Source organism: Clostridium chrysemydis, assembly GCF_015234215.1.
GTDB lineage: Bacteria > Bacillota > Clostridia > Clostridiales > Clostridiaceae > Clostridium > Clostridium chrysemydis.
This window is the reverse complement of the sequence record NZ_JADEKP010000001.1, coordinates 1,268,774-1,499,459: the sequence shown is the minus strand read 5'-3', so window position 1 is coordinate 1,499,459 and position 230,686 is coordinate 1,268,774. Positions and strand designations below refer to the sequence as shown.

General features: G+C 29.3%; 257 protein-coding genes, 2 tRNA genes, 1 other RNA gene, 1 pseudogene, 4 riboswitches and 1 other annotated feature (2 of these 266 cut by a window edge). Of the genes and pseudogenes, 212 read left to right on the top strand and 49 right to left on the bottom strand.

Going from position 1 to position 230,686, the window contains the following annotated elements; genetic code table 11:
* A protein-coding gene (locus tag INR60_RS07640) for a ComEC/Rec2 family competence protein (RefSeq protein WP_194190875.1) crosses the window boundary here: on the top strand, positions 1 to 396 show its final stretch. The gene continues 1,290 nt to the left of window position 1, outside the view; 396 of the gene's 1,686 nt are visible here — the last part of the coding sequence; the start codon falls outside the window, past its left edge; it ends in the stop codon at positions 394 to 396.
* A gap of 13 nt (positions 397 to 409) precedes the next feature.
* Positions 410 to 1,444 (top strand): DNA polymerase III subunit delta, encoded by a 1,035-nt coding sequence (gene holA, locus INR60_RS07635; RefSeq protein WP_194190986.1) that lies wholly within the window; start codon positions 410 to 412, stop codon positions 1,442 to 1,444.
* Between the two features lie 95 nt (positions 1,445 to 1,539).
* Here holA and rpsT read toward each other — a convergent pair whose 3' ends face one another.
* Entirely contained in the window at positions 1,540 to 1,803 is a 264-nt protein-coding gene (rpsT, locus tag INR60_RS07630) for a 30S ribosomal protein S20 (protein ID WP_194190874.1), read from the bottom strand.
* A 174-nt stretch (positions 1,804 to 1,977) separates the two neighbouring features.
* On the opposite strand from rpsT, the gene gpr reads away from it, so the two are divergent.
* From gpr to ppdK, 27 genes are all read left to right on the top strand, one after another.
* Positions 1,978 to 2,952, top strand: a complete 975-nt coding sequence (gene gpr / locus INR60_RS07625; protein ID WP_194190873.1) for a GPR endopeptidase — start codon at positions 1,978 to 1,980, stop codon at positions 2,950 to 2,952.
* A gap of 60 nt (positions 2,953 to 3,012) precedes the next feature.
* The gene (locus tag INR60_RS07620; RefSeq protein ID WP_194190872.1) at positions 3,013 to 4,056 is read left to right on the top strand and encodes a stage II sporulation protein P; all 1,044 of its coding nucleotides are present in this window, start codon (positions 3,013 to 3,015) and stop codon (positions 4,054 to 4,056) included.
* Between the two features lie 64 nt (positions 4,057 to 4,120).
* A complete protein-coding gene (locus INR60_RS07615; protein WP_238480401.1) occupies positions 4,121 to 4,489 on the top strand; it encodes a sporulation-related protein NgaS in 369 nt (122 codons plus the stop codon).
* A 109-nt stretch (positions 4,490 to 4,598) separates the two neighbouring features.
* Entirely contained in the window at positions 4,599 to 6,407 is a 1,809-nt protein-coding gene (gene lepA / locus INR60_RS07610; protein ID WP_194190871.1) for a translation elongation factor 4, read from the top strand.
* Between the two features lie 320 nt (positions 6,408 to 6,727).
* Positions 6,728 to 7,168 (top strand): tellurite resistance TerB family protein, encoded by a 441-nt coding sequence (locus INR60_RS07605; RefSeq protein ID WP_194190870.1) that lies wholly within the window; start codon positions 6,728 to 6,730, stop codon positions 7,166 to 7,168.
* Between the two features lie 474 nt (positions 7,169 to 7,642).
* On the top strand, positions 7,643 to 8,767 hold the full coding sequence (gene hemW / locus INR60_RS07600; RefSeq protein WP_194190869.1) for a radical SAM family heme chaperone HemW: 1,125 nt from the start codon (positions 7,643 to 7,645) through the stop codon (positions 8,765 to 8,767).
* 203 nt (positions 8,768 to 8,970) lie between these two features.
* Positions 8,971 to 10,002 carry a heat-inducible transcriptional repressor HrcA gene (gene hrcA, locus INR60_RS07595; protein WP_194190868.1) on the top strand — a complete coding sequence of 344 codons (1,032 nt, stop codon included), beginning with the start codon at positions 8,971 to 8,973 and terminating at the stop codon, positions 10,000 to 10,002.
* A gap of 19 nt (positions 10,003 to 10,021) precedes the next feature.
* Positions 10,022 to 10,639 carry a nucleotide exchange factor GrpE gene (gene grpE, locus INR60_RS07590; protein WP_194190867.1) on the top strand — a complete coding sequence of 206 codons (618 nt, stop codon included), beginning with the start codon at positions 10,022 to 10,024 and terminating at the stop codon, positions 10,637 to 10,639.
* Between the two features lie 86 nt (positions 10,640 to 10,725).
* Positions 10,726 to 12,576, top strand: a complete 1,851-nt coding sequence (dnaK, locus tag INR60_RS07585) for a molecular chaperone DnaK (protein WP_194190866.1) — start codon at positions 10,726 to 10,728, stop codon at positions 12,574 to 12,576.
* A 101-nt stretch (positions 12,577 to 12,677) separates the two neighbouring features.
* Positions 12,678 to 13,817, top strand: coding sequence for a molecular chaperone DnaJ (dnaJ, locus tag INR60_RS07580; protein WP_194190865.1), 1,140 nt, complete (start codon positions 12,678 to 12,680; stop codon positions 13,815 to 13,817).
* A gap of 115 nt (positions 13,818 to 13,932) precedes the next feature.
* Positions 13,933 to 14,874 (top strand): 50S ribosomal protein L11 methyltransferase, encoded by a 942-nt coding sequence (prmA, locus tag INR60_RS07575; protein ID WP_194190864.1) that lies wholly within the window; start codon positions 13,933 to 13,935, stop codon positions 14,872 to 14,874.
* A gap of 15 nt (positions 14,875 to 14,889) precedes the next feature.
* Positions 14,890 to 15,639: a 16S rRNA (uracil(1498)-N(3))-methyltransferase gene (locus INR60_RS07570; RefSeq protein WP_194190863.1), complete on the top strand. Its 750-nt coding sequence runs from the start codon at positions 14,890 to 14,892 to the stop codon at positions 15,637 to 15,639.
* Positions 15,639 to 16,946: a tRNA (N(6)-L-threonylcarbamoyladenosine(37)-C(2))-methylthiotransferase MtaB gene (mtaB, locus tag INR60_RS07565; RefSeq protein WP_194190862.1), complete on the top strand. Its 1,308-nt coding sequence runs from the start codon at positions 15,639 to 15,641 to the stop codon at positions 16,944 to 16,946. Before INR60_RS07570 ends, mtaB begins: the two co-directional genes overlap by 1 nt.
* Before the next feature lie 34 nt (positions 16,947 to 16,980).
* Positions 16,981 to 17,325 carry a histidine triad nucleotide-binding protein gene (locus INR60_RS07560; RefSeq protein ID WP_194190861.1) on the top strand — a complete coding sequence of 115 codons (345 nt, stop codon included), beginning with the start codon at positions 16,981 to 16,983 and terminating at the stop codon, positions 17,323 to 17,325.
* Positions 17,326 to 17,445: 120 nt separating this feature from the next.
* Positions 17,446 to 17,622, top strand: coding sequence for a 30S ribosomal protein S21 (gene rpsU / locus INR60_RS07555; RefSeq protein ID WP_008429643.1), 177 nt, complete (start codon positions 17,446 to 17,448; stop codon positions 17,620 to 17,622).
* 23 nt (positions 17,623 to 17,645) lie between these two features.
* Positions 17,646 to 18,098, top strand: a complete 453-nt coding sequence (locus tag INR60_RS07550; protein ID WP_194190860.1) for a GatB/YqeY domain-containing protein — start codon at positions 17,646 to 17,648, stop codon at positions 18,096 to 18,098.
* Positions 18,099 to 18,240: 142 nt separating this feature from the next.
* Positions 18,241 to 18,540 carry a sporulation protein YqfC gene (gene yqfC / locus INR60_RS07545; protein ID WP_194190859.1) on the top strand — a complete coding sequence of 100 codons (300 nt, stop codon included), beginning with the start codon at positions 18,241 to 18,243 and terminating at the stop codon, positions 18,538 to 18,540.
* Positions 18,527 to 19,645, top strand: a complete 1,119-nt coding sequence (gene yqfD, locus INR60_RS07540) for a sporulation protein YqfD (RefSeq protein ID WP_194190858.1) — start codon at positions 18,527 to 18,529, stop codon at positions 19,643 to 19,645. Before yqfC ends, yqfD begins: the two co-directional genes overlap by 14 nt.
* Positions 19,646 to 19,686: 41 nt before the next feature.
* Entirely contained in the window at positions 19,687 to 21,756 is a 2,070-nt protein-coding gene (locus tag INR60_RS07535) for an HD family phosphohydrolase (RefSeq protein ID WP_420797478.1), read from the top strand.
* Positions 21,757 to 21,833: 77 nt separating this feature from the next.
* Positions 21,834 to 22,334: an rRNA maturation RNase YbeY gene (ybeY, locus tag INR60_RS07530; RefSeq protein WP_194190857.1), complete on the top strand. Its 501-nt coding sequence runs from the start codon at positions 21,834 to 21,836 to the stop codon at positions 22,332 to 22,334.
* A 27-nt stretch (positions 22,335 to 22,361) separates the two neighbouring features.
* A complete protein-coding gene (locus INR60_RS07525) occupies positions 22,362 to 23,063 on the top strand; it encodes a diacylglycerol kinase (protein ID WP_194190856.1) in 702 nt (233 codons plus the stop codon).
* A 99-nt stretch (positions 23,064 to 23,162) separates the two neighbouring features.
* The gene (locus INR60_RS07520) at positions 23,163 to 23,561 is read left to right on the top strand and encodes a cytidine deaminase (RefSeq protein WP_194190855.1); all 399 of its coding nucleotides are present in this window, start codon (positions 23,163 to 23,165) and stop codon (positions 23,559 to 23,561) included.
* A gap of 13 nt (positions 23,562 to 23,574) precedes the next feature.
* Positions 23,575 to 24,465: a GTPase Era gene (gene era / locus INR60_RS07515; protein WP_194190854.1), complete on the top strand. Its 891-nt coding sequence runs from the start codon at positions 23,575 to 23,577 to the stop codon at positions 24,463 to 24,465.
* A 21-nt stretch (positions 24,466 to 24,486) separates the two neighbouring features.
* Positions 24,487 to 25,227: a DNA repair protein RecO gene (recO, locus tag INR60_RS07510; RefSeq protein WP_194190853.1), complete on the top strand. Its 741-nt coding sequence runs from the start codon at positions 24,487 to 24,489 to the stop codon at positions 25,225 to 25,227.
* Between the two features lie 5 nt (positions 25,228 to 25,232).
* A complete protein-coding gene (locus INR60_RS07505) occupies positions 25,233 to 25,838 on the top strand; it encodes a DUF4342 domain-containing protein (RefSeq protein ID WP_194190852.1) in 606 nt (201 codons plus the stop codon).
* Positions 25,839 to 26,039: 201 nt separating this feature from the next.
* A complete protein-coding gene (gene ccpN, locus INR60_RS07500) occupies positions 26,040 to 26,672 on the top strand; it encodes a transcriptional regulator CcpN (RefSeq protein WP_194190851.1) in 633 nt (210 codons plus the stop codon).
* Between the two features lie 80 nt (positions 26,673 to 26,752).
* Positions 26,753 to 29,380, top strand: coding sequence for a pyruvate, phosphate dikinase (gene ppdK, locus INR60_RS07495; protein WP_194190850.1), 2,628 nt, complete (start codon positions 26,753 to 26,755; stop codon positions 29,378 to 29,380).
* A gap of 38 nt (positions 29,381 to 29,418) precedes the next feature.
* Here ppdK and INR60_RS07490 read toward each other — a convergent pair whose 3' ends face one another.
* Positions 29,419 to 30,480 carry a CotS family spore coat protein gene (locus INR60_RS07490; protein WP_194190849.1) on the bottom strand — a complete coding sequence of 354 codons (1,062 nt, stop codon included), beginning with the start codon at positions 30,478 to 30,480 and terminating at the stop codon, positions 29,419 to 29,421.
* A gap of 171 nt (positions 30,481 to 30,651) precedes the next feature.
* On the opposite strand from INR60_RS07490, the gene INR60_RS07485 reads away from it, so the two are divergent.
* The 7 genes from INR60_RS07485 (at position 30,652) to rnpB (ending at position 37,122) form a co-directional block, all read left to right on the top strand.
* Positions 30,652 to 31,662, top strand: coding sequence for a deoxyguanosinetriphosphate triphosphohydrolase (locus INR60_RS07485; RefSeq protein WP_194190848.1), 1,011 nt, complete (start codon positions 30,652 to 30,654; stop codon positions 31,660 to 31,662).
* Positions 31,663 to 31,861: 199 nt separating this feature from the next.
* Positions 31,862 to 33,631 (top strand): DNA primase, encoded by a 1,770-nt coding sequence (gene dnaG, locus INR60_RS07480; RefSeq protein ID WP_194190847.1) that lies wholly within the window; start codon positions 31,862 to 31,864, stop codon positions 33,629 to 33,631.
* 26 nt (positions 33,632 to 33,657) lie between these two features.
* On the top strand, positions 33,658 to 34,767 hold the full coding sequence (gene rpoD, locus INR60_RS07475) for an RNA polymerase sigma factor RpoD (protein WP_194190846.1): 1,110 nt from the start codon (positions 33,658 to 33,660) through the stop codon (positions 34,765 to 34,767).
* Positions 34,768 to 34,868: 101 nt separating this feature from the next.
* Positions 34,869 to 35,564 carry a tRNA (adenine(22)-N(1))-methyltransferase gene (locus INR60_RS07470; protein ID WP_194190845.1) on the top strand — a complete coding sequence of 232 codons (696 nt, stop codon included), beginning with the start codon at positions 34,869 to 34,871 and terminating at the stop codon, positions 35,562 to 35,564.
* Positions 35,565 to 35,584: 20 nt separating this feature from the next.
* Positions 35,585 to 36,373 carry a Nif3-like dinuclear metal center hexameric protein gene (locus tag INR60_RS07465; protein WP_194190844.1) on the top strand — a complete coding sequence of 263 codons (789 nt, stop codon included), beginning with the start codon at positions 35,585 to 35,587 and terminating at the stop codon, positions 36,371 to 36,373.
* 62 nt (positions 36,374 to 36,435) lie between these two features.
* The gene (locus INR60_RS07460; protein ID WP_194190843.1) at positions 36,436 to 36,696 is read left to right on the top strand and encodes a hypothetical protein; all 261 of its coding nucleotides are present in this window, start codon (positions 36,436 to 36,438) and stop codon (positions 36,694 to 36,696) included.
* Positions 36,697 to 36,749: 53 nt separating this feature from the next.
* Positions 36,750 to 37,122: RNase P RNA component class A (gene rnpB, locus INR60_RS07455), an RNA gene on the top strand.
* Positions 37,123 to 37,227: 105 nt separating this feature from the next.
* On the opposite strand, the gene INR60_RS07450 is transcribed toward rnpB, so the two are convergent.
* From INR60_RS07450 to relB (INR60_RS07440), 3 genes are read right to left on the bottom strand one after another with little or no spacing between them, the layout of a single operon-like run.
* Entirely contained in the window at positions 37,228 to 38,325 is a 1,098-nt protein-coding gene (locus INR60_RS07450) for a tyrosine-type recombinase/integrase (protein WP_194190842.1), read from the bottom strand.
* A gap of 60 nt (positions 38,326 to 38,385) precedes the next feature.
* Entirely contained in the window at positions 38,386 to 38,856 is a 471-nt protein-coding gene (locus tag INR60_RS07445) for a hypothetical protein (protein WP_194190841.1), read from the bottom strand.
* A gap of 33 nt (positions 38,857 to 38,889) precedes the next feature.
* Positions 38,890 to 39,249, bottom strand: coding sequence for a type II toxin-antitoxin system RelB family anti-toxin (gene relB / locus INR60_RS07440; RefSeq protein ID WP_194190840.1), 360 nt, complete (start codon positions 39,247 to 39,249; stop codon positions 38,890 to 38,892).
* Between the two features lie 225 nt (positions 39,250 to 39,474).
* Here relB (INR60_RS07440) and INR60_RS07435 point away from each other — a divergent pair, with 225 nt between their 5' ends.
* From INR60_RS07435 to INR60_RS07265, 37 genes are all read left to right on the top strand, one after another.
* Positions 39,475 to 39,699, top strand: a complete 225-nt coding sequence (locus INR60_RS07435; RefSeq protein ID WP_194190839.1) for a helix-turn-helix domain-containing protein — start codon at positions 39,475 to 39,477, stop codon at positions 39,697 to 39,699.
* Positions 39,700 to 39,711: 12 nt separating this feature from the next.
* Positions 39,712 to 39,918, top strand: a complete 207-nt coding sequence (locus INR60_RS07430; RefSeq protein WP_194190838.1) for a helix-turn-helix domain-containing protein — start codon at positions 39,712 to 39,714, stop codon at positions 39,916 to 39,918.
* A gap of 2 nt (positions 39,919 to 39,920) precedes the next feature.
* The gene (locus tag INR60_RS07425) at positions 39,921 to 40,694 is read left to right on the top strand and encodes a phage antirepressor KilAC domain-containing protein (protein ID WP_194190837.1); all 774 of its coding nucleotides are present in this window, start codon (positions 39,921 to 39,923) and stop codon (positions 40,692 to 40,694) included.
* Between the two features lie 14 nt (positions 40,695 to 40,708).
* Positions 40,709 to 40,978 carry a ubiquitin gene (locus INR60_RS07420; RefSeq protein WP_194190836.1) on the top strand — a complete coding sequence of 90 codons (270 nt, stop codon included), beginning with the start codon at positions 40,709 to 40,711 and terminating at the stop codon, positions 40,976 to 40,978.
* Between the two features lie 29 nt (positions 40,979 to 41,007).
* Positions 41,008 to 41,187, top strand: a complete 180-nt coding sequence (locus INR60_RS07415) for a hypothetical protein (protein WP_194190835.1) — start codon at positions 41,008 to 41,010, stop codon at positions 41,185 to 41,187.
* A gap of 21 nt (positions 41,188 to 41,208) precedes the next feature.
* A complete protein-coding gene (locus INR60_RS07410; protein WP_194190834.1) occupies positions 41,209 to 41,394 on the top strand; it encodes a hypothetical protein in 186 nt (61 codons plus the stop codon).
* A gap of 13 nt (positions 41,395 to 41,407) precedes the next feature.
* Positions 41,408 to 41,575: a hypothetical protein gene (locus tag INR60_RS07405; RefSeq protein WP_194190833.1), complete on the top strand. Its 168-nt coding sequence runs from the start codon at positions 41,408 to 41,410 to the stop codon at positions 41,573 to 41,575.
* Positions 41,550 to 41,702 (top strand): DUF6906 family protein, encoded by a 153-nt coding sequence (locus tag INR60_RS17695; protein ID WP_420797477.1) that lies wholly within the window; start codon positions 41,550 to 41,552, stop codon positions 41,700 to 41,702. The genes INR60_RS07405 and INR60_RS17695 overlap by 26 nt, the downstream gene beginning before the upstream one ends.
* Before the next feature lie 13 nt (positions 41,703 to 41,715).
* Complete coding sequence (locus INR60_RS07400) at positions 41,716 to 41,967, top strand: hypothetical protein (RefSeq protein ID WP_194190832.1); 252 nt, start codon at positions 41,716 to 41,718, stop codon at positions 41,965 to 41,967.
* The gene (locus INR60_RS07395; protein WP_194190831.1) at positions 41,964 to 42,200 is read left to right on the top strand and encodes a hypothetical protein; all 237 of its coding nucleotides are present in this window, start codon (positions 41,964 to 41,966) and stop codon (positions 42,198 to 42,200) included. The genes INR60_RS07400 and INR60_RS07395 overlap by 4 nt, the downstream gene beginning before the upstream one ends.
* Before the next feature lie 2 nt (positions 42,201 to 42,202).
* Positions 42,203 to 42,382 (top strand): hypothetical protein, encoded by a 180-nt coding sequence (locus INR60_RS07390; RefSeq protein WP_194190830.1) that lies wholly within the window; start codon positions 42,203 to 42,205, stop codon positions 42,380 to 42,382.
* Positions 42,382 to 43,080 (top strand): ERF family protein, encoded by a 699-nt coding sequence (locus INR60_RS07385; protein WP_194190829.1) that lies wholly within the window; start codon positions 42,382 to 42,384, stop codon positions 43,078 to 43,080. Before INR60_RS07390 ends, INR60_RS07385 begins: the two co-directional genes overlap by 1 nt.
* 11 nt (positions 43,081 to 43,091) lie before the next feature.
* Positions 43,092 to 43,991, top strand: coding sequence for a DUF1351 domain-containing protein (locus tag INR60_RS07380; RefSeq protein ID WP_194190828.1), 900 nt, complete (start codon positions 43,092 to 43,094; stop codon positions 43,989 to 43,991).
* A gap of 15 nt (positions 43,992 to 44,006) precedes the next feature.
* Positions 44,007 to 44,741 (top strand): hypothetical protein, encoded by a 735-nt coding sequence (locus tag INR60_RS17310; protein ID WP_238480400.1) that lies wholly within the window; start codon positions 44,007 to 44,009, stop codon positions 44,739 to 44,741.
* Positions 44,741 to 44,923 (top strand): hypothetical protein, encoded by a 183-nt coding sequence (locus INR60_RS07370; RefSeq protein WP_194190827.1) that lies wholly within the window; start codon positions 44,741 to 44,743, stop codon positions 44,921 to 44,923. Before INR60_RS17310 ends, INR60_RS07370 begins: the two co-directional genes overlap by 1 nt.
* Positions 44,924 to 45,268: a carbonic anhydrase gene (locus tag INR60_RS07365; protein ID WP_194190826.1), complete on the top strand. Its 345-nt coding sequence runs from the start codon at positions 44,924 to 44,926 to the stop codon at positions 45,266 to 45,268.
* Positions 45,269 to 45,293: 25 nt separating this feature from the next.
* The gene (locus INR60_RS07360) at positions 45,294 to 45,665 is read left to right on the top strand and encodes a hypothetical protein (protein WP_194190825.1); all 372 of its coding nucleotides are present in this window, start codon (positions 45,294 to 45,296) and stop codon (positions 45,663 to 45,665) included.
* A 17-nt stretch (positions 45,666 to 45,682) separates the two neighbouring features.
* Positions 45,683 to 45,949: a hypothetical protein gene (locus tag INR60_RS07355; protein WP_194190824.1), complete on the top strand. Its 267-nt coding sequence runs from the start codon at positions 45,683 to 45,685 to the stop codon at positions 45,947 to 45,949.
* A gap of 84 nt (positions 45,950 to 46,033) precedes the next feature.
* On the top strand, positions 46,034 to 46,207 hold the full coding sequence (locus INR60_RS07350; protein ID WP_194190823.1) for a hypothetical protein: 174 nt from the start codon (positions 46,034 to 46,036) through the stop codon (positions 46,205 to 46,207).
* Positions 46,201 to 46,596 (top strand): RusA family crossover junction endodeoxyribonuclease, encoded by a 396-nt coding sequence (locus INR60_RS07345; RefSeq protein ID WP_194190822.1) that lies wholly within the window; start codon positions 46,201 to 46,203, stop codon positions 46,594 to 46,596. Before INR60_RS07350 ends, INR60_RS07345 begins: the two co-directional genes overlap by 7 nt.
* A 252-nt stretch (positions 46,597 to 46,848) precedes the next feature.
* Positions 46,849 to 47,604, top strand: coding sequence for a DUF2971 domain-containing protein (locus tag INR60_RS07340; protein WP_194190821.1), 756 nt, complete (start codon positions 46,849 to 46,851; stop codon positions 47,602 to 47,604).
* 320 nt (positions 47,605 to 47,924) lie between these two features.
* A complete protein-coding gene (locus tag INR60_RS17525; RefSeq protein ID WP_274380433.1) occupies positions 47,925 to 48,056 on the top strand; it encodes a hypothetical protein in 132 nt (43 codons plus the stop codon).
* A 31-nt stretch (positions 48,057 to 48,087) separates the two neighbouring features.
* Positions 48,088 to 48,276, top strand: coding sequence for a hypothetical protein (locus tag INR60_RS07335; protein WP_194190820.1), 189 nt, complete (start codon positions 48,088 to 48,090; stop codon positions 48,274 to 48,276).
* Positions 48,277 to 48,278: 2 nt separating this feature from the next.
* Positions 48,279 to 48,716, top strand: a complete 438-nt coding sequence (locus INR60_RS07330; RefSeq protein WP_194190819.1) for a hypothetical protein — start codon at positions 48,279 to 48,281, stop codon at positions 48,714 to 48,716.
* Between the two features lie 9 nt (positions 48,717 to 48,725).
* Positions 48,726 to 49,193: a DUF722 domain-containing protein gene (locus tag INR60_RS07325; protein WP_194190818.1), complete on the top strand. Its 468-nt coding sequence runs from the start codon at positions 48,726 to 48,728 to the stop codon at positions 49,191 to 49,193.
* 77 nt (positions 49,194 to 49,270) lie between these two features.
* Positions 49,271 to 49,933, top strand: a complete 663-nt coding sequence (locus INR60_RS07320) for a hypothetical protein (RefSeq protein ID WP_194190817.1) — start codon at positions 49,271 to 49,273, stop codon at positions 49,931 to 49,933.
* Positions 49,934 to 50,083: 150 nt separating this feature from the next.
* A tRNA-Ser gene (locus INR60_RS07315) sits at positions 50,084 to 50,178 on the top strand.
* A gap of 118 nt (positions 50,179 to 50,296) precedes the next feature.
* Positions 50,297 to 51,130, top strand: a complete 834-nt coding sequence (locus tag INR60_RS07310) for a hypothetical protein (RefSeq protein ID WP_194190816.1) — start codon at positions 50,297 to 50,299, stop codon at positions 51,128 to 51,130.
* A 15-nt stretch (positions 51,131 to 51,145) separates the two neighbouring features.
* Positions 51,146 to 52,003, top strand: coding sequence for a terminase small subunit (locus tag INR60_RS07305; RefSeq protein WP_194190815.1), 858 nt, complete (start codon positions 51,146 to 51,148; stop codon positions 52,001 to 52,003).
* The gene (locus INR60_RS07300) at positions 51,990 to 53,276 is read left to right on the top strand and encodes a PBSX family phage terminase large subunit (protein WP_194190814.1); all 1,287 of its coding nucleotides are present in this window, start codon (positions 51,990 to 51,992) and stop codon (positions 53,274 to 53,276) included. The genes INR60_RS07305 and INR60_RS07300 overlap by 14 nt, the downstream gene beginning before the upstream one ends.
* Before the next feature lie 15 nt (positions 53,277 to 53,291).
* Positions 53,292 to 54,737 (top strand): phage portal protein, encoded by a 1,446-nt coding sequence (locus tag INR60_RS07295; protein WP_194190813.1) that lies wholly within the window; start codon positions 53,292 to 53,294, stop codon positions 54,735 to 54,737.
* Entirely contained in the window at positions 54,727 to 55,896 is a 1,170-nt protein-coding gene (locus INR60_RS07290; protein WP_194190812.1) for a minor capsid protein, read from the top strand. Before INR60_RS07295 ends, INR60_RS07290 begins: the two co-directional genes overlap by 11 nt.
* Before the next feature lie 21 nt (positions 55,897 to 55,917).
* Entirely contained in the window at positions 55,918 to 56,142 is a 225-nt protein-coding gene (locus INR60_RS07285) for a hypothetical protein (protein WP_194190811.1), read from the top strand.
* A gap of 84 nt (positions 56,143 to 56,226) precedes the next feature.
* Entirely contained in the window at positions 56,227 to 56,475 is a 249-nt protein-coding gene (locus INR60_RS07280) for a hypothetical protein (RefSeq protein ID WP_194190988.1), read from the top strand.
* Positions 56,476 to 56,564: 89 nt separating this feature from the next.
* Complete coding sequence (locus INR60_RS07275) at positions 56,565 to 56,897, top strand: hypothetical protein (protein ID WP_194190810.1); 333 nt, start codon at positions 56,565 to 56,567, stop codon at positions 56,895 to 56,897.
* 211 nt (positions 56,898 to 57,108) lie between these two features.
* Positions 57,109 to 57,261: a hypothetical protein gene (locus INR60_RS07270; RefSeq protein ID WP_194190809.1), complete on the top strand. Its 153-nt coding sequence runs from the start codon at positions 57,109 to 57,111 to the stop codon at positions 57,259 to 57,261.
* A gap of 3 nt (positions 57,262 to 57,264) precedes the next feature.
* Positions 57,265 to 57,438, top strand: coding sequence for a hypothetical protein (locus INR60_RS07265; protein ID WP_194190808.1), 174 nt, complete (start codon positions 57,265 to 57,267; stop codon positions 57,436 to 57,438).
* Between the two features lie 14 nt (positions 57,439 to 57,452).
* Here INR60_RS07265 and INR60_RS07260 read toward each other — a convergent pair whose 3' ends face one another.
* A complete protein-coding gene (locus INR60_RS07260; protein WP_194190807.1) occupies positions 57,453 to 57,692 on the bottom strand; it encodes a DUF1883 domain-containing protein in 240 nt (79 codons plus the stop codon).
* 315 nt (positions 57,693 to 58,007) lie between these two features.
* Here INR60_RS07260 and INR60_RS07255 point away from each other — a divergent pair, with 315 nt between their 5' ends.
* From INR60_RS07255 to INR60_RS07120, 29 genes are all read left to right on the top strand, one after another.
* On the top strand, positions 58,008 to 58,628 hold the full coding sequence (locus tag INR60_RS07255; RefSeq protein WP_194190806.1) for a phage scaffolding protein: 621 nt from the start codon (positions 58,008 to 58,010) through the stop codon (positions 58,626 to 58,628).
* Positions 58,629 to 58,644: 16 nt separating this feature from the next.
* The gene (locus INR60_RS07250) at positions 58,645 to 59,487 is read left to right on the top strand and encodes a N4-gp56 family major capsid protein (RefSeq protein ID WP_194190805.1); all 843 of its coding nucleotides are present in this window, start codon (positions 58,645 to 58,647) and stop codon (positions 59,485 to 59,487) included.
* Between the two features lie 37 nt (positions 59,488 to 59,524).
* Entirely contained in the window at positions 59,525 to 59,836 is a 312-nt protein-coding gene (locus INR60_RS07245) for a phage head-tail connector protein (protein ID WP_338015003.1), read from the top strand.
* Between the two features lie 11 nt (positions 59,837 to 59,847).
* Positions 59,848 to 60,159, top strand: coding sequence for a hypothetical protein (locus INR60_RS07240; protein WP_194190804.1), 312 nt, complete (start codon positions 59,848 to 59,850; stop codon positions 60,157 to 60,159).
* The gene (locus INR60_RS07235; RefSeq protein WP_194190803.1) at positions 60,152 to 60,571 is read left to right on the top strand and encodes an HK97 gp10 family phage protein; all 420 of its coding nucleotides are present in this window, start codon (positions 60,152 to 60,154) and stop codon (positions 60,569 to 60,571) included. Before INR60_RS07240 ends, INR60_RS07235 begins: the two co-directional genes overlap by 8 nt.
* Positions 60,572 to 60,738: 167 nt before the next feature.
* Positions 60,739 to 60,954: a hypothetical protein gene (locus INR60_RS07230; RefSeq protein ID WP_194190802.1), complete on the top strand. Its 216-nt coding sequence runs from the start codon at positions 60,739 to 60,741 to the stop codon at positions 60,952 to 60,954.
* A complete protein-coding gene (locus tag INR60_RS07225) occupies positions 60,947 to 61,516 on the top strand; it encodes a hypothetical protein (RefSeq protein WP_194190801.1) in 570 nt (189 codons plus the stop codon). The genes INR60_RS07230 and INR60_RS07225 overlap by 8 nt, the downstream gene beginning before the upstream one ends.
* Before the next feature lie 11 nt (positions 61,517 to 61,527).
* On the top strand, positions 61,528 to 61,830 hold the full coding sequence (locus INR60_RS07220) for a hypothetical protein (RefSeq protein WP_194190800.1): 303 nt from the start codon (positions 61,528 to 61,530) through the stop codon (positions 61,828 to 61,830).
* Positions 61,831 to 62,006: 176 nt separating this feature from the next.
* Positions 62,007 to 62,150, top strand: a complete 144-nt coding sequence (locus tag INR60_RS17305) for a hypothetical protein (RefSeq protein WP_238480399.1) — start codon at positions 62,007 to 62,009, stop codon at positions 62,148 to 62,150.
* A 3-nt stretch (positions 62,151 to 62,153) separates the two neighbouring features.
* A complete protein-coding gene (locus INR60_RS07210) occupies positions 62,154 to 65,177 on the top strand; it encodes a phage tail tape measure protein (RefSeq protein WP_194190799.1) in 3,024 nt (1,007 codons plus the stop codon).
* The gene (locus INR60_RS07205) at positions 65,177 to 65,872 is read left to right on the top strand and encodes a phage distal tail protein (protein WP_194190798.1); all 696 of its coding nucleotides are present in this window, start codon (positions 65,177 to 65,179) and stop codon (positions 65,870 to 65,872) included. Before INR60_RS07210 ends, INR60_RS07205 begins: the two co-directional genes overlap by 1 nt.
* Positions 65,873 to 65,887: 15 nt before the next feature.
* The gene (locus INR60_RS07200; RefSeq protein ID WP_194190797.1) at positions 65,888 to 66,157 is read left to right on the top strand and encodes a hypothetical protein; all 270 of its coding nucleotides are present in this window, start codon (positions 65,888 to 65,890) and stop codon (positions 66,155 to 66,157) included.
* Positions 66,158 to 66,179: 22 nt separating this feature from the next.
* On the top strand, positions 66,180 to 66,401 hold the full coding sequence (locus tag INR60_RS07195; protein ID WP_194190796.1) for a hypothetical protein: 222 nt from the start codon (positions 66,180 to 66,182) through the stop codon (positions 66,399 to 66,401).
* A gap of 15 nt (positions 66,402 to 66,416) precedes the next feature.
* A complete protein-coding gene (locus tag INR60_RS07190; RefSeq protein ID WP_194190795.1) occupies positions 66,417 to 71,114 on the top strand; it encodes a phage tail spike protein in 4,698 nt (1,565 codons plus the stop codon).
* 15 nt (positions 71,115 to 71,129) lie between these two features.
* Positions 71,130 to 71,360 (top strand): hypothetical protein, encoded by a 231-nt coding sequence (locus tag INR60_RS07185; protein WP_194190794.1) that lies wholly within the window; start codon positions 71,130 to 71,132, stop codon positions 71,358 to 71,360.
* A 49-nt stretch (positions 71,361 to 71,409) separates the two neighbouring features.
* A complete protein-coding gene (locus tag INR60_RS07180; RefSeq protein WP_194190793.1) occupies positions 71,410 to 71,712 on the top strand; it encodes a hypothetical protein in 303 nt (100 codons plus the stop codon).
* Between the two features lies 1 nt (position 71,713).
* Entirely contained in the window at positions 71,714 to 72,004 is a 291-nt protein-coding gene (locus INR60_RS07175; protein ID WP_194190792.1) for a phage holin family protein, read from the top strand.
* A gap of 87 nt (positions 72,005 to 72,091) precedes the next feature.
* Positions 72,092 to 73,057 carry an N-acetylmuramoyl-L-alanine amidase gene (locus INR60_RS07170; protein WP_194190791.1) on the top strand — a complete coding sequence of 322 codons (966 nt, stop codon included), beginning with the start codon at positions 72,092 to 72,094 and terminating at the stop codon, positions 73,055 to 73,057.
* An 812-nt stretch (positions 73,058 to 73,869) separates the two neighbouring features.
* Positions 73,870 to 74,517, top strand: coding sequence for a DUF4352 domain-containing protein (locus INR60_RS07165; RefSeq protein ID WP_194190790.1), 648 nt, complete (start codon positions 73,870 to 73,872; stop codon positions 74,515 to 74,517).
* A 21-nt stretch (positions 74,518 to 74,538) separates the two neighbouring features.
* Positions 74,539 to 74,670, top strand: a complete 132-nt coding sequence (locus INR60_RS17520) for a hypothetical protein (protein WP_274380432.1) — start codon at positions 74,539 to 74,541, stop codon at positions 74,668 to 74,670.
* Positions 74,671 to 75,039: 369 nt separating this feature from the next.
* Positions 75,040 to 75,237, top strand: coding sequence for a hypothetical protein (locus INR60_RS07160; RefSeq protein WP_194190789.1), 198 nt, complete (start codon positions 75,040 to 75,042; stop codon positions 75,235 to 75,237).
* A 47-nt stretch (positions 75,238 to 75,284) separates the two neighbouring features.
* Positions 75,285 to 75,731, top strand: a complete 447-nt coding sequence (locus INR60_RS07155) for a hypothetical protein (RefSeq protein WP_194190788.1) — start codon at positions 75,285 to 75,287, stop codon at positions 75,729 to 75,731.
* 281 nt (positions 75,732 to 76,012) lie between these two features.
* Positions 76,013 to 76,831 carry a hypothetical protein gene (locus INR60_RS07150; RefSeq protein ID WP_194190787.1) on the top strand — a complete coding sequence of 273 codons (819 nt, stop codon included), beginning with the start codon at positions 76,013 to 76,015 and terminating at the stop codon, positions 76,829 to 76,831.
* Entirely contained in the window at positions 76,828 to 77,910 is a 1,083-nt protein-coding gene (locus tag INR60_RS07145) for an ABC transporter permease (protein WP_194190786.1), read from the top strand. The genes INR60_RS07150 and INR60_RS07145 overlap by 4 nt, the downstream gene beginning before the upstream one ends.
* Before the next feature lie 3 nt (positions 77,911 to 77,913).
* Positions 77,914 to 79,071, top strand: a complete 1,158-nt coding sequence (locus INR60_RS07140) for an FtsX-like permease family protein (RefSeq protein ID WP_194190785.1) — start codon at positions 77,914 to 77,916, stop codon at positions 79,069 to 79,071.
* 1 nt (position 79,072) lies between these two features.
* Positions 79,073 to 79,633, top strand: coding sequence for an ATP-binding cassette domain-containing protein (locus INR60_RS07135; RefSeq protein ID WP_194190784.1), 561 nt, complete (start codon positions 79,073 to 79,075; stop codon positions 79,631 to 79,633).
* A 161-nt stretch (positions 79,634 to 79,794) separates the two neighbouring features.
* The gene (locus tag INR60_RS07130) at positions 79,795 to 80,091 is read left to right on the top strand and encodes a hypothetical protein (RefSeq protein WP_194190783.1); all 297 of its coding nucleotides are present in this window, start codon (positions 79,795 to 79,797) and stop codon (positions 80,089 to 80,091) included.
* A gap of 511 nt (positions 80,092 to 80,602) precedes the next feature.
* A complete protein-coding gene (locus tag INR60_RS07125; RefSeq protein WP_194190782.1) occupies positions 80,603 to 81,367 on the top strand; it encodes a formate/nitrite transporter family protein in 765 nt (254 codons plus the stop codon).
* Positions 81,368 to 81,602: 235 nt separating this feature from the next.
* A complete protein-coding gene (locus INR60_RS07120; protein WP_194190781.1) occupies positions 81,603 to 83,489 on the top strand; it encodes an FUSC family protein in 1,887 nt (628 codons plus the stop codon).
* A 30-nt stretch (positions 83,490 to 83,519) separates the two neighbouring features.
* Here INR60_RS07120 and INR60_RS07115 read toward each other — a convergent pair whose 3' ends face one another.
* Positions 83,520 to 84,674, bottom strand: a complete 1,155-nt coding sequence (locus INR60_RS07115; RefSeq protein ID WP_238480398.1) for a 3D domain-containing protein — start codon at positions 84,672 to 84,674, stop codon at positions 83,520 to 83,522.
* A gap of 196 nt (positions 84,675 to 84,870) precedes the next feature.
* Here INR60_RS07115 and INR60_RS07110 point away from each other — a divergent pair, with 196 nt between their 5' ends.
* Complete coding sequence (locus INR60_RS07110; protein WP_194190780.1) at positions 84,871 to 85,203, top strand: hypothetical protein; 333 nt, start codon at positions 84,871 to 84,873, stop codon at positions 85,201 to 85,203.
* 42 nt (positions 85,204 to 85,245) lie between these two features.
* Here INR60_RS07110 and INR60_RS07105 read toward each other — a convergent pair whose 3' ends face one another.
* On the bottom strand, positions 85,246 to 86,103 hold the full coding sequence (locus tag INR60_RS07105) for a 50S ribosomal protein L11 methyltransferase (RefSeq protein ID WP_194190779.1): 858 nt from the start codon (positions 86,101 to 86,103) through the stop codon (positions 85,246 to 85,248).
* Between the two features lie 110 nt (positions 86,104 to 86,213).
* On the opposite strand from INR60_RS07105, the gene INR60_RS07100 reads away from it, so the two are divergent.
* Both INR60_RS07100 and INR60_RS07095 read left to right on the top strand, forming a co-directional pair.
* Positions 86,214 to 87,074, top strand: a complete 861-nt coding sequence (locus INR60_RS07100) for a TraX family protein (protein ID WP_194190778.1) — start codon at positions 86,214 to 86,216, stop codon at positions 87,072 to 87,074.
* Between the two features lie 165 nt (positions 87,075 to 87,239).
* Positions 87,240 to 88,196 (top strand): D-2-hydroxyacid dehydrogenase, encoded by a 957-nt coding sequence (locus INR60_RS07095; protein WP_194190777.1) that lies wholly within the window; start codon positions 87,240 to 87,242, stop codon positions 88,194 to 88,196.
* 24 nt (positions 88,197 to 88,220) lie between these two features.
* Here INR60_RS07095 and INR60_RS07090 read toward each other — a convergent pair whose 3' ends face one another.
* The 3 genes from INR60_RS07090 to INR60_RS07080 are packed head-to-tail and all read right to left on the bottom strand — an operon-like array spanning position 88,221 to position 91,876.
* Positions 88,221 to 89,348: a Ger(x)C family spore germination C-terminal domain-containing protein gene (locus INR60_RS07090; RefSeq protein ID WP_194190776.1), complete on the bottom strand. Its 1,128-nt coding sequence runs from the start codon at positions 89,346 to 89,348 to the stop codon at positions 88,221 to 88,223.
* Entirely contained in the window at positions 89,341 to 90,426 is a 1,086-nt protein-coding gene (locus INR60_RS07085; protein WP_194190775.1) for a GerAB/ArcD/ProY family transporter, read from the bottom strand. Before INR60_RS07085 ends, INR60_RS07090 begins: the two co-directional genes overlap by 8 nt.
* A complete protein-coding gene (locus INR60_RS07080) occupies positions 90,419 to 91,876 on the bottom strand; it encodes a spore germination protein (RefSeq protein WP_194190774.1) in 1,458 nt (485 codons plus the stop codon). Before INR60_RS07080 ends, INR60_RS07085 begins: the two co-directional genes overlap by 8 nt.
* 108 nt (positions 91,877 to 91,984) lie before the next feature.
* On the opposite strand from INR60_RS07080, the gene INR60_RS07075 reads away from it, so the two are divergent.
* Entirely contained in the window at positions 91,985 to 92,569 is a 585-nt protein-coding gene (locus tag INR60_RS07075; protein ID WP_194190773.1) for a GNAT family N-acetyltransferase, read from the top strand.
* A gap of 46 nt (positions 92,570 to 92,615) precedes the next feature.
* On the opposite strand, the gene INR60_RS07070 is transcribed toward INR60_RS07075, so the two are convergent.
* On the bottom strand, positions 92,616 to 93,413 hold the full coding sequence (locus INR60_RS07070; protein WP_194190772.1) for an HAD family hydrolase: 798 nt from the start codon (positions 93,411 to 93,413) through the stop codon (positions 92,616 to 92,618).
* 127 nt (positions 93,414 to 93,540) lie between these two features.
* Positions 93,541 to 93,727: a binding site (T-box leader), on the top strand.
* Between the two features lie 55 nt (positions 93,728 to 93,782).
* Between INR60_RS07070 and INR60_RS07065 the strand changes: the two genes are divergently transcribed.
* Positions 93,783 to 95,273, top strand: coding sequence for a 2-isopropylmalate synthase (locus tag INR60_RS07065; protein WP_194190771.1), 1,491 nt, complete (start codon positions 93,783 to 93,785; stop codon positions 95,271 to 95,273).
* A gap of 37 nt (positions 95,274 to 95,310) precedes the next feature.
* Here the strand turns inward: INR60_RS07065 and INR60_RS07060 are convergent, their stop codons facing one another.
* Positions 95,311 to 95,517: a hypothetical protein gene (locus tag INR60_RS07060; protein WP_194190770.1), complete on the bottom strand. Its 207-nt coding sequence runs from the start codon at positions 95,515 to 95,517 to the stop codon at positions 95,311 to 95,313.
* A 120-nt stretch (positions 95,518 to 95,637) separates the two neighbouring features.
* Positions 95,638 to 95,716: riboswitch (glycine riboswitch) on the top strand.
* A gap of 2 nt (positions 95,717 to 95,718) precedes the next feature.
* A riboswitch (glycine riboswitch) is annotated at positions 95,719 to 95,801 on the top strand.
* A gap of 71 nt (positions 95,802 to 95,872) precedes the next feature.
* On the opposite strand from INR60_RS07060, the gene INR60_RS07055 reads away from it, so the two are divergent.
* Positions 95,873 to 97,252, top strand: coding sequence for an alanine/glycine:cation symporter family protein (locus tag INR60_RS07055; RefSeq protein WP_194190769.1), 1,380 nt, complete (start codon positions 95,873 to 95,875; stop codon positions 97,250 to 97,252).
* Between the two features lie 50 nt (positions 97,253 to 97,302).
* On the opposite strand, the gene INR60_RS07050 is transcribed toward INR60_RS07055, so the two are convergent.
* Both INR60_RS07050 and INR60_RS07045 read right to left on the bottom strand, forming a co-directional pair.
* The gene (locus INR60_RS07050; RefSeq protein ID WP_194190768.1) at positions 97,303 to 97,917 is read right to left on the bottom strand and encodes a hypothetical protein; all 615 of its coding nucleotides are present in this window, start codon (positions 97,915 to 97,917) and stop codon (positions 97,303 to 97,305) included.
* A gap of 64 nt (positions 97,918 to 97,981) precedes the next feature.
* A complete protein-coding gene (locus tag INR60_RS07045) occupies positions 97,982 to 98,257 on the bottom strand; it encodes an acylphosphatase (RefSeq protein WP_420797485.1) in 276 nt (91 codons plus the stop codon).
* Positions 98,258 to 98,364: 107 nt separating this feature from the next.
* Between INR60_RS07045 and ndk the strand changes: the two genes are divergently transcribed.
* Positions 98,365 to 98,763: a nucleoside-diphosphate kinase gene (ndk, locus tag INR60_RS07040; RefSeq protein ID WP_194190766.1), complete on the top strand. Its 399-nt coding sequence runs from the start codon at positions 98,365 to 98,367 to the stop codon at positions 98,761 to 98,763.
* A gap of 25 nt (positions 98,764 to 98,788) precedes the next feature.
* On the opposite strand, the gene INR60_RS07035 is transcribed toward ndk, so the two are convergent.
* From INR60_RS07035 to relB (INR60_RS06990), 10 genes are all read right to left on the bottom strand, one after another.
* A complete protein-coding gene (locus tag INR60_RS07035) occupies positions 98,789 to 100,081 on the bottom strand; it encodes a HAMP domain-containing sensor histidine kinase (RefSeq protein ID WP_194190765.1) in 1,293 nt (430 codons plus the stop codon).
* Positions 100,082 to 100,142: 61 nt separating this feature from the next.
* Positions 100,143 to 100,811 carry a response regulator transcription factor gene (locus INR60_RS07030; RefSeq protein ID WP_194190764.1) on the bottom strand — a complete coding sequence of 223 codons (669 nt, stop codon included), beginning with the start codon at positions 100,809 to 100,811 and terminating at the stop codon, positions 100,143 to 100,145.
* A gap of 64 nt (positions 100,812 to 100,875) precedes the next feature.
* Positions 100,876 to 102,042, bottom strand: a complete 1,167-nt coding sequence (locus INR60_RS07025; protein WP_194190763.1) for an ABC transporter permease — start codon at positions 102,040 to 102,042, stop codon at positions 100,876 to 100,878.
* 2 nt (positions 102,043 to 102,044) lie between these two features.
* Positions 102,045 to 102,731: an ABC transporter ATP-binding protein gene (locus tag INR60_RS07020; RefSeq protein ID WP_194190762.1), complete on the bottom strand. Its 687-nt coding sequence runs from the start codon at positions 102,729 to 102,731 to the stop codon at positions 102,045 to 102,047.
* A gap of 11 nt (positions 102,732 to 102,742) precedes the next feature.
* Positions 102,743 to 103,426: an efflux RND transporter periplasmic adaptor subunit gene (locus tag INR60_RS07015; RefSeq protein WP_194190761.1), complete on the bottom strand. Its 684-nt coding sequence runs from the start codon at positions 103,424 to 103,426 to the stop codon at positions 102,743 to 102,745.
* Between the two features lie 210 nt (positions 103,427 to 103,636).
* Positions 103,637 to 104,686 carry an ABC transporter substrate-binding protein gene (locus INR60_RS07010; protein WP_194190760.1) on the bottom strand — a complete coding sequence of 350 codons (1,050 nt, stop codon included), beginning with the start codon at positions 104,684 to 104,686 and terminating at the stop codon, positions 103,637 to 103,639.
* Positions 104,673 to 105,470 (bottom strand): ABC transporter permease, encoded by a 798-nt coding sequence (locus INR60_RS07005; RefSeq protein WP_194190759.1) that lies wholly within the window; start codon positions 105,468 to 105,470, stop codon positions 104,673 to 104,675. The genes INR60_RS07010 and INR60_RS07005 overlap by 14 nt, the downstream gene beginning before the upstream one ends.
* Positions 105,464 to 106,303: an ABC transporter permease gene (locus INR60_RS07000; RefSeq protein ID WP_194190758.1), complete on the bottom strand. Its 840-nt coding sequence runs from the start codon at positions 106,301 to 106,303 to the stop codon at positions 105,464 to 105,466. The genes INR60_RS07005 and INR60_RS07000 overlap by 7 nt, the downstream gene beginning before the upstream one ends.
* Positions 106,296 to 107,351 carry a spermidine/putrescine ABC transporter ATP-binding protein gene (potA, locus tag INR60_RS06995; protein ID WP_194190757.1) on the bottom strand — a complete coding sequence of 352 codons (1,056 nt, stop codon included), beginning with the start codon at positions 107,349 to 107,351 and terminating at the stop codon, positions 106,296 to 106,298. The genes INR60_RS07000 and potA overlap by 8 nt, the downstream gene beginning before the upstream one ends.
* 27 nt (positions 107,352 to 107,378) lie before the next feature.
* A complete protein-coding gene (gene relB / locus INR60_RS06990) occupies positions 107,379 to 107,918 on the bottom strand; it encodes a type II toxin-antitoxin system RelB family anti-toxin (RefSeq protein ID WP_194190981.1) in 540 nt (179 codons plus the stop codon).
* 420 nt (positions 107,919 to 108,338) lie between these two features.
* On the opposite strand from relB (INR60_RS06990), the gene INR60_RS06985 reads away from it, so the two are divergent.
* Positions 108,339 to 109,436 (top strand): GNAT family N-acetyltransferase, encoded by a 1,098-nt coding sequence (locus INR60_RS06985; RefSeq protein ID WP_194190756.1) that lies wholly within the window; start codon positions 108,339 to 108,341, stop codon positions 109,434 to 109,436.
* A gap of 16 nt (positions 109,437 to 109,452) precedes the next feature.
* Here the strand turns inward: INR60_RS06985 and INR60_RS06980 are convergent, their stop codons facing one another.
* Complete coding sequence (locus INR60_RS06980) at positions 109,453 to 109,770, bottom strand: hypothetical protein (protein ID WP_194190755.1); 318 nt, start codon at positions 109,768 to 109,770, stop codon at positions 109,453 to 109,455.
* Positions 109,771 to 109,774: 4 nt separating this feature from the next.
* On the bottom strand, positions 109,775 to 110,122 hold the full coding sequence (locus tag INR60_RS06975) for a YtxH domain-containing protein (protein WP_194190754.1): 348 nt from the start codon (positions 110,120 to 110,122) through the stop codon (positions 109,775 to 109,777).
* A gap of 172 nt (positions 110,123 to 110,294) precedes the next feature.
* Between INR60_RS06975 and INR60_RS06970 the strand changes: the two genes are divergently transcribed.
* A complete protein-coding gene (locus INR60_RS06970) occupies positions 110,295 to 111,137 on the top strand; it encodes a PepSY domain-containing protein (RefSeq protein ID WP_194190753.1) in 843 nt (280 codons plus the stop codon).
* A gap of 25 nt (positions 111,138 to 111,162) precedes the next feature.
* Here INR60_RS06970 and INR60_RS06965 read toward each other — a convergent pair whose 3' ends face one another.
* A complete protein-coding gene (locus INR60_RS06965) occupies positions 111,163 to 112,566 on the bottom strand; it encodes an alanine/glycine:cation symporter family protein (RefSeq protein WP_194190752.1) in 1,404 nt (467 codons plus the stop codon).
* A 254-nt stretch (positions 112,567 to 112,820) separates the two neighbouring features.
* Positions 112,821 to 115,712, bottom strand: coding sequence for a transglycosylase domain-containing protein (locus INR60_RS06960; protein ID WP_194190751.1), 2,892 nt, complete (start codon positions 115,710 to 115,712; stop codon positions 112,821 to 112,823).
* A 98-nt stretch (positions 115,713 to 115,810) separates the two neighbouring features.
* Here INR60_RS06960 and yunB point away from each other — a divergent pair, with 98 nt between their 5' ends.
* Positions 115,811 to 116,479, top strand: a complete 669-nt coding sequence (yunB, locus tag INR60_RS06955) for a sporulation protein YunB (protein ID WP_194190750.1) — start codon at positions 115,811 to 115,813, stop codon at positions 116,477 to 116,479.
* Between the two features lie 37 nt (positions 116,480 to 116,516).
* On the opposite strand, the gene hpt is transcribed toward yunB, so the two are convergent.
* On the bottom strand, positions 116,517 to 117,044 hold the full coding sequence (hpt, locus tag INR60_RS06950; protein WP_194190749.1) for a hypoxanthine phosphoribosyltransferase: 528 nt from the start codon (positions 117,042 to 117,044) through the stop codon (positions 116,517 to 116,519).
* A gap of 191 nt (positions 117,045 to 117,235) precedes the next feature.
* Here hpt and hflX point away from each other — a divergent pair, with 191 nt between their 5' ends.
* The 12 genes from hflX (at position 117,236) to INR60_RS06890 (ending at position 127,728) form a co-directional block, all read left to right on the top strand.
* On the top strand, positions 117,236 to 119,035 hold the full coding sequence (hflX, locus tag INR60_RS06945) for a GTPase HflX (protein WP_194190748.1): 1,800 nt from the start codon (positions 117,236 to 117,238) through the stop codon (positions 119,033 to 119,035).
* Positions 119,036 to 119,075: 40 nt separating this feature from the next.
* Positions 119,076 to 119,627: a hypothetical protein gene (locus INR60_RS06940; protein ID WP_194190747.1), complete on the top strand. Its 552-nt coding sequence runs from the start codon at positions 119,076 to 119,078 to the stop codon at positions 119,625 to 119,627.
* Positions 119,628 to 119,699: 72 nt separating this feature from the next.
* Positions 119,700 to 120,596 carry a nucleotidyltransferase domain-containing protein gene (locus tag INR60_RS06935; protein WP_194190746.1) on the top strand — a complete coding sequence of 299 codons (897 nt, stop codon included), beginning with the start codon at positions 119,700 to 119,702 and terminating at the stop codon, positions 120,594 to 120,596.
* A gap of 7 nt (positions 120,597 to 120,603) precedes the next feature.
* Entirely contained in the window at positions 120,604 to 122,010 is a 1,407-nt protein-coding gene (locus INR60_RS06930; RefSeq protein WP_194190745.1) for an aminotransferase-like domain-containing protein, read from the top strand.
* A complete protein-coding gene (locus INR60_RS06925; RefSeq protein WP_194190744.1) occupies positions 121,998 to 122,645 on the top strand; it encodes a YigZ family protein in 648 nt (215 codons plus the stop codon). Before INR60_RS06930 ends, INR60_RS06925 begins: the two co-directional genes overlap by 13 nt.
* 125 nt (positions 122,646 to 122,770) lie before the next feature.
* Positions 122,771 to 123,508 carry a YebC/PmpR family DNA-binding transcriptional regulator gene (locus tag INR60_RS06920; protein ID WP_194190743.1) on the top strand — a complete coding sequence of 246 codons (738 nt, stop codon included), beginning with the start codon at positions 122,771 to 122,773 and terminating at the stop codon, positions 123,506 to 123,508.
* Positions 123,509 to 123,844: 336 nt separating this feature from the next.
* Entirely contained in the window at positions 123,845 to 124,348 is a 504-nt protein-coding gene (locus INR60_RS06915) for a hypothetical protein (RefSeq protein WP_194190742.1), read from the top strand.
* Between the two features lie 230 nt (positions 124,349 to 124,578).
* Positions 124,579 to 125,175 carry a hypothetical protein gene (locus INR60_RS06910; protein WP_194190741.1) on the top strand — a complete coding sequence of 199 codons (597 nt, stop codon included), beginning with the start codon at positions 124,579 to 124,581 and terminating at the stop codon, positions 125,173 to 125,175.
* A 41-nt stretch (positions 125,176 to 125,216) separates the two neighbouring features.
* Positions 125,217 to 125,714 carry a GNAT family N-acetyltransferase gene (locus INR60_RS06905; protein WP_194190740.1) on the top strand — a complete coding sequence of 166 codons (498 nt, stop codon included), beginning with the start codon at positions 125,217 to 125,219 and terminating at the stop codon, positions 125,712 to 125,714.
* 92 nt (positions 125,715 to 125,806) lie between these two features.
* Positions 125,807 to 126,094 carry a hypothetical protein gene (locus INR60_RS06900; protein ID WP_194190739.1) on the top strand — a complete coding sequence of 96 codons (288 nt, stop codon included), beginning with the start codon at positions 125,807 to 125,809 and terminating at the stop codon, positions 126,092 to 126,094.
* Positions 126,095 to 126,433: 339 nt separating this feature from the next.
* Positions 126,434 to 127,186: a class I SAM-dependent methyltransferase gene (locus tag INR60_RS06895; protein ID WP_194190738.1), complete on the top strand. Its 753-nt coding sequence runs from the start codon at positions 126,434 to 126,436 to the stop codon at positions 127,184 to 127,186.
* A gap of 17 nt (positions 127,187 to 127,203) precedes the next feature.
* Complete coding sequence (locus tag INR60_RS06890) at positions 127,204 to 127,728, top strand: DUF4825 domain-containing protein (RefSeq protein WP_194190737.1); 525 nt, start codon at positions 127,204 to 127,206, stop codon at positions 127,726 to 127,728.
* A gap of 31 nt (positions 127,729 to 127,759) precedes the next feature.
* On the opposite strand, the gene INR60_RS06885 is transcribed toward INR60_RS06890, so the two are convergent.
* Positions 127,760 to 128,182 (bottom strand): GNAT family N-acetyltransferase, encoded by a 423-nt coding sequence (locus INR60_RS06885; RefSeq protein WP_194190736.1) that lies wholly within the window; start codon positions 128,180 to 128,182, stop codon positions 127,760 to 127,762.
* 97 nt (positions 128,183 to 128,279) lie between these two features.
* On the opposite strand from INR60_RS06885, the gene INR60_RS06880 reads away from it, so the two are divergent.
* The 3 genes from INR60_RS06880 (at position 128,280) to INR60_RS06870 (ending at position 128,993) form a co-directional block, all read left to right on the top strand.
* A complete protein-coding gene (locus INR60_RS06880) occupies positions 128,280 to 128,510 on the top strand; it encodes a DUF1659 domain-containing protein (protein ID WP_194190735.1) in 231 nt (76 codons plus the stop codon).
* A gap of 34 nt (positions 128,511 to 128,544) precedes the next feature.
* Positions 128,545 to 128,766 (top strand): DUF2922 domain-containing protein, encoded by a 222-nt coding sequence (locus INR60_RS06875; protein WP_194190734.1) that lies wholly within the window; start codon positions 128,545 to 128,547, stop codon positions 128,764 to 128,766.
* A gap of 65 nt (positions 128,767 to 128,831) precedes the next feature.
* A complete protein-coding gene (locus INR60_RS06870; RefSeq protein ID WP_194190733.1) occupies positions 128,832 to 128,993 on the top strand; it encodes a hypothetical protein in 162 nt (53 codons plus the stop codon).
* A 41-nt stretch (positions 128,994 to 129,034) separates the two neighbouring features.
* Here INR60_RS06870 and INR60_RS06865 read toward each other — a convergent pair whose 3' ends face one another.
* On the bottom strand, positions 129,035 to 129,394 hold the full coding sequence (locus INR60_RS06865) for an SAM-dependent methyltransferase (protein ID WP_194190732.1): 360 nt from the start codon (positions 129,392 to 129,394) through the stop codon (positions 129,035 to 129,037).
* 200 nt (positions 129,395 to 129,594) lie between these two features.
* Here INR60_RS06865 and INR60_RS06860 point away from each other — a divergent pair, with 200 nt between their 5' ends.
* The gene (locus INR60_RS06860; RefSeq protein ID WP_194190731.1) at positions 129,595 to 129,756 is read left to right on the top strand and encodes a DUF6019 family protein; all 162 of its coding nucleotides are present in this window, start codon (positions 129,595 to 129,597) and stop codon (positions 129,754 to 129,756) included.
* Between the two features lie 74 nt (positions 129,757 to 129,830).
* Here INR60_RS06860 and INR60_RS06855 read toward each other — a convergent pair whose 3' ends face one another.
* Positions 129,831 to 130,355 (bottom strand): ECF transporter S component, encoded by a 525-nt coding sequence (locus tag INR60_RS06855; RefSeq protein ID WP_194190730.1) that lies wholly within the window; start codon positions 130,353 to 130,355, stop codon positions 129,831 to 129,833.
* Positions 130,356 to 130,515: 160 nt separating this feature from the next.
* Positions 130,516 to 130,622, top strand: a riboswitch (SAM riboswitch).
* 83 nt (positions 130,623 to 130,705) lie between these two features.
* Between INR60_RS06855 and INR60_RS06850 the strand changes: the two genes are divergently transcribed.
* The 10 genes from INR60_RS06850 to INR60_RS06805 all read left to right on the top strand — a co-directional run bounded on the left by INR60_RS06850 (position 130,706) and on the right by INR60_RS06805 (position 138,954).
* Entirely contained in the window at positions 130,706 to 131,854 is a 1,149-nt protein-coding gene (locus INR60_RS06850) for a trans-sulfuration enzyme family protein (RefSeq protein ID WP_194190729.1), read from the top strand.
* Positions 131,855 to 131,857: 3 nt separating this feature from the next.
* On the top strand, positions 131,858 to 132,994 hold the full coding sequence (locus INR60_RS06845; protein ID WP_194190728.1) for a trans-sulfuration enzyme family protein: 1,137 nt from the start codon (positions 131,858 to 131,860) through the stop codon (positions 132,992 to 132,994).
* Positions 132,995 to 133,006: 12 nt separating this feature from the next.
* Positions 133,007 to 133,627: a GyrI-like domain-containing protein gene (locus INR60_RS06840; RefSeq protein WP_194190727.1), complete on the top strand. Its 621-nt coding sequence runs from the start codon at positions 133,007 to 133,009 to the stop codon at positions 133,625 to 133,627.
* Positions 133,628 to 133,728: 101 nt separating this feature from the next.
* Positions 133,729 to 133,893: a small, acid-soluble spore protein, alpha/beta type gene (locus INR60_RS06835; protein WP_194190726.1), complete on the top strand. Its 165-nt coding sequence runs from the start codon at positions 133,729 to 133,731 to the stop codon at positions 133,891 to 133,893.
* Positions 133,894 to 133,948: 55 nt separating this feature from the next.
* A riboswitch (purine riboswitch) is annotated at positions 133,949 to 134,048 on the top strand.
* Between the two features lie 72 nt (positions 134,049 to 134,120).
* A complete protein-coding gene (gene add / locus INR60_RS06830; protein ID WP_194190725.1) occupies positions 134,121 to 135,119 on the top strand; it encodes an adenosine deaminase in 999 nt (332 codons plus the stop codon).
* Between the two features lie 86 nt (positions 135,120 to 135,205).
* Positions 135,206 to 135,709: a cobalamin adenosyltransferase family protein gene (locus INR60_RS06825; RefSeq protein ID WP_194190724.1), complete on the top strand. Its 504-nt coding sequence runs from the start codon at positions 135,206 to 135,208 to the stop codon at positions 135,707 to 135,709.
* 16 nt (positions 135,710 to 135,725) lie between these two features.
* Positions 135,726 to 136,172: a DUF4430 domain-containing protein gene (locus INR60_RS06820; protein ID WP_194190723.1), complete on the top strand. Its 447-nt coding sequence runs from the start codon at positions 135,726 to 135,728 to the stop codon at positions 136,170 to 136,172.
* Positions 136,172 to 136,666, top strand: coding sequence for a hypothetical protein (locus INR60_RS06815; RefSeq protein WP_194190722.1), 495 nt, complete (start codon positions 136,172 to 136,174; stop codon positions 136,664 to 136,666). Before INR60_RS06820 ends, INR60_RS06815 begins: the two co-directional genes overlap by 1 nt.
* 123 nt (positions 136,667 to 136,789) lie before the next feature.
* The gene (locus tag INR60_RS06810; RefSeq protein ID WP_194190721.1) at positions 136,790 to 137,140 is read left to right on the top strand and encodes a hypothetical protein; all 351 of its coding nucleotides are present in this window, start codon (positions 136,790 to 136,792) and stop codon (positions 137,138 to 137,140) included.
* A gap of 473 nt (positions 137,141 to 137,613) precedes the next feature.
* Complete coding sequence (locus INR60_RS06805) at positions 137,614 to 138,954, top strand: MFS transporter (RefSeq protein ID WP_194190720.1); 1,341 nt, start codon at positions 137,614 to 137,616, stop codon at positions 138,952 to 138,954.
* Between the two features lie 49 nt (positions 138,955 to 139,003).
* Here INR60_RS06805 and INR60_RS06800 read toward each other — a convergent pair whose 3' ends face one another.
* Both INR60_RS06800 and INR60_RS06795 read right to left on the bottom strand, forming a co-directional pair.
* Positions 139,004 to 139,741, bottom strand: coding sequence for an amino acid ABC transporter ATP-binding protein (locus INR60_RS06800; RefSeq protein WP_194190719.1), 738 nt, complete (start codon positions 139,739 to 139,741; stop codon positions 139,004 to 139,006).
* 13 nt (positions 139,742 to 139,754) lie between these two features.
* Entirely contained in the window at positions 139,755 to 141,257 is a 1,503-nt protein-coding gene (locus INR60_RS06795) for an ABC transporter permease subunit (protein ID WP_194190718.1), read from the bottom strand.
* 207 nt (positions 141,258 to 141,464) lie between these two features.
* On the opposite strand from INR60_RS06795, the gene nhaC reads away from it, so the two are divergent.
* From nhaC to INR60_RS06705, 18 genes are all read left to right on the top strand, one after another.
* A complete protein-coding gene (nhaC, locus tag INR60_RS06790; RefSeq protein ID WP_194190717.1) occupies positions 141,465 to 142,871 on the top strand; it encodes a Na+/H+ antiporter NhaC in 1,407 nt (468 codons plus the stop codon).
* 50 nt (positions 142,872 to 142,921) lie between these two features.
* The gene (locus INR60_RS06785) at positions 142,922 to 143,482 is read left to right on the top strand and encodes a hypothetical protein (RefSeq protein ID WP_194190716.1); all 561 of its coding nucleotides are present in this window, start codon (positions 142,922 to 142,924) and stop codon (positions 143,480 to 143,482) included.
* A 175-nt stretch (positions 143,483 to 143,657) separates the two neighbouring features.
* A complete protein-coding gene (ruvA, locus tag INR60_RS06780) occupies positions 143,658 to 144,269 on the top strand; it encodes a Holliday junction branch migration protein RuvA (RefSeq protein ID WP_194190715.1) in 612 nt (203 codons plus the stop codon).
* A gap of 9 nt (positions 144,270 to 144,278) precedes the next feature.
* Positions 144,279 to 145,313 (top strand): Holliday junction branch migration DNA helicase RuvB, encoded by a 1,035-nt coding sequence (ruvB, locus tag INR60_RS06775; RefSeq protein WP_374707680.1) that lies wholly within the window; start codon positions 144,279 to 144,281, stop codon positions 145,311 to 145,313.
* An 18-nt stretch (positions 145,314 to 145,331) separates the two neighbouring features.
* On the top strand, positions 145,332 to 146,357 hold the full coding sequence (gene queA / locus INR60_RS06770; RefSeq protein ID WP_194190713.1) for a tRNA preQ1(34) S-adenosylmethionine ribosyltransferase-isomerase QueA: 1,026 nt from the start codon (positions 145,332 to 145,334) through the stop codon (positions 146,355 to 146,357).
* A 27-nt stretch (positions 146,358 to 146,384) separates the two neighbouring features.
* The gene (gene tgt, locus INR60_RS06765) at positions 146,385 to 147,524 is read left to right on the top strand and encodes a tRNA guanosine(34) transglycosylase Tgt (protein ID WP_194190712.1); all 1,140 of its coding nucleotides are present in this window, start codon (positions 146,385 to 146,387) and stop codon (positions 147,522 to 147,524) included.
* Positions 147,525 to 147,622: 98 nt separating this feature from the next.
* Positions 147,623 to 147,898, top strand: coding sequence for a preprotein translocase subunit YajC (gene yajC, locus INR60_RS06760; protein WP_194190711.1), 276 nt, complete (start codon positions 147,623 to 147,625; stop codon positions 147,896 to 147,898).
* Positions 147,899 to 148,242: 344 nt separating this feature from the next.
* Positions 148,243 to 149,487 (top strand): protein translocase subunit SecD, encoded by a 1,245-nt coding sequence (secD, locus tag INR60_RS06755; RefSeq protein ID WP_194190710.1) that lies wholly within the window; start codon positions 148,243 to 148,245, stop codon positions 149,485 to 149,487.
* Between the two features lie 4 nt (positions 149,488 to 149,491).
* A complete protein-coding gene (secF, locus tag INR60_RS06750; protein WP_194190709.1) occupies positions 149,492 to 150,385 on the top strand; it encodes a protein translocase subunit SecF in 894 nt (297 codons plus the stop codon).
* Positions 150,386 to 150,519: 134 nt separating this feature from the next.
* Complete coding sequence (locus tag INR60_RS06745) at positions 150,520 to 151,374, top strand: DHH family phosphoesterase (RefSeq protein ID WP_194190708.1); 855 nt, start codon at positions 150,520 to 150,522, stop codon at positions 151,372 to 151,374.
* A gap of 34 nt (positions 151,375 to 151,408) precedes the next feature.
* Positions 151,409 to 151,927, top strand: coding sequence for an adenine phosphoribosyltransferase (locus INR60_RS06740; RefSeq protein ID WP_194190707.1), 519 nt, complete (start codon positions 151,409 to 151,411; stop codon positions 151,925 to 151,927).
* 119 nt (positions 151,928 to 152,046) lie between these two features.
* Positions 152,047 to 154,254, top strand: coding sequence for a RelA/SpoT family protein (locus INR60_RS06735; protein ID WP_194190706.1), 2,208 nt, complete (start codon positions 152,047 to 152,049; stop codon positions 154,252 to 154,254).
* A 9-nt stretch (positions 154,255 to 154,263) separates the two neighbouring features.
* Positions 154,264 to 154,713 carry a D-aminoacyl-tRNA deacylase gene (dtd, locus tag INR60_RS06730; RefSeq protein WP_194190705.1) on the top strand — a complete coding sequence of 150 codons (450 nt, stop codon included), beginning with the start codon at positions 154,264 to 154,266 and terminating at the stop codon, positions 154,711 to 154,713.
* A 19-nt stretch (positions 154,714 to 154,732) separates the two neighbouring features.
* Positions 154,733 to 155,332 (top strand): MBL fold metallo-hydrolase, encoded by a 600-nt coding sequence (locus INR60_RS06725; RefSeq protein WP_194190704.1) that lies wholly within the window; start codon positions 154,733 to 154,735, stop codon positions 155,330 to 155,332.
* An 8-nt stretch (positions 155,333 to 155,340) separates the two neighbouring features.
* The gene (locus INR60_RS06720) at positions 155,341 to 156,768 is read left to right on the top strand and encodes a coproporphyrinogen III oxidase (protein ID WP_194190703.1); all 1,428 of its coding nucleotides are present in this window, start codon (positions 155,341 to 155,343) and stop codon (positions 156,766 to 156,768) included.
* A gap of 12 nt (positions 156,769 to 156,780) precedes the next feature.
* On the top strand, positions 156,781 to 158,031 hold the full coding sequence (gene hisS / locus INR60_RS06715; RefSeq protein WP_194190702.1) for a histidine--tRNA ligase: 1,251 nt from the start codon (positions 156,781 to 156,783) through the stop codon (positions 158,029 to 158,031).
* Between the two features lie 227 nt (positions 158,032 to 158,258).
* Entirely contained in the window at positions 158,259 to 160,058 is a 1,800-nt protein-coding gene (aspS, locus tag INR60_RS06710) for an aspartate--tRNA ligase (RefSeq protein WP_194190980.1), read from the top strand.
* Positions 160,059 to 160,235: 177 nt separating this feature from the next.
* Entirely contained in the window at positions 160,236 to 160,679 is a 444-nt protein-coding gene (locus tag INR60_RS06705) for a hypothetical protein (RefSeq protein WP_194190701.1), read from the top strand.
* Positions 160,680 to 160,710: 31 nt separating this feature from the next.
* Here the strand turns inward: INR60_RS06705 and INR60_RS06700 are convergent, their stop codons facing one another.
* Positions 160,711 to 161,028 (bottom strand): hypothetical protein, encoded by a 318-nt coding sequence (locus INR60_RS06700; protein ID WP_194190700.1) that lies wholly within the window; start codon positions 161,026 to 161,028, stop codon positions 160,711 to 160,713.
* Positions 161,029 to 161,170: 142 nt separating this feature from the next.
* Between INR60_RS06700 and INR60_RS06695 the strand changes: the two genes are divergently transcribed.
* The 8 genes from INR60_RS06695 (at position 161,171) to ulaA (ending at position 170,793) form a co-directional block, all read left to right on the top strand.
* A complete protein-coding gene (locus INR60_RS06695) occupies positions 161,171 to 161,683 on the top strand; it encodes a hypothetical protein (protein WP_194190699.1) in 513 nt (170 codons plus the stop codon).
* Positions 161,684 to 161,790: 107 nt separating this feature from the next.
* Positions 161,791 to 162,462 carry a PHP domain-containing protein gene (locus INR60_RS06690; RefSeq protein ID WP_194190698.1) on the top strand — a complete coding sequence of 224 codons (672 nt, stop codon included), beginning with the start codon at positions 161,791 to 161,793 and terminating at the stop codon, positions 162,460 to 162,462.
* 467 nt (positions 162,463 to 162,929) lie between these two features.
* On the top strand, positions 162,930 to 165,005 hold the full coding sequence (locus INR60_RS06685) for a C40 family peptidase (RefSeq protein ID WP_194190697.1): 2,076 nt from the start codon (positions 162,930 to 162,932) through the stop codon (positions 165,003 to 165,005).
* 84 nt (positions 165,006 to 165,089) lie between these two features.
* Positions 165,090 to 165,572, top strand: a complete 483-nt coding sequence (locus INR60_RS06680; RefSeq protein WP_194190696.1) for a GNAT family N-acetyltransferase — start codon at positions 165,090 to 165,092, stop codon at positions 165,570 to 165,572.
* 138 nt (positions 165,573 to 165,710) lie between these two features.
* Positions 165,711 to 168,215, top strand: a complete 2,505-nt coding sequence (locus tag INR60_RS06675; RefSeq protein ID WP_194190695.1) for a hypothetical protein — start codon at positions 165,711 to 165,713, stop codon at positions 168,213 to 168,215.
* Between the two features lie 104 nt (positions 168,216 to 168,319).
* Positions 168,320 to 169,117, top strand: a complete 798-nt coding sequence (locus INR60_RS06670) for a hypothetical protein (RefSeq protein WP_194190694.1) — start codon at positions 168,320 to 168,322, stop codon at positions 169,115 to 169,117.
* 94 nt (positions 169,118 to 169,211) lie between these two features.
* Positions 169,212 to 169,499 carry a PTS sugar transporter subunit IIB gene (locus tag INR60_RS06665; RefSeq protein ID WP_207729531.1) on the top strand — a complete coding sequence of 96 codons (288 nt, stop codon included), beginning with the start codon at positions 169,212 to 169,214 and terminating at the stop codon, positions 169,497 to 169,499.
* Between the two features lie 31 nt (positions 169,500 to 169,530).
* Entirely contained in the window at positions 169,531 to 170,793 is a 1,263-nt protein-coding gene (ulaA, locus tag INR60_RS06660) for a PTS ascorbate transporter subunit IIC (protein WP_238480397.1), read from the top strand.
* Between the two features lie 39 nt (positions 170,794 to 170,832).
* Here ulaA and INR60_RS06655 read toward each other — a convergent pair whose 3' ends face one another.
* On the bottom strand, positions 170,833 to 171,738 hold the full coding sequence (locus INR60_RS06655) for a hypothetical protein (protein WP_194190692.1): 906 nt from the start codon (positions 171,736 to 171,738) through the stop codon (positions 170,833 to 170,835).
* A gap of 205 nt (positions 171,739 to 171,943) precedes the next feature.
* On the opposite strand from INR60_RS06655, the gene INR60_RS06650 reads away from it, so the two are divergent.
* Together INR60_RS06650 and INR60_RS06645 are read left to right on the top strand one after the other, a co-directional pair.
* Positions 171,944 to 173,248 (top strand): homoserine dehydrogenase, encoded by a 1,305-nt coding sequence (locus INR60_RS06650; protein WP_194190691.1) that lies wholly within the window; start codon positions 171,944 to 171,946, stop codon positions 173,246 to 173,248.
* 157 nt (positions 173,249 to 173,405) lie between these two features.
* Positions 173,406 to 175,121, top strand: a complete 1,716-nt coding sequence (locus INR60_RS06645) for a glycoside hydrolase family 25 domain-containing protein (protein ID WP_238480396.1) — start codon at positions 173,406 to 173,408, stop codon at positions 175,119 to 175,121.
* A 242-nt stretch (positions 175,122 to 175,363) separates the two neighbouring features.
* Here INR60_RS06645 and INR60_RS06640 read toward each other — a convergent pair whose 3' ends face one another.
* Positions 175,364 to 176,179: an IS1/IS1595 family N-terminal zinc-binding domain-containing protein gene (locus INR60_RS06640; RefSeq protein ID WP_194190690.1), complete on the bottom strand. Its 816-nt coding sequence runs from the start codon at positions 176,177 to 176,179 to the stop codon at positions 175,364 to 175,366.
* Positions 176,180 to 176,438: 259 nt separating this feature from the next.
* Here INR60_RS06640 and INR60_RS06635 point away from each other — a divergent pair, with 259 nt between their 5' ends.
* Both INR60_RS06635 and INR60_RS06630 read left to right on the top strand, forming a co-directional pair.
* Entirely contained in the window at positions 176,439 to 176,963 is a 525-nt protein-coding gene (locus INR60_RS06635; protein WP_194190689.1) for a DUF5662 family protein, read from the top strand.
* 96 nt (positions 176,964 to 177,059) lie between these two features.
* Entirely contained in the window at positions 177,060 to 177,431 is a 372-nt protein-coding gene (locus INR60_RS06630) for a hypothetical protein (RefSeq protein WP_194190688.1), read from the top strand.
* A gap of 53 nt (positions 177,432 to 177,484) precedes the next feature.
* Here the strand turns inward: INR60_RS06630 and INR60_RS06625 are convergent, their stop codons facing one another.
* Entirely contained in the window at positions 177,485 to 177,823 is a 339-nt protein-coding gene (locus INR60_RS06625; protein WP_194190687.1) for an SdpI family protein, read from the bottom strand.
* Between the two features lie 150 nt (positions 177,824 to 177,973).
* On the opposite strand from INR60_RS06625, the gene INR60_RS06620 reads away from it, so the two are divergent.
* From INR60_RS06620 to INR60_RS17515, 4 genes are all read left to right on the top strand, one after another.
* A complete protein-coding gene (locus tag INR60_RS06620) occupies positions 177,974 to 178,768 on the top strand; it encodes a ribose-phosphate diphosphokinase (RefSeq protein WP_194190686.1) in 795 nt (264 codons plus the stop codon).
* 19 nt (positions 178,769 to 178,787) lie between these two features.
* A complete protein-coding gene (locus tag INR60_RS06615; protein ID WP_194190685.1) occupies positions 178,788 to 179,324 on the top strand; it encodes a cysteine hydrolase family protein in 537 nt (178 codons plus the stop codon).
* Positions 179,325 to 179,442: 118 nt separating this feature from the next.
* The gene (nadE, locus tag INR60_RS06610; RefSeq protein ID WP_194190684.1) at positions 179,443 to 180,183 is read left to right on the top strand and encodes an NAD(+) synthase; all 741 of its coding nucleotides are present in this window, start codon (positions 179,443 to 179,445) and stop codon (positions 180,181 to 180,183) included.
* 1 nt (position 180,184) lies between these two features.
* Entirely contained in the window at positions 180,185 to 180,316 is a 132-nt protein-coding gene (locus INR60_RS17515; RefSeq protein ID WP_274380431.1) for a hypothetical protein, read from the top strand.
* Between the two features lie 52 nt (positions 180,317 to 180,368).
* Here the strand turns inward: INR60_RS17515 and INR60_RS06605 are convergent, their stop codons facing one another.
* The 5 genes from INR60_RS06605 to INR60_RS06585 all read right to left on the bottom strand — a co-directional run bounded on the left by INR60_RS06605 (position 180,369) and on the right by INR60_RS06585 (position 189,644).
* Positions 180,369 to 182,774 (bottom strand): glycosyl hydrolase family 18 protein, encoded by a 2,406-nt coding sequence (locus INR60_RS06605; protein WP_238480415.1) that lies wholly within the window; start codon positions 182,772 to 182,774, stop codon positions 180,369 to 180,371.
* A gap of 96 nt (positions 182,775 to 182,870) precedes the next feature.
* On the bottom strand, positions 182,871 to 185,516 hold the full coding sequence (locus INR60_RS06600) for a glycosyl hydrolase family 18 protein (RefSeq protein ID WP_194190682.1): 2,646 nt from the start codon (positions 185,514 to 185,516) through the stop codon (positions 182,871 to 182,873).
* Positions 185,517 to 185,878: 362 nt separating this feature from the next.
* Positions 185,879 to 188,032 carry a glycosyl hydrolase family 18 protein gene (locus tag INR60_RS06595; protein WP_194190681.1) on the bottom strand — a complete coding sequence of 718 codons (2,154 nt, stop codon included), beginning with the start codon at positions 188,030 to 188,032 and terminating at the stop codon, positions 185,879 to 185,881.
* A 307-nt stretch (positions 188,033 to 188,339) separates the two neighbouring features.
* Positions 188,340 to 189,317, bottom strand: a complete 978-nt coding sequence (locus tag INR60_RS06590; RefSeq protein ID WP_194190977.1) for a calcium/sodium antiporter — start codon at positions 189,315 to 189,317, stop codon at positions 188,340 to 188,342.
* A gap of 30 nt (positions 189,318 to 189,347) precedes the next feature.
* Positions 189,348 to 189,644 carry a metal-sensitive transcriptional regulator gene (locus INR60_RS06585; RefSeq protein ID WP_194190680.1) on the bottom strand — a complete coding sequence of 99 codons (297 nt, stop codon included), beginning with the start codon at positions 189,642 to 189,644 and terminating at the stop codon, positions 189,348 to 189,350.
* A 158-nt stretch (positions 189,645 to 189,802) separates the two neighbouring features.
* Here INR60_RS06585 and INR60_RS06580 point away from each other — a divergent pair, with 158 nt between their 5' ends.
* The 13 genes and pseudogenes from INR60_RS06580 (at position 189,803) to INR60_RS06530 (ending at position 201,879) form a co-directional block, all read left to right on the top strand.
* Complete coding sequence (locus INR60_RS06580) at positions 189,803 to 191,359, top strand: ABC-F family ATP-binding cassette domain-containing protein (RefSeq protein WP_194190679.1); 1,557 nt, start codon at positions 189,803 to 189,805, stop codon at positions 191,357 to 191,359.
* Between the two features lie 349 nt (positions 191,360 to 191,708).
* Positions 191,709 to 192,920 (top strand): phospholipase D-like domain-containing protein, encoded by a 1,212-nt coding sequence (locus INR60_RS06575; protein ID WP_194190678.1) that lies wholly within the window; start codon positions 191,709 to 191,711, stop codon positions 192,918 to 192,920.
* A gap of 14 nt (positions 192,921 to 192,934) precedes the next feature.
* Positions 192,935 to 194,395 (top strand): DNA adenine methylase, encoded by a 1,461-nt coding sequence (locus INR60_RS06570; protein ID WP_194190677.1) that lies wholly within the window; start codon positions 192,935 to 192,937, stop codon positions 194,393 to 194,395.
* Positions 194,370 to 195,530, top strand: a complete 1,161-nt coding sequence (locus INR60_RS06565; protein WP_194190676.1) for a site-specific DNA-methyltransferase — start codon at positions 194,370 to 194,372, stop codon at positions 195,528 to 195,530. Before INR60_RS06570 ends, INR60_RS06565 begins: the two co-directional genes overlap by 26 nt.
* Before the next feature lie 162 nt (positions 195,531 to 195,692).
* Positions 195,693 to 196,893 (top strand): IS3 family transposase gene (locus INR60_RS06560; RefSeq protein ID WP_194190675.1). Its coding sequence is split into 2 segments (ribosomal slippage): positions 195,693 to 196,069 and positions 196,068 to 196,893, totalling 1,203 coding nucleotides; the frame shifts between segments, so codons are not numbered across the junction.
* 240 nt (positions 196,894 to 197,133) lie between these two features.
* A pseudogene (gene tnpA, locus INR60_RS06555) lies at positions 197,134 to 197,540 on the top strand (IS200/IS605 family transposase).
* Between the two features lie 427 nt (positions 197,541 to 197,967).
* Positions 197,968 to 198,084, top strand: a complete 117-nt coding sequence (locus tag INR60_RS17690; RefSeq protein WP_420797484.1) for a restriction endonuclease — start codon at positions 197,968 to 197,970, stop codon at positions 198,082 to 198,084.
* A complete protein-coding gene (locus INR60_RS17685; RefSeq protein ID WP_420797483.1) occupies positions 198,077 to 198,172 on the top strand; it encodes a restriction endonuclease in 96 nt (31 codons plus the stop codon). Before INR60_RS17690 ends, INR60_RS17685 begins: the two co-directional genes overlap by 8 nt.
* 94 nt (positions 198,173 to 198,266) lie before the next feature.
* Positions 198,267 to 198,398: a hypothetical protein gene (locus INR60_RS17510; RefSeq protein WP_274380430.1), complete on the top strand. Its 132-nt coding sequence runs from the start codon at positions 198,267 to 198,269 to the stop codon at positions 198,396 to 198,398.
* Between the two features lie 561 nt (positions 198,399 to 198,959).
* The gene (locus INR60_RS06545; protein WP_194190674.1) at positions 198,960 to 199,142 is read left to right on the top strand and encodes a hypothetical protein; all 183 of its coding nucleotides are present in this window, start codon (positions 198,960 to 198,962) and stop codon (positions 199,140 to 199,142) included.
* Positions 199,143 to 199,253: 111 nt separating this feature from the next.
* Positions 199,254 to 199,661, top strand: a complete 408-nt coding sequence (locus INR60_RS06540; protein WP_194190673.1) for a hypothetical protein — start codon at positions 199,254 to 199,256, stop codon at positions 199,659 to 199,661.
* 247 nt (positions 199,662 to 199,908) lie between these two features.
* The gene (locus INR60_RS06535; RefSeq protein ID WP_194190672.1) at positions 199,909 to 200,709 is read left to right on the top strand and encodes a hypothetical protein; all 801 of its coding nucleotides are present in this window, start codon (positions 199,909 to 199,911) and stop codon (positions 200,707 to 200,709) included.
* A gap of 408 nt (positions 200,710 to 201,117) precedes the next feature.
* The gene (locus tag INR60_RS06530; protein ID WP_194190671.1) at positions 201,118 to 201,879 is read left to right on the top strand and encodes a hypothetical protein; all 762 of its coding nucleotides are present in this window, start codon (positions 201,118 to 201,120) and stop codon (positions 201,877 to 201,879) included.
* A 111-nt stretch (positions 201,880 to 201,990) separates the two neighbouring features.
* Here the strand turns inward: INR60_RS06530 and INR60_RS06525 are convergent, their stop codons facing one another.
* On the bottom strand, positions 201,991 to 202,626 hold the full coding sequence (locus INR60_RS06525) for a hypothetical protein (RefSeq protein WP_194190670.1): 636 nt from the start codon (positions 202,624 to 202,626) through the stop codon (positions 201,991 to 201,993).
* A 176-nt stretch (positions 202,627 to 202,802) separates the two neighbouring features.
* A tRNA-Met gene (locus tag INR60_RS06520) sits at positions 202,803 to 202,878 on the bottom strand.
* Between the two features lie 513 nt (positions 202,879 to 203,391).
* On the opposite strand from INR60_RS06520, the gene INR60_RS06515 reads away from it, so the two are divergent.
* The 7 genes from INR60_RS06515 (at position 203,392) to INR60_RS06485 (ending at position 209,187) form a co-directional block, all read left to right on the top strand.
* Complete coding sequence (locus tag INR60_RS06515; RefSeq protein WP_194190669.1) at positions 203,392 to 203,934, top strand: GNAT family N-acetyltransferase; 543 nt, start codon at positions 203,392 to 203,394, stop codon at positions 203,932 to 203,934.
* 142 nt (positions 203,935 to 204,076) lie between these two features.
* On the top strand, positions 204,077 to 204,391 hold the full coding sequence (locus INR60_RS06510; protein ID WP_194190668.1) for a hypothetical protein: 315 nt from the start codon (positions 204,077 to 204,079) through the stop codon (positions 204,389 to 204,391).
* A 299-nt stretch (positions 204,392 to 204,690) separates the two neighbouring features.
* Complete coding sequence (locus INR60_RS06505; RefSeq protein ID WP_194190667.1) at positions 204,691 to 205,206, top strand: flavodoxin family protein; 516 nt, start codon at positions 204,691 to 204,693, stop codon at positions 205,204 to 205,206.
* Entirely contained in the window at positions 205,187 to 205,840 is a 654-nt protein-coding gene (locus INR60_RS06500) for an NADPH-dependent FMN reductase (protein ID WP_194190666.1), read from the top strand. The genes INR60_RS06505 and INR60_RS06500 overlap by 20 nt, the downstream gene beginning before the upstream one ends.
* Positions 205,841 to 205,926: 86 nt before the next feature.
* Complete coding sequence (locus INR60_RS06495) at positions 205,927 to 206,085, top strand: hypothetical protein (protein WP_194190665.1); 159 nt, start codon at positions 205,927 to 205,929, stop codon at positions 206,083 to 206,085.
* 170 nt (positions 206,086 to 206,255) lie between these two features.
* The gene (locus tag INR60_RS06490; RefSeq protein ID WP_194190664.1) at positions 206,256 to 208,952 is read left to right on the top strand and encodes an AAA domain-containing protein; all 2,697 of its coding nucleotides are present in this window, start codon (positions 206,256 to 206,258) and stop codon (positions 208,950 to 208,952) included.
* Between the two features lie 19 nt (positions 208,953 to 208,971).
* On the top strand, positions 208,972 to 209,187 hold the full coding sequence (locus tag INR60_RS06485; protein WP_194190663.1) for a hypothetical protein: 216 nt from the start codon (positions 208,972 to 208,974) through the stop codon (positions 209,185 to 209,187).
* A gap of 29 nt (positions 209,188 to 209,216) precedes the next feature.
* Here INR60_RS06485 and INR60_RS06480 read toward each other — a convergent pair whose 3' ends face one another.
* Complete coding sequence (locus INR60_RS06480) at positions 209,217 to 209,708, bottom strand: GNAT family N-acetyltransferase (RefSeq protein WP_194190662.1); 492 nt, start codon at positions 209,706 to 209,708, stop codon at positions 209,217 to 209,219.
* A 158-nt stretch (positions 209,709 to 209,866) separates the two neighbouring features.
* Here INR60_RS06480 and INR60_RS06475 point away from each other — a divergent pair, with 158 nt between their 5' ends.
* The 4 genes from INR60_RS06475 to INR60_RS06460 all read left to right on the top strand — a co-directional run bounded on the left by INR60_RS06475 (position 209,867) and on the right by INR60_RS06460 (position 213,908).
* Positions 209,867 to 210,223: a hypothetical protein gene (locus INR60_RS06475; RefSeq protein WP_194190661.1), complete on the top strand. Its 357-nt coding sequence runs from the start codon at positions 209,867 to 209,869 to the stop codon at positions 210,221 to 210,223.
* A gap of 435 nt (positions 210,224 to 210,658) precedes the next feature.
* Positions 210,659 to 211,912: a cytosine permease gene (gene codB, locus INR60_RS06470; protein ID WP_194190660.1), complete on the top strand. Its 1,254-nt coding sequence runs from the start codon at positions 210,659 to 210,661 to the stop codon at positions 211,910 to 211,912.
* 10 nt (positions 211,913 to 211,922) lie between these two features.
* A complete protein-coding gene (gene codA / locus INR60_RS06465; protein WP_194190659.1) occupies positions 211,923 to 213,188 on the top strand; it encodes a cytosine deaminase in 1,266 nt (421 codons plus the stop codon).
* A 123-nt stretch (positions 213,189 to 213,311) separates the two neighbouring features.
* Positions 213,312 to 213,908: a GNAT family N-acetyltransferase gene (locus INR60_RS06460; protein ID WP_194190658.1), complete on the top strand. Its 597-nt coding sequence runs from the start codon at positions 213,312 to 213,314 to the stop codon at positions 213,906 to 213,908.
* A 38-nt stretch (positions 213,909 to 213,946) separates the two neighbouring features.
* On the opposite strand, the gene INR60_RS06455 is transcribed toward INR60_RS06460, so the two are convergent.
* Positions 213,947 to 214,276 carry a hypothetical protein gene (locus INR60_RS06455; protein WP_194190657.1) on the bottom strand — a complete coding sequence of 110 codons (330 nt, stop codon included), beginning with the start codon at positions 214,274 to 214,276 and terminating at the stop codon, positions 213,947 to 213,949.
* Positions 214,277 to 214,510: 234 nt separating this feature from the next.
* On the opposite strand from INR60_RS06455, the gene INR60_RS06450 reads away from it, so the two are divergent.
* Positions 214,511 to 214,903 (top strand): glycine zipper domain-containing protein, encoded by a 393-nt coding sequence (locus INR60_RS06450; protein WP_194190656.1) that lies wholly within the window; start codon positions 214,511 to 214,513, stop codon positions 214,901 to 214,903.
* Between the two features lie 100 nt (positions 214,904 to 215,003).
* On the opposite strand, the gene INR60_RS06445 is transcribed toward INR60_RS06450, so the two are convergent.
* Positions 215,004 to 215,333 carry a bacteriocin immunity family protein gene (locus INR60_RS06445; RefSeq protein ID WP_194190655.1) on the bottom strand — a complete coding sequence of 110 codons (330 nt, stop codon included), beginning with the start codon at positions 215,331 to 215,333 and terminating at the stop codon, positions 215,004 to 215,006.
* Between the two features lie 334 nt (positions 215,334 to 215,667).
* Here INR60_RS06445 and INR60_RS06440 point away from each other — a divergent pair, with 334 nt between their 5' ends.
* The 15 genes from INR60_RS06440 to INR60_RS06370 form a co-directional block, all read left to right on the top strand.
* Positions 215,668 to 216,240, top strand: coding sequence for an undecaprenyl-diphosphatase (locus INR60_RS06440; RefSeq protein ID WP_194190654.1), 573 nt, complete (start codon positions 215,668 to 215,670; stop codon positions 216,238 to 216,240).
* A gap of 4 nt (positions 216,241 to 216,244) precedes the next feature.
* Positions 216,245 to 216,886 carry a DedA family protein gene (locus INR60_RS06435; protein WP_194190653.1) on the top strand — a complete coding sequence of 214 codons (642 nt, stop codon included), beginning with the start codon at positions 216,245 to 216,247 and terminating at the stop codon, positions 216,884 to 216,886.
* A 103-nt stretch (positions 216,887 to 216,989) separates the two neighbouring features.
* A complete protein-coding gene (locus INR60_RS06430) occupies positions 216,990 to 217,910 on the top strand; it encodes an aldo/keto reductase (protein WP_194190652.1) in 921 nt (306 codons plus the stop codon).
* 34 nt (positions 217,911 to 217,944) lie between these two features.
* Entirely contained in the window at positions 217,945 to 218,502 is a 558-nt protein-coding gene (locus INR60_RS06425; RefSeq protein ID WP_194190651.1) for a GNAT family N-acetyltransferase, read from the top strand.
* Positions 218,503 to 218,760: 258 nt separating this feature from the next.
* Positions 218,761 to 219,936, top strand: a complete 1,176-nt coding sequence (locus INR60_RS06420) for an MFS transporter (protein ID WP_194190650.1) — start codon at positions 218,761 to 218,763, stop codon at positions 219,934 to 219,936.
* A gap of 517 nt (positions 219,937 to 220,453) precedes the next feature.
* The gene (locus tag INR60_RS06415; RefSeq protein WP_194190649.1) at positions 220,454 to 221,842 is read left to right on the top strand and encodes an anthranilate synthase component I family protein; all 1,389 of its coding nucleotides are present in this window, start codon (positions 220,454 to 220,456) and stop codon (positions 221,840 to 221,842) included.
* Complete coding sequence (locus INR60_RS06410; protein ID WP_194190648.1) at positions 221,839 to 222,414, top strand: anthranilate synthase component II; 576 nt, start codon at positions 221,839 to 221,841, stop codon at positions 222,412 to 222,414. Before INR60_RS06415 ends, INR60_RS06410 begins: the two co-directional genes overlap by 4 nt.
* A 14-nt stretch (positions 222,415 to 222,428) precedes the next feature.
* On the top strand, positions 222,429 to 223,445 hold the full coding sequence (trpD, locus tag INR60_RS06405) for an anthranilate phosphoribosyltransferase (RefSeq protein ID WP_194190647.1): 1,017 nt from the start codon (positions 222,429 to 222,431) through the stop codon (positions 223,443 to 223,445).
* 36 nt (positions 223,446 to 223,481) lie between these two features.
* Positions 223,482 to 224,189, top strand: a complete 708-nt coding sequence (gene trpC, locus INR60_RS06400; RefSeq protein ID WP_194190646.1) for an indole-3-glycerol phosphate synthase TrpC — start codon at positions 223,482 to 223,484, stop codon at positions 224,187 to 224,189.
* On the top strand, positions 224,186 to 224,803 hold the full coding sequence (locus INR60_RS06395) for a phosphoribosylanthranilate isomerase (RefSeq protein WP_194190645.1): 618 nt from the start codon (positions 224,186 to 224,188) through the stop codon (positions 224,801 to 224,803). Before trpC ends, INR60_RS06395 begins: the two co-directional genes overlap by 4 nt.
* Positions 224,796 to 225,989 (top strand): tryptophan synthase subunit beta, encoded by a 1,194-nt coding sequence (trpB, locus tag INR60_RS06390; protein ID WP_194190644.1) that lies wholly within the window; start codon positions 224,796 to 224,798, stop codon positions 225,987 to 225,989. The genes INR60_RS06395 and trpB overlap by 8 nt, the downstream gene beginning before the upstream one ends.
* Complete coding sequence (trpA, locus tag INR60_RS06385; protein WP_194190643.1) at positions 225,982 to 226,737, top strand: tryptophan synthase subunit alpha; 756 nt, start codon at positions 225,982 to 225,984, stop codon at positions 226,735 to 226,737. The genes trpB and trpA overlap by 8 nt, the downstream gene beginning before the upstream one ends.
* Before the next feature lie 170 nt (positions 226,738 to 226,907).
* Entirely contained in the window at positions 226,908 to 227,441 is a 534-nt protein-coding gene (locus INR60_RS06380; protein WP_194190642.1) for a hypothetical protein, read from the top strand.
* Between the two features lie 291 nt (positions 227,442 to 227,732).
* Positions 227,733 to 230,306: a putative bifunctional diguanylate cyclase/phosphodiesterase gene (locus tag INR60_RS06375; protein WP_194190641.1), complete on the top strand. Its 2,574-nt coding sequence runs from the start codon at positions 227,733 to 227,735 to the stop codon at positions 230,304 to 230,306.
* A protein-coding gene (locus INR60_RS06370) for an ABC transporter substrate-binding protein (RefSeq protein WP_194190640.1) crosses the window boundary here: on the top strand, positions 230,299 to 230,686 show its start. 914 nt of this gene lie beyond the right edge of the window; only the first 388 of its 1,302 coding nucleotides appear in the window; it begins with the start codon at positions 230,299 to 230,301; its stop codon lies beyond the right edge, outside the window. Before INR60_RS06375 ends, INR60_RS06370 begins: the two co-directional genes overlap by 8 nt.

The following is a 230,686-nucleotide window of genomic DNA, read 5'->3' as shown; positions in this document are numbered from 1 at the left end:
ATAAAAAAGATTATAGTACTGCCTTTAGCAACTATAGTATTTATAGGGATAACTCTTTATAGTTTTTATCCAAGGATTATAAATTTACAAGAAGGCTTAGTTTTAAGATATAAAGGAGATAGCGTAATTTTACTTAAAGATAAAGAAAATTACAAAAAGGCAGTTTCTGTTTTTAAACCTAGAGAGATATATAAAGAATTTGAAAAAACCTACATTAAAGAAGATTGCACTATAGTTAGAAATGGAGAAAATTTTATTTTGGATTTAGGAAACAAGGAGTATACACTTTTATTAAAGGATTTAAAAAGGGAAAGTTCTTATGATATAATTAATTTTGAAAAAGAAAAGATAAGAGAGATTATGATATTTAAGGATTATATAATAGAATTAAGATAAATAGGTGATTAATTTGATAAATTACGAAGTATTAGAAAAAGATTTAAAAAGTAAAAAGTTTAGCAATTCTTACATTTTATGTGGAGTAGACGAAGAATTATTAAAAGAAGGGGTTAAAAAGATAATTAAGCCATTTATAGACAAAGATACAATGGATTTTAACTTTGTTAAATTTGATGGTATGAAATGCACTGTGGATGAAATAATAAACGCATCAGAAACCTTACCTTTTATGGGAGAAAAAAAGGTTGTTGTTGTCTATAGAGCTGCATTTTTAAGTGATAAATTAGATAGTGCAAACAAAAAGGCTTATAACGAAATGAAAGAATATTTAAAAGATGTTCCAAGTAGCACGGTTTTAGTTATGTATTATTTATTTAATGATAAAAGAGATACAGCTAAAAAGAATAAAAATATTATGGCTTTAGATAAAATAACTACAGTTGTATCTATAGATAAGCTTAGAAGAGATGGGTTTAGTAAAAGAATAGAAGAGTATTTTAAGAAAAACTCTGGAAATATAAATAAAATAAACTTAAAATATTTATGCGAAAAACTTCCTATGAATTTAGATATTTCTAAAAATGAAGTTAAAAAGCTAACAGATTATGCAAAGGGAAGGGAAGTAACTAAAAAAGACATAGATCTACTTATACCAAACAAAAGTGAAGACGACGTTTTTGATTTAGTAGAATTTATTTCAAATAAGAAAACTGAAAAAGCTATTGATGTTTTAGATGAACTTTTATTTAAAGCAGATCAACATATGCTAATAATTACCTCTATAGAAAATCAATTTAAAAGACTTTATGATATAAAACTTGGGATGGAAAGTGGAAAAAGACTTAAAGATTTTATAGGAGAACTTAGGCTTCCTCAGTTTGTTATAGAGAAATTAATAGCACAGAGCAATAGATTTTCTGTTAAAGGGTTAAATGAAATCTTAAAGTTATGTCTAGAAACAGAGGGAAGGCTTAAAACTTCTTCAGTGGATAAAAAAACAGAATTAGAATTACTTTTGTTAAATATAGCGATGGTAAAAAGATAACAAAAAAAACATCTAAAGGGTTGTCCTTTAGATGTTTTTTGTTTAACATAGGTCATAAAAAGTAAATAACCGACCGTTAAGGTCGGTGTATATTACTATGCCATAGCTTTAACTTTAGCAGCTAATCTTGATTTCTTTCTAGCTACCATGTTCTTGTGAAGAACTCCTTTAGAAGCAGCCATATCTAGTGACTTGTTAGCTTTAACTAATAAAGCGTTTGCTTCTTCAGCATTGTTAACATTAACAGCTTCTTCAAACTTCTTTATAGCAGTTTTAACAGCTGATTTAACCATTCTATTTCTTAAAGTTTTAGTTTCTGTAACTTTAATTCTTTTCTTTGCTGATTTTATGTTTGCCATTCGGTTTCACCCCCTTGAAATTTTATAGGGCCTCTCGCAGTTTTTTGGGGAATCTGCGCACGAGTTTAATTCAACAAACCATATTATAGCATTGAAACCTAATAGATTCAAGTATTAAATTCAAACAAAGAGGAAAAATAAATGAGAATAGAATAAATGATGAGAGGTGAAAGTATGATAAACGTACGAACTGACTTAGCTGTAGAGGCTAACGAGGACTATAAAAAAGTTCATAAAAGAGAGATAGATGGTGTAATTATAAACGAAGAAGAAGGAGAAAGTGCGAAAATTACAGAGGTAAAAATTACAAATAAGGAAGGTTCTGTAAAACTAGGGAAACCTATAGGAAATTATATAACAATAGATATGCCAGAACTTACTATGTATGATGGCGAAATAATGGATGATGTTTCAGAAATTGTAGGAAAATATATAAGAAAACTTGTAAACATGGATTCAGAAAAAACAGGGTTAGTTGTAGGTCTTGGAAATAGGCAAGTAACTCCAGATGCTTTAGGTCCTAAAGTTACAGACAGCATAATGGTAACTAGGCACTTAAAAGAAGTTATGCCAGAAGCAATTGATGATGATGTAAGACCTGTTTGTACTATAGCACCGGGAGTTCTTGGAATAACAGGGATAGAAACAGTTGAAATCATTAAGGCACTAGTTGAAAAGATCCACCCAGACTTTGTTATATGTATAGATGCCTTAGCTTCAAGAAAGATACAAAGGGTAAATAGAAGCATTCAAATAAGTGATACTGGAATATCACCAGGGGCTGGAGTTGGTAATCATAGACTTGAAATAAACGAAAACAGTTTAGGAGTTAAAGTTATAGCAATTGGAGTTCCAACTGTAGTTCATGCTGCAACTATTGCAAACGACAGCATAGATTTAGTTATAGATAATTTAGCTTCTTATGCAAATAAAGATTCGGAGTTTTATAAACTTTTAACTAAAATAGATAAAGAAGAAAAAAGTATTCTTATTAAAGAAATATTAAATCCTTTTATAGGTGATTTAATTGTTACTCCTAAAGAAGTTGATTATGTAATAGATTCTTTAGCTAAAATAATTGCAGTAGGAATTAATATTGCAATTCAACCTAATTTGGATTTAGAGGAGATAAATAAATTTACAAATTAAATAATAATTATGTCAATCCTCTCATATACATAAAATGTAGCGGTGAGGAGGAGAGGATTTGTGGTAGTTCAAAGAGTAAATAGTGGTAATCAAAAGAGCGGTTTGGATTTTGGAATAGTAGTCATATTAATATTTTTAATTATATTTTTAAGTAGATGTATATCTATAGTTTCAAAAAACACAGAAAGAGGGGGATTAGCATACGTTCAAATGCTAAATTTCTCACTTCCAGTTATAGAAACCCAAGTTTACAACGAGGGTGCATACTTAGAAAATGATTATTCAATTAAAAATATAGCTTTAGAAGCACTAGGCTTAGAAGATATAACAACTGAAAGGATTTTAAAAAGTGAGATGCCGATGCTTTCAGATTCATTAATGTCTTTAGACGGTAAATTAGTAGAATACTCTGAGTATAAACTAGGTGAAGGAAGTATTTCAAAATATGATAAGACAGAAGTTCCAAAGGGAATTCATGATGACTCTTTAAAAAAGGAATTAAACAAAAGTAAGCCAGAAGTTTTAATTTATCATACTCATTCAGCTGAAAACTATGCAGAATCTAAAGGACCGACAGATAATAAAGACCAAAACGTAGTTGGGGTTGGTGAAGTTATTGAAAAGGAACTTGAAGAAAGATATGGAATATCTGTTATTCACGACAAAACTAAACATGACGTTTCATATAATGATTCTTATGACAGGTCTCGTGAAACTGCAAAGAAATATTCAGATAAATATGGAAATTCATTTAAACTTGTAGTAGACCTTCATAGAGATGGAGGTAAAAACAAAAATGCATTTACTCAAAATATAAAAGGAAAAGATGCAGCTAAAATTATGTTTGTAACAACTAGAAATAGTAAAAAATTTGAAAAGAATAATAAAGTTGCAAACGATCTTCAAAAGCTTACGGAAAGTACTTTCCCAGGGTTAACAAGAGACAGGATGATATATAATAATGGTATCAATGCATTTAACCAAGATATATTTGATAATAGTGTTATTTTCGAAATAGGTGCAAATATTAATACTTCTTCTGAAACTCAATACACAGGAGAGCTTATGGCTAGAGTTATAGCTGAGTATATAAATGGAAAATAATGAATAAAAAATTTTAAGAGGGTTACCATTAATAATACAGATTATTATTAAGAGGTGACCCTTTATGAAAATTAAAAAAGGATATGTATATATTTTTATTCTATTTATGTTTATAATATCTATTATAGGAATAATACAAATTAATATTATAAATACAAAAGCGCTTTCCCCTATAGGAAACACTAAAGATAACTATGAGATGATAACTTTAGAATTCGGAGAAGATTTTGATAAATTCATTCAAGACAATGCATCACTTAAGATTTATGAAGGTGATGATGGAGTTTTAGTAAATTTAGATGATTTATCTTTTAAAATAAAAGAAGAATCTCCTATAGTTAATAGAGTTAAAGATATAACTATGCTTATAACAGAAAAAGCATATAAAGTTTTTGATGGTATAACTGATTGGATAGCTAGTTTGATAAGCTAGTAGTTTAATTGTTGACAGTTATATGTTAGTGTATGTTATAATTTAGCTTGACTTTGAAATTATGGGGGTGAAATAACTGCTTTTGTAAAGAAGAAAGGCAGTTTTGCATATGAAAAATGATAGACAAAAGTATATTAGAAACTTTTCTATAGTAGCACATATAGACCACGGTAAATCAACCCTTGCGGATAGATTATTAGAAAAGACAGGAACTCTTACTCAAAGAGAGATGGATAACCAAGTTTTAGATAACATGGAACTTGAAAGAGAAAGAGGAATTACAATAAAATCACAAGCAGCTAGACTTATATATAAGAGAGAAGAAGACGGAAAAGAATATATTTTAAATCTTATAGATACTCCGGGGCACGTAGACTTCACTTACGAAGTATCAAGAAGCCTTGCAGCCTGCGAGGGTGCTGTACTTGTAGTAGATGCAACTCAAGGGATACAAGCTCAAACTTTAGCTAACTGCTACTTAGCATTAGATAATGATTTAGAGATAACTCCAGTTATAAATAAAATTGACTTACCATCAGCTAGACCTGATGAGGTTAAAACTGAAATTGAAGATGTTATAGGTATTCCAGCAGATGAAGCACCTATGATATCAGCAAAAACAGGATTAAATATCGGAGATGTGTTAGAGGCTGTAGTTCGTGATATTCCAGCACCTACAGGAGATGATGAAGCTCCGCTTAAAGCTTTAGTATTTGATTCATATTATGATACTTATAAAGGTGTTGTTTGTTACGTTAGAGTTATGGACGGAGTAGTTAAGCCTGGAACTAAGATTAAGTTTATGGCAACTGATAAAACATACGATGTAACAGAAGTTGGAGTATTTACTCCAGGAATGATGCCTATTAAAGAGTTAAGAGCTGGAGATGTTGGATACGTAACAGGCTCAATTAAAAACGTTAAAGATGCTAGAGTTGGTGATACTATTACTGAAAAGAATAGAGAAACTAACGAGGCACTTCCAGGATACAAACCTGCAATTCCTATGGTTTATTCAGGTATCTATCCAGTAGATGGAGCTAAGTATGAAGAACTTAAAGAAGCACTTGAAAAGCTTCAAATAAATGATGCTGCATTAAACTTTGAACCTGAAACTTCTATAGCTTTAGGATTTGGATTTAGATGTGGGTTCTTAGGATTATTACATATGGAAATAATTCAAGAAAGAATAGAGAGAGAATTTAATTTAGATATTATAACAACTGCACCATCAGTTATTTATAAAGTTAAAAAGACTAATGGAGAAGCTTTTGATATAACAAACCCAAGTAATCTTCCAGAACCAAGTGAAATTGATTATATGGAAGAACCGATTGTTAAAGCGTCTATAATAACTCCAACAGAATATGTTGGTGCTATAATGGAGCTTTGTCAAGAGAGAAGAGGGACTTATCTAGATATGCAATATCTTGAAGAGACTCGTGCTGTAATAAATTATGATATTCCTTTAAATGAAATAGTTTATGATTTCTTCGATACTTTAAAATCAAAAACTAGAGGGTACGCATCATTTGATTACGAATTTAAAGGATACGAAAGATCTAAATTAGTTAAGCTTGATTTATTATTAAATGGAGATGTAGTAGATGCTTTATCTATGATAGTTCCAGAAGAGAGAGCTTACAAAAGAGGTAGAGGAATAGCTGAAAAGCTTAAAGAAATAATTCCAAGACAAATGTTTGAAGTTCCAATTCAAGCTGCAGTAGGTTCAAAAGTAATAGCAAGAGAAACTGTAAAAGCTATGAGAAAAGACGTACTTGCAAAATGTTATGGTGGAGATATTTCAAGAAAAAGAAAACTTTTAGAAAAGCAAAAAGAAGGAAAGAAGAGAATGAGACAAGTGGGTTCTGTAGAAGTTCCACAAGAAGCATTCATGTCTATCCTAAAAGTGGATTAGATTTTAGCAGAGGATTTATATTCTCTGCTTTTTTTAATGTATGGGAAAGTATAAAATTCATAGTTAGAATAATCTTGGATTTAAGTATTGAAATAAGGGGTTTGAAATTAAAAAAGATGCTACTAGATAGCGAGGAGAAAGACACTTTTTTAACATAAATAAAAATAACAATATAGAAAATTTATATTTTCGAATATATATGTATTCTTAGGAAAATATGGATAAAATCTTAATAATAAATAAAGAGTTATTAAGAATTGTAAAATGAGTTATTTTATATGGTATAATAGCGTCATTAGATATATTTTGGGAGGGATTATATGTTTTTAAAAGAATTTAATAAGGGCGAGGCTATTGCATTTATGAACTTAGTAAAACTTTTCTCAGAGGTTGATAAAGATGTAGCTAGAGAAGAAAAAAGATTAATAAAGGATTATTTGAAAGAATTAGATTTAAAAGAAAATGAAATTACTGATTTAAGCTATGATGAGCTTATGAAAATACTAAAAGTTATGACAGAGAGACAAAGAAAAATAGTTTACTTTGAACTTGTAGGTTTAGCTTTAGTTGACGGCAAATATGGTGATGATGAAGTTGACTTTTTAGATAAAGTTGCTATTGATTTAGATATAAATAGATCGAAAAAGATTGCCTTTGCAAATTATTTCTATAACTTTAAAGAAATTCATGATTTCTCAGTTTTAGAAACTGAAAATTTAGAATTAGAATCATTAAAAAGAGAAGCTGAAACTTTATTATAATAAAGTTTTATATATAGTTAAAAGAGGCTAAAGTTTTTTAGCTTCTTTTTTAATGTATATAAACTATAAAATTTATAGTTACAACAGGCTTGAGTTTGAGAATTTAAATAAGGATTTTCAAATTAAAAAAGAAAGGTTATTAGATGGCGTGGCAAGAGCCACTTTCTTTAATGTATATAAACTATAAAATTTATAGTTACAACAGGCTTGAGTTTGAGAATTTAAATAAGGATTTTCAAATTAAAAAAGAGAGGTTATTAGATAGCGTGGCAAGAGCCACTTTCTTTAATGTATATAAACTATAAAATTTATAGTTACAACAGGCTTGAGTTTGAGAATTTAAATAAGGATTTTCAAATTAAAAAAGAGAGGTTATTAGATAGCGAGGCGAAAGCCACTTTTTTATAGGTTTGCTATCTACTAATATATAGATATATAATTTTAATTAAGAAAATAAAAATTAGGAGTGTATTTATGAAAGAACTATCATTATATGTTCATATACCTTTTTGTAAATCTAAATGTTTATATTGTGATTTTCCATCTTATGGTGGAAAGGATCATTTAAAAAAAGATTATGTATTAGCTTTATGTAAAGAAATAGAGGAAAAGTCAAAAGATAAGATTATAAATACTTTATTTATAGGAGGAGGAACACCTTCTTATTTAGATGAAGAGGATTTAGAAATTCTTTTAAAAACTTTAAATAAATTAACATATAAAAAGGATGCAGAAAAAACAATAGAATGTAATCCAGGTACATTAAATAAAAAGAAGATAGAAATAATAAAAAATAATGGGATAAATAGAGTAAGTTTAGGGCTTCAAACTACAAATGATAATCTCTTAAAAGAAATAGGAAGGATTCACACCTTTAAAGTATTTAAAGAAAATTATAAAGAATTAATAGAGTGCAAAATTACAAATATCAACATTGATTTGATGTTTGGTCTTCCAAATCAAACGCAAGATGAATTTTTAAATACTTTAAATGATGTTTTAAAATTAAATCCAAACCATATTTCAGTTTATAGTTTGATTATTGAAGAAGGAACTCCTTTTTATAATTTATACGAGAAAGATATGCTAAATTTACCTAGTGAAGAAGAAGAAAGAGAAATGTATAATAAGGCTAAAAATCTTTTAGAAGAAAAAGGCTATAATCAATACGAGATATCAAACTACTCTAAAAAAGATAGAGAGTGTAAACATAATTTAGTTTATTGGAAACTAGAAGATTATTTAGGAGTAGGTGTATCATCTAGTTCTTATGTAGATGGTGAGAGGTTTAAAAATATTGATGATATAGAAAAGTATATAAAAAATATAAATGGAGGGCATACTGTAATAGAAACGAAATCTAAGAACTCAGAAAAGGAAGATATTGAAGAATTTATTTTTCTAGGTTTAAGGTTAATAGAAGGAATAAACCTTAAAGAGTTTGAAAAAAGATTTAAAGTTAGCATTTTTTCTATATATGAAGAAGTTATAGAAAAGTATATTAAAACTAACGCTTTAACTATAGAAGGAGGTAAGTTGAAATTTACTCCTAAGGGTATAGAAATTTCAAATTACATATTATCAGACTTTATTAAATAAAAGTCAAAAAAGGTGAAAAATAATTTAAAATAATTAGTAATAAAGAGTATTTTTAAGAAAATTAAAGAAAAATAAAAATAAAGGCGGTTAGACTTTAAAATTTAAGAATTTATATTATTGACAAAAAAGTTTAATCGTCATATATTTGTATTGTAGTCATTAGCACTCGTAAAGAGTGAGTGCTAACAAATAGAGGTGATGGTATGATTATTGATGACAGAAAGATAAAAATACTTGAAGCTATTATAAATGATTACATTAGAACAGGTGAACCTGTAGGTTCAAGAACAATAGCTAAAAACCATGACCTAGGAGTAGGGCCTGCTACTATAAGGAATGAGATGTCTGATTTAGAGGATTTAGGTTTCCTAGAACAACCTCACACGTCAGCAGGTAGAATTCCTTCAAGTAAGGGATATAGACTCTATGTAGATTCAATAATGGATCAACAGATGTTAAGCAAAGATGAAGAGCTTAGAATAAAGCAATACCTCATCGACTCAGCTATGCTTGAAGTTAATAAGATTGTGAAAAGTGCAAGCGAACTCCTTTCGGAGTTAACAAACTTAACTTGCATTGTAAGTACTCCATCTATGAAAATGAGTAGAGTTAAATCTATTCAGATAGTTAAAGTAGATGATAGAAGTTTACTTGCAGTTATAGTTACTGATAGCGGTCTTGTAAAAAATAATCTTATTAAAGTAAATTATGCGCCAGAAACCGGTTCTATAGAAGAGATTAATTACTTATTAAATAAGAACTTAGTTAATCTAACTATAGATCAAATAAATCTTGAAGTTATTAATAACTTAAAAGAAGATTTAGGAGGCCATGATGAACTTTTCAATGCTATACTACCAGCACTTTACAATTGCTTAAAGGAAGATGATACTTCTAGAGTATTTATGGAAGGTACAACAAATATATTCAATTATCCTGAATATAACGATATCGATAAAGCAAAAAGAATTCTTTCGCTTTTACACGATAAAGAATGTGTACTTGAATTATTAGAACCTAATAAAGATATAACTATAAAAATAGGTGAAGAAAATTATTTACCTGAAGCTAGTGAATGCTCTGTTATATCTTGTGAATACTCGTTAGGCAATAATGCTAAAGGGACTATTGGACTTATTGGACCAAGAAGGATTAATTATTCTAAAGTAATAGCGATAATGGCACAGGTCATGAACGAATTGAATAAAACCTTACGAGGTAAATCAGATAAATAAGAAAATGGGGTGTGAGCGCATGGAAGATAACAAAGAAAAGTTAGAAAACGAAGAAACGTTAGAAAACTCAGAAGAAAATGCAGAAAACATTGAAACGAATGAATTAGAAAACGAATCAAATGAAGATTTAAAAGATTCTAAAGAAGAGGTTTCAGAAAATAAAGAAGAAGAGGATGAGGTTCAAATGTTTAAAAAGAGCAAAGAGGAAATAAAAAAATTAAACAGTGAACTAGAAACTCTTAAAGACAGATTACTTAGAGTAACAGCTGAGTATGATAACTTTAGAAAAAGAACTGCAAAAGAAAAAGAAGGAATTTACACAGATGCATGTGTAGATGTACTTAAAGAAATCGTACCAAATCTTGATAATTTAGAAAGAGCAGTAGAAGCTGAGGGTTCTGTTGATGACATGAAAAAAGGTGTTGAAATGACACTAAAAGGCTTCCAAAACTCATTAGATAGACTTGGTGTAGAACTTATAAGTACAGAAGAAGGATTTGATCCTAATATGCATCAAGCTGTAGCACACGTTCAAGATGAAAACTTTAAAGAAAACTCAGTAGCTGAAGTATTCCAAAAAGGATATAAAAGAGGCGACAAAGTAATAAGACATACAATGGTAAAGGTTGCTAACTAGTTTAGAAACTTTACATTATATAAAATAAAAAAATAAAGAATTTTTAATGGCAAGGCATAAGAACTTGTTTTAAGGAGGAATAGATTATGGGAAAAATTATAGGAATTGACTTAGGAACAACTAACTCATGTGTAGCAGTTATGGAAGGTGGAGAACCAGTAGTTATAACTAACGCTGAAGGTTCAAGAACTACTCCATCAGTAGTATCTTTCCAAGCAAATGGAGAAAGATTAGTAGGACAGGTAGCTAAAAGACAAGCAATAACAAACCCAGATAAAACAATAATGTCAATAAAAAGACATATGGGGACTGATTTTAAAGTAAAAATTGATGATAAAGATTATTCACCACAAGAAATATCAGCAATGATACTTCAAAAATTAAAAGCAGATGCTGAAAGTTACTTAGGAGAAACTGTAAATCAAGCAGTTATCACAGTTCCAGCATACTTTAATGATGCTGAAAGACAAGCAACTAAAGACGCAGGTAGAATTGCTGGACTTGAAGTTTTAAGAATAATAAACGAACCAACAGCAGCAGCTCTTGCTTACGGATTAGATAAAGTAGACCACGAAGAAAAAGTATTAGTTTATGACTTAGGTGGTGGTACATTCGACGTATCTATATTAGAACTTGGAGACGGTGTATTTGAAGTTTTATCAACTAACGGAGATACAAAACTTGGTGGAGATGACTTCGATAACGCAATCATAAACCACATTGCAGAAACTTTCAAAGCTGAAAATGGAATAGATTTAAGAAATGATAAAATGGCACTTCAAAGATTAAAAGAAGCTGCTGAAAAAGCTAAAATTGAGTTATCATCATCAACTCAAACAAACATCAACTTACCATTTATTACAGCTGATGCAACAGGTCCAAAACATATAGATATGAACTTAACTAGAGCTAAATTCAACGAATTAACTCACGACTTAGTTCAAAGAACTATAGAACCAATCAAAAAATCATTACAAGATGCAAATCTTTCAATTAACGACATAGATAAAGTATTATTAGTTGGTGGTTCAACAAGAATTCCAGCTGTTCAAGATGCAGTTAAAGAATTTATCGGAAAAGATCCTTCAAAAGGAGTTAACCCAGATGAGTGCGTAGCTATAGGTGCTGCTATCCAAGCTGGTGTATTAACAGGAGAAGTTAAAGACGTATTATTATTAGATGTTACTCCATTAACTTTAGGAATCGAAACTTTAGGAGGAGTTGCTACTCCATTAATCGAAAGAAACACAACTATCCCAGCTAAGAAGAGTCAAACATTCTCAACTGCTGCAGATGGTCAAACTTCAGTTGAAATTCACATAGTTCAAGGTGAAAGACAAATGGCAGCTGATAACAAAACTTTAGGAAGATTCACTTTATCTGGAATAGCTCCAGCACCTAGAGGAATCCCTCAAATCGAAGTTACTTTCGATATAGATGCTAATGGTATAGTTAATGTATCAGCAGTAGATAAAGGGACAGGAAAAGAAGCTAACGTAACAATCACAGCTTCAACAAACCTTTCAGATTCAGAAGTAGAAGCAGCTGTTAAAGAAGCAGAAAAATTTGCTGAAGAAGATAAGAAAAGAAAAGAATCAATAGAAGTTAAAAATAATGCAGAGCAAGCTGTTTACCAAACAGAAAAAACTTTAACTGATTTAGGAGATAAAGTTTCTGCAGAAGATAAAGCAAAAGTAGAAGAAAAATTAAATGCAGTTAAAGCTGTTAAAGATGGTGAAGATTTAGAAGCTATCAAAAAATCAGTTGAAGAATTAACTCAAGAATTCTACGCTATATCATCAAAAATATACCAAGAAGCTGGAGCTCAACCAGGAGCAGAAGGATTTGACCCAAGTAACATGGGAGCAAATGCTGGATCAGCACCACACGACGACAATGTTGTTGATGCAGACTTCAAAGTAGAAGATGATAAATAATTATTGTAAACAATAGTTAATTTAAACTATAATGAATAAGGGAAGACAAAAGTCGTCTTCCCTTTTTAAAGGTTAAGAATAAATTAGGTGGTGACAAATAAATGGCAGGAAAAGATTATTATGAAGTTCTTGGCGTTGAGAAGGGTGCAACAGATGCTGAAATAAAAAAGGCGTTTAGAAAATTAGCTGTTAAGTACCATCCAGATAAGAATAAAGATAATCCAGAAGCTGAACAAAAGTTCAAAGAAATTAATGAAGCTTACCAAGTTTTATCAGATGCTGATAAGAGAGCAAAATATGACCAATTCGGTACTGCAGATTTTGATGGTGCAGGATTTGGTGGAGGCGGAGCTGGATTTGGCGGCTTTGACTTTGGAGATATGGGTGGCTTTGGTGATATATTTGATACGTTCTTTGGAGGCGGTGGTTCTTCAGGTGCTAGAAGAAATGGACCTAAAAGAGGCGCTGATTTAGAATATACTTTAAGATTAACATTTGAAGAAGCTATAAATGGTGCAGAAAAAGAAATATCTGTAACTAGAAATGAAAAATGCGCAAGTTGCAACGGAAGTGGTGCAAAAGCAGGTACTTCTCCAAAAACTTGTCCGTCATGTAACGGTACAGGACAAATAAGAGTTCAAAGACAAACTCCTCTTGGAAGCTTTGTAAGTACTTCAACTTGTGATGAGTGTGGTGGTACTGGTAAAATAATTGAAACTCCTTGTCCAGATTGTAAAGGAAAAGGTTCAGTTAGAAAAACTAGAAAGATCAAAATTAATGTTCCAGCAGGTGTTGATACTGGAAATGTTATGCCTTTAAGAGGACAAGGTGAAGATGGAAGTAATGGAGGACCAGCAGGTGATTTATACATTAAATTTATAGTTACTCCATCAAATAGTTTTGTAAGAAAAGGTGTAGATATACACACAGAAACTCACATTTCAATAGCTAAAGCAGCTCTTGGTACTGAGATAACAGTTGAAACTGTAGACGGAAATGTTAAATACACTGTTCCAGCAGGTACTCAATCAGGCGCACTTTTCAGATTAAAAGGAAAAGGTGTTAAAAAGCTAAATGGAAGTGGAAGAGGAGATCAATACGTTAAAGTTATAGTTGATATTCCTAAAAAATTAAATCAAAAACAAAAAGAAGCTTTAGAAATGTTTATGGAAGCATCAGGTGAAAAACCAGAAGGCGAACATAAAGAACATAAAAAAGGATTCAAAGATTTGTTTAAATAAGAAGTCTGTTTTTCAGACTTCTTATTTTATTTATTTAGGAAATTTATCCGCCCTAGACAGTTAGGGAAGTAAAGTGTAAAATAAAGTGAAACTTAAGTAAGAGAGGATGAAAGTAATGGAAGGAACATGGATATCAATTAGTATTAAAACAACTAGTGAAGCTATAGAGCCTGTTTCAGGTATTTTTTATGGAATAGATTGTAACAACGTATCAGTAGAGGACCCTAACGACCTTTTTAAAACTGAAAAAGGACCACTAACTTGGGACTTTGCAGATAAAGATGTTTTAGAACATAAGGGTGAGTACGCTGTAGTTAAAGGGTACTTCTCAGAAGAAGATAATATAGATAGTGTTGTAGACCTTATAAAAGAAAAGCTTATAGAACTTAAAGATATGGGGATAGATATAGGGCTTGGAGAGATAGAAGTTGAAGAAACTAAAGAAGAAGACTGGGCAAATAACTGGAAGCAATACTATAAACCTTTTAGAGTTGGAGAAAGAATCGTAGTTAAACCAATCTGGGAAGATTATGATAAAAAACCTGAAGATTTAGTAGTAGAATTAGATCCAGGTATGGCATTTGGAACAGGAGATCACGAAACTACTAGTCTTTGTATGAAAGCTTTAGAAAAGTATGTTAAAAGAGATAGTATAGTTTTTGATGTAGGTTGCGGTTCTGGAATACTTGCAATTACTGCTGCAAAGCTTGGAGCTAAAAAAGCTATAGGAGTTGATTTAGACCCTGTTGCTGTAGAATCTGCAAAAGAGAATGTTTCATATAATGATATAGATAACATAGAAATTCTTTATGGTAACTTAGTTGAAGTTATAGATGGGAAAGCGGATATAGTAGTTGCAAATATCTTAGCTGAAATAGTATGTATTTTAACAGAGGATGTAAGAAGAGTATTAAAAGATGATGGATACTTTATAAGTTCTGGTATAATCCACGAAAGAGTTCCTATGGTTAAAGAGAAACTAGAAAGTGCTGGTTTTGAAATAATAGAAATAAACAAAGATGGAGAATGGAACGCAATAGTTGCAAAAGCAAAGTAGGAGAGGAGGCTATATATGCATAAATTTTTTACACCTAAAGAAAATATTATAGATAGCTTCGCCAAAATACTTGGGGATGATGTTAAACATATATATAAAGTTTTAAGACTTTCAGAAGGTGATGAAGTAGTTTTAAACGACTGTGAGGGTCTTGAGTATTTAGCTTCTATTACTGATATTAGTAAATCGGAAGTTAATTTAAAGATAATAGAAAAGCTAGATACAAATAACGAAAGTAGAGTTAACATAACACTTTTTCAAGGGATGCCAAAGGCGCAAAAGATGGATTTGATAGTTCAAAAAGGAACGGAACTTGGAATAAGTCTATTTAAACCTGTAATAACAGAAAGAGTTGATGTTAAACTTAAAGGTGATTTTAAAAAGCTAGATAGATTAAATAGAATAGCACTTGAAGCTTGTAAGCAAAGTAAAAGAAGTGTAATTCCAAAGGTGTTAGACCCTATAACTTTTGAATCTCTTTTGGAAGAGATAAAAGAATATGATTTAGTCCTAGTTCCTTATGAAAATCAAGAAGGGTATGGGATTAAAAAACTTTCAAAAGAAGTATCAAAAGGCGATATAAAAGATGTTTGTATAATAGTTGGACCAGAAGGTGGCTTTGAAGAATCAGAAATATCAAAACTAAAAAGTTCTGGTGCTAAAATTATAACTCTTGGAAAAAGAATTTTAAGAACTGAGACTGCAGGTTTCGTTGCAGCATCACTTATTCAATATGAATTTGCTGATTTAGGAGGAATAGAATAATGAAGGTAGCATTTTCTACATTAGGGTGTAGAGTTAACGTATATGAATCAGAGGCTATGATTGAAAAATTCGTAAGAGATGGTTACAGTGTAGTTGATTTTTCAGAAAAAGCAGATGTTTATGTTATAAATACTTGTTCAGTAACTAATACTGGGGATAAAAAATCAAGACAGATTATAGGAAGAGCTAGAAGACAAAATTCTAATGCAATTATTGCAGTAGTTGGATGTTATTCACAAATAGCGCCAAAGGAAGTTTCGGAAATTAAAGGTGTAGACGTAGTCCTTGGAACTAGAAACAAAGGGGATATAGTTTACTATGTAAATAAAGCTAGAGATGAAAAGAAAGTCCAAATAGAAGTTGGGGCTGTACTTAAAAATAAAAAATTCGAGAATCTTCAAATAGAAGATTATAGAGATAAAACTAGAGCTTTCTTAAAAATCCAAGATGGATGTAATAGATTTTGCGCATACTGCTTAATTCCATATACTAGAGGAGCTGTTTGTTCTAAAGATTTTGAGGTTGTTTTAAATGAAGTTAAGCAATTAGCTGATAAAGGATTTAAAGAGATAATACTATCAGGTATCCACACAGCATCTTATGGAGTTGATTTAGAGGGAAATATAAGCCTTGTAACCCTTCTTGAAGAAATAGAGAAGATAGATGGTATAGAAAGAGTTAGAATAGGTTCTATAGAGCCTTCATTCTTTACAGATGAAGTGGTAGAGAAGTGTAAAAATATGAAAAAGCTTTGCCCACAATTCCATTTATCTCTTCAAAGTGGATGTAATGATACTTTAAAGAGGATGAATAGAAGATATACAGCTGAAGAATACGAAAAAATAGTTAATGTATTAAGAGAGAACTTAGAAGACGTATCTATAACTACGGACGTTATAGTAGGATTCCCAGGGGAGACGGATGAAGAGTTTAAAGAAACTTATGAATTCTTAAAAAGAATTAAATTAACTAAAACACATATATTTAAATTTAGCCCAAGAACTGGAACTAAAGCTGCAGATATGGAAAACCAAATTGATGGAAATAAAAAAGAAGAAAGATCTAAAAAGCTTATTGAACTTAATAAATTTAATGAAAATAACTTTACAGAGTCTTTAATCGGAAGAGAATTAGGTGTTTTAATAGAGCACGAAGTTAAGGGTGAAGAAGGCGTATACGAAGGTTATACAAAGAATTACGTTAAAGTTCATGTGCATGGAATAAAACCTCAAGATATAGGAAAAATAATAAAAATAAAAATTTTAGCTTCAAAGGGTGACTATGCAGAGGGAAAAGTGGTAGAATAGTATATAGTGTTTATAATTTAAAGGGGGTGAAAAAATGACAGACTGTATTTTTTGTAAAATTATAAAGGGTGAAATACCTTCGAAAAAAATATATGAAGATGATTTAGTTTATGCATTTTATGACATAAACCCTGAAGCCCCGGTTCACTTTTTAGTAGTGCCAAAAGAACATATACAAGGTGCAAATGATATAACAGAAGAGAATTCTAAATACATTGCACACATATTCCTTGTTATAAATAAAATAGCAAGTGAACTTGGTATTAGAGAAGGTGGATACAGAATTATAAATAACTGTGGTGAAGACGGTGGGCAAACTGTTAACCATATTCACTTTCACGTTATGGGCGGCAAAAAGATGAAATGGCCACCATGCTAGAAAAATTTCTATTATATATTGACATTCTTAGAGAAAGTGATATATAATATATCGTGTGTTATTAAGCCCGTAGCTGATTTAAGTTGATTAATTTAAGCTAGCGGAGGGAGGGATAATTAAATGTCAGAAATCAAAGTTGGAGAAAACGAAACACTAGAAAGTGCGTTAAGAAGATTTAAAAGAAAATGCGCTAGAGCTGGAGTTCTTTCAGAAGTAAGAAAAAGAGAGCACTATGAAAAGCCAAGCGTTAAAAAGAAAAAGAAATCAGAAGCTGCAAGAAAGAGAAAATTTAAGTAGTTTTTTGAAAGAAGGTATGAAATATGCCAACAATTAAAGAAAGACTTCAAGAAGACTGGAAAACATCTTTAAAGGCTAAAGACAAATTCAAAACTAAAGTTTTAGGTAGCGCTAAAGCTGCTATACTTCAAGTTGAGAAGAATGAGCAAAAGCCTGCAGATGACAGTACAGTAATCGAAATTTTAGCAAAAGAAGTCAAGCAAAGAAGAGAAGCTGTGCTTGAGTTTGAAAAAGGTAATAGACAAGATTTAGTTGACGAAGCTAACGCAGAAATCGAAATCTTGCTAAATTATCTACCTCAGCAACTAAGCGAACAAGAAATATTACAAATAGTCAAAGAATCAGCACAAGACGCGGGAGCTACTAACATGAAAGACATGGGCAAGGTTATGGCATTAGTTAGGCCTAGAACTGTAGGTAAAGCAGATGGTAAACTTGTTAGTGGAATAGTTAAAGATTATTTAAGTAATATATAATAGAATATTTTATTTTATTATTACTTGTTATAGAAAAGAGCTAAATATTATATTTAGCTCTTTTTTTGTTGCGTAAAAATAGTAATTAATCTCCTTTAGATAACATAAATTATTATGATAGAAATTATAAGGAGATAGAAATATGTTTGAAGAGATTAGAGAAAAGAAAGAGAGAGTTGTAGATTCTTTAGGTTTACCTAAGGAAGTCTTATATAATGTACCTAAAATAACTGTGCTTGGGAATCAAGAGGTATTAATTGAAAACCATAAAGGTCTCTTAAAATTTACAAATGAAGAAATATTATTAAATAGCAGGCTTGGGAAAATAACTATAGAAGGCTCAAAATTAAATATTATGTATATAGGGGATGACACTATTGCAGTAAGAGGAGAATTTAATTCTATATACTATAAGGAGAAAGTTATAAATGAAAGAGAGTAGATTTGATTCTATTTTAACTATAGAAATTAATATATTAGAGCCTGAGAAAGTATTAAACATAATATCTAAAGAGGGTATATTTATTAAAAACGTAAAGAGGTTAAATATTGCACTTTTAAGTTTAGATGTATATGAAGAAGATTATAAAGAAATAAAAAAGATAGTAAAAGCAAATAGAGGAAAAATTAAAATAGTAAAAGAAAGAGGAAGAAATATTTTAATTAGAAGGTTAAAAAGGAGATCTTCTTTGTTAGTTGGGGCTGTTTTGTTTGGATTAATAATATTTGTATTGTCTACACATATATGGTCAATAGAAATAAAAACATGCGAAAATTTATCTCCATACGAAGTACGTGAGATTTTAAGTAAGCTTGGAGTTAAACAGGGGATGAAAAAGAATGCTTTAGATGTATATTCTTTAGAGAAAAAATTAGAAGATTCAAGTTCAGAAATAGTTTGGGCAAGGAGCAGAATAGAAGGTTCTACTTTGAAAATCGATATAGAAGAAAAAGTAAATCCTCCGAAATTTTTAGAAAAAGAAGTTGATAGTGTAATTGCTACTATGGACGGTGAAGTTAAAAGGATATATACAGAAAGCGGTACAGCTGTTGTAGAGCCTGGTAATATGGTAAAAAAGGGTGATGTGTTAATTGAACCTTATAACGGCTCAGAAGGTACTAAATATGAGTGTATAGCTAGTGGTAAAGTTATTGCAAATACCTTTTATGATAAGGAAGTAGATGTTAGAGTAAGCGGAAAAGAATTAAAAAGAACAGGGGAAAGTTTTAAAGAAATTTATATAACTTTGTTTGGGCGAAGAATTTATTTAAAAAAATATACAAATTCCTTTAAGGAGTATGATAAAATAGAAGATAATACTGGGTTAATTAAAGGGGTAGAATACTTTGAAAAGGAACTTAAAGAAGTTAAATTAGAAAGAGAAGAAGAAGTTTTAAAAGCTTCTAAAAAGTTAGAAAAATTATTACTTAAAGATTTAACTAACGAGGCTAAAGTCGTAGGTAAAGATATAGATGTAACAGATTTAGGTGATGGGATGATTAGAGTAAAAGTTCAATTTGTTGTAGAACAAGATATAGCTTTATAATAGTTAGAAAACTAGCTCTTTTGATAAGAAGGTGATAAACATTGAAAAAAATTAAAAGATTAAAATTGAGTCCTAAAGAAAAATATATAAGGTATGCTATGTATGGGCTTAGCTTTTTAATAACATACATTCTACTTATAACTTCAATTTCTTTTAAGCAATATGATTTAAAAGAAGGGGATATTGCAAGAACTGATATAAAAGCCCCAAGAGATACAATTAACGAAGTTGCAACTAAAGACAAAGAAGATGAAGCGGCTAAGGGTGTTGAAAAGAAATATACCTTAAACACAAGCATTGAAGAAAGTGCTAAAAGTTATATTGAAGGGTTTTTTAATAAGATAATAAATATTAAATCATCTGACAAAAATACAGAGGATAAAGTAAATGAACTTAAAAAACTTAGCGATTATAATTTAAGTGAAGACGAACTAAAAGTTTTGCTTAATCTTAGTTCAGAAGAATTAGATAGCCTTAAATACGATTTAAATGGCGTTATAATTGATGTTTATAGAAAAAACATACCAGATGACAATGAGGAGAGCTTAGCTCAAGCTAAAAATTTAGCAGAAGAAAAGATAGGATATTTAAATACTTCAAACAAAGTAAAGGATGTCTTAAAGAAAGTTATATTGCCTCAGATTAAGCCAAATTTTTATCTTGATGTTGGAGCGACAGACCAAGCTATTAAAGATGCTAAAAAGAATGTTCAAAAAGTTATTATAAAGAAAAATCAAACTATAGTAAGTGAAGGCGAACCTATTACAGGGGAACAACTTTCTGTTTTAGAGGATTTAGGTTTATTAGATAAAAGTAGTGGTAGAGAATTTTTTATAATGTATGTTGTTTTAGCTGTATTTGTTGTTTTAGTATTTGTGCTTCAAAACATATATATAGCAAAAAATCATAAAGAAACGTATAAAGATACAAAAATGATGATACTTATAAATACAGTATCTATAATATCATTTATTTTATCTAGGGTTATAGGAGCTTTATCGCCCTTTGCAATACCTTTAACTTCGGCACCTATACTTTTATCTCTTCTTATAGACTATAGGTTATCTATGGTTATATGTAGCTTAAATGTATTAGTTATTAGTGCTTTAGTTAACTTTAACCCACAAGTTATGCTTCTTGCGTTATTAAGTGCTATACTTGGTTCTACATCCCTTAAAAAGATGCAGCAAAGAAATGATATAATGCGTTTGTCTGTATCTATAACTATATTTAGCGCTATATTAACTTTTACAACAGGAGTTTTAATTTCAAATAACTTAGGTGAGGTTTTAAGTATAAGTTTAATTTCAGGAGTTGGTGTTATTTTTTCAGCAATACTAGCTATAGGATTTTTACCGTTTTTAGAATCGACTTTTGATGTAGTCACATCATTAAAGTTACTGGAACTATCAAATCCAAACAATCCGCTTCTTAAAAAATTACTTATGGAGGCGCCAGGAACGTACCACCATTCTATGCTAGTTGCAAACTTAGCTGAAATGGCAGCAGAGGAAGTGAATGCAAATCCTGTTATTGCAAGGGTTGGAGCTTACTTTCATGATATTGGAAAAACTAAAAGGCCATACTTTTTTGGAGAAAACCAAATAGGAAGAGAAAATCCTCACAATAACATAACTCCAAACTTAAGTACCCTTATAATAACTTCTCACGTAAAAGACGGAGTTGAACTTGCAAAAGAATATAATATGCCAAAAGTAATAAAAGATATAATAGAGCAGCATCACGGAACTACTTTAGTTAAATACTTTTATTACACTTTAAAAAATAATTCTGAAAATCCAGATGAAATAAAAGAAGAAGATTTTAGGTATCCAGGGCCTATTCCAAGCAGTAAAGAGGCTGGAATTATAATGATTGCAGATAGCGTTGAAGCAGCTGTAAGGTCTATTAGTGATCCAACTAAAGGGAAAATAGAAGAAATGGTAAATAATATTATTAAAGATAAACTTTATTCAGGACAGTTAGATGATTGTGATTTAACTTTAAAGGATTTAGAAAAGATAAGAAAATGTTTCTTAAAAACTTTAAATGGTATTTACCATCAGAGAGTAGAGTACCCTACGGAAAAGAAAATAAAAAGTGCAAATTAACAAAAAGGGGAGCGTAAACTCCCCTTTTTAAATGTATAATAATATCTATAAAATTATTAAAAAGGAGAGTAAAAAGAATGATATACGTAGAAAATAATCAAGATAAAATAGAAGTAAGTGAAGAATTAATAAAAAAGATAAAAGAGGTTATAAACTTTTCTTTAAAAGAGGAAGATGTAACTATTAAAACAGAAATATCTGTGCTTTTAGTAGATAATGAAGAGATAAGAGAGATAAATAGCCAAACTAGAAATATAGATAGAGCGACAGATGTATTATCTTTCCCTATGCTAGATTTTGATGATAATAAGGTATATAAAGAAGTATATAAAGATGAAAAATTTGACGATAGCTATTTTGATGGGGAAGATTTAGTTTTAGGAGATATGGTTTTATCTTTAGAAAGAGCAAAAGAGCAATCAGAAGAATTTAACCATTCCTTCGAAAGAGAAGTTTTTTATTTAATAGTTCATTCAGTACTTCACCTTTTAGGATATGACCATATGGAAGAGGATGAAAAATCTATTATGAGAAAAAGAGAAGAAGAGATACTTGGGTCTTTAGAGCTAGTAAGGTAAGTTAAATTTTAGATAGAGGGTGTTTTTATGAAATTAAAAAAGATTGTAGATAGTTTTAATCATGCAATAGATGGGGTAATTTATACAGTTAGAACTCAAAGAAATATGAAAATTCATATGATAGCTACACTTTTAATTTTAGCTTCTTGTCTTTTCTTTGATGTTTCAAAAATTGAATTTTTAATTTTAGCTGTAACTATAACTATGGTAATAGGTGCAGAAATGATAAATACAGCAATAGAAGCTGTAGTAGATATGAATACAAATTATTATCATCCCTTAGCTAAGATTGCAAAAAATGTTGCAGCTGGAGCGGTGCTTCTTACAGCTGTAAATGCTTTGGTTGTAGGGTATTTAATATTTTGGGATAAACTATCAAACCTTTCTTATGGGGTAATGCATAAGATTAAAACATCAGAGCCACATACTATTTTTATAGTATTAGTTATAGTTTGTATTGGAACAATAATAGCAAAAGCTATTTTTGGAGAAGGTACTCCTTTAAAAGGAGGAATGCCAAGCGGGCATAGTGCTTTAGCATTTTCTTTAGCCACTGCAATTTCTCTTATAACAGAAGAGCCGATTTGTGTTATGCTAAGCTTTATAATGGCTATAATCACAGCTCAAAGTAGAGTGGATTCAGAGGTTCACTCAACCTTTGAAGTTATTGTAGGGGCTATATTTGGAACCCTTTTAACAATACTAGTATTTACAATCTTTAGAATTTAAACCACATACTTTTTTAATTTTATTATTAGTGTTATAATGAAAAGACTAAATAGTATATACTATTTAATTTAGAGTGTTGAGGCTAGGAGGTTTATGAAGATGAACAGTAAAGAATTAATTAAATCAGCAATAGAAGCGAGAGAAAAGGCATACTGCCCATACTCAAACTTTAAAGTAGGAGCTGCAGTGCTATTTGAAGATGGTAAAATCTATACTGGGTGTAATATAGAAAACGCTTCATTTGGTGGAACTAACTGTGCTGAAAGGACTGCTGTTTTTAAAGCCGTATCAGAGGGTAATAGGGTTTTAAAAGAAATAGCTTTAATAGGTGATCCAAATAACTACACATATCCATGTGGTATTTGCAGACAGGTACTAACTGAGTTTGCAGAAAGTGGAGATGTAAAAGTATATATAATTAAAAATGAAAATGATTATATAGTTAAAACTATAGAAGAGTTAATGCCAGGTTCATTTACAAAAAAAGACCTTGGCTAATTTAGGAGGAAAAATGTTTAAATCAGGATTTGTATCAATAGTCGGAAGACCTAACGTAGGTAAATCAACTTTATTAAATTATATAATGGGTGAGAAACTTTCAATAGTTTCAAACAAACCACAAACAACAAGAAATAATATTCAAACAATATTAACAACAGATGATTATCAAATGATATTCGTGGATACACCAGGTATACATAAACCAAAGCACAAGCTAGGTGAGTACATGGTAAACTCAGCAAAAGAATCAACTAAAGATGTAGATTTAGTTTTATTTTTAACTAACCCAGGAGATGAAATAGGAAGAGGAGATAGATTTATCTTAGAAACTCTTAAAGGAAAAAAATGTCCTGTATTTTTAGTTTTAAATAAAATAGATGAATTTACTCAAGATGCAGTTGCAAAAACTTTAGCAGATTTTTCAAAAGAATTTGAATTTGATGAAATAGTTCCTATTTCAGCAGTTAAAGGTAAAAACGTAGATAAATTATTAGACCTTATGGTAAAAGAATTACCAGAAGGACCTAAATACTACCCAGAAGATATGATTACAGATGTTCAAGAAAGATTTGTAGTTTCTGAAATAGTTAGAGAAAAAGCTTTAAGATGCTTAAGAGATGAAGTTCCACACGGTATAGCTGTTGATGTAATTCAAATGAAGCAAAAAGAAAATGGAACTTACCACATAGAAGTAGATTTAATTTGTGAAAAAGATTCGCATAAAGGAATCATTATAGGTAAAAATGGGCAAACTTTAAAGAAAATCGGAGAAACTGCAAGATACGAACTTGAAAGATTCTTAAGGTCTAAAGTTAATATCAAAATTTGGGTAAAAGTAAGAAAAGAGTGGAGAGATAATGCACTATTACTAAAGGAACTTGGTTACAAAAAGCAAAAGTAGTAATAGGCAGGGGATGGTTTAATGTCACTATTAGAAACTGGTGGTGTTGTTATAAAAGTGCAAGACTACAAGGAAAATGACAAATTGGTATGGTTATTTACAGAAAAGTTTGGAAAAATTACTTGTATAGCAAAAGGAGCTAAAAAGAGTAAAAGTAACTTATTTTCAGTTACTCAACCTTTATGCTATGCAGAGTATATGGTCTTTAAAGGGAAGAATTTATTTAACCTTAGAGAGGGAAAGATTCAAAACTCCTTTGGAGGGCTTATGAGTAATTTAGAAAAGCTTACTTACGCTTCCTATCTTTCAGAGCTTATAGATATAGCACTTTTAGATGGGGAAAGTAACAGTATTTTATATAAAGATTTTTTAACAGCTTTATATTTATTAAATACTGATGCTATAGATTACGAATTACTTATAAGATCTTTTGAACTTAGACTTTTAAAAGCAACAGGTTATGGACTTATGCTAGATAACTGTGCTATTTGTAGAAAAAAATTAAAAACTGCAAATTACATAAGTTTATCAAACTTTGGAGGGATTTGTGAAGAATGCCCTAAAAATCATGGTTTATTTATATCTAAGGGAACTTATAATGCTTTGAGATTTTTAAGTAATATGAGGCAAGATAAAATTTATATGCTAAACTTATCAGATGATATAAAAAGAGAAATTGCAAAAGTTACAACATTTATAATATCGTCAAACTATGCAAAAAAACCTAAAAGCTTAGAAATGTTAAATTATTTGAAGGAGTGATAGTAATGAGCGAAATAACATTAGAAAAAGTAGATCAAATCAGAGAAAGAACTGGAGTTAGCTATGCTGTAGCTAAAGAAGCACTAGAACACACTTCTGGAAATGTTTTAGATGCATTAATTTACATTGAAGAAAGTGCAGTATTAGTTAATGATAACTTTAAAGCAAAAGAAGATGCAGAAGGCAAAGGAGTAAAGTCTGTTGAAGAGTTTAAAACTTTCCTTAAAGAGTTAATAGAAAAAGGTAACGTTAGTAGAATCAAGATTAAAAAAGAAGATCAAACTTTAGTAGATGTTCCAGTAAACGCTGGTATTGCTGCAACTGTTATAGCTATAGTACTTCCACCAGTTCTTGCTTTTGGAGTAATAGCAGCAGTAGCAACTAAAATAACAATAGAAATTACTAAAGCTGATGGAAGTGTAGAAGTTATAAACCAATATGTTAAAAAAGCATACGATGAAGCTAAAGGTAAAGCTTCAGAAGTTTGCGAAGCTGCAAAAGAAAAGATTTCAGAAGTAAAAGATAGAGGAATCCCAAAAGGTGAAAAAGGTAAAGTTTACACTGGTGATGAAACTGTTTATACTTATACAGTTAAGTTTGATGAAGAGTAGAATTTTAAAGCAATAGAGAGAAAAGACGTGCAATAACTAGATAAAATAAACAAAAAGGGAATAAACAGAAAATTCAAAAGAATTTAAAGGAAAATGGTTATAGTAAAATAACGGTAAAATGGTATAATTAGATTAAGCAAAATTTTCCAAAAATCTGAATTGTCTGATAATTCCCTTTTTAGATTAGAAAGAGGGATAAATTTGAAGTTGTCAGATAGACAAGAAGAAATTATAAGGTTAGTAAAAGAGGGACAGCCAATTACTAGTGAGGCAATAGCAGAAAAGCTTGGCGTAACGAGAGCAGCACTTAGGGCAGACCTTGCGATACTAACTATGATAGGAACGCTCGATGCTAGACCTAAAGTAGGTTATATATATTCTAATAAATCTAAAAATAGCTTTATAAATGAATATATAAACGAGATAAAAGTTGGTGACATTATGTCAAAACCTTCCATAGTTAGTGAATCTACTACAGTGTACGATGCAATCGTATACTTATTCTTAAATGATGTAGGTACATTATTTGTAGAAAACGAAGGATTTTTGACAGGTGCGGTTTCAAGAAAGGATTTTCTTAAAATTGCAATAGGAGGTACAGATATTCATAAAGTTCCAGTTGGAGTAATAATGACTAGAATGCCAAACATTGTATGCGGGTCTGTAGAAGATCAAGCTTATGATATAGCGAAAAAAATAATAGAACACGAAATTGACAGTATTCCAATTGTTGAAAAAGTTACTACTGAGGAAAGAGAACAATTTAAAATAGTAGGTAAGGTTTCAAAAACTAATGTTACTAAATTGTTTGTTAAATTAGGGGAAAGAGATTAACTTAATTTGCTAACTACAGGGGGGCTAAAATTCTCCTGATAGTATATATAACTTTAGTATTGAACGGAGGAGTATTGAGAATGGAGAAAAAATACGTATACCTTTTTAAAGAGGGAAATGCATCTATGAGAAATCTTATAGGAGGAAAAGGGGCAAATTTAGCAGAGATGACTAATTTAGGAATACCAGTTCCTCAAGGTTTCACTGTTACAACAGAAGCGTGTACAAAGTATTATGATGATGGAAAAGTAGTAGCATCTTCAATTATTGATGAAATAGAAAACTCTATGAAATATCTTGAAGAAATAACAGGCAAAGAGTTTGGAAGCACTACTAATCCACTACTTGTTTCAGTAAGGTCAGGAGCAAGAGTTTCAATGCCAGGTATGATGGATACAATATTAAATCTAGGATTAAATGATGAAGCGGTTGTAGCTTTAGCAGAACAAACAAACAATCCAAGATTTGCTTATGATTCATACAGAAGATTCATACAAATGTTCTCAGACGTAGTTATGGGAGTAGAAAAAAGGCTTTTTGAAGATGAAATCGACAAAGCTAAAGAAGCTAAAGGTGTAGAAGTTGACACAGATTTAACTGCTGACGACTTAAAAGAACTAGTTAAGAATTTTAAAGAAGTCTACAAAAAAGAAAAGGGTGAAGATTTCCCACAAGACCCTAAAAAGCAATTAATAGAATCTATAACTGCTGTATTTAGATCTTGGGACAACCCTAGAGCTCATGTCTATAGAAGATTAAACGATATACCATCAGAGTGGGGAACTGCTGTTAACGTTCAACAAATGGTGTTTGGTAACAAGGGGGAAACTTCAGGAACAGGAGTTGTCTTCTCAAGAAACCCAGCTAATGGTGAAAATGAAATCTACGGAGAATATTTAATGAATGCACAAGGCGAAGACGTTGTTGCAGGAATAAGAACTCCACTTCCAATCGCTCAATTAGAAGAGCAAAATCCAGTTATATATAAAGAATTTATTGATATAGTTAATACTTTAGAAAAGCATTATAGAGATATGCAAGATATGGAGATAACTATAGAAGAAGGTAAATTATACTTCCTTCAAACTAGAAATGGTAAAAGAACAGCTCAAGCTGCTTTAAAAATAGCTGTTGACTTAGTTGAAGATGGTACTTTAACTAAAGAGGAAGCTATCTTAAAGGTAGAGCCAAAGCAATTAGATACATTATTACACCCAGCTTTCTATGATGAAGATTTAAAGAGAGCTACTCCAGTAGCTAAGGGGCTTCCAGCTTCTCCAGGTGCTGCATGCGGTAAAATAGCATTTACAGCAGAAGAAGCAAAAGAGAGAGCTCAAAATGGTGAAAATGTAGTTTTAGTAAGACTTGAAACTTCACCAGAAGATATAGAAGGTATGATAGCTGCACAAGGTATCTTAACTGTAAGAGGGGGAATGACTTCTCACGCAGCAGTTGTAGCTAGAGGAATGGGAACTTGCTGTGTAGCTGGTTGTGGCGCACTAAAAGTAAATGAAGAAAAGAAAACTTTAGAAGTAAACGGTAAAGTTTATAACGCTGAAGATTACATTTCAATAGATGGTACATCAGGAAATGTATATGCAGAGAAAATCAAAACTGTAACTCCTGAAATAACAGGACATTTTAAAACATTTATGGAATGGGTAGATGAAATAAGAAAGTTAAAAGTTAGAACTAATGCTGATACTCCAAGAGATGCAAAACAAGCTGTTGAGTTTGGTGCAGAGGGAATAGGACTTTGCAGAACTGAGCATATGTTCTTTGCAGAAGATAGAATATTAGCAGTTAGAGAAATGATTTTAGCTAAAACTTTAGAAGATAGAAAAAAAGCATTAGATAAGATACTTCCAATGCAAAGAGCTGACTTTATAGCTATATACGAAGCACTTAAAGGAATGCCAGCTACTATAAGACTTTTAGACCCACCACTTCATGAATTCTTACCTCATACTTTAGAGGATATGAAAAACTTAGCAAAAGAATTAGATGTTAGTGTTGATGATATTAAGTCAGAAGTAGATAGCAAGCATGAATTTAACCCAATGATGGGACACAGGGGTTGTCGTTTAGCTGTAACTTATCCAGAGATTGCAGAGATGCAAACTAGAGCTATAATAGAAGCTGCAATTGCGGTAACTGTTGAAAGAGGATATGAAGTAGTTCCAGAGATAATGATTCCTTTAATAGGAGATGTAAAAGAATTAAAGTTTGTTAAAGATGTTGTTGTTAAAACAGCAGAAGAAGTTATGGAAGAAAAGGGAACTAAAGTTGACTACAAAGTAGGAACAATGATTGAAATCCCAAGAGCTGCACTTACAGCAGATAGTATAGCTAAAGAAGCTGAATTCTTCTCATTTGGAACAAATGATTTAACTCAAATGACATTTGGATTCTCAAGAGATGATGCAGCTAAGTTCTTAAATTCATACTATGATAGTAAAATTTATGAGCAAGATCCATTTGCAAAACTAGATCAAAATGGAGTAGGGCAGTTAGTTGAAATGGCAGCTTCTAAAGGAAGGGAAACTAGAAAAGATATTAAACTTGGAATTTGTGGAGAACATGGAGGAGATCCTTCATCAGTAGAGTTCTGTCACAATATAGGTTTAGATTATGTTTCTTGTTCTCCATTTAGAGTTCCATTAGCAAGACTTGCAGCAGCGCAGGCTCAAGTTAAAAATAAAAGATAGTAAATTTTAAGGTCTATCGGAATTATCCGATAGACCTTTTATAATGTTATATTATATTCTTTTTCAATTCTTGGAATTATTTCTTTTACAAAGTCAATTTGAAAGTTAAGCTTTTCATTACTCTTCATAAGAAGGGTAATAAAGGCGGTTTTATTACATTTTCCTATATTTTTGAAGTAATCTTTTGAAATTTTCCAAAACTTTTGTGGAAAACTTATATAAGTCACTAGATATCTAAGGTCAGATGGGGTAAGCTTAGAGTGATAGTTGTATTCTCTTAGTAGAGATAGTGCAAGTTCTAAGTTGAAACAAGTGTTGTCTCGTCTAAGGAGTCTTCTTAAAAAATAACCTAGGTCACGAATAGAATAATCGTATTTACACTTATCTAAATCTATAACCCAAATATTATTATCGTTATCAAAAAGTATATTTTTACTAACGTAGTCGCCGTGACAGATAGATTTAGAAAGTTCATCATCATCAATATGAGATGCAATCTCTAAAGATTTTTTTGCAAGAAATAAATTATCTTCAAAATTTTCTAAAAAGATATTTGAAAATTTATCTTTAGTAGATACAGCTTTATTGTATGAAGTAAGTAAATGATTAAAATGTTTTAAGATAGATATGTAGTAGCTATTTAGACCTACTCTATCTTCACTTCCTTTAATAGGGAAAAAGCTTCTTGAGCTGTTGTGAATGTGGGCAAGCTGTCTAACAGAAAGAATAATGTGGTCTAAATTATCAAAGTCACATTTATATCCGTCGACCCAAGGTGTAAGTATAAAAATCATTCCATCATGTTTTACATATTTTAAACCGTCTTTAGTGTTTAGTAGAATTGGTGTTTTTATTCCTTTTTTCCATAACCACTGAAGTGCAGAATAAACAAACAGTAAGCTATCTTCGTTAAAATATATTTTTTTTAGGCAAAAGGCAGCGCTTTTAGATGAAATTTTATAAACAGCGCGATGCTTTTGAGTGTCTTTAAATTTTATTAAACCGATAGTGGAATCTTCTAAGTCATAATGATGCAAAATATTTTTTTTAACATATTCTTCAGAAAAAATATTTTGTTTAGAAGAAGGTTTTTTGCTCATAACAGAATCCTCCTATAATTTTTGTACTTAATATTATAATATTAGTGAAAAATAAAAATTAGAATATAAATATAAAAATAATAATATTTATAAAAATGCAAATAATAACTTAGTGTAATATTTTGAGAATATAGGTGGTAAAGATAGAATAAGTAATTAGAGGTGAAAAAAATGAATGTAAGAGAGAATATTGAAAGAATTGAGAGTTTGACATTAAGAAAAGAAGGAAAGTTATCTAAAGAAACTCTTGGAAGAGAGAGTTTTGAAAAGTTAGATGATTATAAAAATGCATTCATGGTTGATAGAGATAGAATAATTAACTCTAAAGCTTTTAGAAGACTAAAAGATAAAAGTCAAGTTTACACAGTTAAAAAGGGAGCGCACTACAGAAATAGACTTACTCACACTTTAGAAGTAAGCGCTATAGCTAGAGATATAGGAGTTGGAATAGGATTAAATGAAAATTTAATAGAAGCTATAGCACTAGGTCACGACGTAGGACACTCAGCCTATGCACACGCAGGAGAAGATGTACTTAAAGAATTTTTAGGACACTTTTCTCACTCAGAGCAGAGCGTTAGAGTTTTAACTAAACTTGAAGGAAAAGGTGAAGGTTTAAATTTAACTAAAGAAGTTTTAGATGGTATTTTAAAACATAGTGGACTTGGAGGTAAAAACAGTCAAATAACTTTAGAAGGAGTAGTAGTTAGATATTCTGATAAAATAGCTTACTTGAATCATGATATAGATGATTCTATAAGAGCTGGGCTTTTAAAAGAAGAAGACCTTCCTAAAGAATGCGTAAAAGTTTTAGGTAAGACTAACGAAGAAAGAATAAATACTTTAGTTCACGACTTCATAAATAACTCGAATAAATTATTAGACGAAGGAAAATTCCAAGTTGGACTTAGTAAAGAAGTTGATGATGCTATGCTTAAACTTAGAAAATTTATGTTCCAAAATATTTATGGTGGCGATTTCTTAAAAGAAGAGAGGAAAATAGTAAAAGTTAAAATGGAAGCTATCTTAAATTACTATATGGGTAGAATAGACCTTATGCCAGAGCTTTTTAAAACTATTGCAAAAGAAGAAGGGAACCCTCGTGCTGTAGCCGATTATGTAGCGGGAATGACAGATGAATTTTGTGATAACTTATATGAACAATTATTTGGAAAAAAATAAAAAAATAGGAATAAAAAGCGGATATTATGGAAAGATAAAATTATCATAAAAAAGAGGATTTTATAATATAAAGAAGAATAGTAATAAAAGACGATAAAAATCTTATAAAAACTTTCCTAATAAAAAAAGGAAATGTAAAAATAGTGTCGAATAAAATATAAGTTGCAAAAAATATAAAGGTAAGGAGGGAGATTTCTCCTTGCGTATTCAAGAGGAAACAATTGAAAGAATAAAAGAGGAAAATGACATCGTTGATGTAATTTCAGAAACTGTTAGACTTAAAAGATCAGGAAGAAATTATATGGGACTATGTCCTTTTCACGGTGAAAAATCACCATCATTTAGTGTATCACAAGATAAACAGATATATAAGTGTTTTGGTTGTGGCGAAGCTGGTAATGTCTTAACTTTTGTAATGAAGCAAAAAAACTTAAATTTTATAGAAGCGTGTAAAGTTCTAGCTGAAAGAGCTAATATAACTCTAGACTTAGGCGATGGAGAAAGTAGTGTAGTTTCAAAGAAAAAAGAAATACTTTACAAAGCAAATGTCGAAGCGGCTAGATTTTTCTTTTCAAATCTTCAAAGGGATAGGATTTCAAAATCATATTTTATTAGAAGAGGTATAGAAGAGAGCACTATAAAAAGATTTGGTTTAGGATTTGCAAAAGATGGATGGCAAAACCTTAGAACTTACCTTAAAGGAAAAGGCTTTAATGATAATATTCTATTAGAAGCAGGGCTTGTACTTAAAAGTCAAAAAGGAACTATTTACGATAGATTTAGAAATAGAGTTATGTTTCCTGTATTTGATATTAAAGGTAAAGTTATTGGATTTGGAGGTAGAGTCTTAGATGATTCTAAACCTAAATATCTAAATTCGCCAGAAACTATGGTTTTCCACAAAGGAACTAACTTATACGGGTTAAATTTTGCAATAAAAAATCAACTTAAAGAAAGATATTTCATTATAGTTGAAGGGTATATGGACCTAATAAGTTTAAATCAACATGGAATTACAAATGTTGTGGCTTCTTTAGGAACAGCACTTACAGTAAATCAAGCAAGACTTCTTAAAAGGTATGCTGATAAAGTAATTATTTCTTATGATGCTGATGTAGCAGGTCAAACTGCAACACTTAGAGGATTAGAAATATTAAAAGATGCTGGATTTGATGTTCGGGTATTAAGTATACCAGAAGGTAAAGATCCAGATGAGTTTGTAAGAAGCAATGGGAAAGACGCATTTTTAAAGTTAGCTCATAATTCAGAAACTCTTATTGGATACAGACTTAGAAGAGCAAAAGAAGGTATTGATTTTAAAGACAATCAGGCCTTAGTTGAGTATGGTAATAGGGTTACTGAAATTCTTTTAGGATTAAATCCTGTCGAACAAAGTGTATATATTAAAAGTATTTCAGAAGATACAGGGCTTAAAGAACAAGCCTTATACGACTTGCTTTCGAGAAGTTCAAAAGGAAAAAATGAGGCTACTATGTATGAAAAGGAACAAAATGGAACAAAATTATATGTGGAGCCTAGTTATATGAAGGCTGAGAAGTCGCTTCTTAAACTAATGCTTAACGAAGATGATTTTAATACAATCATTGGACTTATAGACAGTGATGAGCTAAACTTAAAAGCTCATAGCAAAATATTTAATTTAATAAAAGAGGGTAGAGAGAAATCTATTAAGGATATTTCTTCATACGTTGAGCTTAACTGTGATGATGTTGAATCATCTAAAGAATGGGTAATAATTAAAGAGATGGAAGTTTTAAAAGCTAATGATGCTAAAAGAGTTATTTTAGATTACATAAAGCAGATCAGAAGTTTTAAACTAAAGAAAAAGACCCAAAAGTTAAAGCAAAAGCTAAAGGAATTTGAGAAAAAGGGAATGTTTGAAGAATCAATTAAGGTTGCTAAAGAACTTAGTAAAATTAATGCAGACCTTAATATGAATAAGGGGTAATGGTCATTACGGAAGGAGGTAACGATATGGCTGGAAGAACAAAGGTAAAAAAAGAAGATAATAAAGAAAAAAATAATAAAATGTCTATTGTTAAAAATTTAATTGATAAAGGTAAGAAAAATAATTCTTTAACTTATAAAGAGATAATGGATGAAATAGATAATATCGAATTAAGCCCAGAACAAATCGAGAAAATCTACGAAGTTCTAGAATCTATGGGAATTGAGGTAGTAGGTGAACCTAATAAAGGTGAAGATACTGAGGAAGAAGAAGAAGAGGAATTAGACTTAACTGTACCAGAAGGTATAGCTATAGATGATCCAGTTAGAATGTACCTTAAAGAGATAGGTAAAGTGCCACTATTATCATCAGAAGAAGAGATAGAACTTGCAGAAAAAATCGAAGAGGGAAGTCAATATGCTAAGAAAAAATTAGCAGAAGCTAACCTTAGACTTGTTGTAAGTATAGCTAAAAGATATGTAGGTCGTGGAATGTTATTCTTAGACCTTATTCAAGAAGGTAATTTAGGTCTTATTAAAGCTGTAGAAAAGTTTGATTACAGAAAAGGGTTCAAGTTCTCAACTTATGCTACATGGTGGATAAGACAGGCGATTACAAGAGCTATAGCTGACCAAGCGAGAACTATAAGAATACCAGTTCATATGGTTGAAACTATAAACAAATTAATAAGAGTTCAAAGACAATTACTTCAAGAACTAGGTAGAGATCCATTCCCTGAAGAGATTTCTAAAGTTATGGATTTACCAGTTGAAAAAGTTAGAGAGATACAAAAAATCGCTCAAGAGCCAGTTTCACTTGAAACTCCAATCGGTGAAGAGGAAGATAGTCACTTAGGAGACTTTATTCCAGATGACGACGCTCCAGCACCAGCTGAAGCTGCAGCATTTACTATGCTTAAAGAGCAATTAATTAACGTTTTAGATACTTTAACTCCTAGAGAAGAAAAAGTATTAAGACTTAGATTTGGTCTAGATGATGGAAGAGCTAGAACTCTTGAAGAAGTAGGTAAAGAGTTTAACGTTACTAGAGAGAGAATTAGACAAATTGAAGCTAAAGCTTTAAGAAAGCTAAGACACCCTTCAAGAAGTAAAAAATTAAAAGATTATTTAGATTAATATATTAAAAAAGCGCGTAATACGTGCTTTTTTAATTTGCTATAAAAGATAGTGATTTGTTATAATGGATTTCTAAAATAAAATTGACAGGAGAAATGAAAATGGAATTAAGCAGAAGATTAAGTCTAATAATTCAAAATATTGATGAATGTGATACTTTAGTGGATGTAGGGACAGACCACGGATATATACCGATAAAATGTATAAAAGATGGGTTATGTAAAAAGGCGATAGCATCAGATATAAATAAGGACCCACTTGATAAGGCAAAACTTAATTCTGTATTCGAGGGAGTAGACGAAGAGGTAGAGTTTAGATTGGGTGGTGGATTAAGCACTGTAGAGGTTTCAGAGTGTAACGGTATAGTTATAGCTGGAATGGGTGGAAATCTTATTAGAGATATACTAGAAGAAGATAAAGAGGTAGTTAAAGAAGCCGATTATTTAATTCTTTTACCAGCACAAAATCCAGAAGTTTTAAGAGAGTATTTATATACTAATAACTACGAAATAATAAAAGAAGATTTATGCTTAGATGATGGAATATACTATGAACTATTTAAAGTAAGATCAAAAGACGGAGAAACTACTGAGTTAGATTCAATCTATTACGAAGTTAGTCCAACACTTTTAAGAGAAAGACATGAACTTTTAAAAGGATTTATAGAATCAAAAATAGAAAAGTATGAAAAAATCAAAGGTTTAATAACTGATGATAGCGAAAGTGCTAAATTAAGATTAGAAGAATTAAATACTAAAATAGATGTTTTAAATAATTTATTAAACTACTGCAGTTAATAAAGAAAGGATGAGAGGTTATGAAAAAAGTTAAAGATATTATAAGTGCTATGGAAAACTTTGCACCTCCTATATTAAAAGAAGATTTTGATAATGTAGGACTTATGGTTGGAGATAAAGAGGAGAAGGTTTCTAAGGTATTACTTGCATTAGATTGTACAAACTCTGTAATTGACGAGGCTAAAGAAAATAATTGTGATATGATAATAACTCATCATCCTCTTATTTTTAAAAAGCCAAATAGAATAGTTAAAGATGATTTCCTTGGAAATAAAATAATAGAACTTATTAAAAACGATATATCACTTTATTCAAGTCACACAAACCTAGATTCAGTTAAAGGTGGAATAAATGATACTATAGTTAAGATGCTTGGTTTTGATTTTAATTCTATAATAGAAGAATCTAATAAGGGCTACGATGGAGCTGGACTTGGAAGAATAGTTAACTTAGAAGAAGAAATAGATTTAAATTCTTTAATAGAAAAAATTAAATCTAATTTAAATGTTTCTAATTTAAGAGTTGTTAAAGGAAAAGAAAGATTTAAAAAGATTGCTATAATAAACGGAAGTGGGCAAAGCTTTTTTAACGATTGTATAGCTGAAGGTGTAGACTGCATTATAACAGGGGATACTACATACCACTTTGCATCAGATTTAAGAGAACTTGGAATTACAATAATAGACCCAGGGCATTTTAAAACTGAATGGTTAGTATTTTTAAGCGTTATGGAAAATATAATAGAAAAGTTTAAGGAGATAGAATTTATAATTTCAAAAGAAAGTTCTGACCCTTATACTTTTATTTAAAGGAAAGATATCGCCTTTTAGTTCATATACTTAAATGAGTATGAATTGAAAGGTGATTTTTTATGGGAAGAAAAAGAAAAAGGAAAAATCTTTATAGAGATGGTGGGAATAATAATTTTGACATAACAGCATTTTTTAAAAACATAGAGAATTTTATAAATAATTTTAGTAGAAAGAATTATTTTAAAAGATCAGAGTATTTTACTCCTATAAAATGTGTTATTTATTTAGGTGTTTTAGCTACTTTGATGTTCTCAGGGGTAGGGGTTTTAGGGGTTATAATTGTTGGATTATTTATAGTTGCGTTAATGATTTTTGATTAAATGGAATAAAATTCATTTGCATAAGATATTTAATTATGTTATCATAGGTTTTGCGAGTAAGACGTGCAATCGCTGCTAGCCTTTGAGCTAGGAGAGGAAAGTCGGAGCTCCATAGGGCAGGGTGCTGGCTAACGGCCAGTCAAGGCGACTTGAAGGATAGTGCAACAGAGATATACCGCCAGAATCTAAACTTAGTTTAGATGAGTTCACTTTTGTGACTGGTAAGGATGGAAAGGCGTAGGTAAGAGCTCACCAGCATAGTGGAGACATTATGGCTATGTAAACCCCACCTGGAGCAAGACCGAGAAGAAACATTATGGGATAGCCCGTTCCGTTTCGTGGTGTGTCGCTTGAGCATGCTGGCAACAGTATGCCTAGATAGATGATTGCTTAATACAGAACTCCGCTTATGGCTTGTCTCGCATAAGATGAATTCAAGGGTTGAATGATGTGAAACTTTTAGTTTCCCTTATTCTTCCCTTATTTTATTTTTAACATATCATCAATTATGTTAGTAGCGTTACGATTCATTTATTCAGTAACGTGTGCATAGATATCCATAGTTGTACCAATTAAGGTATGACCTAATCTACTTTGAAGAGTTTTAAAATCAACCCCACCCTCTAATAATAAGGTTGCATTTGTATGCCTAAGATCATGCCATCTTATATTTTTTTCAATTCCACAATTTTTTAATAGTCTTTTAAATCTTTGTAGAAAAGATGAAGGTAAAATAAATTTTCCATTTTCATTAGTGAATACTAAATCATAAAATTTATTATTAAAGCAATTAATAGTATAATTAGAACCATATTTTAATTTAGTTTGTTTTTGAAGTAACTGATATCTTTTTAGTTTTTGTAATAAACTATCACTTAATGGAAGTGTTCGATATGAACCATTTGTTTTAGGAGCAGAAATAGAATAATGATTTTCTATTCTAATTAATGATTTATTAACTTTTAAAGTTTTATTAATAAAATCTATTGATTCCCAAGTTAAACCACACATTTCACCCCTTCTCAATCCAGTTTCCAAAGTTAAATCTAATGCAAGTAAGAAGACTGAGTCATTATATAGTAGTGGGTTAAGAGAATTATAAAGAAGTTTAAATTCTTGTAACGTAAGAATATTTGCTTCATATCTATCTCGTTTAGGAGTATCTACATAAATACAGGGATTCGTTTGTAATAGTTGTAACTTTACTGCTTTATTTAAAGAAGTTTTCAAAACACCAAAATACATTTGCATGGAAGTTGAAGATAAATCTTTTTGTTTTAATGATTTGAGAAACTTCTCAATATGAATAACTTTTAGTTCTTTCAATTTTAAGTTACCAATTATAGGTTTTATATATTTATTACAAACATTTTTATATTTATCATAAGTATTTTCACTTTTTTCATCTTTTATATAATCGTTTAACCACATATCTAAATAGTCAGTTAGAACTTCTTCAGAAGGTGTAGTTAGATTATTATTAATTAAATAAAGCTGTTCGTTTAATTTTTCTAGAGCTTCTTTTTTAGTTTTACCTCCTTTCTTTTCTATTTGTTTTTTCTCACCTTGTACGTAAGCGTAGTATCTGTAATACCAAGCGGAACCTTTTTTTCTGACGCTGCCTTGCATATTATCACAACCTTTCTTTCACGATAGAATGTATGTTCTTATTTGGTTTATAAATAATCACTAGAAGTCTTGAAATTTTTCAATAACCCCTAGTGGATTAAATCTTATTATATAATTATCTATTTCATACCAATTGTTATATTTAACTTCATAGTAATTCAGGCTATCCTTTAAAAACACCTCTGTTACATTAAGATAGTCAGCTAATTCATAGCGATTTCTTACACCACATTTATAGGCATCAAGTATATTTAAAATACCTATAAGTTTAGTGTAAGCCCATCTTCTGGCTATAATTTCCTTCTTTTTATTTATAATTTTTGTTTCGTCAATAATATTTCCACAAGTAGTACAATGATGACCTATTTCTTCAGCAAGAATACATTTTCTTTCAGTATCATTATTTAGTTTTTTATCAATAATAATTCTATTATTGTTATATAGTCCTTTAAGGTTATAGTCTAAAGGCTTTTCTTTTATTTTTAGACCATAATTGTTTTCAGCATCTATAAGCAAATTAGTGTATGTCATAAAATTCCCCCTAATAATATAGGTGATTAAAGATTACCAATCATCATCATCAAAAAGTGCATCAATATAAGATTTAATAAGTTCTACTTTTTTTGGTGTTAAGTCTTTATCTTCTAAATGAGCTGCTATAGTATCTATTTCTTTTTGGTTTTTAGATACTTTTTTATCTGATGATTCTGTAGTTTTAGATTCAGATGGTTGATCTAGCAAGTCAGAAATATTAATATCTAGAGCATTAGCTATAGACTTTAATGTATCTAGACTGGCGTTATATCTATCTTTTTCAATATCAGCAAGATAAGAGCGAGATATTGTAGCCTTTTTTGCTAATTCAACTTGTGTTAGTTTATTTTCTTTTCTGAACTCTTTAATTTTTTGCCCTATACTTTTCATTATTTCATCCTCCTGTCGACTATACCGACTTTACAAGTTCATTATAGTTTAAAAATGTCGGAATAGCAATACAAATAATGACGGAAATACAAGTGATAATGAGTAATGCGGAGAAATAGCTTGCTAATTTTAATGAATGCTAAAATATGCTTAGAAATACTTGGAAATTAGCTTTTACAAAATGACGGAAATACAATACAATAAACGTGTAAGGAGGACGAGCTTATGAAAGAAAAAATAGCACAGAACTTAGGTATAGCAATTAAAGAAGCTAGAAAAAAAGCAAAATTAACACAGCAAGATTTATCCGAAAAAACATCAATATCAAGAAACTATATTTCAGATATTGAATGTGGAAGATATGTACCAAGCTTTGAAAAAGTGATAGAGTTATCGAATTTTTTGGATTTGGATTTAAATTTAATAAAAAATGACGGAAATACAATATAAAAGGAGGTCAATATGGAACTATTGACAGTTAGAGATGTAGCGAAAAAGCTAAAGGTAAATCCTAATTATGTATACAAGCTTATAAATAAAGGTTATATACAATGTTTAGTTTTAGGATCTAAAAAAATAACAGATTTTGAGCTAGAGAGATTTTTAAAAGAATCACAAGGAAAAGATTATACAGATTTAGACAACGTGAAGAAAATAGAGGAAGAATAACTATGGAAGAAAAAAGATACGGAACTGATATAGTAAGAAGCCAGAAAGTAGAGAATCTTTTACCAGTTAATACTGGTGGAGATAATATTACATTAAGTGCTAGAGATTTACATGAGTTTTTAGAAGTGGGTACTAGATTTAATGATTGGTTTTTTAGGATGAAGGAGTATGGTTTTGATGAAAATATTGATTATAGAGCTATTACTCAAAAAAGAGTAACAGCTCAAGGAAACAAAACTACATTAACTGATTACGAAATTAAACTTGATATGGCAAAAGAAATAGCAATGATCCAAAGAAGTGAAAAAGGTAAACAAGCTAGAAAATATTTTTTAAGAATTGAAGAATCGTGGAATAGTCCAGAAATGATTATGAAAAGGGCTTTAGAAATAGCTAATAATCAAGTTGAAAAATTAAAAATAGAAAATACAGAACATATAAAGAAAATTGAAGAACAGAAACCTAAAGTTATATTTGCTGATGCAGTTAGTACAAGCCATACATCAATACTTGTTGGAGATTTAGCAAAACTTATGAAACAAAATGGTGTGGATATTGGTGGGAAACGATTGTTTAAATACCTTAGGGAAAATGGTTATCTTATAAAACGAAAAGGTACGGATTACAATATGCCAACTCAAAAAGCTATGGAACTTGAGTTATTTGAAGTTAAAGAAACATCAATAAATCATTCGGATGGACATATTAGCATAAGTAAAACACCAAAGGTTACAGGAAAAGGTCAGCAGTATTTTATAAATAAATTTTTAAATTAAGAAGGAGGGTTAAAATGAGTAAAAAATTCAGTACAACAAATACAAATTTAGAGGTTTCAACATCAAGACTAGATGTAGTAGAAATAGATGATATTTCTTTTGAAAAGGATGAAAGATACCCTTGGGTAGATGTATATGTAATTGGTGAAAGTTGCAAGAGATTTATTGAAAAATTTGATACAGAAGTAGATGAAGATATAGATATAGTTTCATACGAAGATTTAAAAGTCTTTGCTTTAAATTGGTTCTTTAAAAATGTTGAGGTTGTAAAAGAAATTGATTAAATAAATTAGTTTTAAGGAGGAATGTTAAAGTGAATGAGCATAAAGAAAAACTAGAAAAATACTTACATTTGCAAAAATGCCCAGAGTGTAATTGTAGCGATATAGGAATAGATAACTGGGATATGTTTAAAGGAGCAGGAGATTGGTTCTACTACTGTAAAGATTGCGATATAACATTTCAATTAGTAATAGTTAAAGAGGAAAAATAAAACAAATAAGGATGTGATTTTATGACTCCAGAAGGTAAGTTATTACTTGGAATAATAGCTTTAGTAACAACATTTGCAACATTTTTATATGAAGGAATGAAATGTGTGAATGAAAATAGCAATAAAAAAAGTTTAATATATGGAGCATTAAGTGTAGGAAACTTATTTAGTTTTATATATGTAACAAATGTATTTTATATATTTTAAGGAGGATTAAGAAATGAATAGAGAAGAAAAAATAGGACAACTAGAGGAGTTACTTTTTAATTTTGAAGAATTTGAAAGCGTAGAAACTACAGAGGATGATGTAGAAGCATTAAGGTTTGCAATACAAGAATTAACTAAAGGTATGGGTGAAAAAAATGAAGCAGTTGAAAAATCTATCTAGAAATCAAAAGAGGTTTTTAATGGACCAAGGGTTAAATCCTAATAATTATTTAATAGAGAGGTCTACGCCATATGATTACACGTTCTTTGATAAGAAAAATGGTAAATTATTTTCAATAAGGAGATAGGAGGTCAATAAAGTTGAAATTTGAACATCTTAATTATGATTATATCGGGAGGATTAGTTATACACCAGAGTATCACACAAAGAAAGGTAGCAAGTGGTTAGATGAAGATATTGAATATCTAATAAATTGGTATGACAAGGTTGGTATAGAGGAAATGACTTTTGCCTTAGAGAGACCACAAGTAACTATTATGACAAAAGTAGTTGAGTTAAGACGAAAGGGGTTAATGAAACCTACTAGAGCAGGAAGGAAGAGAGTTAGTTGAAGGATATTGCACTTGAATTAGCGATTGCAGTTGCAGAAGTATCAGAAAATAAAAATAGGTTTAGGCAGAACCTAAACCAAGCTAAAGAACTATATAAAAAGTATCTTGGCACCGACCAAAGTAACCAAGATACCAAAAACAAAGATTTTAAAGTAATTTTACCACCAGGGATAGATTTAGACAAGGGTGAAATATATGACATTGAAACTGGCGAAACAATAAAGGAGTTGTAGTTATGAGTTTACCAGATAGTTGTTATGACTACAGATACCAGAGAGAAAAACAAAGAGAAATAGATGAATGTTCTGAATGTGGTTGCAGCATTTATGAAGGAGAAGAATATTATGATATTTCAAACTTAATAATATGCTGTGACTGTATACAGAGATTTAAGAAAGAAGCAGAGGTGGAATAATGGCAGAGCAAAAAGCAAAAATGAATATATATCAAAAGATTCAAAAGGCGAGGGTAGAACTTCAAAAGAAAGATCTTAAGAAAACAGGACATAACAAACATTCAGATTATAAATATTTTGAGCTAGGAGATTTCTTACCTTATATAAATGAAATTTGTAACGACATAGGACTTTATACTGAATTTAAATACGGTAAAGATGTGTCATTCCTTTATGTAATAGATTCAGAGGATACAGAAGTTAAAAGAGAATGGTGTACACCAATAGAAGTAGCACAGTTAAGAGGGTGCAGCACTATACAAAATATTGGAGGAACTCAAAGTTATGCAAGAAGATATCTTTATATGATGGCATTTGAAATTGCAGAAGTTGATGCTATTGATAGTGGAGAGATTGATGAAGAAGCAGCATATGCAAATCAAAAGATAAGCAAGGCTCACGTATTCACAATAAATAAATTAATAGCAGAAACCAAGACTGATATTAAAAGTTTCTTAGATTGGGCTAATGTTTCAAAAGTTGAGGATATAACGAATGATATGTTCAACGAATGTATAAAAAGCTTCAACGATAAGAAAACAAAGATAGCTGAAAAGAAAAGAGAAGCAGAAGAAAAGGAAAGACTAAAGCTTGAAGAAGCTAAAAGAAAACAAGAAGCAGCAAAAAAAGAAAAACAATTAGAAGACTTTGATTTTTAGGAGGATTACAGATGAAAGAATTACAAGTAAATAAAGAGCTACCAGTTATTCAAATGAACTTTGAGGAGGTTAGACAATCGCTAGAAGAAACTATGGAAATGTATAAAAACATAGTTGTTACAGAAGAAGGTCTTAAGGATTGCAAAGCAACTCAAAAAAGATTAGCGGGGTTAAGAAATGATATTGAAGGTTACAGGAAATCAACTAAAAGAGAAATGGAAGCTCCTATAAAAGAGTTTGAAGGTAAATGCAAAGAACTTACAGGATTAATTTCAGAAGTAGAAGGTCCTATAAAAGAAGGAATTAAAGAATTTGATAATAAACGTAAGGAAGAAAAGAAGAAAAAAGCCGAAGAGATAATTAAAGCTGCTATAGTTTGTTTTCAATTAGAAGATGAATATGCAAAAAGAATAGAGCTAAAGGATAGTTATTTAAAACTTACTGGAAGTATAAAAAGCATTAAAGAAGATGTAGAAATGCAAGTTATGATGCTAAAGAAAGAACAGGAAGACAGAAAAACTAAAATCCAAATGTTAGAGGTAGCTGTAAAGAATGAAATTGAAAGAGCTAATGAAAAACTAAATACAAAGTTAGATTATTTAAAGTTTGAAAGGTACGTAGTTAATGATTATCCATTAGATAAGATTTTAAATGAAATAAATAAACAAGCAGATCTTATTTATAAAGCTGAAAATAAAGCAAGAGAAGAAATAAAAGAAGAGCCTAGAGTTGAGCTTAATCAAGAAAAGATTATTAAACCAGAAAAAAAAGAAGAACCTAAAGTAAGTGAAGATAAGTTATTTGTAGAGTTTAGAGTTGAACATAACTTTAAAATGATACAAGCCCTAAGCCAATATTTAAAGGCTAATGGATACGAATATGATGTTAAAGCTAAAGGAAAAGTTAAATAGGAAATAGGTGATTATATGGCAGAAGGTTGGATAAAGCTCTACAGAAATATACAGGAACATTGGATATGGCAAGATTCACAAAAGTTAAAATGGTGGCTAGACATCCTCCTTCTTGCTAATCATAAGGAGAATAAATTCTTATTAGGAAATGATTTAGTAAGCGTAGAAAGAGGAGAGCATCATACATCAGAACTGAAATTAGCCGCAAGATGGGGAGTTTCGAAAACAACTGTTAGAAAGTTTTTAGAGTTATTAAAATCAGAAAATATGATTGAGTTAAAAAAGTCTAAAAAGGGTACTACCTTGAAAGTATGTAATTACAACGATTATCAAGACTTTTCAGAAGGAGAAAAAACCATAAAAAAACCACGAAAAAACCATAGTGTAGACCATAAAGAAACCATAAAAGAACCATACACTATACTACAAAAGAACCATAAGGTATACACAAACAATAATGAAAAGAATGATATAAGAATGATAAAGAATGAGGAAGAACGAAAAGAAGGAGAAGAATGTAAAGAAGAAACACCACAACTTGAACCTCTTTTCTATCCTACTGAATCTTGCAAAGTAATTTATAAAGCAATAGGTGAAAGTGGTTATAGATCATTCTTTATGAATTCAGATATTGAAGAAGATAATGAAAAAATAGTTATTAAATCAAAAGATAATATCGAAAAATCAATAATGTATAGTTATATATCTAAATTTGATTGGCAGATAAATAAAAGAATTGAGGTAATTTGATGAAAGCAATAAAAGAAAGAATATTAAAAATAAAAACTAAGTTAGGAATATGCACTACAACTGGATGTTTTAGAAGAGCAGCCTATGATGTAGAAGCACCAGCATTGGGAATAAAAAGATGTATGTGTGAAAAACATTTAAATGAGTTTGAAAAGTTATTAAACGATTTGAGGAGTAATTAAATGAACCCAGAACAAATAATAGAAGATATGAAACAACAATTAGCAGCACTTACTAGAGGTAATGATATGTTAAAGACATTAAGCCTTAAGAAGAATAAAGCAGAACAAATTTATAGAATGGCTTTAGCTAGAAAAATGTTAGTTTTAAGAGCAGAAAAACATCCTGTAAGTATAGTACATGATTTAGCTAGGGGTGATGAAAAGATTGCACAACTAAGGTTAGATAGGGATGTAGCTGAGAGCAGTTACTTTACTTGTAAGAGTGAAATGGACAATCTTAGATTAAAGATAGAAGTTAACAGATCACTATTAAAGTGGAATGGAGTAGAGCTTAAAAATTTATAAAAGAAACTAAGGAGGATTATTAAATATGGGAAAATTTATAGCTGAAATGAGTTTAAATAGTGATATATGGCATGGAGATGAATTTGATACAAAAGAAAGAGCATTAAAAGAAGGCATGAAATTAGCAAAAGAGGAAGGAGTTACAAAGTTTAGAATTGGAGAAACTGAACCAGCTTTTAATTTTGGTATAGATGTTGATAGTGTAATAGAACGTATTAATGAAACTATGTATGAAGATATTGGAGAAGTTGCGGAGGATTATTTAGGTGATGTAACTGTAGAACATCTATTGGAACTAGAAGAAAAGTTAAATAAAGTATTCTTCCAGTGGCAAAAAGAACATGGATATGAACCAACTTTTTATAAAATCATAAATATAGAAGAAATAAATGTTTAGACAAGGGGGTTATCAAGGTGAAATGCAACTGTATAAAAGATTTAGAAAATAGATTATTAGAAAAAGTTAAAGGAAGCGATAAGTTTAAAAATTTAGAAGGTGTATCTATAAAATCAAAGAATATGGCTTTTATGATTAAAAAAGATGGAACAGTAACTACGGAACCATATATAGAGTTTGAAGCAAAAGCTCCATATAAGACAAAGAGCGGAAGCGAAAGAACAAAAAAGGAAGTTATAAATGTAACTTGTAATTATTGTCCATTTTGTGGTGAAAAACTTTAATTAACTAAATATGAGAGTAGATTTGAGTAGTGCTATACCTATCTATTCTCATATGATAATCAAATGATATTAGGAAGTGAGTATATGGAAGATTTACTTAAGAAGTATGGGAGTAAGGAATTAGCAAGAATAACATATAGAAAGCTCCAAGATAAGAGAAATAAAAGAAGAAGGGATATTAATAACTTTACAGCAGATAGAATGAGAGCATCTTATGTAAGGATGAATGATAGTAGAAGGAAATTAAAACAATGGTAATTATTAAAGGAAAAATAAAAGGTAAAGCAAGACCAAGGATATGCAGAGGACATGCTTTTACACCTAAAGATACAGTTTTATATGAACAGTTGGTAAGAAATTGCTATAAGGAACAGGATAATAGATTTATAGAAGGCTCTATAAGAGCGAAAATAGTAGCTTACTATAAAATACCCAAGTCGTATACAAAGAAACGTGTACAAGCAATTAGAGAAGGACTAGAACTACCGACAAAGAAACCAGATGCAGATAATATTGCAAAGATTATTTTAGATAGCCTTAATGGTGTTGCTTTTAAAGATGATGCACAAGTAATTAGTTTATCAATAGAAAAAGCTTATACAGAAGATGAAGAAAGGATTGAGTTAGAACTAGACGGAGTAATCTGATGAAACTAATTTTAGGGTGGATAGTATTTTTAGTTTTAGTAGTTGGATTAAGGTGGAGAGCTACTAAGAATAAGAAAGTAAAATAAGTTCGCAATGTAATGAAATTATTAACTGAATGTTCTTTGAAAAGTGAATAATACGGTATCTGAAGATATGCTATAATTGAATAACACTTATATGATTGGTAATTTTAACTAAAATATAAGTTGGAGGTTAAAGTTATTTTATTAGTTTATTATGGAGGTTGTATTTATGAAAAAGAGAATATACCATTACACTACTTTAGATTCATTAGAGTGCATATTGTCGAATAAAACAATTCGACTAAGTGTACTATCAGAAATGGATGATATATTAGAAGGATATAGTATGGATTTTGATGGAATATCTAAATATTATTATGTTAGTAGCTGGAGTTTTGATGGAGAAGAGAATATACCGTTGTGGTATATGTACACTAATGAGTTAAAAGGAGTACGTATAGAAGCGGATGAAGATTTTTTGAATATCAATACGGATAAAAGTGGAAAAGTTACTAATGTAACTAATGATGATACACTAGTATATCCTATTAATTCTGGGAAAAATAGTTCATTTCTAATTCCTGTTAAATATCAAAATTATATTGACCCTGCCATTACAAGTGAAAGAGGCTATATAGATATAGAGAAATTTAATGATATTGGCAGAATAAAACCTAAGGCATGGGAATTTCAAAATGAAGTGCGTTTCAGGTTATATGGAATAAATAAAAAAAATGTAGTTAAATTCGGAGATAATGATTTTGTGAAGTTTATTAATTCAATAATAAATGAAGCTATTAATGAGACAAAATATATTGATATAAAGTTTGATATAGAGAAGATTAATAATGCAAATTTTCTGCTTGGACCAGCAGCTGGAGAAGAGGATTTTGATAGGCTTAATTCTTTAATAAAAAAATATATAACTAAATTTGAAGGAGATATAGAGAAAAGTAATTTGCAAATAAGGTACAAGCAAAAATAATAAGCTGAGTATTCATGGTAATGATATCGAAGTGCAAATAATGTTTCTATATAGTATTCAGTATATTATAAGGGTTTGAACTTATCATAATGAAAATTAATAGAAATCGATAAATTCAGACTTAATTAATTATAATGTAAAAGATATAAATAGAATTGAACAATAAATATGATTTAAATACCGTATTATTCAGAGTAGAATATACGGTATTTTTTTATTTAAATCTAGTTCGTAATAGCAAAAAATTACAAAGAAAGAAAGTGAACAAAGTGAATAGGAAGATTGTAGAGTTTATTAAAGAGATACAAGGAGATTGTTTGTTGAGTAATGGAATTTGTATTGATAATAATGGCTGTAATAGGGCAGATGTTTGTATGAAGGTTTTTGGAAACAATTTTAGACCATACGAACATAGTGTTGAAGAGTTATATGAAAGAATTATTAAAGGTTAGATATTTGCAATAGGCAGAAAAGGTAAAGGATATGTTAGAAGGACAAATAAGTATTTTTGATAAACCTAAGGTTGAATTAAAAGATGATTGTAGTAAGTTACATCCTCTTTTGACTAAGGGAAGTATACACGAGCTTTATATGGAAAAAGAGAATAATTATATTATCTTTATTGATAATGTATTTTATGGACCACTAAAGAAAAGTGCAAGGAAGTGCTGAAAGTGAAATATGGACAAGTGAGTGCTTTTGATTTTGTTGAAGATGTAAAGAAGAATGAAGCACAAAAGGGTAAGTTTAAAAAGGTTAAGAAAATAATAAACACAGATTCGGATAATGAAAATCTTAATAATACTGTATTTGACTTTAATATGGTTACAGGAGAAGAAAAGCATATTAGAGTGCCATATAAACAAATGGTTGTGATTTTGGAAGCTTTAATTAACTTTAAGAAGGATATTGAAGATAACATTCCAGAGGATCAGTTAAATAAATTAAGATTTGAATATAAATTAGATGAAGTGAATTACTTAATACAAGTTATGGAAACTGGAGCAGAATATAACTTTCATAGAAAATTAGAAAAATGTAGGACTAAGAAACCTAAAAATGATGATGCAGGAATGGATGCTCTTAGTGCTGCAATAGAATTAAAACAATAGGAGGTATTTATGGATAAAGATTTATTTAAGAAAACAGAAGCTATTTTATATGACTATAATAATTTAGCTTTGAGAATAGAGCTGTTAAAAGCAGAGATTAAGGATATAGAGGAATCCTATAAAGGTTGTGGAGCTATTGGATATGAAGAAAGAACACAATCTACTAACAAATTTAGTTCTTCAGTAGAAAATGAAATATTAGAAAGAGAAAAGGAATTAAAGGTATTAAGAGATGATTTATCTAAAAAGATAACTTTAAAACGTAGAATTGATGGCGCAGTTCAAGGTTTAAATGATGAAGAAAGAAAGTTAGTTGAATTGAGATATATAAATAAAAGGTCATTAAGTTGGAATCAAATAGCATTTGTACTTAAGTATAGTCAAGAATATTGCAGAAAGGATTTAAGAAGCATATCAATTAAAAAGATTTCAGATACTGTTTTCTATAATCCATATATACAACAAACAATATTTTGAAATTTACAAATTAGAAATAAATTAAATCAAATAATTCTCGAAAATATAATGTAATAATATAGTTTAGGAGGATTAAAATGGATTATTTAGAACAACTAAAAAACTGGGCACCTATAGGTGCTATCTTTGCATTTCTATTTCTTTATTTCGATAAAGAGTATGTAGAGTATAAATCCGTTAAGAAAAAATATTTTGAGGGTGTATTAGCTTTGTATATTGAGAGATATAAGAAAAATGGAGATATTAAACCTGTAAGATTTATTAATGAACATTATACATATGAGGATTACTATATACCACCCTATGTTAGGTATTTGATTGATCATAATGATGATGTAAAACTACATAAGGTTTTAATAGAAGATTATAAATGTAACTTTCCATCTGAAAAAAATAGTGTTATGAATACAATGTTTAAACTATCTAGGTTTGCTGATATAATATATCTATTTTTATATCTATTAATTATATTTTTATGTTTAATACCGATGGTATACAGTGTAACAATTCTTATATTAAAAATTTTTGGTGCTAATGGGGGAGTTTCTATCTGGGCAATAGCAAAAGTATTTGGAGTTAGTATTATTGCATGGTTTATTTTAACAAAAACTCGATATTTTTTTAAGGACAAAATAGTAGAAGATGATGAATACTCAACAAATGAAAAGTGGATTATAAAGAACATAGATAGAAAAATAAGAAATTATGAGCATAATAAGAAAAAGGATTATTTAAAATAACTACCGCTTTTCTACCATAATACTACCAACATAGTACCGTTTATTTGTAGTATTCTATATATGAGGACAGGCTTAACATAAGTTTTCATAAATCTCAAAGTATCATACCCTTTTGTTCTATAAAAAGGTAGCATTAAGTTGCTACCATATGGAAAGTTACTCAAGTGGTTAAGAGGGCAGTTTGCTAAATTGTTAGTAGGTGTTAAAAGCATCTAGCAAGAGTTCAAATCTCTTACTTTCCACCACGTTCTCATTATTAACCTCGGTAGGGATTTTAAACATTCAGTAAAGAATCTAGTTTCGGCTAGATTCTTTTTGTATTATGTAAAACTTTACCTTATAATTAATTGTGAGGTGATTATAATGACAAATAAAAAAATAGAGCAAAATAAAGAAATAGAAAAGCAAGCTAAAGAGAAATGTTTTGTAATTATGCCTATAAGTGATAATAGTGATTATGAAACTGGACATTTTCAATTAGTATACGAAGATGTATTTAAACCTGCAATTGAAAAGGCTGGATTTGAAGCATATAGGGTTGATGAAAATAAATCAAGTAATGTAATACATTTAGAAATAATAAAGGCATTAATTGATGCACCGATGGCAATTTGTGATTTAAGTTCCAAAAATCCCAATGTTCTGTATGAACTAGGAATTAGACAAGCATTTGATAAGCCAGTAGTATTATTAGGAGATCATAATCCGGGAGAAATATTTGATGTTGGGAATATAAACACTTACAAATATGATAAAGGATTGTCGTACAGAAACGTTATTGAAGACCAAAAAAATATATCAGATAGAATTATAGAAACATATAAAAATCATAAAGAAGGTATTGATGCAAATTCACTAATAAAAATATTAAATATAAAATCAGCTGCAGATAATATGAATAATTCGGAGACATTAGATGAAAAGGGAATGTTAACTATGATGTATTCTGAATTAATATCATTAAAAGATAGTTTGAATAAACAAGAAAAAACAAAATATGAGAATGAACATGTAAAAAATAAGCTACTTAATGATTCAGAATTAAAAATAGAATTTCCTAAGAGTAGCTATGGAGCACAAGTAATTTACCCTAATGATGGATATAATGTAACGGTAGATTATGATAATAAAGAAACTGCAAAATCAGAATATATTAATTTTGCAAGTACTGGAATAAGAGATTATATAATTAAGTAAGTGAGGTGGTGATAGGTGGCAAGAGCACCAAATGAAAAAGTAAGTAAAGCTTATGAATTGTATAAGCAAGGTTATAAGTTAGTAGATATATCAAAAGAATTAAATATACCATCTAGCACAGTACGAAGATGGAAGAAAACATATAACTGGGATAGTGAACGTTCGGATAAAAATAATGAACGTTCGCTTAATCAGAATAATAAAAAAGTAAATAAGAAAGAGCCTATTGCAGAGGAAGTAAAAGAGGTATTAAAGAATACTGAACTTACGGATAAGCAAAGGCTCTTTTGCATTTATTATATAAAGAAGTTCAATGCTACTAAGGCATATCAAAAAGCTTATGGATGTAGTTATGAAACTGCAATGGTTAATGGATATAACTTACTAAGAAACACTAAGGTAAAAGCAGAGATAAAGAAGTTAAAGCAGCATAAACTTAATCAAGCATTATTAAGTGAAGAAGATATATTTCAGAAGTATATGGATATAGCTTTTAGTGATATAGGAGATTACTTATCTTTTAAGAAGCAGCGTAAAAATAAATGGACTGTAAATAGTGATGGTGAGGATATTCCAGTTATTAATCCAGACACAGGAGAGCAAGATTACTTTGAATATAATGTAGTAGAGCTTAATGATAGTAAAGAACTAGATACAAGCATATTACAAGAAGTATCAGAGGGTAAAGATGGAGTTAAGATTAAGCTACAGGATAAGATGAAAGCTCTTCAATGGTTATCGGACCATATGAATATAGCAACAGATAAACAAAAGGCAGAACTTGAAGTATTAAAGGCTAAAGTAAATAAAAAAGATATAGAACCAATAACTATTAATTTTGTAAAGGCGAGTGAAAGAAATGGCAACAGTTGATTTTGCAGTTAATGATAGGTTTTATGATTTTATAGATGATTGGGATTCTAAGTTTTATTTCTTAGTTGGAGGATATGGAAGCTCTAAGAGTTATCACGTAGCCATAAAGCTTATTAAGAAGCTATTAGAAGAGAAAAGAAAAGCATTAGTAGTAAGAGAAGTCTTTGACACTATAAGAGATTCTTGTTTTGATTTATTAGAAGAAGTTGCTATATGTATGGGTGTACACGATAGTATGAAATTTATATCTTCACCTATGCAAGTAAAGTTTCCTAATGGGAGTAAGATAATATTTAAAGGGATGGATAAGCCAGCTAAATTAAAGTCTATTAATGGTGTATCTATAATATGGATAGAAGAATGTTCAGAAGTTAAATATGCAGGATTTAAAGAACTATTAGGAAGATTAAGACATCCATTACTAAGTAATCATATAATTTTATCTACTAACCCAGTTTCAAAGGCTAATTGGTCTTATAAACATTTCTTTCAAGATAAAAGAGAACGCTTCTTTGTATTGAATGATGAAGAGCTATATGTAAAGAAAAATATAATAATCAAAAACACTTATTATCATCACTCAACAGTTGATGATAATTTTTTTGCGCCTAAAGATTACATAGAGCAGTTAGATGAACTTAAATTACATGATGCTGACTTATGGCGTATTGCACGTAAAGGAAGGTTTGGAGTCAATGGTAAGTTAGTATTCCCACAATTTGAAGTTATGCAGCATAACAAAGTAATGGATGAAATAAAGCATATAAAGAAACCACTATTAAAGAATGGGATGGACTTTGGATTTGTTACTTCATACAATGCATTAATTAGAATGGTAGTAGACCACGATAAAAAGATACTTTATATATATTGGGAGTATTACACAAGAGATAAAACAGACCCACAAATAGCAGAAGATATTAAAGAGTTTAAAGATACTAGAGAAGTAATCAAAGCAGATTGTGCAGAACCGAAAGCTATTAAATTCTATAAGCAAGAAGGATTTAGAATGAAACCCTGTAAGAAGTTTAAAGGTTCAAGAGCTCAATACACTAAGAAGGTTAAGAGATTCCATAAGATAATATGTGCTGATACTTGTATAAACACTATTGAGGAATTACAGGACTTAACTTATAAAGAGGATAAAGATGGAGAAATCATAGAAGATGAATTTAATATAGATCCTCATACATTAAGTGCAATATGGTACGGATTAGATGATTATGAAGTATCTAACTTAAAGGGTGGAGGATTAAAAGGATTCAAGAAATAGAAAGGAGGAGTTAAGATGTTTGGATTAGGTAAGCCAGTTCCAGCAGATGGACCTATGAATACTATTCAATGGTTAGGCGAAGAGATTAATGAGTTTATAGGTTCAAATAACAGAAGCTTAATGCTAACTGGTGAAATGTACTATGAAGTAGACAATGATATATTCCAAAGGAAGATAACAAGACCTACTGAAAAAGGTGGAGAAGAAGAGTTAAAGTATAAGGCTAATAATAAACTAGCACACGCCTTTTACAAGAACCTAGTAGATGAAAAAGTAAATTATCTTTTAGGCAAAGAATATACGCTTAAGAGTGATAATGAAGAATATATAAATAAACTTGATTGGACCTTAGGAGAGGACTTCTTAGATATACTTAATGAGCTTGGATATGAAGCTTCTAACAAGGGGTTAGGATGGCTACATATATTTGTCAATGAAGAAGGTAAACTTGATTATATGGTTATTCCTAGTGAACAGGTAATACCTATATGGAAGGATAGAAGGCATAAGAGTTTAGATAGACTAATAAGACTTTATGATGTTTTGGTATATGAAGGTACTGAAAAGAAAACAGTAACTAAAATAGAGTTATGGTATCCAGATAAAGTAGATTATTATGTCAAAGATGGGGAACAGATATTACTAGATTCAGAGAAGTATTTAAATATTGAGGGCAATATAGGACACTATTTAAAAGATGGGAATTATGCTGTTTGGAATAAGATACCCTTTATACCCTTCAAAAATAATAGGATAGAAAAAGGCGATATTAAGTTTATAAAGAGCTTAGTTGATAATTATGATTTAAGCAGATCAGATGTAGCTAACTTCATTGAAGAAGTTAAGAATCTTATATTTGTACTTAAAGGCTATGGGGGAGAAGATATAGGAGAGTTTATGGACAATATGAACTACTATAGGTCAATTCTTATTGATGATGTAGAAGAAGGTGGTGTAGATGTCCTTAACCCTACTATGGATGTAGAAGCTATGAAAGTACACTTTGAACAATTAAAAAGAGATATTAATGAGTGTGGCCAAGGAGTAAATAAAGACCTTGATAAGTTTGGTAGTTCACCAAGTGGTATAGCTCTTAAATTCTTATATAGTGGAATTGATTTAAAATGTAACTCTTTAGAAGTTTTATTTAAGAAAGCTTTTAAGGAGTTATTGTATTTTATAAACATATATTTAAGTGAGAGTAGTCAGGGCTCATATAAAGATGTACCAGTAGAACTCATATTTAATAAGAATATTAAGATTAATGAAACTGAAACTATTAGTAATTGTGTTAATAGTAAAGGAGTAATTAGTAATAAAACTATAATGTCTAATCATCCTTGGGTTAAAGATCCAGTAGCAGAGCAGGAACAACTTGATAAAGAAAAAGAAGAGTTTGGAATAAACTTTGATAAGATACCATTACCTAATAAAAAAGTAGGTGAAGGTGATGAAGAATAGTGAGTACTGGGAAAAGAGAGTAGCAGAACCTACTTGGAATTTATACAATTCACTAGAAGAAAAGAACAGATCATTATTAGAAATGTATGAAGAAGCTAGTAATGATATATCAGAAGAGTTATACAAGCTTACAGAGAAGATACAATCATCTACACCTACATTAAGTGATATGCATAAGTATAATAGGCTCACAAACCTACAGAACAATATGAATTCTATTATTAAAGAGCTTGGTTCAAGTGTAGAGAACTTTGGTAAAAAGAATATGTATGAAGGTTTCAGTAAGAACTATAAGGCTACTATGGAAGCATTAGGACAAATAGATTTTTCAATGCCTAATACAAAACTTATGGAAGAAATGCTTAATATACCTTGGTTAGGTAGTAACTATTCAGAAAGACTTTGGAAGAATACTAAAGTTTTAGCTATGAATATGAATGAGATACTTACAACAGGATTGCAGCAAGGTAAGACAGTAACAGAAATGGTTATTCAACTTAACAATAGAATGAATAAAGGGTTTAATGAAACTCATAGATTAGTAAGAACAGAAACAATGCACTATCTGAACGAGAGTAGTTTTAAAGCTTATGAAGATGCAGGATGTAAGGAAGTTCAGTTATGGGCTGCATCAGATGAAAGGACTTGCCCTAGATGTGGAGTTAAGCACGGTAATATTTATAAAATGAATGATAGACCTAGTTTGCCACTTCATGCTAATTGTAGGTGTACTTACTTACCAGTAGTAGATAATGTAGATGCATTAAAAGACCATGATACAGCTAAAGAAGATATTAATAATGAGTTCAATAGAAGAAGTAATGAAGGATATAAGTTTAATGATGATGGAACTATAAAAATAACCGAGGACCATAAAGGAGAACACTTTAGTATTCCTAGACAACATAAACCATATTCAGTAATAGAAACTGATTCTATTAAAAAAGGAATTAGGCAAATAGATAGAACTTATTATAACAAAGATGGTATGATGGCAAAACAAGTTCATTCTGGACCACACGGAGCACCTAAGTTACATCCATATGGAAAGAACGGAGAACATTGCCATAAATATAGTTGGGATAAAGAAGGAAAATGTAAGAGAATTACCAAAGAATTAAGCAGTAAAGATAGAAAGTTAAATAAGGATATATTATAATAAAGGTAAGGAAGTGATTTTATGACAAGAGAAGAATTAAAAGATTTTGTTGAAATAAATGATACGTCTTTTTTCTATAATGGAAGAGAATATTATATATTCTTATTGAATGATGGATTTAATGTTGGGTGTTATGATGATGATAAATCAGAGTTATTTAAAGAATATGATGATATGCTTAAAGAATGGAAAATAGAAGGTAAATCATTAGGAACAATAGTAGATAAAATTGAATTAAATTATTAAGAGCATCTACATAATTAATAAGTGGATGTTTTTTATTTGAAAGAATAATTATATATGGTAAAATTATACTGAAGAGGTGATTTTATGAGAACAAAATTAATTGAAAAACCAAGTTCAAGAAGTCCAAAAGATATTGATATCGATAATATGTGTTCAGATGTTGAAGTGTTAGAGTATGAATGCCCTTGTGGAAAAGGAAAAATTGTAGAAGAACATGATTATACACCAGGTTTTAGAGAGCATGATGTAAATATATTATGTAATAGTTGTAGTAAAAAATACACTTTAGATTTAAAAAAAGGTGTTCGCAATTGGGAATTGATAGAGAAGTGACTATTAAATAAAAACTCCTGACTGTATAATACCAGCATATTATCCAAGTGAAAATTAGCTGAAAATAAATTAGAAAGTTGGAATATTATATGGGAAAACAAATATTTGGATTTAGTGTAGAAGATTCAGTTGGATATATAGAAGCAACTTGTATAATAGAAAGAAAACCTAATGTTTTAGATGAATTTGTAACACCATACGAAGGTTTTGAAGTATTAATTGATGTTGATGAAGAGACAGAAGAAAATATATATGCTGTTGCAGTTAATGGAGCTGATAAACTATTAAAAGTAATTGATAAAGAAGATTGCTTGCCTGATGTAGGGCTTTTGGATTATGAAAATAATGATTTAAAGTTAAATTTGAAAGATGTTACACTAAGACAATTATATAAAGAAGTTTTAATTAAAGTTTTAAGATAAAAGCACTTACTTAAATTATAGTAAGTGCTTTTATTATACCTAAATTTGAGGAGGAATAATTATGTTAGCTAAATGTGATAAATGAAATTTCGAATTTGAGCCAAATCAAAAAATAGAAAAAGTTAAGGGTGATATAAGAAGAGTTTACTTTATTTGTCCTAATTGTGGGAAGAAGTATATAGCCTATTACTTAAGTAGTAGAATTGAAAAGATGCAAGAGAGAACGACAAAGTTATTTAACAGGTGGAGAGAAACTGACGGAACTGCTTCAAAGAATAAAGAAAGATACGATAGAGCTATAAGGTCACAACAGGAAACAAAAGCAGAAATGCAAAGATTAAGAAAAAAATTTGAGGAGGAATAAAATATGAATAAAAAGAAGGTAATTGTTAAATTAGAAGAAGAGAAATTTGTTGAAGAAGTACTTAATTCTATAAAAGTAAAAGGAATGACTATAACAAATACAAAGGAAGCTATGCAAAAAGTGTATAATTTTATGGAGGATAATGCTAATTTGAAAATGGACTACCTAGAAAACTAGGTAGCTTATTTGGGCTAATAGAAACGATATTTATAGTGTCCTCCACCGACAACTATAAGATACCATCTACCTGAGCCTACAACTGAAATAGTAACAGGTGTTTTTGAATAATGTCCTCCGAAATAATCAAAGTCTTGACCAGACTGATATCTTTGAAAGTTGATTCTATCAACAAGAAATACATCAGCAGCGTAACTTAGATGGACTTCAACTGATAAACGCCCTGTACTATCACAATATGGTATTTGTGACATAATCAACACCTCCTTTCATAATGATTGTACTACAAAAATACTTATAAAATGCTAAAAATTTACAAAGAATTTATAAGTCTTAGGAAACTAAGGCTTTTTATTATGCCTTTTTTAGCTTTATTCACGGCGTTAAAGAAGAAATAAGTGACTATATTAGAGAAGCATACTCGTATAAAAGCGTAAATATAGGAGGAATGAAATATGCTAAGGAATAAGAAAAAAGAATTGATAGAGGATATTGTAACTGTAATAGTATCGGTTATTGCATCTTTAATTGTTGCACTTATATTTAATTAAGATTGGAGGGAATAAAAAATGAATTTAGAAGAATTATTAAAAGCCCAAGGTTTAACTGATGAACAAATAAAATCAGTTATGGGAGCAATGAAGAAAGAAAAGATTTATACTACTACTCTTGAAAATGCAGAGGATAGGTATAACAAATTAAAAGGTCAGAAAGAAGATTTAGACGAGCAGATTAAAACTGCTAATAACACAATCAAAGATCTAAAGAAAAATAATGCTGATAATGAGGAATTACAAAAGACTATTAAGCAGCATGAAGATACTATCAAGACTTTAAAAACTGATAGTGAAACAAAGATAAGAAATTTAACTTTAGATAGTGCTATTAGTAATGCATTAACTAAAGCTAAAGCAAAACATTCAGATTTATTATCTAGCAAGATTGATAGAGATAAGCTAGTAATAAATGAGGATGGTACAGTAACAGGATTAGATGAACAAATAAAATCTTGTAAAGAAACTTATAAAGATTTATTTGAAGTAACTCTTGGAGGGAAAACGCCACCTAATCCAGATAGTAAAGCAACTCAAACAACAGTAACAAAAGAAGAGTTTTTAAAGATGGATTTCTATGCGCAAAGTAAATTTGCAAATGACAATCCAGAACAGTATGAAGAAATAATGAAATAGAAAGTGAGGAATTTTTATGGCAAACGATTTATTAAATGTAAAGGTAATGGGGGAGGTTATTGGAGCAAGTCTCCCAGCTAAATTAAAGTTTGCTCCATTAGCTAAAGTAGATAACACTTTAACTAAAGTTGCAGGGGATACAATAGTTGTAGGAAAGTATGGATATATAGGAGAAGCTGTTAATGTTAAACCGGGAGAACAAATTCCAATTTCAGATTTAAGTATGACTAGTCAAGAAGTAACAGTATCTAAAGCTGGTAAAGGTATTAAAATGCTGGATGAAGATGTAGTTGTTAGAGGTGAAGAAGTTGTTACAGAAGGTAAGGCACAATTAGAAAAATCTATATTAGATAAAGTTGACAGTGATTGTCTAACTGCATTACAAACTACAAAAGTAAGCGTAGATAAATCAGATGCATTAATAAATTACTATTCAATAGTTGATGGCAAAGGTGCTTTCAATGATGAAGAAGAAGAATTAGCATTATTATTTATATCACCTAAACAAAAGACAACTATATTAAAAGATCCAGATTTTATTAAACCAACTGAAATGGGAGAAAAGAGAATGATAAGTGGCGTAATTGGTGAATGGGGAGGTTGCCAAGTAGCAGTATCAAAGAAGATTAAAGTTAAAAATGGTAAATATGAAAATATAATTGTTAAAACAGGCGCTCTTGGAATTAAATTAGCTAAAGTAACAAAAATAGAAGAAGATAGAATTGCAGGTAAAGCAACATCAGAATACTACGCAACAGAACATTACGTAGCATACTTAAGAGATGAATCTAAATGTGTAAAATTAATAACAGCAGAAAAAATAAAAGAGGTTGAACCACAAACACAACCACAAGCATAGAAGAGAGGGTAAAACCTCTCTATTTTAATTTAAGAAGGTGATCAATATAGATATTAAGGTTTTATTAGAAAAAATAAAAAGAAGAAGTAATTCAGCAGCTAATCAATCGGATGAATTAATCAATGATCTTATTGAAGAAACTCAAGAAGAAATAAAAGCCTATATTCATAGAGAAGACATTCCACCAAGTTTAGAGGGTTCATTAATTGAATTAGTAATTATTAAATGCAATAGGCTAGGAACAGAGGGAATAAGTTCAGAAAGCTTTAGTGGAGTTAGTACAAGTTATATTGATGGCTTTCCTAAAGATATAACAAAGAAATTAAGAAGTTGTAGAAAGCTTCCGTAGGTGGTGAGAGTATGAGTATAAATTCAGAAATGAGAAAACTTATATTACAAGAAAATAAAGAAATTATGAAACCTTCTGGAGCTAGAAAAGATAATTGGATAGATTTTAAAGAACCTATTTTAATTGCAATTTATGAGACAGATAGTAGAGTTAATACTAATAATGCTAAATGGAACGAAAGTACTCACATAGGGTTAACGTTCAATAAGAGTGTTACCTCTAAGAACAGGTTAAAGGATGGGGAAAAGATTTATACCATAACAGGAGTAAATCCACAAGGAAGATTAAATCAAGTTTTCTTGAAGGTGATAGAAAATGTCTAATAACGAAGAGTTTAAAAATAGTTGTAAAGAAGCAAAAGCTAAAATGAATATGCAACTAAGAAAAAACATCAATAAATGTTGCTTACTTATTAAAAGGGAAGCTGTTAAAAACTGTCCAGTAGATATGGGTATATTAAGAGCTAGTATATTTTTTAGAACACTTCATAATATGAGTTCAGTAAATGGTTATGTAGCAAGTAATTTAGAATATGCTCCTTATGTTCACCAAGGTACAGGTATATATGCAGTAAATGGTGATGGAAGGAAAACGCCTTGGAAGTATAAAGTAGAAGGTGGTAAATATAAAGGATGGCATGAAACAGTAGGACAAAAGCCACAACCATTCCTAGAAAATGCTAAGGTTAAGAATATAGATAAGATACAAATAATATTAGGGGAGGGATTGAGATAGAAAATACAATTATAGAGTACTTAAATACTAATAAAGAATTAATTAAATTAGTTGGGGAAAATAGATTTTTCCCATTACTAACTACAGATATTTCTAAGCCTTCTCTAGTATATAGTTATTCACAGATTACTAAAGATTATGTAAACCAAACACAATTAGAAATAAAGGTGATTTGGGATGATTATGATGAAGTGAAAGTTATAGAGAAATACTTAGAGAAGATATTTATAAATAAAGAAAGTGATGATAAGTTTAAGAAGTATAAAAATATAATATTTAAAGCCACAAGAAGTGGAGGAGGAACGTTATTCAGAGATGATCTACAGATGATTGAGAATAGCGTTATTTTTATAATTAAATGGAGGGAAGAAGTAAATGAATAAAGATGAAATAATTTTAGGTTCTGGTGAAATATTTATGCATGAATTTACAGGCGATACTATATCAGAAGATAAAGCAATAGAAACAGAAGAAAATAATGTTGGGTATTGTAATAGTGGATTTAAGATTGATTACAAACCTAAGAAATATGATGTTAAGAACCAATATGGTAGGGTGGTAAAGTCATTTATTACTGATGAACAGATAAGTGCAAAGACAGGAATAATAAGTTGGGATTTATCAAAGTTAGCTTTATTATCAACAGCAACATTTAAAGAAGATATAGAAATGAAAGTTAGAAAACTTACTTTTGGTGGCGGTGGAGCCCTAAAACCAATACTATTAAGATTTGTACATGAAAAAGATAATGGTAAGAAATTAAGATTTACTATGATAGGTCAAGGTGGTAATGGTTTTGGATTAGATTTTGCAGAGAAGGAAACTTCAATAAATGCTGAAATCCAAGGAATAGAGAAAATTAAAAACTTTCTTGCAGTATTTGAAGAAGAAATGGAAGATGCCGAGATTACACCAGCACCAAATAAAGAAACACCACAGCAATAAGGAGGACATAGATGTTAGATTTAGATTTAATAAACAATAGTACTTTAGATATAAAGATAAATGGAGAGGTGGTAGGGGTTAAAGAGCCTACCTATTCTTTAGTTATAAAAACAAAGAAGTTCTTTAACGGATTAGATAAGAGCAATGATCCTGTAAAATCACAAAATGATATTTTACTAGAATTTCTGAATAACAATGTTGATAGCAAGAAGTTTACAGAAAGAGATATTATGGCTATGTCTAGTAAGGGTGTTACTGCATTATCTAAATTACTGATAGATACAATAACAGGAGTAGAAGCAAACCCAAACTAAGAACTCCCATTCCAGAAGGGAAAATAGGAAAGCTTATAGTAGAAAAGTACTTTCCAACAGAAGAATGGGAGAATGACATAAAATATATCAATATAACTGCAAACATAAAAACAATAAGTGAGTATACAGGCTTAAATTTCAATGAAGTTTATAGCTTGTCATATTCACTTTTTTTATTGTACTCAAAAGAAGCGTGGATATATGGACTAAAACAAAGCGAAAAAGGTAGAGAGTTCTTAGAAACATTGTGGGGGCTTACTAGAACAGAAGCAGATTATACAAAAATCAGAGAATTTAAGGCAATGAAAGGAGGTAGTTAGATTATGGCTAATGGAATTGAATTAGCACCGTTATTAGTAGAAGTTAACGCTAAATTAGACCAATTCAATAGTGCTATGGATAAAGTTGAAGAGCGTGGAGAGAAAACAGCAAATAATGCTACATCAAGGCTAAATAAGATAGGTGGAGGATTAGAAAAAGTTGGCGGTAAACTAACTACTCACGTTTCATTACCACTTATGGCAGTAGGAGGAATTGCAGCTAAAACAGGTATGGATTTTGAAGCTGAAATGTCTAGAGTAAAAGCTATAAGTGGAGCTACTGGTGATGAATTTAAATTACTAGAGGACCAAGCGTTAAGTTTAGGTCAAAGTACAGCTTTTAGTGCTAGTGAATGTGCTTTAGGTATGGAAAACTTAGCAAGTGCAGGATTTAGTGTTAATGAAATTACCCAAGCTATGCCGGGACTTTTAGATTTAGCAGCATCTAGTGGAGAAGATTTAGCAACAAGTTCAGAAATAGCAGCATCAACTCTTAGAGGATTTGGATTAGAAGCAAAACAGGCAGGACACGTTGCAGATGTATTGGCAAAAAATGCAGCAGACACAAATGCAGCGGTAAAAGATACTGGTGAAGCTATGAAATATGTTGCACCTAGTGCTAGAGCAGCAGGATTAAGTTTAGAAGAAGTAACAGCGGCTATTGGATTAATGGCTAATGCAGGTATTAAAGGCAGCCAAGCTGGAACTACTTTAAGAGGAGCTTTAGCAAGATTAGCAAAGCCTAGTGATGCTATGGCAGCAGCTATGGAAAGAATAGGATTTACTGCATATGATGCTAATGGGAAAATGAAACCATTATCTACTATGATGGGTGAATTAAATGATAAGACTAAAAAGCTTACTGATGAACAAAAGCAAAATACAATAGCAACAATATTTGGTACTGAAGCATTAAGTGGGATGACAGTATTAATGCAAAACGGTAAAGAAGGTATACAGGACCTTACTAATAACCTTAAAAATTGTGATGGTGCAGCAAGTGAAATGGCAAGAACTATGCAAGATAATACTAAAGCATCTATAGAACAGGCTTTTGGTGCTTTAGAAACTGCAAGCATTAAAGCATTGCAAGTAGCAGCACCTGCTATTAAAAGTGTGGCAGAGGATATTGGAGCATTAGCAGATAAATTTAGTGAATTAAGTCCAGAAACCCAAGAAATGATTTTAAAGATGGGGTTATTTGCAGTCGCAGCAGGTCCAGTTATGTCTACAGTTGGAAAAGGTATAAGTCTATTCAGCAAATTAACTCCTTTAGTTAGCGCAGCGGGAGTTGCAACAGCAGGAGCAGGAACAGCAGCAGGAGGTGCAGCAATTGGATTTGGTGCATTAAGTACTGTGGCACTACCTTTAGTTGCGGTAGCTGGAGCAGTAGCAGGTGGAATATATTTAGTTACCAAGAATACTGAGGTAATGAACAGTAGTTGCCTTAAATCGAAAGAAGAATTAGGTTTTATGGGAAATGCAATGTTAGCATTACACGGTCAAACTGCGTTAACTGTTGAAGAAATGGACAAAATGAACATTAAACATAAGGAATGGTCAGACAAGATAAGTCCAGAAACACAAAAGGCTCTTACTGAAACATCTGAAAAGTTTGCCAATTTAAACTTTGAATTTGAACACTCTAACGGAATAGATGGAGTGATAACTAGAAAACAAATAGATTCATTAAAGAAAAGAACTGATACTCTGTTTAAAGAAACTAAAGAGAAAATTAAAAAGAGAGCTCCAGAAACTCAGAAAGCAATGGCAGAAGCATTTAAGGCTGATGATAATAAGCTAGATGAAAACGAAAAAACGCTTATGAAGTTTTTCAGTAAATCAGAAAATAAACAAATTAAAGCTATTAATGAAAAGCAGAAAAAGATTAATGCTATTTTAGAAAAGGCAGCTAAAGAAGGTAGAGATCTAAAACAAGAAGAACTAGCAGAAATACAAAAATTAACACAAGAAGCAGCTAACATAGATTTAAATAATACTGTTAAAAATAAACAAGAGCTTTTAGCTGCACAAGCTGACTTTAATGCTAGAATGAAGAATTTAGATATGAATGGCTTAAGTAAATTATTAGAAGAAAAGGCAACAGCAAGAGATAAAGAGTTAAACAGAGTTAGTGTATATTATGATAAACAGATAGAAGAACTTAAATTAAACAAAAATGAAATGAATGATATAGAAAAAAAAGCAGCAGATGAACAAATTGCAAAACTAGAGCAGCTAAAAAAAGATAGTATAGGTAAAGAAAAAGAAAAATACAAAGGCTTTATAGATACAGCATTAAAAAAATATCCAGAATTACAAGATTACATCAATACAGCTAACGGGAAGATACTTACTCAAGAAGAAAAACAAAACCAAAAACGTGTTGGAAGGCAACAAGAATACTATAGAGATTTAGAGAAAATAACAGAAACAGGATATTATCAAGTTTATGATAAAACAACTAAAGGAATGAAAAATTGTTATGTTGAAGTAGATGAAGCAACTGGAAGAATAACTGCGATGTGGGATGAAACTACAGACGAAATAATAGGAAATCCTATTAAAGCAAAAGAACAAATAAAAGAGGAACTTAAAAATGGTAAATCATTTCAACCTATAGTTACATCCTATTTTAGAAAGAAGGACGAAATTGAAAGAGCTAAAATTACGCCTAGTGTTTCAATTCCTGGAGGTTTATTTAGTGGTATAAGAACACAATATCAAGATATGCAACTTTTTATTAATAAAAATCCATTAACTGGGGTTAGTTTTAGTGGGGGTGGAGGAAAAGGGCCAAGAGGATTTGATTACAATGGGCTTGATTATGTTCCTTATGACGGTTATTTAACTCGTCTACACAAAGGTGAGAGAGTAATGACAGCTGATGAGAATACTAAATATAGTAATAGTAATAATACAACAAGTACTACTGTAAATTTCAATGGTAATTATAATTTTAGAGATAGCAGTGATATTGATTATTTTATGAATCAAGCAGCTGTTAAATTAAAGGGGGTTAGGTAATGCTCGTAAATGGTATTGATATATTAGAAAAATTTAATGCTATTATGACTGGCAGAGATATTCAAGCTTGTAACATAGTAACATATGAGGAATGGCTTGAAGATTCTTTTGATCCTCATATAAATAAACAAAAAGAAGGTTATAGTGCTATTACGGTTAAACTACTTATTGAAGGAAAGAATGAGGAAGATAATTTATTTAAAATAAGTGAAATAGTAACTTTATGCAAAAAGGGAGAATTGAAATTTAGTGATTTAGAATTTGCTTATAATATTTCTTTAGAAAAACATCAAGAAAAATTAGTAAGCAAAATACTATATGAATTAACACTAAACTTTAAATCTACTTTCAAGCTTAGTAAAGAATTAACAGTAGAAATGAATAGAGAAACATTTAAGAGCATTGATGTTAAAGGAAATGAAAAGGCACCTTGTATTATAGAGATATTACCATTATGGGATACAATAGATATTTCAATTAGTGGATTTAATGATACGTTGATTATAAAAAATCTTAAAGCTAATAAAAAAGTAATAATAGATAGTATTAAAGGAACTGTTTTAGAAGAAGGTAAAAATAAATTTGGTGATACTGACTTCTGGGAGTTTCCTTTTTTAGTTTCAGGTACTAATAACATAAGAGTTAACAAAGATACGTGCAATATAAAAATTAAGTATAAAAATAGATATATTTAGAAAGAAGGAATAAAAATGACAAATGAAACTGTAACAAAAGTATCAAGCGATATAAAAGAAACAACAAATTTAAGTGGAGTTATAAATGTTGAAGCTAATGGAATGAATCAACAGGTTATGACTATACAATGTAATTTAGGTGAAAATAGTGTAGCTAATATTCAAACCTATGTAACTAATCAAGAGTTATTTTTAGCAAATAGCCAACAAGTATCAGAAGAAGTTCAAAAGTTTAGAACTAAAGCTGTAGAAGTAGCTAAAGGTTTAAATTGTTTTGTATTTTAATTAAGGAAAGTAGGTAAAAGGAATGAGTAAAAAAAGAAACTATAATAAAAAACAAAGGGCAATAGATGTAGATTATAAAGAAGTTAATCAAGATCAGCAGGAACCAAAGCCAACATTTGAAGAAGGAAATTATATAATTCAAGTTGTATCTAAAGGAGAAATAATAAAGAAGTTAGCAGTAGCAGGTGGAGAAATATATATTCAAAAATTAGCAGATGGAGGTCTAACAGTAGACCTTAAATAGAAAGGCGGTTAGACTATGCTACAATTATTTGATAAAAACAACAGAAAAATTGCATTACTAAATAAATGCAAAAATATTTGTGTAGAAAGCGTTCTGGAGAGTGGAGATAAAACACTCTCTTTTTTATATCCAAGTGATGATATATTTAACAATGAAATTGAGGAAGAAACTTATATAAGAACTAGATATGATGAGTTTGTAGTAAAGACAAAAGCTAAAGTTAATGAAATGGATTCATATGTTTGTAAACTCAATGTTGAGAACTTAACAGGAAACTTTTTTGATAGATTTGATAGTAAAGAGCAACCTTTATTAAATGCTCTAAATCTTGCTGTAGTTGGAACAGGATGGATTATAAACATAGATAACTATACAAAGAACATAAAAAGGACCATAAGAAAAGTTGCAACTAATAGTTGGAATATACTTAAGGATGTTAAAAAAGTATATGGAGTAGATATTAGATATGATACTCTAAATAAAGTTATTTACATTTATGATATTCTTGGTAGTGATAGAGGTATCTATTTTATAGACAGTTTGAATTTAAAGGCCCTACAGGTTCAGAGTAATAGTTATGATTTTTATACAAGAATAGTTCCACAAGGTAAGAATGGTTTAACTATAGAAAGTGTAAATGGCGGGGTTGGATATTTAGAAAATAAAAAGTATTCATCTAAAACATTAACTTATTTTTGGAAGGATGAAAGATATACAAATCCACAGAGTTTAAAAGAAGATGCGCTTAGAAAATTAAATAGTATGTGTATTCCATATAAAAGCTACATAGCTCTTATATCTAATCTGGCAAAAATCAATGAAGAATATAAAGATATTCTTGATTATGGATTAGGTGATACAGTAACACTTATTTCTAGACAAAAGAATGTTAAAGAAAAACAAAGAATAGTTAAAATTAAAGAGTATCCGCAAGATCATAGCAAAGATACTGTAGAGTTAGCTAATAAATCTCTTAACTTAGATAATGAAAAATTAAAAGTAGATGAAATTGGAGAAACAATAGATAATGTTACAACAGATAACGGAACACTAAAAGGAAGTACAATAGATTCTATTTCTACTAAGCAAATAGAAGATTTTGAAGCTAATGTAATTAAGGTTACTAATTTAAAGGCGGTATATGCAGAAATAGAAACACTAAAGGTAGGAAAAGCCGATATACAAAACCTTAATGCAGTAACTGCAAGAATAGGTACACTAGAATCTACTAAAGCCAATATAACTGATTTAACATCTACAAATATTAAAGTAGCAAACTTAGAAGCTAATAAGGCAACTATCACAGATTTAAATGCAGCAAGCGGAAAAATAAGTGTTTTAGAAAGTAAAACAGCTAGCATAGATAATCTTTTAGCAGGAAATCTTACAGCAAATAATTTCAAGGCTAATTCTATAGTAGCAGGAAGTGGAATTATAGCAGATGGAGCTATAGGAGATGCACAGATTAGTTCCCTAAATGCTAATAAAATGAGAGCAGGAACATTAGATACAAGTTTAGTTACTGTATGTGGACCGCAAGGTCGCCTTAAAATATTAGGTAATAAACTACAGATTTTTGATGATGTAAATAATAAATTATTTGAAAGAATAATGTTAGGCATTAATGATAACAATAGAGCATCATTAACATTAAGAGGGTCAGATGGACAAACAGTATTATTAACTGAAGAGGGCTTAACAAAGGCTGGAATAACAGATGGATTTAACAAAGCTGATGATAATAGTTTAAATGCCAGTAAATTTGATAAAAACTCTATTGTAAGGCAAGTAAATGGAGCAACAGAATCTATTAATGGCACAAGAGTTCAAGTAGGGGATAGGAGCTTAGATGTAGAACTATCTACTCAAAAGAATACTATTACCAATAATTCTAAAGAACTATCAAGTCAGAGAGCTACGATAAAAGCTTTAGATAATGCTATTAAATTAAAAGTAGATACTCAAACTTATACTAATAGTATTAATGCAATAAACAATAATATTTCAACTACTAATAGTAATTTAAGTAAAGCTACTACGGAGTTAAATTTGCTTAAAGGTCAGATATCTTCTAAAGTATCTCAAGCTGATGTAGATAATACTGTAATTAAATATAATACTGAAAATTACGGATATGCATTTAAAAAAGATATTGTTATATATGGAGAGGATAATTTATATTATCCAGTCATAATAAAAGGTGGTAATCAAAATATAAAAAGAAATATTTGTGTAAGCAGGAGTTATAACGAACAAGCACCTTCTGAATGGAATCCTAACTTATCAACACATCACGGAGGATTATCACTACTAATAAGTGCAAACTTTGGTGGTTGGGGTGGAGCAAGTTATTCATGGAATATTTGTGATTTGGAAGAAGAATATTCAAGGATGTTCGCTGGTGCGGTTAATTGTGCTTCTAATATGGCTTTTGCTTTATTTCTCAGAGGTGGAGGAGAAAAAGGGGCAATATATCACATATATTCAGACCAGCCTCTAGATGGTGAATTACCATTAAAAGAAGGAATGCCCAAGCCTTCAATACCACAAATAGCTTATAACAAAGAAATGATTGGCTTTTATGAACCAAACTATGAGTTTTATGCTCCAGCTCCTAGAACAATTACAAAAGAAGTAGAAGAAGAAATTAAAAAAAAGAAATTTATACAGTTATCTCAATCAAATGCAATTGAAATTATTGAAACTAATGAAAAAATATCAACTGTGGAAAGTAATTTAACTCAAAAAACAAATAGCATAGAAGCAGGTGTTAAAGATTTAAATTCCAAAACACAAAGCATTACAGCAAATGTAAGCAATATAAATAGAGATTTAAATAATAAGATAAATTCTAATTTAGATATAGTTAAAAACTATACTAATGCACAGATAAGTACAGTTAACAATAAAGTGCATAATTTAGAAAGTAACTTAAGTATTTTATCAGATAGTATTAATACTAAAGTTTCTCAATCAGATATAGATAAATCTATAAATGCTATTGAAATAGGTGGAAGAAATTTATTATTAGATTCAAAACAATTTGTGAAAAATAATGACTATATGATTAAAAGATATTATCTATCAAAATTAAGTTGTTTTGTTAATGGAGAGCATTACACAATTTCTATCAAAGGGGATCTTAAGCGTAAGCAATGGGGAATTTATAATTCAGGTGGAAATGTAGTATTAGCTACTTTAAATAATAACGACAAAAATGCCAATGGAATATATACAAAAACATTTAAATGGACTAATAAAATTGGAAGTTTTACTGCAAATAATAGTAATGTATGTGTATACCAAATGTATTCAACAGACATTGGAGAATCTACTATAGAATGGATTAAAATAGAAAAAGGCATGAAGGCAACAGATTTATCACTTGCGCCAGAAGATGTTGATAAGTTAGTAGTTGATAGTGTTAAGCTTGTTGATACAAAAATAAACAATGTATCAAGTGAATTAACTCAAAAAACAAATAGTTTACAAGCAAGTATTAATAGTGTGAGTTCAAAAACTAATAGCATAGAAACAACACTCAATGGCAAAGCAACAAAGCAGGAAGTAACTAATGTAAATAATAGAGTTACAACTATTACAGCAGATCTTAGTGGAATAACAAATAGAGTTTCTAATACAGAAAGTAGGGTTAACACATTAAATGGACAAGTTCAAAATGCAGTAACTAAAAATGAATTTACAGAGTACAAACAGAATTCCAATAATTTTAAATGGAAAGTGGAAAAGGGGTATGGTGGAAATAATATTATAAAAGATTCTATGTTTAATACGGTTGGCATAGATGAAAACATATGGTATGACATAGCATATAGTTTTAACGGAAATGGAACTTCTTATACGTCTTGGGGTGATTGGTCAGAATGGATATTAACAGGGACTAATGCTTTAGTGATACGAGGTCAGAATAATACTAATGAGTATGGGGAATATGCAGTAAGACAAGATATAAAATTAAAACCTAATACTAAATATACCCTAACTGGATTAGTAGCGGCGCATAGGTCAGAAGCACATGTCCATATATATGACAAAGACTTTGGATGGATTGCACATAAAAAAATTGAAAAAGATAAGTATGGAGGAGGAAAAAGTGAGAATGCTTGGTGTAGAGTTGAATTACATTTCACTACAGGAGGTAATGTAGAAAAACTTAAAAATTCGCATATCGACTTAACGATAGGTGCTTGTAGGAAGGACGGATACTGCTTCTTCACTCAGATAATGTTATGTGAGGGTGACCTTGCGCAAGCATTTCAACCTAACAATTACGAAGTGTACGGAAGTACAATGAAACTTGATGAAAATAAGCTTATATGTAATTATTCAGACAATTCATATATCCAAATGGGTAAAGAAGGTTTCGAGTGGTGGAAAAATGGTATGAAACACCCTTATCATTGTTTAATGGCAAGAGGTAGTGTGGATAAAGTTAATAGTGGACAAACAGTTAGAATATGGCTACCAGAGGTTTTCAGAGGTAAAGAGTATGAGATAGGGTGGTGGACAGGTAACGTATTCCCTGCAAACCCTACGGATTGTTTATTTGCTGTTAATACAGAACTTACTAGACAAAACAAAAATGAAGGTTGGTTTGAAGTTAAAATGAGTGTAATGGTTAGGAATCCAAATAAAGAAAGCAATCCTCAATGGCGAGGTAAGGCGAACGTAGTTTGGATAGCTATAGCTTAGAAAGAAGGTGATTAAATGTTTATAGTATTTAGCAAACAAGATGGCTCTATAAAGAATATAGCAACAGGTGGAAATTTTAAATCGATAAAGGATTTATTTCCGCACGATCATAGAGATTATGAAATAATTTATGATTCAATAAATTTAGAAGATGATCCAACAGTAATTAATAATCCAGATATATTTAAAATAGAAAACAAAATGGTAGTTTTAAAAGATAATGAATTAAGCAAGTATAGGAGTTAAAATATTTAACTCCTATTTTTATATAAAAAATAAGGAAAGAGGTGTATTAATGAATGTAGATATAACTGTAGCTATTGGGGTTGCTGGAACATTAACAGGGATAGTATTAGGTTTTTGGAAAGCTAAGAAAGATGGAGATAGAAATATTAAAGAGGATACAGTACAAGATACTGTAGTAGCAACTAAATTAGATTATATAAGTAAAGGTGTTGATGATATTAGATTAGATATAAAAGCACAGGATAAAAGAATAAGTGAAATAGTTGAAAGATTAATAAAAGTCGAGGAAAGTAGTAAGTCGGCTCATCATAGAATAGACAATATAGAGAGTATAAAGAAAGAGGGTAAGTAAAATGGAAAATTTAATGGTTTTTGTACCAGAGCAATTAGGGATATTAGTAGCAGGACTTTATATTATAGGAGTGTTTTTAAAGAAAACTCCTAAAGTTGCAGATTGGTGTATACCTTGGGTTCTTTCTGTACTAGGTATGGTAGGTTCAATAGGAATTAATGTTATAGGACAAGGTGTAACAGCACAGTTAGTGACAACAAGTATATTACAAGGGTTATGTGCAGCAGGTGTTTCAGTTCTAGGAAATCAAATTGTCAAACAAACAACTAAAAAAATAAATAAAGAAGAATAACAATTTAATTATTAAGGCAATAAAATGAAAGTAAGAAATATATTTTATTGCCTTTTAAATCTAAACAAAAGAAAGAAGGAATTAGAAATGAGTAAAGAAATTAGAAAAATAGCAGTAAGAGGTGGACATAATTTTCAAGCTACAGGAGCTAGGGGAATTATAGACGAAACTACAGAGGATAGAAAAGTAAAGGATGCGGTAATAAAATATTTAAGGCAAGCAGGATATGAAGTATTGGATGTTACTCCAGGGAATTGTGATGTAAATACTGATTTAGCTTATGGAGTAAATAAAGCTGAAAATTGGGGAACTGATTTATTCCTAAGTATTCATTTTGATAAAGCTTATGATAAATACGAAGGCGCGTTAGGTCATGCTTGTTGGGTTTATAGAAGTGGTTCAGAATCTGCTGATATAGCACAAAATATTGTTAACAATGTATGTAATGAAATTGGATTTAAAAATAGGGGGGTTAGAGTAAACTCTAGTCTATATGAGTTAAGAAAAACTACTATGCCAGCAATAATAATTGAAACTTGTTTTTGTGAAGCTACAGAAGATGTAAGGATCTATAAAGAAAAGGGGGCAGATGCAATAGGAAAAGCAATAGCTGAAGGAGTTAGTAAAAAGCAGCTAGATTCATCGGATAAAGTTGAAGAAACTAGTCCAGTAAAACCAAGTAAACCTTCACCTGAATCAAAACCACAAGGTAAAAATATTTGGGAAGTATCAATACAAGGAGAAGAAGTTAAAAGACTGCAACACCAACTTAATGTACAAGGTTATGGAGATATTAAAGAAGACGGTTATTTTGGAGAATCGACTTTATCAGTATGTCCTACAGTTAGAGAAGGTGCAAGAGGTAATATAACAAAATGTATTCAACAAAGATTATTAAATAGAGGATATACTTCTTTAAAATCAAATGGAGGAGCGGATGGAGTATTTGGTAGAGGAACTACTATAGCAATTAAGAATCTACAAAGAAATAAGGGGTTAAATGTAGATGGTATAGTTGGGAAAAATACTTGGAAAGCATTATATAGAAAATAAACTTAAGGCAGGGGCTAGTTGCTCCTGCCTTTTATTAGTTTCAATACCAATAAAAAATTTATTTAAATAGGTATCACAAAAGAAAAATAATATTGGAAAAATATCATCATTAATAAGTTTATCCAATACTTATCAAAACATACAAAAAAGACACCTAAAAGATGCCTTTAAAAAGTGAATCGAATGTGATTAATGTTTTACCTGTGATTTAAAATCAACTAGGAAGGTACTCTAATGATAATATAATTAGCTTTAAGTGTAAACAATTGTTATGTAATAATTTGTATTAAACATCAAAAGTTTAGCTATATTTTTCTTTATATAAGTAAATTAAAAAGAGGTTTAGAATAAATCTTAATATATAAAGAAAAATGTAGAAGTATGATTTAGACACTTCTACATTTACAAAATTGAGATTGGATTTTATAATGTTTACATTTTAAATATATTAATATTTTTAGATTATATGCAAAAAGAAGCAATACACATATTGTATTACTTCTTTTTTATAACGATGTTTAAAATATAATTTATGTAATAAAATTATTATATTCTATTTGGACAAAAAAAGATATTATAAAAAGATATGTTAGAAAACACTAACAGGAATTAAAATATCTCTTTATAATATCTTAATTATAGGAGATTAGCACTCCGTAGTTTAAAATGTATATTAAATATCTAAGACAAGTACAATATAACATAATATAGTAAACATACAGTAAATAAACTATAGATAAAGTATGAGTTTACAATTTATTTATAAGTATATGGTAAAATACTCCTGACTTTACAAAAGGGAGGAATAATAAATGAAAAATAAAAAACAGATATTAATATATGTTGCAATAGCTGTAGTATCTCTATTTATCGGAGGATTAGTTTCATCAAGATACTACAGAGGAAAAATTTCAGCTATGAATGCTGGGTTTGAAAAACAACTAGAAGATATTAGGATGTCAGATGGTGGTCCTAAAGTTAGTAACAAAGAAAAGAGTGAAGAGAATACATCAGAATCATCAAGTGTAAAAACGGTGAAGATTGGAGAAGAACAAAAATATAGTGGTGCAGATTTAAAAATATTAAGTGTAAAAGAAGCTAATAGTGTTAATAACGAAGCAGGAAATGTAAAAGCTTCAGGAAAATTTATAATCATTGAATTATCATTAAAAAATACATCAAAGGATGCAATAGAAAGCAATCCACATGAGTTTAAACTAGTAGCTAATGGTGCAAAGTATTTAGTAGATGATACTGCATTTGAGGCGTTGCAAAATTTAAATTCACAGAAAGAAACATATGATGAAAATAAAAACTATGTAGGACCATATGATAAATTTAATCCAGGAATAACTAAGAAAACTTACATAGTATTTGAGGTTCCGAAAGAGGTTAATTTAAAAGATTCTAAGTTAATAGTTAGTGATAACGAAGATATTCAATTTGAACTTACTAAATAGTTAGTGGGTTGAGGTGATAGAATGATTTTTAACATAGAAATAATAAAACATAGAGGTAGAAAAATAATAGTTAGATCGTATTCCGGGAAAAAGGATAAAGTTAAAGAGGCAATTGATGTTTTAATGAAAGGCTATGAATTAAAGGATAAATAGAATACTTAAAATAGTGAAAAAGACTAGAGTTTTATTCTCTAGTCTTTTCCCTTAACTTTCCCTTGATGGATATGTTTTAACAAATTATAATAGAATATGATTTGATACAGAAGTGAGTTTAAAGCTTGATTTTTAGAGGGGTATAGGGTATAAATAGTTACAGTTTAATATGAAAAAACATAGTCTTAATAGAATACAGAACTCCGCTTATGGCTTGTCTCGTAACATGTAAAACACTAGGTAGTACCTAGTGTTTTTCTTTTTGCTCTAAATACATTTCCATTAAAATTCCTTTATAAAAATCAAAAAGATGAAAGTTATTTATATGTTAATATGGAAATATGATACAATTAAATTATTATAGAAGTTATGGAGAAACCCATTATAAAGAAAATAATACCGTTTATTGTTGGAATTGATTTAGCAGAAACTTGGAGATTCTTGTTAAAAGATGTTGGAATTAACTATTTCTTTAAATGGCTTATTGAAGTAGGGATTATTATAACGGCTGTTGTTGTAAGTAATAAAATTAAACAGAGGAAAAGTGTTTCAAAAAATGAAATTTAAAATACGGAAAATTGGAGAGTTAGAGTTATTTTAAAGGAGTTGAGATTATGGAAGTAATTTTTGTACCGCTATTTTTAGGATATTTGGGATATTTCTCTCATTTTGGATATTGCTTAATTGCAATGTGTGCACAAATCATATTTTCATTTATTATTGATAGAAAGAGCAAAGGAAAGACAGTTGCTTTAGTTTTGAGCACTCAAGGCGTTATAGTAATATTAGGAGAAGTTATTTATGCTGTAATTTATGATATTTATCATAGAACTAATTTAAGTTTGCAAAATATTTTTAATAATGTAGATTTTAAGTTTGACATTTTTCTTATTATTATATTTATTGTAATATTATTAATAGTTGGATTTTTTACTTACCGTGGTATTGAAAGAAAAATGGATTATAAAAAATGGATAGCTTTTATATTTGGATATATGATTAATTTATTAATTATGCTATTTATGATGTTTAAGTTTGGGATAATGATTAATAGTTTTTAAGATATTAGAGCTAATATAAAGAAATTTTAATTAAGGTATAATTTAACTTTAGGGCTGTGGTTTAGTTTTGAAAATAAAAAGATAATTTCTGGAAAAAAGATAATTCTTCAAATGAACTTAGTGATGAAATTCGTAGAGTAATTATTTAAGAATATACTAGAATTTATAAGATATAAGTATATTGAAGCTAAATGGAATAAATTGTATAATTAAAAAGAATAAAAAATTCATAAAAGGCTATTTGGCCTTTTTATATTTTATAAGGGAATTGAGGGGGAAAGATGAAAAAAATAATTGTGGGATTTATTTTAAGTTTTGGAGTTTTTATTTTAGTTGGGTGTAGAGATAAGGGCTCAATCCAAGCTATAAGTGCATTGGATCAAGTTTGGAATGGTGGAGTTTCCTATGGGATAGTAAAAGATAATGAAAATGGGACAGACCTATATAAATTAAAAAAGGTAGATTTTCAAAATGGATCATTAAACATTGCTATTAGATATGAAGGTGAAGATGAAAGGGACTTTACTATAACTCCGCTATTAAATAATAAAAGAGTGAAATTTGATTTTGGCGGTAAAGGTTTAACTGATCAGTACACTGTAAAAATAAAAAATGGTGATAATAAGATTAGTATAAAAACTGATGAGTTAAATGACGGGGTTGTTAGCTTTATATTTAAGTCTTCTGATATTTGTTTTGGTGTGTATGGATATAATAATCACGCTAAGATGAAAGAAATAGCGAGTGGTGTAAAATATGATGAGTTAAAGGTTTCAAAAGAAGGGGCTAATGAAGAAATAATAGGAAAGAGTTTAGAAGAAGTAAATTATTCTTTTAAAGTGGAACTTCCAAAGGAAAGATTTGAAGGGGATAACTATGGTTATAAAGTTTTCTTAGGTGATACTTTAATAAAAATAGATGGTAAAGACTCAAAGGTATTTAAAGAAAATAATGATATTTTCGAAGATGAATTTAAGTTTACTTTACCTAAAAAAGTAGGAACATATGATTTATATGTTTTTAGGGAGGCAAACCCTATAAGCGAGACACAACCTATAGGAAGTATTGTATTTAAAACAAAGGTAAATGTAGAAGAATGATAGGGTTTACTTTAGAAAAAATAAAAAAGAATTTTAGTATGTATACTGGAATAATTCTTTTGTTTATAGTAGGTACATTTAGTTTATGTTTTATCGCAGCGATACAGGAAAATAGTATTAAAATAACAGAAAGATTATCTATGGGTAATTATAAGAATCGATTAAATATTACCTTAAATAATGTAACTAACGTAAAGGAAGTTCAAAATATAATAAAAAAATTTCAAGGTAAATCTACAATTAGGATAAACGGAAGTGACTCTGTAGTTTTAGTTAGCTATAAAGATGGCCTTGACTATGATTATTTCATTACAAATGGAAGGTTTTTAAATCCTAATGAGACTAAAGAAGAGATAGTTTTAGGTTACAAAAATGCAATTGATTTGTTTGGAAGTAGTGATGTTTTAGGAAAATCAGTAGAGGTTCTTTCTAAAGAATATAGGGTTGTAGGGATTTTAGGAAATGAAATATCAAAGGAATTAGATATATACAATAATTATATATCATTAGGGTCTGTAGATGATTTTTTCGATTTTTGCTCTGATAATGGAAAGTTAAGTTTTTCATTATATGATAAAAATGAAAAGCCTATAGAAATCGCTAAGGAGTTAGAGGGAGAATTAAAAAAGGTAGATAAAAATATTTATTTTGAAATTAGTGATTGGGAGGAAAATAAATCTGAATTAACTGTAACTAAAGAACAGATTATTTTATTTAATGGAATAATCTTTATAATTATATTATTTACGTCATTTCAGATAGGAATCTTTAATTATAGATTAAAGAAAAAAGATTATAAATCACTTTTAGTAACTGGTTATAGCAAAAGTGATATTGGAATTTTAATTTCAATAGAGAATTTTATTATAGTTTTGATAGGTACAATTATAGGAATAGGATTATTTTTATTATTAGAAGAAAAACTTAGCATCATCTTAAATAAATACGAGTATTTCAATGATTTTAATTTAAATCTTAGAGGAGTAATATATTCGTTAGTTATAAACACATTAGCGTCTATAATATTATCTTGTACAATGATTCTTAAAATAAATAAAGGGCAAATAAAGGATATTTAGGTTATGGGGATAGTTTTTATAAAAAATAGATTAAAAAAGGATAAAATAATAATAATTTTCTTTACTATACTAATTATATCTGGTAGTTTTTTGATTAATTCTATTGATATATTATCTAGGTATCCAAGGTATATAAAAAGTATTTGTGATGTAAATAATACTTACACAATAAATATAAACTACTATGACAAAGAAAAAGGGATAGAAGAGAGCATTTCATCAATCGCTATGATGACAAGAGATGAAGCTAAATTAGATAAATTAATAAAGCTTAAAGAAAAAATATTTAATATAAATAATAATAAGTATAAATTTTTAGAGATGCCTATATTTGAGGAAGTACGAAAAAATGGACAAATTATAGATATAGCTTATATAACAGATAATACAAAAATTCCATATAATGATTTAAATAAAGAAGAAGAGGCTTTAATTTCTAATAATTTAAAAGAAACATACAAAGTAAATAATAGTTATAGGTTAAATCATGAAAATAGTATTAAAGTAAAAAAGGTTTTAGGTTCAGATAAGATTTTATTAAAAGATATATTTGATGAAACGAAATATACTAAAAGTTTTATAGCAATTAGAAAAGATAATTTTTCTAAAGAATTTCTAAGGAAAAATGCCTTTGATATATTAAAAGGTATTATGGTAGACGTTCAAAAAGAAGATATAGAAACCTTAAAAAAAGAAATTTTAGCTATTGATGAAAATATTTCAAGTATAAACTTAAAACCTGTAAGTGATATTATCTATGAAAATTATACAAGTAAAAATACATTTAATATGATAATTATAGCTTCTTACGGAAGTATAATAGGAGGCTTAATTATTATTTCAATGATAATAGTAAATTATATAAATATGAAGAAAAGAAAAAGGGACTTTATGACATTACGTGCTATAGGATATACTTATAAAAGCATAATTACAAATACTACTTTAGAAGAGGGGATACTAGTAAGTTTATCTTTAGTTATTTCTTTAATAGTACAAAAGGCTATATATTTAGTTACTAAAGTAGAGTGGGTAGATATAAGATTTAATGTAACTTTAGTTATAATAATTCTACTTTTAATATTTCAAATTATACTATGTATAGCTATGTATATTTGGTTTTACAGAAATAGAAAAAATATAGTGGTTAGAGGTGAATAAAGTGGAATGTATAAGATTAGAAGAAGTAACTAAAAAATATGGTAAAGATAAAAATACAGTTACAGTTTTAGATAAATTTAATTATACCTTTGAAAAAGGAAAGTTTTATATGATAAGAGGAGCTTCAGGTTCTGGAAAAACAACTATTTTAAATATAATAAATGGATTAGATGGAGAGTATACGGGGTCTTGTTATATAAATAATGCAAACATAACTAATAAAAATGAAAAAGGGAAAGCAAAGATAAGAGCTTTAGATATGGGATATATTCATCAAGAATATTTACTTTTAGAAGACTTATCAGTATTAGAAAATGTAAAGATAAGATTAAAATGTAAAAATAAATATATAAAAGAAAAAAGTACTTCTAAATATATAAACGAAAAAAGCATAAAGGTTTTAGAAAGTTTAGGGCTTAAAGATCATATAAATAAATCACCTAAAGAACTTTCAGGAGGGCAAAAACAAAGAGTAGCTATAGCAAGGTGTTTAGTTTCAGATGTTGATATTATACTTGCTGATGAGCCTACAGGAGCCTTAGATAGTAAAATAACAATCTAAATAATGGATTTATTAAAGGAATTAAATAAAGAAGGAAAGACTATAATTATGGTAACGCACGATATATCTATTTTAGATTATGCTGATGAAATAATTAATTTAATATAATTATTTACTTATTTGAAAAAAATGGTAATATTAAATAAAAAGGGGGGATTATTTTGACTATTATAATAGTGATTTTAGCTGTATTTGTACTGCCAAACTTAGTAGCTAAACTACTTTATAAAGTGGAAAAGTTAGAAAAAACTAAGGGGTATTTTATAGAAAACAAAAGTAAAATCAAAAGTATTTCAAATTTAATATCATTTTTAGTGCTTGCATTTATGCTAGTTGATGTATGTTTACTTGATACTATTTGGCTAGTTTATTTACTTCTTCCGTTTATTATTATAAGCATGACACTAGATAGATTTTTAGATTTAACGTGCAAAGAAAAAGTAAATTCTTTAGAATAAAATAAATTAAAAAAGCAATCAAATTTAATTTGATTGCTTTTAATTTTTATCCTATGTTTTTATTTTTTTAGTAAGTATGACTTTGGATTATTAAGCCTATAACAAAAATAGCTACTTAATATCATTAATGGAAACATTAATTTAAAAGCTAAGCTGTAGTCTATTATATTTAAAAAATATGATAAACAGATTATAATCCCAAATATAATTACAGTAATCCTAGTCTTTAGTAAATAATTTGATTTAAATACTTTTTTAAATAAGATATTCATATAATCACCTCTAAAAGACATTTAAATTAATTATATAATACAAAAATAAATTACACAAATTATTCAAATTAGATATTAAAAGGAAATTAATGATTTCCTTTAGTTATAAAAGTATCTAAGTTTTAGGTTATATATAAAGATTAATGATAAAAAAATAACAATATTGTGATAAAAATCACAGATTTTATATGTAACCCTTTATATAATTTATTTGATAATATGTGAGGAGTGAATTTATTATGTATGAAAATGATTTAATGGCAGTTGGTGCTGCGTCGAGAAGTAAGGTTGATTTATATGAAAAAAATAAGGTAGGATATTTAATATCTTCAATGTTTGCAGGGCTTTTTGTAGGACTTGGAATTATGCTTATATTCTCTATTGGTGGACTTTTAACTAGTGGAGGAAGTGCGGCTACTAAAGTAGTTATGGGAGCTTCTTTTGGAGTTGCACTTAGTCTTGTTATCTTTGCTGGAGCTGAGTTATTTACTGGAAATAACTTTGTAATGGCAATAGGGCTTGTAAGAGGTAATGTTAACACTTTAGGAGTTATCAAAGTTTTTGTAGCATCTTATATTGGTAATCTTTTAGGATCGGTTTTAGGGGCATTCTTATTTGTTCAAGCAGGTCTTAGTAAAGGACCTATAGGTGAATTTATAGCTAAAGGTGCTTTAGGAAAGATGACTGTATCAAGTGGAGAACTTTTTGTTCGTGGAATTTTGTGTAATATTTTAGTTTGCTTAGCTATTTGGTGTTCTTTCAAGATGAAAAATGAAGTTGGAAAATTAATAATGGTTTTTTGGTGCCTTTTTGTATTTATTACAGCAGGATTTGAACATAGTGTAGCTAACATGACACTTTTAAGTATAGGATTATTCGCTAAAAATGGATTAGCTTTAACTTTCGGCGGATTCGTACATAATTTACTTTGGGTTACTCTTGGAAATATGGTAGGTGGAATATTACTAGCATTAGGGTATGCTAAAATAGGAAATAAAAATTAATATGAAAAGATTAGCTGTGTTGCTTAATAAAAAGTGATACAGCTTTTTTTAATATAATAATATCAAAAGTACAGACTACATATTTGGATGTTTAAAAATTAACCATAAATATTACAAAAATGATAAAAATATACTAGCAATTGTTAAAAGTATATGAAAAGGAAAGTTCTAAAAGGATATAATATTTTATTTGTGCTATACTTCACCATATAAGTATTTGAAAAGAGATGACATTATGGATTCAAAAATTTTATATAAAAAATTAAAGTATGGATTACCGGCTGCGTGTTTATCCTTGATTTTATTTTTTACAAATAGGTACATGTTTGGAATAAGCAATGCAATAATTGCAACATATATGACACTATCATTTGTTAATATGAGAAAAAATTTATTTATAGAAAGTAATGGGCTTAGAAACTATCTTGTTCATTTATCTTTAGGAATTTTTGCATGCTTAGCATCTCAGAATATAGTAACTGCAATATTAATTAATTTCATAGTTACATTTATAGCATCGTATTTTTTAACTAGAGCATATGACTCATCTAGATATTTTGTATTTATGTTAGGATTTGTAATAATGCAGCTCTTACCACAAAAATTAAGTGATATAGACTTAAGAATTTTTGCAATTACTTATTCTTATATATTAATCAGGATTTTTTTAAGGGTGTTTAATAAAAATGGGTTAAGAAAAGAAATTTATAGGCTTATCAATGAAGGTTTTTCACTCTCAAGAGAAGAACTTGAGTATGCATACTTAGGAGAAAATACAAAATTCTTAGAATTAGAAGAGAAGCTTATGGAAGTTATCTCAGACTTAAATAGAATAGTATATGAAAGTTCTGAAAAAGAATACTTCCAAATAGTAATTGCTTTTGGTCAATTTAATAATTTTAATAAAAGAATATTAAAAAGGCGTGATTTGGCCAAGAAAAATGAAAAGTTAATTTTAGATTTAAAGAAACTTTTAGATAAATCTAAAGGGATAGAGTCTGGTGAGGATCTTATAGAATATTCTAATAATATAAAAGATTTTTTAGGAAAGTTTAAGGAGAAGAGTACATTTAATAATTGCTTACAGTTTACTTTTAAGTATATTATATCTGCAGCAGTTAAAGTTTCATCTTTAGAAAATCGTAAGGCTCAGAAATTTTTTAGTTTAAAAGGAAGTACCGACGGTGAGGGAGAAATTTTAGCTAGCAAGTTCTCTTTAGATGATTCAAGGGTAAGATTTGCATTAAGGCTAAGTATATTGTTAAGTATAGGATTTGGGTTAGATAAAGGAATAAATTTACCAAAAGTTTATTGGTTACCAATTAGTGTATATGTTATGGCTATGCCTTACTATGAGGATGGAAAAAAGAGAATACAAGAGAGGGTATTTGGGACCATGATTGGTGTTATAATATCATTTGTATTATTCTATTTCTTAAGAACAGAGAGCGAACATATTATGATTATAGTAATTGCAACTATTTTTATGTTCACTATTGATAATTATGTTACAAAATGTATTTATACTACCTGTTATGCTATGGCGCTAACATCTTTATCAAACGCTATTTCACCTGATACAGCTATGGCTTTGAGGTTTTTATATACCGTTTTAGGAGCAATGTTTGCTTTCTTAGGAAATAAATATATATTACCTAATAAAAATAGCTTTGAGGCTTATAAGTCTATACTTAAATATATAGAAATAGATATTGGAATAATATTAAATACTATAGACAGAGGGAAGTATGGGGATGAATTATTATTTTATTATGTAAAAGCAAATTATCTTATGAATAATAAGTTAGATAAAATAATTACTAAAAAAGATAAAAACTATAATAACATAAAAAGAATAATATTGATAAATAATGAGTGGGTAAGCAATATGTTATATTGCTACATACTTATCAAAAAGAGTGATCTAACAGAAAATGATTTAGATAAGATAAATAAATATTTAAGAGGTATGGAAAGTTTATTTAAAAGCGATATAGAACTAGAAGATATAAAAACGAATATAGAGGATATAAACTATTTTCTTAAAGATAGTTACGTAAAAGAACTTAAAGTAAAAGAGTTATTAAGATATACTTTAAACTATAAAAAAATTCCCGTATAAAATAATACGGGAGTTTTTTTATAGTTATTTTTAAGATAGAATTTTTACAGTAACTTGTCTTCTACCAAAAGCGTTACATTCAGCTTCGCTATTCATGAATAAATCTATTATGTTTCCTTTTATAACACCACCTGTGTCAGCAGCTATTGCATAGCCATAACCAGAAACATAAACCTTTGTACCTAAAGGTATTACACTTGGATCAACAGCTATAGTACTTATACCGTTTGGGTCTCTAACAGGCTTTGTACCTGTTGCAGTGATTGTGTGACCTGTATAAGCTGTAGCTTCCATAGTTAATGTTTTATGATCACCTGAAGGTGGAGTAGTATTACTATTATTAGATTCAGGTGTTACCTTTGGCTGATTAAGCTTTTCGATTTTGTCATTTCCTTTTGAAATGTATGATTTTGCTTTATCTACAACTGAGCTTGTAGTAAGTTGAGGAACTATTCCTTGAAGTGTAGAAACCGCTTCTCTTAAACTTGAAACATCAGAAGAACTATCGATTGTTTTTATAGGGCCATTTATTAAAGCTTCTTCATTAGATTTAATTTGTGCTTGTACCCCTTTTAGTTCATCGTTATATTTTGTTTTTGATTCTTCAAGTTTATCTTTACTCTCTTTAACTTTTGCTAAATTGTTTTTATTATCTTCATTAAGTTTAACAACGTCATTTTTCTTTTGATTAAGTGAATCAATATCATTTTGTAATGATTTCATACTTGATTTTAAGTCTGATAACATCTTATTATCAGCATCGACTATTTTATTTAATGCATATATTCTTCCAATCATATCACTAAAGCCATTAGCTTCAAAAACATAAGCTATGTAATCTGCGCCAGAGTATGAGCCAGATTTGTACATTGCACGAAGTCTACTAGATAAGATATCTTGACTTCCTTGTACTTCTTTTTTAGTTTGATCGATTTTTTGCTCAGTATGATTTATTTGACTTTCAAAATCTTTAACCTTTGCATTATTTTCGTCTATAGTCTTATTTAGTTTATCCATGTTTGTTTGCATCTCGTTTATTTGAGTATCTAAATTAGTAATTTTATCACTAATTTGGTTCATACGAGTTTTGTTGTCATCAAGATTCTCATTCACTGCATAAGTAGTAAGACTAATATTGAAAATTAGAGTCATTACTGTAAAAAATGCAAATAACGATTTTTTCATTGAATGACCTCCTTAAAAATTGTTTTCTCATATTATAACATAAAGATATTTAAAGAAACAATTTTGAACATATTATTTTCAAAATTAGTAAAAAAATTTAAAATTTATATAACTATAATTTATAGAAATAAAAGGATTTAAAAAATATATGTAGAATATTTATTTTATTAACTATTTATACATTAGGAGGAAAATAATGAAAATAATAACGTGGTATGTGGAAAGATGCAAAGCGGTAAAGGGGTTTAACTTAAAAGCATCTCTTGTAGTTGGAATAATTGGCGCAGTTATATTTACTTTATTAAACAAATCTATAGGATATCCTTTAAATGAAGCTGTTTTAATGGGAATTATAGTAGGGGCCTTTGTTTGTTTAATGTGGAGTTTATTTATGAGACAAACTATAAAATTTAGAGATAAAGTAAAGTTAAGAGAAGTAGAGGAAGAAGAAAAGATTAAAGAAGAAAAGCGTGAAAGAGCTAGACAAAACGCTGTTAAAAAGAATAATAAAAAGAAAAATAAAAAATAGATTTAAAAAAAATCCCAAAACTAAAATGCTTTGGGATTTTTATTATTTATAAATAGCTGTGCACCATTCATTAGTTTTATGTTTTTCTAAAAGGTTAAACCCATAGCTTGAAACAATATTTGATACTGAATCAAAGCTCCACTCAACCAAACCTGAGACTAGAAGTTTTCCATTTGGTTTTAGGTGTTCTTTTATAAATGGCATAAAGAGTTCTGTTTCTTCTCCACCTATATTTATATAAATCCAATCAAACTTTCCAGAAATTAAAACTTCGCCACTTAAAGCATCACCTACTAAAGGAGTTATAGTTTCTATATTATTTAAAGATGCATTAAGCAAAACTTCATCTTTAATATCTCTTATATCTAAAGCTAAAACTTCCTTTGCTCCTTTTATAGCAGTTGCAAGAGAAAGTATTCCAGAACCTGTTCCTATATCTAATATTCTCATATTAGTGTAGTCTTCTTTAAGTATAAGAGATAATAAATCACGAGTAGTTTCGTGTAGTCCTGTTCCAAAAGCACCTTGTGATATAAAGTTAATTTCCTTTTTATCCGGGATAGAATCATTAGGGTCTTTTAAAACCCATGTTTCATCTATAAAAATAGGGTCCATTTTAAATTCTTCATAAGTATAATCCATTTCTTCTATATCTATAGGTTCTTTAGATAAAATTCCATTAACGCACTCTTTAAAGTTTTCAAAAGGGATATCCTCGTCTGTATGAGTAACTTTTAAAATTATAGGTTCATCATCTTTTTCTAAATAACCATATCCGAATTTATCGGTAGTTATTTCTAGTGGACTTTCATAATAAACGTTAAATATATCGTTTATTTGTAAATTAGATATAGCTAAATCTAAATCTTTAAAATCTAATTTATAAGATAAAATAATCATAAATAACCTCCAGAATTTTTGTGTTCAACTGTAATATTATTATAAAAATCTTTTAAAGTAAACAAAATAAGGTTATAATTTAAATGATTACGAAGGATAAGGAGAAAGAGATGGACAGATTTAAGACTAAAATCCTATTAGCACTACTAGTTATAATTGAAAGCGTTTCAATGTATATTCCAGGTACTCCTATTTGGCTTAGATATCCTGGCAGATTAATAATCCCAATTGCGGTGTTCTTATTAGTTGAAGGATATTTAAAAACGTCTAATAGAGACGAGTATCTAAAGAGATTGATTTTTTATGCTGAAATAGTTTTTATTGGAAATACTATTTTAAAATTAGTCTTTTTAAGAGGAGTATTTAATAATATACTTCCACACGGTGACTTTGTGATGAGCACCTTTCTTATAGTTTGCGGTATAGCTTTAGGGTCAATAATTTTAACATACTTTGTATTAAACGGAAGAATAAATGATAAAAAAGGTATTGTTTTTGCAGCATATCTTTTAATTTCAAACCTTTTAATTCAATATTTATTTAACTACAAAGTATACGTTATACCAAACAATATATTTCTTATGTTAGTTACTTCATTTTTATTCTTAAATGCAATTACAGCTATGGAACAGGCTAGGAATTCTAAGAATTTTACAAAAGAATTAGTTTGTGTTTCTCTTGGAATTTTAACAGAAGGAATAATAATAGTACCTGCCCTTACTTATCTTTTTTACAAGGCAAGAAATAGCAGAAAAATGATTTATCAAGGAATTATAATATTATCAGCTTTATTTTTAGGAGGATTTAATATTCAAGCACTTCTTGCATATCCTCAGTGGATGATGGTATTTTCTATAGTTTTCATTTATTTTTATAACGGTAACGAAGGTAAAAAAGTTAAGAGATTATATTATATAGGGTATCCTATAGTTATATGGGGAACGTACGTAATAGGTAGTTTAATGCTATAATAGTTAAAAAGGTAGTACTTTAAAATTAAGTACTACCTTTTAACTTATTTCTAGAGAGGTATTGATATTTAATTATACGTTTACATAGAGAGGGTTATTCATAAAATAATAAATAAATTTTGATATGATATAATTATTATATAAATAGGTTTAGGAGGAAAAATGATGAAAAGAATAGTTATATTAGATGGTAAAACATTAGGAGACTTAGATTTTAAATTATTAGAAGAATTTGGAGAAGTTACTTATTATGATTTAACTAAACCAGATGAAGTAAGTGAAAGAATAAAAGATAGCAATATAGTTATAACAAATAAAGTAGTCTTAAATGAAGATAATATGAAAAACGCTAAAAACTTAGAAATAATAGCAGAGGCTGCAACTGGATTTAATAATATTGATATAGAATATGCAAAGTCTAAAAACATAGCAGTAGCTAATGTTGCTGGTTATTCTACTGACACTGTAGTTCAACATACTTTTGCTACAGTTTTACACCTTTATGATAAAATAGCTTATTATGATAACTACGTAAAAAGTTTAGAATATTCAAAATCGGGAGTATTTACAAGTTTGGATAGACCTTTTTATGATTTAAAAGGAAAAACTTGGGGCATAATAGGGCTTGGCGCTATAGGAAGAGGTGTTGCTAAAGTAGCAGAAGCATTTGGAGTGAATGTTATTTATTATTCAACATCAGGTAAAAACAATAACTCAGAATATAAGAGAGTGGACTTTGATGAACTCTTAAAAGAATCAGATATAATATCTATACACGCACCCTTAAACGAAAAAACAAATGGACTTATGAATTATAAGAATATGAAAAAGATGAAAGATAGTGCAATACTAGTTAATATGGGAAGAGGTCCTATAGTAGTTGAAGAGGATCTAAGAAAAGCTATAGATGAAAATTTAATAGGCGGTGCCTGTTTAGATGTATTTAGCATAGAGCCTTTAAGAGAAGACAGTGAACTTCTAAAGATAAAAAATAAAGAAAAGGTAGTATTTACCCCTCATATAGCGTGGGCAAGCATAGATGCTAGAGAGAGATTGTTTAATGGTATTTTAGATAATCTAAGAGCCTTTTATAAAGGAGAAAAGTTAAATAGGATAGTATAATAAAAGGCTGCAATTGCAGCCTTTTTAAAATGTCATATTTCCTATTCCAAACTCATCTATAGAAAACTTAAAGTGAACCTTTATAGGAGATTTAGTTACAGTTTCATCCCAATCAGCGATTAAGTTTCTTCCGTATTTTGAAGCAGCAACGAAGCCAAGGTCTAACAAGTCTACTTTGTAGTATGATTTCATGTTATCAACAAAGCTTTGAAGAGATGCTTCGTAGTGAGTTGCTATTCTTTTTTCTAAAGCGTATTTTTGTTCTAAGCTAATACTTAAGTTATTCATATAGTTGTTATTAACGATTTTTCCAGAAGCAGATATGTAAATATCAAAGTAAAATTTATTATCTTTCTTTTTGCAAACTACTTTTCTTTTAGAATCTGTAGTGAAGGTTAAAAAGTTTTTGCTATTTTCTGTATAGTTTAAAAGTCCATGTGATTTATTATTTCTAAGCAAATTAAAGTTAATCATTGAGGAAATAGGGACAGAAGCTATCATTTTTCCGTTATCAAAAACTGAAAAAGCGGTAAGATATAATTTGTTATTAATTATATCTACGTTTGGTGCTACAAATTTTTTTCCTTCTGTTTTGTTGTTTACGTAAGCATCAAATAAAGAACTATTTCCTGTATAGAATGTATGTACTTTAAGTGAATTCATAAGTCCATCTATGTAGTCAGGAGAACTTGGGTATCCTGGGATATTTAAAGCTAGGATGTCTTTTGGTGCATTTGAAGTAGTTATAAATAAAGCTCTATTTGGAACTTGAGTATTATTTAGAAGGCCATCTAAAGCTGCAGCTATTCCGTTATATGAAATCGCTTTAGAAAAGACGTAAGTTTTTTCAGTTCCAAGGCAAAAGCTCTTTCCAGAGTGAAGTTGCCTATCTATTCTAGCTTCAACAGTTGAAGAACCTCTAGCATCTAATAGAAAGCTAGAAACTGTACCATCTGATTTGTATTCATAAACGGATACGGGTACTTCATATTTATCTGTAGCTACACTCGTATCTATATCAAAACCAACTCCTGCCATAAAATTATAATTTTCTATAGGAGTGAATTGATAATCTTTAAAAGATACGACATAGATTATGCAAAAAATTGCTGTGACAACAATGTAAAAATAATATTTAAATATCTTATGCATTTGTTTTTCTCCTTTTAGATAATAAGAATAATATAAAAACATTAAAGACTACGAAAGTTGTTAAAGGAACTAAAAATCTATCAATAAAAAAAGTTATAGTAAGAATATCATTTATAATGTAGGAACCAAAGAATAATATTATGCAAATTATTATGCTTTTAATTGGATTAATCTTATCTAAATCCCTTTTTGTGTTTAAGCAGTAAGTCAAATTATAAATTGAAAATGTTGTGTTTCTAATGCAATGAAAAGCCCAACTTGAAAGAAATATGAAAACTAAATTATTTAAAAAGGGTATTTTAACGGAAGATAAAATATTAAGTAGTGGATAATAAAATACAGTTATTACATCAGGTCCTAAAAAGAATAAATTCATAAAGACTAAATAAGTAAAGAATATTATTAAAACTAAAGAAATACTTATAGAGATTTTTTTATAATCCTTAGCATTTTTTAAAAAAGGTATATAAATTAAAAATATCTCAAATCCAGAATAAGCATAACTTCCGTAATACGCGCCTTTTAAAATATATTTAGGCTCGATTTGAAAAATTGGTGTTATATTACTTAAAGAACCTCTAAAGAACCCAAACAAAATAATAAAAAATATTACAAAGACTATTGTTAGTGAAAATTGAGTGAATTTTACCATAGCTTTAAATTTAAATAAAAGGCCTAAAAAAGCTACAAATAATAGTAAAAGTAAAACTTTAGTAGAATTGTAATACCAAAACAAAGTATCAGCAAAAATCATAGAAAATCCTGCAACTTGAGTTGTGGCATAAGATAAAATATAAAGGTAGAAAATTACGTTAAAAAGAGTACCAAATGTTTTTCCTAAAACTTCTTTATTGATTTGGAAGATGTTTTTATCAGGATTTTTCTTATATACGGGGTAGTAAAAGAAAAATAATGATATAGGGTAGATTCCTGCAATAAGCATACTAATCCAAGCATCTTGTAGGGCAAAAGAAGCCATTATTACAGGGAGTTTAAGTATGTTTACAATTATTGAGTAGCCAAGGACTAAAAAGATGAATTGGCTATTTGTAAACTTAAAATTTGAAGAATCAGTCATTTTTAGTACCTCTTTCTCTGTATTTATCCTTTAATTTAAGAATTTTAGGTCTTCTTTTTAGACTTGGGATTTTATTTCTAATGAAGGTATCTTTCATATCGGGTTTAAAAAATTCTAAATAATCTATTCCGTAAGAATCTAAATTAAATAACATAAATATCATAAGATACATTCCAAAGAAAAAACCAAATGCTCCAAAAAGGTTAGACAAAATAAGTAGGGGGAATTTAATAAGCCTTATTGATAAAGCCATTTGGTAGTTTGGAATCAAAAAAGTACAAACTACGCTTATTCCAATAACAAAAAGTGCTGGTGGTGAAATTATGTTAGATTGAATAGCAGCATCTCCTATTATAATACCACTTACTATACTTAGAGTTTGCCCGACTTTACTTGGAAGCCTTATACCACCTTCTCTTAAAAGCTCTACTATAAATTCCATAACAAACATCTCTAAAAAAGGAGTTAAGGGAATTCCAGACCTTGCTGAAACTATGGCACGAATATATTTGTCTAATAGAAATTCAGGATTAAATTTAGTTAGTATGATATAAAGTGAAGGAAGCGTTAAAACTACAATCAAAGCGAAGAATCTTAAAAGCCTAGCAAAGGAAGCTACTAATGTTCTTTGGTTATAATCGTCTAGGTTTTGAAAAAATTCCACGAAAATAGCTGGGGCTGAAAGAGCATAAGGGCTACCTTCCATAAATAAAACTACCTTTCCTTCGTAGATTTTACAGACTATAGACTCAAAAGAATCAGTAATAAAACTTTGAGGAAAAAAAGAAGCAGAGTAGTTTTCTATAAGTTGTTGAACCCCGCCTAAAGATTGAACGTTATCTATATCAACGCTATGCAATTTTTCTGTTATTGTAGAAACTACAGTTTCGTTTGCGATATCTTTAAGGTAGCAAATATTAAGCTTAGTTTTTGATCGTCTACCTATAGTTAAAGAGTCAATAACAAGGCTAGGGTCTTTTATGTGCCTTTTAAGCATAGACATACTTTGTTCTAAGGACTCACTAATATCTTCTTTAGCTGCAGCTATAGAAGAAGTTATAGTTGGACTTTGAATAGCTCTATATGTAAAGTTTGTAGTATCAAATACGATTGCCTTTTCATTTTCTTCTATAAAAAGAAGTGTTTTACCGCATTTTAGTTCTGATACGAGATTACTAAAAGAGGTCTCTATATAAGCATTTGCCATAGGTAAAACTGTCATAAGTAAAAATTCATAAGGGTCAGTATTATCTTTAAAATTAGAATCAAAGTGATGCATTAAAGGGTTTAGTATATCTAAGTTTATTTGATTTTTGTTTACTGTTAAATCAGAATAGATTATAGTGACTTTAGTGCTTTTATCTTTATCTATTAAAAAATTTCTTTTTACGATTGAATTTTTTGAAGCTGTGGAGTTATCAATAATTTTATCTGCAAAAGAAAGTTCCATTTTATCACCTACTTTTAAATATATCTTATATTTTTCTCATTGTTATATTTAATTATTCTAATAAATTACATATAATAAAAATATAAAGTTAAGAAAGGAAATGAGATTTTGGATTCAGAATCAAAACTTAAAATTACAAATGGTAAAGAAGACGATATAGAGGAGCTCACGAACCTGCTTTATAAAACAGAAGATTACCCAGAAGATGAATGGGGCAGAGGGGAAAGAAATGAGTTAATAGTAAGACTTAAGAAATTAATGAAAAGAGGTGGAACTAGATTTTATTATGATAACTTTAGAGTGTTAAGGCTAGATGAAGAAATAATTGGAATAGCATTATCTATAGAAGGGAAAAAACTAAAAATGAAGACATTTTTAGCAGATTTATTTGTTATAAAGATGCAAAAAAATTTAAAAGAAAAAATAAGATTTGTATTTTTAACATTGGTATACCTTTTAGATTTTGAATGTTTTTTCAATGAGTACTATTTATCTAATATCATAATAAATGAGAAGTTTAGAGGGAAAGGATATAGTGAAATTCTTATAGAAGATGTTTTAAAAACCGCAAAAGAAAAGGGCTATTTAAAGGTATCCCTTAGGGCAAATAATGAAAATCTAGTAAGATTTTATGAAAGACTTGGATTTAAAAGAGTAAATAGTAAAAGTAAGAAATTAATTAAAAAAGTTTAAAATAGAGGCCAAAGAGTTATAACTAATATTACTCTTTGGCCTTAAATTATTTTATTTCATTATTTAAAACGTCATTTAAAACTTTAAGTACTCCGTTTTCTTTATTGCTTTTACAAATAAAGTTTCCGTAAGCTTTCATCTCATCTAAAGCGTCTTCCATTACATAACTATATTTTGCCTTTTGAAGAAGTTCAACGTCGTTAAAATAATCTCCAAATGCCATAGTTTCATCTATAGTTATACCTTTTTCTTTTTGAAATTTTTCAATTGCAGTTCCTTTATTAACTCCTAAGTTAGTAAAGTCAACCCAAGCTTTACCTGCAACTACAGTTTTAAGGATTTTAGAAAAATGCTTGTCCACTATAGGGAAAGAATTTTCTAAAGCTGAGTCCATATCACAGATAGAAATTTTAAATATCTTATCATCAATTTCGTCGTAAGAATTAACTACAGTTTTATGAATATAGTATTTATCAATTTCTTTTAGCATTTCACCATCACAAGGAAGATGGTAAGCAGATTTTAAGCCGCATACTACAAGTCTTGTATTTTTAATATCACTGCATACTTCATATACTTTTTTAATAATATCTTCTGGTATAAGTTCAACAGATAATACATTAGAACCTTCAGAAACAACAGCACCGTTATCAGAAATATATAAAAGTTCATCTGATATTGGTTTGAAGTTTTCATATAAAGTTTTGTGTGGTCTTCCACTTGCTACTACAAATTTGATATTTTTTTTGTTTAATTTTTTGAAAATATCAAAAAATTCTTCGGGAACTTGTCCACCAGGAGTAAGAAGTGTTCCATCCATATCTGAAGCTATTAATTTGATCATATATTTTCACCTTCTCTTTCGTCTCTTAAAAATAATATAACATCTTATTAAATGAAAAATCAATAAAATATAAATGTTAAAAATATTGACATTTACAGGAAACTATAGTAATATTTATTAAAATGAAATATTAGCGTTGATTAGGAGTAGTAAAAGGAGAGTAGATTTTAAGAGAGCTAGAGGGTGGTGTAATCTAGTAACTAACCCCTTTGAACTTGCCTTTGAGCTGTGAGGAATAAGAAACCTTACCGGTTGTTTTGCCGTTATTTAAATTAAGAAAAAGTTTGGATGGTACCGCGTTTATCGCTCCAATATTGGAGTAATAAAGGCGTTTTTTTATATTTAAATTAAAAAGGGGGCTAAATTTTTATGGAAAAAATATTTATTTTTGATACCACGTTAAGAGATGGAGAGCAAACTCCTGGGGTAAGTTTAAATGCAAAAGAAAAATTAGAGATAGCAAAATCTTTAGAAAAACTTGGGGTAGATGTAATAGAGGCGGGATTTCCTATGGCATCAAAAGGAGATTTTGAAGGAGTTAAGCTTATAGCTTTAAATATTAAAAACTCTATAGTAAACGCACTTGCAAGAGCAAATAAAGAAGATATAGATAGAGCATACGAAGCTATAAAATATGCAAATAAAAAAAGAATTCATACCTTTCTTGCAACTTCTGATATCCATATGAAGTACAAGCTAAAAATGACTAGAGAAGAGGTTTTAGAAAGAGTATATAATATGGTATCTTACGCTAAAACTTTAGTAGATGATGTAGAGTTTTCTCCAGAGGATGGATCTAGAACTGATAAAGAATTTTTATATAAAGTTTTAGAAACTGCAATAAAAGCTGGTGCTACTGTTTTAAATATTCCAGATACTGTAGGGTATTCTACTCCAGATGAGTTTGGAGATTTAATTAAAGGAATAAAAGAAAATGTTAATGGTATAGAAAATGTAATTATAAGTGTTCATTGCCACAACGATTTAGGAATGGCAGTTTCAAACTCACTTGCAGCTATAAATGCAGGGGCAAGGCAAGTGGAGTGTGCTGTAAATGGGCTTGGAGAAAGAGCTGGAAATGCAGCTTTAGAAGAGGTTTGTATGGCTATAGAAACTAGAAAAGATATATATGGCTTTAAAACAGATATAAACACAGAAAAAATTTATAGAGTATCTTCTCTAGTCTCGTATTTTACAGGGATAAATGTTCAGCCAAACAAGGCTATAGTAGGCGCTAATGCTTTTTCTCACGAGTCTGGAATTCATCAGCATGGTGTTTTAGAAAAGAGAGAAACATACGAGATTATGACACCTGAATCTGTAGGGTTTAAAACTAATAATATGGTCCTTGGAAAACACTCTGGAAAGCATGCTTTTTCAGAGCATTTAAGGGAACTTGGCTACGATTTAAGTGAAGAAAAAATAGTGGAGGCTTTTACTAAATTTAAAGAATTAGCAGATAAGAAAAAAGAAGTTTCAGATAAAGATATAGAAGCCCTTATTAATGATTCAAGTGTAAAAATAGAAGATAGATATAAGCTTTTAAGTTTTAATGTTAGTACTGGGAACAATATAAGTTCTATGGCTAACGTAAAAATAGAATTAGACGAAGAGATCATAGAAGAGGCAGCTTGCGGAGACGGACCTGTTAATGCTATTTTTAATGCTATAGAAAGAGCTACTAAAACTGAATACACTTTAATAGATTACAAATTAAAATCTATAAGTAGTGGTACTGATGCTTTAGGTGAAGTTACTGTAAAATTAAAAAGCGAAGATAGGAAAGTTTTAGGTAGAGGAGTTAGTACTGACGTTATAGAAGCTAGTGCAAATGCATATATGAATGCTTTAAATAAATGAAAAAAGCCCTAAGTAGAAATTTCTATTTAGGGGTTTTTTATAAGAAAAGTTTTATTAAGTAATCTACTAAGAGAAAAGTTACAATTATTTGAATTGCAGTAATTAAAACTAAAGCTATAGATAAAAGAATTTTATGTTTAGTAAATTCTGTATCAGATTTTAATAAAAATAAGCCTTTTATTACACCGATAATTTCTACTAAAAAAAACAAAAACAAAAATATGTATATTATTTTAGCTAACATAAGGTACCTCCAACGTTTATAATTATAATAACATTTAGGAAAAATGTTTACAAAGAAAAAGAATTTGACAAATTATTCTTTGAAATTGTATAATTGCTATAAAAATTAATATGTGTTCGGATGAAGATAGTAGGAGAGTGGTTAAAATTTAACCCACCGAAGAAGCAAATCTTTCAGGTTTAAGGACTGCTATTGGACGAGCCCTTGGAGAGACTTAAGTTTAACTTAAGCACCGAAGGAGCAAGAAATAATTATTTCGAAACTCTCAGGTAAAAGGACAGGGGATTATAAAGCTTTTAGAGATTTATTAGCTTTATTTATCTCCTCCAAATTTAAAATTTAGGAGGAATTTTTTATGCAAAATTTTTTAGAAAAGCTAGATGCTATAGTTTGGGGACCACCTCTTATTATACTTTTAGTAGGAACAGGTATCTTTTTAACATTTAAATTAAAATTTTTACAAGTTACAAGACTTAAGAAAGCTGTTTGTCTTATCTTCCAAAAAGATAACGATGAAAAGTCAGGGAAAGGTGATGTATCATCTTTTGGAGCTCTTTGCACAGCATTATCTGCAACTATAGGTACAGGTAATATAGTTGGTGTTGCAACAGCTATAAAAGCAGGGGGGCCTGGTGCACTTTTTTGGATGTGGGTTGCTGCGTTTTTCGGAATGGCAACTAAATATGCAGAAGGTGTACTCGCTATAAAATATAGAGAGTTTGATAGCAAAGGAGAAGCTTGTGGAGGACCTATGTATTATATACAAAACGGAATGGGAAACAAGTGGCTTGCAAAAATCTTTGCATTGTTTGGAGTTTTAGTTGCATTATTTGGTATAGGAACTTTTGCTCAAGTAAAATCAATATCAGAAGCTGCAAAAACAAGCTTAAATATGCCAATAATAGTCACAGCTGTAATAGTTACGGTAATAGTAGCTTTAGTTACATTAGGTGGAATAAAAAGAATATCAAAGGTAGCTGAAAGTGTAGTTCCTCTTATGGCAGGATTATATATAGTTGGAGTTGTTATAGTAATTCTTTTTAATTTAGGAAGTGTTCCAAGTGCTGTAAAGTTAATCATAGAAAGCGCATTTAACCCAGAATCTGTATTTGGTGCAGGAGCTGGAATAGGAATTATAGTAGTTATGCAAAAGGGAATTAGTAGAGGAGTATTTTCAAACGAAGCTGGCCTTGGAAGTGCACCAATAGCTGCAGCTGCAGCTAAGACTAATTCACCTGCAAAACAAGGACTTATATCTATGACTGGAACATTTTTTGATACTATAATAATTTGTACTATGACAGGTATAGTAATAGTTTTAACTGGGATGTATTCTTCAAATTTAGATGGGGCGCTTCTTACAACAGCAGCCTTTTCAAAAGGATTCCCTATAGCGATACTTGGAAAATATATTGTAAATATAGGGCTTATATTTTTTGCTTTTACAACAATTTTAGGATGGAATTACTATGGAGAAAAATGCGTCTTATACCTTTTAGGAGAAAAGGCAGTAAAGCCATTTAAATATTTTTATATATTTTTAGTAGCAGTAGGAGCTTTCCTATCTTTAGATACTATTTTTATAGCTGCAGATATAGTAAATGGACTAATGGCTATTCCAAATCTTATTGCTATTATTGCATTAAGAAAAGTTGTCTTTGAAGAAACTGAAAAATACTTTGAAGAGATTGATAATAAAGAAATTTCTAGTGAGTTAGAAGTCTTAGAAGTTTAAAATATTAAAATGCCCTATTAATTAAATTTAGTTAATAGGGCATTAAATATTTAATTAAATTGTTTTAGGTAAAGATTAATTACATCATCTGAATCTATTTTATTCCATTTAATATTTTGAATTAATATTGACCTTCCAAGAGTTACGTAATGTGAACTTCGAAACTCTAAATAGTCATTTAATATAATGCTATATTTATCAATTATAGACTCTATTGTTCTGCCTGTTATTATATGTTCTTTATAAACTTTAGAACATTCTTTAAGTAGTGGATCGAAGGAGTCTTTTTTAAAATCTATAACTGAGTGAGCTAAATGGTCAGCTATTGTGTAATCATCAAAAATAACTGTGCCAAACACAGAAGGAAGCACAAGTTTTGTCTCTTTTGAAAGCTTGTTTAACTTTTGAGTTAAAATAGTAGATAAAGTTTTTGTTCCATTAGTTTTAAACTTATTTACTTTAAGGTGCATTGAGGCTAAGTAACATTGCCTTGATATGTTTGGTTTGTTTAATAAGTATAAAATATCACCAAGTAGGGTATAAGTATCAGGTATAGTAGAATCTATAGATATAGATTTTACTAAAGCTCTTTTTGCTTTGTTTAGATTTCCTTTGCGAATCATATCGATTGCAAATTTTCTAAGTAAAAGGGTGTTACTTACCATTATAGACCTCCATTAAAATTAATTATAAATAAATTATATCATTTACATATTTTAACATCAATAATTAATAAACCATATTAAACTTTTTTTCATTAAGTACTAAAGGAATAACCTTTTTATCTAAATTAGTAACTCTTATAAATCTATTTCCAAGTTCTATTTTTTCTATAAATGATTCTAAAAGTTTTTCTGACCCTTGCACTTCTATATAAACAGTACCATCTTCTAGGTTTTTACAAAAACCAGTTAAATTTAAAGTGTTTGCATTAGAAGCTAGAAAAAATCTAAAACCTACTCCTTGAACTCTTCCGCTTGCAATTATCTCTAATCTTTTCAAAATAATCATCCTCTCTTTGTAATTTTATACTTTAATTATATTGTCAGAAAATTCGAAATACAATATAATAAAAGAAAAAACATTTTAAGGTAAAAAAGGTGGTAAATGGTATGAAAAGTTTAATTTTAATTAAACCGGATGGGGTAGAGAAAAATGTAGTCGGTAATGTTTTAAGTATGTATGAAGAAAACAACTTAAAAATAGTTGAACTTAAAATGGTTACAATAACAAAAGAATTTGCAGGTGAGCACTATAAAGAACATAAGGGTAAAGTTTTTTATGATGATTTAATTAGTTTTATAACTAGAGGGCCATTAGTTTGTGCTGTACTTGAAGATGGAGAAGATATTATAGAAAAGGTTCGTGCAATTAATGGAAGCACAGACCCTAAAGAAGCAGCACCTGGAACAGTTAGAGCGCTATATGGAACGGATAAAACTCAAAACTGCGTACACGCATCTGATTCTTTAGAGAGTGCAAGAAGAGAAATCGAATTATGGTTTAAATAGTAAAAAGGCTACAAACGTAGCCTTTTTATTTTGGGAAAGTAATATAAAAAGTTGTTTTAGTGTTTTCTATGGAATCTACTGTTATAGTTCCATTATGAAGTGATACTATTTTTTTTACTATAGATAGGCCAAGCCCTGTTCCTTCAGAATTTCTAGATTCATCTCCTTTATAAAATCTTTCAAATATTCTAGGGATAGATTCTTTAGAAATTCCAGTTCCAGAATCAGTTATTTCAAAAAATATATTTTTTTCATCACTATTTAAAGAAAGTTTTATTATAGAGCTATCTTTTGAAAATTTTATGCTATTTCTTATAAGGTTTGTAAAAACGTGATAAAGTAGTTTGTTATCACCTAGCAAAATAGTATCTTTTAAATCTAAGTCAAACTCTAAGTTTTTGTTTGCCCAAAAGGGTTCTAAATCTAAGATAGCACGTCTTATTAATTCATCTAACTTAAAATTAGTTTTATCTATATTAGCTTTTGAGTTATCAAGGGAGGCTAGTTTTAGTAAATTATCACTAAGAGATGTAACTTTTAATACCTCTTCTTTTATAACGTTCGCATAATAAATTCTTTCTTCGTCAGAAATATTTTTATAAGTTAATAAATCAGAGAATCCCCGAATTGCAGTTATTGGTGTTTTGATTTCGTGAGAAACATTTGACACGAATTCGTTTCTCATTTTATCAGTTTTATTAAGTTCAACTAGCATATAATTAAAGGTGTTTATAAGTTCTCCGATTTCGTCATTACGTTTGTTTGGAATTTGAAACTCGTAGTCTCCAGAACTTACAGATTTAGTTCCAGATGTTAAAGTTTTTATAGGTTTAACTATGCCTCTTGCAATAATCATATAACCTATAAGTCCAGAAGATAGGACGAAAAATATATTTAAAAATAACCACTTATTAATCTTAACTACATCTTTTATATTAGAGACATTTATAAAAAGGGCATATGCTTTATTAGAATCTTTAATATAAAAACCAGATGGAGTATCTGCTGGGAAAAAGAAGTTTAAAGAGGTATCAGGATTTAAATCCTTTTTGTTATTTAATACTTCTTCTACTAAGGAATTTGAAACATTTAAAGATCTATCCTTTTTACTAGATTCAAATAAAAGCCCAGATTTATCATAAATAGCAACTCCTGTGATTGGGTAAAAGGTCATATTTATAAAATTATCTATAACGTCATACTGAGATGACTTATAAAGCTTATAGATATTTTCTATAGAAGTATCTAAATCATTTTGAAGATGGGATTTTATATCGTCGTAATGTATTTTAGATGTAATAAAAAATGATAAAACCATAGATATAAAAATTACGCAAAAAAAGCTAAAAACTAATTTGAAATAAATATACTTTTTAAAATTAAATATCATCTTTTAATTTGTAACCAAGTCCTCTTATAGTTATTATTTTAATACTTGAATCTGTTAATTTTTCGCGTAACCTTTTTATATGAACGTCAACTGTTCTATCATCTCCATCGTAGTCAAATCCCCAAATAGATTCTATAAGTTCATTTCTTGTAAAAACCTTTTGAGGGAAACTTGCAAGTTTGTAAAGAAGTTGAAATTCTTTTAAAGGTATATCTATTTCAGAATGGTTTAAAAAGAGCGAGCATTTATTATAATCTAGAACCATCTCTTTTAAAGTGATTACTTTATTTGATATTTTTATATATCTTTTTAAAAGTGCATTAACTCTTAAAATAAGTTCAGTAATATCAAAAGGTTTAACTAAATAATCATCGCTTCCAGTATTAAAGGCTAGAATTTTGTCTGAAATTTCTCCTTTGGCAGTAAGGATTAGTATAGGAATGTCTAATAATTCTTTTATTTTTGAAGTTAACTCTATGCCATTTAATTTTGGCATCATAATATCAATTATTGCTAAGTCTATAGAGTTTTCATAAATAATATCTAAAGCTTCTTCTCCATCTTTTGAAACTAAAACATTATAATTTTCTTTTTTTAATACTGTATATAATAAATTTCTTATATTTTTATCATCATCAACTACTAGAATATTAATCAAAAAATCACTCCCTTAAAAATTTAAGAAGTGGCACAAAAAATACCACTTCTTAAGTATAACTTATTTATTCTGAGCGTAAAGCATCTATAGGTAATAATTTTGATGCTTTGTTTGCAGGAGTTATTCCAAATACTACTCCGACAAATACAGAGAATAGAAGTCCAAAAGATACTACTCCCCAAGATATACCAGAGCTCACACCTAAAACAGAATTAAAGGCTAAGGAACCTAAAACTCCAAGTAGCGAGCCTATAATTCCACCTATTAAACTTATAACTATAGATTCAATTAAGAACTGAATAAGTATATCACGTCTCTTTGCACCTAGTGCTTTTCTTATTCCAATCTCCCTTGTTCTTTCAGTTACAGAAACTAGCATTATATTCATAATTCCAATTCCTCCAACTAAAAGCGAGATACCAGCAATAACACCTACTGTTGTTTTCATAGTGTCTTGCATTTGGTAGATAGTATCTAAGATTTGTTGCTGATTTATAAGTTTATAGTCATTTTTATCATCAAAGTTTTTGTTAAGCTTATTTTCAATAGATGCCATAGTGTTATCTATAATAGAATCATCTTTAACATTTAAATACATAGTGCTTACGTAAGGGTTTTTAATTATGCGGCTAGCAGAAGATATAGGCATATAGATTTGTTTGTCAGATGCAGTTAAATCTGCACCGGAAGTTTCGAGGATTCCTATAACTTTATACTTTATACCATTTATAGTTATATATTTTCCTATAGGGTCTACAAAGCCAAATATGTCTTTAGAGATAGTGTTACCTAAAACGCACACCTTTGAATTATATTTTACATCTACATTTTCTATAAGTCTTCCAGAATCAAGTTTTTTGTTTTGAAGTGAAAAAAAGTCTTTATCAGTTCCAGTAATAGATACTGATTCGTTGTAATTTTCATATCTTACGTTACTTGCACCAGAAACAGATGCAGATACATCTTTTACATTTGATAGATTTTTATATTTTAAAGCATCATCATAAGATAGTTGTTCGTTTGGATCTTTTGATGATATCATAACGCTTATAAGGTTTGAGCCTAAGCTGTCTAATTGTTCATTTACACTTGAAGTCATTGAGTTTGCAACAGAGACTAAAAGTGTAACCGATAATACACCTATTATTATTCCAAGCATAGTTAAAAGAGAACGCATCTTGTTTGAAAGAAGTTGCTTAAATGCTAGCTTGAAACTTTGAACTACCCCCATTTTTAATCCTCCATTCCTTCGTATAAAACGCCGTCTTTTATTCTAATTATTCTTTTTGCTTTTTTGGCAACTTCCATATCGTGAGTAATCATAACTACTGTACGGCCTTCTTCGTTTAATGATTTTATTAGATTCATGATATCTTTACTAGTTTTAGTATCTAAGGCACCAGTAGGCTCATCACAAAGAAGTATTTCAGGGTTTGTGCAAATAGCACGTGCTATAGCAACTCTTTGTTGTTGACCTCCTGATAGTTGAGTTGGAAGGTGTTTTTCTCTTTCTTTTAAACCTACCTTTTCTAAAGCGTTACGCGCTCGAGTAAGTCTTTCTTTTGATGATATACCGCTATAGATAAGAGGTAATTCAACATTTTCTAAAGCACTAAGCTTAGGTAGTAGGTTAAATTGTTGAAAGATAAAGCCTATTTTTTTATTTCTTATTTCGGATAACTTATTATCTGAAAGAGTTAATACGTCAAAACCATCTAATATGTAAGTTCCGCTATCAACTTTATCAAGGCAACCTATAAAATTCATAAAGGTAGACTTTCCAGACCCAGAAGGACCTACAATAGAAATAAAATCTCCTTTTTGAACAGTTAAGGTTATATCGTTTAAAACGTGAAGAGTTTCATCGCCCATATGATAAGTCTTATTAACATTTTCTATTTTTATAACTTCGTTTGTCATAATTTTACCCCCTACTTATTCATAAATGGAGGAGCCATTTGGTTAGAGGTTTTAGCTAAAGTGGGCAATTGCACTTTATCGCCTTTATTTAAACCTTTTGTAATTTCTATATAATCATCATTATGAATCCCAGTTGTGACTTTAATCTCTTTTGAGTCTTCAGGATTTATAACGTAATTTGTTCCGTCATCCTTTATATTTATAGCTTCTATTGGTACAAATAAAGTATCCTTTTTATTTTCTGTAGTTATAGTGCAAGTTCCTGTCATTCCGTCTTTAAGACCTTTTATGTCTTTATCTAAAGATACAGTGACAGGGTAAGAAGTAACACCATTTAAGACGTTTCCTTTTTCTGAGATATCTTCAATTTTCCCTTTGTAAGTTTTATCTGGGAAGGCATTAATATCGATATTTACCGTTTGATCTTTTTTCAGGTTAACAACATCTAGTTCATCTACTGACATTTGAAGTTCTAAATCTTTAAAGTCAGGATTTACTTTGTTTTTAGGAACAGCAACTGAAGAAGCAGAAACTTGAACTTTAAGGTTACCTTTTTCTACAGTTGCAGTTTGATAAACGTTAGTATTTTTATCTTTTGAGTCTTTTGATTTAGAAAGTGCAACGTATGACACTCCCCCTATAGCAATTACTCCGATTACTACTGTTATTATTATATTTTTTATGCTTTTATTCATTTAAAAACCTCCTAAAATGATTTGCTTTCGTAAATAGTATAAAAGCTATATTAACTAAATATGAACTAATTAATAGTTTAAGTAAATTAATTAAATTTTATTCTAAAAATAAATAAGAAGAGATTTAATTTGTAGAAAATATAAATTAAATAAAAGGAGGGTAGAGGAGTAATAAAAAAAGGATGTCTTAAATTTAAGACATCCTTTTTGTTATGAACGAACCTTTATCCAAGCTTGATCATATAATTTTAAAGTTTCAGCATTTAAATCTTTAAATACTACTGATTTTTTAAGTTCATCTTGAGTTGGGTATTGAGCTTTAACTTCATCTGGAAGCATGTTAAATGCATCTGTTATAGGAGTTTGATATCCTATATACTCAACGTTTTTAAGTGCATTTTCAGGTTTACATAAGAAGTTTATAAACTCTTCAGCTTCAGTTTTGTGTTTTGAACCTTTAGGGATACATAAACCGTCAAACCATTTATTAGTTCCTTCTTTTGGAACTACGTATTTTAATTCAGGGTTTTCTTTTATGATATATTGTGCATCACCTGACCAAACAGGAGCTAAAGCAGCATTTCCGCCTATCATAGCATCTTTAACTTCGTCTACCATGTAAGCTTGAACTAAAGGTTTTTGTTCTTCTAAAGCCTTTCCAGCTGCTGCGATTTCTTTAGGGTTTGTTGAATTCATTGAATATCCTAGCTTTTTTAATCCTATAGCCATAGAATCTCTTACAGAATCAAACATAATTATTTGACCGCTATAGTCTTTATCCCAAAGGATATCCCAGCTATTTACTGGCTTTTTAACCATTTCAGGGTTATATATTATTCCAATAGTTCCCCACATATAAGGAACTGAGTATTCATCTTTAGGGTCGTAAGATAATTTTTTAAATTCATCTCCAACATATTTGTAGTTTGGAATATTATTAAAATCTATCTTTTCTACTAAGTTTTCTTTAATCATTTTTTCAATCATATAATCAGATGGAACTACGATATCATATTCACTTGAACCACCTTTAACTTTAGTATACATAGTTTCATTTGTATCGTAAGTATCGTATGTAACGTCAATACCAGTTTCTTGTTCGAACTCTCTTATTAGATCTTCGTCTATATAATCTCCCCAGTTATAAACGTTAAGTTTACGTTTCTCACCAGTGTTTTTATCGCCAGCACAACCGGCAAAAAGTCCAACAGCTAATATAGCACTTAATGCTAAAGCACTTAAAACCTTAAGCTTTTTCATTTACTTCACCTCTTATATTTGATTTTCTGTTAACTAGTAGTAGTAATATTAATACTACTGCAAACATTATTGTAGATAATGCATTTATTTCAGGTTTAATACCACGTCTTGCCATAGAATAGATTTCTATTGAAAGGTTTGTTACGCCAGGTCCTGTAGTAAAGAAACTTATAACAAAATCATCAATAGACATAGTAAATGCCATTAAAAATCCAGCGAATATACCAGGTTTGATTTGAGGAAGGATTACCTTTCTAAAAGCATAAAAAGGAGTAGCTCCTAAATCAAGTGCAGCTTCTGTAGTGTTTTGAGGAAGCTGTCTAAGCTTTGGTAATACAGAAAGTATTACATATGGTATATCAAAAGATATATGGGCTAAAAGCATAGTATTAAATCCAAATTTAAAGTTAAAGAATATAAATAAACTCATAAGTGCAACCCCAGTAACTATATCAGGGTTTAATATTGGAAGATTATTTATATTTAAAAGGAGTTTTCTTTTACTTCTTCTCATATTATTAATTCCAATAGCTGTTATAGTTCCGACTATAGTTGCAATTATAGATGCTATTAGAGCTATTAAAACAGTGTAGTATAAAGCATCCATTAATCTGTTATTTTGAAATAATTTTGCGTACCATTTTAAAGAGAAGCCTCCCCATTTACCCATTGATACAGAATCGTTAAATGAATAAACCATTAAAGTAACAATAGGAGCATATAAAAACACAAAAATAATTGCTAAATAAAATCTTTTAATAAATTTTTCGATTCCTCTTACCATATATGAGCACCGCCTTCTTCGTTATCATCATCAAATTTTGACATAATAGCCATAGAGATAAGAATTATAATCATAAGTACAATTGCAAGTGCTGAACCAAAGTTCTTATCACTCATTGTTGTAAATTGTTGTTCTATAACATTACCTATAAGCATTTCTTTTCCGCCACCTAAAAGTTTTGGTATAACGAAAGTTGATACAGCAGGCATAAACACCATAGTTATCCCTGAAATTACACCAGGAATACTTAAAGGGAAAATTACCTTTGTAAAAATTTGCTTTTTAGTAGCTCCTAAATCAGAAGCTGCATTTATAAGGTTTTGATCCATCTTTGATAAAACAGTATAAATAGGTAATATCATAAATGGTAAGAAGTTATAAACCATTCCTAAAAGTGTAGCTGCATCTGTATATAAAATTTGAACAGGTGCAATTCCAAACACATTAAGTAGGCCATTTAAAATACCGTTTCTTCCAAGTATAGGAAGCCAAGCGTAAGTTCTAAGTAAGAAATTCATCCACATTGGAAGTATAAAAAGCATAATAACTATGTTTCTTTTTCTTTCATCCATCTTTGAAATAATATAAGCAACTGGATATCCTAAAATTAAACAGATAGCAGTTGATATAAAAGCAAGCCAAACTGAACGAATATAGATTTCTGCATATTGCTTTTGAAACATTCTTTGGAAGTTTTCAAAAGTGAAACCGTAGCCACTTCCTGAATCTTTAGTAAAACTAAAGAATAATACCATAATCAGAGGAACAATTATAAAAAGGGCAGACCATACTATATAAGGGTAAGCTGCAAAGCTTCTTCTTTTACTATTCATTATCAGGTACCTTTTCCATAACGTGTATATCTTCAGGGTATATATCTAATCCAATAACTGAACCTTCCTCTGCTGATTTAGTATTGTGGATTAGCCATTCTTTTCCAGAGTTTTCAAGTTTAACAACCATTTCATAGTGAACACCTTTAAAGATTACTGAAAGTACAGTTCCTTTAAGCATTCCATCTTCTTTTGAAACCATTTTTAAATCTTCAGGTCTAATTACAACTTGAACTGGAGTATTTTCACCAAATCCTCCGTCTACGCACTCGAAAGTAGTTTTTAAAAACTCAACTTTGTAATCTTTAATCATAGTGGCATCAACTATATTACTTTCACCTATAAAGTCTGCAACAAAGGCATTACTAGGTTCGTTATATATATCTTGCGGAGTACCCATTTGTTGGATTTCTCCTTTATTCATAACTACTATAGTATCTGACATAGTAAGTGCTTCTTCTTGATCGTGAGTTACAAATATAAATGTAATTCCAAGTCTTTGCTGAATGTTTTTAAGTTCTAATTGCATTTCTTTTCTAAGTTTAAGATCTAATGCACCTAAAGGCTCATCTAGAAGTAAAACTTCAGGTTCATTAACAAGAGCACGGGCAATAGCAACCCTTTGTTGTTGACCTCCACTTAAAGAATCTATCTTTCTTTTTTCAAAGCCACTTAAAGCAACTAATCTAAGCATCTCAGTAACTTTCTCATCTATTTCTTTTTTTGATTTCTTTTTTATTTTTAGACCAAAAGCTATATTTTCATATACGTTCATATGAGGAAATAAAGCATACTTTTGGAAAACTGTATTTACTGGTCTTTTGTAAGCTGGAAGATCTTTAATATCTTTTCCACCAAATAAAACTTCACCATTATCAGCTGTTTCAAAACCTGCGATTATTTTAAGAGTAGTAGTTTTCCCGCACCCACTAGGTCCAAGCAAAGTTAAAAACTCATTTCTCTTAATATTTAAATCTAGGCACTTTAATACCTCATTATCTCCATACGTCTTCTTTATACCTTTTAGCTCTAAAATATTATCGTTCATATTGAAACACCTCTTTCTAACAAATAACTAAAATGATGGGGGAGTACTTATCCAAATAATCTTTGCCATCGTTTTTCCTGGATTAGATATCCAGTGGTTATATTTTGGTTTAAAGTAAAAGGATTCTCCTTTTTTTACTTTATAGTTTTTATCCCCTAAGTGAAGAATAATACTTCCGTTTAAGACATATCCAAATTCTTCACCCTCATGGGGTTCTTCCTCCATGTACCTACCGCCTGATTCTAAAGTAAGCATAATTGGTTCCATTTCATTTTTCTGAGCATTTGGAACTAACCATTTAAGCTTGTACTTTAATTCGTCGTTTTCAGTTTCAAACATATCATCAGGGGAGTAAGTAATTCTTTCCTCGCCTTTTTCACTAAAGAATTCAGTTAAATCTGAACCTAAAATTTCTAAAATATCAACTAAGGTTGCTATTGATGGTGAGGTCAAGTCGTTTTCTATTTGAGATATAAAACCTTTAGATAATTCACATCTATTTGCTAATTCTTCTTGAGTAAGGGCTTTAGCCACTCTAAGGCTCCTTATTTTTTCTCCGATTTCCACCAAATATTCACCTTCCTAACACAAATATAAGTTTTACTAAACAAAAAGTTTAAGTTTACTAAACAAACACAATAAATTATAATGATTTTCTATAAAAAAATCAATATATTTTTAAAAAAAGTTTTTAAAAAAATTACGCGTAAAGATAAGCAGATAAAGGAGTCTAAGAATTATGTTATTATATGGGTTTAATAAAAACGAAAAAAAAGTTTAGAAATACTAAGGAATAGAAAAAAGTTATAAATGTTTAAAATTAACTATTTATCAGTAAAAGGAGAGTTATCTAAAAGAAATAAGCAATCTAATAAATAAAAGTAATATTAATGTATAGAAAACATGTACATTTATTTGTTATAATAAAATAAGGATTATGGTATAGAGAAATTTAGTAAAAGGGCATAGTTTTGGAAGGTGGTAATTATGTTACAGAATAATAATCTGTATAGAAGAAATGGAAAAAAGGTATATATAAAGCAACCGGAATTTAATGAGATGAGTTTTGTTAAAGAGTTATGGGCGGATAAAGAAACAATGGAAGGTATCGGAGGAGTTTATGATTTTTCTAGGAACAAGTGGGAAATGTTTTATAAAAAGATGGTTTCTCCAACTGATGGTAAGAACTTTTATTGTTTAATTTATAATTACAGAGATAAGCCTGTAGGAGAAGTTAGCTTTCATGGTTATGATTCTTCTACAAGTGTTGCACGTTTTAATGTAAAAATATTAGCTAGCCAAAGGAAAAAAGGCTTTGGAGAAGAAGCTGTTAGATTACTTTTAGAGTATTACTTCCAAGAATTCGGTGGAAAAATAATTATGGATAACATAATAACTGATTCTGGTGTAGAACTTGGGAAGAAATTAGGTTTTGAGGAAGTTAGAAAAAATGCTAATAACAGCATTACTATGAGAGTTTCAAGAGATACATTTTTAAGAACAGAAAAATGCACTAAAACAAATATAGAAATTCTTGTAACATCTGATATGAACATATTAGATTACACTATGCCAATAGAAATTTTCAAAAAAGCAAATAAGATAATGGGAAAAGAAATTTTCAATATAAAAAGTATACCTATGGAAGAAACTATTAATAAAGAATCAGAAATATACTATAACTTAAATAATGAAAATACAGAAAATCCAAATATTCTTATAATTCCAAGTGGTGCAAAAAGTAATATTTATAATAATAAAGATTATATTTTAGATTATATATTATCAAGATATAATGAATGCGACTTTATCTGCGCTATAGAAGAGGGGATTACTTGCTTAGCTTTATGTAGAGAACTAGATGGAATGCTTATACCTAGTGGTGAGTGGATTAAAAGTATTGAAGCTACTTATGTAGAAAATTGTAGAGCTGTAAATAAGAATTTTACAGACAATGGTAAGATAATGTTAAGTACTAATATTATGGGAAGTTTAGAACTTTATCTAAATCTAATCAAAAAAGTCGGTGGAAGAGATTTAGAACAAAAAATGGAAAAAGAAATAGGGCTAAAAAATAAGAGCTAGAATTTAATTCTAGCTCTTATTTTTTAGAAAATGTTGAAACTATAATAGAAACTATATCTTTAACAGTATCTATATGATTAGTTAAGTTATCTTTCATAACTATAGCATCAGCTGTAGCTTCTGTAGCTACATTACTGATATCTTTAACATTATCTGATATATCTTTTGTATTTTTAAGTGTGCTATCTAGGTTGTCTTTATTATCTTCAAGCAATTTGTTTACGTTTGTTAGTACTTTTAATAGTTTGAATAAAACAAGAATTAAAACTATTAAAGCTACTATACCTAGTATTGCAAGTAAGATATCAAATAGCACAGAAACATTTATATACATAAAATTATACCTCAGTTGTTTCTTCTACTTTTTCTTCTTCACTTACATTTTCAGTATTTTCTTTTTTTGAATTTAAATAATCTTTTATTTTAGCTTTAGCTTCATTAAGATTAGTTTTTGTAGTTTCAGTAGCTTCTATAGCTTTAGCTTTTACTTTATCTGAAACTTCATTTGCACAACCTTTGATATCATCTCTAGTTTCTTTTCCTGATTTTGGAGCGAATAATATTCCGCTTATTGCACCAAGTGCAGAACCAGCAGCTAACCCTATTGCTACGGTTTTAGCTTTCTTTCTGTTTTCTTTTCTAGCTTTTTCTCTCTTTTTTTGTTCTATTAATTTTGATAAATTCATAATAAAACCTCCCATCAATTTTATATGTAATATTTATTATCTCTATTATAACCTAGTAAATTCGGAATTAGTTAAATAAATGGTACATTTAAAAAAATATTCATACTATTCCAAATTTTTATTGTATAGTGTAAAATTATATTAGACAAATTGTGAAAAATTAGGAGGGAATATGAAAAAGGAGACTAAAAACTTTTTAGGGGTTTTGGTTATAGTTTTACTTATTTGTTTAATTGTTACCGTAATTAATAATAAAGATGGTACAAATAGTAAGGAAGTGAAGATAGCTAAAAATTTTATAAGCGAATTATCTAAAGAAAAAATAATTCAGTCTGATTATAAAGACAATACAGATTTTAAAGTTACAATAAAAGATGATAAAGAGAATGACAAAAAGATATATGAATTAGACAATGAAACATTTATGGTGAAAATAAATGAAAATTATGAAGTGATTAATTTTGTAGATAAGATAAAATCATCAAACATTAAAAGTATATCAGAAGAAGACTCTATTAAAATAGCCCAAAAATACATAAAACAAATAGACGATTCAGATTATAAATTTCAAAAGGTTATAGAACAAACTAGAAAAGACTCTGTATCTTATTATTCTATAAGTTTTAAAAGATACGACGAGGGATATCCATACTTTTCCTCAGATGTTATTTTAAATATTGATAAAAGCAACGGAAAGCTTGAAGGTTACCTTAATAATTCTGATAAAACTAAACATGGAAAAATAAATATAAAAATATCAGAGGATACTGCAAAAGAAAAATGCGTAAAAGCTTTTAATAGTATGTTAAAAGATGGTAAGGTTAGCGACAAAGTTTACTTAGCATATGGAGAGAATAGAGAAAGTACAGAAAGTTTAGAACTTTGTTATATTGTAAATGTAAAAGGTAAATTAGATGGTGGTGAAGAGAAACAGTTCACATATTTTGTGTCTGCAAGTTCTGGTGAAATAATTAATAGTTTTAGCAATAGAGTAGAAGAGATTAAGAGTAAATAAAAAAGGATGCATAAGCATCCTTTTTTTAATCCCATTCAGTTGTGTTTTTAAGTCCTGGTATATTTGAAGCTTTGAAAATAGGATCTTTTATACCCATTTTCTTTTGCTGTCTGTAGTCATCTAATACTCTAAATGCAATATTACCAAGTAATGCAATTGCAATTAAGTTAACGATAGCCATTAAGCCCATGAATACATCAGCTAGGTTCCAAACAATTTGTAAGTTAGCGATAGCGCCTAAGAATACCATAACTACAACAAACGCTCTGTAGATGAATAGGTAAACTTTCTTTTCTGTTAAGAACTCTATGTTAGATTCTCCGTAGTAGTAGTTACCAACAATTGAACTGAAGGCAAATAATAATATACAAACTGCTATAAATGTGTTACCCCAAGATCCTACTTGCGCACTTAAAGCGTTTTGAGTTAATTGAATTCCTTCAAATGGAGAATTAAAGTAATCTACACCTGATAAAAGGATTATAAAAGCAGTACAACTACAAATTATAATAGTATCTGTAAATACGCCTAAAGTTTGTATTAAACCTTGTTTTACAGGGTGAGAAACTGTAGCTGTTGCAGCAGCGTTTGGCGCACTACCCATACCAGCTTCGTTTGAGAATAATCCTCTCTTAACACCGATTAAAACAGCACCACCTAAAGTACCACCTGCAAATTCTTTTATACCAAATGCATTTTCAAATATTAATGCAAATACTCTTGGCAATTCAGTTATATTCATTATAATTATGAAAAGTGCAACTAATATGTAAGCTATAGCCATTATTGGAACTAAAACTTCTGAAACTTTTGCAACCCTTTGAACTCCACCGAAAATTACGAATATAGTAACTAAAGTTAAAAGTACAGCTACTACTATTTTATCAACACCAAAAGCTGAATTAAAAGCACTTGCAATAGTGTTTGATTGAACTGAGTTAAATACTAGTCCAAATGATATTGTAATTAAGATTGAGAAGATTACACCCATCCATCTCTTTCCTAAAGCTTTTTCCATGTAGTAAGCAGGTCCACCTCTAAATGAACCATCAGGGTTCTTTTCTTTGTAAACTTGAGCTAAAGTTGACTCAACAAAGCTTGATGCTGCACCTATAAGTGCGATTAACCACATCCAAAAGATAGCACCAGGTCCACCTACTGATATTGCAATCGCAATACCTGCTAAGTTTCCAGTACCAACTCTTGAAGCTGTACTTATACAGAAAGCTTGGAATGAAGATATTGTCCCCTTTTCTTTTTTACCGCCAATACCATCACCTAATAATCTAAACATTTCTTTTATGTATCTAAACTGGACGAATTTAGTCTTCCATGTGAAATATACTCCTAGTACTAATAGCATTGCTATAAGTATATATGTCCATAAAAAGTCGTTAAATGATGTTATGATATTATTAATTATGTTCATAATTGCCTCCTCTAAAAAATTTATTATTTCAATAGTATCTAAACATATTTTATAACAAAAAAAGTAAAAATGCAAGAAAATACTACAAAAACTTCAAACGCATAAAAAAATATAGCATAATTAGTTAAAAATAAGGAAATAATAATTAGTTATGCAAGAAGTGATTTATGATTATTCATAAGGAAGAAAAATAAAACACTGCTACTATTATTGTAGCAGTGTTTTATGAAGAATTAATGTAAATTCAGTGAAAACTAATTAGCTTTTGGTGGGTTATTTGGAGTTTTTGGAGGAGTTACGTTTGTGCCTCCAGCTGTTGTTCCTCCAGTTGGTGGAGTAGTTTGGGGAGGCACGCCTCCATTATCTCCAGTTCCACCTGTAGAAGGAGGATTTGTATTATCTCCAGTTTCAGGTGGTTTTACATTTTCATTTGGCTTATTATCTTTGTTTTCATCTGGTTTTTGTTCATCTTTTGGTTTTTCAGGTTCAGCTGGTGCAGTTGTGTTATCCTGTGAAGTTGGAAGATAGAACTTGCTATCTAATGCTCCCATATAAGGATTTGGACAATTTATAAAAATCTTATTAGTAAGTAGCCCAGAAGGAGTATTAGGACCTGCAAGCATACCGTTTGCTGAGTTTACTTTTGCGCTTACGTGAGTTTCACAGTAGCTAGTAGGCTCAGTTCCAGCTATAAATAATTCGTTATAAACTCCCCTTGTGTATTCGCCACCTTGAGCATTTTTACAAAGGTCTGTAGCTAGTTCACCAGATACGCTACAGATAGGAACTTCAACTATACCAGAAGGTCTTTTTATATCTGTAGTACTTAAGCCTTCGTTAGCGTAGCTCATAATTTTTCCCCAAATGCTAGCAGCAGTTGAACTGTTTCTTCCAGAAGGAAGCATTTTGTTATCATCTCTACCAAACCAAACAGCTCCGCTATAGTGAGGAGTAAGTCCTGCAAACCATAAATCTTTACTGTCTGTAGTAGTACCAGTTTTACCAGCTACAGGCATTGAACCAAACTTAGCTCCACCTGCGTTGTAGCTTATAGGACCTTTCATCATATCGTAAACTATATAAGCTGCTTGAGGTGAAAGGATTTGTTTAGATTCTTTTTTAGATTCTAAAATTACTTTACCAGAAGCATCTTTAACTGTAGTGTATAATCTAGGTTTTACGTATTTACCGTCATTTCCAAAAGTACCTAAAGCAGCAGCCATAATATAAGGGTTACCACCGTCTATATCGTTAGGGTCATTATTAAACTGACCTAAGGCAGTTGCTGACATTGTATTTTTTGATTCTTTATTAAATTTAAGTCCGAACTCTTCACCATAAGAAGTACCAGTTTCAGGGCCTACTTTAAGTTCTGTCAAGTAAGCACCAACGTTACTTGAATACTTAAGTGAGTCACGAAGTGGGATAAGACCTTTAAATTGGTCTGGTGAGTTCTTAGGACTAAAATGGTAAACAGATTTTGGAATAGGAGCATCGTAAATTGTGCTACCTGCTGTCATAACCTTAGTATCGATAGCAGGACCGTATACTGTAAGAGGTTTTACAGCAGAACCTACAGGGTTTAAAGCAGTATAAGCTCTATTTAGTGATTGAGCTCCTTGCTCGCCTCTACCTCCAACCATTGCTACAACTTCACCTGTTTTGTAATCAATAACAGTTGCAGCAGCTTGAACTAAAGGTGTTCCATCTTTATCAACTTGATCGTAACCTGCTAAATTAAAGTTTGAATAATTATTAAGAACTTGTTGAGTATGTTCTTGTAAATCTTTATCCATAGTAGAGTGGATAACTAAACCACCAGTTGAGATTAAAGAATTAATTTCTTCATCGCTATATTTGTATTTAGCTTTTAAATCAGTTTTAACTTGATCTAAAGTTGCATATAAGAAATCTTCGTGAGGCAACTTATATGTTTTTTTAGATGATTTAAATTTTAGTTTTCCATTATCTAAATCTTTTATTGCTTTATCGTATTCTTCTTTTGAAATAAAGCCAAGTTCATTCATTTTAAATAAAACAGTTTTAGTTCTGTTTATATATCTTGAAGGATCTTTTTTTGCAGCTTCAGTAAAAGGACTGTAAGCTGTAGGTGCTTGAGTTATACCTGCTAAAAAAGCACTTTGTATAAGATTTAAATCTTTTGCTGGTTTATCAAAATACATTTCAGCACCAGCACCAGCACCGTAAGCTACACCACCTACAGGGTATGAGTTAAGGTATGCTGTTAAAATTTGATCTTTAGTAAGTGATTTTTCAAGTTCTAAAGAAAGGTACATCTCTTTGACTTTTCTTTCAATTGATTGTTCGTTAGTTAAAAGTGTATTTTTAACTAATTGTTGAGTAAGAGTAGAACCTCCTTGAAGTCCACCCTTTCCAGTTAGTTTGTATACTACACTGTGAAGAGTTGCACCTAGAAGTCTTTTAGGGTCAACGCCGTGGTGGTCGTAAAACCTTTCATCTTCAATTGCAACTATTGCATTTTTTAAATTTTTTGGAATTTGATCTGATTTTAAAGGTGTTCTGTCCTCTTTGCTGTTAAGTTGAGTCCAGTATTTATCGTTTCTATAAGTAAATTTAGCTGTTTGTTCGTTTGAAAGAACTTTATTTACATCTACAGGTGGAGTGTTTTTGATTATTGCAATTACAAAACCTAAACCTACAACTATAGAAGCTAAAAATAAGAAAAGAGCCGATAAACCTATCCATTTAAAAACTTTCTTTTTTCCTTTTTTAGTTTTTTTGCCTTTAGTAGAAGTATTACCTTTAACTGAAGGCGGCTTTTTTGTATTATTCATAGACTTTTCCTTTGCTTTCATTGAATTATCTTGAGGTAGTTTAGTGGAAATATCTTTTGTACTTTCAGAAAGTGTATTTTTAGTTTCTGCTATATTTTTCTTTTTTGCAGAACTTTTTACGACCTTTGAAGTATTATTTGGAAGTTTAGTAGGAGAGTCCTTTTTAGTAAATTTAATTTGCTTTGATTGGGTATTTTTTTTAGATGCTTCATTTAAAGGACTTTTTTTAGTACCTTTAGTATTTTTATTTTTTGAGGTACTATTTTTTAAAGCTTGGCTTTTGCTAGATTTCCTACTACTTTTTCCCTTAGAGTTTTTCCTACCTGCCATCTTTCCCTCCCAATTAAATTTAAAATTAATAAATATAATTATTCATTATAGCATAATTATAATATGACTAGAATAATAACTCAATATAAAGGTGAAATATGGATTACTACACAAGACCTAAACGAAAAAATAAAAAATATAAAAAGATTATACTATTAAGTATCGCCATATTTATTATTTTTAACTTAATAATACTAGTTTTTGATAAAAAAGTTATGCCGTCAGTTCTAGCTATATCAGAGACTACTATGAGAAATGAAACTATAAAAATAATAAATGAAACTACTCTTGAAGTATTTAATGAGGAGTTTGGTGATAATGGTATAGTAGAGATCTCAAAAGACTCTAAAGGAAATATTTCTTTAATTCAAGCAGATACATTAAAAATGAATAAATTAAGTGCTGAAATCGCAACTAGATGTAATAAAAAGTTTGAAGAATTAGGTGAAAATGGGATAGAAGTTCCTTTAGGCTGGATGACAGATAACAGCGTATACTATAATTTAGGCCCGATGATAACTATTCAAATGGAGCCACTTGGAAACATAGAAACATCCTACGAAAGCGCCTTTGAAGGAGCTGGGATAAATCAGACAAGGCATAAGATTTATTTAAAGGTAAAAGCTAGAATAAAGATAATTATTCCAATGTATAGTGAAGAGATAGAAGTACAAGCCGAAGTACCGCTTTCAGAAGTTATAATAGTCGGGAATATTCCTGATACTGCAATAGATTTTGGTGGTGGAATAAAAACAACTGCAAAATAAAATGAGATGTTTATTTAAACATCTCATTTTTAAATTACTATTTAGTTTCCCAGTTAAATACGTAAGGAATATTTCTGTAGTGATCTCCGTAATTTAATCCGTATCCTACAACAAATAAATCTTCTATTTCAAAACAACAATAGTCTGGTGTTAAATCTACTTTTCTTCTTGAAGGCTTATCTAAAAGAACACAAGTCTTAACAGAAGCTGCACCTAATTTTTTTACGTGGTTTACTACGTATTCCATAGTGTATCCAGTATCTACGATATCATCTACTATTAATACATCATATCCTTCTATGTTATCTGGAATATCATTTACAACTTGAACGTTACCTGTACTAGTTTCGCTGTGTCCGTAGCTTGAAGTAGTCATAAATCCTATTTTTGCTTTAGTATCTATGCTTCTAACTAAGTCAGCTGCATAAATAAAGCTTCCTCTTAATAATGAAAGAACATAAAGATTTTTATCTTTATAATCTTCTGTTATAACTTTTCCTAGTTCGTCAATTCTGTTTTGTATTTGTTCTTTTGAAAAAAGAATATTACGCTTATTATTTTCCATTTAAATTCCCTCCAAGTAATATTATGTATAAGTATTATGTATTAAATTTGTCTAAAGATTAATAATATAAAAATACTGTAAATTAAGACAAAAATCAAGTCTTATATTTTCTGGGAATGTTTACTTTTAAACTTTAATAGAGTAGAATTAAAGGCATTCAGAATAGTTTTTTATTAATCGAGGTGATATTAATGATACATGGAAATATAGAAGGTGTTAAAAATTCAGTTTTAAGTGAACTTGAAGATTTATATAAAGTAAAGGTCCTTAAAGACGAAGTTTGCTCAGATGGAATTATAGACACCATTTCAAGATTATCTAGTCAAATTGAAAGGGAAATAAGTGTAGCTATTGATAGAAAAGGTAAGGTTCAATCTGTAGCTATAGGTGACTCTACTTCAGTAGAATTACCACTTTTAGATATAAATGAAAAGAGACTTTCAGGAGTTCGTGTGATTCACACTCACCCAAACGGATTTAGTAATCTTTCAGCACTAGATTTAACAGCGCTTTTAAAATTAAAACTTGATGCTATAGTTGCAATAGGAGTAAGAAATGGAGAAGCTTTCGATTTTTCTTTTGCTAATTTAACAGTATATAATGATAAATTAGTTTTTGATGAAATGAATAACATAAGCTTTAACGAATTATTTTCTATAAATATATTAGATAGAGTAAGACACGCAGAAAGTCTTATTAAAGAAAATGAAGTAGAAGAAGACTTAGGAGAAAAAGCAATACTTGTAGGGTCTGATACTAGAGAGAGTTTAGAAGAGCTTAAAGAACTTACAAAAGCTTGTGATATTCCTGTTATAGATTCAGTTTTCCAAGGTAGAAGCAAAATAGACCCCGCTTTTTATATAGGAAGAGGAAAGGTTTTAGAGATAGCACACCTTAGACAAACAGAAAGAGCTAACGTAATTATTTTTGATGACGAACTTTCAGGTTCACAAGTGAGAAATTTAGAAAATGCAATAGGTGCTAAAGTTATAGATAGAACTACTTTAATCCTTGAAATCTTTGCAAGAAGAGCAAAAAGCAAAGAAGCTAAGATTCAAGTAGAACTTGCACAACTTAAATATAGAATGAGTAGACTTACAGGTCTTGGAACTGTACTTTCAAGAACTGGAGGCGGTATAGGAACTAAAGGTCCTGGAGAGAAAAAATTAGAAACAGATAGAAGACATATAAGAGAAACTATATATGACCTTAATCAAGAACTTAAAAAGGTTAGAAAAAATAGAGAAATTCAAAGAGAAAAAAGAAACAAAGAAAGTATTCCTAAAGTTTCTTTAGTAGGTTACACAAACGCTGGTAAATCAACTTTAAGAAATACTTTATGCAGTATTGCAGCTGCAAAAGATAACAGAACTAAAGAAGATGTATTTGAAGCTGATATGCTTTTTGCAACTTTAGATATCACAACTAGAGCTATTATCCTTAAAAACAAAGGGCTTATAACGTTAACTGACACTGTTGGATTTGTTAGAAAATTACCTCACGATTTAGTTGAAGCTTTTAAATCAACTCTAGAAGAAGTAATTTATGCAGATTTACTTTGTCACGTAGTTGATGCATCAAGTGATGATGCTTTAGAACAAATTAAAGCAGTTGAAGAGGTTTTAGCGGAACTTGGAGCTATAGATAAAGAAACTATTTTAGCTTTAAATAAAATAGATAAAGTAGATAAAGAAAAGTTAGAAGAATTAAAATCAAAGATCTCATATTATGATGACATAATAGAAATTTCAGCTAAAGAAGAAATTAATATCGACGGCTTACTAAACGAAATCGAAGAAAAACTACCTTATAGCCTTAAAAAGTGTGAATACATCATTCCTTACGAAAGAGGAGATGTGGTGTCTTTACTTCACAGAAGTGGAAGAGTTTTAGAAGAAGAATACGTTGAAGCTGGAACTAAATTAACTGTTGAAGTAGACGATGAAGTTTACAATAAAACTAAGGAATATATAATAAATATATTAAACTAGAATATAAATAAAAGTAGAAAGTATTCTAGGAGGTGGGAGTTTGAGTGATACTACGAACATTGGAAATGTGTCTAATCCTATAAATGATGCAAATCTTTATAATGCGCAGCAAGAATTAAATGCAATCAATAACGGTAGTGATGTAGTTGATGTAAATCTCCCATCTCAAAAGGCAAACACCTTTAGTGAAGCAGAGCAGCTTTTAGCTAAGTTAAATGCCGATGTCTTAGAACTAGATACTATAAAAGCTGGGCTTAGCAGTTTTAACATAAATCAAGACGAGAAATTCTTTTATGAAAGAAAAGTTAAGCCTTTAGTTGATATGATTTATTTTATGGCTTTTGCATCAAACAGTATAGCAACCTCAGCTGATAATATGCAAAAGAATACATACGGTAAAAAAAGAGAAATTAGGCATGCATTAGACCTTAGTCACAATATGAATAGTGAAATAGAGTGCCTTTTTAAAACTCTAAGAAAAAGGGCTGAGATCTTTAGAAAAGGAATTGAAGAATCTATAGCACTAGGAGAAACTATTCACGGAACAATTGAAAGTGAAGATATAGAAGATTGTGGCTCTAAAACCCCTTGAATTTTCAAGGGGTTATTTTTAAATTGTGAATATTTTGTTATAATGAACTAAAAGAAAGGCGGCGTGAAAAATTTGAAAGAAGTTATAGTTAATTACCAAACTGCATTTAATAAAATTTTAAGTGACCTATCTTCAAATGAAAATGTTATTTCTGTGTTTGCTTTTGGAAGCATAGTAACAGGTGATATTTGGGAAGGTTCTGATATTGATTTATTTGTTGTATACAAAAATGAATTTGGAAAAGTTAAGCATTTACATTCGGAAGTTTTTGATATAGCTGTACATATGAAAGTTTTAAGTAAAGATAGCTTCTTATATTCATATCTAAACGAAGGAAAAAATAGCATAGCTTCAAAAATCTTAAAAAAATCAAAATTAGTTTTATCAAGAGACAACGAAATAAAAGATGTCTATAACAAATCTAAGTACATATTCGATGATAGAAACGAAGAAGATAATATGGTTTATTTAGGAGTTTTATTAAAAGAAATAGGAGTCTGCAAAAAGTATTTAAGCAATGAAGGTATTTGCACAGCTTTCGAAGTTCTTATAAAAGCTTTAAATAATTATGCAAAGCTTTATTTAAGTGTTAATGGTTATAGAGAAACTAAAGATGCTATAAGCATGGTTATGAATTTAGATAAGGTTTTTGAAAAATGTATATTACTTCTTATAGAAAATGAGATAACAGCAAAGGAAATAGAAAAGGTAATAAGGTATTTAGAGTACTATATTAACGATAATATATTAACTATTGCAGGACCTATTATTAAAGAAATTAGAGAGTCAAAAGAGCCTATGAGCACATCTGAAATTCAAGATGCATTATATCCTTTTGGTGAAAAAATTAAAATGCAATTTATATTAAAAGAACTTAGTGAACTTGGAATCATAAATAAAGAATTCAGGGAAACTAAAGATTCATCTGGAAGCGTAATAATAAGTGAAGTAGTCTACAGCTGTAGATAGGAATTATATGATAGAAGAAATTATAAAAGTTCAATTTAAAGAAGATACACCAAAATATAAATGCATTGGACTAAGGATAAAAGAACTTATAGATAAAAATATTATAAAAGATGGTGAAAAACTACCATCTATAAGAGATCTTAAAGAAGCTTTAAATGTAAATAAAGTTACTATTATTAATGCTTATAATTATTTATTAAACAAAGGATATGCCACTTCTAAAATGGGAAGTGGCACCTTTGCAAAAAGAAGTGACGGGCTTACTAAATTTAGAAATATTTATAGCAGAGGTTTTAAGGTTTTAAATGAAGGCTTTATAGATTTTACAGGAGAAACTACAAACGAAGTTTTATTTCCTATAAAGGATTTTAAAAATATCATAAACAAAGTTTTAGATAGGGACGGGGAAGAGGTGCTGTTAACCCAAGATACATTAGGCTACGAGCCACTTAGAAAGACTATAAATAATGTGTTTTGGGATAATACTTTAAATACAGAAGATATATTAATAGTATCAGGTGCACAACAAGGAATAGATATAGCCTCAAAATCTTTATTAACTGTAAATGACAACGTTGTTGTAGAAAAGCCAACTTACGGGGGCGCTCTTTCTGTTTTTAAGTGGAAGAGAGCTAATATTTTTGAAGTTCCTATAGATGAAGACGGTATAGATATAGAAAAATTCGAAAGAATACTTAAAAAGAATAAAATAAGTTTATTTTATACTATGAGTTATTTTCAAAATCCTACAGGTGTTTCTTATAGTTTAGAAAAAAAGAAAAAGATATTAGATTTAGCAAGTAAATATGATTTTTACATTATAGAAGATGATTATCTTTCAGAACTTATCTACGAAGAGAGTTTAGAGTATATTCCTTTTAAGTATTTAGATAGAGAAGATAGAGTTATTTACATTAAGAGTTTTTCTAAGATATTCTTACCAGGAGTTAGACTAGGTTATATAATTCCTCCAAAGGTTTATCACGATAACTTCTTTAAAGCAAAGTTTAATACTGATATTTCAACTGCTAGTTTAATGCAAAGAGCGCTAGAATATTATATTGCAAACTGCAATTGGAGAGGAAATATTCACAATCTTTCAGTAGAATATAAAAAAAGATATAATCTTATGGGAAAACTTATAAAAGAAGAGTTAAAAGAATATGTAGATTTTAAGATGCCAAGCGGGGGATTAAATTTTTATCTAAGACTAAAAAATGATAAAATGTCTTCAAGAGAGTTATACTTTAAACTTAGAAAAAGAAACGTATTTATAACTCCTGGAGTATTATTTTTTAGAGATGCAGATGAAGGAGACTTAGCTTTTAGGATAGGGTTTTCTCAAACTGACGAAGAGAAAATTCTTAAAGGACTTAAAATCATCAAGGAGGAATTAGATAAATGGCATATATAACTATTAGAGATAGAGGGGAAGACAGCTTTGAGGAAAAGAAATCAGAGTTTATAGGATATGCTAAAAGGGTAGAAACAGAAGAAGAAGCAAAAGAATTCTTAAACGAAATAAAGAGTATGCACAAGCAAGCTAGACATAACTGCTGGGCTTACGTTATAGGAGAAAATTACGGAATTCAAAGATATTCAGACGATGGAGAGCCTCAAGGAACAGCGGGTATCCCTATTTTAGAAGTTATGAAGAAGCAAGGGATAACTGATTGCTGCGTAGTAGTAACTAGATACTTCGGTGGGATTTTACTTGGTGCTGGAGGTTTAACTAGAGCCTACACAAAGGGCGCAAGTATAGCTGTTAAGGCTGGGGGAATAGTTGAAAAAGTTAAAGGAAGTAAGGTTTCTATAAGTATAGATTATGATTTTATAGGAAAGATACAATACCTTTGTGGTCAAAATAATTGGCATATAGAAGATTCAGAATACACAGACAAAGTAGTAGTTCATATATTTGCTGAAAATTCTATAATAGAAACTATAGAAAAAGAAGTTACAGAATCTACAAACGGTAAAGCAACTATAGAAAAATCAGAAGAGGGAATCTACTTTAAAGAAGAAAATAGGTTGTATAAAGCTATCTAAATTGTAAAGAAACTATAAATACAAGCTAATTTCTTGAAGAGGAATTAATTAATATGATATAATTTTTAAAGATTTATAGAATTTTTAATAATTTATTTAAATAGATAACATGAGGAGGAATTAAGATGTCAGGACATTCAAAATGGCATAACATCCAAGCCAAAAAAGGTAAAATGGATGCAAAAAGAGGAAAAGTATTTACTAAAATCGGAAAAGAACTAATGGTTGCGGTTAAAGAAGGCGGTCCGAGTCCTGATTCTAACGCTAAATTAAGAGATATAGTGGCAAAAGCGAAAGCTGCAAACATGCCAAATGATACTATATTAAGATCAATTAAAAAAGCATCAGGAGAGATGGGTTCAGTAAACTACGAAAAGAACGTATACGAAGGATACGGACCATCAGGAGTTGCAGTTATAGTTGAAACTCTTACAGATAACAAAAACAGAACTGCAGGTAACGTAAGAAGCGCCTTCACTAAAGGTGGCGGAAATATGGGAACTACAGGTTGCGTTGGATTTATGTTCCAAGAAAAAGGTGAAATCGTTATAGAAAAAGGCGATTTAGACGAAGAAGAAATAATGATGATGGCTTTAGAAGCTGGAGCAGAAGACTTCCAAGCTGAAGACGAAGTATTCGTTATATACACAGAGCCAGCAGCTTTCGGTGAAGTTAGAGAAGCTTTAGAAGGAAACGGTTTAGAATTCTTAGATGCAGGAGTTAAAATGATTCCAGACACAACTTCAGAAATAAATGAAGATGATGCTAAGAAATTCCAAAAGATGTTAGACTTACTTGAAGACGACGATGACGTTCAAGAAGTTTACCACAATGCTGAATTCCCAGAAGGTTGGGAAGGGTAGTGCTGTTAGGTTAGTTATACCAACGGTAATGGAGAATTTTATTTGAATTAAAATATAAAATTTACTACGGTATACATCAATTATGGTTTTTATAATGGTGTATACATTATATTGAAAGGCTATTTTCTATCATCAAAGATAGGAGATAGCCTTTTTTATGTGAAGGAAATTATAAAAATTTTAAAGGCTGAAAGTTAGTTAATATGTAGTTTTTGACCTTTAAATATGTTAAATTGATTTATTATAAAATAAAGGTTTAACACACCAAAAAAGTAAAATAATATTTAGTAGTAAAAATGCTATTATAAGCCATAATTTGAAAGGTAGTTGTATGAAGTGTTAAAAGTAATTAGCCATGAAGAGATAAAAAGAGAAGATATTAAATTTGATATATATACACCAATAAATATAGAGTTTGGATTATGGAATATCTGGGAGGAACCAACTTTATATTGGAGAACAGGCGACTTTAATCAATCATTAATTGAAATTGGATTTGGAAAATATAAGAAAGATATACGTTCTATCACATTAACAATATGTAAAAATATATATGAAGTAGAAAATTATTTTGGAGATAATATTTCTGTTTTTAAAGGGAGTCCAATTTTAGAATTAGAAAATATTAATGATGAGGTATATACAGATGAAAAGGGAAGATTAAAAGTATACATAGAAAATGAAAGTGTGAGTATAGTATTTTCAGAAAATAAAATTAGAGATTGCCTGCAAAATAATAATGTGTATTTCTATTTAGATAATAATAAGTCACTTATAGGACTAAAAATCAATAATATTAGCAAAGAGAATAAAACTATATTAAAGGAATCTTTAATATAGTTTATAGTAAATTAGATAAAATAGAAGGGTAACTCAGATTAACTACAAAAATATAAAATATAATAAAAGGTTAATGTTTCATAATGGAAAGCATTAACTTTTTTTTATTTGCATTGATAAAGTAATATAATCTAAATATTGGATTTTTTAGCAATAAATTTATCTATACATATAATATAACTTGAGGCTTTAGAATAAATATTCAAGTATTGAATCTGTTAGGGGTAAAAATGAGGTTAGTTAGTTTAATCTTAGTTTTTATACAGACGTTTATAGGTTATAATACAAAAGAAGTAAAAATAGATAAGCTAATAAATTTAAACTATAGTAATGTTATAGATAGGTTTAATCACTATGAGTATAAAAAAATGAGTGAATATGATATTTTATTTACAGAGGATGTAGTAGAAGCGTATGTGAAAAATGGAAATACAGATTATTGGGATTTTGATGTAATAGGTTTATGTAGTTATAAAGAAAAGATTATTTATATTGATACTAATTCTGTAGATAACAAAACTAGTGACATTATGTTACATGAGTTTGGTCACGGGTTAGATTACAGTTTCGAAAAAGATAAGTATATCTTTTCAAGTCATAATGAATTTAAAAAATATATTAAAAAGTATAAAGATATAATATTTCAAGAGGACAATGGATATAAAAAAGATAGCTGGTATGCTAATTATTTCAAAGAGGATCCTATAGAATTTTTTGTAGAAACGTATATGTTATATAAAAATGAAAAACTATTATCTATAGACTATGATGCGTATTATGAGTTTGAGAAAATTATTTATTTAGTTTTAATATATAATAATCTATAAATAAGAGATTAAGGAATAAACATAGTTAAGGAGAGGTTAAAGTGGGAGTAAATTTAAGAAAAGTTAAAATAGGTGATGAAAAAACATTAGCATTCATCCAAACAGAATCTTGGAAGTATGCTTTTAAAGATATTATATCTAAAGAAGATTTAGAGGAATGCACTAATATAGATAAGGCTATAGAAATGTATAAGTCTTTATTAGAAAAAGAAATAGGAAATGGATATATTTTATTTGTTGATGATAAAGCTCATTTGATGGCGTATTTCGATGAGGCTCGTGATACTGAAGCAGAAGGCTTTGCAGAACTTATTTGTATTCATAGTTTAAGGGAAAACTTAGGAAAAGGATACGGAAAAGTTATGATGAATCACATTTTAGCTGAGGCAAAGAATCAAGGATATAGTAAAATTTATCTTTGGGTTTTTGAAGAAAATAAGAGAGCTAGAAGATTTTATGAAAGTTTTGATTTTAAAGAAACGGATAATAAAAAAGAGTTTTTAACTGCTACTGAAGTAATGTATCTAAAAGAATTATAAATATTAAAAAAATATAGCTATTCTAAAAAGATTAAGGTTTAAATATATTAATTATAAAAGAAGAGAGTAATTTATAATTATATGGAGGAAAAATGGACGTTTATTGGATAGCTATCGGAGTTGCTTTAGGGATATTTGCTATGGTTAGTAGTGATTTAAAAAGGTTGTCTGAAGAGGTAAAAAGAACGAACTATATACTAGAAAGAATATCTTTAAAAGATAATATCAAAGAAGAAATAAAAAGCGAGATAGATAAAGAAGTTAAAGATTTATTAGATAAAGGCAAAAAATATAAAGCAATTAATAGATATAGAATTCTTTCAGGGAAAGATTATAAAGAAGCTAAAGATTATATAGATAATTTTAATTTAGAAATATAAAATAAGGTTTTAATTAAAGATGCTAATATGCGAATTGTATATTAGCATTTTTGATTTAAGGATATAAATTTAAAATATGGTATAATATACTAAATGGAATTTACAAAAGATTTGGGTTTGAAAATAATATAGAAAACGGATTTTATAGATTAGTTAAATAGAAAAATAATATTGAAAGCAGGTGAAATCTCTTTATGGGAAATAAGCGAATTAAATACTTGGTGCAGTTTTAAATCTTGATAGTAGGTTGCACTAGGATAAATAATAATTTAATACTATCAAAGAAGTTTAGCTGCACCAATTTATTAGATTAGTAATTTAAGAAAAAGGGGAGCAGTAATGAATAGAGAAGAATTAAAAAATAATTTAGAAAAAGAAGAAGGATTAAGTTTTAAGGGATGGGACTTTTCTCACCTAGAAAATAGATGGGAAGAAGAAAAACTACCTTGGGATTATGAAAGCATATTAAAATCTTATTTAAAAGATGACTTTAAATTATTAGATATGGGAACTGGAGGAGGAGAATTTTTACTTTCTTTAAATCATCCATACAAAAACACTTCAATAACTGAAAATTGGGAGCCAAACGTAAAACTTTGCAAAGAAAAACTAAGTCCTTTAGGGATAGGGGTATTTGAAGTTTTAAGGGATGATGAATTACCATTTGAAGATGATACATTCGATTTAATAATAAATAGACATGCTTCCTTTGAGTTAAAAGAAGTTTATAGAATATTAAAGCCAGGTGGAGTATTTATAACTCAGCAGGTAGGCGGTAAAAATAATGAGATCTTATCTAAAAGGTTAATAAAAGGATTTAAGCCTAAATATTCTAATAACAACTTAAGGAATGTTTTAAAAAAAGCAGAGGATAATAATTTTGAAGTTATATTAGGGAAAGAATTTTATCCTTATTTAAGATTTAAAGATTTAGGGGCATTAGTATATTTTGCAAAAATAATTGAGTGGGAGTTTCCAGGATTCTCAGTTCAAAATTCCTTTGAGGAGTTAGTAAAACTAAATGAAGAAATTGAAGAAAAAGGGTTTGTTTATAGTTTAGAACACAGATATATAGTAGTTTTAAAAAAATAATTATTTAGGGGGAAATAATGAATAGAAAGTATTTAAAATTATTAAACTTATTTTTAGGATTAATTTTAGTTATTGGTATGGTTGGGTGTAATTCAAACACAGATACAAATTCAGGTACGAATTCAGATTCAAATGAAATTAAAGAAACAAAACTAGACTTTGATAAATTACTTAAATACAAAGATTCTTTTATAGGGGATAATTCAGCAGTTTCTAATATAGTATATAATTTACCAGGGTGTAGTTATAATACTAAAATAGAATTACAAACAGCGAATGAACCTTATGAGTTAAATTTAAGCTATAAGAAATTTAAGTATTTAGAAGTAGACCTTGGTGAAGGTGAAAAGGTAAAGCTAGGGTTTGACGATGTTTTAAGAAAAGACGCATATATTATTTTTTCTTTAGTTAACAATGTTTCTATAATAAACTTTAATATTGATGGTAAGGATAAAATAACTTACAAAAAAGAAGATATAAAAGATGATTTAAAAAGTATTATAAACAGCGAAAAATCCTTGAAAAATTTTATTAGTAAGTAGAAAGAGAGTGGCGTTTTTTGCCACTCTCTTTTTAATTATTTTCAACAATCATAAACATACCAGCACCACAACTTTTAGAAGGAGTTCTTTCAAACCCTAATCTTTCATAAAAAGGTTCTTTACCTTCAGCTGACATAAGCTCTAGGCAAAATTTATAGTTTTTAGGTGTATTTTCTTTAATGAAATGTATCATATCTTTTATTAAAAGAGTACCGTATCCTTTGCCTTGATATTTAGGCGCTATAACTAAATCCTTTATGTAATAAGATATACTTTTATCACCAATTAACCTTCCCATACCAATAAGTTCATCATTTAAATAAACTGTAGCTACATAAACTGAATTCTCTAAAGCTTTAGATATCTGATCTAAGGGAAGCTGCCCCCAGCCTACTAGCTTTGTTAATGAATTAAAGTCATTAGGGGTTAATTTGTTTCTAATTATTTTTGCCATTTGTACCATCTCCTAAGATAAATATAAGAAAATTATACCATTTTTTATAGTTAACTAACATCTTTGCATATTTAGTAGATGAAAGGAGTTGATAGATATGATATCAAAAATAGTTAATGGAGCAAACTTAAAAGTTTCTTATTTAAAGGGGCAAAACGAAAGTGGGAAGGATATTATTAAATCTCAAAGATTTAGTAATCTTAACCTTTCAGCTACTAAAGAAGGGCTTTATGCTGTAGCTTCAGAGATTGCAAATTTAATAGCATTTCCGTTATCAGAACTTGCAGTTGAAGAAGATAGTATTCTTTTAGAAGAGCAAGAAGCGTAAGAGAGAAAAAATATTTAAAAGGGGGAGAAATTATATGAGAGAAAAAACTTTAGTTATGGGATTCGAAAACGAATCGGGAAAGAAATTCAATTTAAGGGTTAGAGAAATTAAAGTAGACCTTACTAAAGAAGATATTAATAGGGCTATGGATGCTATAGTTAGTAACGATGTGTTTGTGACAACTGGTGGCAAGATAGTGAAAAAACTTGAAGCTAATATAGTTTCAGAAGAAACTACTGGAATAGAGATAATTTAACAGTATTGTTAAAAGTTTTTAGTTGCTGTTATGTTAATATATTCCTATAGGGGGATTGAATACTTATGATGAATATATTTAAAATACTTATAATTATAGTTAGTATTATCTTAGTAGTATTAGGATACAAAAAAGATAAGGTTAAATTAAAAGAAGTTGGACTGGCGGGGCTAGTTTTATCTTTAATATTTGTAGTTTCAGATTTTATTAAAAGCTTGGATTTTTAAAGCAGTATCTTTTTGATACTGCTTTTTATATTTATTAGTACTTAAAAATAATATCGATTAATTCTATCTATCCATTCAGGAGTCTTTGATCTTTCCTTAGTATCAAACCTTTTGTGATAAGGCTTTATATCTAGTATTTTTGCTAAAACTAATTTATTTAATCCTCTTACAGTGAGTATATTTTCAGAGATATTTATAAGTTCAACAGATGTAATTTCAAGAGAAGAATTTTCCTCTAAATAATAGATTATAGTTAGGTGTGTAAAGTTTTTAAACTCTTTTAATCTTTTTAAATAGTCAGGTTCTATTTTAATTTTAGAGGTGTACTTATTTAGGGATGTGTTATTTTTCATAGAGAAGGAGCTATTTATAAATCCGATTACATTAAGCTCTATTTTCATATATTCCTCCTAAGGCATTATTAATATATATATGGAATGATTCTTTAAAATAGTATTTTTTATTTTTGTGATAAAGGTAGGTTAAAATAACTTTTAATAGGTATATTAATTGAAATTTATGGTAAAATTATAATAAAGAACAGAATTTTTTTAATAAGAAGAGAATTCTATAATAATTTATATACGATAGGAGGGGTAAAATGTTTGAATGGATTGCTATAGCAAAATTTTTAGTATTATTAGTAGCTTTATACTTTGTAATTAAAATTGCAGTTAAAAATGGTATTAGAGAAGCATTTGTTATTGAAGAAAGAATGCAAGAAAAAGAAATAAACAAAATTTTAGATACTGCTGAGGAGTAACTTAAAATGAAAAAGGGGAATGAATTTAAAAAAAGGAAGAGAATCTAAGTTAAAGTTAGAAACTCTTCCTTTTTTTATTTTGTTACATAAATAAATCTTTTTGCTGCAGATTTCACGGCCATTGATAAAGGAATTGCAATAATTAAGCCTATAGCTGTTGTAGTAATTGAAGTTAATAAACTAGCTACAGCACCTTGCCATCCTTTAAAGATAACCCAGTTAACTATAAAATAGCCAGTTAAAGAAACTATACCTCCAAATACAAAACCTATAGTGTTTTGAATAGTGCTAGTCCCTTCTTTTCCATTTAAAAAGGCAATTTTACCTGCCGTATACCCTGTTAAACCTTTAATTATGAAAGTCGGAATCACCCAAAGGGCAAAGGCTGGATCTAATAAATCCATAAGTGCACAGCCTATAGCACTAGGAAGCCAAGCATCTTTTCCTATTAAAACAGCAACTATAAAAATTACAGTAGTTCCAAGGTGAACCATAGATGTTCCGCCACCTATTGGAATTTTAATATGAAGAGATGTTCCGATATAAATAAGTGCAGCAAATAAAGCTAATTGAATTAATCTTTTTGTTTTACTATTCATTATTATTCCCCCTTTTTTCTATTACATTTATATTAGGATTTAGGAGGAGTACTGTCAAATGAACCGATACAATTTCAAAAGGTTTATTTTTAAGGGAAATAAAAAATTTATTTGGAATAATATTGCAATTATTATAATAATAGAATATAATAGATAAAAAATCTTATTAAGAGTGGAGGAGGGACTGGCCCGTTGAATCCCGGCAACCTATAAATTAGTTTATGTGGTGCTAAATCCTGCAAAAGCGTAGCTTTTGATAAATAAGAATGATTGATTAATATTTTTTAGAGTTTAAATCACTTCTTTATTTTAAGAAGTGATTTTTTTATTTTTAAGATTGGGGTGGTTTTATGAATTTAAAAAAAGATATTGAAACGATTTTAGTTAGAGGAGCAAGCTTAGGTGATAGTAGGACTGGGGCTATGAGTTTTCCTATTTATCAATCAGCTACATTTAAACATCCAGGGCTAAATATGACAACAGGATACGATTATTCTAGAGCTAATAATCCGACTCGTGAGGAACTTGAAAAAACTATTGCACTTTTAGAAGGAGGAAATGACGCTTTAGCTTTTTCAAGTGGGGTATCTGCAATAGCTTCTTGCATAAGTATATTTAGTAGCGGCGATCACTTTATTCTTTCAGAAGATTTGTATGGAGGTACATATAGACTTTTTGAAGAGACATTTAAAAACTTTGGAATAAAGTGCGATTTTGTAGATACAAGTGATAGAGAAAAAATAAAAAGATATATCAAAAAAAGCACAAAAGCGATTTTTGTTGAAACTCCTTCAAACCCTTTGATGAGGGTTAGTGATATTAAAGCTATAAGTGAAATAGCAAAAGAAAATGGACTTATCTTAATAGTTGATAATACATTTTTAACTCCTTATTTTCAAAAGCCTTTAAGTTTAGGGGCAGATATTGTAGTTCATAGTGGAACTAAATTTTTAGGAGGACATAACGATTTACTTGCAGGACTAGTTATAGTTAAAGATGAATTATTAAGTGATAGATTTAGAAAAGTTCAAATGGCAACAGGAAGTATTTTATCTCCTTTTGATTCTTGGCTTCTTTTAAGAAGTTTAAAAACTCTTCATATAAGGATGGAAAGATGCGAGAAAAATGCTATAGAAATTGCAAATTATCTAAAAGAATTCGATTCAGTTTTAGAGGTTTTTTATGTTGGGCTTAAAGAAAGTAAAGGCTATGAAATTAATAAAAAGCAAAGCACAGGATTTGGTGCTATGATTTCTTTTAAAGTTAAAGACGAAAAATTAGTAGAAAAGATATTAAATGGCCTTGAAGTTATTTCTTTTGCAGAGAGTTTAGGAGGTACAGAAAGCTTAATAACATACCCTTTTACTCAAACTCACGCCGATATGCCAAGCCTTTATAAAGAAAAGTTAGGAATAGATAATAGACTTCTTAGGCTTTCAGTTGGTATAGAAAATATTAATGATTTAAAAGAAGATTTAAGAAAGGTTTTAGAGGTGTGATTTATGAATTTTGAAAGTAAATTAGTAAATGCAGAAAATTTAATAGATAAAAGTACAGGTGCTGTAAATGTTCCTATATATCAAACATCTACTTTTCATCAATTTGATATAGAAAACTTTGGGGAATATGATTATTCAAGGTCAAAAAATCCAACAAGAAGCGCCCTAGAAGAAGTTTTAAAAGATATTGAAAATGGCAAGTATGCTTTTGCTTTTTCCTCTGGGATGGCAGCTATTTGTTCAGTTTTAAGTATCTTTAATGCAGGAGATCACATTATAGTATCAGGAGATGTTTACGGAGGGACGTATAGGGCTATTACTAAATTTTTTAGTAGATTTAATATAGAGTTTTCCTTTGTAGATTTAAGTAACTTAAGCAATATAAAAGATGTATTAAAAAAGAACACTAAAGGGATTTATATAGAGACTCCATCAAATCCTTTATTAAAAATAACTGATATAAGACAAGTAGTTAAGATAGCTAAAAGAAACAAACTTCTAACTATAGCAGATAACACATTTATGTCTCCATACCTTTTAAGACCGCTAGAACTTGGAGTAGATATAGTAGTTTCTAGTGCTACTAAGTTTTTAGGAGGGCATAGTGATATTATTGCAGGGGTTGCAGCTACAAGAGATGAAAGTTTAGCAAAAGAGATATATAACGTTCAAAATACCTTCGGTGCTATACTTTCGCCAAATGATTCATTTTTACTTTTAAGAGGAATAAAAACTCTAAAGGTAAGGCTAGATAAAGCTACATCTAATGCTTTAGAACTTTCAAAATATCTTAAAACATTAGATAAAGTTTCTAATGTTTATTACCCAGGTCTTAAAGAACATAAAGGATATGAAATTCATAAATCACAGGCAAAAAACGGAGGAGCTGTAGTTTCTTTTGAATTTAAGAGTAAAGAGGATACTATAGATTTTTTAAATAATATTAAAGGAGTCTTAGTTTCGGTAAGCTTAGGGGGAGTTGAAACTATTGTTTCTTACCCAGTTAAGATGAGTCACGCAGCTATTCCTAAAGAGGAAAGGGAAGCTTTAGGAATAAAAGATACTTTAGTTAGGGTATCTTTAGGACTAGAGGATATTAATGATATAATATATAATTTTGATAAAGCAATAAATAAGTAAAGGGTGATAAATTTGAAGCATGAGTGGAGAAAAAAAGAAAAAGATTTATATATTCCAAAAGAAACTCCAAAGTTAGTTGAGGTACCTAAATTTAAATTTTTACAAATTAAAGGATCTGGAAATCCTAATTCAGAAGACTTTAAAGAAAGAATAGAAGCGTTATATTCTTTATCTTACGCTATTAAAATGATGCCTAAAGGAGGAGTAACTGTAGATGGTTACTTTGATTATACAGTTTATCCTTTAGAAGGTACATGGGACCTTTCAGAAGAGGGAAGAAAAAAGAAAGAGTTAGATAAAGATGAACTTATTTATACTCTTATGATAAGACAACCTAACTTTGTGGATGAAAAATTATTTAATTCCTTAAGAGAAAAGGTTAAAGAAAAAAAGAAAATAAAACTTTTAGATGAAGTTTTATTTAAAGAAATAGAAGAGGGGCTTTCAGTTCAAATTTTGCATATAGGTTCTTATGATGAGGAAGCAAAAAGCTTCAAAAAAATGAAAGAATTTATAAAAGAAAATAATTTAAAATTAAAAACTTTAGTTCACAGAGAAATTTATTTATCAGATGCAAGAAAGGTATCTAAAGATAAATTAAAGACAGTTTTAAGGTATAACGTAGAAAAATAAAAAAGTAATTTTTATAAAATAAAAGCCACTTTTTTACTCGTATATAGTAAAAAGTTTAGAGGGATAATATATTTAGATTTCTTTAATTAAGGAGTGATATTATGTCTCATAAGAATAATAAAAACAGCAAAGATAATAAAAAATCTAGTCAAAAAACTAAAAAAGAATTACACGAAATGAAATTAGAAACAGCAAACGAGATAGGCTATTCTAAAGAATCTAGAAAACTTGGAAAAAATAAGGAAAGAAAAAATCCTAAAGTTTAACCTTAAAATTTATTATTGACAGGAAAAAATTTTGTGGTAGAATAAATTTAATTTAAAAATTGCGAGATAGCAAATTCGTATAATCCCTATGATACGGTTAGGGAGTTTCTACCAAGAACCAATAATTCTTGATTACGAAGAAGATGATTTAAGCATTTTCTTCGTTATCAGGAATTTTTTTTATACAAAAATTCCATTCGGAGAAAATAATAAAGGGAGGAAATAATATGTATAAAAATTTACCAAAGATCGAATTACACTGTCATTTAGATGGATGTTTGAGAGTAGAAACGGTTATTGAGCTTTTAAATAAAGAAGGATTAAATGAAGAAATTAGAGGATTTGAAGAAATGAAAGAGAGGTTAATCGTTCCAAATGATTGCCCATCTCTTAATGTTTATCTTGAAAGATTCGATTTACCACTTAAAGTTATGCAAAACAAGGAAAACTTGGAAAGAATAGCTTTTGAACTAATAGAAGATGTAAATAAAGAAAATGTTAAATATATAGAAGTAAGATTTGCACCTCTTTTCCATAAAGAAAAAGGATTAAAGGTTGACGAAATAATAGCCAGTGTTTTAAAAGGATTAAAAAGAGGTGAAAAAGAGTATGGAGTAAAGAGTAACTTAATTTTAAGTCTTTTAAGACATATGGGAGAAGATACTATTTACGAAGTTTTAGATGGAGGAAAAGAATTTATAGGAAAAGGCGTAGTTGCTATAGATCTAGCAGGAGGCGAAGAATTAAACTTTTGCAAAAAGTTTAAAAGAGCTTTTGACTATGGAAGAAGCTTAGGATACAAAGTTACTATTCATGCTGGTGAAACAGGACACGCAATTAACGTTAAAGAAGCAATAGAGCTTTTAGGGGCAGAGAGAATAGGGCACGCTGTAGCTATAGAAAATGATTCCGACATATATAACTTAGTTAAAGAAAATAATATAGTTTTAGAGATGTGCCCTACGAGTAACGTTCAAACTAAGGCTGTTACAGAATACAAAAATCATCCAGTTAAAAAGTTTTTAGAGTCTGGGTTATTAGTAAATGTAAGTACTGATAATAGAACAGTATCAGACGTTACTTTAACAGAAGAGTGTGAAGAAATTAATAAAAATCATGTATTAAATTTAGAAGATTATAAAAAAATATACCTAAATAGTTTAAAAGGTGCATTTTGTGATGAATATACTAAAGAAGAGCTTTTAAAGTTAGCTAGTTCTATATAAATAAAAATATCTACCTGTATGCTATTTGCAGCTAACTAATATATAATTTATAATGTTTAGTGAATTTCACTGCATAAGGAGGCATTATGGGTAAAAATATCGATTTAATATCTTATCCTTTTTTAAACGAAGATTTTGGTTATGTAGACCACGAAGTCTTAACAGATTCATTAAGTTCTTTTTTAGGAAGAATACTTAGCAAAAACACACCTTTAAAAGAAGAAACTTTTTGGCTTATGGATAGAGTTTTACACTTAAACGGATCTTTAAGAGGAAAAATTGCTATAACTGAAAAAGATATAAAAGAAGGATTAGATATACTAAACAAATATAGAGATTTAAATAAAGACAGAATAAGTTCTTTTGTATATCCTACAGGTCACCCTTTAGCTTGTGAATACCATGTAGCTAGAGGAGAGGCAAAAAAGGTATGCAGAAATCTTTATAGAATTAAAAACTCTGGGCTTTTAGTTCCAGAAATACTTATAGATTTTAGCAACTTAATAACTAACATACTATTTGTTCTTTCTCTAGAGATAAATAGAAGAAATAATGTAGAAGAAAAAATATTTATTTCTAAATCGTATTAAAGAAAGGAAGTAACAAATGAAAAAGTCATTATTAATTAAAATCTTAATCGTAGTTTTAATCGTAGCTTTAGGTGTTTTCGGTTACAAAATAATAAAAGATAAAACTACAGGTAACGGAACTACAGGAGATAAAACAATAACTGTAACAGTTATTGATAAATCAAATGATACAGTATTAGTAGATAGCGAAGAGTTTAAAACTAATTCAAAAACACTTGGAGAATTTTTAAGTGAAAATTCTAAAACTTTAGAAACTAAATTAGATAAAGGTCAGTTTGGAACATTTATTTTAGGAATTAAAGGTATAGAAACTAAAGATATGAAAAAAGGTCCTTGGTGGATGTATTCATACAAATCACCTAAGGGTAATGTAAATTACAAGCGTGGCGAAGCACCGGGAGTTGATAGCATAAACCTTCAAACTGGTGATAGCGTAACATTTGAATTCACAAGCGAAATGTAATGAATGCTAGAAAGATAACGCAAGGTGCACTGCTTGCTGCTATTTTATATATAATATATTTTATGGGATCATTTATAACTTACTTTGAACTTGTAAGTTTTATAGTTTTACTATACGGAACAACTTTAGATAGAAAACTTGCATACGTATCTACTGTTATATTTTGTATTTTAGTAATGTTAACTAAAGGAATAGCACCTTGGAGTGTTATGTATTTAGTAATATTTCCACAGTTTATATTAATTTATAGCTTACTAAAAAAAATAACTAAGTCAGAATATGTTTACGCCTTAGTTGGAGCTATACTTTCATTTTCACTTGGAAGTTTAATTCAAATCCCATACTTTTTAACAGCAGGTCTAAAAGGAAAAGAACTTTTAGTTACCCTTTTATTAGGATTTCAAGTTTCTATTGGAAATATGATTTGTACAGTAGTTGCAACTCTTTTTCTGTATAAGCCTTTAAGTAAAGTTTTAAAAAGAGTAATAGAGTAATTTTAAAATCAATATAGAGAGATGTTAAACTTTAAAGTTTAATATCTCTCTATATTTTTTTTATTAACACTATACTAACCATTGAATAGAATATAATGTGAAATTATTTAAGAGGTAATAAAAATGGGGAGAAAAAAACATAAAAATAGGTGCTGTGATTGTAACTTTGGATGTTTTAACAATTGCGGATCTTCTTGTGAATGCACAGAAGATTATTGCTGTACAGATAAAATAATGCAATCTAATATGGGGTATCAGTGGCTTCTTTTACTTTATATAATAGGTTCATTTCAAAGGGAGCAATGCCTTCAAAATGCAATAATACGTAATAATGAAAATATATTATGTGCATATGTACAGCAAAATCAATGCTTAACATCTAATCTATTAGATATAGTTCGAGAATGTCAAAACTCTTCTAGAGGAACTATAACTAGGCTTTTAGATGAAAGAGATATTTGTAGTAGTATCTAGATGTAATAAACTAAGTCTTACATGAATATTATATAAGGAACTTAATAAATAATATTGTAAAGGGGATATGGTTTATGAAAAGTAGATTAGAACTTGAAGCTAGAAAAGCAGCTTTAACAAATAGGGGAATGCAAAATTTTAGGATGATTAGAAAAATTGAAAGAAAGTTAAGAGCCTTAGAAGAAAAAGAATAATAAGGCTAAAATAGAGGCGGAAAGCTCCCGTCTCTATTTTAAATTTAGGATTACGTAATTAAACATATGTATTTTTATTAAGTTGTGAAAATTATAAAAAAATATATTTAACAAAAGGTGAATATATTTAACAAAAGATAAAAATGAGGGGGGAAGTGTTTATTTTTACAAAGTTTTAAGTATATAATTTTAATGGTTTTCAAAAAACGTTAAAAATTTGACAATTTTTTTAATTTTAGATGAAAACATTAACAATAAAATTTTATACGGAGGGGTAAAATGATAGGCATATTCAAACCAGCAAAAGAGGTAGCAAGACTTCCAGAAAGTAAGATAGCAAGTGCTTACAAAATATACAGAATAAGAGTATTCCTAATGATATTCATAGGATATGCAGGCTATTATTTAGTTAGAAAAAACTTTGCAGTTGCATCATCATTATTATCAAAAAACTATGATTTTAGTAACACAGACATAGGTTTAATCAGCGCAGGGATGGCAATAACTTACGGGTTAAGTAAATTCATACTAGGAAATTTAGCTGATAGATCTAACGTTAAATACTTTATAGGTATAGGTCTTTTAGCATCAGCTATACTTAGTATTTTTATGGGATTTGCAAAAACGGTTCCAGTATTTTTAGTTCTAATGATTTTAAATGGTTTTGTTCAAGCGATGGGGGCGCCGCCTTGTTCAATAGTCATAGGAAAATGGTTCTCGCAAAATGAGAGGGGACTAAAGATGGGAGTTTGGAATACTTCACATAATATTGGAGGAGGACTTATAGCACCTCTTGGAGTATTTGCAGCAAGTTTTGCTTTATTTGGTCAAGCTAATTCATCTAGTATTTTCTTTATTCCAGCATTTATATGTATCTTAATAACAATATTTGTTTTATGGATAGGGGTAGATACTCCAGCTTCAGTAGGTTTACCACCTATAGAAGAATACAGAAATGATTATGGGGATTCATCTAAACTTGAAGAAACTGTAGATGAAAACAAACTTACAGGTAAAGAGATTATATTTAAATATGTTTTAAATAATAAGTATGTTTGGTATTTATGTTTAGCAAATGTTTTTGTTTATTTAATAAGACAAGGTATAGTAAACTGGATTCCAATATATTTACAGCAAGAAAAAGGATTTTCTCTTGTAGCAGCTGGACATGCTATGGCAATATTTGAGTTTATAGCAATACCAGGTTCTATTCTATTAGGATGGATTTCAGATGTAGTATTTAAAGGGAGAAGAGCACCACTTAGCATTATGTGTATGGTTGGAGTAATCATTGCAACTGTAGCATATTGGCAAACAAATAATTACATAGTTACTATGATATCAGTAGGATGTATAGGTTGCTTTATATATGGTCCTCAGCTACTTATAGGAATGAGCTTAATAGATGTTGTTCCAAATTTTGCAGTAGGAACAGCAGTAGGTTTTTCAGGGTTATGCGGATATTTAATCGGGGAAACTTTAGCTGATATAGTTCTTGGAGTTATTTCAGATAACTTCGGATGGAACGGTGCATTTATATTTATAATAATAGGTGCAGTTTTTGCTTTAGTTCTTTTAACTTTAACTTTAAATATTAAAAAAGATAAAAAAGAAGCATAGGATTTATTATAAAAAAAGGTCTTGTCAAAAGTTTTGACAAGACCTTTTTTTATTCAGATTTTAATCTTTTTAAGAATTGTTTAGTTCTCTCTTCTTTAGGAGATTCAAAAATTTCTAAAGGAGTTCCTTCTTCTACTATATAACCGTCTGCCATAAAGATTATTCTATCAGAAACTTCTTTTGCAAAGCTCATTTCGTGAGTTACTATTATCATAGTTCTGTGTTCTTTAGCTAAATCTTTTATAACTGAAAGAACTTCACCTACAAGTTCTGGGTCTAGTGCAGAAGTTGGTTCATCAAAAAGTATTACGTTAGGATTTAGTGCTATAGCACGTGCTATACTTACCCTTTGCATTTGACCTCCTGAAAGAGTACTTGGATAAAAGTCAGACTTTTCAATCATTCCAACTTTAGTTAAAGCTTCTTTTGATATCTTTGTAGCTTCATCAAAAGGAAGCTTTTTAACAACTAAAAGTGCCTCACGTACATTTTCTAAAACTGTTTTGTTGTTAAATAGGTTGTAGTGTTGAAATACCATAGCTGATTCTTTTCTTAGGTTGTAGATATCTTTTTTCTTTATGCTTTTAGCATCTACTTTTAAATCGCTTATTTGAATTTCTCCGTTAGTTGGAGTTTCAAGGTAGTTTAAGCATCTTAAAAGAGTTGACTTTCCAGAACCAGAAGGACCTAAGATTACAACTACTTCACCTTTTTTTATATCTAAATTAATTCCTTTTAATACTTCATTATCTTTGAAATTCTTTTTTAAATTTTTAACCTTTATCATAAATTTATCCCCCTTAATAAACTGATAGTTTCTTTTCTAAAATCCTTTGAAGGAAATTGAAAAATGAAATTATAATCCAATACATAATAGCTACTATAATGTAACTTTCGAAGAATTTATAGCTTGATGCAGCAGCCATCTGAGCTTTTGCAAGAAGTTCTATAACCCCTAAAGTGAAAGCTAGGGAAGATCCTTTTATAGTGTCTACAAATATGTTTCCAAGAGGTGGAACTGCAATTCTAAAAGCTTGAGGAAGGATAATTCTTTTAAGCCCCTCGTACCTAGTCATACCTACTGAAAGGCAAGCTTCCATCTGACCTTTGTTTATAGCACCAATAGAAGAACGAAGTATTTCAGCTATATAGGCTGAAGCGTTAAGTCCAAGTCCTATTATAGTTGCAGTTATTGCACTCATATCTTTAAGTGCTGGTATTATCTGTGGAATACCAAAGTAAAGTAAAAATAACTGAACTAAAAGAGGCGTTCCTCTAAAGAATGATATGTATACTTCTGCTATCCATTTTAGGACAGGTATTTTAAATAATCTTATGAAAGCTAAAGATAATCCTACGATAAGTCCTAAAACCATTCCTAAAACTGAAAGGAATAGAGTAGTTTTAGCGGCTCCTATTAGTAGGGGGATTAAACTTTTAGCATACATAAAGTCAAAATAACTATTTGAAGTTTTAGTATCTAAAACTTCGGTTTTAGAATTATTATTGTTTGGAGATGAAACATCCATTCCAAGCCATTTGTTTGAGATAGAACCTAGAGTGCCATCTTTTTTCATATCGTTAATAGTTTTGTTTATATTATCTATAAGTTCTTTGTTTTGGTCTGTTTTAATAAAAGGATATGCGTTTTCAATTTTATCTATAGGGCTACCTGCTATTGCTAAAGCTAACCCTTTTTCTTTTATAGTAGCAAGTGCTGATACTTTATCTATTACAACTGCATCGATTCTACCAAGTAAAAGCTCATTAAATGCGGCATCTGTGTTTTGGTAAGTAAGAACTTTTATATCGCCATTTGTATCTTTAGATTTAACTATTTGCTCGTAATTGCTTCCAAGGTCAACTCCAACCTTTTTACCTTTAAGGTCTTCAAAGTTTTTAATAGTATCATTCCCTTTTTTTACTATTATTTGGGCACCGCTATAGACAGTCGGTTCTGTAAAATAATATTTTTCAAGTCTTTCGTCAGTTAGAGTAATTTGGTTTGCTATAGAATTAATTTTATCACTTTCAAGCATACCAAATAATCCACTAAAAGAAGCAGCTTTAAATTCTATGTTGTAACCTAATCTTTTACCTATTTCATTCCAAGTATCAATCTCAAACCCTTCAAGAGTACCGTTATTTGAATAAGTGAAAGGATAGTATGTACCAGACGTACCGATTGTTATAGTCTTTTTGTTATTATCCATGTTTACATTTGATGAATTGCTACTGCAACCAACTAAAGCCGTCCCAAGAATAAATATGAATAATAATAAAATTGTAAGTCGTTTCTTCATTTCTTTCCCTCATCTCGCTTTAAATTTTAGTTAATTATAATAATTCCTATCGGAATTGTCAACTATAAATAAATATAACTTATATATATCATTCCCAAAATCTTATAATATAATTTGGAGAGTTGCAGATAAAGAATAGATAGTATATTATTAATTCTAGATAATAATTATTAATGAATATAAATAATTAACAAATGGGAGGATTTTATGGTTGAAAAAGAATTACCAAAAAAGAGTATAGCGTTTATTCTTTTAATTTCATTAGTTCTTATTCTTACTGTTGGAATTTATTTTAAAGTTGATATACAGATTCTATTATTAATAGGACTTGCATGTACTATTTTTCTGATTTTAAGAATGGGATATAATTTTGAAGAAGTTTTAGTCGAGATGAGAAAGGGGATAGAGAGGGCCTTTCCAGCACTTATTATATTTTTACTTATAGGAACTTTAATAGGAAGCTTTGTAAGTGGAGGAGTAGTTCCTAGCATAGTTTATTATGGACTTAAACTTATAAATGTTAAATGGTTTTTACCTATTGGACTTATAGTTTGTAGTATGACATCTCTTGCAACGGGGACATCTTGGGGAACTAGCGGAACTGTTGGAGTTGCTTTTATGGCTATGGGAATAAGTCTTGGTATTCCAGCGCCTATAGTAGCTGGGATGGTTGTTTCTGGTGCGTTTTTTGGAGATAAATTATCTCCCCTTTCAGATACTACAAACCTTGCAGCAGTTTCAGCTGGGACAAGCCTTTATAGGCATATTAAATCAATGCTATATACTACGGTGCCAGCTTATATAATTTCCCTTGTTTTATATACTATTGTAGGGTTTAAATATTCAGGTAGCGAAGCTATAGATTCTAATATGGTTAATACTATTTTAAACACTTTAGATAAGACTTTTAATATTAATTTATTTATGCTTATTCCTATTATAGTAGTTTTATTTTTAAGTATTAAAAAAGTTAATTCTATTATTGCACTTGGGATTGGAACTATTTTTGGAGTTTTATTTTCAGTTTTATTTCAAGGAAACAACTTAGGTGAAGCTTTAAATGTTTTAAATGCAGGATACGTAGGTCATACTGGAGTGGAATTTGTAGATACACTTTTAAATAGAGGTGGAATACAAAGTATGATGTGGACTTTTTCCCTTTCATTTATAGCATTAAGTCTTGGGGCTTTACTTGAAGGATTTGGGTTCTTAACTGTTATTATTAAAGGGATTTTAGTAAAGGTTAAAAGTATTGGAAGCTTAAGTGTGCTAGTTATAGGAAGTTGTATTTTTAGTAATATAGTTATGGGGGAAATATATCTTTCAATAATTTTAAATGGAAGCATCTACAAAAAGGAATTTGAAGAAAGAAACTTAGATCCAGCTATGTTAAGTAGATATTTAGAAGAAGGGGGTACCTTGACTGGTGCTTTAATCCCTTGGAGCACAGCCGGTGCATTTGTCTCAGGAGTTTTAGGAGTTTCAGCACTTTCTTACGCACCATTTGCATTTTTAAATTTAATTAATCCATTAGTTTCTATTGTTTTTTCGTATTTAGGAATAGCGGTACTAAGAAAGGAAAATAAAAAGGAAATTGGACGAATTACAAAATAAATGTATAACTTACTAAAATTTGTCAATACTCTAGTTAAGGAGTGATGAAGATGAGTAAGAAAAAGAAGATAGCATTTTATACTATAGCTTCCCTTTCGGTATTATTTATATGTTCTTATATTTATATGTCAGATACTTTATTAAATAATACAGAAAGTAAAGAGCAAGCTGTATATAATGATGGAGAAAAAGCTTTAAAAGACGATTTGAAAGTCTTTTTATATACTGAAGAAAATAAGGATAGTCAAGCTACTATTACTGAAATAAGTAAAAAAGAAGGCGGTAAAGTTATTACAGAAGGTGTTTTGAAAGAACTTCTTAAAAAAGACGGTTACACATTAAGTAAAAAAGATGAAACTTCTTATACTTTTAAAAGATCTAAGGAAGCATCCTTAGAAAAAAATGTTTTTTACCTTGGGGTTTCAAACGAATGTATAGCTTTATTTAAAACAGATGATAAAGGAAGCTTAAACTTAGTAAAAGCTTATGATTATCCTGTTAGTATTTTACCTAAAGTAGATAGAGAAAACTTAGAACAGTTTAATTATTTTAGTTCTCCTGATATGAACGAAATAGAAAGAAAACTATCTGAGTTTGGAGTAAAGTTATAAAAATAATTATAAACATGTTTTCTTTTATTAAGGGAAGGGTTAAATTTAATGCCCTTCCTTTTAATTTTATCCTAAATTCTAATTAGATTTATTGAAAGATTTTAATTAAAATGGTAAAGTAATAGATAGGCTAAATGAGAACATACTTTCACTTTTAGTGGGGGAGGGAAATTAAATGTACGAATATATTAAAGGTAAATATGTTGGATTAATAAAAGATTATATAATTATAGAAAATAACGGTATAGGATATAAAATTTTTACATCAGGAACTACTATAGCTGACTTACCAAAAATCGGTGATGAAGTTATGCTGTTTTTAGAACAGATAGTAAGACAAGATTTTATAGGTCTTTACGGTTTTGCAACTCGCGAAGAACTTCAAATGTTTAATATGCTTTTAGGCATAAATGGCGTTGGAGCTAAAGCTGCATTATCTTTATTATCTATAAGTAGGATAAATAATTTAAAATACGCAATTATGATGGGTGATGAAAAGCATATCTGTAGAGCGCCAGGTATTGGAAAGAAAACTGCAGGAAGAATCATACTAGAATTAAAAGATAAGCTTAAACCAGATGAGTTAATTGATAGTATGAGTGAAGAAGAAATAATGGCATCGCTTGACGGTGATGATTCTATTATATCAAAAACTGCAGAAGTTTTAGGAGCGCTACTTGCATTAGGTTATACAGAAAAAGAAGCGAACTTAGCTCTTAAAAATATAGATAAGAGTAATAGCATAGAAGTTATGATTAAGGAATCTTTAAAAGTTTTAATGGGTTAGGTGGTAATGATGGAAAGAGTAATAACGCCAGATGCACTTAATGATGAGTTAGGGGAATTAAGTTTAAGACCTCAAAAGATTAATGAGTATATAGGTCAAGACAAAGTAAAAGAAAGATTAAATATTTTCATAAGAGCAGCTCAAAACAGAAGAGAAGCTTTAGATCATGTGCTTTTATACGGTCCTCCAGGGCTAGGGAAGACTACCCTTGCAAATATTATTGCAACTGAAATGGGAGGAAACTTAAAAGTTACATCAGGTCCAGCTATAGAAAGAGCTGGTGATTTAGCAGCTATTTTAACTACTCTCCAAGACAACGATGTTTTATTTATAGATGAAATCCATAGATTAAATAGAAGTGTAGAAGAGATACTATACCCTGCTATGGAAGATTACGTATTAGATATAGTTATAGGAAAAGGAGCTCAAGCTAAATCTATAAGATTAGATCTACCTAAATTTACTCTTATAGGGGCAACTACTAGAGTTGGAATGTTAACTTCACCTTTAAGAGATAGATTTGGCGTTCTTTGTGCTATGGAGTATTACACAGAAGAACAGTTAAAAGATATAATAGTTAGAAGTGCGTTAGTTTTAGGGTGCTCTATTACAGAAGAGGGTGCAATAGAACTTGCAAGAAGGTCTAGAGGAACTCCAAGAATTGCAAATAGACTTTTAAAAAGAGTAAGAGATTATTCAGAAGTTAAATCTGATAATTTAATTAGTTATAAAGAAGCTAGAGAAGCTTTAGAACTACTAGAAGTAGATAGTCAAGGCTTTGATAGGGTAGATAGAAAGATATTAGAATCTATAGTAGACAATTTTAAAGGCGGTCCTGTAGGGATAGAGACTTTATCTTACTTTGTAGGAGAAGAACTTGGAACTATAGAAGATGTTTATGAGCCGTACCTTCTTCAAAAAGGATTTATTATAAGAACTCCTAGAGGACGGGTTGCAACTGAAAAGGCATATAAACACTTAAATAGACCTTATGAACCTAACGAAAATAAAAGATCTAAACAAAAGAGTTTTTTTGAAACATAAAATAAGGAGACGATAAAGATGAACGTAAGCGATTTTGATTTTTACTTACCAGAAGAATTAATAGCACAACACCCTCTTGAAAAAAGAGATTCTTCAAGAATGATGGTGCTTGATAAAGAAACAGGAGAAATAGAACATAAGCACTTTAAAGATATAGTAGAATATTTAAAAGAAGGTGATACTTTAGTTTTAAATAATACTAGAGTTATGCCAGCTAGACTTATAGGTTCTAAAGAAAACACTGGTGGGAAAATTGAATTTTTACTTTTAAAAAGATTAGAAGGAGATAAGTGGGAGTGCTTAGCAAAGCCTGGTAAAACTGCAAGAGTTGGAAGAAGATTTACTTTTGGAGACGGTCAGTTAAAATGTGAAGTAATAGAAGTTTTAGACACTGGAAACAGAATTATAGAATTTGAATACGATGGTATATTTGAAGAGGTTTTAGATTCTTTAGGAGAAATGCCACTTCCTCCATATATCCACGAAAGACTTGAAGATAGTGAAAGATATCAAACAGTTTATTCAAAGGAAAAAGGTTCAGCAGCTGCACCTACAGCAGGACTTCACTTTACAGAAGATTTATTAGAAAAAATCAAAAATAAAGGTGTAAATGTAGTATACTTAACTTTACACGTAGGTCTTGGAACTTTTAGACCTGTTAGTGCAAAAACTATTGATGAACATATAATGCATTCAGAGTATTATGAATTATCAAAAGAAACAGCAGATATTATAAACGAAACTAAAAAACTAGGTAACAGAGTAATAGCTGTTGGAACTACATCAACTAGAACTTTAGAAACTATAGGTGATGAAAATGGAATGGTAAGAGAGCAAAGCGGTTGGACTGATATATTTATATATCCAGGATACAAGTTTAAAGTTGTAAATAATCTTATAACTAACTTCCACCTTCCAGAATCAACACTTATAATGTTAGTTTCAACACTAGCTGGAAAAGAACACGTTTTAAATGCTTATAACGAAGCAGTTAAAGAAAAATACAGATTCTTCTCATTTGGAGATTCAATGTTTATTAAATAACTTTTGAGAAATTAAGGAGTGAAACTTTTGAGCGAAAGATATACATTATTAAAAAAAGACGGGAAAGCTAGAAGAGGTAGATTCAATACACCTCACGGAACAGTAGAGACACCAGTTTTTATGAATGTAGGAACTATAGGAGTTATTAAAGGTGCAGTTTCAAGTATGGACCTTAAAGATATTTCTTGCCAAGTAGAATTATCAAATACATACCACCTTCACTTAAGACCTGGAGATAAGGTTGTAAAAGAACTTGGAGGATTACATAAATTCATGAATTGGGATAGACCGATCCTTACAGATTCAGGCGGATTCCAAGTATTTTCACTAGCTGGAATGAGAAAGATAAAAGAAGAAGGGGTATACTTTAGATCACATTTAGATGGAAGAAAGATCTTTATGGGACCTGAAGAAAGTATGCAAATTCAAAGCAACCTAGCATCAACTATAGCTATGGCTTTTGATGAATGTATTCCAATACCATCATCTAGAGAGTACGTTGAAAAGTCAGTAGAGAGAACTACAAGATGGCTTCAAAGATGTAAAGATGAGATGGATAGATTAAATACTTTAGAAGATACTATAAATAAAGAACAAATGTTATTTGGTATAAACCAAGGTGCAACGTTTAAAGATATAAGAGTAGAGCACGCTAAAACTATAACTAAGATGGATTTAGACGGTTATGCTATAGGAGGACTCGCAGTTGGGGAAACTCACGCTGAAATGTACGATATAATAGATACAGTTGTTCCACACCTTCCACAAGATAAGCCAATTTACTTAATGGGAGTTGGAACTCCAGAAAACATCCTTGAAGCTGTAGCTAGAGGAGTTGATTTCTTTGATTGCGTACTTCCTGCTAGAAACGGAAGACACGGTCAAGTTTTCACAAAGACTGGAAAGCTAAACATGAATAACGCTAAATTCGAATTAGATACTAGACCTATGGATGAAGGGTGTGAGTGTCCTGCGTGTAAGCATTACACTAGAGCTTACGTAAGACACTTATTTAAAGCAAAAGAGATGCTTGCGATGAGACTTTGTGTACTGCATAACCTTTACTTCTATAACAAATTAATGGAAGAGATAAGAGAAGCTATAGACGAAGATAGATTCTACGAATTTAAGGATCAAAAACTTAAAGATTGGGGAATAATTAAGTAAGTTGACAATATCTGAAAATAGTTGTACACTACTCCTTAGAAAAGTAGTGAATTACTATAATATGGGATTCACAAACTAAACCGAAAGGAAGATAAAGAATGAATATATTAGTTCAATTATTACCATTAGTATTAATTTTTGGTTTATTCTATTTTATGATATTAATGCCAGAAAAGAAAAGAAAAAAGCAATACGAAAAAATGATGGGCGAATTAAAAGTTAACGACGAAGTTATGACAAGAGGCGGAGTTGTTGGTAAGATAGTTGCTATGGATGATGAACACATCACTTTAGAAACTAGTTCTGATAGAACAAAAATAAAATTCGTTAAAAATTCAATAGCTAGCAAAACTTATAAAGAAGATAATAAGTAATTATTAAGGATTAAATGGTTTCATTTAATCCTTTTTTTGCGTTTATAAAAGTGAAAATAAAGCTATCATAAATTTTAAAAGTTTAACTTAAGTAGATGACATTTTTAATGTGCTTAAAACTTAAAAAATAAAAGGCATAATATATATTAATAAAAAATGATAATACCTTTTAAAATGTTTAATAGTATAGCCTATTATGATATAATATAGTAGCTATATTACAAAATGCCAATAAATGTAAAGGTGACTTAAAAGTTACATAATGTATAATCTGAAATGTTTAGTCGAATAATAAAATTCAGGAATTATATGTTCTTAAATTTCTAACATAGAGGGGGAGAGAGATGAAGTCAAAAGGAAAAAGCAGATTTATCTTTATTTTTTGCACTGTTATTATATTCGCTTTAGCGTTTATTGGTTTCAGAGGAGCAAAAATAGGCGGATGGGAGGTCAAACCATTCGAAGACGCTATTACTAAGGGGCTAGACCTTCAAGGTGGGGTTTCAGTTCTTTTAGGAATAACTGATAAAAACATAAGTCAAGACGACTTAGAAAAAACTAAAAACCTTATAGAACTTAGGGTTAACAAAATCGGTGTTGCAGAAACTGTAGTAACTACAGAAGGAAGCGATAGAATAAGGGTTGATATTCCAGGAGAATTTAACTCTCAAAAGATAGTCGACACACTAAGTAAAACAGGTAACCTTACATTTAAATCACCTAATGGCGATGTAATACTTACAGGTAAAGATATCAAAGAAGCCTCAGCGGTTATTGATAATCAATCAAACAAACCTGTAGTTTCTTTAAAACTAAACGAAGAGGGAACTAAAAAGTTCGCAGAAGCAACTAAAAAGTATATGGGACAATCAATCTCAATATATATGGATGATGAGATGCTTACAAACCCAGTAGTACAATCTCAAATTACTAACGGAGAAGCAGTAATTACAGGAAGCAAAGATATAGAAGAAGCTAAAAACTTATCAAGTTTAATTAATTCAGGTGCATTACCTGTAACTATTAAGGCTTTAAGTACAGAAACAGTAGGAGCGCAACTTGGTGCGTCAGCACTTCCTAATGCTATGAAAGCAGGGGCTATAGGTGTTTGCTTAATCTTCGTATTTATGATTCTTTATTATAGAGGACCTGGAGTTATAGCAAGTATAGCGTTAACTTTATATGTAGTACTAGTTTTATTAGTATACGTTGAAATAGGTGCAACTCTTACTTTACCTGGAATTGCAGGGTTCTTACTTACTATAGGTATGGCAGTTGATGCTAACGTACTTATATTTGAAAGGATAAGAGAAGAGCTTAAAAAAGGCGTATCTGTAAAAGCTGCAATTAAAAGAGGTTTTGAAAATGCGATGTCTTCAATAGTTGACTCAAACATTACAACTATTATAGCAGCATTAGTATTATACTTCTTTGGATCAGGTGCAGTTAAAGGATTCGCAATTACTTTATTAATTGGTATAGTTGTAAGTTTATTTACAGCATTAGTAGTAACTAAGTTCTTAATGAATAGCGCTGTAAATGCAGGATTTTTAACTAAACCATCACAATTTAGAGTAAAGAGGGGGTAAGGGCATGTATTTTAAGATAATAGAAAAGACAAAAATATGGATGGCTTTATCTCTTGTTGTAATAGTAATAGGTTTAGGTTTTGCTTTTACTAGAGGATTTAACTTTGGTATAGACTTTAAAGGTGGTACTCAAGTTACTTTCAAAATGCAATCAGGATTTGATAAAGCAAAAGCAGATAAGATAGTAAATGAATATTCAAAAAATGCAATCACAAACACAGTTAACGATACAGATTACCAAATCAAATCATCAGAGTTATCTCAAGATGAAGTAAATGAAATATTTACAGGATTTAAAAAGGAATTTGGAATTAAGGATGACGCTTTAATATCTCAAAACGAAATAGGTGCATCTATCGGAGAAGAGCTTACTAGAAATTCTCTTATAGCACTTGGAATAGCATTTATAGCTATGCTTATTTATATAGCGATAAGATTTGAGTTTAAGTTTGGTGTAGCTGCACTTTTAGCATTATTCCACGATATACTTATAACTTTAAGTGTTTATGCAATCTTCTATATTCCAGTTAACTCACCATTTATAGCAGCTATCCTTACAGTTGTAGGTTATTCTATAAATGATACAATAGTTATCTTTGATAGAATTAGAGAAAACTCTAAGTATATGAGAAGAGAAACTGCAACTCTTATAGCAGATAAGAGTTTAACTCAGACTATGTCAAGGTCTATAAACACAACTTTAACTACACTTATAACAATAGTTATGGTTTATATTTTTGTTCCACAAGTTAGAGAATTAGCATTCCCACTTACTGTAGGTATAGCAACTGGGGCTTATTCTTCAATCTTTATAGCTTCACCAGTTTGGGTTTGGCTTACAGATAAAACTAAAAAAGGTTCAAGAAAAGTTAAAGCTGAAAAAGTTAAAGAAAATTAAAAAATATTCAGAAAATAACCTTTAAATAAATTATTTAAAGGTTATTTTTATTTTTTTTCATAAACATTTGTCAAACTGGATGTTTTAAATTATAATAGTATTGTTTTCTAAATTTGTGGAGGAGATAATAGGCGATGCGAAAGTTTTGGGAAAGTATATATTGCCCTAATTACATTACGGGATATAATCCGTTTATACTTAAAGATATGAACAAAGCAATCGAACGATTATCAACTGCTGTTAATAGCAGAGAAAAGATAGTTGTTTATGGATCGAATACAGTTGACAGCATTTGTGCAATAGCTTCCTTAAGCTTGATGCTTAGATATTTAAATGCTGATGTTGAGTATTTGATTCACGATATAAAAAAAGGTTCAAAAAATATAGATAGTAAAGATATCAAGACAAAGGTGGACTTTTTAGGGGCTGACCTTCTTATTGCTATTGGCGTAGATATCGAAGCAAGAGAAGAAGTAGAACTTTTAAAAGAACTTAATATAGATTTAATTGTTTTAGAAAATAGAAAGACTATAGAAGATAAGGAATATATATATATAAATCCAAATCAAAAGAAATGTCAATATAGGTACAAGACTCTTTCTAATTCAGTTTTAACTTTTAAATTAATGCAAGCTATCGCTGTTTATTATAATATGAAAAGTATAAACAAATATTTAGATTTAATTATGCTTGGTACAAAATGGGCAAAATCTTCTACGGGTGGAGAAAATGGTGTTATATTAAAAGAGGGACGAAAATTTTTAGAAAACACTAATAACATCGGACTTAGAGCAATAATTGATTTTAATCATATAGTAGAGTTAAAAGAAGAAGATATAGAGATAATAATAGGGTTAATAACACCGACAGATGATACTGTTGGTATCGTGAATAACGCAAGAATAGTTTTAGAATTATTAACAACTCACGATGAAGATAGAGCTAAACAAATAGCTAAATACTTACATAATATAGGTAAAAATTTATAATGCTATGAATTAAATAGTACTTGGAGGAGTAAATATGGATTTAAGAAAAAGTATAAGAGTAATTGAAAATTTCCCAAAAGAAGGAATAAGTTTTAAAGATATTTCAACACTAATAGCAGACGGAGAAGCACTAAGAGAAGCTGTAGACCAAATGGCAGACAACTTAAAAGATAAAAACATAGATGTAGTTTTAGGACCTGAAGCTAGAGGATTTATTTTTGGAGTACCTGTAGCGTACGCTTTAGGAGTTGGATTTATACCAGTTAGAAAACCAGGGAAATTACCAGGTGAAACTATAAGCGTAGATTACGCATTAGAATATGGTACTGATTCATTACAAATCCACAAAGATGCAATCAAAAAAGGGCAAAGAGTTGCTATAGTTGACGACCTTTTAGCTACTGGTGGAACTATAGAAGCTGTTACAAAACTTGTTGAGATGGCTGGAGGAGAAGTTGTAGCACTTGATTTTGCTATAGAACTTACAGAATTACACGGAAGAGATAAATTAAAAGGATATGAGGTAAACTCATTAGTTAAATATGACCTTTAATCCTTATTGAAAATAATTTGACAATATTATATAATTAAACATAAACGGGCTGGTTTTATACCAGCCTTTGATTTTAGAAATTTTAATATATTTTAAAGTTAAAAAGGAGAGTAATCCTTATGGTACAGAAATTGTTAGATGCTATAAACGAAAATTGTCATAATGTAGATATAGACTTAGTAAAAAAGGCTTATTATTTTGCAGAGGAAGCGCACAGAGAGCAAAAAAGAATATCAGGTGAACCTTATATTCAGCACCCTGTAGATGTTGCATGTATTCTTGCAGAACTTGGTATGGATACTAGCACTATTGCAGCTGGTCTTTTGCATGATGTAATTGAAGATACTGACTGTAGCTACGAAGAAATGGCTAAAATATTTAATGAAGAGATTGCAAATTTAGTTGATGGAGTAACTAAATTAGGTAAGATAGAATACAAAACTAGAGAAGAACAACAAGCTGATAATGTTAGAAAAATGCTTCTTGCTATGGCAAAAGATATAAGAGTTATCATCATTAAATTAGCAGATAGATTACATAATATGAGAACACTTAAATATATGTCTAAAGAAAAGCAAAAAATCAAAGCTAAAGAAGTTTTAGATATATATGCACCGCTTGCACATAGACTAGGTATGTCTAAAATTAAATGGGAACTTGAAGACCTTTCTTTTAGATATTTGCATGAAGAAGAATATTACGACTTAGTTAAAGCTATTGCTGAAAAGAGAGTTGAAAGAGAAGAATATATAGAATCTGTTATTAATGATTTATATGATAAATTAGATGAGTCAGGTATAGATGCAGATATAGATGGAAGACCTAAGCATTTTTATAGCATATATAGAAAAATGGTTAACAAAAATAAAAGTATAGAACAAATCTTTGACTTAACTGCTATTCGTGTTTTAGTTAATTCTGTTAAAGATTGTTATGGGGTTTTAGGAATAGTTCATACTATTTATAAACCTATCCCAGGAAGATTTAAAGATTACATAGCAATGCCAAAGCCTAATATGTACCAATCCCTACATACTACTGTAATAGGGCCACAAGGAAAGACTTTTGAGATACAAATAAGAACTTTTGAGATGCACAAAACTGCTGAATACGGTATAGCAGCTCACTGGAAGTATAAAGAAGGAACTACAGAAGAAAATAAAGCTGAAAATATTGAAACTAAACTTGCATGGCTTCGTGATATGCTTGAGTGGCAAAATGAAACTTCTGATGCAGAAGAGTTTATGGAAGGTTTCAAAATTGATTTATTTTCAGATGAAGTTTTCGTATTTACTCCAAAAGGAGTAGTTATAAACCTTTGTAGCGGTGCAACTCCTATAGATTTTGCATACAGAATACACACAGATATCGGAAATAAATGTGTAGGTGCAAAGGTTAATGGGAAGATAGTTCCTTTAGATTACGGTCTTAAAACTGGAGAGATAGTAGAGATTATAACAACTAAAACAGCTAAAGGTCCTAATATGGATTGGCTTAATATTGCAAAGAGCAATCAAGCTAAAAGCAAGATAAGACAATGGTTTAAAAGAGTTAAAAAAGAAGAAAACATCGATAAAGGTAAAGAACTTTTAGAAAAAGAACTTAAAAAACAAGGTGTTACTTTTAATGAAATCTCTAAATGCGAATCTTATAATAAATTTAAAAAGAGATATAACCTTCACAGTATGGATGATTTATATGCATCTATAGGAGTAGGTCAAATCATAGCTTCTTCTTACGTTTCAAGACTTAAAGAAGATTCTATAGAACAAACTAAAGAAAAACTTTCAAAAGAAGAAGAAGAAAAGAGTATTGAAGAACAAATCGCTAAAAATGAGCGTAAAGAAACTTCAAAAAAGAAAGACAAAAACAAAGGTGATTTTGGTGTTGTAGTTAAAGGGCTAAACAACATAATGGTTAGATTTGCAAAATGTTGCAACCCAGTTCCAGGGGATGAAGTTATGGGCTACATAACTAAAGGAAGAGGTGTTTCACTTCATAGAAAAGACTGCAACAACTTAAAAGCTTTAGTAGAAAACGAAAGTGAAAAGATAGTTGAAGCCACATTTGGTAAGTGTGAAAAATCAGCGTATATTGCAGAAATTCAAGTTAAATCTGATGATAGAGTTGGAATTTTAACTGACGTTATGCTTATAATAAATGAATCAGGTTTACCACTTCAATCATTAAATGCAAACTCAACAAAAGGCAATGTTGCAATAATGACTATAAAAGTAAAAATAAATTCAGTAGATCAATTAACAGAGCTTATGAAAAAAATCAAAAGATTAAAGGGAGTAAGCGATGTTTATAGAATGAATAAATAGGAGATAATTATGAGGGCTGTAGTACAAAGAGTATCATCTTCAAAAGTTACAGTTTCAGGAGAAATTATTGGATCTATAAATAAAGGGTTTAATGTTTTACTTGGAATAGAAAATGATGATAATTTAGAAGATATTAAATACATCGTAGATAAAGTTTCAAACCTTAGGGTTTTTGAAGACGAAAATGATAAATTAAACCTTTCACTTAAAGACGTAAATGGAGAGATACTTTTAATTTCTCAATTTACTTTGTATGGTGATTGCAGAAAAGGAAGAAGACCAAACTTTATGAAGGCTATGGGTGGAGATAGTGCAAAAGAGCTTTATTTAAAATGCATAGAATTATTTAAAGAAACTGGGCTTAAAGTAGAGTGCGGAGAATTTGGGGCCGATATGAAAGTAGACATTCAAAACGACGGACCAGTAACTCTTTTACTAGATAGTAAAAAAGAATTTTAATATAAAAGGAGTAGTTAATATGTTAGTTAAAGTTATACCTACAGGTACAATCGAAGAAAATTGTTATTTAGTTATGGACGAAAACACTAAAGAAGGATTTATAGTAGATCCAGGCGATGAACCTTTAAAAATAGAAAAAGCTATAAAAGATACAGGAATGAATTTAAAATACATCTTATTAACTCATGCTCACTTTGATCACGTTGGAGCTTTAAATTACTTAGTAGAGAAATTTAACGTACCTTTTTACATGAACAAAGAAGAAGAAGAATTTGCAAAAACAGATAACTATGTTTTTGGAAAAATTAATAAAGCAAACGGATACTTAGATGATAATTCTGAATTATCAATAGGAAACGAGTCAATTAGAGTATTCCACACTCCAGGTCATACTGTAGGAGGATTATGCTTTTTAATAGGTAATAAACTATTTACAGGAGATACTTTATTTAGAAGTTCTGTTGGAAGAAGCGATTTCCCAGGGGGAGATATGACTGCATTAGTTAACGGTATAAAAACTAAGCTACTTCCACTTGGAGACGAAATAGAAGTATATCCAGGGCATGGACCTATGTCAACTATAGGATATGAAAAGAAAAATAATATGTTTTTATATTAGGTGAAAAGATGAAAATTAATATAGGATTAAATGATTTAAAGTATAGATACGACGTATATCAAATGTTTAATTTATACTTTCCATTAGATGAACTAAAGTTTAACGAAGAAGAAGATTTAGATTTTGAAGTAACTATAAAAGAAGAAGTTATAACTTTTAAAAAGGGTGATTTTATCTTTGAAGAAAAGATAGAAGAAAATTTAAAAGACTCTCTTAAAAAGTGCATATTTAAATCTTTAAAAGAAATAACTAAAGATGAATATCCTTGGGGAACTTTAGTTGGAATTAGACCTTCTAAAATTGCACTTAAAGGAATCGAAGAAGGAAAGAGCGAGGAAGAAATTATAAAAAGTTTTAAAGATAAGCACCTTGCAAGCAGAGAAAAAGCAGAACTTTGCATAGAGGTTGCAAATTTTGAAAAGAATTTCATAAAGCCTAAAAAAGGCAAAATCGCAATATATGTTGGTATGGCATTTTGCCCTACAAGATGCCTTTATTGTTCCTTTGCATCTAACCCTATAGGAGGAAACAAAAAGCTTGTAACTCCTTATCTAGAAGCTTTAAAGTTTGAAATAAAAGCTATTAAAGAATATATAGATAAAAAAGGATTAGAAATAGAGAGTGTTTACTTTGGGGGAGGAACTCCTACAGCAGTTTCAAATGAAGAATTCCAAGATCTTATGGTAAGTATTAATGATGCTTTCGTTAAAGATAGAAACTTAGATGAGTTTACAGTAGAGTGCGGAAGACCTGATTCTATAACGCGTGAAAAACTTTTAACTATGAAAGAGTTTAACGTAACTAGAATCAGTATAAATCCTCAAACTATGAACGATGAAACTTTAAAGCTTATAGGAAGAAATCACACAGCAGAAGATGCTATAGAAAAGTTTAATTTAGCTAGGGAACTAGGCTTTGATGATATAAACATGGATATGATAATAGGACTTCCAGGAGAAGGCTTAAAAGAAGCTAAAAAAACAGCAGAAGAAATTAAAAAGCTAAATCCTGATAGTTTAACTGTTCATGGACTTTCATTAAAGAGAGGCTCTAGGCTTTACGAAAACTTTATACTTAAAAAAGGTCTAGGAATCAAAAGTCAAGAAGAAATAGCTAAGATGTATGAAGAAAGCAAAAAGTTAGCTAAAGATTTAGGACTTAAACCATACTATATGTATAGACAAAAAAATATGGTTGGAAATATGGAAAACCTAGGCTACTCTAAAGAAGGAAAAGAATGCCTTTATAATATGCAAATGATAGAAGATAAGCAAACTATCATTGCACTTGGTGCAGATGCTGTATCTAAGGTAGTATTTTTAGAGGAAAACAGACTAGAGAGATTCCCAAACGTTAAAGATGTTAGGGAATATGTAAATAGAATTGAGGAAATGGTAGAAGGTAAGATTAAGTTACTTGATACTTTATATAAATAGGAGGGATCATTAATGGAAATACAAGCACCAAAAGGTACTAAAGATATGTTACCAGAAGAGGCTTATAAGTGGCACTACGTTGAAAGTATATTTAGAGAAGTATCAAAAAACTTCGGAATAAGAGAAATAAGAACACCTATTTTTGAACACACAGAACTTTTCTTAAGAGGAGTTGGAGAAACTACTGATATAGTTCAAAAAGAGATGTATACTTTTAAAGATAAAGGTGATAGAAGTATCACACTTAAACCAGAAGGGACAGCACCAGCTGTTAGAGCTTTCATAGAAAACAGATTATTTAACGAAGCTCAACCTACTAAACTTTACTATATAACTCCATGCTTTAGATACGAAAAAGCACAAAAGGGAAGATACAGACAGTTTAACCAATACGGAGTAGAGATGTTTGGAAGCAGTAGCCCTTCTATAGACGCTGAAGTTATGGCACTTGCTATGAATATTTTAAAGAAGATAGGGCTTAAAGGTTTAAGCTTAAATATAAATAACTTAGGTTGTCCAAGTTGCAGACCTAAATACAACGAAGCACTTAAAAACTTCTTAAAAGAAAATTATGAAGGGCTTTGTGAAACTTGTAAAACAAGATTTGAAAAAAACCCTATGAGAATTTTAGATTGTAAAGAGAAAAAGTGTAAAGAGATAACTAAAAATGCTCCAACAATCTTAGAGTTTACTTGTGAAGAATGTAATGAGCACTTTGATAAAACTAAAGAATACTTAGATATTTTAGGTATTCCATACACAGTAGACCCAGGTATAGTTAGAGGTTTAGACTATTATACTAAAACTATCTTTGAAATTTTAAATTCAGAATTTACAGTTTGTGGTGGAGGAAGATACGATAGACTTATAGAAGAAATCGGTGGACCTAGCATGCCAGCTGTAGGGTTTGGAATGGGAATTGAAAGACTTATAATGACTTTAGATAAAGAAGGAATAGAAGTTCCAAAAGAACCTTTAGTAGAACTTTACCTTTCAGGTAGAGGAGAAATAGGCGTTAAGGAAGCTTTCAAATTAGCACACAAACTTAGAGAAATCGGAGTTAATGCAGAGATAAACCACGCAGGAAGAAGCTTTAAAGCAGAGATGAAATATGCAAACAAAATCGGAGCTAAGTTTAATGTGGTTTTAGGTGATGATGAATTAGAATCTAGAAAAGCTAAGTTTAAGAGAATGGAAGATAGAGAAGAGTTTGAACTTTCTTTAGATGATTTAGAAGGTATTAAAGATATAATAAAAAAATAGAAGTTTTATATCGGTTAATTTAAATTAGCCGATATTTTACTTTATATGAATATACATTTGCAAAATTTACTTAATAATATTAAAATAAACTAAGGTATTATATAATTTAAAATAAATTTGAAGCACTTTTATAATTTCGTGATTTTTTAAAAGCGTATTAACTATATTTTATGCTGATGATTTATAAAATAGATATATTAAATAAAAATAAGTTTGGAGGAATCACAATGGGAGAAGCTTTAGGCGGATTAAAAAGAACTATGATGTGTGGTGAACCAAGAGAAGAACATGTAGGTAAGAAAGTTACTTTAATGGGATGGGTTCAAAGAAATAGAGATAAGGGTGCATTAATATTTACAGAACTAAGAGACAGAACTGGTATTATGCAAGTTATCTTTAACGAAGACACTAATGCAGAAGCTTGGAATAAGGCGAAAAGCTTAAGATCTGAGTATTGCATTGCTGTTACTGGAGAAATAGTTTTAAGAGAAGCGCCAAACAAAGATATGGCAACAGGACTTGTTGAATTAAAGGGAGAAGAATTAAAGATTTTATCAGAATCAGAAACTCCTCCAATATACGTAAAAGAAGGATTAGATGCAGCTGAAAGCATTAGACTTAAGCATAGATACTTAGATTTAAGAAGACCAGATATGCAAAGGATTTTCACTATAAGAAACAGAGCATCTAAAGCTGTTCGTGATTACTTAGATAACAACGGTTTCTTAGAAGTAGAAACTCCAATGTTAACTAAGAGTACACCAGAAGGAGCTAGAGATTACTTAGTTCCATCTAGAAATTATCCGGGAATGTTTTATGCACTTCCACAATCACCACAAATATTCAAACAATTATTAATGGTGTCAGGATTTGATAAATACTATCAAATAACTAAATGTTTCAGAGATGAAGATTTAAGAGCTAACAGACAACCAGAATTCACTCAAATCGATTTAGAGATGAGTTTCGTAGAACAAGAAGATGTTATAGCTTTAAACGAAGGATTAGTTAAACACGTATTCAAAGAAGTATTAGGACACGATGTTAAGCTTCCTATTAAGAGAATGACATTTAAAGAAGCTATGGAAAGCTACGGATCAGATAAACCAGACTTAAGATTTGGAATGAAGATTCAAAACCTTTCAGAAGAAGTTAAAGACGTAGACTTTAAAGTATTTAGCGATGCTCTTTCAAACGGAGGATCAGTTAGATGTTTAGTAGTAGACGGTGGAGCTTCTATGGGAAGAAAAGATATAGATAGACTTGGAGAATTCGTTAAAACTTACAAAGCTAAAGGTTTAGCTTGGATTAAAGTTAAAGAAGACGATACAATCCAATCTCCTATAGCTAAATTCTTAAATGAAGAGCAAATGGAAAAACTTCTAAAATCATGCGATGCTAAAAAAGGTGATTTAGTTTTAATAGTTGCAGATAAAAACTCTGTAGTATTCCAAAGTCTTGGAGCTTTAAGATTAGAACTAGCTAAAAAATTAGATCTAATCGAAGATAAAAATGAATTTAACTTTACTTGGGTTACTGAATTCCCACTATTTGAGTACAACGAAGAAGAGGAAAGATACACAGCGTGTCACCACCCATTCACAGCTCCAATGGAAGAGGATTTAGAATTCTTAGAAACAGAACCTGGTAAAGTAAGATCAAAAGCTTACGACTTAGTTTTAAACGGGGAAGAACTTGGAGGAGGATCAGTTAGAATCCACGATACAAAACTTCAAGAAAGAATGTTTAAAGCTCTAGGATTTACAGAAGAGCAAGCTTGGGATAGATTTGGATTCTTATTAGAAGCATTCAAATTCGGACCACCACCACATGCTGGATTAGCATTTGGATTAGATAGAATGATAATGTTCCTAGCTGGAACTGATAACATAAAAGATGTTATAGCATTCCCTAAAAACCAAAACGCTTACTGCTATTTAAGTGAAGCTCCAAACATAGCTGACGCTAAACAATTAGAAGAGCTTGGAATAGAAGTAATCAAAAAAGAAGAAAAAGTAGAAGAATAATAAAAAAACTCTAGGTGAGGACCTAGAGTTTTTTTATATTTTTTAATATACCAATCATTAAAAGAAAAATATGTAAAATGACATGGAACACATTTTAAATCTATTGAAAATTAAATAAAACTATTATATAATAATTATTATTGATAAAAATAATGTAATAGAATAGAGGAGATAATGATGGGGATATCAAATAATGAAATTAACTACGAATCATTAATAAAACATTTAGGGGCTTGTTGCCTTACAGAAGAATCTTGCGGAAGTTGCAAAAAAGAAAAATGCTTAATAGGGTATGCTAGAAGGTCTATAGCAAGTTGTTTAAATCACAAAGTTACATATGTTATTGACGGTTATAAAAACTTACCATCCGCTGATACTAAAGTATACAATAACGATGAACTTATAGAAGGGATAGCAGATATACTTCATCAATGTAGAAGTTGCAGTGAAAACCATTTTGATAACTGCATTATAAATATTTTAAGAAGTTCTTATGAGATATTGATATTTGGAGAACCGATAGAATATAAGGGAAGTAGTTTAGTATATTTTGTTGATGCTAAAAATAAAAATAAAGAACTCGCAGAAAAAATTTATTCAGTATACAATAATATGAAATAATGTAAAGACAGGCTTTTTTAGCCTGTCTTTTTTATAAGGAAAATAAAATTAAAATAAAGCTACTTATTATAAATTCTGAGCTAAAGTAATATATGTCTAAACAAGTGTGTTTGAATCTACTTAAAAAGCCTTTATTTGAAGGTGATTCTTCATCTTTGCCACTTGCAAGTCTAGAGCCTCGGTTAATTGTAAAAATACCTCCAAGTAGAAGAAAAACAATTCCAAAAAATAAAAATATCTCTTTATATCCAAAACTTGTATTTAAATAAATAATAAAGCAAAGGAAAAGTTCAATTAAAACATAAAGTAATGTATTACGTCCTCTTTGAAGGAAATTATAAGCTGTCATATATTATGGCCTCCTAAACTATTTATATAATAATCTATTCAGATAAGCGGTAATAGAATACCTAAATTTAAAAAAATACGAATAAAAATTATACTTTTTAGAGAAAATAGTTCTTGTACTAAGAAACTAAGGAGGAACAAAGATGAAAACATTAAAAAGAAGTTTAGGGATGCTATTATTATTTATGGGGCTACTTACAATCCCAGTATCAGCAAATCCTTTAAAAGAGCCAATTTTAGTTGGGGAAGTTATGAAGGTGCAAGAGTCTAGGGACGGTCAAATGAAAGTATTAGTATGTGGATACTTAAACGGTTGTGACATCTACAAAGGTGAGGTTTGTGTCTTAGTCAATAAAGATACAAAGATTAGCATGGGCTGTGAAAAAGGTGAAGAAAAATGCAAAGATATTAAGATAAAGCAAGGGGACCTTGTAAGCGTTGCATTAGATAAAAAAATGACTAAATCAATCCCACCACAAGCAAATGCAAAAAGAGTAAAAATCACTAGATGTGACAAAGTAAAAAAAGAAGAGATGGGAAAAGACAAAAAAACTTCAGCAGATGAAGTAAAAGAAGAAAAAGCAGAAAAATCAGAAGAAAAGACTTCAGCTGATGAAGTTAAAGAATCAAAAGAAGATTTAAAAAAAGAAGACTAATTTAAAATAAGAGGTTTTGCAAAATTAAAGGCAAAGCCTCTTATTTTACGTACTTATTTTAAATAAAAGAATAATATAAATAGAAATCAATTTTTAGGAAAATACAAATGAAATGTGATCTTCATATACATTCTATATATTCAGACGGAGAAAACTCTCCAGAAGAAATAATGAAAATGGCTAAAGAAGCAGGGCTAGATGTTATTTCAATTACAGACCACAATAATATAGATAGCGCAGACGAATGTTTAAGTTTAGAAAAGGATTTTAACATACTTTGCATACCGGGAGTTGAACTTTCAACTAGATATAAGGGAGAGAGAATTCATATCTTAGGATATTTTTCTATAGATGATTATAAAAATGAATTATTAAAAGAAGTTTTAAAATTAATTAGAGATAAAGATGTTTATAAAATTAATGAAGTTTTAAGTGGAAAGGTAAAAATAAGAAAAGGTAAAAAGAGATTATCTATAAAAGAAGGTATAGCTATTTTAAGGTATTTTAAAGGAACGGTTATTTTAGCTCACCCAGTTAAAATTAAGAGAAAATATTTAAATGATATCTTATTAAATGACTTTGATGGAATTGAAGGAGTTAGATTTGAAAACGACTCCTATGATGATATATTTTTTAAATGCATAGGAGAGGAAAATGGATATATAATAACAGGAGGTTCTGACTTTCATTCTTTGAATAATAAAAGTCATGCAAGCCTTGGAGAAGTTTACTTCCAAACTGAAAATATATATGAATTCTTAAAGTTAATAAAAAGTTAAAACAGTATGCAAAAAAATGCATACTGTTTAAAATTTATAGAAATTATACGAAAATAATTCTAATGAAATAAAAACTATTAATTAAACATTATTAAATATTCCTTTTAGAGTTAAAATATGTTAGAAAAATATTAAATATTAATTATTAAATTATAAAAAAATTGGGAAATTTATGTCACGTTTAATGAGAAATCCTAAGTTATTTGCTATAATATAGATATAAAAGGGTAAAAAGGTTTTTTATAAAGATAAATAACGATTATATTTATAAAAAATATTAAAAAAACAGTTAACAATTACAAAAAAGTAACGACTATAATACTATACAAGAATAAATAATTAATTAATCAAAGAATTAATCTTCACACTAGATATAATAGAGAATCTTGTAAAAGACTTTACTAATGCTTAAACCTAGCAATAGGGGAAAATAAAAACACTTATGTGGGGATTTTAGGAGTGATGATATGAAAAATAAGAAAGTAGCAGCGTTTGTATTAGCAGCATCTACTACTAGCGGTGTTTTATTAGCTAGTAATGCAGTCGTAGCAAATGCGGATGAAGTCAAAAACAAGGATGACAACAGTTTAATCGATACTCAAAGATCTATTAAGACAGGTAAGGTAGTAAACGTAACTAGCAGTCTTAGAGTTAGAGAGGGAAAAAGCATAAACTCAAAGGTATTAGGTTATTTAAAACCAAATGAAAAGGTTAAGATAAAAGAAAAATCAGGAGACTGGTATAAAATTGAGTTTAAAAATAGTGTAGGTTACGTAAGTAAAGATTACATTAAAGAAGATGGCGCAAGTTCTGGAAATAGTGGAAGTGGAAACACAGGAAACAGTGAGAGCAGTTTAAATCAAAAAGGACAAGTTATAAATGTAACATCAAGTTTAAGAGTCAGAAGCAAAGCAAGTACAGATAGTTCTGTAATTGGATATTTAACTCCTAATCAAAAGTTCGATATAGTAGCAAAATCAGGTTCTTTTTATAAGATTAAATTTGATGGAGTTACAGGGTATGTGCATAAAGATTATGTAAAAGTATTAGGAAGTGATTCAGGAGACCAAGGCGGTGGAAGCACGGGTGGTGATACAAGCACTGATGCTAAACACGGACAAGTTATAAATGTAACTTCAAGTCTAAGAATAAGAAGTAGTGCAAGTACAAGCAGTTCAGTAGTTGGACAATTATCTCCAAATCAAAAATTTGATATTTTAGGAAAATCAGGTTCATTCTATAAAATAAAAGCTAACGGAACTACAGGATACGTACATAAGGATTATGTAAAGGTACTAGGTAATGATTCGGGAGACCAAGGTGGCGGAAGCGACTCTGGTGATACAAGCACTGATGGAAAGCGTGGAAAAGTAGTAAATGTAACTTCAAATCTTAGAATTAGAAGTAGTGCAAGCACTAGTAGTTCAGTAGTTGGATATCTTTTAGAAAATGATACTTTTGATATATTAGGAAAGTCAGGCGCTTGGTATAAGATAAAGAAAAATGGAACTACAGGTTATATACACAGTGATTATGTAAAAGTTATAGGAGGTTCAGACATCCCAGATGAAGGTCAAGGCGGTGGAGGAGATGAATCTTCAACTGATGCAAAACGCGGTAAAGTAATAAATGTAACCTCAAATCTTAGAATGAGAAATGGTCCAAGCACTAGTAGCTCAGTTGTAGGGTATCTTTTAAACGGAGACACCTTTGATATATTAGGAAAGTCTGGTTCATGGTATAAGATTAAAAAAGATGGAACTACAGGATATATTAGCGGAGAATTCGTGAAAGTAGTTGACGGTTCAGACGTTCCAGATGAGCCTAGTGGAGGCGGAGGAAGCGGAGAATACGAAAACCAATACGGTAAAGTAACAAACGTAACTTCAAGCCTTAGATTAAGAGAAAAACCAAACACTTCATCTAACGTTTTAGGATATTTAAGTCCTAGTGAAAGCGTAAAGGTAGAAAAAAAGGATGGAGACTGGTTTAAAGTAAATGCTAGAGGAATGACTGGATATGCACATAGTGATTATATTAAGTTAACTGATGGCGATGAAGGACACGGCGGAGGAGGCGGAGGAGAATCTTCAGCTTCATACGATAGTGTTTATAGAATATTAAGTGCTCAAATTGGAAGTCCTTATGCTTGGGGTGGTAAAGGAGAACTTTTAACTACTGCAAGTTTAGATAGATTAAAAAGAATTTATCCAGACGTTGCAGCAGAAGGAAGATACAACACTGCAGCTAAGTACGTAAATCAAGGATATAGAGCTTTTGATTGTTCTGGACTTTTCTATTGGGGATTTAATCAGATAGGAATAAACGTTGGAGCTTCAACTTACGATCAAATAAATGCAGGTAGAGAAGTTTCAGTAAATGATGCAAGACCTGGAGATCTATTATTCTACGGAAATTTACAACACGTAGGTATGTATGTAGGTAATGGTCAGTGGTTAGAAGCACCATATTCAGGTGCGTATGTTAGAATTTCTAATGTACCATATAATAAGGTAACTAGAGCTAGAAGAGTTCTTAATTAATTAAAAGGCGAAGATAAACTTCGCCTTTTTGAGTATTTAAAAAAATATAAAAGGGAAATTAATATCTTTTTTTGGGGGTATCTTATGAGAAAAATAAGATTTATTAATGCAGAAGAGAGGTATATAAAATCATTTTGGACAGCTTTTGATAATATTGCATCTGAAAAAAAATACTTAGGTACAGCGAGAGCTTTTCCTTTAGATATAACTACTAAATATTTAAGAAGAAGTATTGAAAAAAAAGTTCCATATATTTTCGCTGTAAGAGAAAATAAGGTTATAGGCTGGTGTGATTTGCAGCCAAAAGATAATAGTACAGGCTCTTTAGGTATAGCACTTATAAAAGAGTATCGAAATCTTGGAATTGGGACAGTTATGATTCATAAAGTTTTTGAAAAGGGAAGAAAATATGGGTTTAAGAAAGTATTTTTAGAAGTCAGGAAAAGCAATAAGGTAGCATTAGAATTTTACGAAAAATTAGGTTTTATAAAGATTAATGTAATAGAAGAGGGCGTAAAAATAGGGAATATAAGAGATGATGTAATTCAAATGGAAAAAGAGCTATAATTAAGATAAATCTTAAAATTATTTTAAATATTCTTAATAGATACTTAAATATAAATATTTCTCCGTGACTTTTCATATTTAATAAAGGATAATATAATATATGTAAGTATTTTTTAGCTATTTTGAGAGGGGAGAAGCATGGTATTAATGCATAAAGTTAAAAGTTTTAACTTTGAATTTATTATAGATACAAAACTAGATAAGTATTACGATATACTTGTAGACGATGAAATAGCACTATATAGAAGCCCTATAAACGAAAAAGTATATATAGATGCAAAAAATATTATAGAAGATCTAGTTACAGATTTACTACTTGAAGATTTAGGGGAAGATGGTATATATAATGAATTAGTTGATAATATAGAAATTCTTTATAGAAAAGGGATAATACCAGATGAAATAAATTATAAATTCAACCGTATAAGAAAGGCTTCGAATAATTTTGCGCACCCAGATGCAAAATCTATAGATACACCAGAATATATACTTATTTCACTTAGGGAATGCTTAAAGTGGTATTTAGATCATTTCAAAGTTGGATTAATTAATGATTATACTGAATTTGAAAAACCAGACCACAGTAAAATAGAAGACTACGATGAAAGATATAAAGAAATATTAGAAAACTATGAAAAGTTAAAAGATAAATATGATGAAAGTATAAAACTAAAAGAATCTAGAATAAATGAGCTTAAAAAGAAAGAAGAGTCTTTAGAAGAAAATCTAGAAGATAAAAAAAAGGAGCTTTTAGAAGCTAGAAAACTTATTAGGATTTATGGAAATAAAGAAAAAGAAATCGGTAAACTAATAAACGACGTAAATGATAATATAACTTTTTTAAAGAATATAGTAACGGATTTAAAAAACACAGAAGTTATAAATAGTATTAATAGAGTTGTAGAAGAAGGAAATAAGAGTGTAATAATAGCTAAAGAAAAAGAAAAAAGCCTAATTGAAAATATAAGTCTACTTGAAGACAAAGTCTTAGAGGGCGTTGATTTAAGAGAGCATATTGAAAAAGCTGACAGAGTTAGCTACGAAATAGAACAAGACATAGAAGCTATAAAATTAGTAGTTAGAAACACTTCTAAAGAAATATTAGATTTAAAAGATGATAAGGAAATAGAAGAATTAGACTTTTCTAGATATCCAGAATTCTTTAGAGGTTTTTTGTGCCTTAAAGGTGACAAACTAAGAGCAAGTTACATACTTTTAGAAAAACTTTCTATAAAGGAACTTATAGAATTTATGGTAAATGGGAAATTTACTAAAAAGAGTGTACAAAAGCTTCAAAAGTTTATTTATAGTGAAACCCTAAAATTAGTTTCTTTAAGTGACGAAGAAATAAAACTTAAATTATATTATTCTTTAATGAGATGCGCAAAAGTAACAGAGGGCGTTTTAATTAATGAAAAGGAATTTAAGTTAAACTTAGATGTAGTGATTGAAGAAGCTTATGGAGTAATTGAAAAAAATAAGGACTTCTATTCAGGTGAAGATAAATTAGAAGATATAATTTTTTATTATCTAAACAAGATATCCGAAAATATAAATAAAAAGTTCAAAAAACTAGATGCAGTTCAATCAGAAGCTATTATAAATAGAGTTTACAATGGAATAGATGCACTTTCTGAAAATCAAAAAGAAGATTTATTTAAAGAACTTGAATTAGTAGAACCTACAGAAGCTACAGTTAAATCAACTATAAGAACTTTAGGGCCTTCTAATATTTTAAAATCTTTAATTAAGAGAGAGAGCTATTCTTCATATACTGCATATTCTAGTATGACTTACGGAGTTTTAAAGCTTTTAAACGAAAATATGCCTTTTAATTCATATCCTGGTGGAGATAAATTTTTAAGCTTTTTAACTATGCCTTATTTAATTCAATCACTTATAAACGAAGGAAATTTTTTAATAGAATCTAAAAGAAAAAGAAAGTTTCAAATTATATCTATCTTAATTTTAAGTGTTACATTAGATGAAATAATAAATAGTGATAAAGAGCAGGTAGAAAAAGGTTATGAAGATCTTAAGGAAGCTTGGAGAGTTTTATATAATGATTATTTAGCATTAGAAGATGAGTGGAACGAAGTTAGTGACAATCTAGAAGCTATAAAAAGTATAGAAGATGAGTTAAAAGCTAAATTAGACATCCACAGAGAAAAGATAGAGGAAAAGAGAAATGTCTTAAAAAATCAAAAGGCAGAACTAAAAGAGGTTATTTTAAATTCTGATAGGGTTAGACTTTTAGATGGCTATTTTGATTACGATAAAGATAAAGATAAATTAAAAAAATTTATAATGGCGAAAAATTATAATAGAAAAAATGGAATTTTAAAAAAGCTTGTCTTTAAAGCAAAAAATGAACTTAGAATTAGAATTGTAAAAGAAGATATTAAAAAACATGAAGAGAGGCTTGTAGAACTTGCTATAGAAAACACTCACTTTAGGTTTGAAACAGAATTGCTTAGAATTACAATATCTGATATAGAAGAAGAAAAAATATTAAGAGACAAAACTAAAGAAGAAATAAAACAATATCAAAGTGACTACAAAGAAGCTATTTATGAAAAAAAAGAGATAGAATGTAGAATTGAGAAGATAAAACGAGAATATTTTGATATTTGTTTGGAATAATTTAAATAATGCGATAAATTACAAAAAAAGACTAATTTATCGCATTATTTTTTGTTGAAATTTTAAAAGTGTTAAAATCAATATAAGAGAGGAGCGAAAGAAAAATGGATAATTTAATTATGCTAGAAGATGTTTTTAATAAGAAAAATGAATTAAATGAACTTAAAAAAAGATATATTGATTTATTTGAAAAAAAAGAAGCATTATTAACAAAGGAAAAAGTATTATTAGAGAATTTATATATTAGAAAATTTGGCGAACTTCTCAAAGAACGATTAGAAACAAGTATAAGATACGAAAGATTAAAAAAAATATTAGAATATTCAGTATCTAGTGACGGTAATATTGAAAATATAGATTTAAAAAATATAGACGAAATTATAGCTGACGATTTAGAGGACTATTACATAGATTTAGAAAGATTCAAAGAAAAGAAGCTTGAATCAGAAGGAAATAATAAACTACTTATAACTTCAGATGAAGAGACAAAAAAAGTTTCGGAATTATTTAAAGAGATAGCACTAAAAATAAGTCCAGAAATTCACGAGACAGAAGAAAAAGAAAGAAGGCTTTGGAATGTAACAAAAATTGCATACAAAGAGAATGATATAATAACTTTATTTTTTATAAAAGATGTTATAGAAGATATTGAAGTTTTTAAAGATGAAAGAATTAAGGATTTAAACTTAAAGATTGAAGAATTAAAGATAAGAATCTTCGAACTTCAAAATTCAATTTATTATATCAAAACAGAATTTCCTTTTGATATTAAAGATGAAATCGACGATATTTTTTATATTCAAAAAACTAAAGATACCTTAAAAAGAGATATTCATGAAATGAATATCCACATAGAAAACATGAATAGAGAATTAAATGGACGATTAAATATAGACCTTTAAAAAGTAGCTAAGTGCTACTTTTTTCTTTTAGTTGCAAAAGAATAGGATAACTTATATTATAGATAAGGACAAAAGATAATTGGAGGAAAAAAACATGGAAAATATTAAAATACTTGCAGTTTGTGGGTTTGGGATTGGAAGCAGTCTTATATTAAAGATGAATATAGGTAAAGTTTTAGAGGAAGATGGGATTAAAGCTGAGGTTAGTAATACAGATATATTAACAGCACCTAGCGAAAAGTGTTCATTTATAGTTACTTCTGAAGGATATAAGAGAGAACTAGAAGGAAAGGTAGAAGTTCCTGTTATAGTTGTAGATAGATTTTTTGATAAAAATGAAATAAGAGAAAAGATTAATTTAGGAATTGAAAAAATCAAATAGGATGTGTTAGAACTTGGAATTTATAAATTTTTTGGTTACAGATATTTTTAGAAAACCACCTCTTTTTTTAGGAATAATTGCAATGATAGGACTTATTCTTCAAAGAAGAGGTATAAGTGATATAGTTAAGGGAACTATAAAAACAATAATTGGTGTAATTATCTTAACAGAAGGAGTTAATATAATAGTTAAAGCTATAGAGCCTTTAGGGAAGGCTTTTACTAGTATTTTTTCCTTAAGCGGAACTAATGAGTTAAAAGATATTATACCTATGAATAATTTTATAGATACATACGGATCATATATTGGAATTATTATGGTTTTAGCTTTTGTTATAAATTTACTTTTTGCAAAGTTTACGAAAATGAAAAGTATATTTTTAACTGGGCATATCTTCTTTTGGATGGCATTCATATGCTTAGCATCAGGAGTGTATGGAGGGCTTAAAGGCTTTAATTTAATATTATTTTCAACTATATTTTTAAGTATTTATATTATAGTATCACCTATGCTTATAAAGCCTTTTGTAAAAAAGGTTACAGGAAATGATTCTTTTACTATAGGACACACTACTGTGTTTTTAAGTTTAATTGGTGCTTTAGCTGGAAAGGCTTTTGGAAACAAGGAAAAGTCTATAGAAGATATTAATTTACCTAAGGGCTTAGATTTTTTAAGAGATACTACTATTATGACTGGAATAGTTATGTTTTTAGTTTATTTAGTTACGTCTTTAGTTTTAGGTTTTGAGGGAAGAATCAGTATTTTTGGAGTAGAAAACGCTAGAATATCTTCAAGTATAGTATTTTCTTTAATGCAAGGTTTAACTTTTGGTGCAGGACTTACGATTTTACTTATGGGAGTAAGGCTAATGATATCTGAAATAGTTATATCATTTAAAGGGATTGCAGATAGATTTATTAAAGATTCAATACCTGCTTTAGATATACCTGTGATTTTCCCCTACTCACCAAATGCACTTTTAATAGGATTTGTTGTATCTATGATATCATCAATAATTACTATATTTATTATAGGGTATTTCAAATTAACTAATATAGCAATAATTCCTTTAACTGTAGCCTGCTTTTTTGATGCGGGGCCTGCTGCTATATTTGGAAATGCAACAGGGGGAAGAAGAGGGGCTATTATTGCATCAGTTTTATCAGGAGCACTATTAATAGTATTTAACGTGATATCTATAAAGATTATGGGAAATATAGTACCAGATTTTCTTCAAGCTTTTGGAGGAAATGATTTTTCAATTTGGACTATCATTATGAATTTATTTAATTAAGACAAAGGCTATTGCACTAAAGTGCAATAGCCTTTGTTTTTAATCTCTAATTTTAAGACCATTTGCTTTAACTACATGTTTTGAAAAAATACCATGAATTAAAGTTACTTTATCATAAAGAGAAAAGTAAGGAATATTAGAACATCTATATTTAATTTCTCTTTTATGAGTATAATCAGTTACATATATTACATAATAATCTGAACCCTTATCTGTAAATCTTTCTATGCCTGTACAAACTCCACTTAAAGAAGTATAAAGGCCTAATATATATTCAAGTCCTTTAAAGGAGCAAGGGATTAAAAAGAACATAATAATAAATAGATTAGAAATTAATGAACCTTCATATTCGTATAAAGCATATACGGAAAATCCTATGCAAAGTATATTAAAAAGTGTAAAGCATCTATCTTTCATCGGCACATAATCAATTTTGTTATACCAGATTTTATATCTCCAAAGAAATGTGCTTTGATGAAAATCATTAGTATCTTCACTATTAGAATTATTTCTAATGTGCCACAGTAATTGGTGGTCTGTTTTTCTTAGTATATATATTGTTTTTGAATTTATAATTACAAAAATATATAAAATAAGTGATAATATAGCGCTAATAAATAAATTTAAATCCTTAAAATATATTAATGCAGCTATTATGTAAAATACAAATATAATACTAAAGGAAGATTTAAGTAAAAACTTTTGGGATACTTCTGATAGTATTTCTTTGTCGGAAGTTTTTGGCCTTCCTAAAAAGGTTAAAAGAGTTAAAATAATTAAAGAAAATGAAGTGAATCCTATAGCAAAGCTTGCATCAGGCAATTTCACACCGCAAAAGTAGTATTCATTTAGCTTAAAAATTTGGCAAAGACCTGCTATTATATTTACAAAAAGTAGTCCTATAGCTAGTCCTTTAGTTGATTGATAACGTCTTAAAGTATTCATTATTTACCTCCTAAGTTCATTATAACAAAAAAATAACTAAAAAATGTAAAAATTATTAGTAACTTTACTTAATTTTTTATTATTTAAAGTAGAAAATTGGAGAATAAACAAATAATTATTTATGTGTTAGAATATGGAAAAAATATATTTGTAGGGTTATAATTAGGTTAGATGATTTTGGGGCACAAATAAGGAGGAAATAAGAATGGAAAAGGTTAAAATCGCATTACTTGGGCTAGGTAATGTTGGTAGAGGAGTTTGGATGATTTTAGACTCTAATAAAGAAGAGATAGTAAAGCGCTCTGGCTATGATGTAGAGATCTCTAAAATATTAGTAAGAGATAAGGAAAAAGAAAGAGGCGTAGACGTACCAAAGGAATTAATAACTACTGATTTTAATGAAATATTAAATGACGAGTCAATTAAAATAGTTATAGAAGTTATGGGCGGAATTGAACCTGCGAGAGATTATATGATTAGATCTATGGAAAAAGGAAAACATATAGTAACTGCAAACAAAATGCTTCTAGCAACTGGAGGGGACGAGCTTTTTGAAATGGCAGATTCTAAGGGAGTAATGTTCCAGTACGAAGCTAGCGTTGCAGGAGGAATTCCTATTATTCAAGGAATTAATGAAAGCCTTACTGCAAATAAAATTAAAGAGATGTATGGAATTATTAACGGTACTACTAATTATATTTTAAGTAAGATGGAACTTGAAAACTTAAGTTTTGAAGAGGCTTTAAAGGGAGCTACAGAAAAAGGATATGCAGAAGCAGATCCAACATCTGATATTGAGGGCTTTGACGCACAGTACAAGCTTGCAATTCTTTCATCTTTAGCTTTTGGAACTAAGATAGATGTTGAAAATGTATATAGAGAAGGAATAACTCATATTCAATCTATAGATATGGAATATGCTAAAGAATTTAAAATGGCAGTAAAATTACTTGCCATAGTAAAAGACGTAAATGGTAAATTAGAGATGAGAGTTCACCCTACTATGATTCCAAGGAATCATCCTTTAGCTAATGTATATGATTCTTTTAATTCAGTTTTAGTTAAGGGTAACGCTGTTGGAGATTTGATGTTTTATGGAAGAGGTGCTGGAGATTTACCTACAGGAAGTGCTGTTGTAAGTGATATGATTAATATATTAAAACTTGGAATTCACTCAGATAATATCCAGTCTGTTGTTAAAAATAATCTTTGGGATAAAAAGATTAGAAGTATAGAAGGAGTTCATAGCAAATATTATATAAGGACTTCTGTGGTAGACGAGCCTGGAGTTTTAAGGGATATAACAGGGATTTTAGGAGATCATGATATAAGTTTAAGGTCTGTAATTCAAAAGGGTCAAAATAAAAAAGGTGAGTTAGTTACACTTGTTTTAGTAACTCATAGAGCTAAAGAGATTCAGATTATAGATGCTATAGATGAGATTTATGAACTTAGAACAGTTAAAAAGATTGATAATATTATAAGAATTGAAGAGTTTGAAGAAGAATAGACTATAAATAAGGCCTAGCAAATTAAATTGCTAGGCTTTTTTCAATTAGAATTATTAATAAAAAAAGAACAAAATATGAAAAAATAAATAAAATATATAGTATTGAATAACTCTTTATGATATAATGATAACAATATAAAGGTGAGGAGATAAATATATGAATGTAGATAATGATTTTAGTAACGTTTCGGATTTTTTTTCAAAGGTAAAAAAAGATAAATTCAAAAGAAAACCAGCAAGCTTTAAGGGATTTATAAAATACTTAATAATTGCATATATAATTGCAGCTGTTTATTTATTTTTTAGTAGTAGATTAATACTTGACCCAAGCTTAAGCTTAGTTTGTATAATAGGGCCATTTATTTTAGTTTCAATTGGCTATGGAATAATTCACTTAAGTAAAAAATATATAATGGCTGGAGCTATAGTAATTGCTTTATATGTAGCTGGGTCTATAATATTTAGTCCTCTAGTAGATTATAAAGCGCACAGAAATTTGATAGGTAATGTAACTGATGTTGAATTTTCAAATAAGATTGAGCATATTGATTTAAAACAATTACCTACGATAGATGAAGAACTTGCAGGTAAGCTTGCAGATAAAAAGTTAGGGGAGATACCTAGCCTTGGAAGTCAGGTTTATATAGGGGATTTAGATCTTCAAAGTATAAATGGAGAATTATATTACGTTGCACCTTTAGAGCATTCTTCAATATTTAAATGGTTTACTAATAGAGAAGGAACACCAGGATATATTAAAGTAAGTGCAACAAATCAAAATGATGTAGAACTTGTGACTGAATTAAAAGGAAAAGATATAAAAATTAAGTATTTAGAATCAGCATTTTTGTTTAGTGATTTAGATAGAGCTGCATTTTTAAGGGATATGAAAGCTGGACATACTGACTACACTTTTGAGTTAGATGATGAAGGAAATCCTTTCTGGGTAGTAACAAGATATGATAATGCTATAGGATTTACAGAAGCTAAGCCTATAGGTGCATTGATAATAGATGCTCAAACTGGTGAATCAAATACTTATGATATAAATGACATGCCAAAGTGGGTAGATAGAATTCAACCTATGGACCTTGTTAAAAAGCATATTGATAAATGGGGAACTTTAGTACATGGTGTATTTAACTTTAGTGATAAAGATAAGTTAAAAACTACTGAGGGAATGAATTTAATCTACAATAACAATGAATGTTATTATTATACAGGAATAACTTCTGTAGGAAATGATGAAGGTTTAGTAGGATTTACTTTAACTAATACTAGAACTGGGGAAACTACTATGTATAAGACAGCTGGTGCAACAGAAGAGGCTGCGATGAAATCAGCAGAAGGTAAAGTTCAACAATATAGCTATAAAGCAACTTTCCCGTATTTAATAAATATTCAAAACGAGCCAACTTATTTTACAACTTTAAAAGACTCAAATGGCCTTGTTAAGAAATATGCTATGGTTAACGTTAAAAATTATAATACTGTAGCGGTTGGGGACAGCCTTCAATCTACTTTAAATAAGTATTTAGAGGTATTAACTGATACAAATATTTCTCTAGAAGGAAGCAATAGTGCAAAAACTATAGATGGGGAAATTGAAAGAATTGGACTTGTTATAAAAGAAGGGTCTAGTATTTATGACATTAAATTAAAGGGAATAGATAAGATTTTCTCTGTTTCTACTGAAACTTCAAGAGAAGTAGCTTTAAGTAAAGTAGGAGACAAGGTTAGCATTGAATATATTAATTTAGGTGATAACAGATATATAATAGTTAATTCCTTTAAAAATAGTTCAAATGCTCCAAAAGCATCTGAAAGTTTAGAGAAAAATGAAGATAAATTAACTAAAGAAGTAAAAGAGTAATTTTAAAAGCAGGAGAAATCCTGCTTTTTTTATGTTTATGGATCTAGAAATACCATTATAATCCAATGGGGATGGAGTAAACATAAAAAATAAAAAAATTTGTAAAAGCTACAGCATTGTTACGAGGTATTGTTGGTATTACAAAGTCTAGGATTAAGCCATAAATTTTATAACTAGTACAAGTTAAATAAATAAAGCAAACTTAAAATATTGAAAAGTAATAAATAGAACAATTTCATTATTTAAGTTAATTTTAAGCAAAAAATACTGCTTATTAGATTAGATAGAATTGTATGTTTTTCTAGAGATTCTTCATAAATGTAGACAAACCAATTTAGATATAATTGAAGGTATTTACTAGCAACGCTTCTAAATTTTCTAAGCCATCTTCTTAAATGCAAAATAAAATCAGAACAGTTTAACATCAATTCTTCACCGAATTCTTTAGATACTTGAAGTTCTTTACCCTTATGAAGAATTTGATTAAATTTTTTAGATATTATATATGAAAATTTATCTTTACCCGGAAAGAAATAAGTATTATAAATTGGATTAAATGATTTTAAAAGAATATCTAATGCTTCTTTTGAGGGTGTTGTAGTATTAAAAGCGACTTTAGCTAAAGTGTATCCGTTCTTATTTATGGTTGTTGTTACAAAAATGTTTTTACGACTTTTAATAGTGCATACAGGGGGAGTCTTTTGACCCTTAAAATTTTCTTTGAATTTAGTATGTCTCATTGCAGTAATTACGTGAGTTCTCCTTGAGTCTGTATATTTATTTAAATGATTTAGGATTTTATGTCTCCATCTAAATGAAGTTTCTATACAGATTCCGAGTTTTTTAGAACATTCTCGTATTGTTGCACCTGATAGCATAAGATTTGTGTATTGAGTCCAAAGTTCAGTTGATTTTTTAGTATTATGCCAAACTAGTCCAGTACCTTCATTAAAAGTTTTTAAGCAATCTTTACACTGGTAACGTTGAACAGTTTTATATTTACCGTATTTAATAAAATGCACTGAATTACAATGTGGACAATTAAAAGTATGTACCATAAACTCACCTCAATAATAATTAATTAGTTTGATTATGGACATTAATTTTTAGAATTATTCAGAAACTTTAAAATAAAATACCAACAATTCAGCAAAACAATGTTGTAGTTTTTTTGATTTTTTAAAATAAACTTTATTAACACTAGGAGAGAACTTGGACCTTAAAACCTTATATCCCTTTAATTATCAAAGTAAAATGATATAATAAAAAAGGAATTATAGAGAAAATTTAAATACAAAGGACTAGGAGCTTTAAATAATGAATTTTATCAATCATTTTAAAACTATTACAAATCATAAAATGTTAGTTATGAAATACTGCTTTAAATTAGGTATGTATAAGCAAGGACTACTTCATGATATGTCAAAATACACCCCTACAGAGTATAAGGCAGGTATAAAGTATTACAAAGGTAATGTAAGTCCAAATGGAGTACAAAAGGAAGTAGAAGGCTTGTCAACCGCTTGGCTACATCATAAAGGAAGAAATAAACACCACTTTGAATATTGGATAGATTATGGTAAAAACCCGAAAGAGGGACTTAAGGGAATGAAAATGCCAAAGAAATATATAGTCGAAATGTTTGTAGACAGAATAGCAGCATCAAAAAACTACTTAAAAGATAAGTACGATGAGTCTGCCCCCTTAAAATATTACGATGAAAGAAAAGAATATTACGTAATGCATAAAGATACTAAAGAATTATTAGAAAAATTATTAATAATGCTCTCAAAAAAAGGTGAATATCAAACCTTTAAATATATTAAAGAAGAAATATTGTAAACAAAAATCTTCTTTTATACTTGAGGATGGGAATAATTTACAAGTGACGAAAATAAACATATAATAATTATAATATAATTGTTAGGGGTGATGATAATGGGAAACTTTGATATTAAAGGACTAAAAAAAGTAGCTTTATTTTCTCTTTTTTGGATCATAGCTTTATTTATATTATCATTTATAATAACAGGGGTTTCGAGTTACAACTTTAATGATACTTTATTTGTTCTTGGAATAATTGTTTTCTTAATTGGAGTTTTATCAAATATTTCAGGAGAACCTATGGGACTTTCTATGCAGTCACTTGGAAGTATCAATGCGCAGCAAGTTGCAAACACTAACTTAGAAGTTAAAAAGTTAGAAGAAGAAAAACTAAAGAATGTAAAAGCTACGCTAAAAGACGGATTTAACTCTTATTCAATGGTTTTAGCGGGAGCGATTTTAATAATAGTAAATTTCATGATGTGAAAAAAGTACCTAATAAACAGGGGATTTATCTGTGTATTAGGTACTTTTTTATTTTAATAATTATTTTCCTTTAAGTGTTTTTCTATAAAAAATATCGGTGAGATTAATATAAATATTTGCACTATAAAAAATGCAATAAAAGTATATTCAGTTTTTATATTAAGTAGATAAAAAGTTAAAGGTATAATGAAGTTTACTATTGAAAGTATAATCCAACCTTCACCAAGCTTTCTTTGAGCGTAATCCCAAGATCTTTGATTTTCTTTAGAACGTTTAGTTCTATAACCTATAAAGTTATTTACAGTTTTAGGAGGATTTAATAAAAGTAAAACTCCTAAAGCTAACATAATTAAAGGTATAAGAATTAAAGGTATTAAAACACTGTGAGTCATATAACCATCTCCCTTAATTCTATTATAAACCTTTTTAAAGAAAGAAAATTTGAACCTTTATTTAAAAAAGTGTTTACAAAAAATGGCGAGGATAATAACATAAAGGTAAAGTAAATATTATTTTAAACTAAGTGAAAAGAGGTGTTATATATGATTTACTTAAATGGTAGAGGAGTATATATAAATAAATTTCCAAATGGAGAGTCTAGAATTGAAACAGAAGGTCTAAAAATAGAAAAAGAAAATATCATAAAACTTAAATTTGAAGACGATAAAGATATTGCAAGTTTAATATTTTTAAAGGGACATTTAGATGATTTAGGATTAGAGACAAGCTTAGAATTACTTTACATTCCTTACAGTAGAATGGATAGAACTGAAGGATTAAATATATTTACTTTAAAATATTTTGCAAGGTTAATAAACAGCTTAAACTTTAAAGAAGTTAAGGTTTATGAAGCTCATTCAGATGTTTCTTTAGCTTTAATAGATAAAGTTAAAAACATAGAGATGACTAAAGTTTTAGTGCACAGTGTTTTAGAAGGTATAAGACACAAAGAAAAGGTTTATCTAGTTTATCCAGATGAAGGTGCTAGAAAAAGGTACGAATCAAAAATAGACTACGATAGAGTTATTACAGCTTCAAAAGATAGGGATTTTGAAACTGGAGAAATCAAGAGTATAGAGATAAATGGAGAAATCGAAGAAGGCGGATTTGATTGTATTATAGTTGATGATCTTTGTTCTAGAGGGGGAACATTTATTTTAATAGCTGAAAAGCTTAAAAAGATCGGAGCTAAAAAGATATATTTAGTAGTTACACATTGTGAAAATACAGTTTTTGAAGGTGATTTATTAAAGGGAGACCTTATTGAAAATATTGTTACTACTAACAGCATTTTAGATAGGCAAGATGATAAGATAATAATTAAAAATATTATTTAAATTAAAGGATGGTTTTAGTATGGGAAAATTATTAGTAGTTATAGATTATCAAAACGACTTTGTATCAGGTTCTTTAGGTTTTAAAAAAGCAGAGGAATTAGAAAATGGAATCTATAAAAAGGTAAATGAATATTTAAAATCAGGCTATAAAGTCTTATTTACTTATGATACTCACTATGATAATTATTTAGAAACTAGAGAGGGAAAAAACTTACCTGTGATTCATTGCACTTTAGGAAGTTTAGGTCACGAGTTATATGGAAAGCTTAAAGAATTTAAAGAAAGTGAAAACACTATTCATTTAAACAAAGAAGCTTTTGGTATATCTCCTGAAAATATGATTAAACTAAGAGAAGAACTTAAAGAAGTTGAATCTATTGAACTTTTAGGAATAGTAAGTAATATTTGCCTTATTAGTAACGTAGTAACTTTTCAGTCAACCTTTATTAATTCAAATATTAGAGTATCGGGAGAGCTTTCTGCAAGCTTTGATGAAGAACTTCACACTAAAGCTTTAGATGTAATAGAGTCTCTCGGAGTAGAGGTTAGTAGATAAAAAGTTTTGTTACAGAAATTTTACTTAAATTAAAAGAGATATTTTACTAAAGTGATGGTAAAATAGTCAATAGAGGAAAATAAATCTATCTAAAAAGAGATTTTAGGAGTGAAAAAATATGAGAAAAGATTTTAACGCAAAATTAGTAAAAGACGAAATAATAAAATGGATAAAAGATTATTTTGAAAGCTCTAACGGAAAAGGTGCAGTTGTTGGGATAAGCGGAGGAAAAGACAGTACTGTAGTTTCAAAACTTTTAGTTGAAGCTTTAGGAAAAGATAAAGTATTTGCAGTGCTTATGCCAAACGGAGAACAAAAAGACATTAACGACAGCCTAAGAGTTGTAGAAAACTTAGGAGTTTCATATAAAGTAGTTAATATAGAAAAAGCATACAAAGGTTTCTTAGAGGAAATAGAAGTAGATTGTGATTTTAAAATTGCAGACCAACCTAAAACTAACATACCTCCAAGACTTAGAATGACAACTCTTTATGCTATAGCAGGAACTTTAGGCTTTAGAGTAGCTGGTACTGGAAACAAATCAGAAGGATTCGTAGGATACTCTACAAAATGGGGAGACGGAGCTCACGACTTTAACCCTATAGCAGATTTAACAACAGAAGAGGTTGTAGCTGTAGGTAAAGAATTAAACTTACCAGAAGATTTAATAAATAAAGCACCAAGTGACGGATTAACAGGAAAAACTGACGAAGATAACTTAGGATTTACTTACAAGCAAATAAACGAAGTTATAGATAACGGAACTTGTGGCGATAAAGAATTAGATAAAAAAATACTTCAAAGACACGAATGGAACAAACACAAAACAGAAGCTATTCCATTTCCAAAAGTAAAGTAAGATGGAAAAAGTAATTTGCCCTATTTGTGGAAGTGAGATGCATGAAGACAAAAATGCATACGACAACAACGTATATGGTAAGAAATACTATAAGTGTGATGAATGCGGACACAAATACGCTAAAATAAATTAAAGAAGAGGATGGAATCAATTTTGATTTCATCCTCTTTTAATTAAGTTAGATTTTATAACTTAGTCCATGAGCTATCGCTACCTGGAACTGAATTAGTCCACCAGGCAGCTTTATACTTTACCCCGTTGTATAAAACAACATCACCTCCGTTATAAGCCTTTCCTGGAACGTAATTTACGCTTCCATCACCATTTGGAGTAACAACTTGTTCCCAAGCTGCACTAGTACCTGGAGTTTCTCCTTTAGTCCACCATTTAGCTTTGTAAGTTATACCTTTATAGATTACAGTATCACCTGTATTATAAATTTTGCTTGGATCATATGTGTCTTTTGAAGGTTCTGGAGGAGTAACTTCTCCAATTTTTACAACTACTGCAGTTTTAGCTTCTGTAGATTTAGTTCCATTAGTTAAAACTATTTTATAGTTGTAAGTTCCATTAACCTTATCTTTTGCGGCATAATCGATTTTAGTTTCAGTTGCACTTGTTCCATCAACTTTTCCTTGTTTAACTAAAATATCGTTTTCATATAAAGTATAGTCAGTTGCATTACTATTTGCTGGAATAGTTGCATTTACTGTGTAAGCACCGTCAGCTGAATTTGCTTCATCTGAAACTATACTTGGAACTTTTAAATCTTTAGAAGGTTCTGGATCTGGATTTGGAATAACATTTTTACCAACTGGATTACATCCGTTAAAAGTAATATTTCTAACTCCAGAGAAGCAAAGACCTATCATACCTTGAACTTCTATAGAAGCACCTGGGTCTATTCCTTGCCAAGCCCCACCTGTTATAGTTACAGTATCGAAATCTGTACCTTTTTTAACAGTTGCAGTTCCGCCCCAAGAAGATTTGTATTCAGCAGATTTTGGTAAGTCAAAGCTTACTGTCCAACCGCCATCAATTTTCTTATCTGAATGGTTAGTTATTTTTAATGAATAAGTGTAGTTAGGGTGGTCATATACTCCTTTTAAAGTAACATCTACAGGAGTTTTTGGAAGGCTTGAAACCTTGTCATCTGTAAGAGTTTCTTTGCAAGGACCTATTTTATTTAAACCATCTCTTAAAGTCTTAGTTAAAGTATTACCAAAAGTATATTTACCTTCGTTTACTTTGTTTGAACCTGGAACGTAATTAGGGTTTTCGCCGTAGTCACCATTCATAACCCAAATTAAAGCTCCACCTAAGTTTTTATCTTGAATATATTTAACTCTTTCGTTTATAGATTGAGTATCCTCAAAAGATAAGAATACTTTTTCGTTGTCTTGCCAGTAGTGAGGTACCTTTCCAGCATCATCCCAATACTTTTTAAAGTTTGAATCCTTATCAGCTAAGTTTAAAATATGCCAAAGAGGGTTAGCACCAGCAGGTTCTAAAACACCATCACCGTTTAAGTCATCACCCCAAACGTTGTATTTTCCTGAAGCTGGAGTTTTACTCTTACCGTGAAGTCCGTTTGTTCCACCAGTTACATTTTCCCAACCACGAGAGTAGTAAGGGATACCCATAAGGATTTTTTCAGGTGGAAGAACACCTCTATAGTACCTGTAAGCCCAGTCCATATTTAAAGTTGGCATAAGCATGCCTGTAGTTTCAGTATCTTGTGGGTCTGGGTAAATATTTGCTAAGTTTTCAACAAACTCGTTCCAACCACCGTGGAAGTCGTATGACATTACACTTAAAAAATCTAATTCTTTAGCGTAAGAGTTATCAGAAACTCCGCCAAGAACCCAAGAAGAAGCAGTAACAGCAGCAGTTAATAAATAATTTTTACCATCTTGCTTTGAAGCTGCATCTAATTTTTTTCTAAGTTCTTTCATCATAACGTTATATCTTTCGTTGATTTTAGCTCTTCTAGGTTCTGATACGTCAGAATCAGCAGGGTTTCCACAAGTTGGAGTAGATGAAGGGTATTCAAAGTCTATATCGATTCCATCGAATCCATATTGTCTTATAAAATCTACACAAGAATTTGTAAATGTGTCGATACCAGCATCTGTATCCATCATAGTATAGAAGCCTCTAGAGCCAGCCCAACCTCCAACAGACATTAAAAGCTTTACATCAGGGTATTGCTTTTTCATAACTTGCATCACGTTAAAGTGACCTTTGTATGGAAGAGTTTTATCAAGTTCTATTTTTTTGCCATTATGAGTTAATTCATGCCCTTCGAAAGTTTCTTCGATAGCAGCTTTCTTATCTCCAAAAGTAATTTTATTAGTTTTTTCATCTACCATACAGAAAGAGTATTGAATGTGAGTTAATTCTTCCCATTGTAAGTCAGCTACATCAAAATAACCTTGGGCTTCACTTTTGTAAGCCCATTCTGGGAAGTAACCTACAATCTTTCTGTTTAAATCTGTAGTTTGAGCTTTTGTTTCGATTTTTGCATCGGTTGGCTTTGTTTCAGTAGTAGCATTTGCAGTAGTTGGAGAAGATAGCATACTGCAAGTCATAGCAACAACTACAGCACCAGAAAAAAATCTAGAAAATTTCTTTAAGACCAATTTAATTCCCCCTTTTATTAAATTAATTTTAGATAATTAAAATCTTTAAAGCTTGATCCAAGAAGAGTCGCTACCTGGAACTGAATTTGTCCACCAAGCTGCTTTGTATTTTGCTCCGTTATAATTAACTATATCACCTCCGTTATATGCTTTCCCTGGAACGTAATTTACGCTCCCATCTTCACTGGGAGTAACTACCTCTTGCCATACAGCGCTAGAACCTGGGATTTCTCCTTGAGTCCACCAAGCGGCTTTATATGTCTTTCCGTTATAAGTTACTATATCACCTGTATTATAAACTTTAGTTTTGTCGTAAGTGTTATTTACGATGTCTTTTATAACAGTTATAACTCTTGAAGCTGTAGTTATATTTCCGTGACTATCAGTTACAGAGTAAGTTAAAGTATATTTTCCCTCTTTTGTGTTATCGACAGTACCAGTAACCTTTATTTTAGAAGTTAAATCTCCATCTTCAATATCTTTTGCACTAACGCCAAGATTTGGATCAAAGCTTCCGTTTAACTTTATAGTTAGGTCAGTAATTCCACTTAATGTTGGTTTATTATCTTCAGGTTTTGGAGCTTCTTTAACTGATATTACTCTAGTTTGAGTAGTAGTTTCATTTTTACTATCAGTAACAGAGTAAGTTATAGTGTAGTCTCCAAGCTTTGAATTATCAACAGAACCTGTAACTTTTATTTTAGAAGTTAAATCTCCGTCTTCTTTATCAGATGCTGTAACTCCTTTTAAAGGATCAAAGCTGTCATTTAAATATATAGTTGAATTATTTATCCCTTGAAAAGTAGGTTTACTATTTACGTTTGCGTTACTCCCAAATAGCAGTTGTTTAGAAAGTTCAGGTCCGTTTTGAGTTATTCTTTGAGACATAGCAATCTCTTTGATGCTAGTTAAATCTTTTGGTGCTACATCAGTTGAAAGTTGCATAGTGTATGAAGCGCCTTGATTTATAAGTTTACCTGAATAAACTTTTCCTAAATCGATTACAGCATAATCGCCTTCATAAGTTATGCCACTAGTGTTGTAGTCACCACCTGTGATTTTTAAACCGTCAGTTTTAATATAGAATTTTGCATTTTTTATAGTTTCAGCTGTTTTTTCTACAGACTGTAAAACTTCACCTTTTTCATCAGTCTTTTCATTATTTTTAATAGTTAAGTTATAACCACCTTTGTCGCTCCAAGACTCTTTAAAAGTAGTTACAGTACAAGTTATATCTAAATCTTCGTAAACTATTTCATGTTTAGGTAGAGCGGCATCTCCGTATAATCCTTTTTTAGTTGCAGTAGTTAATTCTCCGCGAACTGTAGAATTATTAATAGGCGCATCTTGAGAAGCCATCCAGGCTATCATTCCACCTAAGTTCTTTTGATTTACGTAGTTAGTTTTTTCTCCTATAGATTTAACGTTATCGTAAGTGAAGAAAGCGCCAGTTGAAGAGTCGTAAAGGTAAGGAGCTTTTGCAGTGTCATCCCAGTATTCTTTAAGTCCAGGATATGCTTTTTTAAGTTCTGCTAATTTTCTGTAAGGCCAAACGCCTCCGCGTCTACCACCATCTCCATCTTTTACAGGTGCGTAGTTGTTAGCACCAGAAGTTGGAGTTCTATCAGCATCTTGATTTACCTTTTGAACTTCTTTAAATAAACCAGGGTTAGTTTTATCTACGTCTTCACCAGTAGATTTTTCCCATCCTCTAGTATAATAAGCTGCACCAACAACTATTTTTTCAGGCTCAGCTCCTTTTTTTATTAAATAATTTACGCTTTCATCAACAGAAAGTCCTTTTCCTTTATAAGGGTCATTAGGATTTGAATAAAGTCCAGTTTGATGTCCTGTGATTGGGTCCCAAGCACCTCTCATATCGTAAGTCATAATGTTTGCAAAATCTACAACATTAAATAATGCGTCAACATCTATTCCTTCATCAATTTTAGCTATAGGTGCAGGAAGTGCAACTGATAACTCATATTCTTTTCCTAGACTCTTTTCTTGAGTATCTAAAGCAGTTCTAAAAGCTTGTAATAGTTTAATATAATTCGCTTTATCTTCTGGTTTAGAGTTTGGAGTACCTTCATCGTTTTGGTTATCAACTTTATCTGCAGCTCTTACAGAGCAAGGATATTCCCAGTCTAAGTCAACAAAGTCCATATTAGTGTACCTTATAAAATTAAGAACATTATTAACTAAGTTCTTAGTTTTTTCAGGACTTGCAGCAACTTCTGAGAAATCACCAGATTTTGACCAACCTCCAAGTGAGATACCGATTTTTAGGTTTGGATTTTTTGCTTTAAGTTCTTGAAAAGCTGCTAAAAGACCAGCGTTTGCATCTCCCCAAGTAACTCCATCCATTCCAACTGGAGCTTCAACTGCAGCACCTTTATCAGTAAAGATTAGGTTACCATTTGCATCAAAGTCCATAAAAGCAAAGTTTAAGTGAGTTAATTGATCTGCTGGAATATCTTTAGGGTAGAATTGTTCTTCACCTCCCCAGATAGACCAATCTCCATAGTACATAACATTTCTCTTTTGTGTTTGCTTTTGTTCTACTGATTTACCATCTTTAGTAGTGCTGTTAGGTAGTGCCAAAGTAGTAGTGCTACCGATTAAGACAGAAGTTAAGGTAGCGCATGCAATGAATACTTTTACATGTTTCTTAAAGGCTCTCTTTGCCATATAAAACACTCCTTTACTAAAATTTGTAAATTACAATTAAAATATAGCATAACAGAAATTGCTTGTCTACAATTTATTTGAATTTTCTGAAAATTATTTTTTGAAAATTTTAAAATGATTTACATTCATAAAAAATAGTAATAAATAAAAATTAAGAATTATATAATGTTAAGTTAAATGGATACCTTTACATTGGTGAAATTTGAGGAAATTAAAAGAAATAACAAGTTAGGGAATTTGGTGTATAATTTATAATTCGAGTTTTAGAAATAGATTTTAAACATAAATAAAATAGGGTTTAATAAAAAATTCACTTTAAAAATAAAAGGATGAGTAATAAAAATTTACTCATCCTTTTAAAATTATTTAATTAAAATCCAAGATTCATCGCTTCCTGGGATAGAGTTAGTCCACCAAGCTGCTTTATAAGTTTTGCCGTTATATATAGTAGTTTCTCCGCCATTATAAGCCTTATTCTTTACGTAAGTATCTTTAGAAGAATTAGGCTTTGTTTCAGGCTTAGTTTGATCTTCTGGTTTTGAAGGCTTAGTTTGGTCTGATTGGTTAGTTTCATTTGTAGGTTTTGAAGGCTCTGTAGGTTTATTAGAGTCTTCTGGTTTTGTTTCTGGTTTAGTTGGAGTTAAAGTATTAGCTCCTTTAAATAAAATTTGTTTTCCAAACTCAGGTCCTTTTTCTGTTATCCTTTGAGTTAAGTAAACTTCTTTTAATGAACTTAAATCAGTAGGTGCTTTTGAAGTATTTAAAGTCATAGTGTAAGTTGCACCTCTATCTATAAGTTTTGCAGAGTATATGCTACCTAAATCTATAACTGCATATCCATCTTTGTGAGTTATATTTCCTACAGTGTAGTCTCCAGAATTTATATCTAATCCTTCAGTTTTTATATAAATTTTTGCGTTTTTAATAGTTTCAGCAGTTTTTTCTACTGATTCTAAAACTTCACCTTTTTCATCAGCTTTTTCGTTGTTTTTAATACTTATAGTGTAGCCGCCTTTATCGCTCCAAGATTCTTTAAAAGGTTTTATAGTGCAAGTTAAATCTAAATTATCATATTTGATTTCGTATTCTTTAAGTTTTGAACTTCCAAATAAACCTTCTTTTGAAGCGTTAGTAAGTTCTCCTCTAACAGAAGAATTATCTATAGGTGCATCTTGAGATGACATCCAAGCTATCATTCCTCCTAAGTTTTTAGAGTTTACGTAGTTACATTTTTCTTTTATAGATTTTACGTTATCGTAAGTGAAAAATGCGCCTGATTCTGAATCGTATAAATAAGGAGCTTTTGCAGTATCATCCCAGTATTCTTTAAGGCCTGGATATTCTTTTTTTAGCTTATCTAAATTTCTGTAAGCCCAAACCCCTCCAAGTCTTCCTCCGTCACCAGACTTACAAGGGAAGCCGTTTTTAGCACCAGATGTTAAGGTTTGGTCTGCATCTTTATTAACTTTTAAAACATCTTTAAACAAACCAGGGTTATTTTTATCTACATCTTTTCCAGTTGATTTTTCCCACCCACGAGAGTAGTAAGCAGCACCTACAACAATCTTAGAAGGGTCAGCACCTTTTTTAATTAAGTAATTTACACTTTCATCAACAGAAAGGCCTTTTCCTTTATAAGGGTCATTTGGGTTTGTGTAAAGTCCAGTTTGATGACCTGTTATAGGGTCCCAAGCACCTCTCATGTCGTATGTCATAATATTTGCAAAGTCAACTGTATCAAATAGATTTTTTACATCTATACCAGCATCGATTTTTGCTATAGGTGCAGGAAGTGCAACTGATAGTTCGTAAGTTTTATCAAGTTCTTTTCCTTGTTTATCAAGTCCTTCTCTAAAAGCTTTTAAAAGCTTAATATAGTTTTCTTTATCTTCTGGGATTGAGTTTTTAGTACCTTCATCGTTTTGGTTATCGACAAGGTCAGGCTCGCGGACAGCAGTAGGGTATTCCCAATCTAAATCCACAAAGTCCATGTTTGTATATCTTATAAAGCTTAAAACGTTATCTACGAAAGCCTTAGTCTTTTGAGGGTCTTTTGAAACGCTAGTAAAATCACCTGATTTTGACCAACCTCCAAGAGATATACCTATTTTTAGGTTTGGATTTTTTTCTTTAAGCTCTTGGAAAGCGCAAAGTAAACCAGAGTTAGCGTCTCCCCAAGTTACACCATCCATCCCTACAGGAGCCTCAACTGCTGCACCTTTATCTGTGAATTTTAAATTACCATTAGAATCAAAATCCATAAAAGCATAGTTAAGGTGAGTTAACTTGTCAGCTGGAATATCTTTTGGATAAAAGTTATTTTCACCGCCCCAAATAGACCAGTCTCCGTAATACATAACGTTTCTCTTTTGATTTTTCATTTGTGTAGTTAAAGCATTATCATTTGTTTTGCTAGTAGAAAGAGCGAAAGCTGGAGTTGCACCTACAAAAACAGTAGTAACAACAGCACATGCTAGGAAAATATTAATATTTTTTCTTAAGGCTCTTTTTGCCATCTAAAACACTCCTTTTATTTTATTTGTAAAAGTTACAATTATCTGTAAACAATTACAAATAAATCATAACAAAGATTGGAAATAAAAGGATGAACATAAATTGAAGTTTATGATAATTAAATAAGATTATCAATTAGAAAAATTTAGAAATTATTTTTGATAAAATAACATGAAAACTTAGATAAAAGTATTAGAAGATATAAAATACTTAGTTATTTTATATAAAGATATGTTTTTCAAAAGTGAATAAATTTAATAATTTATGAATTATTGATTAAAAGAAGAAAAGTGCCAAAAAGGCACTTTTTTAATTTCTAATTATTATAAAAGCTAAATATGCTACGTAAAATAACACAAGAAGGATTCCTTCACTTCTATTTAGCTTTTTGATATCAGTTTTCTTGTTTGCAAATATTAAAACTCCGATTATAAGAGTTACAACAAATAAGAAAATAATATCAACAAAAAGATTTCCAGCAACAGCTATAGGGCTTATAGCAGAAGAAAGACCTAATATTAAAAGTATATTAAAGATATTAGACCCTAAAACATTACCTATAGCGATTTCAGTTTCGCCTTTAAGTGCTGCAACTATAGAAGTTACAAGTTCAGGAAGGGAAGTACCTATAGCTACTATAGTAAGTCCTACAAGCTTTTCGCTCATTCCTATACTTAAAGCTATATTAGTTGCAGAATCTACAACTAACTTACCACCCAAAACTATTCCGATTACTCCAAGTATTACAAAGAAAAGGTTTGGAAGTACTCTTATACTAGATAACTCTTTTCTTTCACCTTCTGTTATAGAGGTAGATTTTTTATTTTTTAAAGTACTAAAAATTAAAAATAAAAGATAAGCTAAGCAGCACACTAATAAAATAATTCCATCAGTTCTACTTAAAAAGCCGTCTTTTCCGCTAAACATAAAGCCGAAAGTTAAAATATATAAAAGTATTATTACTAATATATTTACAAAATAATCTTTTCCTACTAGTTTTTTCTTAATTATTAAAGGCATTGCAAGTGAAGTTCCACCTAGAACTACTAGAGTATTAAAGATGTTTGAACCTAAAACATTTCCAACAGCAATACCGTTGTTACCATTAATAGAAGAAATTAAACTAACTGCAAGTTCTGGCGCACTAGTTCCTAAAGATACAATAGTTAACCCGACTATAACAGACGGTATACCAATCTTTCTTGCAATCTTTGAAGAGCCATCTACAAAAATATCAGCTCCCTTAATTAAAAAGAAAAATCCTACTATTAAAATAAGCACATTAATTATACCACTCATAAATCGTCCCCCTTAAGTCTATTTAACAAAGTTGTTCATAGTTTTAACTAATTTTTTAATCTTTTCGTGATCTTCTACAGTTTCACCTAGGTCTAAACAGTTAAGTGCATAGTTTTCAATAAGTAAAGCTCCAACTTTGTTAATAGCAGACCTTATAGCAGCAACTTGAACTAATACATCACCGCAGCAAGTGTTTTTATCTACCATTCCTTGAATCCCTTTAACTTGCCCTTCGATTCTCTTTAATCTATTTGAGATATCTTTTCTTAATTTTTCATTTTCTTCATTAAATAAGAATTCTTGTTCTTTATCCAATTTTTAACCTCCTTATACCACTATAGGGTATCTTATCATACTTATAATATTTTACCCCATTTACATAAATTTTAAAAGTCTCTTAAGTTTTACTTTACAACATCTTATAGTTTGAATTAAACTAATGAATGTATATTTAAATGTATGGAGGAAAGCGAATGAGCGTAGTTACTGTTAAAAATATAAGTCACGGGTTTGGTGACAGAGCAATATTTGAAGATGTTTCATTTAGATTATTAAAAGGTGAGCACGTAGGACTTATCGGAGCAAACGGAGAAGGTAAGTCAACGTTTATGAATATAATAACAGGTAAGTTAATGCCAGACGAAGGTAAAGTTATTTGGTCAAACAACGTAAGAGTTGGATATATGGACCAACACGCAGTACTTACAAAAGGAACAACTATAAGAGATGCATTAAGAGATGCTTTTAAGTATCTTTTCGATTTAGAATTAGAGATGAATGAACTTTACGGTAAAATGGGTGAAGTTTCAGAAGATGAATTAAATAAAATGCTTGAAAGAACAGCAGTTATTCAAGATATGCTAGATAATAATGGATTTTATTTAATAGATGCAAAGGTTGAAGAAGTTGCTAAGGGGCTTGGACTTTTAGATGTAGGTTTAGATAAAGATGTAGATGATTTATCAGGAGGACAAAGAACTAAGATCCTTCTTGGAAAACTACTTTTAGAAAACCCAGATATATTACTTTTAGATGAGCCTACTAACTACTTAGATGAAGAGCACATAAACTGGCTTAAAAGATATCTTCAAAACTATGAAAATGCATTTATCTTAATATCACACGATATTCCGTTTTTAAATGAAGTAATAAACTTAATCTATCACGTAGAAGATAGAAAACTTACTAGATACGTAGGAGATTATAACGAGTTTAGAAGAATATACGAAGAAAACAAAAAGAGATTAGAGCAAGCTTACGAAAAGCAACAAAAAGAAATAGCAAGACTTGAAGATTTCGTAGCTAGAAATAAAGCTAACGTTGCAACTACAGGTATGGCAAAATCAAGACAAAAGAAATTAGATAAGATGGATAGAATAGAATTATCTCAAGAAAAGCCAAAGCCAGAGTTTAGATTTATGCAAGGAAGAACTTCAGGAAAAGTTATCTTTGAAACAGAGGATCTAGTAATAGGATACGATTCACCTCTTACAAAGCCACTTAACATAAAGATGGAAAGAGGTCAAAAGATAGCCTTAGTTGGAGCTAACGGACTTGGAAAATCAACTCTTTTAAAAAGCTTACTTGGAAAAGTTAAACCTATTTCAGGAACAGTTCACTTAGGAGACTACCAACAAATCGGATACTTCGAACAAGAAGACAGAGAAGATAACAACAACACTTGTATAGAAGAAATCTGGAACGAGTTCCCAGGAAAAACTCAATACGAAATAAGAGCAGCCCTAGCTAAGTGCGGCCTTACAAACAAGCAAATCGAATCAAAGATAAGAGTACTTTCAGGAGGAGAAGCTGCAAAGGTAAGACTTTGTAAAATCTTAAATACTGAAACAAACATCCTAATCTTCGACGAGCCTACAAACCACTTAGACGTAGATGCAAAGGAAGAACTTAAAAGAGCAATGCAAGAATTTAAAGGAACAATCCTTTTAGTTTCCCACGAACCTGAATTCTATAAAGATATAGTAACAGAAGTATGGAACTGTGAGGACTGGACAACTAAAATAGTATAATAGGTTGTTTTAGTACTATTTGATTTAGGATTATAAAGAGTGAACCGGATCATAAATAAATGCGGTTTTTACTAAATTTGGATTGTAAAATATAGTTGAAAAGTTAGTTAACCTAAACGCAACCATTAAAATTCACGACAGTTTTTCGTGGATTTTTTCATTTATTGAGATTTTAGAATCAGATATAAAATAATATAAGAGTTTGGTAGTGAATTTAATATATATTAAATATTGATGTATAAAATATTCATATTAGGGTAGAATAAAAAGGTTAATAGTACAATAAATATAAGTACTGTATTATAATATAGGTATACAAATATTTATATTATAAAGGAGTTAATGTACTATGAGATTTTGTATTCAAGACCCAACATTTTCATCAGCATATTCATTACATGAGGCTTTATTAGAAGCATGTAATGGTGTGAGATATGGAGTTGGTGTTTTCGCATTTGTTACAAATGGAGGAGTTAACCTGTTTTTAGGTGACCCAATTTTTGAAGATTTAATTATCAAAAATAAAGGGAGATTTAAGTTGATTGTGGGGATTGATGAAATAACAAATACTAAAACATTAAATAAATTAGATGAGATGATTTTAAAATATGGATCATCTTTAGAAGTATCAGTTTTTATGCATAATCGTGGAGGAACTACTTTTCATCCTAAGTTTACATGGTTTAGGAAAGAAACTGGAGGAGTTTCAATTGTAGGCTCCAACAATTTAACCGAAAAAGGATTAAGAAGAAATATTGAAGCATTTACTTATGAAGAGTTAGATGAAGAACAAGTAGATTATATAGAAAATTATTTTAATTCTTGGTTAGAACATAATAAGCAATATTTATTTGATATATATGATGAAAAAGTAATTGAAAAGGCTAAAGAAAATGAAAGTAGATTTATTAGATCAGAAAAAGCTAATGCAACAACTAATGATACTAATGAGAATGAAGAAGAATTAGATGGATATGGTGAATTTGAAGAGAACAGTAATAATGAGATAATAAAAGAAAATAAAGAGGAGATAATAACAGTAATTAATGCCATACCAGAAGTAGATACTATAGATGATGATGATTTTGAAGCATGGGATTTTTCAGAAAATAATGAAGTGCTTGTAGCGCAAATACCTAAAAGTGGAAGTAGGTGGAGTCAAGCCAATTTTGATAAGAATACATTTCAAACATTTTTTGGAGCACATGCTGGGCAAAATGGAGTTCATAGAATAGTATTAAGAAGTGTTAATTTAGATGGTAAGTTAGGGGCTATGGAAACAAGACCGAGTGTAAGTGTGGCTAGTCAAAACTATAGGTTTGAATTAGATGCAGCGCTTGGATTATCATATCCATTACTACATAGACCAATAGCTGTTTTCATAAAGGTTGCAGTAAGAACGTATTTATATGTATTGGCTATGCCGTCAACCCCTTTTTATAATGAGATTGACAATTATATAGAGAATATGAAAGGGAAAAATATGGTTAGGTATATAACTAATGTAAATGATATTAAATCTAAATGTCCAAGTTTACCTTTATGGAAGATAAAAAAATAAGTTAGGAGTTTTATATGAATGAAACATTAGATAAAGAATATAATTTTGAAAAAAAAATAAAAACAGATAATGATATTCAGCTAAATTTATTTCAATCAGCTAATAATGCGACAATTAGACCTATTCATTACTTAGGTAGCAAATTAAGGTTACTTAAAACAATAAGTGAAGTTATTGATGAGGTTGATGATACTAGCGGAGTTGTATGTGATTTATTCTCTGGTTCAGGAACAGTTGCAAAATATTTATCAGCATATAGACCTGTTATATCAGTCGATATACAGGAATATTCAAGGGTTTTATGTTCGGCATTATTAAATCCTAATGAAAGTAAATATTCTGTTTCTGAATTTGTAGAAATGTGTAAAAACTCAAACCATAGCAAGTTATTAAAAAAATGTTTTATTAAACTAGAGCAATATGAAGAAAAATGTATTAAAGAAGGAGCATGTGGAAATTTAGAACCAATTTGTGATTTATTAGATAATGGCTCAATAATCACATATGAAAAAGGATATAGAGAAGATATATCATACCAATTAAGTAATACGATAGAAGAATGTATAAAAAATATTTGCGAACTTAAATTAAATGATAGAGCACAGGTGTTGGTTACAAGATATTTTGGAGGCTTATATTTTTCATATAAGCAAGCAGTTGAGATTGATTGTATTTTAGAACAAGTTTTCAATTTGGAACCTAAATATAGAGATACATATTTAGCGGCATTATTAAGTACAGCAAGTGATGTGGTAAATACTGTAGGTAAACAGTTTGCGCAACCAATAAAGGCTAGGAATAGTGATGGGTCACCTAAGAAAAATATATTAAAAAGATTACAAAAGGATAGAATCATAGATGTTTTTGAGTGTTATGAGAAGTGGTTAAATATATATTTAAGTCAAGAAAAGTCTAATAAAAATCATAAAATAATTAAAGGTGATTACGCTGATGTTTTAGAAACTTTAGATGATACCGTAAAAGTAGTGTATGCAGACCCCCCATATACAAGATATCACTATAGCAGATATTATCATGTTCTTGAAACTATTTGTTTAAGGGATAATCCTGAAGTATCTATGAATAAAGCACATGGTATAAGTAGAGTAAGTAGAGGGGTATATAGGAAACAACGTCATCAATCACCATTTTCTATTAAGAGTGAATCATATAATGCTTTTGATGTAATGTTCCAAAAAGTTAGTAGAATAAACGCAACTCTTATACTTTCATATTCACCATTTGATGAAACAAAGGAAAGTACGCCGAGAGTTTTGACTATATCTCAAATAGAAGAAATAGCCAAGAAATATTATACAAGTGTTGAGATAGTTTCAGTAGGAGAGTTCTCACATAGTAAATTAAATCATAATGATAAAAATTTCGAGATTAATTATAATGCAGAAATATTAATAGTATGTAAAAATGCTATTAATGGTGGAGAAAACAATGAAAAACATAATAGAAAAATATAGATTAAGATATGATAAATTAAATTCTTATGGAGAAAAGAAGAGCAATAATATTATAATACATGGTGATAATAGGATAGCATTGGATTTATTAAAGGATAAATATAAAAGTAGTGTTAAATGCATATATATAGACCCTCCTTATAATAATGGAGAAGTATATAATCATTATGAAGATGATAAAGAACATGAACATTGGATTAGTGAAATAACAAATGTATTAGTAAGTTTGAAGGAATTAATGCGTGACGATGCAAGTATATGGATTTCTATTGATGACAGTGAGGTTCATTACTTAAAAGTTGCAGCAGATAAGGTGTTTGGGAGAAAAAATTTTGTTACGACAATAATATGGCAACATAGAACAACACGAGAGAATAGGAGCACGTTCTCTAATAATCATGAGTATATACTAGTATATGCAAAAGAATATCAAAAATTTAAGAATGTTAGAAATTTATTACCAAATACAGAGGAAGTGTTAAAAAGATACAAAAATCCTGATAATGATTTAAGAGGACCATGGCAATCTGTAACAGCGCATGTTCAATCAGGGCATGCTGTAGAAAGTCAATTTTACGAAATAGTATCACCAAATGGGAAAATACACAAATTACCACCAGGGAGATGCTGGGCATATAATAAAGAAAGAATGGAACACGAAATCAAGGATAATAATATCTGGTTTGGAAGGGATGGAAATGGCGTTCCAAGAATAAAAAAATTCTTATGTGATAAAAAAGATGGAATAACTCCTCAAACTCTTTGGCTTGCAGAAGAAGTTGGAACAACTAAATGTGCTAAAAAGCATATACTAAAATTATTTACTGAAGGAAAAGTATTTGACACCCCAAAGCCAGAGACATTAATAAAAAGAATATTAGAAATTGCATCAAATGAAAATGAACTAATATTAGATTGTTATTTAGGTTCTGGAACGACGGCAGCAGTAGCACATAAAATGAAAAGACATTATATTGGTATTGAAAGAGGTGTGCAAGCATTTAATTTAATAGTACCTAGATTGAAGAAAGTAATTGATGGTGAAGAAGAAGGTATAACAGAGCAAGTACAATGGCAAGGTGGGGGAGGATATGAGTATTATGAAGTTGAAGATATAAAAAAAGATGAGGCATAAGTACTTTTGATAATGTAAATATTAAATATATATGATAAATAAAAAACTCTCACTTAATATTTAGAATAAACTATACCCTATAGAGTAGACACAATAAAAAAGAGTCTACCCTATAGGGTTTTTCTATTTATAATAGAAATATAAGGTTAGGAGTGAATACAAATGAGTAAGAAATTATTTTCAAATAATGACATAAAGATATTATCTAAAAATAAATATGTTAAGAAGGTTAGTAAAAAAGGAATTACGTATACTGATGAATTTAAAATACTATTTATTGCTGAAAATGAAAAAGGTAAATTTCCAAGAGAAATATTTTCAGAGTGTGGTTTTGATATTAAGATGTTAGGTTTAAAAAGAATACAATCATCTGGTAGCAGACGGCGCTCCGCATTTCGAAGAAATGATGTTGAGCAATTACAAGACCCTAGAAAATTTAAGACTGGAAGACCGACTGAAAAAGATGTATCTTTAGGGGAAAAGTATGAAAAGCTACAAGCAAAATTAATGCTTTTACAGGCAGAGAATGAACTTTTAAAAAGTTAGAAATGTTAGAAATGGATATGAGGCAAAAGAAATAGTAATATCACCAAGTGGAAAATTTGAAATTATAAAATCTATAATTACTAAATATAAACTTAAAAATATGCTTAGTTATATTTGTGATATCTCTTGTGTTTCACGCTCGGGATATTATAAATACTTTTTAATCAATACTATAGAAAAACGTAAATCTAACGAAGTTAGAGATTTAGAGAGTAAAGAAAATATTTTAAATGCTTATAATTTAAAGCGTATAAGAAGAATAATGAAAGCTACAAAGGAACATACAGTATTACCAAATTTGTTAAATAGGGACTTTAAACAACAATCACCAGGTAAAGTAGTGTTAAATGATATATCTTATCTACTTTTCAAAGATAGTCAGAAGGCTTATTTGTCGACTATTTTAGATGCTTCTACTAATGAGAGTTTAGCTTATAATATTTCAAAAATCCTAAAAATAGATATAATAACTGATACACTTGATAAATTAATTGAGAATAATGGTAGTATTCTTAGAGAGGATTCATTTATTCATTCAGATCAAGGAGTCGATTATACTAGTCCAATATTTCAAAGTAAAGTTGAAAATCATAATTTAGGACAATCTATGTCTAGATGGGGAAACTGCTGGGATAACGCCTCACAGGAATCGTTTTTTGAACACTTAAAAGATGAAGTTGATATAAAGTCATGTGAGACATTTGAAGAACTAGAAAAAGAAATAGATAACTATATAGATTATTATAATAATTTCAGAGGAAAATGGAATTTAAAAAAGATAACTCCTGTTCAATACAGAAATAATCTTTCGAATTAGCCTACTCTTTTTTAAACTGTCCTTGACAAAGGGTACAGTTTAAAAAAGAGTTTTTTATTGTATTTATAAAAACACTTGCTATGCGAGTGTGTTCAGAAAAAGTTTACTGTTGCAATATATAAAAAAACCTCCTTTTGCTAAAATTAAATTAGGTTCGCAGTCAAATTTAAATAGTAAAAGGAGGTATCCGTAATGGATAATAATAGTTTATAACACACAAAATGGAATTGTAAATATCACATAGTATTTGCCCCAAATATAGAAGGAAAGAAATCTACGGAGAAAAGAAAGAGGAAATAGGGAAAATATTAAGGCAATTATGTGAGTGGAAATGTGTTGAAATTATCGAAGCACATGCTTGTATCGATCATATTCACATGTTAGTAGAAATTCCACCTAAAATGAGTGTTTCTAGCTTTGTAGGATTTCTAAAAGGTAAAAGTAGTTTAATGATTTTCGAAAGATTTTCAAATTTAAAATATAAATATGGGAATAGACATTTTGGGTGTAGAGGATTTTATGTGGATACAGTAGGAAGAAATAAAAAAGCAATAGAGGAATGTATAAGAAACCAAGAAAAAGAAGATATTATATCTGATGAAATAAGTATAAAAGAATATATGGACTCTTTTAAGGGTAGCAAGTAAAAATAGAGTGCGTCTGGCGAACCTTTTGAGCGTCTTAAGACGCAATTGCAAGTAACATGCCCTTATAGGGCGATAGAAATACCACCAGCTTAGCTGGTGGATTTTTATTTATTAAGGAGGTAATGGTAAATGGTATAGGTACCCTGTTTACTAGAAAAAGTTTCAATTATTTTGTTAATTTTCATGGGCAAAACCAAGATGATAATGAAATAGTATTAAATGAAAAAACTCAATCTGAAGAGAGGTCATTTGCATTTCAAAATTTAAAAGATTAATTAGCAGATTTGATACTTGAAAAAAATAAAGTCATGCTCATTTGAATTTTTCGAAAAACTAGTAATAGAATTATTAATAAAATGGGATATGGTGGTTCAAGAGAAAAAGCAGGAAGAGCAACTAAAAAGACAGAGAATAAGGTGTTGATAGAATAATAAATGAAGGTAGGCTTGGCTTAGATAATATATATATTCAAGCTAAAATATGGAAGGGTACAGTAGTTGGAAGACCGGAAATTCAAAAGTTTTTTGGAGCATTAGATAAGTAAGGGGATTTTCATAACAACTTCAACATTTTCTAAAGAAGCTAGGGAGTACGTTAAGTCTATAAATACAAAAAATATAGTTTTGATTTAAGGAATGCAGTTATCACAATATATGATTGTATTTAATGTTGGGGTATCAACTGAAGTAATATATGAAGTTAAAAAAATAGATATAGATTACTTTATTGAAGAATAATATTAAAGTTTTAGTTGTACAAATTAGAATTTGGAGAGTGATAAGAATGAGCATAAGCAAAAGCCTTGTTTTAATAAAACAAGAGTTTACAGAAAAAATTATTATAGATGAAGATATATAGAACTAACCTAAAGGTAACGGAGGTATTTACGGATTATTCATCATCAAAAATGAGTTTAAAAAATGTGCATATATAGGGAAATATGAAATTGTAAGTTCAAGAATAACAAATCATATATATAAAATAATAGACGGAAATCATGCTGTTATCAAATTAAATAAAGCTTTTCTAAATAAAGAAAGTGAAATTTTATATGAATTGGTAGATCAAGTAGAATATCGCTTTGATAGTTATTATAAGGATGCACAACGTCTTGCAAGTCGTGAAGTTATTGGATTGATAAATATCAAGAAATAAATCAATGCCTTGAACAGGTTCCAGAAGGAAGACGGGCTGATAAGAATTGGTGGAATGAACAATCATAAAAAATTAAATTATCAAAAAAATAAAAAAATATTAATAATAGAGCTAAAGTTCTCGAAGAACAGAACCATTATTAATTATAATATTAGATGATTTAAGCAAATAAAAACCATATGAATTTATAAAGAGTATCTTAGAGAACTTTAGTAAAGTATTAATAAAAGTACAGGTAGAGAACAGAAGAAGAAATTATTACACATGGTAATATCAGAGATTTCTATAAATGAGTTAAGGGAAATAGGCTCAATAAAACTAAGAATACATGATAGTTTGGTAGATTATTTAAGTAAAGAGGGAGGAGCATCTGTAAAGGATGCTCCTTCAAATTTTGTTTTAAGAAATATTGGGCTAAGTGTATTGAATTTAGATATTGCTATATAATGATTGGTATAAATAGCAAATTTTTTGTCTTTTATATATTACAGCGAATTGGTATAATTTGCTTGTGGATTTATATGGGGTAAAAATTAAAAATACAAAGGAGTATAAAGAATGATAAATATTAAGGAAACTGATAAAATGCTACAGCAACTTAATCAACATTACCAAAAATCGTTGAAAGTTTATGAAAATACATCAAATATGATTGCGTTTACTACATCAATATTTATAAGTAACCTATTGCACAATATAGAATTTGTACAAGAAATAAAACCAGATATAAAAAATATTAGATATATCTATTCAATTTTAAGAGTAACAACTGAACAGGTTATAATATATAAATTTTTAATGCGAAAGAATGTTGATAATGAGATTCTGTGCAGAGATTTTTTAGGAGCAAACATAGACATACAAAGAATAGAAAACTCAAATGAAACTGAATTTGAATTATTAAAACTATTAGGTGGAAAAAGGACGAAATTGTATGAAAATATATTTAAGCAGATGGCAGCATAATTCGAAAAGGTAAATGAGGATACTTCATTATATAATTTATACTCAGTTTTTGCTGATTATGTTCATAATGCATATTAAAAGAGTATATTGAGTGAAATGGATAACGAACTAGACAAGAAGGAAATTTCTGAAATAGGTTGGATTAATACGATAATAGTATCATTATTAACATAATTCATGGATTCAATATTAATATAGTGTAGTAAAAATTAAAATTATTTAATTATATTTTGATAGGAGATTTGTTATGGGAAAAATAGTAACAAAAAATAATAAAGTAAAATTTGAAATAAAAAATAAAGAAGATTGTATTTTATATTTAGGACATTTACTTGAATACTTTGAAAAAAAGAAAGTTATTTATTGGAATTTGTTATTGGAAAGTTTGGATTATTTATATTATGAATTAAAGAAAAATAATGTAAATATTGATGAAGGTGAAGGGGCTCTGAAGTCTATTATAAAAAACAGAGATCTTAATATTGAAGTTGATTTTTATAAATTTAAATTATTTAATTCAGCAATAAATTTAATTAAAAATGAAATGATTAATGTAATTGGGGATTTTAGTAAGAATAAAATTGCTATATCATACAACAACTACTTGGATATTATTTCTAAAAAAAATATAATTGGTGTTAAATACGAAGAGGATAATAATAGAAAACAATTAGTTGACGAATTCAACACTTATAGGAATTATACACATCATTTTACAAGTGATAAACTTTGTGAGTGGATTGGGTATAGAGAAAAACAAATTAAAGAGAATAAAAATTGTAGATTTGAATTTGGAAAAGAGTTTAATATATACATGTCTGATAAGATACAGTATAAGGTATTTGTGAAAGAATTGGAAAAAAACATTTTATTTTATGAAGATGCAAAAAAAATTACTGATTTTATGAAAAAAGATTTCGAAATTTTAATAGGTGAAGATGTTAATATTAACATAAAGAAGACGATTTTTGATTACTCAGCAGTAGATATCACTTATAATGGATTTGCTAGTCACAATCTTAGTAAAAATAAACATAATAAATTGTAATACATTAAAATATAAGATATGTTATATTTCAATCATAAACCTCACTTACTACCGATACGGAGAACTATACCATAAATAATTGAGTTTTTTAGCCTTGGGTATTGATATAAATTGCCTAAGGCTATTTTTATAAGTAAAAATACAATATCATAATTAGCAATGTATTTACAAGATATGTTATTATAAATATAATTGATGAAAAATAAGGGGGGCTTATTGATGCAAATATTTTTATCATATTGTTAGAAAGATAAGAAAAGAGCCGATTATATTGAATTGAAATGTTCAGAAAATTATATTAAATTATTAAGAGGTAAATATGATTTAGAGGATTTTAAAAGTATACAAAAATATATGGAACAAGTGAAGACATAAGATAAATGTATTTTAGTGATATTTGAAAACTATATGAAATCAGAAAACTGTATGTACGAAATCTTACAGGTACTAGAATCAGAAAATCCGAAAGATAAAGTTATTCCCATTGTATATTACAAAGAAATATATAAAACATCTGAAATAGCAAAATGGATAAAATACTGGGATGACAAATATAATAAGTTAAAAGAAAGTTTAGAAAAGTTGCCTGAAATTGGTGATAAAAGTTTACTACAGAAGTTGGAAATGTACAAAACTATCAGCCCAAAAATTGGTGAATTAATTGCTATTATACTGGATATAAATTCACCAGCGGAAGATACTATAGAAAAAATGATTAACAGCTTAAAGGTTGGAGAAAAAGGAAATATCAACTGGAATACTGATTTATACTGGTTTAAATTAGATGTTATGAATGCAGACACAATTGAGATAAGTGATTATGCAGAAAATCCAGAAGGTGAAAAGACATATAAATTAATATCTCTTATGGTAGATAGAGATATCCATGGATCACATTGTAAATTTAATATGAGAGATATGAAGACAAAAGAAATTAAACAATTGTATGTAAATAATATTATAGAAATTAGTCAAAACAATATATTCGATTCAAATTACATAAAGTACTATATGAAAAGAAAGAATATTGACGCCGAAAAAGAGTACTTAGAATATGTGAAGTTCTATGAAGGAACAAGTGAGTATTCTAGCATAGTGGCAATGGAGAAGAGGGAAAAGATTTATAATACACACAGATGTATATTGAGGAGCAATGAACATGAATTCTAGTAATAATCATTAAAAATAAAATATATAAAACCATTTTGTAAATGTAGTCTAAAATATATATTATAAATAAGAAAAGCTTAGTGTTAAATCACTAAGCTTTTTTTAGGATATTTATTTGATTTTTTTGTTTTCTAAGTTGTTACGTCTACAATCCATAGGGTTTAAGTTTATGTGATGTATAAATTCAGAGTCAGTAGGATTCATTATAAGTTTATCTAAATGAATTCTACCTTGTGGAGTATTTGTGATAACATCGATAACTCCATTCTTCTTATATTGAACCCAGCTAAATTCGTCAGTTATAACAGTATTTAAATCTTCTAAAGAGATTAATGCCTTAGCATGTGGAGCACCATATTTATTAGTTAGTATGATAGCAATAGTGTTATCATCAACTTTTTCATATTTATTTTTCTGATCCCTTTGGACTATTTCTAAATTAGACTTTCTGTTATCTAGCATATTTCCATTAATATGTTTAACAGGAGTTTTTGGATTAGAATTTAAAATAACTGTTTGAAGACTTTGTTTTAAAGGTTTAGCTCCTTTTGATTTGCTTATATTTTGAATTGTATAAGCATTAAAGTCTTTATGCCATTCAGCAAACCAAGTTCCCATAGATTTTATTCTTTCAACATCGTCAGCATCTATTTGGAAAGTTAATTCACTTCCATCTTTCTTTAAAGCAGTAGCATAAGCGATGTTTTCTTTAACATCAAATTTATTTTCAAAAGTTTTATAATTCACTAAATATTTACCTTCTTTCGTTATGATATAAATGAAAGTATAACATAGTATGAGCAAATTAGCTCTGTTATCTTTCAATTTAATTAATATTATTTAAATAAAGTTTTGAGAAATGATTAAGAAATTTTTCCGAAGCTTTTAAACAATAAAAAAACCTTACAGTAAGAGTAAGGTTTTGGTTGCGGGAGCAGGACTTGAACCTACGACCTTTGGGTTATGAGCCCAACGAGCTACCAACTGCTCCATCCCGCGTTATTAAGTTTACATATTGGCTTAACCAACTTGTACCCTTAGTATATGCTTAATAAAGATTAATGTCAAAGCGATATAACATCATATTATGGGTTATGGTGATAAGAGGTTCCTTAGCATAGCATATGATATCAAATGCTACCAAATAAGAAAAAGTTAAATTAATAGTTAAAAACATAGTTAATGACTTATAATAAATAAAATTTATTCAAACTAAATTAAATTATATAAAAAAGTAATTTAAATATATTTTTCAAAATATCTAGAAATATTGGGTATTTATATATGATTATATAAATATGGTAGTAATTAAAATAAAGCTTAAAGGAAATCTGTGAAGACTGCTATGAAAGAGGAGCACTAAAAATATAAAGTTATATTGTTTTTGAATAGCTTGTGAAGATTGGACAACTAAAATATTATAAGAATTTATTAAAGAGTTAGTATAAAAATTAACTCTTTTTATTATAAATAAAGAAAAACAGGTTTATTGTATTTGTTAGGGGTGTATAGATGGATAGAGAATATATAGAAATAGATATAGTGATTGTATCAGAAGGTGATATAGATGAAGTAGAATTACTTTATAATGATTTAAATGATGCTTGGGGAAAAAGAATAAATTATCCCGGGTGGAAAAAAGGAATTTATCCCATTAGAAGTATTGCAGAGAAAGGGGTTAGTGAAGGTAATTTATATATTGCAAAATATAAGGGAAAGATAGTAGGGTCAATTATTTTAAACCACGAACCAGAGAGTGCTTACAAGGGTGTAAAATGGAAAATCACTGATAACTATAGTGAAATTTTAGTTATTCATACACTTGTAGTAAATCCTAATTATTTTAGACTGAAAATAGGTGAAAAATTAATGGATTTTGCGTATGAGCTTGCTGAAAATTTAAATATGAAATCAATAAGGTTAGATGTATATGAAAATAACAAACCTGCAATTAAGCTATATGAAAAATGTGGATATGTTTATATTGATACTGTAGATTTAGGGTTAAGAGAATACGGGTTAGATTGGTTTAAATTGTATGAAAAGGTAGTATGAAGTATTAGCTTTACAGGTTTAATTTAAATTTATCTAATAAATCCCTTTATAAAAAAGAATTTTTATTATATGATAGCTTTTAGCTTGAGATTAACATATAATGAAGATATAAAAAATATGTTTAAAAACAGAGGAGAAAAATATGAATACATATACTATAAACTTTTATTTACAAGAAGAAGCAAGTGAATGCGGATGTGGGTGTGGTGATCACAATCATGAACACAAACACGAAGTTCGTGATGATTACGAAGTAGTAGCAACTATTAAAACTTTTGGAGCTTGGGCAAACATTATGCCAGATAGCTTTATAGTTAAAAGTGAACTTAAAGCTGAAGATATGAAAGAGAAACTTATGGCACACTTAAAACCAAACGATATACTTCTTATCACAAAAGTTGATGGAGCGGATAGTGCATCTTCAATCGATCAAGCTATTGAATGGATCAATAAATAATAAAAATCTTTATATGATATGAGTAGAAATTAAAATATAAAGAAAAAATAATTTACAAAGAGTTAGTAGCAGTACTAGCTCCTTTTTTATAGATAAGAATATGCTCCTAAATAGTCTAATATTTGTGTAAAGGGAGGGATATATGTAAGAGATAAAATATTGGAATGGAATTAGATGCTAAAAAGAAAAATATATTAAAATAAAAAGGTAAAATACAAAATTAGTAGAACACATAATAAATAGTATTAAGCTAATATATTATAGCTTAAATTGTATTTTATAAATTAGGGGGTATTAGGGTGCGGTTAATTATTCATGATTTAGATATTGAGCATAATGAGAAAATAAAAAAATTATTAAGCTATGATAAAAAAATAAATAATATTATATCTAATAACGGTAATATAAAACATTGTATAGGCTGTTTTAACTGCTGGGTGAAGACTCCGGGGGAGTGCGTTTTAAAAGATGGTTATAATGAAATGGGAAAACTTGCAGGAGGCTCAGAGGAGCTAATTATTATTAGTAAATGCGTTTATGGAACATACAGTCCTTTCGTGAAAAATGTTTTAGATCGTTTAATCTCATACGTGCATCCTGATTTCACTATGAGAAATGGAGAGATGCATCATAAATTAAGGTATACAAACAGTATGAATACTAAGGTTTATTTTTATGGAGATATAACTGAAAGCGAAAAAGAAACTGCAAAGAAGCTAGTAAAAGCTAATTTGATTAATTTTAATGGTTCATTAAAAGAAGTGAAGTTTTTAGAAAGCTTTGAGGAGGTATTTAATGAAAATAGCATTAATTAGCGGAAGCCCAAGAGGGGATAAAACGACCTCTTTAATCTTACTAAAAGGGTTAAAGGAATATTTAAATAAAGAAAATGTCGAAGAGATAATAGAACTTGTTTGGAATGATCCGTATAAAGGAGAAAAGGATTTTGAAGAAGTTTTAAGGTCTGATGCTATAGTATTTGCATTTCCTTTATATGTTGATTCTATTCCTTCACATCTTTTAAATGTATTAGTGGATTTTGAAGAGTATATTAATAAGAATAAAGATACAAATTATAATAAAACAAATGTTTATGCTATAGTAAATAACGGATTTTTTGATGGAAAACAAAATTGTTTAGCATTAGAAAATATAGGTCATTTTTGCAAAAAGGTAGGATTTAATTTTAAAGGTGGAATTGGAATCGGAGGTGGAGGGATGTTATCTAATTTAGATAATGTTCCCTTCGGATCAGGACCTAAAAAGAATATAGGTAATGAATTAAGTAAATTATCTAAAAATATTAAAATTGGAGAAGATAATGGACTTATATTTACAGAGCCTAATTTTCCAAGATTTCTTTATAAAATAATGGCTCAAATAGGTTGGAGAAATTCTATAAAGAAAAATGGATTAAAGTTAAGGGATCTTAAAAGAAAAATAACTTAGCTTTTTAACTGACTATAATTAAATTCAGTTGTAAGAAAGACTAGATAAGTATATAATTTTTAATTATATACTAGAGGTGATAGTTTATGTTCGAATGTGAAATATGCGGAGAATATTTTGAGGAAGAGGATATGAAAGAATGTCCTGAATGTTTAAAGGAAATGTGCGAAGAATGCTATGAAAAGCATGTTCCTATTTGTTTTTACGTTTCTCAAAATGATGAGATAGAAAGTTATAATGAATAATATAAACAAACAAAAGAAGAATTTAAAAAGTAATGTATACAGAATCTTATAAAAATATCTGTATGCATTATTTTTTTATATTTAATTTCAAATAAGGGAATATTAGTTTAAATTAGTTTAAAACCAGTATGGTATAATATCCTTGAATTAGTAGAGAAGAGGTAAATAATGTGAACGAAAGAGATAAGTTAGTATTAATTAAGGGTGAAGATAAAACAAAAGATATTCACTCTCTTAGGTATGATGGGGGAAAATACTTTATAAAATTCAAAGGAACTGATAGGGAATACGGATACTCTTATAGTAATGTAGAAGTAAAAAAGGCAAAAGATATTTTTGAAAACAGAAGCTATATAGCTTATGAGGATAATATCCCTGTTTTTGGAGTGAAGGATATTGTCGTTTTTGATAGATATATTAAATTGATTTTTGAAGACGAAAGAACTAGGTTATACGAGAAGCATAAAATAAGGCTAGTTCAAAATGAACTTAAAAACAAAAAGAGCAAGGATGTTTTTTCTTATCTTAAGGAATTATCAAAGTATATAGTTATAGAAGAAGATAAGGGATCACATTTGTTTAAACAATACGATAAAATTCAAGCTATAAGTAAAGAAAGTATTCTTTCAAATTATCTAAATAAAGAAGATTTTAAAGAATTAAAAGGGAATGAAGATTTAGTTTATCCTTTCAGTTTTAATATAAGTCAAAAGGAAGCAACTGAAAAAGCTTTTAGTAATAGAATAAGTGTTATCGAAGGCCCTCCAGGGACTGGTAAAACTCAAACTATTTTAAATATTATTGCAAACGCTTATATAAATAATAAAACTGTTTGTGTAGTTTCTAATAATAACTCTGCAACTTCTAATGTAATTGAAAAGTTAGAAAAGTATGGAGTTGGCTTTATAGCAGCATTTTTAGGAAACGCTAAAAATAAAGAAGCATTTATAGAAAAACAAATAGAAAAATATCCCAATATGAGTTATTGGAACTTAAGTCTTGAAGAAAAGAAGAATCTTAAAGAAGAACTAAATTCTATGAGATTAAAGCTAGATGAGATGTTAGAATACCAAAACAGTTTAGCTAAGTTAAAAGAAGAAAGAGAAGAGATAATTACTGAACATACTTATTTTAATAAAATTAAAAGTGAGGATTTAAGTATAATTGGAGATTCTTTTAAAAATAAGATATCAAAAAAAGAAACCTTAAAGTTATTAATAGAATTAGAATATATCTTTGAAAATGAAAAAGATATAACTTTTATAGATAAGATAAAGTTTTTATTTAAATATAAGATAACTTCCTTTAAATTCTATAAAAATCCGTCAGATAAAATATTTGAGTTTCTTCAAAGTTTATATTACGAAAAAAGGTTAAAAGATATAGAAAAAGAGATCGATAGTTTCGAAAGAAAATTAGAAAGATATGATTTTTCAAAAAATATGAAAGACTATAGTGAAAAATCTATGAAAATATTAAAATCTAAGATAGTTAACTCTAAAGGGGAGACACCTCCTAAATTCGAGTTAAATGATTTAAAGAAAAACTTTAATAAATTCATAAAAGAGTATCCTGTAATTCTAAGTACAACTCACTCAATAAGATCTTGCATAACTGAAAATTATTTATTTGATTACGTTATTATTGATGAATCATCACAGGTAGATATTGTAACTGGTGCTTTAGCCTTTTCTTGTGCTAAAAACGTAGTTATAGTAGGTGATTTAAAGCAACTTCCAAACGTAGTTCCAAATGATTTTAAAAAAGTTGCAGATAATGTTTTGGAAAAATACAACATATCTAAAGCGTATAGTTATGCTGATGAAAGCTTGTTATCATCTATTACAAAGATATATCCTAAAGTTTCTAAAACATTATTAAAAGAACATTACCGCTGCAATAACAAAATAATAGGGTATTGCAATAAAAAATTCTACAACGGTGAGCTTGTAATATTAACAAAGAACAAAGAAGAAAAGCCGTTAGTAGTTTATAAGACAGCTAAAGGAAATCATGCAAGTGATAAAACAAATTTAAGGGAAATAGAAGTTATAAAAGAAGAGGTTATCCCAAACCTAAAAGGCAATGATTCTATAGGGATAATTTCACCTTATAGAAATCAAGTAGAAGCTATTAAAAAAATAATTAAAAACGATAAAATAGAAGTAGATACTGTACATAAATACCAAGGAAGAGAAAAGGACGTAATAATACTTTCAACAGTTTCAAATGAAGTTAATAATTTTGTAGACGATGATAGTTTGATTAATGTTGCTGTTTCTAGGGCTGTAAGCAAATTAGCTATAGTAGTATCTTCAAACGAATCTATGTTAAATAAAAAAAGTAACATAGGAGATTTAGTTAAATACGTAAGATACAATAATTACGAAGTGTTAGATAGTAACATCCATTCGGTTTTTGATTTGTTATATAGTAATTATAAAGAGGAACTTTTAGAATTTGTTAAAAATAAAAAAGTATCTAAGTATGATTCTGAAAATATCCTAAATGTTATTCTTGAAAAGATATTAGAAGAAGATAGGTTTAAAGATATGGATTTTGCGATGCATGAGCCTTTAAAATTACTATTAAAAAACACAGATTTACTTAATGAAGAAGAATTAAAATATGCTATGCACCCTTGGACTCACACAGATTTTATCATTTTTGATAAGTATGATAAAAGCCCTATTTTAGTTATAGAAGTTGACGGATATTCTTATCACGACAAAAACGAAAAGCAGTTAAGAAGGGATAAATTAAAAGATAGTATATTAGAAAAATACAATATAAAATATTTAAGATTAAATACTAAAGGAAGCAAAGAAGAAGAAAAAATTATAAAAGAGCTAGAAAATGCTATTTAAATTTTAAGGGGGAGTATTTTTGAAAAAAGTAATTTATGGTGGGGTATTATTTTTTACTGGCATGTTTATAATTAGCATGCTTATCTTAGGATATGTTATTAATCCGTATGAGGGTGATAAATTCTCAGGGTTTTTAGGTCATATAACGGGGACTAGTTCTTTATTATGGTTTGTAATAGCTGTAATTATCAGTATATCTGGATTTGTTATATGTAGATTTAATGCAAAAGAATAGTGAGTTTAAAATGTAAAAGGAACTAGATTTTAGTTCCTTTTAATTTGGTAATATATTAAGTTATCTATAGTGTTGTAATAGGTAAAGTTACACTTTTCTATAACTCTTTTAGACCTTAGATTATCACTAAAATGAGCACAAAAAATTCTATTTGCGTAAAGGTTATTAAAAGCATAACTTAAAACAGAATCTATAACGACTTTCATTATGCCTCTTCCCCAGTATCCCTTAGATAAAACAAAGCCTAGTTCAAAGGTTTGAGGGTCAGGGAAAAGGTTACAGTCATGTATTTCTATCCAACCTATGACTGTGTCTGTAGGTTTATAAACTACAGCCCAAAGTCTATTTTCGAGTTCCCACATAAATTTATCTAATATAAGTAAAGTATCTCTTAAAGTATCCTTTACTTTAAATCCTGCATTCTTAGCAACATCAGAGTCTGACATAATTCTGTGAAGGTCATTTAAATCTGTAATTTTAAATGTTCTAAGATAAATAGAATCGCTGCAATATATATCCATTAGTAAGCTCCTTAAATTAAAATATCGTTATAAAAATTATACATCATTTTTAAGTATAAAATTATACAAAATATTTTAATGTAATGGAATATAGGATTCTGTTTATTAAAAAGGTATCGAGTATACTATTAGCTTTAATTGTGGTTAGCCTTATGTTTATGGGGTGCATAAAGTCTAGTTCGGGACTATACAGAGGTTTTTATCAAAGTGATGTTACTAACGAGGGGTATGTTATTCAAATGGCAATAGAAAGTGATTATGATAGCTTCGTAGAATATATTGATAATAGAGAGGTTAATAAGGGAACTTTTAAATCAGAGGATAATAAAGAATATACTTTCAAAGGAGAAAATAAGGATTTTAAAATACAATTAGATAAAGACAATAGTTTTGAAATCGTAATTGATAAAGTTAACGAAGGTAAACCTATAAAGATAAAAAATGTAGGGGATACGCCATCATATTATTCTACTGAATTCTATGATGTTGATACCTTTAAAGATTTATTAAAATAAAGAAGTAGTATTAATTAGCTTTAATATTTATTTTCTTTATCATTTAAATTATAAGAGTTGTTAACGAATTTAGATTATATATTTTTACAATAGAGGAAGTAAATTGGGTGTATTATATTAAATTTTATTATTATATTTAAAATAAATCTAAATAGATAAAAATATGAACTAAATATTAAAAAAATATTGACGGAAGTTTAAAAATGATTATATAATTACTCTAAGAAAACTAGTCCTTTAAATTAAGTCCAGAGAGACTTATAAGGTCGAAAAGAGATACGGCAATTAAATAATTAGGTAGGGAAAACTATTCTTATAGGTTAAGATTAGTTATATCTAATTATCTGTTATGCGACCTTTCTAAAAAAGAAAGGTCGTTTTTTTATAACGAAAGAGTACTGGTTTTCCTAAACAAAAGATTTAGGAGGATGAAAAATGGAACAAACTATTTTAGTAAACGAAAGAGTAGAGGCAGAGGATCACGACTACGCATTAGATCATGTAAACAAAAAGGACAAAAAGGGGTTCTTTTCAATGTTTGTTGTAATGCTAGGATTTACGTTTTTCTCAGCTAGTATGTTAACTGGAGGTAATTTAGGGACAGGCTTACCTTTAGTTGATTTCTTTAAAGCAGTACTTATCGGAAACTTAATTCTTGCTCTTTATACAGGGGCATTAGCGTATATCGGAGCAGATACGGGGCTTTCAATGCACTTACTTGCAAGATATTCTTTTGGAGTAAAGGGTTCTTACTTAGCATCTTTTATAACTAGCCTTACGCAGATAGGTTGGTTTGGAGTAGGGATTGCTATGTTTGCAATACCAGTTGCTAATAGATTTAACGTAAATCTATATTTATTAGTAGGTATAACAGGGATACTAATGACAGCAACAGCTTACTTTGGAATGAAATCATTAACTCTTTTAAGTGCAATAGCAGTACCAGCTATAGCTATCTTAGGGAGTACGTCAGCTACTATGGCTGCAAACTCAGTTGGGGGAATTGCAGGTATTATGAATATAGACCCGACAAACAAGATGACTTTAGTTACAGCAGTAACTTTGTGTGTAGGTTCATTTATAAGTGGGGGAACAGCTACACCAGATTTTGCAAGGTTTTCTAAAAATAAAAAGGTAGCAGTCGGGACAACTGTTATAGCTTTCTTTATAGGAAACTCTTTAATGTTCTTATTTGGGGCGATAGGGGCTATGGTTACAGGGAATTCAGATATAGCAGATGTTATGTTTTCCCAAGGCTTAGTTTTACCTGCAATATTAGTTCTTGGATTAAACATTTGGACTACAAACGATAATGCAATATATACAGCGGGGCTTGGACTTTCAAACATAACTAAACTTCCTAAAAATAAGCTTGTAATAGTATGCGGACTTTTAGGGACAGTAGGTGCTATTTGGCTAAACAATAATTTCGTTCAATTCTTAACTTTCTTAAATACAATGCTACCTCCAGTAGGTGGAATAATAATTGCAGATTATTTCTTCTTAAGAAAGAGAAAATATAAAAAGATAAGTGAAGAAGATTTTAAAGAAATAAATTGGAATGCCATAATAGCATTTGTTTTAGGGTTTTTAGTAGCAAACTTTGTAAGTGTTGGAGTAATTGCAGTAAATGCAATCTTAACTACTATGATAGTTTATGTTATACTTAGCAAAATAACGAAAAGATAAGGTGATTTAAATGTTAATTAAAAAGGTAAGGTTATTAGATAAAGAAGGCTTATTTGATATAAGAATTAAAAATGGTAAATTTTCATTAATAGAAAAGGAAATAGAACCTTTAAAAGATGAAGAAATAATAGAAGGAAATGGAGCTTTAGCTTCTAGTCCCTTTGTTGAACCGCACGTTCACTTAGATACTACTCTTACAGCAGGGGAACCTGAGTGGAATAAGAGCGGAACTCTTTTTGAAGGGATAGAAAGATGGTCACAAAGAAAAGAATCTTTAACTAAAGAGGACGTTAAAACTAGAGCTTTAAAAGCTATAGAGTGGCAAGTTGCAAACGGAATTCAATATATCAGAACACACGTAGATATAACTGATCCTAGTTTAATTGCATTAAAAGCAATGCTTGAGGTAAAAGAAGAGGTTAAAGATTACGTAACTCTTCAGATAGTTGCATTTCCTCAAGAAGGGATTTTATCTTATAAAAACGGATTAGAGCTTTTAGAGGAAGCTTTAAAGCTTGGAGCTGACGTAGTTGGAGCTATTCCTCACTTTGAATTTACTCGTGAGTATGGCGTAGAATCTATAAATAAAGTATTTGATTTAGCTAAAAAATATAATGCTTTAATAGATGTTCACTGCGACGAAATAGATGACGAGCAATCTAGATTTTTAGAAGTAGTAGCAGCAAGAGCTTTAGAAACAGGACTTAAAAACAAAGTAACAGCAAGCCACACTACAGCTATGGGTTCATATAACGATGCATACACTTATAAGTTATTTAGACTTTTAAAGATGTCTAACATTAACTTTGTTTCTAATCCTTTAGTAAATACTCACCTTCAAGGAAGATTTGATTCATATCCTAAAAGAAGAGGTATAACTAGAGTTAAAGAGTTAAACGAAGCTTCAATAAACGTATGCTTCGGTCACGATGATATATTTGATCCTTGGTACCCTATGGGAACTGGAAATATGCTTGAAGTTGTGCATTTTGGATTGCACGTATGTCAGATGATGGGATATGACGACATAAATGAGTCTTTAAAATTCATATCAAAAAACAGTGCAAAAACTTTAAATATAGAAGATGAATACGGGATAGAGATCGGAAAACCTGGAAACCTTATTCTTTTAAATGCGGATAGCGGATACGATGCAGTTAGAAGAAGAGCAGAGGTATTATATTCTATAAGAAAGGGAAAAGTGATTTCAAAAACTATCCCAAGTAAAACAGTAATAAGCGTAAGAGATGAAAAGGTAGTAACATTTAAAAGATAGAAAATTTTTAAAATGGGCAACTAAAGGTTGTCCATTTTATTTTTTAAAATTTATTTGACATTATATGTAATTATATTCCAAAAATGTTGTATAATTAGAATTATGAAATTATTAGGGGGTTTTATGGGGAATAAAATAGTTAAATTAAGTGAATTAGATAATTCTAATTTAGAAGAGGTAAATAAGATATTTGAAGAGTGCTTTGGTCATATGTTTAGCGGATTTACTAAAGATTTAGATAAATTATCTAAGTGCTTTATAGAATCATTTATTAAAGATATGGTTTATGTTTATTTAGAAGACGGTAAGGCTTTAGGGTTTATATCTGCATCTTCAGTAGGCGGTAGAGCTATTAAAATTAATAAAAAGTTATTTAAAGAAACTTTTGGAAAGGCTAGAGGAAGTGTTTTTTGCTGGCAGATAGATAAAATAATGACTAAAGTTATAGTTAAAAGTGAAAATGAATGTTACATAGACTTTTTAGGAGTATGTAAAGGTGCAAGGCGAAAGGGGATAGGACAAACTCTTTTAAATTATATACATAAAGATAAAAGATATGAAAAGTATGTATTAGAAGTTCTATCTAAAAATCCAAATGCTAAAGCTCTTTATGAAAAAGTAGGGTATAAAGCTATAAAACATGAAAAAAATATATTTATGACTTTAAGTAGACAGGGGTCTTCTTACGTTATGGAGTATAATTCGCCTATGGGAGTATAAGTAAAAGGAGTGAACAATATAGATTGTTCACTCCTTTTTTATAAGCAAGTTACTCTATCAATTGATTCAATTTTAAGTATTTGAGTTAAAGTGTTACCTTTTTTATCAGTATAAGTAAACTTAATCCACTCATCATCAACATCTAAAATAACACATTCAATATCTCTTTTAGATACAAGTGTTAAACCTTCATCACTTGTTAATATACATTTTTTATCTTTAAGCTGAGATAAAATTTTAGACATACTTTTATCACCTTTTATATTCCTTTCTAATTTCTTTACCTTTGCTTCTAAATTTTTAATTTTTGCTGGATATGAAGAGTAAATAATTATAAATATAAATGCAAGAAAACCGAAATATTCCAAATTTAATTCCTCCATACTTTTTAACCTTTAATTAATTATACAATCAATTAGCATCTTAATCCATAAAAGTTTATAATTGTATATTTATAGACTGTGAATTTGTTATAATTTAGATGTAATCAATTTTGTGGTTTATTAATATTAGTAATGTAATAGGTGTATTAGGAAAAAGGTAAAACCTTGTATGAAGAATAACAAGAGTTATTGATTATAAAATATTTTTAGGAGGCAATAATGAATAATAAAGAAAATAAAATAGGAAAATATATGACGCTCTATATGAGTCTTGGGATGTGTTTTGGGGTTTCTGCTGGCATAATATTTAGTAGCTTTTTTTCTCCTGACAATATTAGTCTTGGGTTGTGTTTTGGGATTCCAATTGGGATGTTTATAGGAATGGGGATAGGCCGTGCAAAAGATAAAAGACTTTCTAAAAACATAATGATAATAAGAAAAATCGAAGCTATTTATAAATCCACAGATGTAATAGTATATGTAAGTGATAAGAATGGAATAGAAAAGAAATACAGAATCACTGAGAAAAAAATTAAGGAAGAAAAATTAGTTGAAGGTGATAGGGTAGGACAAGAAATAAATGGCTCTTTAGTTTGTTTAGAGAGTAAATAGAGAGTAAATAGAGAGTAAATAGAGAGTAAATAAAAGTGGACAAGGAATAATCTTGTCCACTTTCTAACTTTATATTATAAATATCATCTTCTAAATCCTTTTAATGATTACCTAAAACTCCTGAAAGGGTAATTATTCCATAAGCTAATTCTGCTTTTAAAAATCCAGTTGAAGAAATATCCATATAAAGTTTACCGACACCTTTACTAAGATTTTCTTTATTTTTATTAAATTTACTAAGTGCTAGTAATCTTAAAGATTTAGCTAGTTTCATAGTTTCTAATTCAAAATCTTTTCCTTTTTCAACTTCGTTTTTAAACTTAAGTAGTTCAATTCTTTCATCTTCAGTAGTTTCTTTATCTAAAATTAAATCATAAATTCTATTTAAAAAAGCCTCTTCTTTTAATTTTATTTTCTCTTTTCTGCCCAAAACTTAAACACCTCTAATTCTCAAATTGTAAATCCTCATAAAACTATCTTTTTTTGTTAAATATATCTATATTTTAACATTTCTAATTTTTCTTATGTGTAAATATTTTATAAATTAGATAAGCATATTTTTAATTTTTGATGATATAAAGAGTTAATTATTATAAATGTTAATAAATTTGTTATTTAACACATAAGCTTCTCTTATATAATCAATGATAGCTGGATATAATTATTATTAGCAAAAGTTAATCTTTTCTTAAATCTTATTAAGCTTAATACAGATTTAACATTAGAAAAGTAAAATAAATAAAGTAACTAAGGAGGAAGTTATTATGAACTTAAACCTAGATTGGTTTAGAAGCATAAATGATTTAGCTTTGAGAAATGAAACTTTAGACAAATTTATGATGTTTTGCTCTAAAGGGATACCTTATATTTTTGCACTATTTGTTGTAGGGGTTTATATAGTAGGTGCTATTAAAAAGAAAGAATCCTTAAGGGAGATGGCAGTAAATACTGTTATTTTTTCTATTATTAATTTAGCTATAAATATGGCGATTGGAATTTTTATATATGAACCTAGACCTTTTGTAAGTCATAAGGTAAATCTTTTATATCCTCATGCCGCTGACTCAGGCTTTCCAAGCGATCATTCATCATTTACTATGAGTGTATCTGTAGGGTTTGGTATGTTTGATAAAATTTTAGGAGCAATTTTTATGCTTATGACGATACTTGTTGGGATTTCAAGAGTTTATGTAGGACATCATTATCCTTTTGATGTAATTACAGCATATATAATTGTTTTTATAAGTGGATTTTTCTATAATAAATATTTAAAAAATAGAGTGTCAAAGCTATACATATTTTTAGAAAGTAAGGTTATATCAATAATAAGGAAGTGATAATATGGACTTAATTAATAAATTTATAGATATACTTTTTCACCTAGATAAGTATTTAGGAGCTTTAATTACAGATTACGGAACGCTAGTATATTTAATAATCTTTTTAGTTATATTCTTTGAAACTGCTTTAGTTGTAACTCCGTTTTTACCAGGGGATTCAGTTATTTTTGCAACTGCACTTTTTGCAGCAAAGGGATTATTAAATATATGGGTTATTGTTTTACTTTTAATTGTAGCTGCTATCTTAGGAGATACGGTAAATTACAGTATAGGTAAATTTATAGGAACGAAGATTTTAGAAAGTGATTCTAAAATTATTAAAAAAGAGTATGTAGAAAAGACAAATAGTTATTTTGATAAGTATGGTGGAAAGACTATAGTTATCGCAAGGTTTGTTCCGATAGTTAGAACTTTTGCACCGTTTATTGCAGGGGTTGGAGAGATGCACTACAAAGAATTTATTAAATTCAATGCATTAGGAGGATTCCTTTGGGTAGGTTTAATATCAGCTATAGGTTATTTCTTTGGAAACATACCATTTATACAAAATAATTTCTCATTAGTCACAATCTTAATAATAATAGTTTCTGTGTTACCAGTTTTAATATCATTATTAAAATCAAAAGTAGCACAAAATGCTTAATAATTTCTAAAAGAGTTAGTATTATACTAACTCTTTTTTTGGTATAATTAAACATAAGTAAATATTTTCAATATTTCAAAAGAAGAGAAAGGGATGACACAAAATGAAAAATATAGATTTAGGCAAAAGTTCTATAAATGCATCAGAAATAGGGTTAGGTTGTATGAGGATTGCTGAATTATCTAAAGATAAGGCAGAGGTTTTAATAAAAACAGCTCTAGAAAATGGGATAAACTTTTTTGATCATGCAGATATATATGCAGGAGGAAGATCAGAAGAGCTTTTTTCAGAAGCTATTAATATGGATTCAAATATTAGAGAAAAGATGATTATACAAAGTAAATGCGGAATTATTCCAGGAGAGATGTATGATTTTTCAAAAGATCATATTTTAAGCTCAGTTGATAAAAGTTTAAAAAGATTAAAAACTGACTATTTAGATACTTTTCTTCTTCACCGTCCTGATATTTTAGTAGAACCAGAAGAAGTAGCAGAAGCATTTAGTATATTAAAAAAGAGTGGTAAGGTAAAAAGATTTGGGGTAAGTAATCACACTCCATATCAAATAGAATTATTAAATAAATATTTAGAGGAAAAACTTATTGTAAATCAACTTCAGTTTGGAATAATGCATACGGGGATGCTAGATTCTGGAGTAAATATGAATATGGAAAACGAAGCTTCTTTAGACAGAGATGGTTATGTTTTAGATTATTGTAGATTAAATGATATAACTATTCAAGCTTGGTCTCCATACCAATATGGATTCTTCGAAGGTGTATTTTTAAATAATGATAAATTTAAAAAATTAAACGAAAAAATAGATGAAATTGCAAAAAAATATAGCGTATCTAATACTGTTATAGCTACAGCTTGGATACTTAGACATCCTGCAAAAATTCAAACTATAGTAGGAACTACAAACAGCGATAGATTAAAAGATATATCAAAGGCTTCAAATGTTGTACTTACTAGAAAAGAATGGTATGAAATTTATTTAGCTGCAGGAAACGAACTTCCATAAGATTTTGACATAGTATAATAAAGGGGGAGAGTTTATGAATCAAAAAGGAACAGTTACTTTAGAAACAGATAGACTAATTTTAAGAAAATTAAAGCATAGTGATGCAGAAAATATGTTTAATAATTGGGTTTCAGATAAAGAAGTTACAAAATACCTAACTTGGGCACCACACAAATATCTTTACGATACAAAAGAGCTTTTAGAAGCTTGGATTGGTAGATATAATAATTTAAGATTTTACCAATGGGGAATAGCGCTAAAAGATTCTGATGAAGTTATAGGAACTATAAGTTCTGTTGGAATGAATGAAAAAATAGGCTTAGTTCATATAGGATATTGCATAAGTAAAGATTATTGGAATAAAGGAATAACATCTGAAGCTTTAAAAGAGATTATAAGATTCTTCTTTGAAGAAGTTAAGGTAAACAAAGTAGAGTCAAGGCATGACCCTAAAAATATTTTTTCAGGGAAGGTTATGGAAAAGTGCGGTATGAAATATGAAGGTACGTTAAGACAAGCTGACTGGAATAATTCAGGGGTTTGTGATACTAGTTATTATGGAATACTTGCAGAAGAATATAAAAACATGTAAAATATGGGATATAAGAATAAATTAAGGAGGTAAGACTTATGATAAACGAATCTAAAAATGACAGAACTCAAATTTTATCTAGCAGTTCATGTACTCTTGTATATGACTTTTCAAGAAATTGGGTTACTGCGCAGTTTTTTAGAAAGTTTTTGTAAGATTTACTTCTAAAAATTTCATTACGCAGTAACTTAGATAGACCGATTTATTAAATCTCGGTCTATTTTTACGTTCAAAAGTAAATGTTAGGAGTGTAATGAAATGAATAGAATAAAAGAAAATATTAAATTAGATTATTTTTATAGATTTTTTTCAAACTTTAGTATAACCTCAGCTATTTGGGTTTTATACTTAAGTTATAAAGGGATGAATTTAGTCCAAATAGGGCTTTTAGAGAGTGTATTTCATATTACAGGATTAATTTTTGAAATACCGACAGGGGCTATAGCAGACCTATTAGGGAGAAAAAAGACTATAGTTATAGGGAGAATTTTAAGTTTAATTGCATGTTTAATAGTTATGTTTTCAAATGACTTTATTTATCTTGCAATTGGTTTTAGTATTGATGCTTTAAGTTATAATTTAAATTCTGGCTCTGAAGATGCCTTAGTTTACGATAGCTTAAAGATTTTAGGAAAAGAAAAAGAATATGAAAAGATTTTAGGAAGATATAACTTAATAATAGAGATAGCAGGAGGGATTGCTGTTTTTATAGGTGGAGCTTTAGCTAATATAAGTTTTACCTTAAGCTATGCAGCCGCTATATTTATAAATTTAATATCGTTAATTTTTTCTTTAAGGTTTTTTGAAGTTTTAAATAATGAAAAAGAGGTTAGAGGCTCCTTAAAAGAAACTTTAAGGGAGCATTTTAAAGGGAGTTATTTTATTTTAAAAGAAAATAAAAGACTTAGAAAACTATTAATATTTTTCCCTTTAGTTAGCGTCTTTTCAGCTACTGTGTTTTTTTACGGGCAACAATATTTTAGTGACTCTGGATTAAGTAAAATCCAAATATCTTTAATATTTTTAGCAAACGGAATCTTTTCAGGGCTTGGCTCATTTTTTAGTAGCAAGATAAATAAAGCGTTAAAAGAAAAAGGATATTTATTTATACCTCTTGGTATTTCAGTATCTATAATACTCTTTTCTTTAGCTGATTATAAATTCGGAATTTTATCATTTTGCTCTTTAGGATTTTTTACAGCTATGCTTTATCCTATAAGTTCAAACATGATAAATGAACTTATTCCATCAAAAATGCGTGCAACTATAATATCTATAGATAGTATGATTTTTTCTATAGGGATGGTTTTACTTTTCCCTTTAGCTGGATTTATAGGAGAGTATATAAGCTTAAGATTTGCCTTTTTAATCATTGGGATAATAATAAGTATTTTAGGAAGCATAATCTTTTATTTAAAGAATATAAGAAGGTAGGTATTAAATAAAACAGATTTAAATATTTGTTTTAAGAATGAATTAAATAGAAAATTTTAGAAAATAATAGTAAATTAAAGAGAGGAAGAGCTAATTTAAAATAATTAGCTCCTTTTCTTTTAACAGATAAAATTTATTTTAATATAATAGTAAAAAATGAAAAAGGAAACTTGGTATAAAGAGGGAGTAGATAATAGAGGTTAGTTAAAGAGAGTCTAACGTTTGGTGAGAGTTAGGTGCTGTAGCTGTTATTGAATGGGTCTTTTAGAGGATAGCTTGAAATTATTTTAAAGTATGGCTATACGGAGAGTCTACCGTTAAAAGGACAGGATATCGAAAACATTTCCGTATCTTTTACTTAAGCATAGGTGGTATAGCGAATATTTACATTTCGTCCTATTTTGGATGAGGTGTTTTTTTTATAAGCTAAATTACTTTTATGATATAAAAATGAGTGGCATAACCACTTCGTCTCATTTTGGGCGAAGTGGTTTATTTTATTTTTGGAGGGATTTAAATGATTAATATTTCAAAAGAGTTATTTTATGAATTAAAAGATAAAAACAAAACATTTTCTTTAATTAGCACATTTAGAGGAGATTATTTAACTCCTATAAATATTTATAAAAGTTTTAAAGGAAAATATAAATTTCTATTAGAAAGTGGTGCTGATTTTGAAAGAAGTGGAAGATATTCTTTTTTAGGAGAAGATCCAGAAGAAGTATATTTCTCTCAAGGAAATAAAGGCTTTAAATATATTAAAAAGTTTTTAGAAGAAGATTTTTATAAAGAAAGTAATGAATTCCCTTTTAAGGGAGGGCTTATATCTTTTATAAGCTACGAAGCCGTTAGAAATATTTCAAAAAAACTTAAAGATATTAAAACTAATGATTTTGAAGATGTAGGACGAGCTCTTTATAAAGAGTATATCTGCTATGACTCTTTTAATCATAAGGTAAGTTTTATATCAAATATCAATTCTAAAGAAACTAGAAGTTATGAAGAAATAAAAGATAAGCATAAAGAAAAGCTTAGAGAAATAATAAATTTTAAGGATTTAGATATAGAAAGTAGTGAAGAGAAAAAGGAAGTTATATTTGACTCTTTAAACAGCAAAGAGGAATTTATAGAAAAAGTAAAAAAAGCTAAAACCCTTATAGAGGAAGGGGAAATATTTCAAGTAGTATTATCTTTAAAAGAAAAGTGTAAAAAGAATAAAGAACCTTTTGAAATCTATAGAAAATTAAGAGAGGATAATCCTTCTTATTATATGTTTCTTTTAGAGTTTGAAAAAATAAATATAATAGGCTCGTCCCCTGAAAGCTTAGTATCGTTAAAAGATAATATAGTAAAAACTAACCCAATAGCTGGGACTAGACCTAGAGGGAAAACTTTAATAGAAGATAAAAAGTTAGAAGAAGATTTATTAAAAGATGAAAAAGAAAAGGCAGAACACGTGATGCTAGTGGATTTAGGAAGAAATGATATAAATAAAGTTTCTAAATTTAAAAAAACTGAAGTTACATCTTTTATGGAAATAAAGAAGTTTTCATGTGTTATGCACATATCATCTGTTGTAAGAGGTGAGATTTTAGATAATAAAGATAGTTTAGATGCTTTAATAGCCTGTTTTCCAGCTGGAACAGTTTCAGGAGCGCCAAAGATACGAGCTATGGAAATAATAGATGAAATCGAAGACTTTAGTCGTGGAATATATTCAGGGAGCGTTGGGTATTTTTCTTATGGTGGAAATATGGATATGAGCATAGCTATTAGAACTATCGTAATTAGGGGCGATGAATGCTTTATTCAAGGGGGAGCTGGCATAGTTTATGATTCAGTTCCAGAGACTGAATACGAGGAAATAAAAAATAAGATTAAAGCTTTAAAGGAGGCTTTATTATGATAATACTAATAGATAATTACGATTCATTTTCTTATAACCTTTATAGTATGGTAGGAGAATTAACAGATGTGAAAATCTTTAAAAATGACGAGATCACTTTAAAAGAAATAGAAGATATAAACCCTTCTGGAATAATAATATCACCAGGTCCTGGAAGACCAGAAAATGCAGGGATAATAATAGACCTTATAAAAAACTTTTATAAAACTATTCCTATTTTAGGAGTTTGCCTAGGGCATCAAGCTATAGCAAAAGCCTTTGGAGGGGAAATAATAAAATGCAGCAAAGTATACCACGGGAAAAGGTCAACTATAAGACTTAATGAAAAGGAGCTATTTAAAAATATTAAAAGAAAGATAGATGTTATGAGGTACCACTCTTTAGTAGTAGATGAAAATACCTTGCCTCAGAATATAGAAGTCATAGGAAGAAATATTGGAGATGATTTGATTATGGCTTTAAAGGTAAAGGAATTTAAAACTTTCGGAGTGCAGTTTCACCCAGAATCTATCTATACAGATAAAGGAAAAGAAATTATAGAAAACTTTATTTTTGATATTTGCAAGGTATAAGGAGAGGAGAGCTTATGGATATTAAAGAGGATTTAAAGAGAATTTCAGAAAGAAAAGATATAGAAAGATTTAGGATGAAAGAAATAACTAGAGAAATAATAAAAGGAAATATATCATCAGCTCAAATAGGAGGACTTTTAATAGGTCTTAAAAGTAAGGGAGAAACTTTTTTTGAGATACTTGGAATAGTAGAAGCACTTAGAGAAGATATGAAAAAGATAGATTTAAATGAGGAGTATGTAATAGATACTTGCGGAACAGGAGGAGATTCTTTAAACACTTTTAATATCTCAACTATAACTGCAATCATAGCTTGTAGCGGAGGGGTAAAGGTTGCAAAGCACGGCAATCGGTCTATAACAAGTAAATGCGGAAGTAAGGATGTATTAGAAGAACTAGGAATAAATAGCGATTTACCTTTAGATAAAAGTAAGAGGATGATTAAAGATTATGGAATGAGTTTTCTTTTTGCAAAAGATTATCACGAAGGTATGAAAAACGTATCAAAAGAAAGAAAAGAACTAGGAGTTAGAACTATATTTAATTTAATCGGACCTCTTATAAACCCAGCAGAAGTTAAAGGTCAGCTTCTAGGGATTTATGATGGAGATTTGTTAGAAGTTGTAGCTAAAGTCTCTAAAGAAGTAGGACTTTTAAATGGGCTTATAGTACACGGAGGCGACGGGTTAGATGAAATAAGTTTATCTTCTCACACTGATATTTGTGAAATTAAAGATAACAAAATTACAAAATATTTAATTAAACCTGAAGACTTCGGCTTTAAAAGATGCAAAATAGAAGAGGTATCTGGAGGAACTCCTAAAGAAAACGCAGAAATTATCTTAGATATTTTAAAAGGGAAAAAGGGACCTAAGAGAGATATAGTTTTATTAAATGCAGGTGCAGCACTTTATGTTGGAAAATCATCAGAAAGTATTTTAAAAGGAATTAAACTTGCAGAAAAGCTTTTAGATAGCGGCGTGGCTTATTTAAAATATCTAAGCCTTAAAGAAAAATCTAATAGTATTTAAAATTTAAAACTTTTATTTAAAAGTTTAGGAGGGGTTATGTATTTAGAAGAGATAAGTTTTGTAAAACTTAAAAAAATCAATTCTTTAAAAGAAAATAAGGAGTTATTTAAAAAGGCCTTATTAAAAGAAGATTTAACTATTATAGGGGAATTTAAAAAAGCATCTCCTTCTAAAGGAGATATAGTTAAAGACTTTAATTTAGAAAAAATAATTGAGTTTTATAAAAGAGAAAATATAGATGCTTATTCAATTTTAACTGAAGAGGAATTTTTCAAAGGAAAAGATGAATATATAAGTCTTATAAAAGGAATAAGTGATAAACCTATATTAAGGAAAGATTTTATTGTAGATAAATATCAAATATACGAAAGTAAATTTTTAGGGGCAGATTGCATTTTATTAATAGTAGCCCTTTTAAAAGATAAATTAAAAGAATTTTATGAATTAGGGAAAGAACTAGGATTAGATATTTTAGTTGAAGTTCACTCTAGAGAAGAGTTAGATTTAGCTTTAAAAATAAACCCTGAGATTATAGGTATAAATAATAGAAATCTAAAAAATTTCAAAGTAGATTTAGAAAATACAAAAGAATTAATTAAATATATCCCAAAAGGGATTTTAACTATTTCAGAAAGTGGGATAAATAGCTTTGAAGATATAGAATATATTAAATCTTTAGGGGTAGACGGAGTTCTTGTTGGAGAGTTTTTTATGAGGAAATTTATAAAGGAGATTTATAAATGAAAATAAAGATCTGTGGAATTAAAAATATTAAAAGAAAAGAAGAACTTAAAGATTTAGATATAGATTATCTAGGGTATGTTTTTTCTAAAAGTAAAAGAAAAATCACTTATGATAAGTTTGAAAAAATATATATAAAAGAAAAAAGTTCAGTTGCAGTTTTTAAAGATGAAAAAATAGACTTTGTTTTAGAGGGGATTAAAAGATTTAACTTTAACTCAGTTCAGCTTCACGGAGGTGAAAATATTAATTATATAAATAAAGTAAAAGACTTTGGAAAGATTTATAATAAAAATTTTAAGATTTTTAAAGGGGTAAATTTAGAGAATCTAAAAGATTATAAAAATTATAAAGATATTGATTTTTTTATAGTTGATAACAAAGTGCCAGGTAGCGGACAAGCTTTAGATTTAAATAAAATAAAAGAATTTTTAGATAAGAAGTTTTTAAAGGAAAAAGTATTTTTAGCTGGTGGACTTAATTTAGAAAATATAGAAATGATATTAAAAAATATAGATTTATACGGAGTTGATGTTTCGTCTGGAGTAGAGGAAAAGGGAGAGAAAGATTTAGATTTAATAAAAGAATTTATTAGGAGGGTAAGAAAGAATGGATAATAAAAATTTAAAAGGTAAGTTTAGTGAGTTTGGAGGGCAATACGTTCCAGAGACTGTTATGTCTTCTTTAACAGAATTAGAAGAAGGATTTAATAAATATATAAAAGACGAGGAATTTTTAAAAGAATATAATTACTATTTAAAAGACTATGTAGGAAGACCAACTTCTTTATATTTTGCAGAGAATATAAGCAAAGATTTAGGGTTTAAGGTTTATTTAAAAAGAGAAGATTTAAACCATACCGGGGCACACAAAATAAATAATGCAATAGGTCAAATTCTTTTAGCTAAAAGGATGGGTAAAAAGAAAGTAATAGCAGAGACAGGGGCAGGTCAACACGGCTTAGCTACAGCTACAGTTTGTGCAAAGTTTGGGATGGAATGCATAATATTTATGGGAGAATTAGATATAAAAAGGCAAGATTTAAACGTAAAGAAAATGGAGCTTTTAGGGGCAAAGATAGTTACAGTAACGTCTGGAAGTAAAAGCTTAAGTGATGCTGTAAGTGAAGCTATAAAGTATTGGGTGAGTAACGTTTCAGATTCTTATTACCTTATAGGTTCAGCTGTAGGTCCACACCCATACCCTACTATAGTTCGTGAATTTCAAAAAATAATAGGAAAAGAAATAAAAGAAGAGATCCTTTTAAAAGAAGGAAGACTTCCAAACTATATAATAGCGCCAGTTGGGGGAGGAAGTAATGCCATAGGAGCTTTCTTCGAGTTTTTAAAAGATGATAAAGTAGAACTTATAGGAGTAGAAGGCGGAGGCTTTGGAGTAGATACAAAGTTTACCGCAGCTACAATCACAAAAAATAAAAAAGGAATTATACATGGGATGTTTACGTATGTATTAAGAGATGATTTTGGAAATATAGAAGAAGCTTATTCTATTTCAGCTGGGCTTGATTATCCTGGAGTTGGACCTGAACATGCCTTCTTAAATAGTATAGGAAGAGTAAAATACTATCCTATTAACGATGATGAAGCTATGAAATCAATAGTTTATTTAAGTAAGAGAGAAGGGATTATTCCAGCTATAGAATCAGCCCACGCTGTAGCTTATGCAGTTAGCCTTAAAGGAAAGCTAAAGCCTTCTGATATAGTTGTAATTAACCTTTCAGGAAGAGGGGATAAGGATATGGACTCTATAAATAATTATTTTTTAGGAGGAAAAATTGAATAAGCTAAAAGAGGTTTTAAAGGAAGATAAAAAGTATTTAACTACATTTACAGTAGGGGGATATCCTAATATAGAAAAATCAAAAGAAATAATATTAAACCTTTATAAAAGCGGAAGCGATATTATTGAAGTTGGACTTCCTTACAAAGAAGCTTTAGCTGACGGGGAAGTTATTAAAGAAGCTTATGATTATGTTTTGCAAAATAATATAAAAATAGATGATATATTTAATATGATAAAGAGCCTAAAGGAGTTTAATATTCCAATAGTTATTATGAGTTACTATAATCTTATTTATTGCTACGGAATTGATTTATTTGTAGAAAAATTAAAAGAAAGTGGAGTAGATGGACTTATAGTACCAGACCTTCCTTTAGAAGAAAGTTTAATTATAAAAGAAAAACTAGAAAAGGAAGATATATGTTATATACCACTTGTAACTAGAACTTCAAAAGAAAGAATTAAAAATATAGTAGATATAGAATCTGGATTCATCTATGCAGTATCAGTTAATGGCACTACAGGAGGACATTTTAATATATCTTTTGAAATTGAGAACTATATATACCAAATTAGAAAATTCACAAATAAAAAAATATTTTTAGGATTTGGAATTTCAAATATTTACGATGTATTAAATATAAAAGATAATGTAGATGGCGTAATTATTGGAAGTAAGATACTTAAAATAATAAGAGATAAGGGTGATTATAAGGAGTTTATAAATGAAATAAAAAAAGTATTAAATTAAAAATAAATGTTACAAAAATACAATAGGATAAAAGCTATTTTTATTATATAATATTTATAGTTTGAAAAAGATAGGTGTGAGGGAAAATGCGTAGGAAATTTGAGATTTTTTTTGACAGTGGTAGCGTGCTTGGGGTGTGCATTTTAATTTATGCTTTAATCACTAAAAAAATGGAGTTTGGATTTTTTGGAGTATGTTTATTTTTTATATGCGAACTCTTTAGCTTTATAGACCATTTTATAGATAGGCAAGAAAGTAGAGATTTAAAATATGAAGATGAACCTAAGTATACAGCACTAGATTACGGAAAGCTTTGGGAAGTTGTTGCTTATATCTTAGTTGTAGTTACATTGATTTTAAGCTTGCACGGAAAATATTATGCAAAAGGTATTAATGAATATGAAAAGATAATTTTAAATGTAATAGCGCTACTTAGCTTGATTATATTATTAAAGATATATTATTTTAAAGGATTTAGATTAAAGATATTTAAAGATGGGATGATTTATCCAAACGGCGAGTGGATTCCTTTTGAAAAAATAGATGATTTTAAAGTTAAAGATAGATGGATAACTAATAGAGTTACTATTGATTTGAAAGTTGGAGGATATAAGGGTGAATTTCTAAGTAAAAACTACAGAGTAAATTTAAGTAAAGATAACTTAAAAGAAATAGAAGAATATATTAAAGAAGGTATGGAATAAATAAAAGGAACGTCAAGAAACTTGACGTTCCTTTTTGTTGTTTAAATGCATATTACAAAATGTGACAACGACTTATCGCTAGAACTAAAAATAACCATATAAATACAAGGATTTGATATCAAATAAAAATATAATTAACCAACTTTTTAATAAAATGATAAAGAACTAAATAAAATAAAGTAAAACAATCAAAAATAAGAAAGATTTTACAAAAATCGTTTATTTTGTGAAAGAATTATAGTATAATTAATAAAAAATTTAAAATTTATTAACAAATAGGGAGGATGGGTATTGGGTAAAAGAGATAATTATTTATTTAAGAGCAAAAGAAGAGCCTTCTTAGTGTACTTAGTTTTAGTCTTTTTCTCAATAATTCTTAGGACAAACTGGCTAAACGACAGTACAGCTAGTAACCTATTTAATTTCTCTAATATGATTTATTTGATAATCATATTTATTTATGGGAGAAAGATAGGATATTTGACAAGTGGGATACTTATACTATTTCATTCATTTTTTCTAAATGATAATTCTTTAGGGCTTATTTATTTTGGTGAGTTAATATTTATCTACGAAATATATAAAAGAAAAAAAATAAGCATAATTTTAATAGATTTAGTTTGCTGGCTTTTTATAATAATTCCAGTAATATTTTTGTGCAATAATTTAATTAAAGACTTTCAGTACTATGAGTTTTTTGATGCCCTTTTAATTTTTATAAATTCATTGTTAAACACGTTTTTAGCAGAGATAGTTTTGAGATATTTTGTATTTGGAAATATATTTAAAGGAAAATTGAATATAAGCTTAAAAGATATGTTTATACATATAACAGCAGCTATGATATTAGTACCATTTATTATAAACATTTATATAGATATTTATAATAGTTACGATTATATCTACAAGACAAATGAAGAAAGTGCTAAAGGAATTCACAGCTTAATAGAAAAATCGATGGATTTTTGGACTGCTGATGAAATTTTAAATTTGAAAATGGGGAATATAGTTGAAGTTACAAAAATAAAAAAAGATATAAATAGAGTAGTTGAAGAAAGAAATATCACAATATATATATCTGATGAAAAAGGACATCTTATTTTAGGAACAGGTAAAAAGGTTAACGGGAAAGCAATTGTAAATAAAGTAAGTGAACATTCTTATAAGATAACTATTGATGATGGAAATAAAAATAAAATAGGATACAACTTAAACGATAACTATATTTTATATAAAGATAAAATTGAAAACGGGAATTTAGATATTTATATAAGTACACCTATGAATACTTATAGAGATAGGATAGTTCAAGAGCAAATTAGTCAAATAAAATTCTTGATTTTATTTATATTCTTTATAGGGCTTTATTTGATAGTTTTAAATAAAACCTTATTCAAATCGGCAACGGCTATTTCTGAAAATACTAGAAATTTACCATATAAGCTTAAAAATAATGAAGTAGTTAACTGGCCTAAGAGCGGAATATATGAAGTTAATTCATTTATTTCTAATATGGAAACTATGTCTGAAGAGATGAGGAAAATATTCAAAAAATTAAATAAGTCTCAACATAAGTTATATAAATTAGCTTATTATGATAATTTAACTAATCTTAGAAATAGATTATCTTTTAGAAATAAAGTAACAGAATATGTTAAGGGAAATGAAGAGTTTTCTATTATGCTTTTAGATATAGATAAATTTAAAAGTATAAATGATACATTAGGACATAATGCCGGTGATGAACTTCTAGTTGAGGTATCTAAAAGGTTAAAAGAAATAAAAGATAGCATAACTAAAGTGTATAGAATCGGAGGAGATGAATTTGTTGTATTAGTTAAATCAGGGGATGAAGAAATAATTTCTAACAAATCTTTAAAGATAATAGAAGGATTTAAAAGAGATGTTAAGGTTAATGAAATTTTATTAAATATAAACTGTAGTATGGGAGTTAGTATTTACCCTAAAGATAGCAAAAATATAGATGATATTATAAAATTTGCTGATATTGCTATGTATGAATCTAAGGCAAAGGGATATGGAAAATTAGAATTTTTTAATATCACAATGAAAGAAAAGATAGATAGAAGAGTATTAATTGAAAACAACTTAACAGAAGCTATTAAAAATAATAAATTAAAGCTTTTTATGCAGCCTAAGATTTATAAAGATGGCAAAAGTATTGCTGGGTTTGAATGTTTACTTAGGTGGACAGATGAGGAACTTGGTGTAGTTTATCCAGATGAATTTATAAGCGTTGCTGAAGAGAGTAATCTAATAATCTCCTTAGATGAGTGGGTTATTAAAGAGGGACTTAAAATAAATAAAAATCTTCAAGATAAAAATATTTTATTTGTTCCAGTATCTATAAATATTTCAGGAAAGCATTTTACTAAAGATTATTTAATTGATTCTGTTAAAAGGAATCTAAAAAAATATAATATAGATCCTAAATATTTAAAGCTTGAAGTAACAGAAAGTGTTTTAATAGAAGATACAAAAAAAGCAATAGAAAATATGGAAAAGCTAAAGTCTATAGGAGTTAAGATTTCTATGGATGACTTTGGAAAGGGATATTCTTCTTTAACTCAATTAATTAGGCTTCCAATTGAAGAACTCAAAGTAGATAGAGAATTTATTAAAGAAGTTAATAAGGATGTAAGAAAGAAGAATATAGTAAAACTTATAGTAAATACAGCTAAGGAACTTGGACTTAATATAGTGGCTGAAGGTGTTGAAAATGACGATGAGAAGAAATACGTTATAGATTCAGGATGTGATGAAGTCCAAGGCTACTTTTATAGTAAACCTCTACCAGAGGAGGAGTTTATAAAGTATTTGAAAGAGAGGGCAAAATATGAATAAAATTTTGAAGTTTTTAGGAATAGGGATTATTTCTTTAGGTTTAGTTGGTTGTGGGAAAGAAGAGGTATTAAGTGACAAGAAGGTAAGTGAAGATAATAAAAGTAATGAAGAAGTTACTTTAGAGCTTTGGTCACACTATGACGGATTCCAAGATGCTATAAAAGGCTTTAATGAAAAATATCCAAAGGTTAAAATTAATGTAAAAGTTATTCCTCATGATGATTATATTTCAGAGTATAAAAAAGGTTTAACATCTGATAAAGGGCCAGACCTTTTAATAATAGATAGTAATGATTATGGCGAATTTAATACAGCTAAGAGTTTAGAAGATATTTCAAAAGATGAGTATGGTATTAAAAATTACGAAGAAAATTTTGATA

Coding starts and splice junctions, on each gene's coding strand:
- rpsT (WP_194190874.1), bottom strand. CDS start 1,803: ATGGCAAACATAAAATCAGCAAAGAAAAGAATTAAAGTTACAGAAACT.
- gpr (WP_194190873.1), top strand. CDS start 1,978: ATGATAAACGTACGAACTGACTTAGCTGTAGAGGCTAACGAGGACTAT.
- INR60_RS07615 (WP_238480401.1), top strand. CDS start 4,121: ATGAAAATTAAAAAAGGATATGTATATATTTTTATTCTATTTATGTTT.
- lepA (WP_194190871.1), top strand. CDS start 4,599: ATGAAAAATGATAGACAAAAGTATATTAGAAACTTTTCTATAGTAGCA.
- INR60_RS07605 (WP_194190870.1), top strand. CDS start 6,728: ATGTTTTTAAAAGAATTTAATAAGGGCGAGGCTATTGCATTTATGAAC.
- hemW (WP_194190869.1), top strand. CDS start 7,643: ATGAAAGAACTATCATTATATGTTCATATACCTTTTTGTAAATCTAAA.
- hrcA (WP_194190868.1), top strand. CDS start 8,971: ATGATTATTGATGACAGAAAGATAAAAATACTTGAAGCTATTATAAAT.
- grpE (WP_194190867.1), top strand. CDS start 10,022: ATGGAAGATAACAAAGAAAAGTTAGAAAACGAAGAAACGTTAGAAAAC.
- dnaK (WP_194190866.1), top strand. CDS start 10,726: ATGGGAAAAATTATAGGAATTGACTTAGGAACAACTAACTCATGTGTA.
- dnaJ (WP_194190865.1), top strand. CDS start 12,678: ATGGCAGGAAAAGATTATTATGAAGTTCTTGGCGTTGAGAAGGGTGCA.
- prmA (WP_194190864.1), top strand. CDS start 13,933: ATGGAAGGAACATGGATATCAATTAGTATTAAAACAACTAGTGAAGCT.
- INR60_RS07570 (WP_194190863.1), top strand. CDS start 14,890: ATGCATAAATTTTTTACACCTAAAGAAAATATTATAGATAGCTTCGCC.
- mtaB (WP_194190862.1), top strand. CDS start 15,639: ATGAAGGTAGCATTTTCTACATTAGGGTGTAGAGTTAACGTATATGAA.
- INR60_RS07560 (WP_194190861.1), top strand. CDS start 16,981: ATGACAGACTGTATTTTTTGTAAAATTATAAAGGGTGAAATACCTTCG.
- rpsU (WP_008429643.1), top strand. CDS start 17,446: ATGTCAGAAATCAAAGTTGGAGAAAACGAAACACTAGAAAGTGCGTTA.
- INR60_RS07550 (WP_194190860.1), top strand. CDS start 17,646: ATGCCAACAATTAAAGAAAGACTTCAAGAAGACTGGAAAACATCTTTA.
- yqfC (WP_194190859.1), top strand. CDS start 18,241: ATGTTTGAAGAGATTAGAGAAAAGAAAGAGAGAGTTGTAGATTCTTTA.
- yqfD (WP_194190858.1), top strand. CDS start 18,527: ATGAAAGAGAGTAGATTTGATTCTATTTTAACTATAGAAATTAATATA.
- ybeY (WP_194190857.1), top strand. CDS start 21,834: ATGATATACGTAGAAAATAATCAAGATAAAATAGAAGTAAGTGAAGAA.
- INR60_RS07525 (WP_194190856.1), top strand. CDS start 22,362: ATGAAATTAAAAAAGATTGTAGATAGTTTTAATCATGCAATAGATGGG.
- INR60_RS07520 (WP_194190855.1), top strand. CDS start 23,163: ATGAACAGTAAAGAATTAATTAAATCAGCAATAGAAGCGAGAGAAAAG.
- era (WP_194190854.1), top strand. CDS start 23,575: ATGTTTAAATCAGGATTTGTATCAATAGTCGGAAGACCTAACGTAGGT.
- recO (WP_194190853.1), top strand. CDS start 24,487: ATGTCACTATTAGAAACTGGTGGTGTTGTTATAAAAGTGCAAGACTAC.
- INR60_RS07505 (WP_194190852.1), top strand. CDS start 25,233: ATGAGCGAAATAACATTAGAAAAAGTAGATCAAATCAGAGAAAGAACT.
- ppdK (WP_194190850.1), top strand. CDS start 26,753: ATGGAGAAAAAATACGTATACCTTTTTAAAGAGGGAAATGCATCTATG.
- INR60_RS07490 (WP_194190849.1), bottom strand. CDS start 30,480: ATGAGCAAAAAACCTTCTTCTAAACAAAATATTTTTTCTGAAGAATAT.
- INR60_RS07485 (WP_194190848.1), top strand. CDS start 30,652: ATGAATGTAAGAGAGAATATTGAAAGAATTGAGAGTTTGACATTAAGA.
- rpoD (WP_194190846.1), top strand. CDS start 33,658: ATGGCTGGAAGAACAAAGGTAAAAAAAGAAGATAATAAAGAAAAAAAT.
- INR60_RS07470 (WP_194190845.1), top strand. CDS start 34,869: ATGGAATTAAGCAGAAGATTAAGTCTAATAATTCAAAATATTGATGAA.
- INR60_RS07465 (WP_194190844.1), top strand. CDS start 35,585: ATGAAAAAAGTTAAAGATATTATAAGTGCTATGGAAAACTTTGCACCT.
- INR60_RS07460 (WP_194190843.1), top strand. CDS start 36,436: ATGGGAAGAAAAAGAAAAAGGAAAAATCTTTATAGAGATGGTGGGAAT.
- INR60_RS07450 (WP_194190842.1), bottom strand. CDS start 38,325: ATGCAAGGCAGCGTCAGAAAAAAAGGTTCCGCTTGGTATTACAGATAC.
- INR60_RS07445 (WP_194190841.1), bottom strand. CDS start 38,856: ATGACATACACTAATTTGCTTATAGATGCTGAAAACAATTATGGTCTA.
- relB (WP_194190840.1), bottom strand. CDS start 39,249: ATGAAAAGTATAGGGCAAAAAATTAAAGAGTTCAGAAAAGAAAATAAA.
- INR60_RS07435 (WP_194190839.1), top strand. CDS start 39,475: ATGAAAGAAAAAATAGCACAGAACTTAGGTATAGCAATTAAAGAAGCT.
- INR60_RS07430 (WP_194190838.1), top strand. CDS start 39,712: ATGGAACTATTGACAGTTAGAGATGTAGCGAAAAAGCTAAAGGTAAAT.
- INR60_RS07425 (WP_194190837.1), top strand. CDS start 39,921: ATGGAAGAAAAAAGATACGGAACTGATATAGTAAGAAGCCAGAAAGTA.
- INR60_RS07420 (WP_194190836.1), top strand. CDS start 40,709: ATGAGTAAAAAATTCAGTACAACAAATACAAATTTAGAGGTTTCAACA.
- INR60_RS07410 (WP_194190834.1), top strand. CDS start 41,209: ATGACTCCAGAAGGTAAGTTATTACTTGGAATAATAGCTTTAGTAACA.
- INR60_RS07405 (WP_194190833.1), top strand. CDS start 41,408: ATGAATAGAGAAGAAAAAATAGGACAACTAGAGGAGTTACTTTTTAAT.
- INR60_RS17695 (WP_420797477.1), top strand. CDS start 41,550: ATGAAGCAGTTGAAAAATCTATCTAGAAATCAAAAGAGGTTTTTAATG.
- INR60_RS07390 (WP_194190830.1), top strand. CDS start 42,203: ATGAGTTTACCAGATAGTTGTTATGACTACAGATACCAGAGAGAAAAA.
- INR60_RS07385 (WP_194190829.1), top strand. CDS start 42,382: ATGGCAGAGCAAAAAGCAAAAATGAATATATATCAAAAGATTCAAAAG.
- INR60_RS07380 (WP_194190828.1), top strand. CDS start 43,092: ATGAAAGAATTACAAGTAAATAAAGAGCTACCAGTTATTCAAATGAAC.
- INR60_RS17310 (WP_238480400.1), top strand. CDS start 44,007: ATGGCAGAAGGTTGGATAAAGCTCTACAGAAATATACAGGAACATTGG.
- INR60_RS07370 (WP_194190827.1), top strand. CDS start 44,741: ATGAAAGCAATAAAAGAAAGAATATTAAAAATAAAAACTAAGTTAGGA.
- INR60_RS07365 (WP_194190826.1), top strand. CDS start 44,924: ATGAACCCAGAACAAATAATAGAAGATATGAAACAACAATTAGCAGCA.
- INR60_RS07360 (WP_194190825.1), top strand. CDS start 45,294: ATGGGAAAATTTATAGCTGAAATGAGTTTAAATAGTGATATATGGCAT.
- INR60_RS07350 (WP_194190823.1), top strand. CDS start 46,034: ATGGAAGATTTACTTAAGAAGTATGGGAGTAAGGAATTAGCAAGAATA.
- INR60_RS07345 (WP_194190822.1), top strand. CDS start 46,201: ATGGTAATTATTAAAGGAAAAATAAAAGGTAAAGCAAGACCAAGGATA.
- INR60_RS07340 (WP_194190821.1), top strand. CDS start 46,849: ATGAAAAAGAGAATATACCATTACACTACTTTAGATTCATTAGAGTGC.
- INR60_RS07335 (WP_194190820.1), top strand. CDS start 48,088: ATGTTAGAAGGACAAATAAGTATTTTTGATAAACCTAAGGTTGAATTA.
- INR60_RS07325 (WP_194190818.1), top strand. CDS start 48,726: ATGGATAAAGATTTATTTAAGAAAACAGAAGCTATTTTATATGACTAT.
- INR60_RS07320 (WP_194190817.1), top strand. CDS start 49,271: ATGGATTATTTAGAACAACTAAAAAACTGGGCACCTATAGGTGCTATC.
- INR60_RS07310 (WP_194190816.1), top strand. CDS start 50,297: ATGACAAATAAAAAAATAGAGCAAAATAAAGAAATAGAAAAGCAAGCT.
- INR60_RS07300 (WP_194190814.1), top strand. CDS start 51,990: ATGGCAACAGTTGATTTTGCAGTTAATGATAGGTTTTATGATTTTATA.
- INR60_RS07295 (WP_194190813.1), top strand. CDS start 53,292: ATGTTTGGATTAGGTAAGCCAGTTCCAGCAGATGGACCTATGAATACT.
- INR60_RS07290 (WP_194190812.1), top strand. CDS start 54,727: ATGAAGAATAGTGAGTACTGGGAAAAGAGAGTAGCAGAACCTACTTGG.
- INR60_RS07285 (WP_194190811.1), top strand. CDS start 55,918: ATGACAAGAGAAGAATTAAAAGATTTTGTTGAAATAAATGATACGTCT.
- INR60_RS07280 (WP_194190988.1), top strand. CDS start 56,227: ATGAGAACAAAATTAATTGAAAAACCAAGTTCAAGAAGTCCAAAAGAT.
- INR60_RS07275 (WP_194190810.1), top strand. CDS start 56,565: ATGGGAAAACAAATATTTGGATTTAGTGTAGAAGATTCAGTTGGATAT.
- INR60_RS07270 (WP_194190809.1), top strand. CDS start 57,109: ATGCAAGAGAGAACGACAAAGTTATTTAACAGGTGGAGAGAAACTGAC.
- INR60_RS07265 (WP_194190808.1), top strand. CDS start 57,265: ATGAATAAAAAGAAGGTAATTGTTAAATTAGAAGAAGAGAAATTTGTT.
- INR60_RS07260 (WP_194190807.1), bottom strand. CDS start 57,692: ATGTCACAAATACCATATTGTGATAGTACAGGGCGTTTATCAGTTGAA.
- INR60_RS07255 (WP_194190806.1), top strand. CDS start 58,008: ATGAATTTAGAAGAATTATTAAAAGCCCAAGGTTTAACTGATGAACAA.
- INR60_RS07250 (WP_194190805.1), top strand. CDS start 58,645: ATGGCAAACGATTTATTAAATGTAAAGGTAATGGGGGAGGTTATTGGA.
- INR60_RS07240 (WP_194190804.1), top strand. CDS start 59,848: ATGAGTATAAATTCAGAAATGAGAAAACTTATATTACAAGAAAATAAA.
- INR60_RS07235 (WP_194190803.1), top strand. CDS start 60,152: ATGTCTAATAACGAAGAGTTTAAAAATAGTTGTAAAGAAGCAAAAGCT.
- INR60_RS07225 (WP_194190801.1), top strand. CDS start 60,947: ATGAATAAAGATGAAATAATTTTAGGTTCTGGTGAAATATTTATGCAT.
- INR60_RS07220 (WP_194190800.1), top strand. CDS start 61,528: ATGTTAGATTTAGATTTAATAAACAATAGTACTTTAGATATAAAGATA.
- INR60_RS07210 (WP_194190799.1), top strand. CDS start 62,154: ATGGCTAATGGAATTGAATTAGCACCGTTATTAGTAGAAGTTAACGCT.
- INR60_RS07205 (WP_194190798.1), top strand. CDS start 65,177: ATGCTCGTAAATGGTATTGATATATTAGAAAAATTTAATGCTATTATG.
- INR60_RS07200 (WP_194190797.1), top strand. CDS start 65,888: ATGACAAATGAAACTGTAACAAAAGTATCAAGCGATATAAAAGAAACA.
- INR60_RS07195 (WP_194190796.1), top strand. CDS start 66,180: ATGAGTAAAAAAAGAAACTATAATAAAAAACAAAGGGCAATAGATGTA.
- INR60_RS07190 (WP_194190795.1), top strand. CDS start 66,417: ATGCTACAATTATTTGATAAAAACAACAGAAAAATTGCATTACTAAAT.
- INR60_RS07185 (WP_194190794.1), top strand. CDS start 71,130: ATGTTTATAGTATTTAGCAAACAAGATGGCTCTATAAAGAATATAGCA.
- INR60_RS07180 (WP_194190793.1), top strand. CDS start 71,410: ATGAATGTAGATATAACTGTAGCTATTGGGGTTGCTGGAACATTAACA.
- INR60_RS07175 (WP_194190792.1), top strand. CDS start 71,714: ATGGAAAATTTAATGGTTTTTGTACCAGAGCAATTAGGGATATTAGTA.
- INR60_RS07170 (WP_194190791.1), top strand. CDS start 72,092: ATGAGTAAAGAAATTAGAAAAATAGCAGTAAGAGGTGGACATAATTTT.
- INR60_RS07165 (WP_194190790.1), top strand. CDS start 73,870: ATGAAAAATAAAAAACAGATATTAATATATGTTGCAATAGCTGTAGTA.
- INR60_RS17520 (WP_274380432.1), top strand. CDS start 74,539: ATGATTTTTAACATAGAAATAATAAAACATAGAGGTAGAAAAATAATA.
- INR60_RS07160 (WP_194190789.1), top strand. CDS start 75,040: ATGGAGAAACCCATTATAAAGAAAATAATACCGTTTATTGTTGGAATT.
- INR60_RS07155 (WP_194190788.1), top strand. CDS start 75,285: ATGGAAGTAATTTTTGTACCGCTATTTTTAGGATATTTGGGATATTTC.
- INR60_RS07150 (WP_194190787.1), top strand. CDS start 76,013: ATGAAAAAAATAATTGTGGGATTTATTTTAAGTTTTGGAGTTTTTATT.
- INR60_RS07145 (WP_194190786.1), top strand. CDS start 76,828: ATGATAGGGTTTACTTTAGAAAAAATAAAAAAGAATTTTAGTATGTAT.
- INR60_RS07140 (WP_194190785.1), top strand. CDS start 77,914: ATGGGGATAGTTTTTATAAAAAATAGATTAAAAAAGGATAAAATAATA.
- INR60_RS07125 (WP_194190782.1), top strand. CDS start 80,603: ATGTATGAAAATGATTTAATGGCAGTTGGTGCTGCGTCGAGAAGTAAG.
- INR60_RS07120 (WP_194190781.1), top strand. CDS start 81,603: ATGGATTCAAAAATTTTATATAAAAAATTAAAGTATGGATTACCGGCT.
- INR60_RS07115 (WP_238480398.1), bottom strand. CDS start 84,674: ATGAAAAAATCGTTATTTGCATTTTTTACAGTAATGACTCTAATTTTC.
- INR60_RS07110 (WP_194190780.1), top strand. CDS start 84,871: ATGAAAATAATAACGTGGTATGTGGAAAGATGCAAAGCGGTAAAGGGG.
- INR60_RS07105 (WP_194190779.1), bottom strand. CDS start 86,103: ATGATTATTTTATCTTATAAATTAGATTTTAAAGATTTAGATTTAGCT.
- INR60_RS07100 (WP_194190778.1), top strand. CDS start 86,214: ATGGACAGATTTAAGACTAAAATCCTATTAGCACTACTAGTTATAATT.
- INR60_RS07095 (WP_194190777.1), top strand. CDS start 87,240: ATGAAAAGAATAGTTATATTAGATGGTAAAACATTAGGAGACTTAGAT.
- INR60_RS07090 (WP_194190776.1), bottom strand. CDS start 89,348: ATGCATAAGATATTTAAATATTATTTTTACATTGTTGTCACAGCAATT.
- INR60_RS07085 (WP_194190775.1), bottom strand. CDS start 90,426: ATGACTGATTCTTCAAATTTTAAGTTTACAAATAGCCAATTCATCTTT.
- INR60_RS07080 (WP_194190774.1), bottom strand. CDS start 91,876: ATGGAACTTTCTTTTGCAGATAAAATTATTGATAACTCCACAGCTTCA.
- INR60_RS07070 (WP_194190772.1), bottom strand. CDS start 93,413: ATGATCAAATTAATAGCTTCAGATATGGATGGAACACTTCTTACTCCT.
- INR60_RS07065 (WP_194190771.1), top strand. CDS start 93,783: ATGGAAAAAATATTTATTTTTGATACCACGTTAAGAGATGGAGAGCAA.
- INR60_RS07060 (WP_194190770.1), bottom strand. CDS start 95,517: ATGTTAGCTAAAATAATATACATATTTTTGTTTTTGTTTTTTTTAGTA.
- INR60_RS07055 (WP_194190769.1), top strand. CDS start 95,873: ATGCAAAATTTTTTAGAAAAGCTAGATGCTATAGTTTGGGGACCACCT.
- INR60_RS07050 (WP_194190768.1), bottom strand. CDS start 97,917: ATGGTAAGTAACACCCTTTTACTTAGAAAATTTGCAATCGATATGATT.
- ndk (WP_194190766.1), top strand. CDS start 98,365: ATGAAAAGTTTAATTTTAATTAAACCGGATGGGGTAGAGAAAAATGTA.
- INR60_RS07035 (WP_194190765.1), bottom strand. CDS start 100,081: ATGGTTTTATCATTTTTTATTACATCTAAAATACATTACGACGATATA.
- INR60_RS07025 (WP_194190763.1), bottom strand. CDS start 102,042: ATGGGGGTAGTTCAAAGTTTCAAGCTAGCATTTAAGCAACTTCTTTCA.
- INR60_RS07020 (WP_194190762.1), bottom strand. CDS start 102,731: ATGACAAACGAAGTTATAAAAATAGAAAATGTTAATAAGACTTATCAT.
- INR60_RS07015 (WP_194190761.1), bottom strand. CDS start 103,426: ATGAATAAAAGCATAAAAAATATAATAATAACAGTAGTAATCGGAGTA.
- INR60_RS07010 (WP_194190760.1), bottom strand. CDS start 104,686: ATGAAAAAGCTTAAGGTTTTAAGTGCTTTAGCATTAAGTGCTATATTA.
- INR60_RS07005 (WP_194190759.1), bottom strand. CDS start 105,470: ATGGTAAGAGGAATCGAAAAATTTATTAAAAGATTTTATTTAGCAATT.
- INR60_RS07000 (WP_194190758.1), bottom strand. CDS start 106,303: ATGAATAGTAAAAGAAGAAGCTTTGCAGCTTACCCTTATATAGTATGG.
- potA (WP_194190757.1), bottom strand. CDS start 107,351: ATGAACGATAATATTTTAGAGCTAAAAGGTATAAAGAAGACGTATGGA.
- INR60_RS06985 (WP_194190756.1), top strand. CDS start 108,339: ATGTTACAGAATAATAATCTGTATAGAAGAAATGGAAAAAAGGTATAT.
- INR60_RS06980 (WP_194190755.1), bottom strand. CDS start 109,770: ATGTATATAAATGTTTCTGTGCTATTTGATATCTTACTTGCAATACTA.
- INR60_RS06975 (WP_194190754.1), bottom strand. CDS start 110,122: ATGAATTTATCAAAATTAATAGAACAAAAAAAGAGAGAAAAAGCTAGA.
- INR60_RS06970 (WP_194190753.1), top strand. CDS start 110,295: ATGAAAAAGGAGACTAAAAACTTTTTAGGGGTTTTGGTTATAGTTTTA.
- INR60_RS06965 (WP_194190752.1), bottom strand. CDS start 112,566: ATGAACATAATTAATAATATCATAACATCATTTAACGACTTTTTATGG.
- INR60_RS06960 (WP_194190751.1), bottom strand. CDS start 115,712: ATGGCAGGTAGGAAAAACTCTAAGGGAAAAAGTAGTAGGAAATCTAGC.
- yunB (WP_194190750.1), top strand. CDS start 115,811: ATGGATTACTACACAAGACCTAAACGAAAAAATAAAAAATATAAAAAG.
- hpt (WP_194190749.1), bottom strand. CDS start 117,044: ATGGAAAATAATAAGCGTAATATTCTTTTTTCAAAAGAACAAATACAA.
- hflX (WP_194190748.1), top strand. CDS start 117,236: ATGATACATGGAAATATAGAAGGTGTTAAAAATTCAGTTTTAAGTGAA.
- INR60_RS06930 (WP_194190745.1), top strand. CDS start 120,604: ATGATAGAAGAAATTATAAAAGTTCAATTTAAAGAAGATACACCAAAA.
- INR60_RS06925 (WP_194190744.1), top strand. CDS start 121,998: ATGGCATATATAACTATTAGAGATAGAGGGGAAGACAGCTTTGAGGAA.
- INR60_RS06920 (WP_194190743.1), top strand. CDS start 122,771: ATGTCAGGACATTCAAAATGGCATAACATCCAAGCCAAAAAAGGTAAA.
- INR60_RS06910 (WP_194190741.1), top strand. CDS start 124,579: ATGAGGTTAGTTAGTTTAATCTTAGTTTTTATACAGACGTTTATAGGT.
- INR60_RS06900 (WP_194190739.1), top strand. CDS start 125,807: ATGGACGTTTATTGGATAGCTATCGGAGTTGCTTTAGGGATATTTGCT.
- INR60_RS06895 (WP_194190738.1), top strand. CDS start 126,434: ATGAATAGAGAAGAATTAAAAAATAATTTAGAAAAAGAAGAAGGATTA.
- INR60_RS06890 (WP_194190737.1), top strand. CDS start 127,204: ATGAATAGAAAGTATTTAAAATTATTAAACTTATTTTTAGGATTAATT.
- INR60_RS06885 (WP_194190736.1), bottom strand. CDS start 128,182: ATGGCAAAAATAATTAGAAACAAATTAACCCCTAATGACTTTAATTCA.
- INR60_RS06880 (WP_194190735.1), top strand. CDS start 128,280: ATGATATCAAAAATAGTTAATGGAGCAAACTTAAAAGTTTCTTATTTA.
- INR60_RS06875 (WP_194190734.1), top strand. CDS start 128,545: ATGAGAGAAAAAACTTTAGTTATGGGATTCGAAAACGAATCGGGAAAG.
- INR60_RS06870 (WP_194190733.1), top strand. CDS start 128,832: ATGATGAATATATTTAAAATACTTATAATTATAGTTAGTATTATCTTA.
- INR60_RS06865 (WP_194190732.1), bottom strand. CDS start 129,394: ATGAAAATAGAGCTTAATGTAATCGGATTTATAAATAGCTCCTTCTCT.
- INR60_RS06860 (WP_194190731.1), top strand. CDS start 129,595: ATGTTTGAATGGATTGCTATAGCAAAATTTTTAGTATTATTAGTAGCT.
- INR60_RS06855 (WP_194190730.1), bottom strand. CDS start 130,355: ATGAATAGTAAAACAAAAAGATTAATTCAATTAGCTTTATTTGCTGCA.
- INR60_RS06850 (WP_194190729.1), top strand. CDS start 130,706: ATGAATTTAAAAAAAGATATTGAAACGATTTTAGTTAGAGGAGCAAGC.
- INR60_RS06845 (WP_194190728.1), top strand. CDS start 131,858: ATGAATTTTGAAAGTAAATTAGTAAATGCAGAAAATTTAATAGATAAA.
- INR60_RS06835 (WP_194190726.1), top strand. CDS start 133,729: ATGTCTCATAAGAATAATAAAAACAGCAAAGATAATAAAAAATCTAGT.
- add (WP_194190725.1), top strand. CDS start 134,121: ATGTATAAAAATTTACCAAAGATCGAATTACACTGTCATTTAGATGGA.
- INR60_RS06825 (WP_194190724.1), top strand. CDS start 135,206: ATGGGTAAAAATATCGATTTAATATCTTATCCTTTTTTAAACGAAGAT.
- INR60_RS06820 (WP_194190723.1), top strand. CDS start 135,726: ATGAAAAAGTCATTATTAATTAAAATCTTAATCGTAGTTTTAATCGTA.
- INR60_RS06815 (WP_194190722.1), top strand. CDS start 136,172: ATGAATGCTAGAAAGATAACGCAAGGTGCACTGCTTGCTGCTATTTTA.
- INR60_RS06810 (WP_194190721.1), top strand. CDS start 136,790: ATGGGGAGAAAAAAACATAAAAATAGGTGCTGTGATTGTAACTTTGGA.
- INR60_RS06805 (WP_194190720.1), top strand. CDS start 137,614: ATGATAGGCATATTCAAACCAGCAAAAGAGGTAGCAAGACTTCCAGAA.
- INR60_RS06800 (WP_194190719.1), bottom strand. CDS start 139,741: ATGATAAAGGTTAAAAATTTAAAAAAGAATTTCAAAGATAATGAAGTA.
- INR60_RS06795 (WP_194190718.1), bottom strand. CDS start 141,257: ATGAAGAAACGACTTACAATTTTATTATTATTCATATTTATTCTTGGG.
- nhaC (WP_194190717.1), top strand. CDS start 141,465: ATGGTTGAAAAAGAATTACCAAAAAAGAGTATAGCGTTTATTCTTTTA.
- INR60_RS06785 (WP_194190716.1), top strand. CDS start 142,922: ATGAGTAAGAAAAAGAAGATAGCATTTTATACTATAGCTTCCCTTTCG.
- ruvA (WP_194190715.1), top strand. CDS start 143,658: ATGTACGAATATATTAAAGGTAAATATGTTGGATTAATAAAAGATTAT.
- ruvB (WP_374707680.1), top strand. CDS start 144,279: ATGGAAAGAGTAATAACGCCAGATGCACTTAATGATGAGTTAGGGGAA.
- queA (WP_194190713.1), top strand. CDS start 145,332: ATGAACGTAAGCGATTTTGATTTTTACTTACCAGAAGAATTAATAGCA.
- yajC (WP_194190711.1), top strand. CDS start 147,623: ATGAATATATTAGTTCAATTATTACCATTAGTATTAATTTTTGGTTTA.
- secD (WP_194190710.1), top strand. CDS start 148,243: ATGAAGTCAAAAGGAAAAAGCAGATTTATCTTTATTTTTTGCACTGTT.
- secF (WP_194190709.1), top strand. CDS start 149,492: ATGTATTTTAAGATAATAGAAAAGACAAAAATATGGATGGCTTTATCT.
- INR60_RS06745 (WP_194190708.1), top strand. CDS start 150,520: ATGCGAAAGTTTTGGGAAAGTATATATTGCCCTAATTACATTACGGGA.
- INR60_RS06740 (WP_194190707.1), top strand. CDS start 151,409: ATGGATTTAAGAAAAAGTATAAGAGTAATTGAAAATTTCCCAAAAGAA.
- INR60_RS06735 (WP_194190706.1), top strand. CDS start 152,047: ATGGTACAGAAATTGTTAGATGCTATAAACGAAAATTGTCATAATGTA.
- dtd (WP_194190705.1), top strand. CDS start 154,264: ATGAGGGCTGTAGTACAAAGAGTATCATCTTCAAAAGTTACAGTTTCA.
- INR60_RS06725 (WP_194190704.1), top strand. CDS start 154,733: ATGTTAGTTAAAGTTATACCTACAGGTACAATCGAAGAAAATTGTTAT.
- INR60_RS06720 (WP_194190703.1), top strand. CDS start 155,341: ATGAAAATTAATATAGGATTAAATGATTTAAAGTATAGATACGACGTA.
- hisS (WP_194190702.1), top strand. CDS start 156,781: ATGGAAATACAAGCACCAAAAGGTACTAAAGATATGTTACCAGAAGAG.
- aspS (WP_194190980.1), top strand. CDS start 158,259: ATGGGAGAAGCTTTAGGCGGATTAAAAAGAACTATGATGTGTGGTGAA.
- INR60_RS06705 (WP_194190701.1), top strand. CDS start 160,236: ATGGGGATATCAAATAATGAAATTAACTACGAATCATTAATAAAACAT.
- INR60_RS06700 (WP_194190700.1), bottom strand. CDS start 161,028: ATGACAGCTTATAATTTCCTTCAAAGAGGACGTAATACATTACTTTAT.
- INR60_RS06695 (WP_194190699.1), top strand. CDS start 161,171: ATGAAAACATTAAAAAGAAGTTTAGGGATGCTATTATTATTTATGGGG.
- INR60_RS06690 (WP_194190698.1), top strand. CDS start 161,791: ATGAAATGTGATCTTCATATACATTCTATATATTCAGACGGAGAAAAC.
- INR60_RS06685 (WP_194190697.1), top strand. CDS start 162,930: ATGAAAAATAAGAAAGTAGCAGCGTTTGTATTAGCAGCATCTACTACT.
- INR60_RS06680 (WP_194190696.1), top strand. CDS start 165,090: ATGAGAAAAATAAGATTTATTAATGCAGAAGAGAGGTATATAAAATCA.
- INR60_RS06675 (WP_194190695.1), top strand. CDS start 165,711: ATGGTATTAATGCATAAAGTTAAAAGTTTTAACTTTGAATTTATTATA.
- INR60_RS06670 (WP_194190694.1), top strand. CDS start 168,320: ATGGATAATTTAATTATGCTAGAAGATGTTTTTAATAAGAAAAATGAA.
- INR60_RS06665 (WP_207729531.1), top strand. CDS start 169,212: ATGGAAAATATTAAAATACTTGCAGTTTGTGGGTTTGGGATTGGAAGC.
- INR60_RS06655 (WP_194190692.1), bottom strand. CDS start 171,738: ATGAATACTTTAAGACGTTATCAATCAACTAAAGGACTAGCTATAGGA.
- INR60_RS06650 (WP_194190691.1), top strand. CDS start 171,944: ATGGAAAAGGTTAAAATCGCATTACTTGGGCTAGGTAATGTTGGTAGA.
- INR60_RS06645 (WP_238480396.1), top strand. CDS start 173,406: ATGAATGTAGATAATGATTTTAGTAACGTTTCGGATTTTTTTTCAAAG.
- INR60_RS06640 (WP_194190690.1), bottom strand. CDS start 176,179: ATGGTACATACTTTTAATTGTCCACATTGTAATTCAGTGCATTTTATT.
- INR60_RS06635 (WP_194190689.1), top strand. CDS start 176,439: ATGAATTTTATCAATCATTTTAAAACTATTACAAATCATAAAATGTTA.
- INR60_RS06630 (WP_194190688.1), top strand. CDS start 177,060: ATGGGAAACTTTGATATTAAAGGACTAAAAAAAGTAGCTTTATTTTCT.
- INR60_RS06625 (WP_194190687.1), bottom strand. CDS start 177,823: ATGACTCACAGTGTTTTAATACCTTTAATTCTTATACCTTTAATTATG.
- INR60_RS06620 (WP_194190686.1), top strand. CDS start 177,974: ATGATTTACTTAAATGGTAGAGGAGTATATATAAATAAATTTCCAAAT.
- INR60_RS06615 (WP_194190685.1), top strand. CDS start 178,788: ATGGGAAAATTATTAGTAGTTATAGATTATCAAAACGACTTTGTATCA.
- nadE (WP_194190684.1), top strand. CDS start 179,443: ATGAGAAAAGATTTTAACGCAAAATTAGTAAAAGACGAAATAATAAAA.
- INR60_RS17515 (WP_274380431.1), top strand. CDS start 180,185: ATGGAAAAAGTAATTTGCCCTATTTGTGGAAGTGAGATGCATGAAGAC.
- INR60_RS06605 (WP_238480415.1), bottom strand. CDS start 182,774: ATGACTTGCAGTATGCTATCTTCTCCAACTACTGCAAATGCTACTACT.
- INR60_RS06600 (WP_194190682.1), bottom strand. CDS start 185,516: ATGGCAAAGAGAGCCTTTAAGAAACATGTAAAAGTATTCATTGCATGC.
- INR60_RS06595 (WP_194190681.1), bottom strand. CDS start 188,032: ATGGCAAAAAGAGCCTTAAGAAAAAATATTAATATTTTCCTAGCATGT.
- INR60_RS06580 (WP_194190679.1), top strand. CDS start 189,803: ATGAGCGTAGTTACTGTTAAAAATATAAGTCACGGGTTTGGTGACAGA.
- INR60_RS06575 (WP_194190678.1), top strand. CDS start 191,709: ATGAGATTTTGTATTCAAGACCCAACATTTTCATCAGCATATTCATTA.
- INR60_RS06570 (WP_194190677.1), top strand. CDS start 192,935: ATGAATGAAACATTAGATAAAGAATATAATTTTGAAAAAAAAATAAAA.
- INR60_RS06565 (WP_194190676.1), top strand. CDS start 194,370: ATGAAAAACATAATAGAAAAATATAGATTAAGATATGATAAATTAAAT.
- INR60_RS06545 (WP_194190674.1), top strand. CDS start 198,960: ATGGTAATATCAGAGATTTCTATAAATGAGTTAAGGGAAATAGGCTCA.
- INR60_RS06540 (WP_194190673.1), top strand. CDS start 199,254: ATGATAAATATTAAGGAAACTGATAAAATGCTACAGCAACTTAATCAA.
- INR60_RS06535 (WP_194190672.1), top strand. CDS start 199,909: ATGGGAAAAATAGTAACAAAAAATAATAAAGTAAAATTTGAAATAAAA.
- INR60_RS06530 (WP_194190671.1), top strand. CDS start 201,118: ATGAAATCAGAAAACTGTATGTACGAAATCTTACAGGTACTAGAATCA.
- INR60_RS06515 (WP_194190669.1), top strand. CDS start 203,392: ATGGATAGAGAATATATAGAAATAGATATAGTGATTGTATCAGAAGGT.
- INR60_RS06510 (WP_194190668.1), top strand. CDS start 204,077: ATGAATACATATACTATAAACTTTTATTTACAAGAAGAAGCAAGTGAA.
- INR60_RS06500 (WP_194190666.1), top strand. CDS start 205,187: ATGAAAATAGCATTAATTAGCGGAAGCCCAAGAGGGGATAAAACGACC.
- INR60_RS06495 (WP_194190665.1), top strand. CDS start 205,927: ATGTTCGAATGTGAAATATGCGGAGAATATTTTGAGGAAGAGGATATG.
- INR60_RS06480 (WP_194190662.1), bottom strand. CDS start 209,708: ATGGATATATATTGCAGCGATTCTATTTATCTTAGAACATTTAAAATT.
- INR60_RS06475 (WP_194190661.1), top strand. CDS start 209,867: ATGGGGTGCATAAAGTCTAGTTCGGGACTATACAGAGGTTTTTATCAA.
- codB (WP_194190660.1), top strand. CDS start 210,659: ATGGAACAAACTATTTTAGTAAACGAAAGAGTAGAGGCAGAGGATCAC.
- codA (WP_194190659.1), top strand. CDS start 211,923: ATGTTAATTAAAAAGGTAAGGTTATTAGATAAAGAAGGCTTATTTGAT.
- INR60_RS06460 (WP_194190658.1), top strand. CDS start 213,312: ATGGGGAATAAAATAGTTAAATTAAGTGAATTAGATAATTCTAATTTA.
- INR60_RS06450 (WP_194190656.1), top strand. CDS start 214,511: ATGAATAATAAAGAAAATAAAATAGGAAAATATATGACGCTCTATATG.
- INR60_RS06440 (WP_194190654.1), top strand. CDS start 215,668: ATGAACTTAAACCTAGATTGGTTTAGAAGCATAAATGATTTAGCTTTG.
- INR60_RS06435 (WP_194190653.1), top strand. CDS start 216,245: ATGGACTTAATTAATAAATTTATAGATATACTTTTTCACCTAGATAAG.
- INR60_RS06430 (WP_194190652.1), top strand. CDS start 216,990: ATGAAAAATATAGATTTAGGCAAAAGTTCTATAAATGCATCAGAAATA.
- INR60_RS06425 (WP_194190651.1), top strand. CDS start 217,945: ATGAATCAAAAAGGAACAGTTACTTTAGAAACAGATAGACTAATTTTA.
- INR60_RS06420 (WP_194190650.1), top strand. CDS start 218,761: ATGAATAGAATAAAAGAAAATATTAAATTAGATTATTTTTATAGATTT.
- INR60_RS06415 (WP_194190649.1), top strand. CDS start 220,454: ATGATTAATATTTCAAAAGAGTTATTTTATGAATTAAAAGATAAAAAC.
- INR60_RS06410 (WP_194190648.1), top strand. CDS start 221,839: ATGATAATACTAATAGATAATTACGATTCATTTTCTTATAACCTTTAT.
- trpD (WP_194190647.1), top strand. CDS start 222,429: ATGGATATTAAAGAGGATTTAAAGAGAATTTCAGAAAGAAAAGATATA.
- trpC (WP_194190646.1), top strand. CDS start 223,482: ATGTATTTAGAAGAGATAAGTTTTGTAAAACTTAAAAAAATCAATTCT.
- INR60_RS06395 (WP_194190645.1), top strand. CDS start 224,186: ATGAAAATAAAGATCTGTGGAATTAAAAATATTAAAAGAAAAGAAGAA.
- trpB (WP_194190644.1), top strand. CDS start 224,796: ATGGATAATAAAAATTTAAAAGGTAAGTTTAGTGAGTTTGGAGGGCAA.
- INR60_RS06380 (WP_194190642.1), top strand. CDS start 226,908: ATGGAGTTTGGATTTTTTGGAGTATGTTTATTTTTTATATGCGAACTC.